This is a genomic window from Thermogemmatispora argillosa, from assembly GCF_059696725.1.
In genome coordinates this window covers 400,348-631,033 of sequence record NZ_AP019377.1, presented here as the reverse complement: position 1 = coordinate 631,033, position 230,686 = coordinate 400,348, and the positions used below count along the sequence as shown (strand labels likewise).

Sequence of the window (230,686 nt, the reverse complement as noted above, 5' to 3'; positions counted from 1 at the left end):
CGCAGACAGCAAGCCTGCGCTGCTGCTCGTCTGCTAACAAAGCGATCGACCGTAGAAGACGAGAGCTATAACCTGGTCTCTGCTCCTTTATCTCTCCTGACCAGACCTGGCAGTCTATTATCTATGATACCAGAGAATGAGCGATAGATCAATTATCTCATCTGGTTTCGGTCTTCTCCTGCGCTGCTCCCCGTTCAGGAGAAGAACCGATCTGAGAAAGCCGACTGGCCTGCTCAGACTCCCCAAAATATAACCAGCCGTTAACCTGGACTACCTCAACCATTAACCTCCTCTTAGCATAGGCACTCTACCATGAAGAAGCGTGAAGAGAGCAAGCTTGCGAAGAGACAGGAGAAGAGGCCACATCGCCAGGCCAGGCCTGACCTGACCTTGGGCCAGGCGTATGGCGAGCTGACTGGCTCTTGCTGTCTCTCCGTGCGTCTATAGAGGCTTGTGACCGTGTCACGAGGGCAAAGGGATGACTGCCTGCCCACGCCGATGGTGGGCGGGCTTTCCTGCGCGGCCATTCTTCTCCGACTCTCCAGCTATCCAGGCAAGCAACGCTATCATCGGGAGGTAACCTTTTATGCGCCCTGAGCACAGCCGCGAACAGCAGCTGTTCACTGCCATCTTTGGCCAGCAAAGCCGACGCCACTTTCTCAGGCGTGCGGGCCTAGCCGGCCTATCGGCCAGCGCCCTGGCGACCATGCTTGAAGCCTGCGGAAGTGGCGGCGCCAGCACCAGCGCCACCACTGCTGGCGTGAACATGGCTGGCCCCATCGACATGCAGACGCTCATTGCCAACGCCAAAAAGGAGGGCCAACTGCAGGCCGTGGGCATCCCACCCGAGTGGGCCGACTACAGAGATATTCTGGCCGGCTACACGAGCCACTATGGTCTGCCCATCTCCTATAAGGCCGAGGCTGAATACTCCTCGGCCCAAGAACTGGAGGTCTTCAAGCAATCCAAAACGCGCCCTCACGGCGACATTGGCGATGTCGGCTTCAAATTTGGTCCGCTGGCTGTCCAACAGGGCCTGGTCGCCCCTTACAAGCATGCCCACTGGGACGACATCGACGCCAATCTCAAGGACCCCGACGGCTACTGGTGCACGGAATACTATGGCGCTCAGGCGTTTGTCATTAATACCGATCTCGTCAAGAAGCCACCGACCTCCTTCGCCGAGCTGCTGCGCGGCAACTATAAAAACATGGTGGGCATTGACGGCGACCCGCGCCAGGCGAACGATGCATTCCTGGCCGTCTTCGCCGCCGCCCTTGCCAACGGTGGCAGCCTGGACAACATTCAGCCGGGCATCGACTATTTCGCTCAACTGAAGAAGAGCGGCAATTTCACGGTGGCGCGCTCCAGCATTGCCAATATTTCGACGGGAGAGGTAGCGATCGCCGTGATGTGGGATTATCTCGGGCTAGGCTTCCGTGACCAGCTTGCCGGTAAGCCGCATCTGGAGGTCATCATTCCCTCCGATGGCTCGATCGCCGGCCCCTATGTCTCGGTGGTCAACAAGACGGCGCCCCATCCTTTCGCGGCCCGCCTCTGGATCGAATATATTTTCTCGGACGAAGGGCAGCTCTTCTATCTGAAAGGCTACGCACATCCGGCGCGCTATCAGAAGCTGGTCGCAGCCGGCAAAGTGCCCCAGGAGCTGGCGGCCAAGCTCCCGCCGGCTGAGCAGTATGCCAATGTCCGTTTCCCATCGCTGGCTCAGCTCAATGCGGCTTCGACACTGGTCAATAATAACTGGGGGCCGCAGGTACTCGGGGCATAAGGAGCTGAGCAAGCAGAGACAGCAGAAGATGGCGGCCGCTCACCGCCATGTCCGGCCCTGGCCTGGTCCTGCTTCCCGCCGTGATCGTCCAGGCCAGGGTAGCACCCTGGCGCGCAGCCCAGTGCGAGGAAGGTGCCCGGCCCGGCCTGCGTCCAGAGCAAGCAAACAAGGCCCAGAAGGAGCGGCTGTCTCAGAGAGCGCCTGAGCGGGGACAATAAGCGACAAGAGGGGAGGGATCAATGGTAACTCAAGTACCACGTGTGCAGGAAGAGCAGCTCACGACGCACGCCGCCGCAGCTTCTCAGGGCCAACGCAGGCGTCAAAGCGGGCTCCTGACTGCTCTGATCGCCTGGTCGACGCTTGTCCCCTTTTTGCTCTTCTGCCTGCTGTTTGAGCTTCTCCCGGTTGTGATCACCATTCAGGGCAGCCTCACCAATGGGGGGAGCGGCGGGCTGAGCCTGGCTAGCTATCAGCGGCTCTTTGCCCAAGCCAGCAATCTGCGCGCTTTTCAGAACAGCGTTGCGCTCTCGCTGGTGACGGCCCTCATCGGCGGCCTTGTGGGAGCGATTGCCGCCTATGGTCTGGCCAACCTGCGCCAGGGCTGGCTACGCAAGCTGCTGATCAGCTTCTGTAGTATTGCGGCCAACTTTGCCGGAGTCCCGCTGGCCTTTGCCTTCGTAGCGACGCTCGGCGTCACCGGCTTCGTGACGGTGGCTCTGCGCACCTGGCTGCATCTCGACCTCTACAGCATGGGTTTCAGCATCTACCAGTTCTGGGGTCTGGTGCTGGTCTATGTCTATTTCCAGCTCCCCCTGATGATCCTGGTCACGCTACCGGCCCTGGCGGGCTTGCGCCCGGAGTGGCGCGAGGCGGCTATCAATCTAGGGGCCTCCCCGGCGCAGTATTGGCGGCGCGTGGCGCTGCCCATTCTCTGGCCGTCCCTGGTGGCTGGTACCATGCTGCTCTTTGCAAATGCCTTTGGCGCTTTCGCCACAGCCTACGCTTTGGCCCAGGGTAACATCAATCTGGTGCCGATTCTGATCGATTTCCTGGTCAATGGTAACGTGACCGTCGACTTTGGCTTGGGCGACGCCCTTGCCGTTGGGATGATCGTGGTCCTGTTAGCCGCGGTCGTCATCTATACGACCATGCTCAGACGGGCCAGCCGCTGGCAGATCCGCTAGCCAGGCTGAACGCATCCAAGGAGGGAGGCATGCTGTCTATCTCGCGACGGCTAGGCAAGCAGAGACAGGGACCTGCAGGCCGGGGAATAGCGAGGCCTACGGAAAACGCGAAGCCAGAGCCGCGGGGCCGGCGAGGTGGAGCCTTGGGGGCCAGGCTGGTCCTGTTACTGGTGCTGCTCTATCTCCTGATTCCGCTCGGGGCAACGCTGGCCTTTGGCTTGAACAGCGGTCGCGGCTGGGGAGATCTCGCCCTCCTGGGCGCGGTCTTCGCCGACCCTGATTTCGGGCAGACGCTCCTGACATCGCTGGGCCTGGCGGTGACCAGCACGCTACTCGTGGTGCTCCTGCTGACGCCCACGGCCTATCAGGTACGGCTGCGCCTACCGCAGGCCCGGCCACTGCTTGAGGCCCTGGCCCTCTTGCCTTTTGCTGTGCCGCCCATTGTGCTTGGCACCGGACTGCTACAGGAATACAATGGGGCTGCTGCCAACAACCCCCTCGTAGCGCTGCTCTCCCTGGGCCTGGTTCCCTTACTCAGCAAGCTTGTGACGACGCTGGATGTTCCGCTTGTGCTCATCTGCGCCTATGTGGTGATTGCTCTGCCATTCGCCTATCGGGCGATCGACAACAGCCTGCAGGCCATTGAGGTCAAACTCCTGACCGAGGCGGCGGCCAGTCTGGGAGCCGGCTGGTGGCGAACGCTGCTGCTGGTCATCCTGCCCAATATCTGGCCAGGGATTCTGACAGCTTCCCTGCTGACCTTCTCGACAGTCATGGGCGAGTTGACGCTAGCCAGCCTCTTTAACAGCTATACCTTCCCGATCTATCTCGATATGACCGGGCAGAATGATCCTCATCGTGCGGCCCTGTTGGCCGTGCTCAGTTTTCTCCTGACCCTGCTGTGTGTCTTGGGCATGGCGCTGGCGACGCGCCCGCGCATGGGTCGGGCCACCCTTTCGGGCCAGATCGAGGGGGCCAGTCTGCGCTAGCTCGGCTGAGCGAGCCGGCTGATCTCAGTAAGCATGACATACGTAGTAAGGATGAAGCGCATGGCTTTTCTAGAACTGCAGGAGCTGACAAAATCCTTTGGGAGAACGCGGGCCGTCGATGGCGTTTCGTTGGCGGTGGAACAGGGCGAGTTCGTGACGCTGCTGGGACCAAGCGGCTGTGGCAAAACCACTATCTTGCGCCTGATCGCCGGTTTTGAGCAGCCCGATGCCGGGCGCATCCTGCTCGATGGCGATGAGATCACAGCGCGCCCGGCCAACCGGCGCCCGATGGGCATGGTCTTTCAGTCGTACGCCCTCTTTCCACATCTGACCGCGGAGCAGAACGTGGCCTTTGGCCTGCGCCTCAAACGCTTGCCGTCTGCCGAGGTGCGCCGGCGCAGCCGGGAGCTGCTCGCTCTTGTAGGACTGGCTGAGCGGGCGCGCCACTATCCGCATCAGCTCTCAGGTGGTCAACAGCAGCGCGTGGCTCTGGCGCGGGCGCTGGCCATCGAACCCAAAGTCCTGCTGCTCGACGAGCCACTGTCGGCCCTAGATGCGGCGGTGCGCGTGACCTTGCGCGAAGAGATCCGGCGCATTCAGCAGCAGCTTACGATGACCGTTATCTACGTGACCCACGATCAAGAAGAGGCCTTGGCCATCTCCGACCGCATCGCCGTTATGGTCCGTGGACGCCTGGAGCAGCTTGGCACGCCCGAGGAGATCTATCGCCGACCGCGCACGGCCTTTGTGGCTGGCTTTGTGGGGACCAGCAACCGGCTAAGGGCCCGCCTCGAGCGTGCTGCAGAAGGAAGCTGCCTGGCTCATGGCCTGCGCCTGCGGGTGACGCCGCAGCCCGAGCTAGCCGATGGCACCTCTGTTTTGCTGGTGGTGCGTCCAGAACAGGTGACCCTGCGTCCGGCTGATGATGGGCAGGCTGCCAGCGCGGCAGCTCAGGGAGAAGAGGAGAATACGCTCTTGGGCTGCGTCGAGCTGCGCACCTTTCTGGGGGCCATCACGCGCTTTCGGGTGCGCACTGACGGGGGACAGCTCTTCACTGTCGACCGGCCTGCAGTCGAGGCCGGTCCCCTGCTGCCTGGGCAGCGGGTGGCCCTTTCTTTCCCGCCCGATGCTTGCCTGGTGCTGCCGCTCAGCGAAAGCGAAGCGGAGCCTTTCTCTGGGAGCGAGTCGCGCCCGGCGGAGTCACTGACTGAGAGAGCGGGTCAGCACGGCGTACGCCAGCCGGAGCCTGCTGGTGAGCGGGGCTAAATTTCGCGGGCCACCAGGCCAGTGAGCCACTGGGGAGAACAGCGCCAGCACAGGGAGAACCGTGGAGAGAGGTACGCGCCTGAAGAGGCGGCCTCCCTCCACGATTGCGGCGGGCCAGGAGGAGCGAGCAGACAAGCGAGCGACAGTGACCCTGGCCCGCGGGCGCTCGCGGTCAGCGCGGCTTAGGCGTGCCGCAAGCGCAATCAAGCGGGGGTATAGATGCCGAATTCCCAGAGCGAGTAGCCGTAAGGGGTGCCGCGCACCGTCCCATAGAGACGCACGTAGCGTCCCGAGCCGCTCACATCAAAGTCGTCGACGCCGCCGGTCCCGTTCGTCGTCGCATAGATTGTCGTCCAGGTCGCGCCGTCGTTCGACACCTGGATCTGGTAGGCCGAGCCGTAGGCTGTCTCCCAGATGAGCTGAATATGGCTGATCTGCCTCACCTGGCCCAGATCGACCATAATCCACTGCGGATCACTCCAGTCGCTGGCCCAGCGCGTTGACAGGTTGCCGTCGGTAGCATTAGCAGGCGGATAGGGTGCGCCGTTGCCGGTGGTCTGATAAGACGAGGCCGTCGTGGGTTTACCAATCGCTACGTTGGTTCCATTGACGGGCGGTGGCACCACCTTGAATGAGCGCGTCTCGATACCAACGTTCCCCAGGCCATCGTAGGCGTACAGATAGACCTTCCAGGTGCCCAGCACCTTGGGAGCCGTCACCGTGAAAGTACTGTTCCCCGTCTGGCTGAAGGTGGCGTAACGCAGGCCAGTGCTGCCATCAACGTATTTGCTGCTGAACAGCACATTGTAGCGCAGCAGGTTGCCGCTAGGGTTGCTGACGCTCGCGCTCAAGGTAAACTGGCCGCCGGCGGGCACCGTGTTCGTGCTCAGCGTGAGATTCGAGATCACCGGCGGGGTGCTACTCGGCGGCGGGGTCTGCCCTGTATAGAGCTGTTGGACGGTGTAGTAAGCCAGGCGTTTCCATCCGCCAGTTTTCAGGTTAAACCAGACGCCGCCGAAATCGTTCTCGATGCCATAGTTGAAGAGCGTGGCCCCGAGCGCTACGCCGCTGTGGCTGGTGATGCAGTTCCAGGCGGTAGCGTAGCCCTGAGCTGACTGCACATCCGTGCTTTCCTGGGGCACGCCATTGGCATCGTTGGGTACCTCCCACTCGCCTGGCGGTCCCGACTCGGTCACGATGTAAGGGACGGTATAGCCGCCATTGAGCCAGTCCTGCTTGAGGTTGCAGACCGCTCCGTAGGAGTTAACGGCGTACAGATCCAGGTGCGGCGCGTTGGCCTTGTAGTACTGCCAGGCGCCGGCCCAGGCATCGGTTGAGGTCACCGGATGATTGGGATCGATGGCGTGAATGGCCTGGGCCACCTGATCGACGAACTGGGCATAGGCGTTGCGCTCCTGCTCTAGCTGCGTCCCCGAAAAGGTATTTTGTAGATTGAGCAGGACTTCATTGCCGACATCCCACATCAGCACTGCTGGACTGTTCTTGTAGGTGTTGACCAGGTTCTGAATAGCGCTGAGCTGGCTCGCCTTATAGGCGCTATCGTTGAGGTAGTCAGCGCTCTGGGAAAGCCAGAAGCCATTGATGACCTTGATGCCGTAGGCAGCGGCGGCGTTAAGCAGCGACTGCGTACTGCTATCGGTGCCCCAGGTGCGGATCGTGTTAACGCCCAGGGCCTGCAAATCGGGCATGTAGGCCAGCGCGGCGGCGTTCGGGGGACCAAAGGTTACGCCCTTGATCAGGTAGGGAGAGCCGTTAACCAGCAACTGCCAGTTTCCCTGAGTGCCTGTGACTTTGACGACGCTGGCCCCGCTTGGAGTCGACGGTGTTGTCAGCGCTGGGGGGGGCGTGCCTGTCTTCTGATAGACGGCGACTGAGGCGATGCTCAGTGTGCCGCCCGAAGAGGTTGCGCTTGTCGGTGTGGTGCAGCTACAGACCGTATTGGGGAAGGAGCCGCCGATGGCCAGGTCAAAGATCAGGAAAAAGCTGTGGTCGACGGCGGCCTGCCAGGCGCTCACGCCCACCTGGCTCTCGCGCACAATCCAGATCTGCTGATTGTCCAAATACCAGCGGATCTGTTCGTCTGAGAGGCTGCGGTCGATGACCACTGAGTATGTGTGATAGCCGCTCTGGCATCCTGGACAGGTGGCCAGGCCACTGGTGAGGCCATTGTACTCGTTGCAGGGGCCGCCCGGGGCGCTGCCACAATGCAGCGTAGCGATTTCGGCATTGCGCCCGTTGACGTCTTCCAGAATGTCGATCTGTCCAACGGCAGGCCAGTTTTGGTAGTTGCCGCGATATTGGGACCCCATCGCGCTAAAGGCTGGCCAGTAGCCGAGACCGTTGGCCGGGTTGGGTTGCTTGATGGAAGCGCTGATTTGCAGCATGCCGCCCGGCGGAGCGGCGAAGTCGCTGCGTCGCGTCTCGATGCGCCCAGAGGTCCAGCTCCCGTTATTGTTGATAGCGGTAATATTAAGATGGTTGTTGCCGTCGAGGTAGACATTGCTGGTCGAGTTACTCATGGTCTCGACCTCACCGGTGCCCCAGTTAGCTGCTCCGCCAGGGTAGCCTGTGCCTGTGTCGATGATCCAGTTGTCTGCCGAGGGCAAGCTACCAGCCGGACCGCTGAAATTGTCGCTCCAAACAAGTGTCCAGCCGCTGCTAGCGAGAGGTAAGATCTCCAGGCCATTGAGTTGGGCCTGATCAACGAGGGAGCTGAACTGGAGGGAGATGGTGCCGCTGGGGGAGGCGGTGGCGCTGAACTCTTTGATGATAGCCTTGTCGGGGCCACCAGCAGCGGCGAAGATATCGAAGTTGGAGAGGACCGTTTGCCCGTTGAGGCTAACGTTGAACAGACGCTTGCCGGGGGAGGTCCAGTAGGTTTCGGCGAAGTGGAGACGAACGGTGTAGCTGGCGCCGGGGGTCAGGTTGGGGATGGTATAGGAGAAGTTGCCGAGGCGGGCGGTCTGGTAGACGGCCTGGGGGGCGGGATTGGAGAGGCCGGAGGTGTCGACGGTGTGAGAGGTGGAGGAGGTGCCGCCCCCAGAGAAGTCGGTATCGGCCACAAAGGGGGAGACGGCGGGGCCGCCCGCGTTGATCTGGATGGCGGTGGCAGCTCTCGCCAGAGGGGCCCGGCTCATCAGCGATGCCATGACACTCCAGGAGCACACTAACATGAAGACGAGCAACCAGCGAAGCATAGGCAACAGCGCTGGTGCGAATGATGACGTAGGCGGCCTTGCTACATTGGGAGTAGGTGCGTCCATGACAAACTCCTTTGCTGGTGCTTGCTGCCTGGCAGCTAAAGCCGATCGTAGAGTCCTGTCTTTCAGGGAGAAGATCAAGCTGAGAACTCACAGGCTCCCAGGAGGCGGCCCTGACCTCCCTGGCGATTTCCTGACCTGTCTGTCTGCCCGCCTGCCTGCCGAAGTGCAGGGTAGAGCCTTGTCCGAGGGAGGGTGAGCGCCACGCTGGCTGACGCTTTCTCCTCCTTTCTTTTCGAAATTTTACGAAATCAATATCGATATCTTCGCTTTGAATATAGAGAATTTGGGGGGTGATGTCAAGGGGCATGAAAGATTGCCTGCTCTTTTTTCGAAAAGAGTGAATGACAGACAAGGGAACCGCGGGCTTGTCCTGGCGGCGGACAAGATGCTATCATATGCTCCGCCGACAAAGCCATCCTCTCCGCGCCAAAGGCGGCCCGGCGGAAGAGGCAGCTATTTCATATCGGCTCTGATAAACTGAAAGAGAAGAAGCAAGCCATAGTCCTTGTCCCGAAGCGAACACGCACCGTCGGAGCAGAAGAGGAACCCTGATCGGGAGGGCGAAGCCAACAATGTTCACCCTGCGTCGCTATACACCAGCTGATCAGGTAGCCGTCGAACAATTACACGTAACCGTCCTCAAAGAAACGGGAGCCTATCTTGGACGAGGCCCCTGGGATGACGACGTATATGCCATCGAAGAGCACTATCTCAACAACGGAGGGGAATTTCTCGTAGGCGAATGCGACGGGAAGATCATCGCGATGGGGGCATTGAAGCGCACGGATGCTGAGCGTGCCGAAATCAAACGCATGCGTGTGTTGCCCGAATATCAGGGCCGCGGCTACGGTCAGCGTCTCCTCGAAGCCCTTGAAGCGCGAGCGCGCGCCCTTGGTTACCGCCTGCTGCATCTCGACACGTCGGTTCTCCAGACAGCGGCCCAGCGCCTCTACACCAAAAATGGCTTTCGCGAAGTAGGTCGCGCCTTCTATCCACAGTCCCCGACTTCAGAGGAGGACCGCCCGCTAGAAATGATCCTCTACGAGAAGTCACTGAGCTAGTTCGCGAAAGCGCAGGGCCTGCCTCCCAAAACAAAAAAAGACGCGACCGGCCGACCCCTTGCCAGCCCGAACCGGCTGGGCCAGGCGCTGGCAGGTAGAGCAAGAAGGCGGGCCTCATTGCCCGCCCCTGCCGTCTCGATTCAGCCTGCGCGTGGCGGGCAGCATGACTGGCGCTCGACCAAATGAGTTGGCAACACCACACGCGGCATCTCCAACTGTTCGCCATTGATAAGGCGGAGCAGCATCGAAGCCGCCGTTCGCCCCAGCTCCAGGCGTGGAGCATGAATGGTCGTCAGCGGCGGATTCATGATCTCGGTATACGGCAGATTATCAAAGCCTACTACGCTCATCTGCTCGGGAATGGCCAGGCCGCGCTCATGCAAGGCCCGGTAGACGCCCGCCGCCTGACGGTCGTTGCCGGCAAAAATGGCTGTCGGGGGCTCCTCCTGCTCCAGTAAGCGCAGGGTTGCCTGATAACCACTGGTCTCGGTGAAGTCGCCGTCGCACTCCAGCTCTGGTAGCAGTGGCAGCCCGGCGGCATCAAGCGCGGCGCGGTAGCCGGCAATGCGCTCGATGGCATCCCTGGCTGGGGCTGTCTTGCCGATGTAGGCAATGCGTCGGTGTCCCAGGCGGATCAGGTAGGTCGTGGCTACAAAGCCTCCTTCCCAGCTTGTGATGCGCACTGAGGGCGCCATCGCCTGGAGGCCGCCCTGATTGTGAATCAGGACAAAGGGCAGGCCTGAGCGCTCAAGCTGCTCAATGGCTCGCTCAGAGGGCAGGACTACCAGGATGCCATCGGTCGAATGATCTGTGACCGTGTTGATCCAGCGTACTTCCTCCTCTGGTTTGTAGTCGGTGGCTGTCAGAACGAGCCGTAGGCCGGCCTCGCGCAGAACCTGGGCGACGCCCTCCAGGATCGGCAGATAGTATTCGTCGTCAAGCCGTGGCAGCAGTAGATCGATCAGGCCGGTCTTGCCTTTACGCAGCGCTCGGGCTGCCCGGTTGCGTACAAAGCCGTACTCTTGAATGATCCGCTCGACTTTCTCGCGCGTCGGCAGCGAGACGTCTGCTCTCCCATTGAGTACTTTGGAGACCGTTGGAACTGAAACCCCCGCTATTCTGGCGATTTGGGCGATGGTGGGACGCCCGTCGGTGTTGTGTCGTCTTGCCATTGACTTGTGCTGTGCTTGCTCCCCTCTGAAAGTTTCCGACCTATTATAGCACAGCCAATCTGGAATCATCTGCCTTCTCCTTTGCTCTTTGCTCCCTGTTACTGCTGGTGCTGTCATCCTGCAAGAAGGCTCCCTTGACAAGCCGGGGCCCAATCCGTATAGTTTCTCTTAGAAAACGATTTCGATTTATTTCGAAAATAGGACGGCGACCCTGGCTTCGCCGCTTGCTCATTCGCCAGTCCGCCGCTCCTGATGGCCATGACAATCGATCGAAAGGAGGCGAGATCGCTTCTGGCTGGGGGCCTTGGCACCTCTCGGCCTGCCTTCGTCGCTGGGACCCCATTGCCGTCTGTCAGCCGGCTTTGTGCTGAGGGCGGTCGCTGTGGCTTGCTCGTGGGGGGTTTTCCTCTTCTAAGCTTGTAGCTACCCTATTGAAAGGAGATGTCATGGACGCGTATGCTCCAAAGATAACACGCTGGCGCAGGATTGCGCGACAGGGTCTTGTCTGTGGGCTGATCTTGCTCTTTATTTGCTCTCTTGTTCTCGTTTTCCCTGTTCTCAGATTGACGCCGCGGGCCCATGCGGCGGCTCCCGTGCAGATTAATGCGGGAGGGCCGGCGGTGGCGCCTTTTGTGGCGGACACGGACTACAGTGGGGGGAGTACAGCCAGCACGAGTGCGGCGATTGACACGTCGGGGGTGACGAACCCGGCGCCGCAGGCGGTCTATCAGAGCAATCGGTATGGGAACTTCAGCTATACGATCCCGAACCTGACAGCGGGGGCGGCCTATACAGTGAGGCTGCACTTTGCGGAGACGTACTGGAGTGCGGCGGGCAAGCGGGTCTTTAATGTGAGCATCAATGGGCAGCAGGTGCTGACGAACTTTGACATTTATGCGGCGGCGGGCGGGGCGAACAAAGCGGTAGTGAGGGAGGTGAATGCGACGGCAGCGGCGAACGGGACCCTGACGATCCAGTTTAGCACGGTGGTGGACAATGCGCAGGTCAATGGGTTGGAGATCCTGCCCGCGGCCAGTGCTGTACGGATCAATGCGGGAGGACCGGCGGTGGCGCCTTTTGTGGCGGACACGGACTACAGTGGGGGGAGTACGGCCAGCACGAGTGCGGCGATTGACACGTCGGGGGTGACGAACCCGGCGCCGCAGGCGGTCTATCAGAGCAATCGGTATGGGAACTTCAGCTATACGATCCCGAACCTGACGGCGGGGGCGGCCTATACGGTGAGGCTGCACTTTGCGGAGACGTACTGGAGTGCGGCGGGCAAGCGGGTCTTTAATGTGAGCATCAATGGGCAGCAGGTGCTGACGAACTTTGACATTTATGCGGCGGCGGGCGGGGCGAACAAAGCGGTAGTGAGGGAGGTGAATGCGACGGCGGCGGCGAACGGGACCCTGACGATCCAGTTTAGCACGGTGGTAGACAATGCGCAGGTCAATGGGTTGGAGATCCTGCCCGCGACGGCGAGCACGCCAACCCCAACACCAACCCCAACGCCGCCAGCGGGCACGCCCAATTTTGGGCCGAATGTCTACATTTTCGATCCCTCGATGCCCAGCTCGACCATTCAAAGTACTCTAGACGCCATCTACAGCCAGCAGCAAACTAACCAGTTTGGCACCAATCGCTACGCCCTGCTGTTCAAGCCAGGCACCTACAATGTCACGGTCAACGTTGGCTTCTACACGCAGGTACTTGGTCTGGGGCGCTCGCCTGACGACGTAGTGATCAATGGGGCGGTCAACCTCGACGCAGCCTGGATGAATGGCAACGCTACGCAGAACTTCTGGCGTGGCGCCGAAAACCTCAAGATCATCCCTTCCGGCGGCTGGAACAAATGGGCCGCGGCTCAAGCCTCGCCGCTGCGGCGCGTCGACATCCAGGGGAATCTACTGCTTTGGGATGGTGGCTGGGCCAGTGGCGGTTTCCTGGCCGACAGCGTGGTCACTGGCCAAACGCAGTCTGGCTCGCAGCAGCAGTGGCTCTCGCGCAACGACCAGCTTGGAAGCTGGAATGGTGGCGTCTGGAACATGGTCTTTGTCGGCGTCAATGGCGCGCCGCCGCAGAGCTTCCCCAACCCACCGGAGACAGTCATCAATCAGACGCCGGTCATTCGCGAGAAGCCTTTCCTGTACATTGACCAGACTGGCAACTACTATGTTTTCGTGCCGGCGCTGCGCAGCAATAGCCAGGGCACGACCTGGGCCAACGGAGCGGCGGCGGGCACCTCGATCCCCATTAGCCAGTTCTACATCGCTCATCCTGGCGACTCGGTAGCCACCATCAACAACGCTCTGGCTCAGGGCCTGAATCTGCTCTTCACCCCCGGCGTCTACCAGCTCAATGGCACCATCAACATCACGCGTCCGAATACGGTCGTGCTGGGGCTGGGACTACCAACACTGGTGCCGCAAAATGGGGTCATTCCCATGACAGTAGCCGATGTCGATGGGGTTTCGATCGCGGGTCTGCTCTTTGACGCTGGCCCGGTCAATTCGCCGGTGCTGCTGCAGGTTGGCCCCAGCGGCTCAACGCAGAACCATGCCGCGAATCCGACGGTCCTCAGCGATGTTTTCTTCCGCATCGGCGGGGCTGGGCCTGGTCAGGCTACTCAGAGCCTGGTGATCAATAGCAACAACGTGATTGGTGATGACCTCTGGCTCTGGCGCGCCGACCACGGCAGCGGCGTTGGCTGGACCGTCAATCCTGCGGCCAACGGCCTGGTTGTCAATGGGAACAACGTGACCATGTATGGCCTCTTTGTCGAACACTATCAGCAGTACGAGGTCATCTGGAACGGCAACGGTGGTCGTACCTACTTCTTCCAAAACGAGATGCCCTATGACCCGCCCAACCAGGCGGCCTGGATGAATGGCAGCACGCGCGGCTATGCCGCCTACAAAGTGGCGAACTCGGTCACCAGTCATGAAGCCTGGGGGGTCGGGAGCTACTGCTACTTCAATGTTGACCCTTCAATCGTGGCGGATCGGGCCTTTGAGGTGCCCGATACGGCGGGAGTGACCTTCCACGACCTGGTGACGGTCTCGCTCGGCGGTGTGGGAACCATCCAGCACATTATCAATAACACCGGCGGCCCTTCGAATTCAAGCAACACCACAGCCTACCTGGTGAGTTACCCTTGACACTGACAGCGGCCTACGAGGCGGCAGCGTGATGGGGTAAACCAACCCAGCCCAGCTTAGGTCGAGAGGATGGTGGGAGAAGGCGAGGAACCAGACGGCAGAGGCCCGGCAGATCCGTGCACCTGGTGGTTTGACGACCAGTTCTGACCGACAGTCGGTTGCTCTGCACGGTTGGCCCCCGGGCCTCTGTTCGTTGCTGATCGCTGTCTGTCTTCTCGCTGGAAAGCAGGTCGATGCATCTTTGCTCGTCTCTTCTCTAGAGCGCGGCGGCGGCCAATTGTCTGCTCTGCTCGCCAGTCGCTGCTTTCTCATCTGCGCTGCAGGGCTGCTCTGCAGGTGTGAAGATGACCTGATCAGCGGTGCAGATGAAAGAGTGGCTCCAGGTGTCAAGCGCCTGTTCCCACTCGCGAAGATCCGCTTTCTGTTGCTCGGACCTCAGTAGACGTGCAAAGCCATAGATTGAGAGCACCAGCGGGATGCAGATGCCGATGACCGCCAGGGCATATTCCAGAAAGGTGAATTGGCCACTCGCGCAGAGCAGCATCACAGCAATCAAGGTCACGGTCTCCGTGATCCCACCTACTGTAATGGGCCAGAGAAGAAAGCTCCGCTCCCGTGGTGGAGGTGGGGGGGCCAGGCGCGCATCTCCATGCTGCCGGTTCTGCTTGTAAAGCGCAGGCACAGATGTCACATTCTTGCTTTGGTGGCAGATCGGGCACACAGGCGTGGCTCTTGAAAAAGAGCGTTGTGGTCTTCTTGCAAGATCGATCATATGGGATCAGCTCCTTTAACGTTGCTTGCTGGTATGTAACAGCTTCTCTTAGTTTGCTTACTCTCTCGTCAGCGCAAGCAGACAGACGGCTAAGAAAGAAGATGGTAGATAGATAGCTACCTGCCAGCAGAGAGGAGAGCATTCTGCTCGCCTTGTTTCTCCTATAGTCTAGAAGAGGTCAAAGTCAGGCACCAGAGCCAGTCATTAAGGGTTACTCTTGATTGAGCCAGGGGAAAGCGTGGCTCCTTAAAGGGAGGCTGCTCGGTCAGGCAAATTATAATTGGCTTGACGACGGCTGTGGCGATCTCCAGCTGCCGGAAGAAAGATGCTATACTCTAAGCAGAACTAAGAGTAACCCTTGGGAAAAGCCTGGGTTGGACTGGACTGGACTGGTTAGCAGGCCAGGCTACCTACCCGTTGACTCTCAAGAGTCGGGTCGGGAGGGCGAGGGGCGCCTCTCCTCTGCCGCGGACCACGCATTGCTTGCCTGAACAGATATCGCTTAGTGAATGTAGGCTTCTATGGTCAAGCACTGGCAGCACAATGTCACTCTCTATCAATTGCGCGTCTTCCTGGCAGTTCTGCGCCATCGCAACTATACCCATGCCGCTGAGGAGCTGCATCTGAGTCAACCGGCGGTCTCGGCGCAGGTCCATGAATTGGAGCGCTTGCTAGGCTTACCTCTCTTTGAGCAGGTCGGCAAGCGTCTGGTCCCCACGCAAGCGGCGCTTATGCTTGAGGAGCACGCCCGCAAGGTGATGGCGGAGATCGAGGCGGCGGCTGATGCTCTGGAGAGCCTGCATCGTATCGAGGCGGGGCGCCTGGCTCTTGTGGCCAGTACAACCATCGGCAACTATTTTCTCCCCGTCGCGCTAGCTCTTTTTCATCGTCGCTACCCACGCGTCGAAATCGAGCTGCTGATTGCTAACTCTCAGGTCGTCTATGAGGAGGTGCGCGCTGGCCGTCGCGAATTAGGGCTAATAGAGAGCCATGTGGAAAGCGTAGACGACGGCCTGCTGCTAACTCCCTATCGCCAGGATGAGCTAGTATTGATTGTGCCGCCGTGGCATCCCTGGGCCCATCTCGAAAGTCTTCCCTTAGCGGCCCTGCGCGACGTAACCTTGCTTTGGCGTGAGCCAGGCTCGGGAACGCGCAGCGTCATAGAGGCCGCTTTTGAACAGGCTGGGATTCGGCCAGCCATCACGCTGGAGCTGGGCAGCAATGAGGCAATCAAGCGCGCAGTAGCGGCCAATATGGGAGTGGCTATTGTTTCACAGGCTGCAGTGGCTGCTGAGGTCACTGCCGGCTGGCTGAGCACCGTGCGGATTGGCGATGCTGCTCTGCGACGGACCCTGCATCTGGTTCAGCGTCGCACAGGACATCTCTCGCCCGCTGCTCAGGCCTTTCTAACCTTGCTTCTGGAGCCGGAGGCCGGGCACGAAGCAAGGGAGAGACCGGACCCGGGCCACTAGGCTTATCGCGCTTGCTCTCCGCTACCTGGGTCGTGCAGCAAATTCTCCAGATGCGTCTGTCTAGTCGCCTGTGGTCAGGCTCCCTGAAGACGAGGTAGAAGAAGACGGGCTGTGGCCTTTCTGTCCCGTCTGCGGGGAACGTGACCCTGGCGTAGGAGGCGCTTGCTGTCCACCGGTAGCGCCGGCCAGGAGGCTGATGCCCAGACTCAGCAGGATGATGATCCCCAGAGCGAGGCGCAGACCCATAAGGCTGGCCAGGAAGCCAATAGTTGGCGGGCCAGCCATAAGACCGGTATAGCCGCAAGTGGCCACGGCTGCCAGGGCGGTGCTGGTGGCCTGACCCTGCCCAGCAAGGTGCCCGGCGGCGCTCAGCGTCAGAGGAAAGACGACCCCCAGGCCGCAGCCAATCAGGGCGAAGCCTGCCAGGGCAAGCAGCAACCAGGGAGAAAAAAGCACTAAAGCCAGGCCGCTGGCTGCAAGCAAGCCTCCAAGGCGTACCATCAGGGCTGCGCCCAGTCGTGCCGTCAGGGTATCCCCAACACTGCGACTGACCATCATCGTGACAGAGAAGGCGGCGTAGCCGATGGGGGCCAGGCCAGCCCCGCTGTGCAGGTTGCTGTTCAGATAGAGGGCGCTCCAGTCGGCCATTGCCCCCTCTCCGAAAAGGGAACAGAAGGCGATCAGGCCCAGTGCCAGGGTGGCCCGCGAGGGGCGAGCAAAGAGCACTCTGCGGCCTTCCGCGCTCTCGCTAGCGGGCTGGTCATGGGACGAGGGCAGGAGAGCCGGGATGGCGCAGAGCGTCAGGAGAGCGCCCACCAGCGCGACGCCGCCGAAATGGGGCAGCAGTGAAATGCCGTACCCGGCAATCAGGCCCCCAAGCACGGAGCCGCCCAGGCTGCCGAGGCTGAAACAGGCGTGGAAGGAGTTAAGAATGGGCCGCCCGTAGAGGCGCTCAACCGCTACCCCTTGTGTGTTCATGGAAACATCCATTGCCCCAGCACTGGCTCCGAACAGAGCCGCCGCAGCGATGAGCAGGGGCAAGCTGGGCACTACCGCGACCAGGGTCAGCATCAGACAGAGACTGAGCGTGGCAAGGATTACGGTGCGACGACTGCCGTAGCGCGCTGCCAGGTAGCCACCGCCGCTCATGCCGGCCAGGGCTCCGGCGGCGCCGCCAAAGAGGACGCTGCCAAGGGCCGCCGGCGCCAGCGCGAGACGAGCCTGAACGGCGGGAATACGGGCCGCCCAGGTCGCGAGTAGTACGCCGTTCAATAAGAATAAAAAAGCGACAGCTAGCCGGGCCCAGCGTCGCCGCGCGGCAGAAGAGGGACGCGTCCCTGCGATCTGTTTCATAAGTAGTCTATGTACCCTCCCTTGCTTGGTTTGATGGCCGTTGCTACGTGCCAGATGCGGGCAGGCTGCAAGCTGCCGACGCGCGGCTCTGCTGCAAGCTGACCACTTATGGCTTACTGCTGCCTCGCTCGCTGGTCGATGGGCGCCCCGCCCTGGCCTGCCCAAGCGCGCAGTCTCTCGACGCGCTTGCCTTCACCCCGCTCTCGCCTGGCTCGCTCGCCGCGCCGTTACCAGCCCGAGGACTCGGAAGCAAAAATATAGTAACCTGGCTCTTCCAACTCCTCGGGCAAGCGCCGCAGGCCAACCTTGAGCGCGACCTGCTGGGATGGCACGTTGGCGGCTCTGATGCGTGCGATAACCGGCAGAGGGGACAGATAGGTCCTGGCGAGCTGGAGGGCGGTGCGCGCCATCTCGGTGGCATAGCCCTGGCCCCAGGCGCTGGGGGTCAGGCGATAGTAAAGATTGAGTACCTCGCGTTCACGCCAGCGCTGCTGCTCCAAACCGCCGAAGCCGATGACCGTCTGCTCTCTGGCCAGCTCGATTGCCCAGTAGCCGAAGCCGTGCTCGGCCCAGTGCAGCCGGCAGAGCTGGAGCATGGCCTCGCTTCCCGCCAGGGAGCGGTGCACGCTCTCCGGGCTGTAGCGATAGGTGGCTGGGTCGCCGTGGACGCGAAACATAGCCGGCCCATCTTCGGACCGCAGCCGGCGCAGCAGAAGACGGGGAGTGCGCACGAGGCTCCAGATGGCCGCTAGCTCGGCGGGCGAGCGGCGGATGAGCTGCCACTGATCGTTCGGGTTGTTAGTCAGGGGGTGCCTGCCTCCTCTCTTTGAGTTGAGATTATGAAGCTATCTCCTCGGCCAGGCGCAAGGCGTTTCCCTGGCCTCTGTATATGCTCTCCATTCTACCACATGCGTCAGCCCCGGCGGGGCCTGACCAGGCAGATGGATAGAGAAGGGCACGCAAGGCGGCACCTGGCCACAGCCCGGCATGAGCCGAGAAGTGGGTCGGGATAGCTGGCCAGGCCTTTATACCTGTCCCTGATACTGCTCGTCGCTGACCGGCTCCATCCAATCGGCGGTTCGCCCATCGAGCTGCTCCTGAACGGCGATGTGCGTCATGGCAGTGGTGGGAGCCGCGCCGTGCCAGTGCTTCTCTCCAGGAGCAAACCAGACAACGTCTCCGGGGCGAATTTCTTCAATGGGGCCTCCCCAGCGCTGGGCGCGCCCGCAGCCGGCGGTCACAATGAGAATCTGCCCTAAAGGATGGCTGTGCCAGGCGGTGCGCGCTCCCGGCTCAAAGGTCACGCTGATGGTGCGCACTCGCCCGGGGGCCTGGGCTTCGAACAGGGGATCAATGCGCACTCTGCCAGTGAAGTGCTCTGCTGGTCCTTGTTGGGAGGGCTGGCTGCCGCTGCGCCGAATCTCCATTGTGTCTTTCTTTCTCCTCCTGCTGCTTGAACGTTTCGCTACTGACGAGGTAAACCGTTTTTTCTGACCGCTGCGCCGCTGCCGATGCTGCCTGGCTGGTCATCAGAAGATCACAGTGGCTCTGCTGACCGGCAGGCAGGCAGACAGACAGGCAGCAGCACGTGATCTGTGACGCCCACCATCCAGTATAGCAGAAATGCAGGGCGCGCGCTCGTGACCTTGGCTCTTCCGGCTCCAATTTCACGCTGGCTGAGGGGAAAATCTGGAGCGCGGCTATTTCAGCCTGGCGGCCTTAGAGAGGAGAGGCATGCTTATCTGTGCCGCGGGCTGCGCACGCGCGGGGATCTTGCTGGAGTCCATCTATTTTTGCCCCCATCATCCCGAGGGCACTGTACCAGCTCTGGCGTTCCGCTCCCACTGCCGCAAGCCACAGCCGGGCCTCCTGCTGCAGGCTGCCGCCAATCTTGATCTGGGCCTGGCTCAGCCCTGGTTGGTCGGCGACATTCTGGTTAACTGCCTGACAGCCTCCTGCACTCATCGCGAGTCCTTTGTGAGTTCGGTCTCAGGGGAGGAGGCTCTGCATGAGGCGCTGACGCTCTTCGTCGCTGGAGAAGGTCAGGAGCTGGCGCGTCAGCAGCAGGACGCCGCTCGCTAGATGCGAGCTGAGCGGGGTAAGGCCAGGACGGCACGCAGAGAGGAGGTGATTCGTGCCCAAGACAGGAGGGGAGCGCCTGACTCTGAGCGTCTAACAGGCCTTACAAAAAAGAGGAAGGGCCTCCCAGGGAGAGAGGGCCCGACTGGCTGCCGTCCAGATGCTCACAACCTGCCGTTGATTTGCCCAGAGGGCCTGCACTATGGTGAGGTCGCGAACACACGGCTATGCTGTCGGCGCCAGGAAGGCGCTGATAGACCTTTTCCCAAGGGAGGACCAAACAGGGTCATGTCCGCGATGCTTGCGCGCTTGCGCGTGCCTCGGCCTCACTGGTGGCAGGCGGCCTGTGCCAGCATCCTGCTGCTCTGCCTGCTCATTTCGGCGCTGGTGCTGCTTAATCCACTGGGCGCCCATCGCGTTTCTGCGGCCGGCAGCGTTCAAGTAACGGTCAATGCCAATCAATCGCTGGGCGCGTTGACCACGCTAAGTCGGGGTCTAAACACAGCCGTCTGGGATAGCAATCTGCTGGATAGCACGGCCAGCTCCGCCATCAAGAACGCCGGCATCGGTATGTTGCGCTTTCCGGGCGGCTCAACCTCCGATGTCTACCACTGGCAGACGCATTCTCTAGTCGCCGGTCAAGGTTGGCTTGATCCAAACAATACCTTTGACGCCTTCATGGGCCTGGTGCAGGCTGTGGGGGCCCAGCCCATTATTACCGTCGATTACGGGGCCGGCACGCCCTCTGAGGCCGCTGGCTGGGTCCAGTACGCCAACAAAGGAGGACCTGGCTACAGTGGTCCCGTTCCGACCTACCCGGGAGCCAGCAGTACAGGCCATACCTACGGCATCAAGTACTGGGAGATCGGTAACGAGGTCTATGGCGATGGCACCTACGGGGCAAGCTGGGAGTATAACAATAACCCCCATACCTCAGCGGCCTACGCGAGCAACGTCGTTGCTTACAGCCAGGCTATGAAGGCCGTCGATCCGACGATCAAGGTCGGAGCCGTGCTGACAACGCCCGGCAACTGGCCCGACGGCGTCACCAATTCCGCTTCACCTCAGCCCTGGAATCAGACCGTGCTCTCAACGGCCTGCTCGGCCATCGACTTTGTCATCATTCACTGGTACCCGCAAAATCCGGGGAGTGAGTCCGACTCGGGCCTGCTGGCCTCGACCAGCCAGATCCCCAATATGGTCTCAACGCTGCGCTCGGAGCTGTCGCAGTACTGCGGTTCCCATGCCAGCGCTGTCCAGATCTTGCTGACCGAGACCAATTCGGTTTCTTCCAATCCCGGTAAGCAGACGGTCAGCATTGTCAACGCCCTCTATGAGGCTGATGATTATATGACCTGGCTGGAAAACGGGGTGACCAGCGTCGACTGGTGGACGCTACATAATGGTCCGGTCGCTGGCAATACCAGCTCTTCGCTCTACGGCTCGGCCCAGTACGGCGACTATGGCGTCCTGGCGAACGGCGGCTGTATCAGCGGTGGACCATGCGAGCCGGCTGCCGATACGCCTTTCCCGACGTACTATGGCCTGCAGATGCTCTCATACCTGGGCAGTGCCGGCGATACAATGGTTGCCTCGTCTTCCAATCAGACACTGGTGGCTGTGCACGCCGTGCGCCAGGCCAACGGCAGCCTGGCCGTGCTGCTGATCAATAAGGACCCGAGCAATAGCTACAATGTGACCTTCGCGCTCAATGGCTATAGCGCCGCCAGCAGCGCGCGGGTCTACTCCTATGGCCCGACCAGTAGCTCTATTAGCTCGACGACCGTCTCGGGTTCGCCTCTACCCACTATATCGATCGCTCCCTATACGTTGACAACGGTCGTCTTCTCGCAGAGCAGCGGGGCGACGGCCACGCCAACGCCGAGGCCGACTGTGTCGCCAACGGTACCCCCAACTCCAACGGCAACAGCAACGGCGGCGCCCGCTACCCCGACCCCGTCGCCTACGCCTAGCCCGACAGCGGCGGCAGGCCTGAGTTGCGCGGTGCATTATGCGGTCACCAGTCAGTGGCCGGGTGGCTTTACCGCCAACCTCACAATTACTAATACGGGAACGACGGCGATCAACGGCTGGACACTGCAGTTCACCTTCCCGAGCGGCCAGACGATTACGCAGATCTGGAATGGGTCCTATACGCAGTCGGGCAGCACTGTGACGATCACGAATCTGTCATATAACGCTTCTATCCCGCCGGGGACCACGCTGGGGGCCTCGCCCGGCTTCAATGGAACCTGGAACGGCAGTAACGCCAGCCCAACGGCCTTCACCTTGAACGGGCGGGCCTGCAGCGTCGTCTAACAGCCAGACGCTCGCGTCCAGCTTCGCCAATTGGTTTTCCTATCTGCCTCTACCCGGATCGCTCTCCTGGGCTGTCTCTGAGAGCTGTGGCAGTCATGGCGCTGCCAGCCCAGAGACAGCCTTTGTTTGCGCTTTGAAGGCGGGAAGACTGGACCGCACGAGCATGATGAGCAAAGAACTGAGCTGAGGCCACTGGCTTTTTATATTGCAATATGCTATAATCTATATACCTGCTATGAAACGCAATAGGTGAACTGATCTCATGTGGCACTTCACTTTTCCCTGGCTTGAGTTCCTCCTCCTGAGCTGCGCGGCGCTTGGCAGTCTGGCCTGTGCTACTCCCTATCTGCTCGCACTGAACGGCGAAACTTTCAAACGGGCGCAGCAGCGGCTGCGACATCCATTATGGGTGCTGCTATTGCTGCAGGGGGGGCAAAGCGCGGCGCTGCTGGTGATGGCGATCGGGCTGGGCCTGCCCATTGCTCATCGGATTGGCCTGGGGGCCCCCTTACTGGAGGGCCTACTAGAGGGGCGATCGGTGACGGCCCAGGCTCAGACGCTCGTCGGACCAGCGCTATGGCTGGGCCTGGGGCCTGCCGCGCTGCTGCTCGCCCTGGAAATCCTGGTTTTCTGGCCGCGTCTGCCGGAGTCCATAAGGACGGCTATGCCGATCCCGGCGCTCTGGAAACGTTTGCTGGCCTGCTTTTACGGCGGCATCGCCGAAGAGCTACTATGTCGTCTGTTCCTGCTCTCGTTGTGCGCCTGGCTGCTGGGTTTCATCTGGCACCTGCCGGGAGGTGAGCCGGCGCCCGGGGCGTTCTGGCTGGCCGCCGCCGTGGCGGCTCTCCTCTTTGGCCTGAGCCATCTGCCTGCCACGGCGACGCTGACCAGGCTAACCCCCCTTCTGGTTGGGCGAGCTTTGCTGCTGAACGGCCTTGCCGGCCTGGCCTTCGGCTATCTCTTCTGGCGCTATGGGCTTGAGGCGGCCATGCTGGGCCACTTTAGTGCCGATCTCGTCTTCCATGTCCTTGGGGATTCCATTGCGCAAGCGCAGCGCGCTGCAAAGGCTGTCAAGACAACCGGCGAGCGCTCCTGACCATTGTTGTCCCAGTCTGCGTCTGCTCTTTAATAATGCAGTCTGTGCCCGGCTGTAAGCAAGTTAGTTCTCCAGCATGGAGAGGGCCGAAAAATCTGTCGATCATGCGTTTTCCTTAATAGAAAGGCATTCCCCGGAGTGCTCGCCAGAGTAGTGTGTAGCAGTCCAGCAGCAAACCAGTTGCCTTCAGGAGAGAGAAGGTCAGGTGATCCCCGATGTTGGCGTCTCCCCAGGAGCAGACGCGGCAACCCCTTCCGGTACCTCCCGATGTGGAGCAGGCGGCCCGAAGCGCCGATTTAGGCCTGCCCCAAAAGCACTACCGGCCCTCGATTCTCGTAGGACTCGAAGATTTCCTGATTATGCCAGAAATTGCGCTCTATTTATCTTTGGGCTATCTGATCGTTGCCATCATTTTACGTCATAATAATATACTTGAATTACTTTATGAGTACTTTATTATATTGCTGCTTATGGCAGGATTTCTGCTTATACTAGGCTTCCCGTTCTTCTTGCTGGCCTTGTTCCTGTATTTGTTTCGGGGCTCATGGGGGGTCTATGTATATGAGAGGGGATTCATCTATAAAAGAGGCCGGCGTGTGAAGGCCTGGCTCTGGGATCAGATCATGGCTGTATGGCAAGAAGTGAGTAAAGAGACAAGAATGATATCTGCAGGTGATTCATTAATCGAATATTCTAAGACCAATCGATTCTATATACTTCAGATAAAAGATAGTAAAAATTTTATATTTGATATTAAGTTAGCAAAAATGCAGGAGCTGATAGATTTTCTGGACGAGCGGATCAAAAACCGTCTCCTGCCCCAAGTTATTGCCGCCTTTGAGGCCGGCGAGACAGTGACCTTTGGTGCTTTGCGGCTCAACCGGGAAGGGGTGAGCTGGAAAGACAAGACGATCTTATGGGTCGAGATTCGTGCCATGACCCTCACAGATACCACTCTGATCATCGAAAAGACAGACAAGAAGAAGGCCTACTGGGATCTCTCCCCGATGCCCAATATCAGCCTGTTCCGGAGCCTGAAGGACCATATATTCCAGCGCTATCTGGGCATCACGGAGCCAGGGAGCTGATCGGCGAGAGGCGACCTTTCCGACCGACCTGGCCTTCAGCTCTCTGCTCCGGGAAAGGAGAAAGCTGCCGCGCACTGGCCTGGCGGCAGGTCAAGGCTCAGCGCTCGTTACTGATGGATAGAGAGCGAATCTGTCTTTCCGTCAGCCAGTGCAGTTTCTCGGGATTAACCACGCCGTAGATACGCCTGATGCGCTCCCCTTGCAGTTCCAAGAGAACCACACCTACCGCCTTCCCCTGCGCCAGGCCAATAATTGCCGGCTGACCGTTGACCTCGGAGAGCTGCGGCTGCAGATCCGGCGGGAACCATTTGCGCAGCGCGCCAAGCATACCGCGTGCGACGCGCTTCGCTCCCTGAATCGGCTTCAAGGCCGCCCTGACCTTGCCTCCGCCGTCAGCGATAAAGACAGCCTCATCGGCCAGCAGACCAAGCAGGCCCTCAACATCTCCTTCGGCGGTCGCGCGCAGGAACTGGGCCGTAAGCGCTTCCTGCTGAGCGCGCGAAACCTGAAAGCGTCGCTCGTCCTGTTCCAGGCGTTGATGGGCGCGATGTAACAACTGCCGGCAGCTTGCTGGACTGGTGCCGAGGGCCGCTGCAATCTCGGCATAGTCGCAATCAAAGACCTCGCGCAACAGCAGGACCGCCCGTTCGCGGGGACTGAGCTTCTCCAGCATCAGCAGGAAGGCAAAGGAGAGCGATTCCGCCAGCTCTGCAGTCGCTACCAACTCGGGGGCCTGAGCGGTTGCCAGTGGCTCTGGCAGCCAGGGACCGACGTAGATTTCGCGCTGCCTGCGGGCAGAGCGAAGCTGGTCGAGGCAGAGCCGCACCACCACAGTAGTCAGGTAGGCGCGGGGCGACTGCACAGCTCGCTCATCAGCTTGCAGCCAGCGGACGAAGGCCTCCTGTACCATATCCTCGGCGGCGCTTGCCTCCCCGAGCATGCGGTAGGCGATCGAAAAGAGCAACACCCGGTACGCTTCAAAAATGCGCGCGGTCTCCTCGCTTGTCTTTGTCATCGCATCGCTGCCGTCTTAATCTGAGAGATAGCGTATCGGCGCAGGCCATCTGGACGGAGGGCATCCGTCTCCCAGGCCTCTGAGCGTTCAGGAGGCGGACAGGACATCAGGGGCATGATACCCCATACTATGCCTGGGCCGCCAGCTCTGGCCTTGACCGACCAGCCAACGGCTGCTGCTCCCTGATCTAGCCAGATCAGAGAGCAGCAACTGAGCCGCCTGGCGCGCGCTGGCAAAGCAGGCGTCGGCCAAGTAGCCCTCCCGACCGACCCAATCGCCCGCCAGGTAGAGGCCGTCAATCTCGGCCACTCGTGGCTCTGGGCGCCCTGCCAGACCCTTGCCGTTAGCGGTCGGTACAGCTCCCATCACCTGCAGATGCGGCAGGAAGAAGCGCTTGACCACCAAAGCGCGCCAGCCCGGTTGCGCCACATCGAGCAACTCCTCCAGCTCGCGTTCGTGCTGCTGTGCGTCGCCGAGGGCCAGCGGGTCAAGGTAGCGGAGGGCATGGAGCACTGCTCCCCCAGCGGGCGCAACGCGGGCAAAGAGCGATTGAGCTGAGTAGAAGCGCGGCTGATCCAGGTCAAGCGCCACAGGACGGTCGGGACGTGGCAGACGTTGCAGCGCAACGTCAAGGCAGGCTACTGACAGTGGTCGGAGGGCGGCGAGACGCTGACTCAGCCGATGATCGGCTACCAGCCGTGTGACATCTGCTGGCTCAGTGGCCAGCACTACGGCTCGTGCCTCATAGAGGCGCCCGTCGCCCAGCTCAACGCCCCGAACCTGGCCAGCATCCTGCAGCACAGCGGTTACGGGTACTCCGCTGCTGAGGTGGGCCCCTGCCCGCTCAGCCGCGCGCTGTAGCCCGGCTACCAATGTTTGCCAGCCGCCATCGATATAGAGCACTGGCCGTCGTAGCGAAAGCCGCAACTGCGTAAGGAATGGCTCCATGCTGATCAGCTCCAGATTGGCGCTATAGGTCAGGGTGCGGGCGCTGGCCAGCAGCAGTCGATGGACTCGTTCGGATCTAGCATGCTGGTCAACCCAGGTCTGTACACTGACAGAGGCCAGCGCGCCTGGTCTGAGCAGCACCAGCCTGGCCAGGAGCGTCAGCAGCTCCCTTTTTTCGGCTCCTGTAAGCAGGGCCGTGCTCAGCAAGGTGGCAGGCTCGCCCGGATAGGCGAAGAACTGGCCCTGGAGCAGAGCCTGAACGTTGCGCGGCGAGCCGGCAGGCACACTGATGGCCAGCTCATGCAAAACCCGCGTCGCGGCACCGCCTGCGTAGAGGGCGTGGCCTCCGCGGTTCAGGGCGTAGCCTTGCTGCTGCCGGGTAGCGGCCCGCCCGCCCAGGTGGGCTGCCCTTTCAAACACGGCCACCTGGAGACCGGCCCGCGCCAGGTAGGTAGCGGCAGTCAGGCCCGTCAGGCCACCTCCAACAATGACGACATCCTTCTGAGGCATAGCTGATCTCTCCTCCGTCTGGAAGAAGTGATTTTTGTCATGGCAGAAAGCAGACGGAGCAGCTTCCCATTCTGTGACAGAGCCGACGGCCTCATCGCTCACAGTCTGCAGCGCCAGGCCTGCTCTCCTGACTGATCTATCAAGCTGCAGATCGCTCATAGGTTAGCTCAGCCTGCCCTGCCGATCCGGCCCGCGTCGGCAGCATTGTTACTGGGTCCCTTCCACTGCATGGGTGGCTCCTGGTACACTTGAAGAAGAAGCGTCAGACGTGATCTTGAGAGTGCAGCCCTGAACATCAGGAGGAAATGAGAATGGGCGACGAGCCTGATTGATGGCAGCCTGGATCATCCTTGAGGCCCTGATAAAAGTCTGTCGAAAGGATTTGTTTGTATACTTGTGATGCTCTGGCCGTTGGTCACCGTTTGGGCGCAAGCTGATGGAGGCTAACGACTGTGTCTACTCCATCCGGAGCGTGGCCAGACGCCTCGCAGTTATGCAAACACCAGTCATCTTGTCTGCCTCTCGCTGGTCCCAGCCGCAAGCTGAGGGCTGATCGCACCCAGACGAAAGGAAGGAGTAAGCGCAGGACATGGCAGAGCCGGAAAACACCTATGTGATTGACCCTGAAAATGCTGGCGAATTAGCGCGCTTGATGCAGCAGGATCGGCTGTTAACGGAAGGCATGGGGGGCCTCCTGCCGGAGCCGGGCATTACACTACCCGAGCAGGGCAGCGTGCTGGATTTGGCCTGCGGGCCAGGTGGCTGGGCCTTGGAGCTGGCCTTTGAGCATCCCAGGCTGGAAGTGATCGGCGTGGACATCAGCCGACAGGTGATTGACTATGCACGCATGCAAGCAAGATCGCGAGGGCTGGAGAACGTCCACTTTCATGTCATGAATGTGATGGAGCCGCTGGCTTTCCCCGATCGCTCTTTTGACCTCATCAATGGACGGCTGCTTTTTGCCTTCATGTTGCCGGAGGCCTGGCCGAAGCTGCTGGCCGAGTGCTACCGGCTGTTGAAGCCGGGTGGTATCGTACGTCTGACCGAGATGGAACCGATGCTGACGACAAGCCGAGCTTATCAGACATGGATGGCCTATATGTCCGAGGCCCTCAAGCGGGCGGGCCAAAGCTTCTCACCAGATGGACGCCAGTTTGGTATCACGCCCGTCTTGCCGCGCCTGGTGAGAGAGGCTGGCTTTGCCTCGGTGCAACTACGACCCAGCGTCATTGAGTGGTCGATGGGCACGGAAGCGCATTACGCCGTTTTGAAGGATAGCCTGATCGGTCTGGAGCTGCTGCAGCCATTCCTGATAAAAATGGGGATAGCGACAAAGGAGGAGCTGGAGCGCTTATATCAGCTCGCGACGGCTGAGATGCAACAAGAGGACTTTTGTGGACTCTGGAACCTGCTGACAGTCTGGGGGCGTAAGCCTGCTGATTTGGAAGCGCCGACAGCCGAAGAGACAACCAGCTCAGACAGCTAGCCAGCGGACCACTCCCCGCATCTCAAGCGTGTCTGGCTGGTGGTGATCCTGGCGGGCCAGGGAGAGGGAGGGCGGAGAGACGCCGATGGACTCTGACAGGCAGCTTTGCTTGCTCTGCCTTACTTAACCTGATAAACTGTCCTCCGCTCTCTCTTTGCTTTCAGGCTGGCCTTGATCCAGCTTCTTCCCTGGGACCACGGGCAGGCACGCTGCCAGCGGTCCTCCTGACCTGCTCTAGCAAGAGGGCCACCGGAACCGGTGCCATGCCGCCTTTTCTGCCCTTGTCTGGCTCTGCTTGTCTCCTCTCATCCGCGGGCTTCATCATCTCTTTTCAGATCCATGCTCATGAGCTACAATGCAAGCGAGCAAGGCGAAGCTCTCGGGCTACGTCTGCCACAGATGTTTTTCCTTCCTTCCTCGAAGAAGAGAAAGGCGGCCAGTCTATGAAGCTCATCACCCCTGTTGTCGAGCGCTGGCTAGAAGAAGCGCGTGAGAATCCAGAAGCCTTCTGGAGCAAGGCCGCGGAGCAACTGCCCTGGCTCCGGCGCTGGGATCGTACCTTCGAATGGACCCCGCCAACCTTCCGCTGGTTTATCGGTGGGGAAACCAACCTCTGCTACAGTGCCCTTGATCACCACGTCAAGCGTGGCTGGGGGGGCCACACAGCCCTCATCTATTTGAACGAGCGTGGTGAGCGGCGTCTCTACACCTATGCCCAGCTCCTGCACGAGGTCGAGCGCCTGGCGGCTGCCCTGCGAGGCCTGGGCATCCAGCGCGGGGACCGTATCACGATCTACATGCCGACCTTCCCCGAAGCCATCATGCTCATGCTTGCAGCCGTGCGTATCGGGGCCATTCACCTCGTGGTTTTCGCCGGCTTTGGCGCTCAGGCCCTGCGCGATCGCATCGAGGCCAGCGGCTCGCGCCTCGTCTTCACTACCGATATCACCTATCGCAAAGGCAAAGAGACGAACCTCAAGGAAATCGTGGACGCTGCCCTTGCCTCCGGTGGCGGCAGCGTCGAGCGCGTCGTTGTGCTCCAGCGTGGCGGTCGGCCTGTTGCCATGCAGGCGGGGCGTGATCTCACCTGGCAAGAGTTTCTGGCCCATGCCAGTGGTCAGAGCGGCAGCTATCTCCCTCTGGAGGCCAACGAGCCGGCCTACATTCTGGCCACCTCCGGCACTACGGCCAAGCCCAAGCTGGCCGTGCACGTACATGGTGGCTACCAGGTGCACATTCACAGCATGGGGCAATGGGTCTTTGGTCTCAAGCCGAACGATGTCTGGTGGTCAACCTCAGACATTGGCTGGGTTGTTGGCCACAGCTATATCGTCTATGCCCCGCTGATCGCCGGCGCCACCACCCTGGCTTTTGAAGGAGCGCTGGACTACCCCACGCCTGATGTCCTCTGGCAGACTGTTGAGGAGTTTGCCATCAGTGGCATCTTCACATCGCCAACTGCCGTGCGTCTGCTCATGAAGTATGGCGACGAGCCGCCGCGCCGCTACAATCTCTCCTCGCTAGAACGTGTCTTCTGTGCTGGTGAGGTGCTCAATGCTCCGGCCTGGGCCTGGCTGCAGGAGACCGTTCTGCGCAATCGTGTGCCGGTGATCGATCACATGTGGCAGACGGAGACCGGCGGGCCAATCTTTGGCAATCCTTATGGTCTGGGCATGCTCCCCATCAAGCCCGGCTCTGCTACCATCGCTCTGCCTGGCATCGAAGCCCGCGTTGTCTCACCGCTCGACGGCGCGCCGCTTGGTCCCGGCGAAAAGGGCGTGATGGTCATTACGCGCCCCTTCCCGGGCCTGATCCCAACGCTCTGGGGTGATCCCGAACGCTACGCGCGCGATTACTGGGGCGTCCTGCCCGGTGTCTACTACACCGGCGATTCCGCTCATGTCGACGAAGATGGCTATGTCTGGTTCGCCGGGCGGGCCGATGAGATCATCAAGATCTCTGGCCATCGCATTGGCACTATTGAGGTCGAGACAGCCTTTCTCAAGCATCCAGCGGTCGCCGAGGCTGGCGTTACTGGGCGCCCTGATGAGCTGCGGGGCGAAGTGATCGTCGCCTTCATCGTTCTCAAAGATGGCTATGAGCCGTCCGAGGCCTTGAAGCAAGAACTGCTCAAGACCGTGCGCACAGAGCTTGGTCCAGTTGCCGTCATCAGTGAGCTGAATTTCGTGAACATGCTGCCCAAGACGCGCAGCGGCAAGATCATGCGCCGTGTCTTGCGGGCCGTCACTTTGGGGCGTGATCCTGGCGACGTCTCCACCATCGAAGACGAAGCGTCGGTCTCTGAAGCGCGCCAGGCCTGGCAGCGGTTGCAAGCTGACATCTCCTCCCACTAAGGCCTCTGAGGAGCGTGGGAGTATATATATAGATAGATGGGAGAGTGGAGGTGTGAGTAATAAGTAGAAAGAGAGTGCGTAGCTGTGGAACCGGCTGCCGCTGTCGAGCAAGCGAGCGCAATGAGTTCCTCACCTCTGGGTGGTCAGTCGCCCGTCGCCTTGCTCTGCTCTCCTTGTGCAGGCGGGTGGCTGACCACGATCCTTCCCTGCGGCCTGGCTTGAGAGGTGGGCTTAATCGCTGCCCGTCCCCAGTCTCGCCAGTTCTTGCCGCAGCCGCTGAACATCGCGGACAGGCGGTAAGCCGAAGAGGGCGCGGTAGTCGCGATTAAAATGGGAGACATCCTGATAGCCGACGCGGAAAGCGACGCTGGTGGCGTCCAACCCTTCATTCAGCAGCAGGCGGCGGGCCTCTTGCAGGCGGAGCTGCTTTACATAGCGCAGCGGGCTGAGGCCGGTCACGGCCTTAAAGTGATGATGCAGGCTGGAGACGCTCATGCCCAGCTCGCGGGCCAGGTGCTCGATGCGCAGTGGCTCGGAGAAATGCCGTCGCAAGTAGGCGATGGCGCTAGCGATTTCGGAGGGCAGGCCGCCTTGAAGTACCAGGTGACACAGGCGTCTCCCCTGCTCACCGATGAGCAGCCGATAGATGATTTCTCGTGTGACCAGCGGCATCAGGACCGGCGCCTCTTCTGGCGTGTCGAGTAGCCTGACCAGACGTACCACGGCGTCAAGTAGCCGCTCGTCAAGCGGGCTGACATTGACAGCGTGCGCCGAGCTGCGTTTAGGCACATAGCCGGCGGAGAGCAGAACCTCTGTCACCTGGGAAGGGGTCAGGCGCAGGGTCAGGCTCAGATAGGGGCGCTCGGGGCTGGCTTCGATGACGCGGCTGAAACGTGGCAGCTCGACGGTCGCCAGCAAATAGTGAAACGGATCATATTCATAGCGGTTGCGTTCGACCAGGACCTCCTTGCGTCCCTGAGCAATCACGCATAAGGACGGCTCGGCAACGCTGGGTAAGGGAGTGGATGGCGAGGAGAGGCGCGCCAGAGTCAGGCCTTCTAGCAGCTCGACAGCTCCGTCTCTGGGAACGGCCCGGGCGATGCGCTCGGCCAGCTCCTCACGCTGAGCCTGGAGCTGCCGTAATGTGCGCTCATCTTGCTGTCGCTCACGCTCTGCAATAGCAGTGATTGTCATCTGGGTAGAAACCTCCTCCACAAAAGCGTTGCCTCGCGGCATCTGCAGAATCAGCCAATTCCTGACGAGGATTATTCTATCACCTTTGCCTGGGGGATCTCTATAATGCTTCCTGGAAAGTGCATCCTTCGCTCTCCGATTCTGGTCCTGGTCGAGGAGGCCCGCGTGAGCGAGTGAGGAGGAGTAAGATAAAGGTAGGAGGGTGTGGGGGTAGGATCATTGGTGAATTGAAAGCGGGCGCGATCTGCGAGGGGCTGGCTCTCGCCGCGTCGCTGATCCCTCCAGCGAGGGGCGAGAGTATTCAAGTGTGGACATAGTCACATCCATAACCAAAGGAGGAGAAGAAGCGCGATGGAAATCAGACGCGGTGGCTCGCAGCCCTCGCAGCAGGGGCCGGCAGCCACCTTCACTGGCAGGGTGCGGATTGATCCCCTGTTTGAGGCTCCCAGTCCGGCGCGTGTGCGCGCAGCCAGCGTCACCTTTGAGCCTGGGGCGCGCACCGCCTGGCACAGTCATCCGTTGGGGCAGATCCTGATCGTCACCGCCGGCTGTGGGCGTGCCCAGCGCTGGGGGGGCCCCGTTGAGGAGATTCGCCCTGGTGACGTCGTCTGGTTCGCTCCTGGTGAGAAGCACTGGCACGGGGCCGCGCCAACGACTGCCATGACCCACATTGCCATTCAGGAAGAGCTTGACGGTAAAGTAGCTGACTGGATGGAGCATGTCAGTGATGAGCAGTATGGGCAGCAGGCCTAGCTAGAGTAGCTCTGGACAGGCACGGCCAGGGCTATGAGCGAGAGAGTAGCTGTGATCAGGCTGCGCGACCGGCGCAGCTCGGCACAGCACAGCGTCAGAGGAGGGAATTCACCTATGAGTCAGAGGGATATGCGCGCTGCTCTGCAGCGGCGTAGTGAAATTGAGATTACAGTCAAAGGGCGCAGCAGTGGGCGTGCGTACACTTATCCGGTATGGTTTATTCTGGAGGGCGAGGCCCTCTATCTGCTACCTGTGCGTGGGACCGAGACCGGCTGGTACAAGAATCTGCGCCAGGCTCCCACTTTGCAGGTGCGTGCCGGTCAGCAGACTTTTGCTACCGACGTGCGACTCATTGAAGATCAAGACCGGGTCGCCGCCATTACCGAGCGCTTCCGAGAGAAATATGGGGCCAGGCAGATCCAGGCCTATTATCCTCTCATCAACGTGGCCGTAGAGGTCCCTCTGAGTGGGCAGCCCGGCTAACGATAGCGACTCTGCTGGCTACCTGGCTTTGATCTTCGCCTCGTTATCCAGGGCCGGCCAGTCCAGGCAAAGTCGGAGGCTGAGCAGCCGCTGTGCAGCGTGATGTCGCTGACCCCATTCATGACTGGCTGGCCTTCTGCGCGTCTCCCTGAAAGGCAAGCAAGTAGATGTTCCGCGCTGCCTGGCTGGGGACCATAGCCGGTCATAGGCCTCGCCGGCAGATGTGTGGTCAGCTTTGTCAGGACTTCGTTTCCTTGCTTGGTGGCTGGAATAAGTAGTTTCTCCGTTGTGGCTAAGACTATTGAATCGGCGTATGAGCGTTGAATTCTTACTAAGTCTCGCTGAAAGTGTTTGTTGTTTGATCAGCTAGTCCTGGCAGAGCGACGAGACTATTGACATTGAAATCTCTATATGCTATCACCTGAGTAGTGAAAGTGCCTGTTTGGGGCAAATAATTAAAGAAGGTAACAGATGGTCGAAGCTATCCTCTACCTCTCCGAGACTAGCAACTCCCACCGAGACGCAGCAGAAGTATCTGCATGTAACCTTACTACAGACTCACCTTGATCAACTCCAGCAACAGCTTCTTCATCCCGCTTCTCAGCCTGGCGATCAGATTGGCAGGCCATTTCGTCAGCATATGACTGCCTGTCTGCCATAGACCCGACTAAAAGGATTATGCTACTCTTTTCTGCCTTTGCTGATCTCCTACTCATGAGTAGCGTCAACTTGCCAGCCTTCGATAGAACATGCAGCCAGGCTTTTTGAGGCTTCTGACGGCGAGTGATGGAGAACGCTGGCTGCCTCCTGATGCTGATCTACCAGCCGACAGACATGAGCTTGTGAACAAAGAGAGGGTGTTCTGTCCTGTGAGTAACCCACTTGTCGAAGCGGCTATCAAGAGCCTGGCTGCAATTGGCGTCATTGGGCCCCCTTCAGCCGAGAGCATCGTTGAGATCCTGCTCTCGATGATTGAGTAGCTGGCAGCTGTGGCCCGGGGCGGGGCATGCTGGTGGGAGAGGGGTGAGGGCTGTCTCAGCTTCCCGGGGCCAATGAGTGAGGCCCAGGTTGGGAAAAGGCTTCCTGCCAGGAAGTGTGGAATTGGCTTCAGAAGAAGCAAGGTGAGAGCGATGCTTTGGGGGAAAGAATTTCCCCAGAGACTCATCTTTGGGGAGGAGGGCTTTTTTACGGAGCCGCGCTATTTGCCGCGGCAGTATCCCTACTATGTCGCGCGGGCCTTTCTGTCGGTGCAGTACGATGACGAGCCGAGGGAGGATGAGGAGGTCTATTACTGGTATCGGGTGGCGTGGGAGGCGACGGAGGCGTTTGTGGAGCGCTGGGGGGGAGTAGATGAGGAGACGCTGAGGCGGGTGCTGAGAGAGGGAGAGGGGAGGGACCGGCTGGCGGCGGTGTTTGCGCTGGGGCACAGTCCCTTTGAGGGGGTCAATGAGGAGCTGGCGGCGTTGCTGGAAGAGCCGGACTGGCTGCTGAGGTGTGCAGCGGCCTGCTGCCTGGTGCTGCGTCGAGACGAGCGGGCTACCCCACTCATTGAACGCTATCTGGCCCTCCCAACGCCCATCGGAGTGGACGGAGGAGGCCGGGTCAGCACCGCGCCCCAGGCCAGCGGCTGGTACAACCTCTACAAGCAACTGGTCCCGTGGATGCTGGCAGAGTGGGGACCGTCTTCCCTGCTGCCAGCCTTACGCGATGCCCTCCTTGAAAGCTGCCGGGAAGGAAACGACAAGCGCCTCTCGCCGGCAGCTGCAGGCTCCCTGAAGGCCTCCGCCTATGCCCTGGGTCGGCGGGGAGCATTGGGCGCGCTCCATGGTGTCAAACTCCCTGTCCTCCGGCGGTGGCTCAGCGTGCTCTACATGGCCCTGGGCTACCTCAAGGCAGCCGAGCGCTTCTCGCGAGAAGCGCTCTATGAGCAACTGCAAGGAGATACTCCCCTGAGCAAGGAGGTCCTGGCCCTCTTGACCGAAGCTTTTGCCCTCCCAGAACAACAAGCGCAGTCAGTACTCATGTCCTGGCAGATCGAGCGAATCGACGGCCTGGGCGTGCTCCTCTGAACCGGGGTAAGCTGACCACGGCGTGAGGGGGGAGCCGCCAGCCTCGGCGCTGCGGGCGCCGGTGGCGTTTCACAGCCAACCCGGTCCGGCCCAGCGGGGAAAAGCGGTAATCCCATAGGGGTCAAAGAGGCATCCGCCTGGACGCAGAACCCGGCTCCGCGGCCTCGGGGCTGCGCTTCGCCAGGCTTGTCGGCGGCGCGGCGGAAGATACTGGGGCCACGATGATCCGTTTGGCCTCACGGCCTAGCCGCGCCAGATGCTCTGGCGTGATCTGGTCGTCAACCACCAGTATATCGAAATCGGAGATGTGCGCAAAACGATTCAGCGAGTGATGGCCGATCTTCGAGCTATCGATCGCCAGAATCTTCTGAGAAGCGGCCTGCATCATATAGCGCTTAATCTCCGACTGATGAATATTCGCATCGGAGATCGAGCCATCCTCTCCCATTGCACTACTTGTAATAAAAGCTTTATCTGCGTGTAATGAGCGCAACTTCTCGATCACAGAGATCCCAGTGATCAGCTGAGGAGCCAGCTCCAGCGTTCCCCCGAGCACATAGACCTGAATACCCGTCTTATTCAGCAAGCTATTGACCACCATGATCCCATTGGTCACCACCAGGATACCACTTTCCTCGGGCAGAGCGGCGGCGCAGGCAGCCATAGTTGTCCCTGCGTCCATCAGCAAAATCTCGCCAGGCTGCACCAGGGCAGCGCAGGCCCGGGCGATAGCCTCCTTCTTCTCGCGATTCTGAACGGCGCGCTGAGAAATGGCCACATCCTCGCTACGTCCCGTAGCAATCGCGCCGCCGAAGGTTCGCTTCAGAATACCCAGCTCCTCTAACTTTTTCAGATCGCGGCGGATCGTCATCTCCGAGACCTGCAACCGGCGGCTGAGGTTGGCTGTTGAGACCGTACCCTCCTGCAAGACAATCTCAGCGATTGTCTTACGCCGTACCTCGGAGAGAACCCAACTCCTATCAGATACTGGCTCTTCTCCATCTGGCGTGCTCATCATAATCACTCTCTCCCAGAACTGTCCCAACAGAGATACCAGGCAGACCAAAGGGCAGGCCCAGACGGCAGAGCGCGCCTGCGCAAGTGCCGATTTCGGCTCGGGCCGCGCCGCGCTGAGCTGCGCCGCCGCGAGGGCCTCAGCAGCTAGCTAGAGAGCATAGTCGAAACTCGCCTCGCTGTCAACCGTTCTGTTTCCCAAAGCAGACCTCAGCCGCAGAGGAGCGAGCCTTTCCTTTTCCTTCTGCCCTGACCAGACTGAAGCACCCCTTCTGTTCACTCGCCCTGGATAGCACCCGCTGTCAAGCCGCGGATAAAGGCCCTGCCGGTAGCGAAACCGAAGGCGATGCTTGGCAGCAGCAAGACCACCGTAGCGGCGGCCAGACTTCCCCAGTCCACATTCGCATACTTGATAAAATCAAGGATGGCGACAGGAGCCGTAACCGTCTCATTGCCGGTCAACACCAGAGCAAAGAGAAACTCAGTCCAGGTCATCATAAAGACCAGGATTGTCGTCGCCACAATGCCCTGACGAGCGAGTGGCAAAGAGATATGCCAGAAAACTTGCAAGCGGCTAGCTCCATCGACAATCGCCGCCTCCTCGATCGCTCTTGGCACCTCGGCGAAGAAGCCAAAGAGCGACGTCATCGCGATTGGCAAGCCAATAACCTGGTAGGCCAGCATCATCCCCGGAAACGTATTGAGCAGCTCCAGGCGGCGGAAAATCACAAAGAGCGGCACCAGCAGGATCAGCCCTGGCAAGACGCGCACCGCCAGATTGTAAGTCAGCATCAAGCGGAAAAAAGGATGCTGCAGTTGCCGCACAATCGCATAAGCAGCGGGGAGAGCCACAACCATTGTCAGCAGCGTCGCGCCGCCATCGATCAGCACGCTGTGCCAGAGGCTCTCAAAGAAAGAAGACTCTACCACCGCCACATAATTGGCCAACGTCGGGCTAAAAGGGCCAGCACTGAAAATGCTCTCGCTCGGCTTCAGCGAGAGCAACAGGAGCCAGATGAGGGGGCCTACGATAAAGAGAAGAAGGGCCGCGGTCACCAGAAAGCGCAGCGTCCTCATGAGCACCTGACGCCATACGCGCTGACGGCGCCGCTGTCGCAGAGCCTGCTGTCGTCTAACATCGCCCAGTGAACTCGCGGAGAGCATCACTTGCCTGAAGCTCATACCTTCACCATCCCGCGACGCAGCCCGGCAATCAAGGCCAGGGCAGGAATCAGCATCACGCCCATCAGAATAACGAGCAGCGCCGCTGCATAGCTCAAATTGAAGTACTCGAAGCCTTGCACGAACGCATACAGATCCAAAGGCTCTGTGGCCGTACCTGGTCCACCACCGGTCATAGAATAGATCAACGGCAGCAGCGCCAGATAGTTGACAATTTCCAAGAGCGTCACCGTCAGCAGAGGCGTACGCAGCAGGGGCAAGGTGATATAACGCACCGTCTGCCACTGATTAGCGCCATCGATCAAGGCCGCCTCGTAGGGTTCAGCGGGCAAGGAGCGAACCGCTGCCAGCAGGAAAACAAAGGCGAAGGGCGTCCACTCCCAGACATCGGCCACCGTGACCGCAATGAGCGCCGTCTGACCGTTGTCCAGCCAGGCCACCACTGGCAGATGGAAAACCGCCAGCAGGCCATCGATACCGCCAAGATGGGGAGTGAAAAACATTAGCCACAAGAAACCGGTCACAATCGGCGAGGCGAACATCGGCACGAGCAGCAGCGCTTGCAACAAAGTCGGCAGGCGACTCCGCTGGAAAAGAAGAGCCAGAAGCAGACCCAAGGTCACCTCTAGAAGCACAGGGACCGTGATGAAATAGAGCGTCAGCTTCAGACTTGACCAGAACGTCGCGTCCTTCAGGGCCTGCAGATACTGACTCAGGCCAGCGAAGGCGAGCGGCGCCGGGGCCAGCAGATCGACATTAAGCAGACTCATCACAACGCCAAAGCCCAGCGCCAGCAATGTAAAAGCCAGCATAGCCAGGCTGTACGGGGTCAGAAAGACCCCATACAGCAGCTTCTCCGCAGAGAGTGGCCGCCGCCGCGAACCGCTGAGCCGCTGGAAGCTGGTCGGCTGCCGCTGAATGGCTGGCTCGGGCGAAGGACGGCCAGACTCCCGGTCCCCAGCCACGAGGAGCCGGCTACGCCTCTTAAGCGATTCCGCCATAGCGCTTGTTCCCTTCCTGATGCTTGTTTGCTTGGTCGATGAAGGTATGCCTGTCTCTACTCAGGCACGCGTACGATCGTCTTCAAAGGCTTCAAATACTCCTTTTGTTCCAGAAAGGCCGGCAAACTTCGCAGTCCGATAGTGGTGCCCAAGAAGATATGCAGTCGCTCACGATGGCGTTGCAGGATGGAGATAGCAGCGGGCATGACATTGGCATAGCGGAAGATACCGCGCACCGTAAGGCCACGCAAGCTCAAATCCAGACCGTCAAGCATCATCGAAGAGGCTTCCCCCAGACCGATCAGCGCTAACACTCCCCCACGCTTGACCCACTGCTGAGCCAGGCGTAGTCCTCCGGAGCTGCCGGAGCACTCCAAGACCACCTCGCAGTCGTCAAGCGCCGGAGGCACTTGGACATAAGCCTCCAGGCCAATCTGACGCGCGGCAGCAACGCGGTCCTCGCGGACATCCACTAAGGCGACCCGTCCGCCCGCGCTTTCTGCGGCCAGCGCGGCCAGAATCCCTACCGGTCCAGCGCCGACGATACCCACCCTGGTACCAATTCCAATGCGCGCCTCACGCACAGCGTAGACGCCTACCGACAGGGGTTCTGCCAGCGCTGCTTCATCGGTGGTCAAGCCCGGCGCCAAATAGGTAAACTCGGCTGGATGTAACACATACTCCTGCATTGCGCCGTCAACGGGAGGGGTGGCAAAGAAACGCACCTCGGGGCATAGATTATAGGCGCCGGTACGGCAATAGTGACACTTGCCGCAGGGAATGCCCGGCTCTAAAGCCACAACGGCCCCGAGAGGGAAGCCATCCGCACCGGGGCCAACCGCCTCCACTGTGCCCGCAACCTCATGACCAAGCACCATTGGTGCTCGAACCACAAAATGGCCAATAGCTCCCTCCTGATAGTAGTGGACATCTGAGCCACAGATGCCAACCGAGCGCACCGCTACGCGCACGTAACCGGGAGGTGGCGGAGGAGGCTCCGGGCGATCTTCGATTTCCAAGATACCTCGACCCTTGAGGACAGCGGCTAACATTCGATACATCCTCCTCTCTCTGTGGAAACTGATAGGCTGTCTGGCCTGCCTGGACACGATGCGCCCTTGCTCGCGCTGGCTGGCTGGCCGACCAGGGCCCTGGCCGCCAGCCAATAGGGCTACTTAAGCAAGGCAGCGACCTCCGTCGGACGTCCCACCCTCAAGGCCAGAGCGGGGAGCTGGCTAGAGATCACTTGCTGAGACTACGAACTAGGATGAGTGGCCAGGTAAGAGGCTGCTTGCTGTTGAGCTGCTGCCAGAGCGGCCTGGGGACTGAGCTGGCCCGTGATGGCTTGCGTCACTGCCACGGAGACATAGTCGCCGATCACATCAAAGGAAGGCGTGATCACGAAGTGATTGAGATCAAGATGCGGGGTATCCGCCTTGAAAGCCGCCAGCAGATCGGGCCTGACGAACTCCTTGAACCTCGGATCGTTAAAAGTAGATTGGCGTGTCACCCCGATATACTGCCCGTTCTTCGCGGCCTGAAGCTGGATCTCTGGGGAGGTACTCCAGACCATGAATTTGATCGCAGCCTCTTTGTTGCGCGAACCTTTGGCGAGAAACCACATCTGGGTGTCGAAGCCAGGATATTGCCCGGCGGGCCCGCGCGGCGCCGGAGCAAAGCCAACCTTGTCCCCCAGGGCGCTCACCATTTCCTGGCCAAAGGCAATGTCATCAACCAGCATAGCTGCTCGCCCTGCTTTAAAGGTGGCTGTAGTTTCGGGAAAATCAAAGGCTGCCGAGCCTGCAGGCGTATAGTGCTTGAGAAAGAACTCACTGTAGATCTCTAAGCCCTTGATCGCTGCCGGGCTTGTCAGGTCAGCCGCCAGCTTCCCTGCAGGCACTGGGCCGCCCGGCTGCTGACCCTGATAGTAGTGGCCGCCTTCCCCGTAGAAGAAAATGTTAAAGATCCAAATATTGGCATGGACGCCGCGCTTGCCACGCAGAACAATCGCCGGTATGGACGTACTGTTGACCTGAGCACAGACTGCTAAAAGCTCATCAATGGTCTCAGGGACACTGGCCTGATGCTCTGCAAGAATGTCCTTACGATACATCAGGATGTTAGTATCAAGCAGAGTTGGCAGGCCGTAGCGCTTGCCCTGCCAGAGGGTAGCCTGCCAGCAGGCAGGGATGAAATCAGAGGGATTGAATTGCTTCCCAACGAGAGAGGTATCGGCCAGATAGCTATCCAGCGGCTCAATCCAGCCCGCTGTTTCCCAGCGCGGAAGCTGGCTCACGCCGCCCCAGGTGACATCAAGGGAGCCGTCGCCGGCAGCCAGAGCGACGGAAGCTTTGTTGGTGATCTCGGTTTCAGAAATAACCTGATAGTTGACCTTGATGCCTGTCTCCTTCTCAAAAAGCGGCACCAGGGGCGCTAGCCCTTCTCCCTGCGGGTTGGCATCAGCAAAAACGGTGATCTGACTGCTCCCGCCAGAAGTAGAGCCACAGGCAGAAAGCATCATCCCTGTCCACAAGGGCGCAGTGGTGAGCGCTAACCCTCCTTGCGTAAGGCGCTTGAGAAGCCCACGCCGAGTCACTGTGTGCGTCATGACTTCCCCCTGAGTTGGTTGTCATCGTGCGTGCTACTGAATTCGAACACAAAATAACATAGTAGAACACAACCGCACTGAGGAAAGTGTACCTGAAGGGGAGGTGTTCTGTCAAGAGAGCCATCGACCTTGTGGCCTCTCCTGTGGTGAACAGAGCTTGAAAGAAGGACAAATAGCGGCTTCAGCAGGTGAAGTTCCAGAGAAGAAAAGGTCGATGAGTGTGTTCGAATTTGTTAGGGACGGGCTGGGCCGGGTGATCGATGTCAGAGGGGACCGCTCCTTCATCTCGCGCGCAGCCCAGCCCCTCTAGCGACAGGCGTTCCCTAGGCCGCATGGAGGTGAGTCCGCGGACCTGCTCATAGCAGCCACAGAAGCATCGCAATGCGATAGTGGCGCGCAGCGCGAAAATCACCGAAGGCAGAAGCAGCAGGAGCTGACCCGCTCCTCGCTAGAGCTGAGTACGGACCACGCACCCGTAGGCGGGGACACTCGCCAGCAGCGGCCGTATCCTTCTCCCTCCCTCCCTCCCTGTCTCTCACCCCCCTTGACAATCCATTGACCTGGTGGTAATATTTTGACTGACCAGTCATGACTGGTCAGTCAAAATTCTTCTTGGTAGTCATTTTCTAAAAAGCTGGTCAGATTATAGACAGCCGGTCAATGAATGAGGAGGTGCACTGATGCCACCTTCGACCGCGCCGCGCTCATGGAAGGAGAAGCAGCGGCAGGAGCGTGAGGCGCTCATCCTGCAAGCCGCCGAGGAGGTCTTCTGCGAGAAAGGCTATCACGAGGCCTCGATCGATGAGATCGCCGCGCGCGTGGGGATTGCTAAGGGAACCGTCTATCTCCACTTTCCCAGTAAGGAGGACCTGCTTGCGGCCCTCTTTCGCCGCGATACCGAGCAGGTGATTGCTGAGGTGGAGACCATCGCCTCCTCCCTGGGGCGCTCGGCGCGCGAGAAGCTCGAAGAGATCCTGCACCTTCTCTACGGCGAACTCTTTAAAAAGCGCACTCGCCTGTTCTATAGCATGTATAACAGCCCTGAGATGCGCGCCCTGCTGGCCAAGAAAGAGCAAATGCATGCCCATTGGGAGCAGCTCACGGGACGCATCGAGCAGCTACTGGCCGAGGGGCAGGCTGCCGGCGATTTTAATCCCGAGCTGCCGACCAGTGTGATGCTCAGCCTCTTTCTCAACCTGGTGTCCGTGCGGGGCTATGAGCGGCTAGTGGTGCAGGAAGGTCTGGCCCCCGCCGAGGTGGCGCGCTATCTGGCTCGCATTTACTTTAAAGGAATCGCTGCTGAGCACAAGCAATGCTGAGCGTGGCGATTGAGGAAGAGAGAGAGGAGAGGAGTTGTCTTTATGGATTCAATGACGCCTTCGGCTGGCTCTGGCCCCGTGACGGAGCGGCCCGCTCCGGCGGGGAGCGGCGCAGCCAGCACCACGGCAGCAGTCGAACAGCCGCGCTTTTCGGTGCGCGAGACGGCGCTGACGATGGCCGGTGTATTGATGGTGATGCTGCTGGCCTCGCTGGATCAGACGATCGTCTCAACGGCCATGCCCCACATCATTGCTGAGCTGCAGGGCTTCGACCGCTATACCTGGGTCTCGACAGCCTACCTGCTGGCCTCGACAGTGATGGTGCCGATCTATGGCAAGCTCTCGGACCTGGTGGGCCGCAAGCCGATTTTCTTGTTCGGGGTCGTGGTCTTTCTCCTTGGGTCGGCCCTCTCGGGGGCAGCCCAGTCGATGAACCAGTTGATCGCCTTCCGCGCCTTCCAGGGCCTGGGAGCCGGCGCGCTCTTGCCGATCGCGATGGCCATCGTCGGCGACCTTTTTACGCCGCGCGAACGCGGTAAGTGGCAGGGGCTGACGGGGGCCATCTGGGGACTGTCCTCGATTATCGGTCCTACCCTGGGCGGCTGGATCACCCAGAATACAAGCTGGCGTTGGGTCTTCTATGTCAATCTGCCCATCGGGCTTGTGGCCCTGCTGGTGTTGATCTTCTTGATGCCGGCCCTGCGCGGCAAAAACCGCCAGGTCTCGATCGACTACCTGGGCGCCGTGCTGCTGGTGCTGGGTGCCCTGCCGCTGCTGCTCGGTTTCTCGCTGGCTGGCAATCAGTATGACTGGCTTTCGCCGCAAATTATCGGACTATTGACGGCTGCGGTCGTCTTCCTGGCCGCTTTCCTCCTCTATGAGGCCCGCCTGGAGCGCCGTCAGGGCCAGCCCATTATTGAGCCTGGTTTGTTTAAAAATAGCATCTTTACGGTGAGCACGATTGTAACGGTCATCTTCGGCATGGGCCTCTTTGGAAGCGTGTACTTCATCCCGCTCTTTGTCCAGGGCGTCGTGGGAACGACGGCAACCAATAGCGGCTTGATTCTGACGCCGCTGATGCTTACCTCGGTGGCCGGCAGCGTCCTCTCCGGTCAGCTTGTTTCCCGCATTGGCAAATACAAATGGATTGCCATCACGGGGATGGCCATCAGCGTGGTCGGGTCTTACTTGCTGACGCGTCTGGATGTCCATTCGACCAATACGGATGTCTTGGTCGCTATGCTGGTCTTGGGCCTGGGGATGGGCTTCGGCATGTCGCTCTATACGCTAGTGGTGCAAAATGCCGTGCCGGTGCATAAGATCGGCCAGGCGACCTCGTCGCTGGTCTTTTTCCGCCAGATTGGGGCAACCGTCGGGCTGGCAGCGATGGGGTCGATCATGACCTCAGCCTATCAGCCGGCCTTTGATCAAGCGCTGCCAGCGCTGGTCAAGCAGGTAGTACCGGCGCGCTTCCTGTCGGTCTTCAATAATCCAGAGGTCCTGCTCTCGGATGATGCACGCCAGCAGATGCAGCACGCCGCGGCGGCCTTTGGTCCCCAGGGACAGCAGTTGCTGGCGACGATTCTGGAGGCGGTCAAGACGGGGCTGGCTCAGGGTATCCACAATGTCTTTGTGCTGAGCTTCGCGCTGATGGTGGTGGCGCTGGTCGCCGTATTCTTCCTGAAGGAGATCAAGCTGCGCGACCGGCGGCGCCCTCAGTCGCAGGACGCGGGCCAGGGCGAAGAGGCGCCGGCTCCCGAAGCCGGCGAGCTGGTCGGCTTGATCTGAGAGTCTCCTTCTCTTCTTGTCTTGCCTTACCGGTGTCTTCCCCTCATCGGTACAAGAGAGGGCGAAGCGGGAGCGGCCCGCTTGCGCCCTCTCTTGCTTGGCCTGACGCTCCTGTGCTCTACTCTACTGATGCCTTTGCGGTCCCCTCTCTTCTGATCTGAACGACGTAGCCTGGCGCAGAGCGCGCTCTGCACCAGGCCAGCCCAGTCCGAGCCGAGCCGAGCCGAGCCTGCTAAAGCACGTTGTTGCGCAACTTATAGACCTTGATGGCCACTTGCAGACTGAGCCAGTTGCTGCGGTCCTGCAGATCGACATCACACAGCGATTGCAGGCGTTCCAGGCGCTGTATCAAAGTATTTCTATGAATAAAAAGACGACTGGCTGTTTTCGTCAAGTTGCCGGCGCATTCCAGGTAGGTTTCCAGGGTAGAAAGCAGGTCGGTGCCCTTGCGGCGATCGTAGTGGGCGATGCGCGCGATCTGATCCTGATAGCTATCGCGCAGATCGTCCATCCGGGCGATTTTATACAAATAGCGGTAGATCCCCAAATCATTGAAGTGGGTCACGCCACCGTCGCCGTTGAGGCTGCGGCCCATCTGCAGAGCCTCGCGAGCCTCGGCGGCGCTGCGGCGGTAATCGGCGAGCTGCTGACAGGGATTGCCAATGCCGACGGAGGCGCGCAGCGGCTGTTCCTGATGGATCTGATGGACCAGCTCGCGCAGCCAGCTTTTCAAGCGAGCGTTCCAGGAGGGGTTAAGGCTGATAGAAGAAGAAGAGGCGCGCCTCTGGCTGCTCTCCTCCTGAGACAGGCGCACCAGGCAGGTCAGGGTCCGTTCCTGTTCATGGAGCAACGAGCCGGGATAAGCATCGTGCAAGCGGCGCCGGATGAGACTACAGGTTCGCTTATAGGCTGTCTGGCGCTCTTCCTCGCTCAGAGCCGGGCGTGGATTGCCGCTGGCGCCGCCCTCGGCGGGAAGCAACTCGAAGAGGACGACCGTATGGGGTCGCTCCAAGTCGCAGCCGAGCAACTTTGCGCGCTGCTTCAGGGCCTCCTCCGACTCGTAAGCGCCGGCGAGCAGCTCATCGAAGAAGGCCTTGACGAGATTTTTCTGAGTCAGCAGATCGACCAACTGGCTATTCTTGACGGCGATGGCGGCCTGATTAGCGATCGTACTGAGGAGGGCCTGATCCTCGGGGCTAGGGCGTCGGGCCTTGCGAAAATAGCAATTAATCAGGCCCAGATGCTCGGTGCCCGACACCAGAGGGGCTGAGAGCAGCGTCCGATGTTGACCATCCTTCAGAGGATTGAAGCCCTCGAAGCTCAGCGCCTGATAGTCTCCACTCTGGAGGCCGAGAGCGCTATCGAGATTGCCCGAGGCGGTCGCTGCAGGCGACACCAGCCCACTCAAAACGGCTGGACAGCCAACAGCAGGGAGGCTCCCGCCGCCCTCGCGCGACATCTCCTGAGTTGAGCGCTCCCCATCGCAGGCTTGCAGCAGCGGATGCTCACGCTCAGTCAGACCCGAAGCCACGGCGCGCACCGTCAGGCGTCCACGCGCCTGATCCACCAGCATAATCACGCACAGATCGGCCTCCATGATCTGGGCCGTCAGAGCAGCCAGCGAGCGCAGCATCTCATCGAGGTAGAGGCCGGAACTGATGGTCTGACTCAGCACTGAGAGGCTGGTCAAAATATTCAGCTTGCGCCGCGTATGCTCATAGAGCCGTGCATTCTCGATGGCACCGGCGACCAGCGCCGCCGTGTTGCAGACAAAGCGCTGCTGCTCCTCATTGAAGGTCGCTGGCGCGGCGGTATTCATCGAGAGCACCCCGATTAATTGGCGCTCGCGGCTCACAATGGGCACAGTCATCACCGACTGGAACTCTTCGCGATCCAGTTCCGGCACCACATAGAAGCGGGGATCGCTGCGGGCCTGTTCCTTGAGGATGACCGGCTCCAACGTCGTCGCCACCCAGCCGGCAATGCCCTGGCCCAGGGCCAGTTCGATCTTGCCGACAAAGCGGGCATACGGCTCACTGGCGCTGGCCAACACGAGGCGCTCGCGTTCAGGATCATAGAGGTAGAGAAACGCGGCGTGGCAGGAGACGGCGCGCACGATGGCATCGACAAGGCGCTGCAAGATCTCGTCAAGCTTGAGCGTTGAGCCAACGGCGGCGATAATCTCATTGAGAAGGGCATACTCTTGCGACTTGGTCGCCAGGGCCTCGCGCAGCCGGCTGTTTTCCCGCCGCAGCTCCTCCAGCTCACAGCTCTCCTGCTCCGCCTGACGTTTACTCCCGGCGCGAGCCGGGGCCGTTCGGGATACCATGCCGACCTCCTGAATGGCAAAGATAGCTGCTGCTGCTGCTGCTGCATACCCCCTGGCGAGCGCACCTAAGCCCCCCTCATGTCCCCTGATGCCTTCCCTGGCTGCCTATCCGCCCGCCCCGCCCCTAGCAGTCAACGCGCTCGCCAGCTTGCAGCTGCTAGCTGTATGATGTCTATATGTGTGCATTGTAACTACTCGATGGGAGGTGCGTCTAGGGTAGCGGACTCCTTTCCCTGGTCAGAACTGCCCATGAGCATTTATGGCTTTTTTACAGACCCTGACCCGAGGCAAGCGAGAGAGAGGCCGTCTGGAGCCTGGTGGCCTTGGCAGGCGAACAGCCAGGAGACCGTGACAGGGGGGCGGCAATGCTGGTATAATACAACTGGAATTAGCTCATCCTTCGTACGCTCCGGAGAGGTGGCCAGGTGGTTCAGCTAGCACTCTTCCAGACACCTCTTATCCATGCTGAATGCCGCCCAACGCAAGGTTCTCCCAGGGTGCCTCCTGCGGTGGAATGGCGCAACGCGAGCGAGGAAGGTCGAGGATGACGGCCCTTTTCGGCGCATGAAACTCGCACGTGAGCGAACGAGGAGCGTCCCACTAGTTTTTCTCCAGGAGATAGCAGTATGTCTGACATCGTCACTATTCCTGAAGAACGGGGCATAGAGATCCACGGCATTGAACGGGTGGCCCCCACTGCTCGCACTCATGTGCGTATCTTTGACAATTTCACCATGTGGCTCTCGGCCAACCTGGTGATCTCCACGGTAGCGGTCGGGGCTTTGGCCAACCTGGTCTTTGGCCTGGGCTTCTGGGATGGCCTGGCCGCGATCGTGATCTTTAATGCCCTGGGCGTGCTTCCCGTTGCCTTCTTCTCGACGCTCGGACCCAAGCTTGGCCTGCGCCAGATGACGATCTCGCGCTTCTCTTTTGGCTGGGTTGGTGGGATTGTGATGGCCCTTTTCAATGTCGCGGCCTGTATTGGCTGGTCGGCGGTCAATGTCATTGTCGGCGGCCAGTTGGTGGCGGCCCTGAGCAATGGCGCGGTCCCGCGCTGGGCAGGTATCCTGGTCATCGCGCTCCTGACCACGGTGGTCAGTATCTACGGCTACCGCTACGTCCATCGCTACGAGCGCTTTGCCTGGATTCCGATGGCGATCATCTTCGCCATCATCACGGTGGTAGCGGCGCCGCACATGAAAATCGTACCGATGCCGGCGGTGAGCGCGGCCTGGTTTGCCTCGCTGATCTCCTTCGGGGGTGCTGTCTACGGCTTCGCCACCGGCTGGAGTTCCTACGCCGCTGATTACAACGTTCGCCAACCGGAGGAGACGCCAGCCAGCCGTGTTTTCTGGCTGACCTTCCTGGGGGTCTTCCTGCCTTGTGTGGTCCTGGAGACCCTGGGCATGCTCTTGACGAGCTGGGTTCCCAAGAGTGGCGGCGAGCTGCTGGCGGGAGTGCTGCAGCCCCTGGGTGGTTTCGGCACCTTCCTGCTGGTCCTGCTGGCCCTCAGCGTCGTGGCGAACAATATCCCCAACGACTACAGCCTTGGTCTCTCGATCCAGGTGGTTGGTAAATCGCTGCAGCGCGTGCCGCGCGCTGTCTGGACCCTGATCGGCGCAGTCATCTACGTGGCTATCGCCCTGCCCGCCGCTCAGAACTTCAACCAGACACTGGAGAATTTCCTGCTGCTGATCGCCTACTGGCTTGGTCCCTGGTCGATCATTCTAATCCTCGAGCACTTTGTTTTCCGGCATGGCGTCTACAACGTCGACGACTGGAACACGCCCGAGAAGCTGCCGGTTGGCTGGGCAGCCCTGGTAGCGCTGGTCATTGGACTCGTTGGCGTGGCCCTGGGGGCGGCGCAGGTCTACTATGTTGGCCCGCTGGCAAAGCTGGTCAATCCGCCCTATGGGATGGATATCGGCTTCGAGCTGGGCATCGCCCTGGCGGCCATCGCCTATCTGCTCCTGCGCCCCATTGAGCTGCGTCGCAATGGGCGCTAAGCGGCCAGCGAGCAAGCCAGAGAAGGCCTTCCCACTGCCTTGAGTGAGTGAGCAGTATTCTTTGCCGCTCACGTCACGGCCTGCTAGCGGTGTTGGCCTCACCTGGCTTCGTCAGGCTCAGGGGCAGGTGGCAGAGGAATCACGGTCACCTGCCCCCTTGGGCCTCCCTCTCTAGCGGGCGACGCTGGTCGCAGAGCAGGCTCACTTGGCTCATGGGCTATCGCTCTGCTCTGGCTGCTGCCGTAGCGCTCCGCGCCCGCAGCGCTCACGCGGATTCGTGCCATCGCACACGTACCGAAGAAGGAAGAACCATGCCTTACGATTTACTGGTGCGCCATGCGCGCCTCCATCGCAGAGATACGCTTGTTGATATCGCAATACAAGATGGACGCTTTGTGCGCATTGCACCGGAGCTGTCCAAGGAAAGCGCTGCCCGCGAGATCGATGCCGCGGGCCGGCTGGTCTCGCCGCCTTTTATCGATGCCCATGTCCACCTTGACGCTGTCCTGACTGTCGGTCAGCCGCGCTACAACAGCAGCGGTACCCTGCTAGAAGGCATTCAGATCTGGAGCGAACGCAAGCCGAGCCTCAGCCATGAGGACGTCAAGCGCCGTGCTTTGGAAGCCATTCGCTGGGAGGTCGCACAGGGCACGCTCTACATTCGCAGCCATGTCGATGTCTGTGATCCTTCGTTGACGGCCCTGCGTGCGCTGCTCGAAGTGCGTGAAGAAGTACGAGACATCTGCGAGCTTCAACTTGTGGCCTTTCCCCAGGATGGTATTTTCTCCTTCCCCGACGGTCCAGAGCTGATGCGCCGTGCCCTGGAGTTAGGGTGTGATCTGGTCGGCGGCATCCCGCACTACGAGTGGACGCGCGACCTGGGAGTGGAAGATGTGCGTTACGCTTTCGCCCTGGCGCGCGAGTTCAATCGCGACATTGACTGTCACTGCGATGAAACCGATGACCCGCAGTCGCGCTTTACGGAGGTCATGGCGGCAGAGGCGCTCAGCGCTGGCTGGCAGGGACGAGTGACGGCCAGCCACTGCACGGCCATGCACTCATACGATAATGCCTATGCCTTCAAGCTTTTGCGCTTGCTGGCGCGCGCCCGTGTCAATGTAATCGCCAATCCCTTCGATAACGTCGTGCTACAGGGGCGCTTTGATACCTATCCGAAGCGCCGCGGCCTGGCTCGCATCAAGGAGCTGCTAGAAGCCGGCGTAACGGTCGCTCTGGGCCACGACTCGATTATGGACCCCTGGTTCCCGCTTGGACGTGGTGATATGCTGGCCGCCGCCCAGCTCGCCCTCTTGCTCTGCCATATGAGTGGCTATGAAGAGATGAATACCGTGCTGGACCTGATCACTACCAACGCGGCCCGCGTCTTACGCATCGAGGAGCGCTACGGCATTGAGGAGGGGAAGCCCGCCGATTTTGTGATTCTCGATGCCCCCTCAGCCTTTGAGGCCCTGCGCCTCTTGCCAGCGCGCCTGCACGTCTTCAAAGCGGGACGCGAGATAGCGACCACGACGCCGGCGCGCAGCCTCCTTCGCCGCAGCGGTGAGAGCGAGGGCCGCGAAGTGACTTTTCGCCCCCCGTCTAGCTGAGCTGATCGCTCTCTGGTAGAGAGGCCGGGCCAAGCTGAGCGTTAAAGGATATTAATAGCGCGCGCCGCCAGGATTGCCAGCACAAGCAGGGAAAGCAGGGCCTCCAGCATCATGAGGGTTTTGGCACGGCGCGTCAGCGGCATGGTGTCGGTCGGGCTAAAAGCGGTGGCAGTGGTGAAAGCGAGAAACAGATAGTCGAGAAAGTGTGGCACCCAGCCGCCGCTATTGCCGCCGGCCTGCTGAGGAAAAAGAAAGTCGACTGCGCGGTGGCCCCGCCGGTGGCGTCCCACAGGTCCCCCACCGTCGACCTCCCAATACCAGAGGGCAAAAACCAGAATGTTGGAGACCCAGAGCAGGGCAGCGGCCCGCAGCAGCACGTCGGCCCGGGTGTCGCGCGGCAAATTGAAAATAAGCAGGGCCACGGCGCTGCCAAGAGCCAGAGTGACGATCGCCAACAATCCCAGGGCGAGGCGGCGCAGCAGACGGTGAGGGAGCGGTTGCCCTCCCAACCGCGCCAGCAAACTGAAGGCGACGACCACAGCGGCAATGATCCCCTCCAGGGTCAGCGGGAGCCAATTGGGCCCGAGAGTCAGCCAGGGGGGCAAAATGGCGTAGAGGAAGCCGCAGAGCAAGGCGGCGATCAGCGCCAGCCAGCGCGGTGCAATCTTGCTTGGCCCCTCGGTCTGCCTTTGCTCCCCTTCGACTCGCTGAGGGCCCGGCACTCCGTGCGGTTTGTCGTGCTCTTCCTCCATTGTTTTCCCCCTTCATGCCTTGTTATCTTAACGCTGCTTCCATCGGCGCAGTGCGGTTAGCGCTTGCCTATCAGGGTAGCGAAGTTGCCACCTGCTGGCAAGCCCTATCCCTTCGTACGCTCTTCCTCTGACTATGGAGGCTATTTCGCGGCACAAGGATAGACCTCGATCGTATTTCCATTTTTACACAAGATTATGAATGATCAGTCATAATAGTAGTGTGAGAGGAAGGAAGCCAGGCAGAGATAATGGCAATATTTTCAGACATGACCAATGACAGGTGCAAAATAGGCTAGCATCTGCTATAGTAGAAAACAGGAGAGAGGATCAAGAGAGAAGGCTGCCGGGAAACGGAGCGAGCGGCCAGCGAGGGGATAGCCGGCGGGGGGAGCAGCCTGGAGAGGGCCTGGCGGTAGCGGGTGCGGAGGGCTGTCCGGAGAGCCTTGCACGCGACAACGCCAGGCAGGTTGCACAGAGAGTGGAAGAGGTGTCGAGTGGTCAGGAAAGAGAAGCCACAAATGAGCACTCAGCGGGGCAGAAGGCCGACAAGCGCAGCTCGACGGGGGCGCAGCGAACTGGAGCGGTCAGGAGAAGGGGGGAAGCATGCGTACTGCAGAGCATGATTCGGGGATCTTCGCATCACAGCAGTCCAGCGCGGCGGAGAAAGGAGAAAAAGCTAGCGTCGTGGAAGAGGGAGAGGCCCTCTCGGCCCTGGCGCCACTGAGCGCGCCCGCGCTCGTCACGACCATCCTTGACGAATTCAGCGCTATCGGCGACTACCGGGTACTGCAGGACAATCTGCCGCGCAGGCTAGCTTCGCTGCTGAGAAGCCGACACGTTCTTCTCTACAAGCGCATTGGCGAGACACTCCAATTTGTCTCTGGCACGTTTGACGATCGACCAGGCTGGTCGACCTCCCTGCTAGCGGTGGCCCAGATCAACCCGATCGATCTCAACAGCGAGCGGCCTGAAGCGCGAGCCTGGAGACTGCGGCAGGTTGCCACGGCTCCGGCGGGCGAAGGGAGGCCGCAGCTTGTAGCAGTGCCTCTCATCTACCGGCAGCGCGCCACCGGCGTTCTCGTCGCCATTCGCGGCGGCGAGGCCGAGACTAAGAGTGAGCAGGGGGCGCTCAGCGTTGAGGCGGCTGAGCGCGCTCTCGCAGGAGGCCACAGCCAGCGCCTTCCAGCCTATTGGAGCGAAGAAGAGATGCGCGTCCTTGAAGCTGTGGCCGGCGTCTGCGCCATGCTGCTCGAAAACACCCTGCTTCTAGAGAGGGACCGCGAGCGTATCCATGAACTCTCGTTACTCAACAGCATTGGCAGCCAGATTAACAGCGCCGTACACGATTTTGAACGCCTCTGCACCATCATCATGCAGCGCTGTCGAGAAATCGCGCCGCTGGATCTCTGTGACCTGCTCCTCCCGCCGCCGCTGAGCAGGCAGGCGCCCTGGATCAGCGCGGCGCTGAGCGAAGCCCTCTTTCGCTATGCTCGTGAGCAGGGGAGGCATCCCACGCCGCTGCTGATCGAACGCCCGGGCAGCCCACGAACCGCCGACTACCTCAGCCATCTGCCCAGCAGCATCAACACCTTTATCGCCCTCCCGCTCATCAGTGGCGGTGACCCTGGGCGACGTGGGCGGCTCTGCGGCGCTGAAGAAAGAGAGCCACGAGTACTCGGCCTGCTGGTAGGGGCCACCTATCGGCCCTGGAAAGTGCGCCATGTCGAACTCATGATGCTGCAAGTTCTGGCCAGCCAGGCCAGTGCTGCCCTTGAAAATATCCATCTCATGACCGAAGTCATCGAGGCGCGCAACGAAGCGCGCAAGCTGCTGCGCCAGGTCCTTGACGACCAGCGTCTCAAAGAGCTGATCCTGGAGAGCATTCCCAGCGGATTGATGACCATAGATCTCAGTGGCCAGATCACTACCTTTAATCGGGCCGCCTCGCTCATTCTGGGCTATCATCCTTATGAAGCGCTGGGGCAGCCGGTGCACAAGATCTTGCCGCTCAAGAACCCCCAGGCCCTGCGAGAAGCCCAGCCATCCGGGCCTGACGGTCCAGGTCCAGGCCAACGCGCCCCCTCTGCCTATCACGAGACACTGATCACCCGCGATCGGCAGGGGCAAGATCTTGTCCTTGACATGACCTGGCAGCCGCTCTGCAACGATCGAGGGCAGCCGATCGGGACCCTGCTCACCTTCAGCGATGTCACCTCCATGCACCGGCTCCAAGAAGAGAAGCGGCGGCTAGACGAGCTGGCCTCCCTGGGCAAGATGGCGGCCAGCGTTGCCCACGAGGTACGCAACCCCTTGGCCTCTATCAAAATCACCATGCAAATGCTCATGGACGACCTGGAGCGGCTCATCAGGCGTGAAGCGGCTGAAACTCCCGAGGTTGGAGGAGAGTGGAGCGGCCAGACAGCCCCGCTTGAAGAGCACCGCGGGGCCCAGGAATCGATCGCTGTTGTCCTCAAAGAAGTCGAGCGGCTAGACAACATCGTACGCGAACTACTCCTGTTTGCCAAGCCGCGCCAACTGCACCGTGTACCCTGTGACCTCATTGCCCTCAATGAGCACGTGCTGCAGACGCTGCAGCCCTGTCTCACTGAAGCCGGCATTGTTGTGCATCGCGTCTATCAGCGCGATCTCCTGCAGCCATCGCAGCAGCGCCGGCGAGCCATTGTCTTAGCCGATATGGAACAAATGGAACAAGTCCTTTTCAATCTCTACACCAATGCCATCCAAGCCATGCCCGAGGGAGGGATACTCACCGTCTCCGCCCAAGTCGTCCAGCGGTCGCAGCCGGGGACCAGTGCTGGCTATGTCTTACCGCGGGTGAGGGTTACAGACAGCGAAAGAAGTTATATAGCACAAGAGCAATATGAATGGCTAGAATTAGCAATCAGCGACACAGGAATAGGTATTCCACCTGAGCAGCTTGACCTTATTTTCCAGCCTTTCTTCACTACCAAAGCGCATGGAATTGGCCTGGGCCTTGCCATTACGCAGCGCCTCATCGAAAGCCATCATGGGCAAATCAGCGTTGAGAGTCGCCTAGGCTATGGGGCCACCTTCACCATCCGCCTGCCGCTGGCGTCCACGAGCGATGTCCGCGAGGGCGAGAGCGAGCCTGAGTCACAGACCACAGAACCAACAAGCGGGAGACCACAGACGACATGAGCATGCTGATCCTCATCATCGACGATGAGCCACATCTGCCGCACCAAATTGCGCGCTACCTTGGCAGGCATGGCTACGAGGTCGAGACAGTAGCCGAGGGCGAGGCCGGGCTGCGAATCATTCAACAGTGCTCGGTTGACCTTGTCCTCTTGGACCTGCGTTTGCCAGGCCTCAGCGGACTGGAGGTACTCAAGCGCATCAGGGCCAGCGAGCCTGAGCTACCGGTAATCATGTTGACTGCCTATGGAGACGTCCGCAGTGCTGTCGAGGCCATGAAGCTAGGGGCCTCCGATTACCTGCTCAAAGGCTTCGATCTTGAGGAGCTGCTGCTTGTTGTCCAGCGGGCCCTGGAGACCAGCGCCATGTATCGCGAGCTGCGCCAACTGCGGCGCGAGCGCAGCGACAACTACCACTTCAACTACATCGTGGGCCATAGCGAGCGCATGCGTCAGGTCTTTGAAATGGTAGCCCGCGTAGCCCGCAGCGACACCGCCTCAGTCCTCATCACTGGCGAGAGTGGCACGGGCAAAGAGGTAGTTGCTCACGCCATCCACGAGCAAAGTCCGCGAGCCGCTGGACCATTCCAGCCGCTTAACTGCGCAGCTATCGCTCATAACCTCCTAGAGAGCGAACTCTTTGGCTACGAGCCATATGCTTTTACTGATGCGCGCAAGCAGAAACGTGGCTTGCTAGAGCTGGCCGACGGAGGGACGCTCTTCCTTGACGAAATCGGAGAAATGCCGCTTGACATGCAGGCCAAGCTGCTGCGTGTCCTCGAAACGCGCTCCTTCTTCCGTCTGGGAGGGAGCAAAGAAGTCAAAATCAACGTACGAGTGATCGCGGCTACCAACCGCGACCTGCAGAAGGCGATGGCAGAGGGGACCTTTCGCCGCGACCTCTTCTATCGTTTGGCGGTCATGCAGATCAACCTGCCGCCGTTACGTGAACGTCCGGGGGACATCTTGCTCTTCGCCTCGCGCTTTGTTGAGGACTTCAACAAGTCGCTGGGGCGCAACGTCCGCCGCATCTCGCCCGAGGCGCAGCGTCTCTTGCTGGCCTACAGCTGGCCGGGCAACGTACGTGAACTCAAGAACGTCATTGAGCGCGCCATGATTCTCAGTAGCGGTGATGAGATCCAGCCGGCCCATCTGCCCCAGGAAATCGTTGGCTACAGCGAGAGCCGTCAGCGTGAGACCTCTGATCCCTGGGAGGAGTGGCTTGCCAGCCATCCGGCGCAGTCCTTGCCGCTGGAGCGCATCGTCGAGCGCGTAGAACGCTATTTCATTCGGCAGGCGTTGCAAGAGGCGGGGCATAACCGCACACGTGCGGCGGAGCTACTGGGGATGGGCAAGGTCGATCAGCTTCGCTACCTGATGCGCAAACATGGCATCGAGTAGGGGCGGAGAGAAAAGCAGGACACTCCCTGAAAGGGGCGCGGCGGGTTTACTCAGAGGGAATACCTGGCGCCGGGCTGCCCGCTGGGGGAAGAACGTCGAGCGAGACCGGTGGGGGGAGGAAGCCCGAGCGGGCTTAAGGAGAGAGGAGCGTTTCGTTCTCCTGCTCGCCCAGACGCAGTAATTCCTCCTCGATCTCGCGCCAGGCTTCTCGCTCGGCTTCGGCGTTCGAGAGCCGCCGCTGGTACTGTAGCCGGGCCACGCGCTGGCGAAAGGTGGCCAGAATCGGACGCTGCTTCTCCGGGGAGGGCATCGGGCGCAGCTCGATCTGCGAAGGGGCGTAGAACTCGCTGGGGTCGAAGGCCAGCGAAGCCAGATCGCTAAAGATCGCCAGTAAACTCATGCGTTGCTGAGAGAAATAGCCGACCTCGGTGCTCGAAGCCAGCAAACAGCCGGCGACGCGGCCTCCGAGCCAGATAGGATGAGCGGCGGCACTAATCTCGAACTCGCTCTGATAGGCGGGGACGAGGTGGTACTTACGCAGATCCTCGATGCTCTGGACGCGTCCCGACTCCACTACGTAGCCGGCCAGCGATTCCATCCCTAGAAAGAGGGCCATCTGTTCCAGATCGGCGGTCCAGGGGAGGGTACCTTTGCCCATGCGCTCGCGCAGGCTGCGGATCTTGCCATCGGGGTGAGGAGGCATGCACTGGATCAGGGTGATCGACATCCCGAGGTGGTTGGGATCGAGCTGGGCCAGGGCCTGGCGTAGCACCATCTCACCGATCTGCCAGAAGCGCAGCGACTCGATGGTAGTCGTACGGGCGCTGAGCACCTGGGCGAAGAACTCCGAGGGTACCTGTTCGACGGCGCTCTCGCGCAGGAGCGTATCGATATCGGGAAAGCTGCGGCGCAGGGCTTCCAGCAGCTCTTGTCGGTACTGGGGATGAACGGCCTGGACGAGGCGGATTAAGTGGGAGCGATGAGGTCTTGACTCGCCGTTCGCCCAGCGGGAAAGCGTCATAGAAGTCACGCCGAGCGCTGTTGCGAGGCGCTGGCGCTCGGGCGTCGTGCGGATAAGCCGCTGCAAGACGGACTGCCAGGACGGGGATTCGCTCACGCTCATACTCGCCCCCTCAGACTCCTACTCTCTGTTCCTGTATTGATGCTCTTCTGGCATATGATAACAGAGGAAACAGGCAGAGTCAACCAGAAGACGCCGGTTTCGATTCTGTCTTCTCGCGAGGATGGGCGCGCCCTTGTAATAATCAGCTGTCTGCTTGTGTCAGACGAAGCATGCTCAGTGGTCTTCTGGGTAGCTCTTCCATCAGAGACTATACTGTAAGGTGGGGACAGTTGTGAAGTCTACGACGCTTATCTATCTATCCGCAGGCATCGGCGTGCGTTGCATTAGCCCTACTGGTGTGCCAGGGGGAGGGTCTGGGAGAGGCAGGCAGAAAATGAAACGCATTATTGTGGTTGATGATGATAAGGAGACGCGCGAGATTATCACCTTTGTCCTGAGTCGCAATGGCTTTGAGGTTGTCACTGCGGCAGACGGCAGGCAGCTCGCGGCGCTCCTGGCAGTGGAGAAGCCGGATCTGATCATTCTCGATGTCATGATGCCGGGGTTAGACGGCTACCAGATCTTCAATCGCTTGCGTCGCGATCCGGCCATGCGTCAGATACCGGTAATTATTATGACGGCCCATGCAGAGCATATCTACGAGCGGATCAGTGTGGATCTAGGGGCGGCGGACCATATTACCAAGCCTTTCCATCCCTTGGAATTGGTGGAGAAAGTCAAGGGTCTCTTCCGCGTTCGCTCGTGTGAGGCGGAGTGGGGTGAGGTGCGGTAGATGAGATGATGGGGTGGCTGCCTGGATGGGGTGGGGTGAGGGAGGAAGAGGAGGCCGAGCTGAGCTTGAATACACGGGAGTGAGCAAGCCGGCTGTGACCTTGCGGGTTGGCGGAGAAGTTGGTATCATTATCAACAGGGGCGTTTTTGGCAAGTTCCTTCAAGGAAGCAGAGCAGCCATGCCGAACAGATATGAGCGCGAGATTGAGGAGATCCTCCGGAACTTAGAACAAAGCGAGGCGCAGGGCTCGCGGTTCCGCGGTCGCTCCCGGGCTGGTCGTAGGTGGCGTTTCTCGTTGCCGCGCCTGCGGTTTCCTGCCTTTGCCTGGACGTTGGATGCTTCTCAGTGGTTTTTGCTCCTCAGTATTATTGCCGCCTTGATCGCGGGTGGGTTCGCCTATGCTCAGGAAGGCCCTGGGGTCTTCACGGGGATCATGGCGATTGTGAGTTTGGTTTGTCTGGTAGCGGTCCTGGTTGTCCAGCTCTGGCGGCGTCCGCGTTACTCTGCCGCAGGGTTTTATGGTGGGGGGAAAGTGTCCTCTTTGCGTCCGCATCCGCTGTCGTGGTTTACCACTCGCTGGCATCTTTTCCTGTTGAAGCTGCGTTATCGCCGTAAGCGGGATCTATAGAGGGCTACACTGCAGAACAGAATGAGAGGAGTGGAAGAGAAGGGAGGGGCTGGTGAAGCCTGGCCAGCCGCTCTGGTCTGGGGGAGTGGCTTCGGAGGGGCAAGATCCCACTTGACAGCCAGGTGTTGCCGTGCTATAGTTCAAATGCACAGTCGTAGGTGAGCGCTTGCCCGTAGCGAGCGAGCTGGGCAAAGAGTGTGAGCAGCACGGGCGGGTTAGCCCATCAGCCGGCGGGGTGTGGCGCAGTGGGTAGCGCGCATGGTTTGGGACCATGAGGTCCGCGGTTCAAATCCGCGCACCCCGATTGTTGTAGTGCTGGCGCTGATCCCTCTTTGCCCTGCGCTAGTCTGGTCTTAGCCGCTCGTAGGGTATGTTAGCAGGCTGTTGCGTGATTGGCGGGAGTAACTCAGGTGGTAGAGTACCTGCCTTCCAAGCAGGCTGTCGCGGGTTCGAGTCCCGTCTCCCGCTCCCTTTTCCCAAGCCACAGGAATGGCCCTCCCTTTAGTAGAGGGCCGTCGCTAAGGCTCAAGACAGTTATTCTGACAGTAATCTGCTCTGCTGTCCTGCGCGTTCTCTCCCTTTAACACCCTCTCTAGTTTCCGCAGGGCTTCCTCTTGCATGCCCGGCAGCACATGGCCATAGATCCCGAGCGTGGTGTTCACGTGGCTATGGCCTAGCAGTTCCTGGACGACTTTGATAGGCACGCCCAGCGCGAGCAGGATCGTTGCTGTGCTATGCCGCAGATCGTGAAAGTGGATGCGCGGTAACCCAGCCTCGTCCAGGATCTGGTAATACTGGCGGCGCACAAAGCTATCGGTCAGAAAATTTCCGTTGTGGGTGCAGAAGACCAGATCCTTCTGCTGCCAACAAGGACCTGCCTTGCGGCGGGCCTCCAGTTGCCGTTCCTGGTGCGCTTTCAAGGTGTCAATGACGAGCGGGGGGAGGACGATGGTACGCTTGCCTTTGTGCGTCTTGGTCTCCGTCACCAGGAAGCCAGGTACTCTCCCTGCCAGCTCTGCCCTGGCCGCTCGTAGCCGGACGGCAAAGTCTGGCCAGCAGCGAAGATGGATGCACGGGAAGGTCCGTCAGTGGCATGGGTGCTTTCTCCTCTCTTGTTGGCAAGATGACGACCATACTGAGTCAGATGACGACCATATGAAGCAAGATCGGCTTCCAGCCGGTATCCGTGACGCTGATTGTCGTCGCTTTGCCTTCAGAGGAAGGCATGAGAGAGAGCTGTTGACGACATGGCATGGGACCCGGCGACGCAGCCTCCTCCCCACGTCGCTGGACAGCACCGTAGCATACGTAGAAGAATTATGCAAGAGAGGCAAGTGTTCATTTCTCAAGAGAGAACTCACGGCACAGCTACGGAAGCCCGCTGCTCTTGCTCGCTCTCGGATATTTTCCCCAATGCTTCCCTGTCTGTTCCCCAATCGTTCCCGTGGCAGGCGGTTCAGGGGACCCTGCTGTGCCCGTCTGATCCCGCTTCCGTCCCCAAAAGACGCGAGAGGCTTCCTACGAAGGCGATACACCATGCTCCAGTACCAGCCGCCTGGGAGATACACTGGAAGAAAAGTGGCTGTCCCACCAGGCGCGCTGGCTAAGCATCGCCTCTGCGCTCGCTGCGGCGAGCAAGCAAGGATTGGAAGCAAGAAAGGATAAAGGTGTGTGATGCTCCTGGGTCATCCAACGTGGCCCTTTGTCTCGGCTGCGATCAGCAGTCGGTCCAAGCAATTGCTGATGCGATTCGTCTTGCTGATCAGTGCCATTGGCAGCTTCCTCCTGTGGACGTTGCCGGTCTGGTCCTTCTTCTGGCAACGGGTAGGCTCCTTCCCTGTCCTGTGGCAGGAGCCGGCCAACCGCTGGCCGATGGTCCTCCTTTGCCTGCGCCTGGCTGCTCCGCTGCTCCTTCCCATGCTCCTTGCTGAGGCTCTTGAAGGCTTACTCCTCCTGTTGCGGAAACACCCTTCCTCTTCTACCAGTGACCACCAGCCAGTTACTCAGCGCAGCGTGAGCGCTGTGGAGCGCACCACCATGCCCGGGCGACAGTCGGGCCACTCAGCAGAGTCTTCTCCCAAGACGGCAGAGCCTGGCGCTGAAAGGTCGTTCTCTTCCACGACAGCAGCCTCGGCTCACGGGCTCTCGACGTCAGTTTCCAGAGCCACCCCTCAGCGTTTTCCCCCAGAGACATCTTTTTCGTGCTCTGCCCTGTCTGCCATCGTTCCAGCCAGCTCCCCGCAGCCGGAGGAGCAAGCGAACGGGCCGCTTCCCATCCCCCATGAGGGAAGTTCCCTTCCCGCTCTGGTTCGCACCTTCCAGCCCCCTGCTCGTCAGGGGGTGTCCAGTGACACCAGGCGGAAGGCCAGGCTCCAGCTACGTGTGTTTGGCGAGGTTGTCCTGGCCCTGCGCATAGGAGAGAGGGAAGAGATGCCTGTATCGCTGGGGACGTATCCGAAGCGCCAGGAACTGCTGGCCTATCTGGCCTGGAATCGGCAGGGGGTGCCACGGGATCAGCTGCTGGAGGAGGTCTTTGGGCATGGCCAGCCTGATGAGGAGGCCCATGCTCAGAAGCTGGGTGAACGCTTCGACTCGCACCGGAAGATCCTGCGCCGACGTGTGCGAGAAGCACTCATCCTGCAGGGGCTATTGACGGAGCGGGAGGCGTTGCCGGCAGCGCTCGATCCCTTTGCCAGCGAAGGGGGGATCTGGCGCCTGGCATCCGGCTGTCAGGTCATTGACCTGGAGGTGATCCAGGGAAGTTATGCAGTTCTGATGAAGATGCGGAAAGAAGGGCTTCTGGTTCAGGAGGTTCCCAGAGAGGTGGTGCGAGCCTGTGAAGAGCTGGTGGCAGCGTATCGCGGGGACTTTCTCGCCAGCTATATCCAGCGTTATCCCGAGCTGGTCCAGCCCTGGGAGGGACGCAGCTCCTGGATTCGCAAACCCTTTACACAAGGACGCGATTGGTACCTGGAAGCCCTCTGGTGGCTGGGAGAGGCAGCGTGGCGAGAGGGGTTAACCTTCGGAAGTCCGCCTCCGAGCGAGCTGGCACTGCGGCAGCAGCGCCAGGCATTCGCACGCGCGGCTCAGCGCTACGCGGACTATGCGCTGGGGGCCTGTACGACGCGGTTTGATAGCAAGGTGAGCTTCGGGCCAGGGAGTGAGCCAGGGGAGCGGGTGCTCATGAGCGAGCGGGCGCTGCGTCGTGCCGTCTTGCTCTGGGGTTCGCTGGGCCAGACGGGGCAAGTCGATCAACTCTGGCGCGCGTACTGGTCCCAGATGCGCAAGGTCTCAGACCGGCGATGGGAACCCAGACGGGAGACCCTCGCGGATCTGGAAACAGCGCGGGCGCAGACGAATGCCTATCGGCTGGCTCTCCAGCTCAGCCAGCAGGAGGCATTCAACCTGTTCTCCTGGTCTTCCCTGGCCGAAAAGTCTCAGGGAAGCGAGCAGAGTTGAAGCAGCCAGTCAGTCATGTGGTGCAGCGTAGCAGGCTGGTCTAGTGCCGCCTGGAGGAGGAGGAGCATGGGCTGAGGAGCCCTGCTTAACTGCCAGCATGTGTGGATACGCGCTACTGTCCGGGGCTGGGTCGTAATGATGAGTACCGGTGGAAAGTGTCCCCCTGTCTGCTGGCTGGCAATGGCATACGTCTCTGCCTTTGCCAGAAACTCTCGCTGCCGGGTGGCACGATCATATTCGATCAGCAGGCATACAGGAAGCGGCTGCCCACGCAGCCAGATGATCCAGGTGGCGTCAGGGCGCAACTGAATCCATTGCCGTCGCCTTGGGTCAAACCAGCGGCGGGCACTTTCGCGTGTGCTCCAGATCCAGCTGCCGTCAATGGCCGGCTCCTGCGTAGCGGCCCAAGAGAGAGCTGCCAGACAGGTATAGAGTCCATGCGTGTGCTGCATCTGTGCCAGAAGTCCACGGGCCTGAGGAGGCAGCCAGAGCGGCCCATGCTGGCTCGACACGAGCTGACCGCTCTCTCCCCAGTACGGTGGCAGCGCTCCTCGGGTGACGAGATAACCCGCAGCAGCCTGTGTGGGCAGCAGGCGCTCCTGCTCCCGCCCTGGCGCCGCTGACCAGCGGTAACAGGTGAGGAGGTCGGTGGCCAGCAGCGCGACCAACAGGCGCTGGAGACGGCGCTCTGCCTGTCCCTTCAGCCCCAGCAGCTGCGCCGCCTGCGCCCGGCTGAGCAGCGGAAAGCGTGCCACCAGGAGGAGCAGGCGTTTCTGCCAGGCGGTCAGAGTCAGGTTGAGGCGTGCTGCAGTCGCCAGCGTGCCGGCCGTCGAGACATCTGCTCCTGCCTGACGCGATGCCCCCCTGATGAGGCTCGCCGCCCACCTGGCGTCAGGAAGACGAACAGGATGGCCCAGGCGCCGCCAGGATGGCTGCTTACTCCTGGTCCACAGGTGGGACTGGCGGGCGAGGAGGAGCGCCGGGTCCTCCCCCGGCTGAGGCAGATCTGCCTGCTGCTGGCTGCGTATCCTCATCTGCTCCAGTAACAGCGTGCTGACCGTTGGACGCTGGGTGGCTGCTGCTTTCCAGGCAGACGTGCTCGATGCCCTCAGCGCTGCCAGCTCGGCAAAGCGCCAGCAGGGCGCCGTCAGGAACCCCTCTTGCCGTACCTGCTCCACCAGGAGCATCCCGCCCTGGGGAACACGGCACTGCGTCGAGGCGAGCTGCTGCAGCAGGTCACTCCAGGCGGGCAGATGGGCTGCCGTACTCACCACCAGGACCAGTGGTATCCCTGCCTGCGGCTCCTGCCCATTCGCCTGGTACAGACGAGCCAGCTGCCCGAGCAGGTTCGCTGCCTGGCGCCAGGGAAATGGCTGCTCCTGGTGGGGACCCGGCAGCAGGAGCAGCGGCACTGACTGCTGTTCGGGCTGGGAAGACTGCAGGAGGCACAGCGCGGCATTGAGCGGCCTCGTTCGAGCCGCTGACCACTCTGACCAGCCAGCCAGCCTCTGCAAGGAGCGCAGGGAGCAGGGAAACTGGAACACCCGAACCTGCCAGTCCTGTCGCGCACCCTCTATCAAGCTCGTGAAACAGGTGGCCAGGACCAGGGTGGAAACAGGGCATGCGAGCCGGCTGAGGAGATCCTCCTGCTCGATCGGATAGGCGCACGCGAGTGCCTCGGCCGAGAGCGGTGGCTGAAACTGGTGCGCGAACGCCGTCACGCCGGCAACCGTCAGCGCATAGCGCTCCTCAGCCACCGGCCAGCCCGGTTCCTTGAGGCGGAAAGCCAGGACCAGGCCCCGCTTGAGCCGGCGAAGGTCCCTGCGGACCTGCGAGATGCTTGCTGGCTCCAACACAGGCCGTGCAACTGCAGCGTCTGGAGCGTGCCTCTGACGGCTCTGCTCCAGACGTGCCAGCTCGTGTGCTGACAGGAGCGGATGCCAGAGCAGCCAGCGCAGGAGGGCCGTCTCAGTTGGGCTGATCCTCACTGCCTCGGGCCCGGTAAGCCATTTTCTCATCGTGAGGGGCTCCTTCCTCTGCTTGCTCTTCTCCAAGATGGCGCTGCTCCTGGGGCTCAGGGGGCGGTGTTCCAACAGGGACCTTTCGGCGACGCTGGCGCCGACTCCGTCGATGCTTCCGCGCGGAAACTGGAGGCTCGTCCCCCGGCTGCTCTCTGAGGGAGACCTCTACGGCTGCTCCCCCTAGACTGGTCGTCAGCAGCGGCTCATTCCCTGGCAGCTCCTGAGGGTGAGACCTTGTTCGGGTGTGTTGCTCCTCTTCGAGCTGTATAGCCGCTTCCTGTTGTTGGGCCTGCTGGTGCGCTCGCTCGGCCTCTCGTTGCACTCGCCTGCTGGTGAGCAGAGCGTCAGGATGCCGTCGGCGACCTTGTTCTGCCAGCCAGCGATCGACCTCCGCGGCTGGTCGCCGGCATCTGCGCTGCTGAGCGCGAATCGCAGCGCTGGTCTGGCCTTGAAGTCGTGCTCCTGGGGGCGGCTGGACCTGCAGCGAGATCACCTGCTGGGAAAACCCGGGCACACTCAGCCGCGCGTAGCAATGCAAGGGCGGGAGGCGGACCAGATGAGCTGCAGAGACCTGATGATGCAGCTCCCCTTCCAGAAGCATGGCGTCAGCGGCGGAGACGCTGAAGACAAAGAGCTGCTGACAGTTTGCCAGGACCAGTTCTAGCAGTCCTTCGCGTAGAAGTGAGAGTCGCTTGAGGCTCTGCGTCGAGAGCTGTAAGGCACAGCCGTACTTGGCGTCTTCAGAAAGGAGCCGCTCGAAATCCCCTCCTGAGAAGACGTGGAATTCATCTACCGCCACCAGTACCTTACGACGTTGCGTCAGCTCCAGGGGTTGCTGCAACCGGAAGGCGCGGTGTAGCAGATTGAGCAAGGTCGACCCCAGGATATTCACTGCTCCCTCGGGCAGCTCCCGACTGGCCAGCGCACACAGCACCAGTTTGCCCGCGGTAATGGCCTCATGGATTGGAGCCTGGGTGACGGGTTGCCCCACGATCCTGCGCAACTGCTCGTGCTCTCGGAACATGCCGATCTTGGACACGATCGGCATACAGATTTCATTCCGAAAGGAGGGATGCAGCGACCAGTAGCTGGTCTGCCAGAATTGGACCAGCTCTTGTTGCTGGGGCTGACTCAGGTTGAGCTGTGCCAGCAGCTGGATGGCGAAGGAGCGGTCCTGGAGCAGGGGATTGATATCCAGCAAGGTGTATTGCTCCTCTGCCTGGCCCTGCTGCACCAGGCTGGCATTGAGCGTCGCCAGGAGGCGCAGAGCGGCTGTGAGGAAGTAGGCCATGCGTGGCCCCCACTGCGGTGCCCAGATGCGCTCGAAACAAGACATCAGGTTGGCCACCAGTTCATCAGGACTCAGTCCCAGGGAGACGTCAAGCGGATTGATTGCCACCGGATAGGAGGTATCCATGAGGTCCAGAAGCAGCACATCCTGCTGACGTGCTGGCGGAATCTGGTCAAGCAACTGCTCTACCAGGTCTCGGTGCGGGTCCAGCAGCACCAGACTTGGGGAAGAAGGGGAGGGTGAGGAGTGCAGGATAGCCCGAGCAATCAGCTGCATCAGCACTGACTTGCCGGAGCGAGATTTCCCTACGACAAAGGTATGGCTCAGGACGCCTTCCGCCGGCAAGGCCACCGGGATACGGTAGCCACGCTGAGTGGAGTAGCCCAACAACGCTGGAGGGAAGGGACGGTGGTGTCTGAGCAGCTGCTGTGCCAGTGCTGGGGAGAGCAGTAAGGCTTTGTGGGTACTACGGCGGACCAGCGGCAGATCGGTCCCTGGTTGAGGCAGATGAAAGAGTCCAGCGACTTCTAAAGCGTTGAGAATCCAGGGTGAGCGAGCCCCGCCATGCAGCATGCGCCGGAAGAGGGATGCGTAGGGAAAGGCGGCTTCTACATCTGGCAATTGGCGTGCGTGACGATCCTGAGCCTGGATATGCTGGACCCGGTGTAGTGCGAAGCCGTTGCTAGAGGGCTGAGTAAATTGCCGATACGCCGCTTCCATCGCGTGTAGCACTCTCGTCAGAGCGGTGCGAGAGGCTGTGGCTGGCCCGATCACGATGACACGCACCTGAGCATAAAAGCCCACACGCGCCAGTTTCTCGGCTACGGCGTGCTGATCGTAGAGGGCGGGGGAAGCGCGCATCAACCGCCACCAGAGCCAGCCGATCCCTGCCATCAGGCCGAGTAGCCCCAAGCTCAGTAATGGCAGCCAGGCGTGAGTTTGCCACCAGTGACTGGCCAGGAGCATCAGCACGGCTGCTCCCACCAGAGCTAGCACTCTGGCGCCTTCGGCCTCATCCTGAAGCGCCTGTTGTGCATACCGCTCCCGCTCCGCCTGCAGCGCATGCTCCACGGTCTTGCGCAGATCTGCGCTGACCCACTCATCAGGGGCTCTGGCCAGGACCACCTGGGCAATGACGCGCTGGCTGGGACCGACTGTGGCCATTGCTGCCAGCAAGCCAGGCAGCGGATCTGCCCCTTCCGTCAGAAGCTTCCCAGAAAAGGTCTTGATCGGCAGATAGCTTGGAGCCAGTAAGGAGAAGCGCCCAATGAGCGCCTGCTCGCCTGGGCGCAGGCGGAGCGGGTCATGCATGGCGGAAAGCCAGCGTACTTCCACCTGCGGCACCAGGGCCTCCAGTTGGCGACAGAGCAGCTGCAGCTGCTCCCGCTCGCAGGAACGCAGCAGAAAGCCCTGAGCTTGACTGGTGCCCACCAGTTCCAGAGCAAAAGGAAGATCGGAGGCGCAGGCCTGCAGCCAGTTCTCTATGGCTTGTGCCTGGCGCTGTCCCCCCGGATCATCGGAGGGAACCAGCCAGGCCAGGGCCATGTCCTTCTGCTGCGAGGAGCTGTTCATGCTGGTTCCTCCCCTCTATTCAGCCAGTTCCTCCGGCTCCAGGGTGCGGGAACCGGCAGAGTGGAACACGTCGGCCGGGTGACGACACGTCTGGAGCAGCACCTCGTTCTCGCCGGTCCCCAGCAGATGGCTGAACTCAGACGCAGAGCAGTGGGAAGGCGCCTGACATGCACAGGTTGAAGGAAAGGTCGGTGGCTCCGGTGCTGGCTGGCTTGGCCGCAGCTTCGGGAGTACTGACGACTTATCAAGAGAACGCCTCCTTTCTCTCAGGGTACGCCAGGACCAGCGATCCTGGTCTGGCGTTGCAGAGAGCTACGGTGCTGCAGAGAGGCCAATCGCCGGCGATCACGAGGATCGGTGGTCAGCAAGGCCCTCAGCAGAGGGCTATGGCGGTACGTGACCACGTCGAGCGGGGCCAGTTCCCGGCCACAGCGGAAGACCACCCGGCCTGGGCGCGCCTCTTCCAGCAGTCGCTCTAATTCATCGGGCAGCTGCAGCCGCTGTGCTGCCTGCCGTTGCATGCCAAGCAGAAACCATGTGCCGCTATTGGCCAGCACGACCTGCCCGGCCTCCAGAAAGTCGGTAGGGTGCTGGCTGATCGTGATCTGAGCAATACCAAGCTTGCGGAAGCCGCGGGCTCCCGCCTCAAGATAGCGCCGGCCCGCCGGGTGCTTGAGCAGGTACGAAGCCTCCTCTACGACGTAGGCCAGATAGCGCTCTCCTCCTTGCACCGCGCGATAGCGCTGCACAAAGTTATAAATCACGTAATTCATGAAGGGATACCAGCGCTCATCAAGTTTGCCAATCGCGAAGATGGTCAGTGGGGTGAGGGTCAGAGTCGTGTGCTCGCTAAACAGGTAGGCGACCTGGTCGAAGCGCTCCATCAGCATCTCTCGCTGGACCTCAGACGCCGTAGGCGCAGTTCGCAGCACCTCCAGGAAAGCTGCAAACGTGGGCGGCTCTTGCAAGAGCACCTGTGGGTCCGTGCGAATGGCTTCCATATACAGGCCTCGGGTCCGGTAAGCCACACGTGCTGCGTGGGTCAGCACGGCTTCTTGGGTTTTGGAAAGCGACTCTCCATACAGCAGGGCCAGTCCAGGTAAGAGATGCTGCTCGATATGCTCTGCCACCAGGTCGACCGGGTCGGTCAGATCCACATCCCCTGGCCCATAGGGTAGCTCCAGTGGATTGATAGGACACTGCCCGGCCAGATTGATCCGCTGGCTTGCTTCCCCGAGCGCTGCATGGATGGCGTCATAGTCTCCGTCGCGATCCAGGACCACGACATCGGCGGTGTGCGTGCACAGCAGGCCCAGCATCAAGGTCTTCGCCAGCCACGACTTGCCCATCCCGGACTCGCCACAGATCACGACGTGGGGGTTGGGCAACCGCCTGGTGCCATCCCAGGGATTGAGATAGACCGGCAGAGCGACTGCAGCCCCCTGCGGACCCTGGCGAGAGATCCCTAGATAGGCTCCGCTGGGCGTGCCCACCCGACTGTTTGACCAGGTTAAGCAGGTGGCCACCACATCGGAGGGTAGCGTGATTGCCCCCGGTGTGACCAGCGCTGTGGAGGTCATAGGGGTCGGAAAACAGGCCTGCCATCCCAGGTCGTGGCGATACGCGAGGGCACGCACCCGCACTTGCTGGTCGCGCAGATGGGCCAGCAGATACCGCGTGCGCTCTTCGAGCCGCTCGAGCGTCGAGGCATGAACCATCAGCAGAAGCTGGATCGAGCACAGGGTCAGACTGTTGCTCGCCAGCGCCTCGATGAGCGTCAACAGTTGGGTCGCTTCTTGCTCCACATCGGCTTTGGTCAGCCGGAGTGATTTCCGGTCAGCAAGTCGCTGACTTTCGATTTTGGTCCGCTGCAGTTCCAGGCGACGGAGCATGACCCGGTTGGGAAGGGGCTGGCATTGCAGCATGATAATTAAAGGAATGCCCAGGTTAGTGATCCCTTCCAGCCAGCCGTAGGACACCTCCGCTGGGAGGCCCACCACCTCGTAGGTTCTCAGGCAGCGGGACTGCTGACCCTGCTTGCCCACCTGAACTCTCAGCCCCTGGGGAGCAAGGTCCACCGCGACAGGAGCCAAAAGCTCTTCCAGTGGCAGCCCGGGGTCCAGCATAGCTTGGGGCCGCGGGCTGATATAGCTGAGCAGCTCACCATGCAGGCCACGCAAGCGTTTTACCCAGCGCCCTGCAGGCCCCTGGGAGCCTGGCCGATGTGGGTGGGAGACGCTATCCACCTCGAAGGAGGGAACAGAGCTTCCCGGGGCCAGGCAGGAGGCAAAGGCTCTCAGTAATGCTGCCCCACTGAGCAGCGAGACCTGCAGATCCAGCGCCTCCAACCCGGCTTTGACAACCCCAAGCCGAATGCGCAGCGCTCGTTCTACTTCGGCTTCGGCTACTGGTTCCTGCCGGGGGAAGAGCAGAGCACTCATGCGGTGCAGCAGAGAACGGCCCTGTGCTGTTTGCTGATCGCTGGTGGCCTCGTGGCTAGAAGCAGAGACCACTACCAGGTGGCGAATGCTGCTGCAATGGGCCTGCTGGTGGAGCTGTTCCTGGAGATTCTCTCGCTGGAGGTGCTGGAGTGGTGAGTCCTTCAGCTGAACCAGGGCTTGCTGTTGGGCTTGCAAGGCGGGGTCTCGAGCGGGGTCAAGGGCCTCCACAATCCAAAGGAACTTCACGGGGAAACTCAGCCCGTCCAGAAAGCGCTGGCAGCGGTTCAAGAGCCGCTCCTGCTCATAGCGAGGAAGTAACCGTAATGTGGAATAGCTCTGCACTTCGAGAAGGGCCCAGCAGGTCAGAGCCTTCATCCGTCCATCCGCTCCCCGCATCCAGTGACGAACAAGATGTCCCTGAAGTTCTCCTGCAGGCACCCAGCGCTGACTGGCAACGGGATGACCGCGGGGTGGCTTGCGGCGCGCTTCAGCGCCTGCTGCAGATGGTGGGCGAAAACGGGTCCGTTTGGGGAGCCACCAGAAACGCCCGTACCAATACAGCCAGAAGGCGAGGGACGAGCCTCCAACTCGCCCATGCACGAGCAACAGCACGCTCAGCAGCGCTATCCCTGTCACCCAGAGCCGTGGCACAAACGGGATGCCCCCAGTCAAGGCCAGCACGAGTATCCCTGCTGCCAGGTCTGAGAGGAACTGGGTGAGTGTCACGCCTGCAACAAGGTGTTCCTCGAATTGAAGCAAGTGGCTCGGGACAGCTTTGCGTATCTCTGACATCTCTTGTGGGACCAGCGAGCAACCCGGCGAGCCAGCCCTGCTGTGCTGCTATCACTCGGGCAGCAGTGTGCAGATACAGGCGCCCCTCTGACCCACCGGGCGGCTCGTCCTCCTTTCCTTCGGTTTGCAGATTGACCGGCGAGAGCCTCCCTTTGTCTCGATCAGCAAGGGAGACTTAGAGCATCTGGCCGAGGCTAAGAGCAAGCTGTACGAATGCCCCGGTTGCCGCAATAATCGCAGCGCAGAGAAAGACCCGTTTGAGATGGCTCCAGCGCTCCGCTCGGGCTGCCGGCGAAGTATCCTGATCGAGCATGATCTTGACTGCATAGACAGCGACCAGCAGCCCGGCGATAGTAATGCCAATTCTAGCGGCATTCTGTTGTAGCTGTGTGATGACGGTATTCAAGTTATTCAGAGTATTCATATCCATACTCCTCCGTTCTTTTCTGTGAATGTACCACGTGCGTCCAATGCTTAATATGCATTGGTCTAGGCGAGTAAGACAACGGCTCGAACAGCCAGACTCGCGAGCGTGCTCAAGGCCCCATGACCACTGGTGGCGGCTCCGAAGCGTTCGAGCAGTCTTGGAACCGATGCGGTGAAATTCATGATGGCTGCTGCCAGCAGGAAGCCAGGCAGGCCAGTCTGCCGGGAGCTGAGCAGCAGTTGGAAGCCAAGGGTAAAAGCAAGCATCTGAAGGAACTGCTCAAAGAGCGTGACAATGTAGAAACGCAGCCAGATCGAGAAGATGAGGGAAGTGGCTGGGTGGATCAGACAGAGAAACGCTGGTCCACTCAACACAAAGAGGAAATCCAGTCGGACAATGCGAGCGATCGCCTGGAACAGCCAGCGGAAGAAGCCAATGCCGAAGATGATGCTCAAAACGGCCCAGAGAACCAAGGACGTGCCTGAATCGAGTCCGCGCCCCCCGGTGAGGAGCAGGAGAGAAGAGCCTGCGTTGGCCTGAAGCATCAGGCAAAGCAGGTTATTGATCTGGATCAGCTGCTCTCCCAAAAAGGCCGAGCTATGCATCAGGAGAGTGCTCAGCAAGATTCGGCCTATGAACTGGCCCAGGGGCATGCGTATGGACCCAGTGGCACCGCTCTGCATCATCTGGATCGTTCCAATGATGGTCACAAGCCCCAGCAGGCCATCGGAGATGGCCAGCAGTGTTCTCCAGACGAGCATGACCGTCGCGTTCTGCGTGGTCAACGCAGGCGAGGTCGTAAAGAGCATGCTGGTAGCCAGAGGCATGAGTGGATTGAAGTTATTCAGCGCGAGCAGGAGCCTGAGCAGTTCATCCATGAGACTCCTCCCTTCAGCTACTGGCTTTTCCTGTGCCACTGTTACGATGATCTTCCGCCATACCTGGGAAGTGGGCGAGGCAGAGGGCGGGAGCGCAACATGTGCAGCTCACGAAGACCATAGCAGGGGCAGGCAGAACCGCAGGGAAACACGAACAGTATCCGAGGGGGTGGCCAATGAGGAGGAAGGTGGAACGCCCCTGGAACGCGAGGGGAATGGAAGAAGACTCTCCGCTTTCCTGATGGGCGACGGTATTTCTCCTTTGCCGACGAACCATAAACAAAAGGGGGCCCAAAGTGACAATGGCCAGAGAGATCTCGGAGCCGTTTGCACAAGGCCGCACGACCTCACGTCAGAGTGTGGCACTCATCTCTTTTGCTCACGGAATGAGTGTCCCCTGTGGTTGCGTTGGACGCTTCCTTGTCAGGTTCAGGCCCATTGCCTTGCGGCTAAGAAAGTGCTAGCTGGCCCTCTCTCCCTCCTGGTCGGCCTTTCTTTGCTGGTTATCTGCTTCCAGTGGGCAGGTGAGACCGCTGATGAGAGGCAATAGCTGGGTGTCTGTTAGCGGAGCCAGAGCAGGTATGTTGCTGGTCTGGTGTTGCTCAAGCAGCGTCGCCTCTGCCCTCACGCAGGAGGCGGGCATCTGTATCCTCTCCTGACCGGTCGACAACGTGGCGGGCCAGCAGCACCTGTACCAGGGTCGGGGACGCTTGACAGGTCCTCCGCAGGGCTCGTGTACATTAGCTGGCGGTAAACCCCCAGCCAAAAATGCTGATCCTGCCAGTGCTGTCTTTCTGCTGGCGCATCTGGCGCACAAGTGCTCTTCTGACAAACCAGTCAGTGAGTCTGCTGGACCTCCAGTATCACGCCTCGTTTCCCCCAGGTACCAACCGCTTCCCCTGGTCGGCCTTGGCCTGTCCCTCTCTCGTTCCTCTTGAAGTCGGCTTGCAAATGATAGACTCGCCAGTGTGGACGCGAGAGCGGCCACAGACTGACAAGCCATCCAGATCCAGTATGCTGCACAGCGTGCAGCGTGATCAGGTGTCATGCCACCGGAGAAAGCCGTTGCGGAGCGATATGCCGGGGCATGGCAGGAGCGAGCACGCTGCCCTGGCCCGGGGTATCGCCCTGACTGGCTGAATCGCCAGGCGCGCATGGCGACAGTCAACGAAGGAGGTATCTCATGCAGATGGACTGGAAACGCTTTTCGCTCTTGCTGCTAGCCGGCTTCTCCCTGGAGGTACTGGCTACTGCAACAGGGGCAACCGTGCTGAGCGGGGTTCTAAGGGCAGGAGAAATCCTGGTGGTGCTGCTGATTCTTGGAATGGCGACGCCACGCTTCCTCAGCTGGCTCTACCAGGAAGGGCAGGAGCTGGCGGGGCGTCTGCGCCGCTGGAATATCAGACCAGGACAAAAGGCGCTGGTCCCAAGGGAGGAGCTTCTAGCCTTCCTGGAGGATATTGAAGGGTTTGCACAACGGGCACAGGGATCGAGCAGACTTCAGGGAGAAGCTCTGGCCAGGCTCTTGAGGCTCTGTGGGGTGTCTCGGGAGGACGAGCCCCACATCCAGCTGACGCCCTGGGCCCTGTACCAGCTCAAGCACTGCTTGCTACGCGATCTCAAAGAAGTGGAGCAGTATGAGCGACGCCGACGAGAGCAGCTCCGCTTGCAGGTGCGTGAACTGGACATGCAACTGGTGCAGCTTGCCCCAGCAATGGATCATCCAGGGTTGCTGCACCTCCTTGGCCAGATGCGTATCATCCAGCAGCTCTCCACCTCGTATCCTGCTGAGCCGCTTCTGATTCTGTTAGATCATATACGGGCAGAGCTGGAGCAGCTTTGCCAGCAGCGTAGCTGCTCGTAGCTCAACTGATAGCGTCTCTGTTGCCTCGCGGTTCCTGAGGCTCCCTTGCACAGCAACGCGCACGCCAGCCTGGGCTGTGCAGGGATTCGGGGGACCGTGGAGCCTCTGAGACCGGCTGCTTCAGGACGGCTTGGCTACTCTGCTGGCTGACAAGGGAGCCAGGAGCCAGGAAGGAGAAAGGAGGTTATCTCATGCAATCCATGCAATATCGGTACCCACTCCTGGACTCCCAGGCTCAGGACCAGGTCACCGAGCACTTCCTGCGAAGCTTGCAGCTTGCGCTGGTGGCTGCTCCCCAGGCGAAGGAGCTGCTCCAGGAGCGGCAGAAGCGACTGGCTCAGCAAGAGCACCTGCTAGAGCAAGCTGCCCAGGACGGCTTCCTCTGGTCCGAGGGAATCTCCCTCTTCCCTTCGCTGCTCAGCACGTGGGCCGAGAAGGAGGCTCTGAGGGTGGCCCTGGCGTATCCCTCGCTGGACTTCGCTGCTCAAAAAAAAGCAATCACCTCGACCTTCAAGTGGCAGCTTCAACAAGAAGCGCAGGTACGCTGGAGTGCCTTGCAGCTTCTCCAAGAGCAGGCAAGGCGGCAGCGGCAGCTCCATGACCAGGAGCAGGCCGGGTACTGGCAAACGGTTGCCCGGCAGATGCTTGAAGAGCAGCGTCAGCGGCAAGCAACCCAGGTCCAATGGTGGACCCAGGTCCAGCAGGCCCAGCAGCACTGGGCGGGACTGGCCTACCGGGGCATTGAGATGGCTCAGCATGGTCAAGAGCAGCAGTATCGGTTTGCGGAACAGATCCACGCGCAGGTCGTCCAGCAGCTCAATGCAACGGCTCGACGGCAGGAGCTCCTCGTCGAGCAGGCGGTCCGACAGGCCGCTGTCCGGCGATGGAGTACACGCTGTCTGCTGCTCCTGCTGCTTGTCATCTTTGGGGGAGCGCTCTTTGGGTGCGCGGCTCTGGCCGCCATCTATCTGCTCTGACCTCTGTCACACCCAGTGGATTCAGCAACAGCCTGATGAGTTGAGCGAGCGAGGCAGAGCAACAGCCTGGTGCTGTTCCGCTGTCCGCTCCTGGGCTCGACCCTCCTTTGGGAGCGAGGAGCTTGATCCAGATGCTCCCCCCGAGCGAGAGCAGTCGGGCGAAGCACCTGCTCTCGGCTATGAAGCGTGTGCAGTTGAGTGGAGCCATGTCCAGGAACAGGCCCTGTCTGATGGTTGAGTGAGGACGCTCCCCGCTCGGATAAGGGATCTGGAGAGACATCGCGCTTGCGCTCCTCGCATGACTCAGAGTCGGTCTTAGCGATGACGAGATCAAGTAGAGCACTGGTTGCAGCCCCCCTGGGCTCCCGTCTCTCTTGATCTTTTTCTTTGTGGTTGGTGGGCGTCTCCACCAGGATCTGCCTGAGCGCGAACCGCCTCAGCATCCTCACTTCCGTGACGCTGGTGAGGGGAGTGACAGCGTTGCAGGAGTAGCCTGCTCCTGGGGATAGGTGAGGAAGTGCTGCCTGTATCCTGGCGCTACGGCCTGGGCAAGAGAGGACTCCACAGGGAGCGCCGCGGGAGTGACTCCACCCGGATTCGGCCCCTGTTCCATTCAGATTCCAGCCTCGTTCCCGGAGCGGGCGATACGATAGAGTGCAGTGCGAACACGAAACCCTCAAGGGGAAGACAGGCAACGGCTGAGAGGCGGAGGTCAGTGCGCGTCTTGCTCATCGCGCTTAGCTCCCGTGCGATGTTCGATGCCATCGCCCTGAGATGCACGTATCAGCGCGACCCGATCGCAGGCCCAGCAGCACGCCCTTGCCCCGGTTGCTCTGTTGAATGGAAGTCCTGGTGCCCCGGCGATGGGTGCCAGTGATCAGTCAGCTCATAGGCTCCGCAGCAATCAATGCCTGCCGTTGAGCGTGCTGGCTGAAAAGCCAAAGATCTTGTGCGGACGGTTTGCGTAGAGCGTTGCTGGAGTGCGTTCTTGAACTGCGTCTGTTGGAGGCAGAGACACCATTGGCCTGGTGGTGGCTCGCTATCACCCCGGGTATGTGTGGAGCCCGGCTGACCACAGCCACAGGAGCAGCAGCCTATCCATGATGACCTTGTAGACAAGACATCAACAAGGAGAAGAATCCATGTATCTGCAGCTTCTGGTGGGTCTGCTCTTTCTGCCAGCCTTCCTCGTCGCCTTTGGCGTGCAGGTGCTGGCACTCTTTGACCAGCTGAAGCGCTTCAGCCATGATGTGAGCGTGAGCGGTAACCAGCGAGGAGGAGGGGAGTGAGACCGCCATGCCGTATTCGTCTTTCTCTCGCTCTGCTGATGCCTCGCCCGTCCTGCAAACGGCCCTGGCGGCATTGGAGGCTGGCATCAGCGTTGTGCCCATCCGGTCGGACGGGAGCAAGCGACCAGCACTCACGAGCTGGAAGCCATTCCAGCAGCGACTTCCCACACGCAGGGAAGTCTCGACCTGGTTTGCCCGTCGGGACGTCGGGATCGCGCTGGTCACTGGCCAGGTGAGCGGATGTCTCCTGGCCGTCGATTTTGACGAGGAGGGCTGCTTTCTCACCTGGATGGCACGTCTTCGACAAGATTCCCAGCTTGCTCGACTCTATGAGGAAGTGGCCAGTGGCTATGAGGAGCGCACTCCGAAGGGCGGGAGACACCTGCTCCTGCGCTGCCCGGCCATTGGACGAAGCCGGGTGCTGGCCCGCTCCCGGCAGGGAGGCATCCTCGTGGAGACGCGCGAGGAGGGTGCCATCATCATTGTCGCACCCTCGGCAGGTACCGTGCATCCCACGGGCAGGCCCTATGTCCTGCTGCGCGGAGGGGTGCAATCCGTTCGGACGATCAGTCCGGCTCAGCTGGAGGAGATCTGCTCTTCCCTGCGCTTGCTGGATGAGCAGGGCGCTCCGAAGCTCATCCAGTCGTCCTCCCAGCCGACTGCTGGCCCTCGAAGGCCTCTTCAGCTTTCAGCGACCCGCCCTGGCGATCTCTTGAATCGCGACCCGCAGGTCACCTGGGAGAGCATTCTGCTCCCCAAGGGCTGGGAGCTGGTACGCACGGACGGAGCAGGCTGCTGCTACTGGCGTCACCCGGGAAAGCGCGGACCGCACTATTCGGCAACCACCAATCATGCTGGAGACGACAAACTCCACGTCTTCTCCACCTCGGCCCCTCTTCCCCCAGGCAGCTATACCAAGTTTGCTGCCTATGCCCTGCTCTATCACGGCGATTTTCACGCGGCAGCGCAGGCGCTGAAGCAGCGCTACAGCTCAGGCCGACCAGGCGAAGGTGAGGCGTTCGCCAGGCCAGCGAGCCTCTAACGGGACTGTCCCCCGCCGCGGCACACGTTCCTTCACGCGCGCTCTCTGTGCCATCTTCCTCTTCTGCGTTGACTTCAACCATATACTGGCAAGCTGCTGACCCATGCTCTGCCAGACTATTCCAGTTGTGCTTCCTTCCATTCTCCTTCCCCACTCTCTCAGGCGGAAAGAAAGGAGCTCTGGTGATGACAACGGACACCACACTTGCATCCTTTGCGGGTACGCTCGCTGATATGCCAGCCGACGAGCTAGCTCAAGCTTGCGTGCGCTACGAGCGGTTCAGCCTGGCCAGAACGGTTCCCTTCCCTGGATATCGGCGCAGGCATGCGATCCTTCGCCGTCTCTGTGGCGTGTATCCCTGCAGACGCTCTATTCCTGACTGGTGGTATAGCATGCTGAATGAGCTGCCTTCTTCCTCGACTGACTCTTCACTGATCAGACTCCTGGAGGAGATTGAGGAGGAGGAATTCTATGGTGGTTGTTTGCTCGGGACCCGTGCGGTCCATTTCAAGGAGCTGGGCAACCGCTTCGCACCTCGCCCTGCCTGGGCCCAGAGTCCTCGCCTGGCAAGGATCTTGCAGGCTCTTGGGCAGGGAGAAATGACTGAAGAGGCAAGACAACGTTTCCTTGGCTGGTATCAACTGTACCTGAATCGCGGGAGCAAGGAGGAGCAACGGGTCTTCATTGTCAGTGCCCATGCGTGGGACGTTCTCAGCATGGGAAGTGGAAAAGGCTATCGCACGTGCCAGGCACTGGATGGAGACGCGCCGCAGTGCCGACGGCTGCCAACCAACTTGCTTGACAGCGGCATGCTCGTCGCCTACGTTCCGGCATCTCTCGAAGCCATCCAGGACCGCTGGACCCTGCGACGCATGGAAGCGCGCTGTATCCTGCGGCTGCTATTCTGTCCACGATTCCGGCGATGGATCATCTACATTGATCGCTGCTACGGGGACGTCTCTCTTGTCCAGGCGCTTAGAGAGGGGATCGTGCAGCAGCTGCAGCAGCGCGGGATCGCGTATTGGTGGCCGGATCTCTCGCCGTCTTCTCTCGAGGACGATGACTTCCTGGTAGAAGGGCCTCTGCAGTTCTTTCCCGCACCATTCTCCTGGCCCTACCTTGATTCATGGCGAATGGATTGGAATGACTGTCGCCGAGGAGAACGAATATACTGCCGTCTACGAGGCTATCTCCGGCTCTCAATGCACATGCAGGCACAACTCTCAGGGCAAAATCCCTGATCGAACCCCGTGTTTACCTGTTCTCCTCGTCTTTTACGACCAAATGCTTTTCTCATAGCGATTTATCCCCAGTCTCAATCATTGTCGTTCCTCGTCCAGGTCTGGCATGTGCCAGCTAAGAAAGGAGCTCCGCTATGTCTCAGCAGTCTCGTCGGTATCAGGTGCCTCCAGGGATTGTGGAGCACACTGCTCTCCCCAGGATCGGTGTAGCGTTTTCGGGGAAACGGCACTCTGCAGGGGGGGAGCTAGAGTATGCGGCCTTTGTGCATGGCTATATTGCCGGAGAACCCCTCTGGGATGAGCAGCAGGGTCGGGAGGTCCACCCCCTCTTCTTGCTGTCTCTGGTGGGGGCTCCTGGGGACAGCCCCGTGCTGCGAGGCTTGTTCGCGGCTTTAGTGAATACGCCTCCACGCCCGGTGACGATCGAGGGGGTGGGATCAGTGATGCTGGCCCATCAGGTCGCTCCGCTCAAGGACCAGGGGCCCTGGCACTGGACTTACAGTCAGGTCAGCCTGGGAGACCTGGGCCTGCATGCCCTCATCGAATGCCCGGCGCTCACGCTGCTAGACCCGAGGAGTGTTCAACAGCCTGCTTCCAGACCGGGCACTTCGAACGGAGCCACGCTGCCAGCGGTCTCCTGTCGCCCGTTTCTGTTGCTGGTTCCCCCGGATCAGCAAGAAGAGGTAGCGTATCTCCATCGGCTGGATCGGCGAGTGCCGTGGCCCCTGCATGAGCGCTGGGCTGCCTGGCTCTGGCAAGTCGCCCAGCGGCAGAAGTGGGTCACTCCCCTCACCGTTCGCTGGTTTTTCCCACAGGCAAGTGGTGAAGTCGAGGCCTCCTGCGCGGCTCAGCCAACTGAGCCGCAACCGCAACCGATTGTTGCTTCCGCCTGGCTCTGTCAGCCGGAAGCTGCTGGCGTCCTCGCAGCTATCCAGCAGGGGTTGCTCTCTGGGGAACTGGATCGCGTGGCCGACATCTAATCTGTTCAGAACGGAGGTGAGCACACCAGCCCGTTCATCCCCCCGCGGGCCTGCGTGTCCACCTCCACAAAAAGGAGTGTTATTATTATGGCACGTCTTGCAGCTCAAGTCAAGCTTGAATTTTTTCCCACTCCCCCGCACGTTGTGGAACGCATTGCGGCGCTGCTGACATTCCCTTCTGGTTTCTACGCCTCTGCCCGGCTGCTCGACCCCTGTGCTGGCGATGGCCGGGCGCTGGCACTCCTGGCCCAGCGGCTGAAGGCGCGCTTCCAGCAAGACTATGGGGAAGAAGCGTACTGCTCTCTTTCAACCTGGGGCATAGAGATCCAAACGTCGCTGGCCCGTCAGGCACGGAGTCGTCTGGATCGGGTTTTACACGGCAACTTTTTTCAGACCACCCTGTCATGGGCAGGATGGCAGCTAGTGTATCTCAATCCACCGTATGACTGGGATCAGACGAGTGGCAAGCGGCTAGAGAGCGCCTTTCTCCAACGTGCCACCAGGCTCCTGTGCACGGAAGGCGTTCTCATCTTCATCATTCCGCAATGGGTCCTGCAAGAGCGGGAGGTAGCTGGATACCTGGCGGCACAGTATGACCAGCTCACCTGCCTCCGCTTTCCCGATCCGGAATATGAACAATTCAAGCAGGTCGTGCTGCTCGCTCGCCGCCGCCGGGCTCCTCTCCCGGCAAGAGCGCTGGCTGGCGAGCTGAAGCAATTGAGCGACTGGGCCAGGGCGGGAAAGGATATGCCTGTGCTGCCCGACGCTTCTGACTCGGCCCAGGGGGGGCCACGCTGGCCTATCCCTCGCTGCCCGCCAGGCGAGCACCCCTGCTTTTACCTTGGACGTTTTGAGCCAGACCGGCTGGCCAAGCAGCTCTGTTGGGAAGGGCAGACCGCCCGGCCTCTGACGGGGGTCTGGGCGAACCGAGACTGGTGGCAGGCTCATATCCCCCAGCCTGCTGCACCTGGAGAAACGGAGACGACTACTGGCTGGTCCCCACTCCATGCTTTCAAGCCAGTCCACCTGGCGCTGCTCGCCGCTGCCGGTCTGGCAGATCGCGCGCTCATCCGAGCGGGCAGCCAACGGCTCCTCCTCAAAGGACAGACCTGGAAGGACCAGGTGACTTCGGTCGAAGAGACGCCAGAAGAGATCATCGAGAAGGTGAGCGACGTCTTCATGGGATCTCTCCAGGCGTTGGACCTGGACACAGGGGAGCTGCTGCTGATCCACCCGCCAGGGCGCGAAGCCCCAATGCCCCCAGGCGTGGACCTGAAGCAGGTTCGCCATCGGCATGTCTCACTGACGACCTTCCTGAACCAGTATGGCTCTGTGGTGCTCCAGACCATTCAGCAGCGCTACCCGCCACTGTTTATCTCAGAGGCCCAGGTGCCCTGGGCTGAAAGGGCCTTCTCGCAGCTGCAAAGACGCCCCTTGGGCAAGCAACGGGAGTCGATCCTGGCCCATGTGGCGGCCTTCACTCGCTCACCGTCTCCGCTGCGTCGGCAACTGCTGTCCGCGGAGATGGGCAGTGGCAAGACCTTCATGGCCATCGCCATCGCCTTTACGGCTGATCTCTCCGCCTGTCATGCCGGGGGGTCTGTCCCTCAGCATCAGACCCCCCACATGTTCCCCGCCCTGGTGTGCTGCCCGCCGATTCTGGCAGGGAAGTGGAAGCGCGAGCTTGAGGAGACCCTGCCTCCCAGGGCCAAGGTCCTCATCGTGCAACCGGTAGCCCCAGTTCCCGCCCGGCATCGAGAGACAGAGGTGGAAGCGGAAGCAGCCAGGACTGCCCTGGAGGACTACCGCCGGTTCGATCCCTCGTTCACGGGCACCAGGTTGGGACGCATCGAGTGCCTCGATCGGGCAGTGGCCTGTATCCGCCGCGATCTGGCGGTCTGGCGCCAGCAGGTGAACAGGGCCAGGCAGCAGGGGAACTCCCCTCCGCCGAAACCGATCCATGTGCTCATTCTGACGACCAGTGATGCCAAACTGGGCTCCGCCTGGCAGCCCGTGTGGCATCCCCTCCGTTTGCGGGCGCGGAATGCGCAGGGGGGACGAGTGACCCTGGTGCGTGATGCCGAAGGCCACTCCATGAGCGTGCCCGCCTGCCCTTCCTGCTTCCGGCCACTTCTCTTCCAATCCAGCCGTGCACGTGCCACGTCCACGTCCGCTAGGGACGCGACACCACTGACCTGGCGCCGGCTCTGGGTGGCATATGAGGAGGCTGGGCGAGCTGCTGGAGAGGCGCTGGAGGCGTCCTCGGGCCGCCTGCAGGAGTATTTGTGGGAGCAACCTGAATACAGGCGGCTTTGCGAAGAAGAACAACGGTATCGCCTTGGGGACCTTGCGCCTGGTGAGAGCGATCTAGCGCCAGAGCTGGTCAGGCTGCTGGAGAGCATTCTGGAGCACTTGCAAGTGCATACTACTGAAGGGGCCACTGCCCAGCCCTGGACATTGTCTCAGCCACTGCAGTGGCAAAGGCAGGGTCAAGGTCAAGGCAAGGGGAGACCCTGGCAGCACTGGCAGACAGTGTTGAACCAGTGTCTGCTGACGTGCCACATATGCCGGCGGCTGGCCTGTCAGCTCGATGCGCTGCTGCGCGAGCGAGAGCTAGACTGCCGGGCTCGGAAAAGAGCCTTCTGCGAACGCCTGGCCAGTCAGGACCCGATCTATCAACAGCTGCTCAAAGAGCATCAAACGCTCCTCACGGCCCGTCTCCATCAATCTGGCCGCCCCACGCTCGTAGAGGAGCTGGCGAGTCTGCCGTACGAGCGGCTGGCCAGTGAAGAGCAGCTCTGTGGGAAAGAACGTCGAATCAAGTACCGCTGTTGCTTCTGTGGCGAGAGGGCCTGGCAGACCGTAGCGGTTGGCCAGCAGCAACGCTATCCGCTGGCTGACTATCTGCGTCGGCACTACCGACGTCTCTTCGGGCTGCTGATCGCGGACGAAGCCCACGAAGGAAGGGATGGCACGGCTCTGGGACAAGCTCGCCAGAGCCTGATGGAGGCTTGCCGTGCCAGCCTTCTGCTGACAGGAACGCTGTCCAACGGCTTCGCCAGTAGCCTCTTCCGCCCCAGCTATCTGCTGCTGCCGGCGGTGCGACACCAGTTTGCCTGGGAGGATGAGCAGCGCTGGATTAGCCGCTACGGCTGTCTCCAGCGTATTCGCAAAAGCCGCCGAGAGGAGGCGGAGGCCGATGGCGCCCGCTCGCGGCGGGTGCAACGATTAGGCATGCCGGTCATCAAGGAAATCCCCGGCTTCAGCCCCGAGGGAATTGCTCTGCTCACGCGAGTCAGCAGCTTCACGGATCTCCGTGAAGTCGTACCTGACCTGGTTCCCTACCGGGAGCGCGTCGAGCTGGTTCCCTTGCAAGCCCCATTGGGGCCGGCCTATCACGCCTTTGAGCGGGAAATTACACTGGCCCTTCGACGTCTGCTGGCCAGCGGAGATCGCTCCGCGTTGGCGCCGTGGTTCCAGGCGCTGTTGCTGTATCCACTCTTCCCGTGGAGACCGTGGTGCTGCTCAACCAGGCATGGAACGGTATTGGGCAGTGCCCCGGCTCTGCCGGAAGAGCAGTGCTATCCCCTGGAGCAGCGGCTGCTTAGCCTGCTGTACCAGGCCAGGCAGGAGGCACCAGTCCTCATTTATTGTGGAGAGACGGGCCACTATGATCTCCTTCCCCGGCTGAAACGCCTGCTGGAGCAGGAGCTGCGTCGTCCGAACGGTCAACCGCTGCGTGTCGCAGTGCTCCGGGCTGACACGGTGGCTCCGATCGATCGTGAGGCCTGGCTCCGTCGCCTGATGGCGGAAGGGGTCGATGTCCTGCTTACCAACCCGCGGTTGGTAAAGGTCGGCCTCGACCTGCTTGCCTTCCGGCGGATCATCTACTTTAGCTTTCCTGCCTCTGTCTCCGACCTGCGCCAATCGGCACGCCGGTCCTGGCGGCCAGGACAGACAGGAGATGTTGAGGTGATCTTCCTGGCCTACGAGCAGACGATGGGTGAGCGTCTATTGCACCATCTGGCTCGTAAGGTCTCTCAGGCACTTCTCGTCGAAGGAATGGAGTTCAGCGCCACCGAGGGGGGGCTGGTGACTTTGAGCGGTGAGGGAGAAGAGGACGAGCAGGAAAGTCTATTGCTGACACTGGTTCGCGAAACGTTCGCGCTCCTGGAGGCCCAGGACGCGCAGCCATCTCAGCGGATCGGTGTTGATCCAGCTCAGGAGCAGCGCTGCCAGGAAGTCGCGCCTCTCGGAACCTCGGCGGGTACCATCACGCTCCCCGCGCTCCCCCCAGTTCAGGCCCCTCTGACTCCTCCCGAAGAGCGGACCCAGGCGCCCCTGCCGGTCGGGGACGTGTTGCTGCTTCCCCTGCCGTTTCAAGATCTGCCCCTGGCTCCCCTTTCCCTTCCCGCAAAGGCGTCCCGCCGGCCCCGTCGCCGGTAGTGCCTGGAGCATGTGAGACAAGCAGCAGGCTCTCGATCTGTCCCCTCTGTCCGTCTGCTGCCTCCCAGCAGCGCCAACGCAGTGGGCCTGCCTCAACAAGAGGCCTGCACAAGGGCCATCCCTGCCACCCCCGTCCGAGTGAGGAGAGTGGGCAGGCGCTGGTTGGGTGCCGCATATGCCACGGACTGGCGAGAGCTGCTGCTCTCAACGAAAGCAAGAAGGAGATCGACAATGGAAGAAGACGCAACGATGCCTCTCACGCTAGAAGAACGAGCGCGTCACGTACCCCTGAAAGCGGCTATTGATTATCTGGCTGCTGTCTGCGATGGGGCTCGTCGGAGAGACGGGGCTGGTTTCAGCGGCGTGGATGTTCGCCTGGGGCACTGGCTGGCGCGCCTTCCACTCGATGCCTGGCCGGATGCCGTCTTTGAGCGCGCCTGGAGGTTGGCGCAGAAGTACGCCCGGCAACTCCAGGAGGCCGGCATGGACCCGGCTGCCTTGCCACGCCCGTCAGCAGCAAGAGGAAGGCATCATCTGGCCTTTCATCCTTCCGGCGAGGGCTTCATGGTGCTTTTTCCCTACAACGCTGCGCTGATCGCGGCGCTGCGGCGAGCCTTTCCGCAGGCACGCTTCCGGCAAGATCCGGTCAAGCATTTCTTCCTGCCACGTGATCCGAACCCAGGGTCAGCGCTGTTACGGTGGGCGCGCATCTACGAGTTCACGCTCGGCCCCGGCGTCCAGGCTGCCCTGGAGCGGCCAGATAGCAAGGAGCGAACAGAATGAAACGAGGTCATGCCCTGGGGCGGCTCTTCCAAAGGGTCCAGGCGATCTGTGAGGCTGCGGGACTCCTCCTATCGCTGGAAGACGCTTCTCCCCCTCTCATTCGCCTGGACCTGGACAACGATCCATACGAGCCGCTGATCATCGCGGCGTGGACTCCACCAGCACCCCTGCCCGGCGAGCGATATCGGCTCCAGGTGGCCCATGTGGGCTGGACCAGCCGGGGGCTGCCTTTTCCTGACCCTGAGCTTGAACTGGCTGTCATGGCCACTGGGGAGGCGCCGCTGCCCGTCCGCATGAGGCAAACAGTGCTCGGCATCCGAGAGACGCCTTTCCTCCAGCCTGATCTCTCTCAGGATCAACGAGCAGTGCAAGACGCCTCCGAGCTGTGGAGCGTCTGGACACGTGCGCTCCGCTGGCAGCGCTGGGAGCAAGCCGCCGCGGAGGCCCGGCCCCGGTTGCAGACCGTGCTATTGTCGCCTGATGACGATGCGGATGCGCGCTGGCTCAAAACAGCGTTGTGCCAGGCGATACCGCTCCTACGGGAGGACCAGGCCCTCCAGCTGGTCCGGGCCGTGCAACAAGGAGAGACCGAAGTCCAGCTCCTCTGCTGCAACCGGGTGGCCAGGCTGGCAGAGGCCCTCCGTTCGTGGGAAGTCTCCTTCCGAGTCGAGGCACGGAAGGAAGAGGGCTGACCGATGCTCGCAGAGAGGCTTCACTCACAAGGAAGGATTCGAGAGCACGGGCAACAGGATGGGAAGAACTGGAGCGGAGAGAGAACCTTCCTCTGGTGGAAGAGCGGCTGCAGCTCAGTAGCGTGCTGATTCCTGGACACCGCTCTGCTGATGCTGCTACACGAAGCGAAAGGAGGTTGCGATGCGCATCACGATACACCTCGCTGCATCCTGGAAGGAGGTCGAGCGGGATACCAACGTCCAGTTTCTCTTCGATCTTTCCTGGCTCTGCACCTGCCCTGACTTTCAGTGGCTTTGCCTGACGCTCCCAGCCACCACCTGGCGCTTGCAGGTGCAGGCTGCCAGCCGCGGCCTCCAGCAGGCCCGTGACGAGCGGAACATGCTGCTCCAACGTCAGGACACCGGGCAGGTTCCCCAGCACTGGAACCTGCACCGAGAAGAGGTCCTGGCTCATCCCGTCTTTCTCCAACTAAAGAGGGAGCTGCACCGTCTCTTGAGAGGGAAGACACATGGGGTCTTCCGTGCCCGGATCAGCACAATGACGATCTGCCTTCAGCACCGGCCCGCGTGCCGCTCTGGGGCTTCCTGAGCTTGCCCTGCCCTGCTCTCCAGAGGCCGCCTCTCTCCTTGTCTGTTTCGTGTTTTTCCTCACCTGCCCTCACTGCCTCTCGTTCGCCTGCCCCTCTCTAGCAGGGCACCCGGCAAACCGCTGTGGATTCCAGAGACTCGGGCTGGGCCTCCTCTGATGGGATGGGGGACGACGCTGAAGGGAGCCAGACGAGCAGTGAGGGCAGGTATGCAAGACAACACTGGCTCCGGCGAGAGAGAGACGCCATCGCCCGCCTGTATGCCGGCCCTTGCCAGTTCCCGCGGGCTTCTCTTGCTCTGGCCTGCTGGCTGCATGTCAACCGTGCCTTGTTCCATCGAGCGTGTGGCTTGCTCGCTCACGCCATCCATGCCAGAAAGGATGCTGCTATGTCTTCCTCGTCATCCTCTCAACCCTGGAAGACTCTTCCCGACGAAGAGTTGCTGCTACGGCTTCTGCTAGGCTCCTCGGGTGGGCGCGCAGCGGCGGCCCATCGAGCTACGCTCCAGAGTCTGCTCGCTGAGTACCGGGAGGACGTACGTGGCCTGCTCCTGGGACAGGCCAGCGAGCTAGATCTGTTGCGCGAGCAGCTTGTCAGCCAGCTTCCCAGGCCATGCCGCCGACGGTTGGCGGTACTGCAAGAGCTGGCCAGGCGGCTGACTGGCTCTGGCTCGGGCTGCATGCCCGTGAAGATCACCTCCCCCGACGATGTCGAGACGCTCATGCGCCCAATCCTGGCCTTCCTGCACCATGAGGAAGTGCATCTCCTCTTACTGGACACCAAACAGCAACTGCTCCCCAGCCGCGATCGCCTGCTCTACAAGGGCACAATCAATGCTATGCTCTTTCGGATCGCCGAGCTGTTCCGTGAGGCGATCCGGCGCTCGGCAACGTTTCTGATTGTCTGCCACAATCATCCAAGTGGCGATCCAACGCCGTCGTCCGAGGATGAGGCCTTTACCCGCTCACTTATCCAGGCCGGGCAGCTGCTGGATCTGCCCGTGCTCGATCACCTGATTGTGGCTCGACGGGGCTGCTACAGTTTTCGCTGTCAGCGGGGGAGCCTGTGGCCAAAGGAGGCACGGGCGGGTGAGGCCGGCAGTTTTGGGAAGGTCTCAACCTGATCGCAGGCTTGTTCTGCTCTGCCTGCTGGTGGTGGGGCCGTTTGCTGAAAGGGGCCACGCCGATCATACGAGCACAACGACGGAGCTTCGCTTCCAGACCAGGGCAGTGGGTCTGCAAGGTGCCGATGGATGTCCTGCTGTTCTCTCTTCTCTACCGTGCTTCACGCGACCGCCCTGCTGGCTGCCTTGTCTCAGAGACCTTGTGGCCCTGGACCAGGTGCTTGTGGAACCGACCAGTTGTCTGGGTGCGCACCCTGGTGGAAACGGCAGCGGTGGAGGCGCTCCGCTCTGTCGGGCAGAAGCTACCCACAGATCCCCTCACCTCCCTCCCTCTGTGGTGGGAGAACCTGGCCCGCCTGTGGGCTGAGCGGCCGGAGCTCCGACTGCAGCCCAGCGCACTGGGAGGGCTGGCTCGGCATATCATCGACAGTTATCTCCAGGCGGTGGACTGGCACCGCCTGGCAAAGGCACTGCATGGGGAGTAGCAGCGCTGGTGGGTGGGGGCAGGAGCTGCGGGTCGAGCCAGATGCTCTTGCCTCCCGCCAGTACCAGCCGCGGCTAGACGCAGCTTTTTTTGTTTTTGGGACACCGACGGAGCAGAAGCCTGCTTTACCCATCAGGCATGTTCGCAGCTCCCGCCGACGTGTCGCCCTGGTTCCGACCGTGTCTTCTGCTACTCTACTGGTCAGCATCCAGAGCGGAGAACCCCTCTCTAGCGAGCGGCGGGCGGCATTGGTATCGGATGTCCGCAGTGCAGCATGCCGGGCTGGCTCCAGACTGGGTACGTCGAACCCTTCAGGCGAGCTGGCTGGGGTTGTCTGCCAGCAGCGAGAGCGAAGTGGAAGCGTGAGAGCAGAGACTTCTGGTAGCAACAGACCTTGCTCCGGATCATACGTTGCCTCCACGATTCGAAGCGATGATCCCGACTGTGCTCTCAGCGGCAGGTCCCGAATCTGACGACGCTGGTGCAGGACCCGATAGGTCTGATACCTGAGGGGCACACCCAGCTGAGTAGCTTCCAGGAACTCACCTGCTTCCAGCAAGTCCCGATATTCCTGCTCCACACTGCTGGGAAGGACCTCAATGCCGTCAAAGAGCCGGGCAAACGTTTCCTCTCCTTGCGTATCCGCCTGAAACGGTCGCAGTTGTCCCAGCAGCCAACTCGCCAGTCTGAACTGCTCCCCATAGCGGCGGAGCCAGGAATCTGCCAACTCGTGTTCCTCATAGATCGCATCCATCCAGCCAGTGCTGAAGAGCCACTTCATCGATCACCTGGGACTGGTGCTGTTCCAGTTTCCTCAGTGTCCGAGCGACCAGACCAGGAAGATAGATCCCCTGCCCATCCTGTGGGGAGCGGAAAACGTGTACAGGTACGATCCCCTTGCTCCCAGCACGGTTGACGCGCCCGAAACGCTGGACAAGTGCCTCCAGTGGGGCTGGATCGGTGTAGATCGTATCCAGATCCAGGTTCAAGCTCACCTCGACGACCTGGGTAGCGACGAGGGCTAACGCCTGTTGTCTCGCGCCGACCTCGGCTCGTTCCAGAATCTGCGCTTCCCGGACCTGGCGATCACGGGCGGTAAAGCGGCTGTGTAACAGCAGCACCTGTTCTGCCGCCAGCACCTGGCGCAGCCGCTGGTAGAGCCGCTGGGCGCGTTCCACCGTGTTACAACAGGCCAAGACCACGTTTCCTTGCTCCACCTGAGCAGCAACACGCTTCCAGCCATCTTCTAGCAGGTCCCCATCCGAGGAGCTGGAGCTGGTGACGCCTCCAGCGCTGCACCAGCTCCGCCTCCGCCACGATGGGCTCAGACACCTCTAGCGCTTCAATGAGCCTCTGATACACCAGTGAGGGAAGCATGGCTGACGTGATCAGAAAGCGAGCTCCGTAGCGCTGCTGCAGATACTGCAGCAATGCCACGATCAGGGCAAGTTGTTCTGCATCGGAGGCATGGATCTCATCGAAGATAAAGGCAGCCTGGGTATAATCCGCCAGCATGCCCTCAAAGCTCTTGATGCGATAGAGCACTTTGAGCAGCTGATAAGGACTGAGTAATTTGAGGGGATAGGTATGCAGGCGATTCAAGTTGAGCGACCAGCGGGCTGCTTCGCGCGCTGTGGCCGGACCCATCTCTGTGAGCAGCAACTGCTGATAGAGAGCCTGAGAAGGCATGCCCGTGCTGGAGACCGACCGTTCCTGCTCCAAAATAGGCCGGGAGACTGAGCCGCTGATACATCGCATTCATGCTGGCCTGATAGGGAAGCACGTAGAACAGACGGGGCACTGGCTGTGCCCCGTCCCCCAGGGCCCAGTAGAGCGCCGCCTCCGTTTTGCCACTCCCGGTCGGCACGATCAGCAGCGTCGATTGCCGTGCCCGCTCCGCGCAGGCTCGCAAGCCACGCAGCTGTACTAGCAACGGCGTCACATTGGCCTTGCGCGGACTCCGCCACTCACCCAGGCTATCGTGGTAGAGATCCAGCCAGGCCTGAATACGCTCTGGCCCCGCACTGCAGACCATCTGCAGCGCCTCCTCTCTCTCTGGGAGGACGATCGTTTCGACGCCGGCGCTCCCCAGACCCAGCAGGCTGATCCAGGGAGCGGAGCAGAAGCGCAACCAGCGCCACAGTCCTTCGACGACTGGCGGCTCCAGGTGACCAACCATCTCCGCAAGGATCTCGATCTCTCCACAGTATGCTTTGATAATCTCATCAGCCTCCTGAGAAACGATAGCAGCGACGAGCCATTACTGCTCTTCGTGAGAGCATGCATGCGCAATCCAATCCAGGAAGGCGAGAGAGAGGACCTCATGACGATAAGGCCAGTGTTGATCTGGGTGCCTGGTTGTCTTCCTTCTTCTTGCAAGAGTGTCTGTCTGCCGGAACTGTTCATAAAGCCGCCTGGCCCGATGCCGCATTCCTTCGTCTTCCCAGAAGCCTCAGCAGATGCTCCAGGACATCCTCATCGGTGGGGTCTTCTTCCAATACCCCAGTGAGCAGCTGCTCTCTTACTGAAGCAAGCTCTTTCGCCTCTCGGCTCGCAAGCTTTGTCTCCTTCAGACACATGCTCTCGGTCGAAAGAGATTCAACCTGTCTGCTGGTCCTGGATGAGGCGAGCTCATCAGCTTTTTGGGGTACTGGGTGAGGCAAGAGTGACCCGTGGACGATTGTTTTCCATCCAGCGCAGCTTCTATATGCTTACCAGGGAGAGCAAGCACACGCTGCCTCTCCCTGGCACACCTTTCAAGGAGCACTCTCTTCGCTACACTGAGCGCTATCGGCTGGATAGTGGCTGCCTTGCTGCTGCAGTATGGGCTCTGCCGCCGACTGCTCATGGCTGCAGCCCGGCGCCTGGCAGAGCAGCTGCCGCTGAGCCTCCATTATCCAACACGGGACCTGGCCCTCACCCTGGCAGTTGCAGGTGCTGGTCTGACCGCCCTCGGCATCGCCTGGGCAGTCTCCTGGGCGAACGGCCAGAACCTGCCTGGTCTCTTCACTGAGCATTTGCTGCTGCTGCAGCTGCCAATTGGTGTTCTCCTGGGCTTGGGAGAGGCCTCGGTCTCGATGCTGCTTAGCTCGCTGGCCCTGGCTCTTTTCCGTCTGTGGCGCCAAAGGCAGATAGGACCGGGCATAGTCAATGAGCTGCGCGCCATCGGGCGGGCTGGCTGGGTCCGAGCCTATCGCCAAACACTTCAGATTTGGCCAGCCCCTGTCGGATGGGCCATTATTACTCTGGCACTGCTGGGCGAAGAGCTGCTCTTTCGTGGCCTGGCAGCTCGTCTGCTGGCACCCGAGGGCTTCCCCTTGGCACTTGTGACCTCCACCCTGCTTTTCGTAGCTGTGCAGGAGCAAGGTATGCCTTCATGGTTCAGTGCGCTACCAGCCATGTGCGGCGCGCTCGTGATCGGTCCGATCAATGCCTGGTTGTTGATGACTGTGCCGAACATTCTTCCTCTGGTGCTTGCTCATCTGACCTTTTTTACCGTGATGATACTATGATCGCTCTGCTCTGCTGCCGAGAATCAGCCCCGGTAGCAGGAAGAAGAACAAGGAGTGGCATCATGGCTGAGACTCTCGAAAGGCGAGGCATGTCTATGAAGGTGCGCGCAGCAGCAGCCCTTACCCAGTCTCCGCAGCCAGTGATTTGCCTGGATCAGGTCACGAAATCCTACGGTACTGTCCAGGCGCTGCGCGGGGTGAGTCTGCGCATCGAGGCTGGGGAGTCGGTGGCGCTGCTTGGCCCCAATGGAGCCGGCAAGACGACCGCGATCTCCCTGATGCTTGGTCTGCTGCGACCATCAACGGGACGCGTGCTGCTCAACGGTGGCGACCCGACCATCTCTGCGGTCCGGCGCGCGGCGCGTCTGGGAGCCATGCTGCAGAACGCCCGCGTGATCGATCTGGTGCGCGTACGAGAGCTGCTCGATGTCTTCCGCAGCTACTATGCTCAGAGCCTGCCAACAGATGAGCTGCTTGAGATTGCGCAGCTCCGCGAGAAGCAGCGGAGCTACACGCAGCATCTTTCGGGTGGAGAACTGCAGCGTCTGCTTTTTGCTCTGGCCCTCGCAGGTAACCCGCGCCTGCTCTTTTTGGATGAGCCAACCGCGGGGATGGATGTCGCCTCACGGCGTCGTTTCTTGCAGCGCTTGCGCGAGCTGCACCGTGATGGACGCACGATCATCCTGACGACACACAACCTGGCCGACGTCGAAGGACTCTCCCAGCGGGTGATCGTGCTCAACGAGGGGCGCATCGTGGCAGATGGCTCCTGCGAGGCGATTCGCGCGATGGCAAGCGGGCAGGTCGTAAGCTTTCTGGCGGAGGAGCCCAACGACCAGTTGCTGGGGGCGATCCCGGGAGTCCTCCGACTCGAGCGGCAGGGGCCGCGAGTGGTGCTCTTCACCCGTGATAGCGATGCCCTGCTCACAGAGCTGCGGCGGCGTGGCATGGCTACCCCACACCTGGAGATCCGTGGAGCCAGCCTTGAGGAGGCCTTCTTAGCGCTGACGAGGAAGGAGGACAAGGCATGACCCTGTTCGCCTTGCGTGCCCAGAGCAAGCTGGAGTTCCTGCGCTTCCTGCGCAATGGGCGCGCGCTCTTTTTTACGCTGTTGGTCCCGATTGGCTACTATCTGATTTTTTCCTATGGCTTCGGCAATACGCATGCCTTGCAGCTCCACTTTGGTATTGCCATGGCCGGCTTTGGCACCATCGGCGTCTCGCTTGGAACCCTGGGATCGCGCCTTGCTCAGGAGCGCCAGCTTGGTTGGCTGCGCCTGCTGCAGACTACCCCGCTGTCGCCTCTGGCCTACTTTGCAGCTAAGGTGCTTGCCACCTTCAGCATGGCCGGTATGACGATTATCTGTGTGCTGACGGTCGCGCTCCTGGAAGGATTACGCGTCGACAACTACTGGGCGCTGGTGGCCTCGGCGCTCATTCTCTGGTGCGGCTCACTGCCTTTCATAGCGCTGGCGTTTGTCATCGGCTCCTGGACGGATGCCGAGACGGGCTATATAGTCAGTATTGGCGTCTATCTCGTGCTGGGATATCTGGGGGGCTTGTTGCAACCACTCCAGCTCATGCCAGGCGTGCTGCAGGACGTGGCTCGTTTTCTCCCTTCAGCACACTACTTGCTGCTGGCGCTGCGCCCCTTGCAGGCAGCCTCCTCTGGCTCAGCCCTGGAGGATGTGCTGATCCTGCTGGGGTATACCGTGCTTTTTACGGCCTTAGCCATCTGGAGCTATCGCCGCTCGGGAACGACAGGCAGGTAGGAGGAAGGAGCCTCCCCACCTCACTCCTCTGCCCGCTGCTGGCAGGCTGGATCACTGATCCAGCCACGGACCTGTGCCAGTCGCAGCAGCTCCTCTCTGCCGGAGACGCCGAGTTTCTGCTGAAGATGACGCATATGCGTCTTCACCGTACTCGGACTGAGGTAAAGGCGCTGCCCTATCTGACGGTAGGATAACCCTTCAGCCAGGAGGTGGAGCAGCTCCCACTCGCGCGCCGAGAGTGCGGCCCGTTGCTGCCAGTGATGCTCTGCTTCTTGTAAGAGACGCTGAAGACAGCAGACGAACTGAGACGGGTCGGCCATCTGGGGATACATGAGCGCTTCCAGTGCGCTCTCTAGCTGCTGGCGATGCTGATCCAGCTTGATCCCATAGGGAGCAAAGGCGACCTCCAGGGCCGTCAGCACCAAGGAAGCCTGGATACCTGGGAGCGCATCACGGTGGAGAGCGCGCTCGGCTAGCGAGGTGGCGTTCGAATCACAGTAGAGGGTCATAGGGGAGATGATTGGGGGAGCGGCCCGCTCTCTGCTGTTGCCAGCGGCGTCCGCTTTCTGGGATTCGCTCAGCGGGAACTCGGAAGAACCAGGCTGGAGCTGAGCATCGCTCTGGGTATTGAAGATGGGAACCAGAAGGGACTGACGGCGGCTCAGCAGGAGATGTAGGGCCGCTGTCAGGCTGATGAGCAAGAGCCAGAGCAGCGTTGCGAGCCAATTGGCGGGAGGCTGGTTGGTCGAGAGCCGGGCAAGCGCGATGATCAGCTCGCTCCAGCAGAAGGTGAGCAGCACGATCAGCACACCCCTCACGCCATACGCAATGGCCCATCCATAAGCTGGCAGGAGAAAAGCTGCGGCGGCGATGCTTGATGGCCAGGGGGCAAAGAGCAGATTGACAGCGACGCAGAGAGCGAGATCAATGGTGAGAGCCAGAGGCCTCAGGCGGCGGTCCTGCTGCTTCCAAACGAGGGCGATCAGGAGTGCGAGAAGGGCCCACGAGCAGAAGATGATCCCCAGCGTAGCAGCCCAGAGCACGAGGGGAGCAGAGATCACTCGCAATGAGAGCAGGGTACCTATGCCGGCAAGCACTCGCAGAAGCGTCAGGCTGTAGCAGTGTCTCAGCCGCAAACATGGCTCAAGCGTGGTCGTCTTGTCCTGGTAGGGCATCTTTTCCTCCTAAGACGAAGGAGTGAGAACGCTCGCGAGTAGAGGATGTAACCAAATGGTCGCGAAAGGCAGAGCTTCGTGATAAGCCCTGCCACCTCTGCCTCTTCCACTGCTCTGGTGGAGATAGGTTCAGGCTCGGATGGGAAAGATTGCGAGGCCGAGCCAGCCTCACAGCCCAGCTCACATCCAAGACGGTCAGACCAGTCTTGCTCTGCCTGGAGAAAGGAAGCCATTTCGGCTCTGGCCTTGTCCGAACGGATGAGATTACAGGTTTGAGGCTTGAATGAGGCCGCTTCTTGAACCCGGCATCTGTTCACGGGACCCTTGGCTGAGTGGCCTCCTCCTCCAAAGTGATATGCTGTTCCCCCTCCCTTGCCGATTCTGAGCAGGCGAGGAGCTACAGATAACGCTAGGAATAGTATAGCGAGTAGTCGGTGATTTTCCTAGGGAACCATGCCCTTTCTGCATCTCTCGTAGCCAGCGCTGAAACCAGTTGACAGAGAAAGCAAGACTGCTTACCAGAGAAGTCAGCAGTTTGATCTCTCGTGAGCGTGTGCAGGGGGTGAGAGCCAGCAACTCTGCCAATTCATCGACAAAGCCGACGAACGGTTCGTCGTCAAGCTCGACGCCCGTAATGGCGCCAAAGAGCCTGCGCAGAAACGGATTCGTCCGGGGAATCTCCCGGGCCGCATCGGTGCGACGGAAGGGCTGTGCTCCTCGGTGATGGAAGCGCGCGGCGAAGAGGCCATAGGTGAGCGTCTGCGCAAACATATCCGCAAAGGCCGCCTCGGTCAAATCAGGCAGCAGGACCTCGCGAAAGGAATGATACAAGTCGCGCAGCAAGGGAGATGCTTGCTGGCGCTGGAATGCTTCCACGACGATAGCGCGGATCAGATGGGCGAGCCGGGCCATCCGTTGGGCTAACTCGGCGGGGCGGCTGATCGGTGCAGCACGATGAGAGAGAAAGCCCTCCAGGAGCGCGCGAACCTCCTGCTGAGCCTGGGGCGTGGTCGTCAGACGTCGCTGCCGGTCAATGGTCGCCAGCTGTGCCTGCAGACGCAGCGTCCCTTCCACATACCAGCGAAAGTCGAGATAGTTCGCCAGGACCAGGTTCTCTCAGGAGCGGAGATAGCGCTGCAGCTGGCGCCCGTTCTCGGTGCGCGGACGGGCTTGCATAGCATCTCGCTGCAGGCTTTCCAGATCCAGCCCCAGATCTTTGGTCTCCACGTAGCCCACCGTCAGGCGTGTCACTCCCATGACCGCTGTCTCCGCCAGATCAGGTGCTCCGCAGGCAATGCGACGTGGTTCGTTGATGACCGTCGTTCCGGGAGCCAGGGTTTCCAGCAATCGCGCCAGCGCAGCACGATAGGAGTGCTCGGTCGCGGTGCCGGTGTGGGCGAGCTGTTCCACAGTGGTGCGGTAGGTCTGCAAGGGGTCCACAGGCACAGGCATCCTCTTCTCCCCCAGAGCTGCGAGATGAGCCTCCTGCCCCTGGGCAGAGAGGTGCTCTCTGGTGGGGAAGTAGACCGGAACCAGCGGCACAATGGCAAGCGTCAGGCACGCGTTCCGTGTTCGTGTTGCCATCCCAGACAGGCTGCGTTGCTGCTTCTGACGGTACCCCTCTAGGGGAGCAGCTGGCGCCGTCTCCGTCAAGCCGTTTCGCTGATCTCACACATGCGGTCACTGCTGACCGCTCTTGCACGACTCCAATGCCAGCTCCTGCGACCGTCTAACGGCCTGGGAAGCCCTTCGAGGATCGCTGCGTGGGCAGCCCAGGTGCCGCGCGCTCAGGCAGCGACGCGCCCAGGCGGGCCAAGATGAGTAGCGAGCGCCACCCCAGCCGTCGAGCGAGCCATCGTGCTTCCGCCGTCCTGCTCCCCCTGGCGTCTCACCAGCCCCGGCACGTGGGGCCAGGCGGCGCCGCCTGGCCTCTGCTAAGGCCGGGCGGCGTTCGCGCCCCTGGCAGCTCGCGCAGGTCAGGGGCTGGGCCTGGGGCCTGGCCAGCGGTCAGGCGTCGGCAGCAGGCGCAGGATCTCCTCACACGCCTGATCCAGCTCAGGGGCCGCCTCGGCCAGCCCCCGCTGGCGCCAGTCCTCCCGCACGGCCTGCACCAGCGCCGGGACGGTCTCCAGCGGGCAGGCCAGCAGCCGCTCCAGTACACGGCGCTGGGCTTGGTGGGAGGCCACGCGATGGTGGTGGGCCAGCCAGGCACAGCTGGCGACGTAGTGCCGCATGGCCTCCTCCCATCGCCCCGCCGCGTAGGCCAGGTCCCCCAAGATCTCCTCCCCATACCCCAGCAGCCAGCGATCGCCTTCCTCTTCCGCAAGCGCGCGGGCCTCTTGCCAGGCCGCTTCCGCCTCTGCCTGCCGGCCCAGGTGCGCCAGGGCCCGCATCAGCTCGCACAAGCTCAGAGCGAGTTGCGCGCGATCCTGCACGTGGCGGGCATGCTCACAGGCCCGCTGGAGGCGCGCCACCGCCTCCGGCCAGCGAGCGTGCGCCGCCGCCGCTCGCCCCCGAGAGCACTGACTGGCGATCCAGACCTCCTCATCCAAGATCTCCCCAGCGCGGCCGGTCACCAGGGCCTCGGCCTGGCTGAACCAGGCGTCGGCCTCTTCACACTGGCCCTTGAGGAGGGCGAGCTGCCCCTGTCGGAGAGCGGTGGCTGCCAGGCCCTTGCGATCGTCCACCTGCGCGTAGCACTCCCAGGCCAGGCGCAGGTGCTGCTCCGCCTGGAGCAGGTCCCCGCTCTCCAGCAGGATGGGCACCAGCGTGCCATGGGAGAGGCCGACGGCGCGCTCATCCAGCTGCCCTTGTCGCCACAGCTCCTCTCGCACCCGCAACCCCAGCCAGCAATAGCGCCAGGCTGCTTCGAGGTGCCCTTGCAGGCGGTAGACATGCCCGATGCTATTGAGCAGATTGGCAGACCAGGCCAGGCTGCCCCGCTGCTGATGGTAGGCCAAGGACGCAGCGTAGGAGTGGAGCGCCTGCTCCCAGTGGCCGAGCCGGCGGGAGAGATAGCCGAGCTGCCCCTGCAGGGTGCTGGCCCGTTCCTCATTGCCTCGACGCTGGGCCAGCGCCAGGCACTGCTCAGACACCTGGATGGCCTCGCGCACCCGACCCTGTTGCAAGGCACAGCGGGCCTGCTCATAGAGCAGCGCTTCCTGCTGCTCGTCCTGCCAGGCCGGGTCGGCCTCCTGCCGCAGGTGTTCCAGCAGAGCCTGGGCCTGGGCAGGCCGCTCCTCCAGGCGCAGGAGGCGCACCTCCCAGAGACGGAGCTGCCAGCGCTGGGGCGGGGTCAGCAGCGGCTCGACCTCCCGCACCGTCTCTAGCAGGGCACGGGCCAGGCCGCGGCGCCCGCTCAGGCAGGCCCGCGAGAAGGGACGCTCGAACCAGTGCAGGCCCGCCTCGCGATCCAGTTCCAGGCGCTGCGCGAGCTGCTCCAGCAGGCTCGCCTGCCAGGCCGCTTCGGTTTCGGAGCGCGGGGGCGCCGGCTGGTCCTCGGCAGAGGCGGCGGCGAGGATCACGCGGCTGAGCGCGCGGCGGAAACGGCGATCGGGGTCCTGCGGCTCCCAGCCCGCCTGCACGAGCAGCCGCCGCAGCTCTGCCTGCAGCGCGACGCAGGCGGCCTCGTCCTGCGCTGCCTGCGGCGGGACACGCAGGCCACTGAGCCGCACCCCGGGGACCTGCCGGAGCGCGGCGACGAGCGTCCGGAGCGCGATGGGGGGGGCCTGCCTTTCCCCAGCTGAGAGCCGCGCCAGAAGGGCCGCCAGCCGGGTGAGCGGGATGCCTGGCAGGGCAGGCCCCGGCTGCCAGTGGGCCAGGACGAGTAGCCACCAGGCCAGCGGCCCCTCCAGGGTGTCCAGAGGGCTAAGCAGCCGGCTGGCGACGGCCTGGGGGGGCAGCCGCTGCAGCTCCTCCAGGGGGAGGCAACCCTGGGCGAGCTGGGTGCAGGCCAGCTGCACCAGGGTGGGCTGGCCCCCGGTGAGCTGGTGCAGGAGCGCGCTGGCCTGCTGCACCAGCGTGCTCGGGGCGCGCAGCCCTGCGGGGTCCAGGGCGCGCCGCAGGGCCTGCTGCACGTCCTGGGGCGTCCAGGGGGGAACGGCCAGCGGCCAGATCTCGTGCTGCCGTCCACACCAAAGCGGCTGCTGCCAGTCGGGGGACTGGCGGCTGACCAGCACGGTCTTGACGCGAGGCAGGCCGAAGCGCTCGGGGAAGCGCTCTCCTGGGGCAAGCACCAGCGTCTGCGGGCTGGGCTGCAGCAGGTCCAGGTGATCCACGACCACGAGCAGGGTGGGCCCCTGAGCGGGCAGGTGAGGCCGCAGGGCCGCGAGATCGCTGGCCAGAGCCGTCCACAGTCGCGTCCGGCTGTCCAGATCCAGCACCTGTCGCTGGACCCCAGGGGCCACCGGCGGCAGGCGCCCCTCCGCCTGCAGCTGCGCCCAGACCGTGTGGAAGCGCTCTGCGCGCCAGGCAGAGGCCGCTTCCAGGTGGGCCACCACCTGGCGGACCCACCGGAAGCGCTCCTGGGCGGCGGCGTCCAGCCCATCCAGCGACACGATGGGCAGCCGGGGGAAGCGCTGGCGGACCGTGGCCAGCACCTGTCGCAGCAGGGTACTCTTGCCGAAGCCGCCCCAGGCAGGGGCGCCCCCAGCCGCTGGGGGAGGCGCTGCCGGGGCATCGTGGAGCCAGACGATCCAGGGGCTGTCCGCCTGGGTCTGGGCCAGCCAGGCCTGGAGACGGGCCTGGAGCGCCCTGGAGGCGGCGGGCTGCACACTCGGGACAACGGGGGAGTCGGTCATGGCGTGTCTGTCTCCTCCTCTCGCGGTGCTGGCTCGGGTGGGGGGGACGCCTCGCCTGGGGGTGGCGGCGGTGTCCTCGGGGCTGCCTCCAGGGAGGCCAGACCGGCCTGCCAGGTCGCCGCGGCCGCCCCGAGCGTGGTCAGCAGCTCCTGATCCTGCCCGAGGGCCGCCACCGCCTGCTGCCGTGCTGCCGAGTCGCGCCAGGGCCAGGCGGCCAGCTCAGCGAGCAGCGCCTGGCTTTCCTGGACCCGGGCGGCAGGGGCAGCGAGCTGCAGCCGCGCGAGGCTCCACTCCAGCAGGGCCCCCACCCGCTCCTGGGGCTGCCCCTGCCGGGCGCGTCGGGACCAGAACTCGACCAGCCAGCGCTGGATCTCCTGCCAGCGGTCCGGGGCCTCGTCCTGCCAGAGCGCCTGCAGCAGGTGACGCAGCGGGGGTTCCATCCGGTAGCCGACGCGCACGCCCTCCTGCACCCAGCGGAAGGCCTGCGTGGCGGCCTTGAGGCGCTGGAGCCACCACAACGAGTGGAGCGGCTGGGCTGGGGCGAGCTCGGGCGCGAACTGCTCAACCAGCTCGTGCAGCAGCAGGGCGGTGAAGCGGTGCGGCACCGCGAGCAGCCGCAGCAGGGTCTCGGCGGCAGGTCGCTCCGCCGGGGGCAGCGCGCCCAAGACGCCCTGGCGGAGGACACGTTCGGTCAGCTGCTCCAGCAGCCGAACCCGATCCGCTGGCTGCCGGGGGTCAAGCGTCCCGTCGCGCAGGGCCTCGGCGAGGACGACCAGGGCCAGCGGATAGCCGTCGGCCCAGGCCAGAGCAAGGGCACGCGCCTCGGGCGCGAGGCGTGGGGCGACGGCCTCCAGCAGGGCCGCGCTGCCGGCCGCCTCCAGCGGGGGGAGGGTGAGGACCTGGCGAGACTGGGAGAGGAGCACCCACTCCCAGCTCCAGGAGAGGGGGCGGCCCGCAGTCAGGACCACGAGCAGGGGCGCCGGGCGCCCTTGGGGCGGCAGCAGGGCCATCAGCTGCTCCAGCTGGAAGGCGTCCGCCGGGTCGACGTCATCGAGCAGGAGCACGGCCCGCCCCTGCTGGCGCAGACAGGCCTCCACCTCCGGCCGCAGCGCGGCCAGGATGGCTGCCCCCGCCCCCGGGTCCTCGCCGGCCGCGGCCGTCGCCGGCAATGGCAGGCTCCGCCAGACGACCGGCAGCCCCAACGCCCGGGCCCGGTGCTCGACCTGGCGGAGCAGCGTCGTCTTGCCGCTGCCCGCCAGTCCGCAGAGTTCGATCACCCCCGCCGACGGGGCCTCCCCCGCCAGGCGCTGGAGCACAGCCTCCAGCTGGCCCCAGGCAGCGGGGTGCAGGATCAGCTCAGCAGGCATGGGGACCCTCCTCTCTCGCCTCCCCAGCAGGCGGGCTGGACAGGCGGTCCGCCGGCGTCTGCGCCGCCGCCTGGGCCGGGCTGCGGGAGGGCGGCTCGGCGTCCGACGAGCCTGGGACCCGGCCCCAGACGGTGAGCAACGGCCAGAGGGCACAGAAGTCGTCGGCCTGCATCTCGGCCACGGCCTGCTGGTAGAGGGTCGTCAGTTCCGCCCGCGTGGCCAGCCCCAGGCGTTCCACGAAGGGCAGGACCAGCTCCAGCCCAACGAGAAAGTCCTTGAAGACCGGGTAGTGCCTGGGGCTGTCCGCCGACCACTCGATGACCGTGGGCCGCAGGCGCACGTCGACGAAGCCGGCCTGGCGCACCAGGCGCGGCAGCACCGGTGTGATGCCGATGTGGTGCCCATCGGGGGAGCAGCTCTGGCCGGCCTGCCAGAGGGCCTGGCAGCCCAACGCCATGAGCCGCTCGAAGGCGGGACTGGTCGTCAGCGGCTCCTCCATCTCGGTCAGGCGCACGATGCCGCCGGGCCGGAGCAGGCGGCGGCACTCCGCCAGCAGCCGTGGCCAGGCCGCCGGCAGCATGAAGCTCCACAGGAGCCGCCCGTTGATGAGATCAAAGGAGTTGTCCGGGAAGGCCAGCGGCTCCATGACATCCATCACCTGGAAAGAGACGTTGGAGAGGCCGCGGGAGCGGGCCTGGGTGGTGGCATACTCGACGACACTGGGGCTCAGGTCGACGCCGATCAGGGTGGCGTGCGGGAAGCAGAAGGCCAGTTCGAGCAGCCAGCCGCCCGGGCCACAGGCCAGATCCAGCACACGGGCGGTCTCGGGCAGGCTGATCCCCTCCTCGGGCAAGAGGCCCCCCAGGGCCTCAGTGAGCAGGCGGTCCTGCTGCATCAGGCGGGCCAGCTCCCCGGCGTGCTCGGCATCCAGGATATAGGTCGAACGTCGGTGCTGCGGTGGGCGGATGGGGTCGGAGGGACCCTCCACAGAACGCATGGCTGTCTCCTTTCTGGAGTTGGAGTACCCCCCGCCGAGGGGGAGTCTGGGTCCGGGCGCTGATTAGCCCGGCGCAGGGGCCAGGCCGCCCCGACGGGCTGTAGCGGCAGACGGCCCTCCCGCTCGGCGGTGAGCACCTGCCGAATCAGGGTCGAATGCGACATGATCAAGAACGAGCGCGTGCTGCTCCAGCGTGGCCACCGGGAGCCCCTCCAGGCCGAGGACGCTGCTGTCCGGGCCGCTGGCCGGAGCCGACGATGGCCCCGGCTTTGCATCCGTCGGATCGCTCATAGAACGGCACGGTCAGCATGGGCTGGTTCCTCCCGCCTCGTCCTCGAGGCTGGCTACCTGTTCGAGCTGCTCCTGGAACTGCTCCAGGGCCCGCCTGACTCGCTGGCGCAGCCGGTCGGGGTAGGCCACGCCCGCCTGGGCCGCTCCTGGAGCCGTCCCGGCTGCCCGCGTCCGCTGTACCAGCGTCCCCAGCAGCAGCCGGCACTCATCCAGTCGGCAACGCGCCGTGCGGAGCAGGTGGGTCCAATGCATGCGCGCAGCCTCCCCGGCGAGAAGCCTCCTGCCCTCGACTGGACTCACGGTGGCACGCCGCTGCTCCCACTGGAGCCGCTCCTCCAGCTGCGCCAGGCCGCTGGTCGCCTGACGCAGCTGCTCCCTTGTCAGAGGCAACTCGTAGGTCCCCAGCACCTGGACCAGATCGCTCACCCACTGGGACCACACACGCCAGGGGGCCCTCTCTGATGGGGGGGGATCCAGCGGCTTCATCGGGGCCTCCTGGCTCCAGTGCGAGGGGCCACCTGCACCCTGCCCAGCGCCGGGGGATCGGGCTGCAGGCCCTGCGGGGTGCTCCGGCAGACCAGGCCGCCCGTGACCAGCCCCAGCGGCGCCGGCGGAGGGCTGGAGCGGGTCGAGCCGGTCATGGGGCACCTCCTGCCGGCGCTGGCTCGGCAGGCGGCGGGGGCGCCACGACCTGCAGGCCGAAGGGGGCCAACAACACCTGCCAGGCCCGCTCGGCTGGCAGGTGATTCAGATGGAGCAAGGCTTGCTCGATAGCTTGCCAGGCTTCCTGAATCTGCTCGCAGCTGATGGCTGCCTCCTCCAGATCAGGAAGGTCAGCCAGCGCAGCGGGAGCACCCTGCACGAGCAGCGCGGGTCCACGCATTGGCCGCCTCCTCCTGTCGACGTGTCAGAACGCGGCGCCGCCGGGCCCTGTGGACCCGCAGGCGCCGGGGGAGTCGAGAGCGGGCCAGGACCCGCCCGCCAGGGCAAGCCCTGGAACAGGAAGCCTTGGGGAAAACACGGAACCGCCGCATGGCAGCAGTCCCTCCTCCTTTCTCAGTGCGGGTTGATGGGTCACAGGGTTCTGGGGTCCCAGCCGAAGGCTGGGGCCAGGCGCTGCAGCTGCTGGCGCCAGCGCTCCTGCAGCGCCGGCTGCGTGCGGACGGCCTGCAGCACCTGCAGCAGGCAGCTCCACTCCTCGGGCGAGAGACTGAGCCAGCCCTGGCCGCCTGGCGGCGGCTCCAGCGCGTACAGCCGTCCCAGCAGCGCCTGGATCTGCCGCAGCCGCTCGTTGCGCTCGGGGGTGGGCAGCAGGTGCTGGAACGCCTCCTGGCGGTAGCCTGCTAACACCGCCCGCAGGGCGGCAAGCTGGTCCCGAGAAAGGATCAGCAGGGTCCGCCCAGGGTCGGCCGGCCCGTCCGAGGCCGAGGTGGCCTTCCCGAAGTGGAGGCGGGGAGCAGCCGGGTCGCCATCCGGATCGGGGTGGCTCATGGCTGAGGCCTCCTCCCGTAGGCGGCATGGAAGACGTAGCGGGCCTGCAGCCGCTCCCACTCCTGGGCGGCCTCCCGCAGCATGGTCTCGACGACCTCCGGCGGCGTGCTGGTGCGGGCGCAGTAGGCGTCTTTGAGGGCGTCGAGGCCGTGGAGCACATCCGTGAGCAAGAGCTGGCCGGCGGCGCCGGCCCAGCGGCCCAGGGGGACGGGGATGTCCTGGCTGGTGACGTCCACGCAGCCGGCCTGCTGGAGCAGCTCCCCCAGGCGGCGCAGGACCTCCATCTCAAAGCCGAGCTGGCGGCTGATGCCGACGAACCAGTCCAGCAGGCGCCGGGTGGCTGGCCCGGCGGGCTGGATGACATCGCTGAGTTCCAAGAGTTCGATCCAGCCGCCTGGCCGCGTCACGCGCACCAGTTCCTGGACAACGCCAGGCCAGGAGCGGGCGGGAATGGCGGCCACCAGCAGGCGCTGATGGGTATAGGTGAACTGGCCATCGGGGAAGGGCAGCCCCTCCAGCACGTTGGCGCGCACGAAGAGGCAGGTGGGCGGCACCGGCTGCGGCAGAGACTGCAAGGAGACGTCGACGCCGACGATGAGAGCGTGGGGGAAGAGGGCGTGCATCTCGAAGGCCCAGATGCCGGTGCCGGTGCCGACGTCCAGGATGGTGCGGGTGCTCTCCGCGGTGAGCGGGGCCAGGTAATGGTTACTCAGGGTCCGGTACAAGGCGTGATGCTGGTAGTTGAGCCGCTGGTCTTCCAGCGGGTCTTTGGGTAACAGATAGGGCACGTCTTCCAGGTAGTGGCGCTGGCGCACCGAGGGCCGCCCCGGCTCGGGGGCCGTGCCCGCCGCGGCCTGGCTGGCGGCGCACGCCGCGGAAGCCGCCTGAACCCCGGGCCGGCGGCGAGCGAAGAGACGACGCAACAAGGCCATACTCGTCCTCCCATCAGGAAGATACAGACAACCGCGTATCAGGAGGAGCAGCATGCTCGGCGCTCTCGCTGTGGCTCATGGGCCGAGAGGCCTCCTGTGCTCGTTCGCCTGGGGCAGCCCTCTCGGCCTGCCCCTGCTGCGGGCGGCAACGCGGACAGGGCAGCAGGGGCAGGGGAGATCCCCTCAGCGGTTGGACAGCGGTTGCCATCCGTTCACGCTCCTTCCTCTCATCGGGCCTCCTACCCTCTGGATGAGCGCCGTGCGGGCTGAGTCATCGGCGCCTCCCACCGCCGCGGGGCGGCGCAGCGTGTGGCCCGACGTTCCTCCCGAGCGTACCAGCAGGAGCTGGCGAATCTCGGGAGAATCAGGGGTGATTGATGGGAGAGAGCAGGGAGATCGTGAGGAGAGAGGGTGAGGAAGAGCATCCTGTGCAGAGCACAGGCTCAGCCAGGTCCCCGGGAAAGCCGCTGAGCACGGGAGCTTCTCTGCTGAATCAACTGGCCACCTGGCTCACCCATGCCTGGCTGGCGAGCACCAGCGGCGAGGGAAAGGAGAATCCTGCGCTGCCGGACCCGTGCGCTGATGATCAGCCGCAACCGAGGAGCAGGCAGGCCTCTGCAGGGCACGCCGCCCGCTCCCAAAGCCCCCTGAAGAGAGCGCTTGTTCGCGTCTGTGGCCTCCAGGTCGGGCGAGCGCGCCCCGGCCCGGTTACTGCTGCGTCGAGGACGCTGAGGGTGATGAGGCATTCCTGGCAGCCAGCAGGTGATCCAGACGTTGCAGGATGACCGACGGAGGGACCTCATTCTTGGGGGGATAGGTCTCGGGTTCGTAGAGCACCGCGACCCCATAGGATCGCAGCCGCTCCAGGCTCTGCGGGAAAGCCGGATGCGTGTCGAGCCCGGAATGCGTGCGCACGCAGGGCACTGCGACAATCGGGATGTGCAGGCCGGTATACTCGCAGAGTATCCCCAGCGCCAGGGTATCGCTGATCCCCAGGGCCCACTTGTTGATCGTGTTGAAGGTCGCGGGGAACACCACAATGGCATCTGCGCGTGGCAGCACATCGGGTTCATCGGGGTGCTTGTATTCGCTGCGGACAGGATAGCCGGTGAGCTGCTCCAGGAGGGGACGATGGACAAACTTCACCGCCTGAGGGGTGACGATGACGCAGACCGTCCACCCTTCTGCCTGGGCGGCACGGACCAGATCAGCCACATGCTCCGCGGCTCCGCTGGCACAAGAGATAATGTAGAGGACTCCCCGTTGTTGCGCATCCATCTTCAGCCTCCTCTTTCAGCGACGAGCTGGATGGCTTCCTCTAGCTCCGTCACAAGGGGAGCCTTTTGCCAGAGTGCCCAATCTTGACGCAGTTGGAGCAATCGTTGCAGCTTAATCCTCGAAGGTTTTTGCTGCAGAGACTCGATGGCCTGGAGCACATAGGGGTGAGCTGCCTCAAGCTCATGAGCTTGCACGTAGGCTCTGGCGAGGTCGATCAGGAGAGTGACCCGTACTCTTGGATTCTCCTGCAAGGGCAAACCCAGGCCTGCTTCTAGCGCCTGTCGGGCCCGCTGAAGCATCGCCTGATCCGTGCCGCGAGCAAGTTCAAGGAAACAAGCTCCTCGGAAACCAGCAGCCAGCGAGGCATCTAGTCCAGTCCACAAGCTTTCCCGTTCAAAGGAGGGCTGATCAGCAAGCACAGCGTCTTCAGCCTCGCTGAGTGCCTGGAGAGAACGCTGGTCTTGCTGTAAACGCGCAGCAATTTCCGCCTCAATCAGCGCCAGCCAGGTGGTCAGGAGGCCCTTCTGCTGCCGAACCAGCTGACGTGCCCGCTCGATGCTCTGTGATGCAGCAAGCGGCTGCCCATCGTAGGTCCAGGCAAAACTATGTCGAGCCCAGGCAACTGCCTCCAGCACGGGGTCATGTGCTTCGTGAGCGGCAGAGACGGCAAGCAGACAATAGGAGCGAGCGTGGTCTTGAAGACCCTGGTCGTGATAGAGGTGACCAGCCAGCATGGCGGCACTTCCCGCCAAGGCACAGAGGCGCTGACGGTTTGTCGGCAACAATGGCCCGCTCAGCAGCTCTGTAATAATCTGAAGATCTGAAAGCGTGAGATGAAGGAGGTCCCTGGTGGGAAGACCGAAACAGCGCATTACAAGCCAGTAACTATCCAGCCGTTGCGTGAGATACTGGAGCGTACGCCCATCCAGGCATGAGGGCTTCTGAAGAACGAAGGCTAATCGTTCCAGCACCTCGCTGGCGAAGGCTGGACTAAACTCAGGGAGAGCCAGCAGGCCCAGGCCTTCTAGCGTTGTCTGAAGCAGTTGGCGACGTTGACGATCCGTAGCAGTACTCCAATGCAGGGTCTTCATGTCTAGTATACCCTGATTGGGGCCGGAAAGGAAGCCTGGCAGGGGACTTGCTGGTCTTGGACTGGGAGATGGTTGACTCTCCGTCAGCCCGGCGGCGTGCAACACCCGTTCAATCGCCTGCACGCTCTGCTCATCGAGGGAGTCCCCTGTCCGGGCCAGCAGGTGCCTCCAATCCCGATAGCAGCGCCGGGCCTCCTGTCTTCTTCCCTGGCGCAACAGCACCGTCACCAGCCGGGCTACCACCTCCCCATCGGTCGGGTCTTCTTCCCACAGCTCGGTGAGCACCGCTTCGGCCTCGGGCCAGCGGCCCTGCTGCTCATAGATCTCGCTGAGCCACCAGCGTGCCCGGTAGCAGGCGCGCTCATGCGTCGCGCGGCGGGCCAGGACCCAGTCTCCTTCTTCCCCCTCCAGGAACGTTCCTCGCTGCCAATAGCGGACTGCTTCCTCTAGCAAGCGCTCGACGGCGAGGGGATCGCCCGTACGCTGGCACGCTTCCGCCTGCTGGAGGAGCTGGAGCGCCTCCTCGGCGTCGACCCAGAGCAGGGCTTGGCCGGGCAGCCGATAGCCGTGTCCCTCGCTGAGGCTTTCCAGCAGGCTGGAGGCTCCAGGGGGCTGCAGCACTTTGCGCAGCTTGGTGGTCGCCGTATGGAGGGCGCTGGCGGCCTGGTCGGGAGCCGCGTCGGGCCAGAGCCAGGCCAGCAGGCGCTCGCGATGGGCCTGGCGTCTGGGACAGCACAGCAGGGCCTTGAGAAGCTGCCGAGGGTAGGCACTGCCGCCCCAGGCACTGAGGGGGAGCGGTTCATAGGTCGCTGCCTGACGTCGTTCGAGGCAGAGAGGGCCGCAGAGCCACACGCGAAAGAGGGGGCCTGTTTCCAAGGCACAGGATGTGCTCTCCATCACACACACCTCAGCTCGCCGCTTGCTTGTTTTGTCATAGTGTGTCAAGCGAGAGGAAGAGAGACGACAAGATCACACTCCTGCCTCAGGAGTATACAGTAACCGTGCATGAAAGGCAAGAAGGAAGAGAGGCCGAGCCAGGCGCTCCTCTGTCGAAGGCCCCGATGCCGGTGCCGGTGCCGACGTCCAGCATGGTGCGGGTGCTCTCAGGCGAGAGTGGGGCCAGATAATGGTTACTCAGGGTCCGGTAGAGGGCGTGATGCTGGTAGTTGAGCCGCTGGTCTTCCAGGGGGTCTTTGGGTAACAGATACGGCACGTCCTCTAGATAGTGGCGCTGGCGCACCGAGGGCCGCCCCGGCTCGGGGGCCGTGCCCGCCGCGGCCTGGCTGGCGGCGCACGCCGCGGAAGCCGCCTGAACCCCGGGCCGGCGGCGAGCGAAGAGACGACGCAACAAGGCCATACTCGTCCTCCCATCAGGAAGATACAGACAACCGCGTATCAGGAGGAGCAGCATGCTCGGCGCTCTCGCTGTGGCTCATGGGCCGAGAGGCCCCCTGTGCTCGTTCGCCTGGGGCAGCCCTCTCGGCCTGCCCCTGCTGCGGGCGGCAACGCGGACAGGGCAGCAGGGGCAGGGGAGATCCCCTCAGCGGTTGGACAGCGGTTGCCATCCGTTCACGCTCCTTCCTCTCATCGGGCCTCCTACCCTCTGGATGAGCGCCGTGCGGGCTGAGTCATCGGCGCCTCCCACCGCCGCGGGGCGGCGCAGCGTGTGGCCCGACGTTCCTCCCGAGCGTACCAGCAGGAGCTGGCGAATCTCGGGAGAATCAGGGGTGATTGATGGGAGAGAGCAGGGAGATCGTGAGGAGAGAGGGTGAGGAAGAGCATCCTGTGCAGAGCACAGGCTCAGCCAGGTCCCCGGGAAAGCCGCTGAGCACGGGAGCTTCTCTGCTGAATCAACTGGCCACCTGGCTCACCCATGCCTGGCTGGCGAGCACCAGCGGCGAGGGAAAGGAGAATCCTGCGCTGCCGGACCCGTGCGCTGATGATCAGCCGCAACCGAGGAGCAGGCAGGCCTCTGCAGGGCACGCCGCCCGCTCCCAAAGCCCCCTGAAGAGAGCGCTTGTTCGCGTCTGTGGCCTCCAGGTCGGGCGAGCGCGCCCCGGCCCGGTTACTGCTGCGTCGAGGACGCTGAGGGTGATGAGGCATTCCTGGCAGCCAGCAGGTGATCCAGACGTTGCAGGATGACCGACGGAGGGACCTCATTCTTGGGGGGATAGGTCTCGGGTTCGTAGAGCACCGCGACCCCATAGGATCGCAGCCGCTCCAGGCTCTGCGGGAAAGCCGGATGCGTGTCGAGCCCGGAATGCGTGCGCACGCAGGGCACTGCGACAATCGGGATGTGCAGGCCGGTATATTCGCAGAGTATCCCCAGCGCCAGGGTATCGCTGATCCCCAGGGCCCACTTGTTGATCGTGTTGAAGGTCGCGGGGAACACCACAATGGCATCTGCGCGTGGCAGCACATCGGGTTCATCGGGGTGCTTGTATTCGCTGCGGACAGGATAGCCGGTGAGCTGCTCCAGGAGGGGACGATGGACAAACTTCACCGCCTGAGGGGTGACGATGACGCAGACCGTCCACCCTTCTGCCTGGGCGGCACGGACCAGATCAGCCACATGCTCCGCGGCTCCGCTGGCACAAGAGATAATGTAGAGGACTCCCCGTTGTTGCGCATCCATCTTCAGCCTCCTCTCTAGCGCCACACTGGGCCGCGCTGGAACACCGAAGGCTGCTGCTGGCCTCCATCGACAGCAATCACCGCCCCATTGATCCAACTCGCTGCTGGAGATGCCACAAACACCACGACGCGAGCCACCTCCTCGGGCGTACCGAGTCGCCCAAACGGGAACTCCTCTTGCGCGAAGCGCGCGAACGCTTCGGGATGACGCGCTTGAAAGCGTTCCCAACCTCCTCCGGCGAACAGGATCGACCCAGGGCAAATGGTATTGACACGAATGCGCAAGGGCGCCAGTTCCAGCGCCAGTGCCTGACTAAGAAAGACCTCTGCCGCCTTGGCTGTGCCATACTGCACGGATGGAGACGGCTTCCTTCCTGAAATCGAGGAAATAATCACGATGGCACTCTCTGACTGCTGCTGCAGGGCAGGAATGGCTGCTCGAATCACCCGGACCGCATGCAAGAGATTCACATCAAGGGTGGCCAGCCATTCTTCATCGCGGGAATGGAGCAGCCCTTTGCCGCCTGATCCGCCGACGTTGCAAATGACGCAGTCCAGCCGTCCCAGTGCTGCAACGCTGGCCTGGACAAAGCGCTCCACCTCATCGAGACGAGTCACATCGGCCACCTGGCCGAAGGCGCGAATGGGGTAGGAACGCAATTCCTCAAGCGTGCGCCGCAAATCCGGCTCTCCCCGCGCACAGCAGGCGACGTGTGCTCCTTCCTGGGCAAAGGTCAAGGCACAGGCGCGCCCGATCCCTCGACTGCCTCCCGTGATGAGGACCCCTTTCCCTGTTAAGCCCAGATCCATCGATCTCCCCTCCTCTGCCGTGGTCTGGCTAGCCCACGTGACCGAGAAGAGCAGCTCCCTCTCGCCACGTGCTCCACCAACGCTGGACACACGCTTCTCCAGACCAATGGCTCAAGACAGGTAATAACCGCTGCAGTCGCGTGAGAACGCAAGAAGAACGGACTTCCAGAAGCAACAGCAGTGCTTCCTCTCCTGCCGCGCAAGCCATATCGATCTCTCCTTGGTACGCGCGAGCCAGCGCGAGATCTGCGGAGAAAATCGCCTGTTGTCGCCTTGAAGGGGCAGCGAGCTGTTTCGCGCGTTCTAGCGCCTCTGCTGCCAACGCAGGCTCGCCAAGCGTGAGCAAGCAGGCACCCTTAAAGCCCCAGAGTAATGCCGGGTTGACGGCAGTCCAGAAAGGGTCAGAAGCCTCGTGCAGATCCAGGTTTTCAGCCTGGTCCAGAGCTGTAAGGCAGCGTTGTTTCTGCTGCAGCCTGGCATATGCTTCTGCCTCGTGAAGAGCGATCCAGGCTTGCAGCTTCTGATCAAGCTGGGCAGACTTGGAGGAATAAAGGTGACGCGCTTCACTCAGGAGTGAGAGGGCCATTTGGGGATGCTGCTCGTGCAGATCGCCACCGATCCGGGCAATGACCAGACTTTCGAGTGGAGAAGATACTGCATCACGAGCGTAGGAAAGCGCCTCCTGATAAGCGTGTACAGCCAAGGAAGCACCTGTTTGATCCAGGGCGATCCTGCCGGTGAGCAGGCAAACGCCGCTCAGAAAGGCGCTGGCACGCTGCCGGAGTAGGTCGGAGTGGGCCTGATGCAGTAAGAGCTGCCCGGCTTGCAGGAGGCCTTGGACAATGGGCTGGAGATTGGTCGAGGCCATGTGGTAATAGAAGAGCGACCACACCTTTTGAAGCATGCTGTCCAAAACCTGGAACAGTTCTTCACTGAGGGAATGAACGTGTTCCTCGAAGAGAGAAGTTGAACCAATCCCTGGGAGAGCCAGCAGGCCCAGGCCTTCTAGCGTTGTCTGAAGCAGTTGGCGACGTTGACGATCCGTAGCAGTACTCCAATGCAGGGTCTTCATGTCTAGTATACCCTGATTGGGGCCGGAAAGGAAGCCTGGCAGGGGACTTGCTGGTCTTGGACTGGGAGATGGTTGACTCTCCGTCAGCCCGGCGGCGTGCAACACCCGTTCAATCGCCTGCGCGCTCTGCTCATCGAGGGAGTCCCCTGTCCGGGCCAGCAGGTGTCTCCAATCCCGATAGCAGCGCCGGGCCTCCTGTCTTCTTCCCTGGCGCAACAGCACCGTCACCAGCCGGGCTACCACCTCCCCATCGGTCGGGTCTTCTTCCCACAGCTCGGTGAGCACTGCTTCGGCCTCGGGCCAGCGGCCCTGCTGCTCATAGATCTCGCTGAGCCACCAGCGTGCCCGGTAGCAGGCGCGCTCATGCGTCGCGCGGCGGGCCAGGACCCAGTCTCCTTCTTCCCCCTCCAGGAACGTTCCTCGCTGCCAATAGCGGACTGCTTCCTCTAGCAAGCGCTCGACGGCGAGGGGATCGCCCGTACGCTGGCACGCTTCCGCCTGCTGGAGGAGCTGGAGCGCCTCCTCGGCGTCGACCCAGAGCAGGGCTTGGCCGGGCAGCCGATAGCCGTGTCCCTCGCTGAGGCTTTCCAGCAGGCTGGAGGCTCCAGGGGGCTGCAGCACTTTGCGCAGCTTGGTGGTCGCCGTATGGAGGGCGCTGGCGGCCTGGTCGGGAGCCGCGTCGGGCCAGAGCCAGGCCAGCAGGCGCTCGCGATGGGCCTGGCGTCTGGGACAGCACAGCAGGGCCTTGAGAAGCTGCCGAGGGTAGGCACTGCCGCCCCAGGCACTGAGGGGGAGCGGTTCATAGGTCGCTGCCTGACGTCGTTCGAGGCAGAGAGGGCCGCAGAGCCACACGCGAAAGAGGGGGCCTGTTTCCAAGGCACAGGATGTGCTCTCCATCACACACACCTCAGCTCGCCGCTTGCTTGTTTTGTCATAGTGTGTCAAGCGAGAGGAAGAGAGACGACAAGATCACACTCCTGCCTCAGGAGTATACAGTAACCGCGCATGAAAGGCAAGAAGGAAGGGAGGCCGAGCCAGGCGCTCCTCTGTCGAAGGCCCCGATGCCGGTACCGGTGCCGACGTCCAAAATCGTACGGGTGCTCTCAGGCGAGAGTGGGGCCAGGTAGTGGTTGCTCAAGGTGCGATAGAGGGATCTGGCCAGAACTAAGGAGTTGCTGCTCCCTGGCTCAGAAGACGCAAGGTGTAGTGCAGTGCTTTCCCGCTGAGCGGTCCATAGCGGCCCGCTGGGGGGGGGGAAGCCTCGGCATCAAGCGCCAGATCAACCAGCTCAGGTGCGTAGAGGTACTCTCCGAGCAGCAGCGCCAGGCCAGTAATGCCGGCATGGATATCCAGACGACTGGTGGTGATCTGCAAATCGCGAGTCGCCAGCGGCAAGGAACGTCGATAGACCACCTCGCGAATGCCGGCGAGCAAGGGCTCGTCGGCGTGAGCCAGGCGACCGCCTAAGACCACCAGCGAAGGGTTGAGGAGGCTCACTGCGTCGGAGATGGCCTGACCCAGCACACGGGCTGCCTGACGAGCCAGATGCACCGCGTCCTGCTGTCCGGCCCGGATCAGACGGACTACCTCATAGGTTGAATGGACCTGGTGGCCAAGTGCACGGAGATCGCGCAGTAATGCCCAGCCACCAGCATAGGCTTCCACGCAGCCGAGATTGCCGCAGCGACAGAGTGGCGGCGTCGTCCGATTGGCCAGATCGCCACTGTAGGGGATATGACCAAGATCCCCAGCTGCTCCCTGAGCACCACGCAGTATCTGCCCATTCGAAATGATGCCGCAGCCGACCCCTGTCCCTACCTTGACCATCAACATATGTGGGTGCTCTGGCCAGCAGGCCTTATATTCCCCAAAGGCCATCACGTTCACATCATTGTCCACTAGCGTCGGACAGGCAAAGCGCTCTAGAAAGTAGCCCGGAATGTCAAAGCCATCCCAGCCGGTCATAATCGGAGGGCTTACCACACGCCCAGTGGCAAACTCTACGGGGCCGGGGACGCTAATCCCAATGCCGTGCACCTTCTGAGGAGGCACCCGCAGCCGTTGCAGAAGGGCCAAGAACGTCCTCGTTACCTGCTCTAGCACAGGATGAGGTCCAACAGCTACATCGAGCTCGCTTGCTTCTTCTGCCAGAATAGTCCCTGCTAGATCCGTCAGCGCACAGCGGAGATGGCTGGCCCCCACATCGGCGGTGAGAAACACTCCACGTGCTGCATTGAATTTAAACTGCGTCGGAGGACGACCGCCGGTCGAAACGCTGGCCCCATCCGGTACCAGGAGGCCGGCAGCGAGCAGACGCTCCAGGCGCTGCGTGACCGTCGAGCGAGCCAAACCGGTCAGGCGGATCACATCCGCCCGAGTGCGCGCCTGGCCAGTGCGAAACAGGGCGAGAACCGCTCCTGACCCAGAGGCACCGTTGCCCTCAAGAGGTGACTTCATCAGCGTGGCACTCCTCACAGTTCCGAAAAATAGAGAGGGCTACCTGTGCAGTTCGTGCTGATCACAGGTCACAGATGTATTTGGCATATTCGCCTCTATTCTACCAAAGAGAAAGGGCCTTCTCAAGATTACCTCGCCGTAATTCTGTTCCATTTGGTCAGAAGATGGCAAACTTTTGCTTGACATAATACATAAGTATGATTATAATCTGCCAATAGTGAAGGGTTCCCTCTACTCAGCAGGACAGAAGTCTTCGCTGAGTCGAACGAAGCGCTTCAGAAACTATTTTGGCTGCCAGAGACAAAGAGAAGGAGGCGCTGCAGTGTGCAGGCAATCGCTGATGACAAAGATGAGCCTGATCCTGCTGGCGGTGCTAGGTGTGATCATCACTGCCTGTGGTGGAGCCAGCAGCGGGACTGGAAGCAGTGGAAGCGCGCAGGTTGCAGCCGTGATTAAAGGGCTAGATAACCCGTTCTTCCAGGCGATGCAGCGAGGCATTCAGGATGAAGCCAGGACTGTGGGCGTGTCCGTTACCGTCCAGGCCGCAGCAAGCATCACAGACACCACTGGCCAGGCGGACAAGCTGCAGGCCCTTGCAGGCCAGAACTATGGCTGCTACATCGTGAATCCTATTAGTGGCACCAACCTGGTTCAGGCACTTGCACCCGTCTCGCAAGCGGGCAAGCCCATTATTAACATCGACAACCCCATCAGCGCGCAGGCAGCTCAAGCCGCCGGTATCAAGATCAGCACGTACATAGGAACGGACAACATCAGTGCCGGTCGTCAGGCTGCCAGCGAGATGGCCAAACTGCTGCCAACGGGGGGCAAAGTGGCCTTGATTGGAGGCATCGCCGGAGACGTTACCAGCCAGCAACGTCTCCAGGGTTTCAGCCAGGGGATTCCTGCGACGATCCAGATTGTCCAGACAGTTGCAGCTGACTGGGATCGCCAGAAAGCGCTGACAGCCGCGGGTGATATCCTGCGCGCTCACCCGGACCTCAAAGGGTTCTTTGTCGCCAACGACGACATGGCTCTTGGAGTCGTACGGGCCATTGCTGATGCTGGGAAACAGGGTCAGGTCAAGGTAGTCAGCGTCGACGGTATCCAGGATGCTCTCAAATCCATTCAAGCGGGTCAGCTCTCGGCCACCGTCTCCCAGTACCCCTATACTATTGGAGCAATGGGGGTCGAAGCCTGCAAGGCGGCCCTAGCGGGCAAGACTCTGCCGGCGAAGGTCACCGCCCCTATTCTCGTGGTAACCAGCGATAATGTTGCTCAGGCTCTGGCCAGCTTCCCTAAGCCTTTTAGCAGCTATAGTGATCCCTTCCAGGACCTCCTCAAGTAGTGAAGAAAGGAAACAAGCAAGCCGGTGGGTGAGTGGTGCGCAAAGGGGCAAGCAGGTATCTGCCTGAGCCTATCGGTGCTGGGAGCGCAACCACTCACTCACAGGGGAGGAAGGAGAGAGCAGATGGAACAGAGCAACGCGCCAGCAACAGCCTTTTCGGCGCAGGCTGAGCGACTCAGCTGGCGAGAGCGGTTCAGCGATCCCGAGTTCTGGATTAACTGGACTGCGGTGATCGCTCTGGCAGGGCTGGTCATCATCTTTGGCATAGCCGCACCCGCTTTCTTAAGCCTCGGCAACATCCGGGCTGTGCTGATAGCAGCGGCGCTGCTGGTGATTCTGACCGTAGGGCAGACATTCGTGATCCTGACAGGGGGCATTGATCTCTCTCTGGCCTCTACGATGACCTGGGCTGGCGTAGTCCTGGGCCAGGTTGTCGTCCACGGAGGCCCTATCGGTCTGGCCTGTCTGCTTGCTATCACTGCTGGCTTGCTCGTGGGCCTCATCAATGGCCTGCTGATTGCCTGGGGGCGGATTCCAGATTTCATTGCGACGCTCGGGACACTCAGCGCCGCCTCTGGGGCGGCACTGATCCTCTCTAATGGTGAGCCTGTGACCATTGTCAGTACCTTTCTACTTCAGCTTGCAACAGGCTCCCTTGGTCCCTTGCCCTACTTTGTCTTAATCGCCCTGCTCGTGGTGTTGCTGGGCCATTTCTTGCTCTTTTACACCCGCTTTGGAACTCACCTGCTGGCCACGGGGGGCGATGCCGAAGCGGCGCGTGCTATGGGGATTCGCACTGCAGGGATAAAGCTGGCAGCGTACATACTGGCAGGTGGCCTGGCTGGTCTGGCAGCCATCCTTTTCACGGCACGCATTGGGGCTGCTGAACCGGCTGTTGATACCAGCTACTTACTCAACTCTGTTGCTGCGGTGGTCCTGGGAGGCGTCAGTCTCTTTGGAGGACGTGGCACGATTGCCGGACCGGCTGCAGGGGCCCTCTTGCTCACGGTGCTCGTCAATGGACTGACCCTGCTCGGACTCTCGCAATTTTACCAACCGGTGGTGGTTGGTCTAGCGGTCGTGTTGGCCGCCTTGCTGGTGAGGTACTGGCGATGAGCCCTACAGAATTTGAAGGCGTCTTTTCTGCTCCTCAGATTCCAGAACGCGACGCCGCTACGGCTACCCCATCCAGGCCTACAGTACCTGATCCTGCTGAGGTATTGCTCCTGGTTGAGCGTGTGAGCAAGCACTTTGGAGCCATTGTAGCGCTGCACGAAGTGACGCTATGGGCGCGGCGGGGAGAGATTACAGCCATCGTCGGAGACAATGGCGCAGGAAAATCAACGCTCATCAAGTGCATTTCGGGCCTACACCCACCCAGCAGTGGGCGCCTCTTCTTCGAGGGGAGAGAGGTCCATTTCGCCTCCCCTCAGGAAGCCCGTCAGGCAGGTATTGAGACAGTATATCAAAACCTGGCTGTGATTGAAGACCTCACAGTTTGGCAAAATATCTTTCTCAACCGCGAGCGAGTCAAGCGATGGGGGCCCTTGGCGGTCTTGGATCGCCGTGCTATGCGCCGAGAGGCGCTGCAGATGCTTCGGCAGTTTGAGGTCCATTTACCGTCCATCCATGCCCGGCTGCGACAGCTCTCTGGTGGGCAGCGGCAGGCTATTGCCATTGCGCGAGCCGCGAGCTGGGGGTCGCGGCTGCTGATCATGGATGAGCCAACGGCAGCGCTGGGAGTACGAGAGACCCGGCGTGTTGAGGAATTGATTCTCCGTCTACGTGAGCAGGGGCTAGCCATCTTACTGATTAGCCATAACTTTGAGCAGGTGCTGCGTCTCTCTCAACAGGTGTGGGTCATGCGCAGTGGCCAAGTAGTAGGAGGACGCCGGACGAGCGAGACGACGAGTGATGAACTCGTGGCCATGATCACCGGTGTCAAGGGTAACGAATGATCGCTGGAACAGGCTTGGAGCTTATGATGAGACAGAAAATAGGTATTCACGCATTCGTCTGGGTGGGAGGCTGGAGTCAGGAGGAATGTCGTCAGGCACTCGAAAGCAGTCGCGCGAGTGGCTATGATTTGATTGAGATCCCCCTGCTTGAGCCAGCTACAATCGACGTGGCTCTGACGAGAAGCCTGTTGGCAAAGACTGGTCTTGAAGCGACCTGTACGCTGGCTCTGACACCCGAGACAGACATTTCCAGCACGGATGAGGAAGTAGTAGCGCGCGGTGAGCGGCTCTTGTGCGATGCGCTAGCTGTTGCTCGGGATCTGGGGGCCACCTATCTTGGCGGGGTGATCTTCGGAGCCTTGACGCGCTACCGTGAGCCGCTTACTCCTGCCGGACGGCTGAACAGTATACGCGTCCTGGCTCGTCTGGCCGAGCAGGCGGCAGCCAGTGGCATACAGCTAGGTCTCGAAGTGGTGAACCGCTATGAGAGCAATTTCCTCAATACAGCGGAGCAGGCCCTGGCACTGATCGAAGAGATTGGAGCACCGAATATCGTGGTCCACCTGGATACCTACCATATGAATATCGAAGAAGACAATTTTGTGAAGCCGGTCATGGCCTGTGGAAAGCGGCTAGGCTATGTCCATGTGGGCGAAAGCCATCGGGGCTATCTCGGCACAGGTACGGTGGATTTCCCTGCATTTTTCCGGGCGCTCAAGCGGGCTGGGTATCAAGGACCAGTGACTTTTGAGAGCTTTTCTCGGGCTCAGCAGATTGCAAACCTCTCTGGCTCTCTGGCGATCTGGCGTCATACCTGGACAGACCGTTTTGATCTGGCCAGGCGGGCACGGGCCTTCATTGCTGCCGGTCTGGAAGCAGCGGACACCCACGGGGACTAGTCATCATCATGGGAGACGGAAGAAGGAAGCTCGAGGGCAAAGCGCTCCTCGGCATTGATTTGGGCACGAGTGCAGTAAAAGCGCTGGTCCTGGAGGCAACGAGCGGGCGGCGGCTGGGAGAGGGTCGCGCTGCGTATCCTCTGCTTACCCGCCAGCCGGGATGGGCCGAGGGAGAGCCTGAGGAGTGGTGGCGGCAAACAGTGGCAGCAGTGCGTATGGCCTTGCGCCGCCTGGAGCCAGATCAGGTGGCAGCTATCGGAGTCACTGGGCAAATGCACGGCATAGTCCCCGTCGATGCAGCAGGCAATCCTGTACGCGCTGCTCTGCTCTGGCCAGATCAACGAGCTGTCGGACAGTTAGCACGCTTTGAACAGCTGCCCGTTCAGCTACGGGAGCGCCTGGCGAATCCCTTCGCTCCTGGCATGGCCGGCCCGTTGCTCTGTTGGCTGGCTGACGAGGAGCCTGAGACATTCGCGCGCATGCGCTGGGCGCTTCAGCCCAAAGACTGGCTACGCTTGCGTTTGACTGGGACAGTGTTCACCGAGGCCAGTGATGCCTCGGCGACGCTGCTCTATGATGTGCCGGGGGATCGGTGGGCTACAGAGGTGATGGACTCGCTTGGTCTACGCAGGGAGCTATTTGCCCCTTTGCTGCCTGCTGGGGCAGCGGCGGGTTATCTGCAAGCGTCAGCAGCGAAGGAGCTGGGCCTCAAACCGGGCTTGCCTGTGGCAACAGGGGCCGCTGATGTAGCAGCTTCTCTGCTGGGAGCTGGCCTGCTTGCGCCGGGTCCGCTTTTGCTCTCGCTTGGCTCGGGAGCTCAATTTGTGCTCCTCTGCCAGGAGCCACGGCCTGACCCCCAGTGGAGAACCCATCTCTATCGAGCGGCAGATGGACGCCATTGGTATCGGATGGCCGCAGTGCAGAATGCCGGGCTGGCTTTGGACTGGGTACGTCGAACCCTTCAGGCGAGCTGGTTGGAGCTGTATGCGAGCAGCGAAAGCGAGGTGACAGCTGTAGAACCGCTGTTCTTTCTCCCCTGCCTGACGCCGGAGCGACCGTATCACCCCAGGCCGCGGGCCGCAGGCTGGCTCCATCTGCGTCTTGATCATGAGCGTGATCATCTGCTCCGCGCGGCGTTGGAAGGCGTGGCCTTTGGGATGCGTCTGGCCCTGGAGGCGCTCGCTGAGGGAGCGGAGGTCAAGGAGCAGCTTCTCGTGGTGGGAGGGGGCGGTTTGCATCCTGGCTGGCGCCAGATGCTGGCTGATATCCTGGGAAGTGAACTCTGGGCTGTTGCCGAGAAGGACACAGCAGTGCGTGGGGCTGCGCTCTTGGCCGGACTCGCCGCCGGCTGTTGGGAAGATGTGACTATTCTCGAAACGTGGCGCCCGCCGGTCCTGACAGTGACGGCTCCTGGAGCGCGTCGCGCTGCCTATCAAGAACGCTATCAGCGCTATCGGGAGCTGTTGCTCTCACCGGCGGCTGCCATACTGGAGGAGAGCAAAGCGTTTAGCGCAAGGCTTCATGAAGATGGGGGACGAGCTGATCAGTCATAGCAGACTGTGCAACACCGCCTGCGCTGATCCAGGCTGTGTTTCTGTCGTTGCCTGGGTGAGAGGAGCCATCCGGCCACTGGTGAGCCAGGCCCTGCGCCTGGCTCATCTCAGGGCCCCAACAAACGGATACTGATCTATGGGCTGTCAGATCAACCAGATCGTCGTGTGCTGCGCAACAAGAGCCGCGTGTATGCCCTCTCGCTCGCGCCAGGACTTGACGCTCTGGACTGCGGTGCCAGATGAGCAGATACCAGGAGCGATCGCGTGTGCTCTGTCTGCTTCCCCAAAGCGGGGGAGCAGGAAACGCGCTACTTGCACTCTACTTGAATATGCCGCGATCTGCACCAGGGCAAGGATCCCTTCCAGCCCGTGCAGGCGAATGATCCCGTTAGGCTGCAACAGCCGGTCGCACGCCGCAAGCAGCCGCGGCTAGGCTGCTGACCACTTGAAACCCCGGCGGTGCTTATTGATCAGGTCGAAGAATGGGGCAGCGCGTGCTGGAGGTCGGGACGGGAACTGAGTACAATGCTGCGTTGCTGGCCTGGCTGACGGGGGAACCACAGCGTATGGTCACAATGGAAGTGGTGCCGGACCTGGCCGCGCAGGCACGACAGGCGCTGTGACACACGGTCGGGGCGGTCCGAGTGATACGCTGACGATGGCGGGCTGGGATATGCGACCGGCGTCTCCCCAGGAGTGGCTGCTGGTTGCTCAGGCCAGGGCTTAACAACTCTGGCTCTCGTCGACCAACCCTCAGTGTGCATCTGCGACTCCAAGCGTCCCAATCGTCCTCGTGGCGCGTTACAGAAATTCAGCCAACGAGCAGGGGCGATGATGACGACGCTCGGCTTCGGCGATTTGCTTCTCACAGAATCGCCGGTTGAGATCGGCGACCTTTCGTTTTATGGATGGCCGATGTCGCTGCCAGCTTGCTTCTCGCTGGAGGCGCTTGTCACCGCAGGGCTTTTGTGCAGTGCTTTTCGTTGTTGCTGCCGTCGAGTCAACGACGAGAGCTTTGAATAGAGAAGGGGCTGGTAGCGCTTTGCGGCAAGCTGCTCTTTGCATAGCGTAGGCAGGAAGCAGCGTGAAGCTGCGTGCACTACTTACTTTCTTGTAAGTAAGCAGTGTCGCGCTAATAGCCCAGACTGATGAGTCAGGCCCTCTTCGATCTCGGTGAGTGAGGCCCCCAGCGGCCTCGCCGAGAATCGGCGAGGCCAGCACTTTCCATGCCGGACTGGGGAGAGAAGAGCATCACTAACGACGCAGTCTGTGCTGGCGACCGTAGGCGGAGAGCAGCAGCAGCAACAGTAAGCCAAAGACAATTTCCCGTACCGACTCAGGGAGCATAAGCGTCGTCAGCAGGCTACTGAGAATGGTCAGCAAGAGAGCACCGGCCATTGTTCCCAGGTAGCCCCCCTGGCCGCCAGAGAGCACTGTGCCGCCAACCACGACAGCGGCAACTGAAGGGAGGGTGTAGTCTGAACCCAGGTCTAGAAAGACGCGCTGAATATAGCCAAGCAAGACAACACCTGCCAGGGCTGCCAAGAGACCACTCAGCGCATAGGTCAGCACAAGTAGAACGGGCACTCGCACGCCAGAGAGACGCGCCGCTACGCGGTTGGCTCCCACTGCAAAGAGGTATTTCCCGTAAGGCGTGCGTGTCAGCAGCAGCCACATAGCGATCCCGACAACGGCCCAAATCAGCAACACGCCCGGAATACCGGCCCAGAAGGGAGCATTCACCAGTACTTCCACCACGGGAGGCGTTCCGCCGCTGAGACGCCCTTGCGTCACAGCCAGGATCATGCCCTGTACGACACCGGACATTCCCAAGGTCATCACGAGCGGAGGGATACGGGCCAGGGTGATCCCCACCCCATTGACAGCCCCGATCAGCGCACCCGCTCCAAGGGCGATCAGCAGCGCTGGCGCGGCCAGTTCGTCTTTGCCGGCAGAGAGATGATAAACAAGAATGGCACCAAGTGTCACCACCGATCCTACAGACAGATCGATGCCTTCGCCCCCAGCGATGATCACCAGCGTCTGCCCCGCGGCGACGATCCCCAGGAATGCCGCCAGTCGGAGGATGTTGATCGCCAGACCGTAGCTGGCAAAGCCAGGATGCGCCAGACCACCGGCAATGAAGAGGAGTACCGCCAGCGCAAAGGCAATCAGCTCCGACCGCTGGCGGAGGGTGCTCAGCCACGCTCTCATATAGCCCTCCTGCGTAGCAATGGAATCAGATTGCTGCCCGCAAGAGCCAGGACCATGATCGCCGCATTGACCAGCGTCTGCCACCACGCGGGCACATTGGCAAAGGCAATGATGTTGAGGAAGAGTCCCAAGATGACTACCCCGAATACCGCCCCGGTGAGGCCGCCTTGTCCACCTCCCAGACGGGTACCGCCAATGACGACAGCGACAATTGACTCCAGCATCATTGGACCGCCGATCAAGGGATCACCTGTTCCCGTGCTCAGCACCAGGGTGAAGGCCGAGAGTGCAGCCATGAGCCCGGCGATGACATAAGTGCTGAGTTGAACCACTGCCACTGGGACACCGCTAACATAGGCAGATAGCGCGTTGCCCCCAACTGCGTAGAGGTAGCGGCCATAGCGTGTGCTACAGAGGAGATTCCAGGCGATCAAGACCAGCACCACGATCCAGAGCGTGAGAGGCAGCCCCAGAGGACTTGCCAGGTAGAGGTTCATCACATCGGGCGGGACGCTCCCTCCAGCGCTCGGCATGATCCACAAGGCCAGGCCCGCAAAAATTGAACTGGTCGCAAAGGTGGTGACGACTGGTTGGAAGCGTAGAGAGGCCACGCAGAACCCGTTCAATGCTCCTGCCAGCAATCCAACAGCCAGCCCTAAAGCGAAGGCCAGCGCGATCTGCCCAGCACCCGGATTCGTCCCCAGGGCATGGACTGTCACCACGCTCACCAGCGAGACGATGGAGCCGATGGAGAGATCGACTCCCCCACCGATGATCACCACTGCCTGGCCAGAAGCGAGTAGTATCAGTGGTAAGAAGGACTGCAGGTTTCCATTGAGTACGGTGGGACGAAAGAAATTAGGCTGCAGCAGTGCATTGACCAAGACGGCCATCAACAGCAGGAGCAACGCGAACAGATAGCTTTGGCGCAAAATCACGCGCCGCCATTGACGGAGCAGCGACGTTTGCGAGCGTTGCTGAGCCTGCACGCTCATGAGCTTGCCTCCTCTCTCACCGTCGTGCCCATGCTGGCGGCAACCAGCTCGGCATGGGTAAGCGAGGCCTGGGCCAGTTCGGCCTGCACCTCGCCGCTGTGCAACACGAGCACACGGTCACAGAGTCCCAATAGCTCGTCATCCTCGCTACTATAGAGCAGGATGGCTGTGCCTGCCTCGCGCAGTTCTGCCAGGATCTGGTAGAACTCGGCACGGGCCCCCACATCAACGCCCTTGGTTGGATCATCCAGCAACAACACCCGCGGCTGGCGCAGCAACCATTTGCCAAGTACCACTTTCTGGGCATTGCCGCCGCTCAGGCTGCTCACGGCTGCATCGAGCGAGGGCATTAGCAGTTTCAAGCGGTCTGCCATGCGTGCCGCATCACGTCGTGCCTGCCCCAGGCGCAAAAGCATACCATAGCGTGCCCAGGAAGGAAGATGGAGATTCTCCAGCACCGAACGGATGAGGAGCAAGCCCTGGGTACTGCGCTCACCGGGCACAAAGGCCAGGCCCGCCTTGACCGCCTGGTGGGGGTGAGTAAAGTGTACAGGCTTTCCTGCCAGGAATATGCGACCCTCAAAGGGGATCGCACCGAAGAGGGCTAACAGGATCTCGCTCTGCCCCTGCCCACGCAGCCCCCCCAGCCCCAGGATCTCTCCTTCATGGAGCGTGAAGCTGATTCCGTGCAGTCCGTTCGTGCGCAGTCCCTCGACGACCAAGCAAGGTTTGGACAACGCTTGCTGTTCTCGGCGCTGGATATAGCGCTCGGCCACTGTCTGACCTACCATGGCCTGCACTAGCTCATCGGTGCTCAGCTCACCAGCGTAGGCCTCCAGCACACTCTCGCCATTACGCAGGACCGTGATGCGATCGGCCACCCGCAGAATTTCCTCCATCCGGTGTGAGATGAAGATCAGTGCCATCCCCTCTTGTTTCCAATGGGTCATCAGCTCGAAGAGTCTTCCAACCTGGCGAGCGTCCAGGCTGGCGCTGGCCTCATCCAGGAGCATTAGCGCTGGCTGCAGGCTCAGTGCCTTGAGAATCTCCACGATCTGCTTTTCATCAGGCGAAAGGGCTGCGACAGGCGTCTCGGGCTGCAACCTCTGGCTAACTGTGCCTTGAAAGAGGGAGAGCAGCTCCTGTGTACGCTTGCGAATCGCCCTGCGCTGCACGAGACCACCCGGCCAGAGCGGCTCATGGGCCAGCCAGATATTCTCCTCGACAGTCATATTGTCGACCAGGCTGAGCTCCTGATAGACGGCTACGATACCACGTCGGCGCGCCGCTTGAGGCGTAGGGAAGCGCACCATCTGTCCATTGAGTAGTAGTTGCCCCTCATCGGGGGCAACTACGCCAGTGATGATCTTGTTGAGGGTGCTCTTGCCGCTTCCATTAGCCCCAACCAGCGCCATGACCTCGCCGGAGCGGACTTCCAGGTTGCCATCACGCAGGGCAACCACCCCCCCATAGCGCTTGACCACATGCTTTGCTGAAAGCGTAATGGCCATAGGTTCCCCTGCCCTCTCTGTTCAGCTTAGCTGAAGTAGGAATCGGCCTGCTGCTGACTGATGTAGCCGTCCAGCGTATAGGCCTGGGGTAGGTCCTTGACTCGGGCATACTCGCTGGCAAAATTGGCATCCGTCACCTCACCGGGAATCGGCACGTAAATGGTATTGCCCGCTTGGCCCGCTAGCACGCCTGGCCTGATATGCTTGCCCAGCAAGAGATCAATGGCCACGCGCAGGCCGCTGGCCCCCACGCCTGGCGGATTGATCACGCCGATCGAGCTGAAAGTAGGATGGGTCCGCTTCACCTGCGCCCACAGCTGCAAATAGCCCGCACGTGCCTCGCCAACCATGATAGGCCACTTCGGCGGATTGGCAGCAATCACAGCCTGTAACGCGCCCTGCGCCATGCCATCTTGTGACCAGACACCATCGATATTCGGCTGCGAAGCCAGCAAAGCTGCCATCTTCTGCTGACCGGTGGCTTCATCCCAGTTGGCATTGACCACGTTCAGTACTTTGATACCGGGGTACTGGCTGAGCACATCCTTCACGCCGTTGTAGCGCGCTGTGTCGGCAGGTGTTCCGGCAATTCCATTGATCACCACGATGTTCCCCTTGCCGTTGAGCTTCTGCGCCAGCCAGCGCATGCTGATGCGTGCCCATTCGCGCTGATCGATAGTGACATTAACGGCCCCTTTGGCACTCACTTCCTGGTCCACTGAGACTACGACAATCCCTGCCTGAATTGCCTGCTCGATCACGGGATTCAGGGCGGTCGGAGAATTGGGATCGATAATAATGGCATCAACGCCACGATTGATCAGATTGCGGATCTGCTGGATCTGCCCCTGAACATCTACATCGGCACTCTCGATCACCAGGTCCTTCGTTAGCCCCTCACGTTTATACTCAGCATTGACTGTCTGCATATCTTGCAACATCTGCGTGCGCCATTCACTGTCAACAAAGCCATTTGAGACCCCGATGGTAAAGGGCTTGTGATGGGCACCGTTGCCGCCAGACGACTGGATATTCCCACTTCCACCACAGGCCGCTGTAAACATCAAGCACAAGGCAAGAGTAAGCAGCAGAAAGAAATAGAGCTTGACAAAGTGATAGGTACCCCTGGCAGGATCACGCCAATCTGACAGCAACATTGCAGGACCTCCTTCAAGCAAAAGAGCAAACTGTATGCTTCTGCGTATGCGGGAATGGGATTAGAGGCGCACGAAGGTGCGCTCTCGTGTCGTGTAAATGGGCATTAGAGTCGGCTAGGAAACCGGCTCTGGCTGGGGAAGCGCCACTGGTTCATGACGCTGCTTCACCTGCGTACGGTGTTCTCGTCCACGTTTTGCAAAAGGACGGATGGCCTTTAGGCCGCCCTCAAACCAAGTGTCGAGCTGGCGCCGCGCAATGTTAACATGCAGCACCTCGTCGGCCCAATCGAAATCCTGAAAAGTGGTCATTAAGGGATGCCGAGCCTCATCGCGAGCAAACTCCCACTCGTAGCGCTTGCCTGGTGGATACTTCATGTTGCCACCCTCAACTTCAAGGCCCAGGACCGCGTACTGCTCCAGCGGCGAGGCCTCCATCACAAAGATCCCCTCGTAATCCCGCATTGGGAGAGCGTCGCGTCGCCCATAGGTAGACTCGATAGCGGCCTCACCGAAGAGCGAGTGGCGCATCTCATCCCAGCAATGGCGCGAGATATCACGGTAGAAGCTCCAGGGCATGCCAGAGGTCTCAAAAAGCACGATGGCCAGCCCCTCGGCCACGTTGATCTCGCTGAGACGCAAACCCATCATATAGTTGAGGTATGCCTGCGTCTCCTGGGGAGAGGGAACAACGTAGTCCCAAACTCGGGGGAGGGTTTCATCGCGCATCAGCTCATGCGGAAGATGGTAGGTCTGGTTGGCCGAATGAAGGCGTGCAATGGGCTTACTGCGAGGAGCTGAGCCGTCCATACCACCGGCTGCCTCCAGATAGCGGCGCAGCGTCGTCTGCCAGGAGGCCGCAAGACGCTCTTCTTCTTCGCTTGGCTGCAGAGAATCCAGTGTCAGTGCCAGTAGGCGCAAATGCTCTTCTTCCTCGGCAAGCACATGCTGCAGAATACGCACGCTTGGGTAGTCAGCCAAACCGTTGGTCGTTGCCAGATAGGTGCGATAGGACTCAACGAGTGCAGACTTGAGCACCTGCTGCACGGCAAGCAGGAAGGGATAGCTTCCCGGCAGGTATTCAGCCTCGTCGAAAAGCACAGCCAGAGCTTCATCAGGTACCTGTTCCAGCTTATGCTTGTTGACGCGCAGCTCTGCGAGTCGCTCGCGCCAGGCATCGGCGTGCATGGCCTCCTCATACTGCAGGCGGGCCAACAGAACTTTGATATCCCGTTCGCGTATGGTAACGACGCGAGAGGCAAAAAGACGCATCATACGCTCTTCAATATAGGCGAAACGCCGAAGGCGTTGCGCGGCTTCGGCGACCGAGATGCCTGGGTTGAAAACGTGCTGCAGCCCCCCATAGCGATAGCTTTGTTCTTCTGTCATAGCTGTCTTTCCTCCTCTCTCTCGAAGCATTCCCGCTTCTCATCAATGATCGCTCTTATCAAGAACACCCTGCAAAGCTCCCCTGATCTGCTCGAAAGAAGGGATACGTGTATAAACGCCAGGGCCAGTTACTGCTAGCGAAGCCAGATAGCAGCCCAGGTGGGCACAGGCAACCGGTGACCATCCTAGGATCAGCCCGGCGATAAAGCCCGCTGTAAAGCTATCACCGGCGCCTGTACAATCAGTGGCTTGTACCGGACGCGCTGGTATGTGGTGCCAGCGCCCGGCTTGCCTCAAGCAGCAGCCTTGCTCCCCCAAGGTCACCACAACGCTGCCTGCGGTACAAGCCTCTAGCCGCTCGATAATGCGCTCTGGCTGCTTCTCACTGGTCAGCAATTGGCCCTCATCGTAGTTCAGGATGAAATAGTCGGTCTCGCGCAGAGCTGGCTCAAGGAAGGACAATCCTCGGCCTTCAGCGTCCCAACAAATGTTCAGCACGGTGGTGATCCCCCTGGCGCGGGCGCGAGCGCACAAAGCGCCGACCGCCTCTCCGCTAAATTGTGGAAGTACAAAGATACTGCCCACGTAAAGTACCCGGAGATCATCAAGCCAGTGATCAGGTACAGCGCTGAGGTCAAAACAAGCATTCGCCCCATTGACAAAGATCACGCTGCGCTCGCCCCGCGGGGTCAGCGTAATCACCGAGGTGCCGGTACCTATACAGGGATGACGCAGCAGTTTCCCCGTTCCCACGCCATTCTCAGCCAAGACGGCCCGTAGCTGCTCACCGACGACATCGGCTCCACTATAGCCAGCAAGCTCAACACTGAACCCGAGACGGCCAAGCACCATTGCCACATTGCCAGCGTTGCCGCTCAAAACCAGATCGATGCTCTCAATAGCTCGCAGCTGTCCTGGCGGTGGTAGCTCTGTCACTGTGCGACAGAGGACATCCAGCTGCAGATTTCCAAAGCACAGGATCTTGCCCGCGACCTCCTGCTCTCGCATAGGTGTGGATGCCCCTTTCTTCGCTGCGATGAAAAGATTATAACATATATGAGGCCTTCAGGCAATATCCTCCATATTTTCTCTCAATTGTTATAAACAATAGGCAAATAGGTAGGGTGATCCGAGATATGCTATACTAAAGAGGCGCTCCTCACCTTTGACTTCCTTCTTTCCAAGGAGCTTGGCATGCAAGAGGCTGCGGAAGAACCTCTTTACCGGCGCATTACGCGCATTCTGCGTGAAGAGATTGAAAGATCACGGAAACCCGGAGATCCAATTGAAACGGAGCAGGAGCTGGAGAAGCGCTTCAACGTCAGCCGTATTACGGTACGGAGAGCTGTTGAGGAGCTTGTACGCGAAGGCCTGCTCACGCGACGGCGTGGGAGTGGCACCTTTGTGGCTCAGAGGAGAGTGGTTGAGGAACTGGGCACGCTGAAGAGCTGGACAGAGCAAATGCGGGAACTGGGCCTGGAACCCCATACCGTGGACTGTCAGATTCTGAAGGTGGTGCCACCTTCCTGGGTAGCGCGCGCTCTTGGATTGAGCGAGGAGCAACCAGAGCTTGTCCTGCGGGTACAGCGGCTGCGCTACGCTAGCGGTGAACCACTAGCGCTGATGATCGATTATTTGCCTGTGCGCTACGTTCCTGACCTCGCAGAAAAGGGGCTGGAAGGAGAGTCGCTCTATGAGACGCTGGAAAAACGCTACGGTCTGCGGCTGGCCCATGTGGAGGATACGGTCACTGCGCGAGAGGCTACGCATCTGGAGGCTAACTTGCTCGGGATCGATCCAAAGGCTCCTGTCCTCTATGTGAAGCGGGTGACATATCTGGAGAACGGTGATCCTGTCGATGCTGCCAATGTGATCTCGCGGGCCGACCGCTACGAGTACCGTATGAGCGGGCGCCTTCCTGGCCGCCGTTTCTCGCCTTCCACTTACTGATCCGCTCCTGGTTGGTAGGCAGACCTTGTAATTTTATAACAAGATCGCCTATACTTGAGAAAAGTAATAACTTTTCGAGCGACCAGAGTGTTAAACCCCGCTCTGGGTAAGCGGGGAAGAGAAAAGGAGGCTCTTTTTATGGTGCGCATTGGTCTTCTCGGCAGTGGCTTTGTTGCAACCTTCTACATGCAGGGTTTGGTCGAGGTTCCAGGACAACAAGTTGTCAGCGTGTATGGGCGCACTGCGCAGCGAGTCCAGGAGTTTGCTGCGCGCTGGGGGATTCCTCATGCTACAACCAGTATGGAAGAGGTTGCTGCCAATCCAGAGGTGGATGTCCTCTTCATTGCCCTGCCGAATAAGCTTCACCTGGAGGCGGCCCAGTTGGCGGCTCGTCATAAAAAGCATGTTGTGTGTACAAAACCGTTGGCTCGCAATGCCCAAGAGGCCCGTCAGATGCTGGAGGCCGTCAGACAGGCAGGTGTCCTACATGGGTATGCAGAGACCGAGGTATTCTGTCCTGCCGTGATGCGCGCGCGTGCTCTGATCGAGGAAGGCGCCATTGGACGCGTGCTGACGGTCCGTTCGCGTGAGGCCCATGCCGGCCCTCATGCCCCCCATTTTTGGAACGCTGAGGAGGCGGGTGGCGGCGCCCTGCTTGATATGGGGTGCCATACAATCGAAGCAGCACGCTATTTCATTGGGAAAGAGGTGCGCCCTGTCGAGGTGCTTGCCTGGGGTGCGACACTCTATCATACCGATAAGACTACGGGTGAAGATAACGCCGTGCTCCTGCTACGTTTCGAAAATGGGGCGCTGGCTCAGAGCGAGATTAGCTGGACGGCTCGGGGTTCCCTTGATCTACGCAATGAGATCTATGGTACGGAAGGAAGTATCTTTACAGATGTAACGCGCTCCACTCCCATCAGCGCCTTTGTCCGCTCAACCAGCTCATACCTGCTCGAGAAGGCGGAGAGTAACAGCGGCTGGATCTTCCCGCTGCCCGATGAGGCACGTGTGTATGGCTATCACGAGGAGATGAAGCATTTCGTAGAGTGCATTGCTCGTGGAGAGATGCCTCGCGAGACTTTCGAGGACGGGGTAATCGTGAACACCATTATCGACGCAGCCTATCGCTCGATACGCGAACATCGTTGGATCAGCCTTGAGTGGTAGGAACGCATCGTCTCTGGGGCTCCCAGGGCCAGGTTGCAACGTGAAAATCTGGTGAGCGGAGCCCCACTTGCCCGGCAGCTCCGCATACCGCTCGCTGCTTCTCTACGCTTCTGCTGATAGGGCTGCATAGCCTATCACATCGGGGCAGGTACGATAAAGCATCAGGTAGGGGGCCATTCCTCAAAGGGCAGGCGTGAACTGGCAAGCAAGGTCACATGGCGGAGAGGAGGTCTCCACCTGGAGATGACCGCCGAAGGGCCTGCATCTGCCAGGCTCGTGGTCAAAAGGATTCATGCTGCCCTTCCTTCTCCTTGTAGTCGCTTCAGGCAGGCTGGTTCCCTTCGACAGCGGTGAGCTGCCAGAGGGCCCAGAGGTCTGCGCCCTGCAATCTCGGCTACCCAGCTGCATCAGGCGGACCAGCACCAGCGAGAAGCAATCTGTGAAGACAGAGTCATAGCCTTCGCTCCCCATCGGCCATGCAACCGCGCTGGCCAGGAGACGGACATGTTCAATGCCCGCCTGGTGGACCGGTCCAGCCAGGGCAGTTCGGGGGAATGCCGACAGGGCGCCTGTCGGGCGAGAAACGTGATAGCACGTCTGATCTCCTGGGTCCCGAATGTCCTGATCCGTTCGATGGCTCCTCTAGTGGTAAGTGGCCCTTCGCTCTTGGTGAGTCGGATCACTCTGCCCGGCTTGAACAAGCATCAATACTCGGGGGCCAGCTGTGGCAGACTGCAGGAGATATGGAGTCTCACAAGAGTTGCCCGGTGATCAGGCCAAAGGAGCTATTTGGGAAGGCGAATGGCTCCGAGACATCCATGATTTGGCAAGAGACGTTGGCGAGGCTCCGCGGGCCTGGCGGTGGCATACTCGATCATGTCCAGGCTGACATCGATGCTGGTGATCTCGGTCTTACTCGCTTATCAAGTGGCAGTGGGTTTGAGCAGGATATAGCTTCGGGAGGTATTATGAGTCGGTTAGGGACCGCTTTGCTCGCCAGCTCTAGAGCTGGCAACGGCTCAGCACGAGGCGCTGAGGAATAGACAGGGAAATAGCCATTCAGAGGACGGTTGCACTCTGTTGTGGTGCGTTCTCTTGCTGGGCTCTTAAAATGTAGAGCAGACCTGTGTAATTATCGCTGAATTTGCTTTTGCAGAGAAGGGAGTTATTTCCTGACAATAGAAGCATCAGTAAGGCGAGGTTGAGAAGATCCACGAATGCATAGATAAGGAGCAAGAATAATTTCTTGGCGTGTAAGAAATCCTGCAGGTGATATCTGTAGATGCTGAAAAAGCCGCAATGCTGCAGTGCTGCCGAGCTCATAGACAGGTTGGGCAACAGTGGTAAGCGAAACGGTTTTGAGGTGAGCCCAGGGAGTATCATCAAAACTTACAAGGGCAATATCATCGGGGATTCGCAGCCCACACTCTTGTAGCACATCAAGCGCTCCCATTGTGATCAAGTTGTTTCCTAAAAAGAGGGCCTCAGGAGGCTTATCTAGAGCGAGCAACTCGCGTGTTTGGACTTGACCCGTGCTTTCCTTGAAAGGACCGCTACGGACTAGGCGGGCTTCATACGGGAGCCCAGCCTCTTCGAGTGCGCGACGATAGCCTTCGAGACGCTCTCGACCTGTAGTTGTTGAGAGAGGCCCTGTGATAATCCCGATACGACGATATCCATTGCTAATTAAATGTAAGACTGCTTCCCGCGCCCCTCGGATATTATCCACTAAAACCGCATCGACCTCTTCATCCTTCACACGGCGATCAACGGCAACTACAGGAATGCGATGCCTGTGAAAGAGGCTTATAGCTGGTTGATGTTCGCGGGTGGGGACCAAGATAGCCCCTGCCACTCTTTCTGCGCAGAGGACTTCGATATATTGCCGTTCCTTATGAGGATCTTCGTCGGAGTTGCATAGTATGACACTGTAGCCGCGTTCATGTGCAACATCTTCTACACCGCGGACCAGGGCAGTAAAGAAGGGATTCTGAATATTTGTAATGAGTAACCCAAGGATTTTTGATCGGTTCCCCCTCAGCACTCTGGCAGCACGGCTAGGCTGGTAATTCAGTTCTTGAGCTGCTGCTCGTACCCGCTCTGCTATCGTGGGATTCACAAAGCGAGTGCCGTTAAACACCCGAGAAACGGTTGAGATGGATACACCAGCACGCTTTGCTACATCCTCAATAGTTGCCATTCTGTTGCCCCTACCTTTGCTTTCGTCGCCCATTTGGAGAAAACCTTTTCTAAGAAAAAGGCTTAATCATCTATGAAAGGAAAAGGTTTTCTGACTTCTGTCTCAGAACTAGTCGCCTCGCAGAGAAAATATATCTCTTCAAAAAGCTTATGTCAAGCCCTTATGAGACTGATCCCCCTTGACAAAGGCACCCGTGTCAGCCTATTCTTTAAGGGAGGATGTGAAAACCTTTTCATATCAATCTATCTATTTTTAGCTATATCTTGGGAAAACCTTTCCCCAAAGGCCTCTAGTAGCCTGGGTGCGTCACAGCTCTCTTACTCACGCTCAGTCTCTGAGGAAAAAGAGGTATAAATATCTAAAAAGGAAAAGACGAATATGTTGCACCCTGGAAAAGTTGGCCTTCTTTCCCTCTTCGCTACAGCGAAACAAAGAGGTCCTGCTTCCTTAGAAAGATGTCGTGTAGGAAGAAGGGCGCCCTATTGGGCGTTGAGTGGACTGGCCGTGATCATCTGTCTGCTCCTGTCGGCCTGCAGCCTGTACACGGTGCGCCCACTGAATGCCACCAGCGGCAACGCGCCTGGCGGAGGCAGCAGCGCCCAGAACTTTGACCCTGAGCGCTATGTCCAACAGATCTGGGACAGCCGTGTCGTCCCGACCGTGGTGCAGCAGGCCCACGACGCCAGTGAGGTTCTGGCCGCGCTCAAAGCCAACCCGCAGGCGGCCCAGCAGCGCTATGGCCATCAAGAAGGGGATGGCCCCTATACCTTCATGGTCAAAGGCATTGGGCGCGTCGTCAGCATCAATACCGCCTCGCGCAATGGCACGCTGGGCCTCGATCTGCCGCCCTACGATGGCAAGGCCGACCTCTTGCTCCAGATCGGGCCGGTCATCCTGGGAACGGCCATCCGTGACGGCGTCGGCTTTCTCCACTTCAGTCAGTTTGTCAACCAGATCCAATATGCCCAGGTGGCCGACGCCCTCAACGCGCGCGCGGTGCAGGTCGCCCAGAGCATCCATCCCACGCAGCTCAAAGGGAAGCTCATCCAGTTCTACGGCGTCTTTGCCCTGACCGATCCTCAGTTCATTCTGGTGGCACCGGTCAAACTCCAGGTGGAGGGTTCCAGCGCATGAAGGGAGCTGACCAGGAACAGGAACAGACCCCCGACATCGTGCTGCGGGCCGAGGGCATGACCAAGATCTACGGCGGCACTGTCGCCCTGGACAACGTGGACTTCAACGTCTATCGCGGCAAAGTCAACGTGCTCATTGGCGAGAACGGGGCGGGCAAATCCACCCTGATGAAAATCATCGCGGGGGCAGAGACCGCCACGCGTGGCCGCCTGCTCTTAGAGGGGCAGCCGGTGCACTTCAAGTCGCCACGTGAGGCGGCGCGGGCCGGCATCGGCATCATCTATCAGGAGCTGAACCTCTTTCCCAATCTGAGCGTGGCCGAAAACATCCTGCTCGACCATGAGGCCACCACCTGGCACGGGCTCCTGGTCGATCGCCGTCGGCAGCAGGAACGCGCTCGCCAGCTCCTGCAGCGGCTGGAGCAGCCCATTGATCCCCAGGCGATCGTAGGGACGCTGCGCCTGGGCCAACAGCAGGTCGTGGAGATTGCCAAGGCGTTGGCGCGCGACGTGCGCATCCTGATCATGGACGAACCGACCTCAGCCCTCACGACCGCGGAAGTCGAGGTCCTCTTTCGCGTCATCCGTGAACTGAAGGCGCAGGGGGTCTCGATCATCTACATCTCGCACAAGCTGGAGGAGCTGCTGCGCATTGGCGACTACGTGACGGTGCTGCGCGACAGCCATCGCATTGCCGAAGCCCCCGTCAGCGCGATCGATGTCAACTGGATTGTCGAGCAGATGATCGGGCGCAGCGTGGGCGAGACCTATCTGCATCAGGAGCACCAGCTTGGGCCGGAGCTGCTGCGCGTGGAAGGGCTGAGCCTGCCCCGTCCAGGTGGGGGACTGGTCCTGGACAACGTCTCATTCCAGGTGCGAGCAGGCGAGATTGTGGCCCTCTATGGACTGCTCGGCGCGGGCCGCACCGAGCTGCTGGAGTGCCTGATGGGCCTGCATCCAGAGGCCACCGGCTCCCTCTGGATCGCGGGGCGACCAGTGCGCGGGCGCACCGTCGGCGAGCGGATCGCAGAGGGGTTGGTCCTGGTGCCCGAGGATCGCCAGCGGGAGGGGCTGGTCCCCACGCTCTCCGTGGCCCAGAACATGGTGTTGGCGAGTCTGCGCCGCTACCTGCGCGGGCCAGCCCTCTCACGCCAGAAGGAGCTGAGGGCGGTGCGCCGCCTGATGCACGACCTGGGGATCAAAGCTCCCTCGCCACAGACGCTGATCGAAGCCCTGAGCGGCGGCAATCAGCAGAAAGTGGTCGTGGCCCGTGGGCTGCTGACGGAGCCGCGCGTCTTGTTGCTGGACGAGCCGACCCGCGGCATCGATATCGGCGCCAAGGCCGATCTGTTCCGCCTGATGAATCAGCTCGCCCGAGAAGGACTGGGCATCCTCTTCGTCTCCTCGGAGCTGCGTGAGGTCATGCGTGTGGCCGATCGCATCCTGGTGCTCGCCCGCGGGCGCCTGACCGGGGAATTTCGCCGGGGAGAAGTCAGCGAAGAGGCTCTGGTCGCAGCGGCCTCGGTGGGTCAGGGGCCTGGAACGACCTCCGAGGAGGAAGCGGGCGAAGCGTGGGCCGCCGGTGGCGCGCTGGCCTTGGGGGCAACGGATACCAGCCGGGCCACCCCGGCCTCGGAAGAACGGCGCGAGCAGCCGCGCCCACGAATCTAGCGAGCAGGAAGAGGGAGAAGCATGCGCAATCCTTCATCGGTAGCCAGCCGCGAGCCAGCGGCTCGCCGCAGCTTCGCGCTGCAGCGCCGGCAGATCCAAACCATCTTGTTCCAGTTGCGCGCCTTCGTGGCGCTCATCATCCTGGTGATCATTTTCTCGATCCTCTCGCCCGACTTTCTGACGCTCAACGACCTGACCATCGTGGCCGAGCATGTCTCGATCAATGCCCTGCTGGCCATCGGGCAATCGTTTGTGATCCTGACGGCGGGGATTGACCTCTCGGTCGGCTCGATTGTGGGACTGACCGCGATGGTGGCCGGCTATTTGATCAGTCAGGGGTTGCCGCTGCCCATGTTTGGGGTCGTGGTCTACTTCAACGTCTGGATCGTGATCCTGGTGGGCTTGCTGGTCGGGATCGTCCTGGGCCTCATCAACGGGCTGGTGATTACGCGCCTGAGTGTGGCCCCCTTTATCGCCACCCTGGGCATGCTCTACGCGGCCCGCGGGCTGGCGCTCCTGACCTCCAACGGGGCAACCTTCCCCGACCTGGGGGGTGATCCGGCCTTGGGCAACACGGGCTTCCCGTTCTTGGGAACAGGCAGCCTGCTGGGGATACCGATGCCGATCTGGCTGATGGTGATCTTTGGGGCCGTGGCCTCCTTTGTGGCAAGCCGCACGCCTTTCGGACGCCAGGTCTATGCCATCGGGGGCAACGAGCGCGCGGCGCAGCTGTCGGGCATTCGCGTCAACCGCGTCAAGCTGCTGGTCTATGTCATCTCGGGGTTCTGCGCAGCTATGACGGGGCTGGTGATTGCCTCGCAGCTGCAGGCGGCCCAGCCGGCCACGGGCGAGAGCTATGAGTTGAATGCCATCGCGGCTGTGGTGCTGGGAGGTACCTCGCTCTTCGGCGGGCGGGGGACCATCCTGGGCAGCATCATCGGCGCGTTTGTGATCGGTGTCCTGAGCGATGGCCTGGTGCTGATCGGAGTCTCCGAGTTCTGGCAGATGGTCATCAAAGGCGCCGTGATTGTGCTGGCGGTCGTCATCGACCAGCTCCAGCAGCGCTGGCAGAAGCGTGCCATTGCGGCCTGAGTCTATCCAGCCCAGCCAGCCAGAGGTGAAGGGGGGAGGGCCGCAGGAGCGCCGGAGCAAAGCAGCGCAGAAAGGAGGAGGAACCCGCAGAAGTGTGAACGTGCGCAGTGCAGCGCGAGAACCGACCCTGGCAGGCGAGGGGTGAGATTCCCTGACCGTGGCCCTGCCAGCCAGGGAGGTCCCAGGGCTCGGATCATAGCGCCCAACCTCGCACGGAGCGCAGCCCAGCGCTCCCCGGGAGACCCAGGGGTGGACTGGCCCCCGGGCGATGCTCTGCAGGCAGGAAGGGGGCCAGCAGTACCCGCGGAACCCGCGGACCAAGGAAAGCAATGAGTGGGCGCTCCGCTCGCTCAGCCAGAGGGCGAGAGCGCCTGCAGACACCTCGCTCAAGCAAAGAAGCGTGCTGAAAGGAAGGGAAAGAACCATGCTGCGACGGATGCTGTCTGTGCTGACCGTGCTGCTGCTGGTCAGCCTGGGACTGGCTGCCTGTGGCAGCGCAGGCCAGTCATCGTCGACCTCATCGAGCGGCTCGGGTGGGAAGAAGTTGATCTTCATTATCACCCCGGCCTACGACAATATTTTCTTCAAGGCGGAGGCAGATGCCGCCAAGGCACGGGCCCAGGCGCTGGGGTACGAGACCGTGGCGGTGACGCACGACGATGATGTCAACAAGCAGAATCAGCTGATCGACACAGCCATCGCCCGCCACGCCGCGGCGATCATCCTCGACAATGCGGGCGCAGATGCCACGGTGGCGGCAGTGCGCAAGGCCAAGAATGCCGGCGTACCGGTCTTCCTGATTGACCGCGAGATCAATGCTACGGGCATAGCCGTAGCGCAGATTGTGTCGAACAACTATCAGGGGGCAACCCTGGGGGCGCAGGAATTCGTCAAGCTGATGGGAGAGGAGGGCAACTATGTGGAGCTGCTCGGGAAACAGTCGGATACGAATGCGGCCATCCGCTCGCGGGGCTATCACGACGTGATCGATCAGTATCCGCGCATGAAGATGGTGGCGCAGCAAAGCGCCAACTGGGATCAGACCGAGGCCTTCCAGAAGATGCAGACCATCTTGCAGGCCCATCCTGACATCAAGGGGGTGATCGCCGGGAACGATACGATGGCGCTAGGAGCCTGGGCGGCGCTGCAGGCAGCCCACAAGACCAATGTGATCGTGGTGGGCTTCGATGGCAGTCCTGACGTGATTGCCTCCATTAAGCAGGGAGGGATCAAAGCGACGGTCTTGCAGCCGGCGGTGCGGATCGCCCAGCTCGCCGTGGACGAGGCCGATAAGTACATCAAGACCGGTTCTACAGGACAACCGGAGAAGCAGTCGATCGACTGCATCCTGGTGACGGCGCAGAACGCCGATCAGTTCGGGGTTTTCGGACCGAAGCAATAGCTCTGGCCGGGGAGTGATCGAGCCAGCCTTCAGAGCTGCGGTTCAAATCCGAGTGGCAGGCTTAGTCAACAGCCTGCCACTCACTTCTGGGAAAGAGAATTTATACTTATGATACATGTAACACAATCTGATAGTTGAAAGCTATATCCTACTCAAAGGAACCGTCTCTTCCAAATAAGAGAGAAAATCGCTTAATATTCTTCCTTGCCTCTTTTGATCCTGGATCAAATTACGCGGAAGCAAGGCTCCTCACCTTTCAGGATACGCAGTACCTTCTCTACTGTGACCTCTCCCATGCGACGAAGCCCCTTCACGGTTTGACCTGCGCTATAGGGTGTCACAATCACCGGTCACAATCACCGTCTGGATTGCCATTCAAAAAGGAGTCAATGAGAATGCGGTAGTATGGTCCTGCGATCTCGCAGCCTCCAATCCTCAGTCAGGAAGGTCAGTCGCGTTGTCATAGCTCCCAGCTCCTCTCTAAACCGCCGATGAGGACTACCAGACCAGAGCGCGATTCAGCGGGGCCTCAAGATCTAGCTGCTGCCTAGCCGCCTTGACCACGGTTTCGTTGATCACCTCGATCTCGGTCTTCCTGCAGCGCGCAAGAGTGCGACGCGCCGGCCCTAAGCAGATTAGCTCCGCAAAAGGCGGAGCTAATCTGCTTCTTCAGAGATGTGACACCTGGCTTGCCAGAAGTTTTTTCTTGAAATAGCTCCACGAGCTTTCATTAGGACCGCTCCATTCCAGCGGAGCGTGTTGATAATGCGGCTGATGGCGCTCGACATAGGAGCGTAATGCAGCTGGGAGGGCGGCGTAGCCCCCTTGTAGTTTGCAACCTCGGCATTGATAGAGCAGCCAGCCAGGGCGATCAGCCATAGCCATCCAGGGCAGCCAGGGCCCGATGCGTGTCCAGGCTATCTCGCATGGCACTGAGGATAGCGTTGCATTCTCAAGGTCATCCTGGCTGACGAAGAACTGAAAAAGCTCTGCTCCCTGGTAGAGATCACTTTGAGAATAGCGCGGGTAGAGAGCGCGTGGCAAAGGAGAAGGGTAGGCCAGTAGCACATCGAGAGCCAGACAGAGCCGTCCTCCTTCCAAAGGCGTGACCTGAAGCGTAAAGGGTCCTTGTGGACCCTCTAGCAGATAGCGTTGATTGACTGGGTCATTCCAGACGGGCACAACTTCAACCTCTTCTCCGGTGAAGGGATTGACCCAGCGTTCGAGGATAGAGCGCTGCTTGGGGTCCTGGTAGACCATCATTTCCCGCGAGAGCTGCTCATATCCCCCTGGGATGGAACGGCAACGACAGATGTTATAACCTTCGATGGCAAAGAGAAAGCGGCTTGGCTCTCCTGGTACCAGGCTATAGACACGGCCGCTCCACCAGCAGACCACCTCTTCCTCGATCAGTGAAGCCCGCGTTTTGACAAAAGCCCGCAGCAATTGTTCAGGCTGCGAGAGATCGATTGAGGATGGCATTCCTGAATCGACTCCTTTCCGTGAAAGGTGAGCTTGAGCAGCCATATGCAGGCAGCTCACTAGCGCACACTCTTGATGGGCAAGACCATGATGGCGCTCAACAGGGCCATGCCTGCTCCTGCGATAAAGAGACTGCTGTAGCCGAGACTGTTGATGAGTAGTCCTCCAAGCAATGGCGACAGAATCAAAGGAATTGACAAAGCCAGGTTAATCAATCCAAGGTCGCGCCCATAATCTGCGGCGCTCGGCAGCACCTGGGTAATCAGAGCCGTGTCGACAGCCAGGTAGGCCCCGTATCCCGCTCCAAGCAGGGCAGCAAAAAGCTGAACACCGTTCCAAGTGGGTAGCACAGCTGGCGTCAGGAGTGCTGACATGACCAAGAGCGCAGCTGCGATCACAATGGGCTTGCGCCGTCCCAGCCGGTCGGAGAGCCAGCCAGCTCCAAAGGAGCAGATCAGAATAAACAGCGTTTCGATGCTCTGCACGGCTAGCGTGCCATCTAATACCTTTTTCCCAGGAAATATCTGTTCATAGTGTATTCCATCTTTGATATAATACTGGATATAAGTTGCAACGGCAAAATATCCTAGGAATAGAAGAAGGCGTGTAATAAAGGCCCAGGAGAAATCAGGATGACGTCGGGGGTCAACCCAGAAACGAGCTAGAAAGGCTTTCAGATGGAATGGAGGGGGAGACTGATCGACGTTCGCCTCCTTACGATAAACAAGCAGGAAGAGCATGATGCTAATGGCCAGCCCGCCGATGAGAGGATAGTAAGCTGCCGGGTAGTCTTTGCGAAAGATGACAGCGATGACGAGGCCTCCCAGCACGGCAGCAAGAGGAATGGCGAGCCCAACGAGGGCAGAGATGAGGCCGCGCTGATTGAGAGGCACACGGTCGGGTATGATCGCCTGAAGCACCGTGAGCAAGGCCCCGCCGAAAAATTGAAGAAGCGACCAGCCTATCACGATAAGCAAGATCGTGGGAGCAAAGCGCAACAAGAGTAAGGCAGTGCATGCACAGAGCATGTGTACAAAGAGCCAGAGGCGGCGCTTGCCAAAGTGCGCCCGAGTGCGGTCGCTGATAGCGCCAGCTAACGGGGTTGACAGCAAGGCAAAGATGGCACCGATTGATTGAACCAGTGCCAGGCTTGTGACATGAGCGGTCGGGTCAAGCAGGTTGACCTGGTAAGGAATAAGAAAGATGATCACAGGAAGCAGAACGCTGTTGCCTGTAAGATTGGCTAGCAAGTAGGTGAGGCCGAAGAGCCAAGAGACTGGGCGCTGCTCTGTGACCTGCCTTCGCTGCATGCCCTGAGCACTTTCTGCCGCTTCGCTCGACACAGATGAGGTTTTGGTGCTATCTGACATGAAAGGGTTTCTCCTCTCTTCAAACAATGAGAAGCATAGGCGCCGGTGAATAGCTTATGCCTGTGTGGGCCCGGTCCCTGGCCGTTTCTGGCCGGACGGGGGAGTCTCTTTGTTATCGCGCAGCGCTTCAAAGGAGACACGCGATGGTCTGAGGTTCGGCCTGGGAATGGGTCCCGAGCTGTGGCGTTCAGGAGACAATGGCTGAGATGGCCGGGGCGGCGGCGTATGTGTGGTAAGGGCATAGACCAGGCGCTTCCCCAGAATCGAGTGGCAGATTGGCAGCGGCAGATGTTTTCCTTGACGGAGCTGCTCGATGTAGTAGGATACCTTCTCAACGTCTTCGCGTGCGCGCTTCAGCTCGTCATGGTCGCGCGCTAACTCCTGACAACGAGCCAATAAATTATTCAGTGAGTGAGCGATCTGCCAGATCATCCCCTGGCTATTGAGTGGGGCGCGCACGCTATAGTTACCCGCTGCTGCCTCACGATGCACTATCAAAATCTGCGATATTTCTGCCTTGAGCTGCTCCTGCTGCTGGAGGAGCATCCGGCTCTGAGCCGAAAGAAGCCGCTCGGCGGCAATCAGTTCTTCAGCATGATCAGCGCGTAAGATTGCCTGCTCGACGCTGCGGGAACCGAGCCAGCTTACGATGGCTGTGATGCAAAGCATAAGAGTGGGGCGAGCCAGCCAGAGCCACATAACTGGGGTTCCTCGGACCTGGATGATCTCCCGCGGGTGTGGTCCAAGCAGCAGATTGTACCAGATAAAAAGGATCTCAACCAATGTGAAAGGGATAATGAGCTTTCTCGGCATAAAGATGCTGCCGATCATGATGGGGTAGATGAAAAAATCATAGGTCGGTAGGAGATCAGAGGCTCCCTTGTCAGCCAGTGCAAAGATGATCACATATGCGATCGAGAGCATCATGGCTCCAATGACGAGCCCGGCAGCTAGCTCACTATGCCCATCGCGGTTGAGACGTCCAACAAGCGCCAGGAAGCCTAAGAAAACAAAGATCTCTACTATACTGAGCAGTCGACGGTTCAGTAAAGCTAACAGAAGATCAAAGAAGGAGAAAAAGGTCAGTATGAAGAGAAAATAGCCGGCTAGTTCGGCCTTGCGCAGCTTCTCTCTGAGGTGGGGGTTAGCGGTGGTTTCCGGTTTGCGAGGAGGGGCAACCAAGTCAAGCCACCAGCCCCAGAAGCCAAGGCGGGGCTCAGGAGTGAGCAGGCGTTCCCTTGCTGCGCTCGCATCGTTGCGAAACATTGCGTCTACTCCTTTGTATCGTATCGGAGATGCTTAGTATGATCGGACAAGATTGGGTAGGCGCCTCATAGGCAAGAATAATGGTCTATGTTCTGAAAGTCAAGAAGAGTTCCATAGTAGAAGAGGCTCATTGTCTCCTCCAGGAGCCTTTTTCAAGGAAGTATCATCGGAGTATCTAGGGAAAGATAACCATGACTCTTTTCCTAGGCTGAGCTTTGAGATTCGCAGTGAAGAGGTCAGCCGCCCCAACGTGAGTGATTCTTTGCATCAAGCGCTTATTCCACTGTTCTGTTCGCCACCCGCTATACAGGCGTTGAACGGATGGACAGGGACAGGTCACGATCTGGGTGCTTCGCTTCGCCAGAGTCGAATCCTTATCCGCAACTCTTTGGGTCATTTGGACCCTGGTACTGTCTAGGTACTACAGCGTTAATGGCGTGCCTGGGGAGCCTCCATTGTCAGGCATCTGACCCTCGATATCGACGGCAAGCAGCTTCATCAATGCGAAGTGACGCTCCTGCATCAAGCACAGGGCAAACCAAGGCTGTGCATGGCCGCCTCGCTCATGGAGGAAGGGGCCATTGCACCGGCCGTGAGGTCCGCGAACGTATTCGCACTCACTCTCCAGGAATTCATCGCCGATCTGTTCTCTCAAGCGCTAGTGAGTGGTCTGCTGGTCGAAGCCATCCAGTAGAAGCAAGCGAGGGATGCCACTGGGCGTAAAAAGAGGAGGCACAATGCCTATTGATTACTATGATGATCCTGCTGCTCTCAAAGCAAACACGATCCTTCCTGCCACATGGGCCATCATCGAAGATGAGGAGGGACAGATTTTCTTGCAGCAACGCCAAGAGGATGGCCTCGGGTCTTTATCCGGGGGAGTGAGGGAGCTGGAAGAAAGCATGACCCAGGCGCTGGTTCAAGCAGACAAAGGAGGGAACGGGTCCTGATGTGCCCCCTGCGTGTCTCGTAGGGGTCTATTCCGATCCCCAGCAGGCGATCAGTTGAGACCACGGGGAAGTTCGACAGCGGTTCTCCCTGGGCTTCGCTTGCCGAAGCATCGAAGGGAGCCTTCGAAGCAGTCCAGAAGCAGGGGACCTCCGCTTCTTCTCTGTGAGCGAAGTAGGCCGTCTCCCTATTATGCATCGTTCCAGTTTGCTCCGGATCAAAGACGACCAACACTCCTGTGGACGTCCTGTCAGTCGGTAAAGCGGTCTGGGTCCAAGCCGTGGCATCGCAACCAGCGCCGGGTTCTGGCGATGGCCAGCGCCTTGGTGGGAAGCGCTTGTCGGAGCGCCTGCGTGACGATGTGATCTGGACCGTAGCGCAGAGTGACCTCTCTGGCGCGCTCCTGGAGGGAGACCCGTGTGCCAAGAGGACTGGTCGTCAGATCGCAAAAGGTCAGTGCATCAGCCACCACCGATCGCTCACGCGGAAAGCGCAAGAGGAGATCCTCCAGGCCCCGCAGGCGCGCTTCAAAGCGTGCCTCTGAATGATGAGCCACCAGGCACGCCAGCCGTTCATATCCCTGCTGACGAAGAAACAGCGCCCCATCCACGGGATGGAACCCTGTGTGCCAGAGAGCGGGAGCATAGCCCACGTCATGCAGATACGCTGCCGCGATCAGATGCCAGGCATCATCTGGAGCGAGGAGAGAACTAATGCGCAGGGCAACACGGGCGACCCCCTGCACGTGAAGCCAACGCGCCCCGAGAGGCGAGAGCAACGCTTCTGCCAAACGAGCGAAAGAAGCCAGGAGGGCCTGATTGGGGAGAGCAAGCGCATCCTTTTCTGACAGAGAGAGCGATTCCGCCATGGAGAGATCCCGCCTTCCTCTCATCTTGCTGACACATCTCTAGCTTACCACAGTCTGGGGCAGAAAAGCGAGCAGCTCAAGGAAGCCGTCTCGATGCGTCCTGCTGAGGGGAAGGAGGTGCTGCGAGCACGGGGCTGGATGGTCTCTCTCTCCGGGAGCTTCTTCTGAATCGATGGCGGTTTCGTTTCATGAGGAGGAGCAGCGCTTCACAGAGTAGAAGGGAAGGAGAACCGGGTCTGGAGAATGGGACCGCATAGGAACAGGAAGATGCCTGGCGCGGAGGAGCCAGAGGCAGCGCTCTGGCTGGCTCGCCCTCGCTGGAATACAGCGGCTCCTGGTGCCTCGATACGTTGACAGGCGGTGGCCCAGGCACGTCCTGCCATCCTGTCTGATGGAGCTTCGCCGTCGACCAGGTGGGAGGCCGATGAGGAGGCGCTCGCAGAAGCGAGGAGCCTCGTTGTGACTGGGACAGCCTCGCGCAGGCGGCTGATGCCGGCGAACCAGTCGAGCAGGCGGCGAGTGGCTGGCCCAGCGGGCTGGAAGACGTCGCTGGCCTCCACCAGCTCGATCCAGCCGCCAGGCCGCGTCACGCGTACCAGTTCCTGGACAACGCCGGGCCAGGCGTGAGCGGGAATGGCGGCCACCAGCAGGCGCTGATGGGTGGAGGTGAACTGGCCATCAGGGAAGGGCAGCCCTTCCAACACGTTAGCGCGCACGAAGACACAGGTGGGCGGCACCGGCTGCGGCAGAGACGCGAGGGAAACGTCGCCCCCCACCACGAGGGCGTGGGGAAAGAGCGCGTGCATCTCGACGGCCCCGATGCCGCTGCCCACCTCCAGGAGAGGGCATGGAGGCGCTGACACCAACGCGGCTCGCTGCCCTTCCTCCCAGACCAGGCCCCCACATGGGGTGAGCAGGAAGAATCTTCCTCGCGCTTCCCGGATAGCTCAGGGCACGGCTCGCTGGGCTGATGCAGCCCGTTCGGCCCGTTGCCTCTCCCAGCGCTGGCGCAGAGCGCGTGTCCAGGCGCGCATCTCTTCCTGCCCTCGTTCCAGATAGCTGGCACGCAGCGCCTCCGGTGGCGGATCGACTGCATAGACCGGCCTGATCCGGTACAGTCCCGGATGATGCCGCTGCACCAGCAGCCGCGTGGCGGGACAGCGGCAGGGCTGCTGGTCATAGAACGCGTCCAGCAGCTCCATCAGCCGCGCGCGCAGCGTTTCCTCCAGGTTCCACTGCGCCTGGGCCAGCTGCAGCTCGGCCAGCGCACGGTAGTAGCCATCGAGCGCGGCAGGGTCGCCGCTCTGGTGTGCCTGCTCCTGGAGCTGGCAGACCTGCTGCCACTGCTGCAGGTAGCGCCGGTGCAGCGCGCGATCGACCACCGTGACCCAGGGATAGGGGGTGCCGTGGTCGAGGTGTCCTTCGCACGACTGCACGGTCGGAAAGCCGAGGAGGTTGAGCAGCACGACCGTCTCAAAGATGCCAGGGTCGATGGGGGTCCCGAGCGCATCTGTCTGCTGAGCGAAGGCGGCACAGGCTTCCTGCCAACTCGCACCGGCCCAGTCCAGCGTAAGAAGAACCGACATCTCAGCCCTCCACCTCGCCAGAGCTGCCACCCATCTTGCAGGTGTCGCCTTCCTTCACCAAACCGGTGCCCAGGCACCGGAAACACGTGACGGTACGGCGTTGCCCCCAGTCATCGAGGAGCTCGACGTGGCCCGTCCCCTGGCACCGGGGACACATGACATCCGCAGTGAAGCCGGTCCCCTGGCAGTTGGGACAGCTGATGCGCTTTCCCATACCGTCTCCTTTCGGGGGAGTAGGGCTGCGATGGCCCGTCCTCCCTTCACCTGCCAGTGTGCAAGGCGTTTCTCGTGAAGCAGTATACTCCAGATTCGACAGCGGGTGCAAGCTGGAGAGGGGGGAGACCTGCCTGGTGACCGGGGAGCCAGTCGGTTCCCGACGGCTCTGTGCGTCCAGACGAGGGGGTTCCTCTTGATCGTGAGGGAGCACAGAGGGCAGGTCGGCCAGGCGGCGGCGACCAGGTTGGTGCGTCGGAGATGCCTCCAGCAGGGCATCTGGGTCACCTCCCTGGGCTGACGGGCTTCCGCTCTGGCTGCCGGGGGAGTGGCGAGGGGCTTCACAGACTGGCGGCAAGGCCAGGCAGAAACGGGCCTGGCAGCGCGTGGCGTCTGGAGGCCCACAGCTGGCTCCATGCGACTGGGGTGAGCCGATCCCTGGTCCTGCTGAGGCCCTGCCCCTGCCAGCAGGAGCAAGGAGCTTCCACCAGTTCAATCCAGCCACCAGGGCGGGTCACGCGCACCCGTTCCCGGACGACGACAGGGAAGGGCAGGCCCTCCGGGATGCTAACGCGGACGAAGACGCAGGTGGGCGGGAGCGCGACGAGCCTGTCATCTCTGGCCAGACAGAGACGGGCAGCCAGCCCGCTGCCTCGGCCCAGCTTCCTCTGGCAGAGACATCCAGGCTGACCACCACCGCTTGACTGGGTTGAAACGCAATAGTACAGTACCTGATACAGCAGGGCTATAAGCGATCGGCTCCCAACGAGTAGGAGAGCCATCCACAGAGAGGAACTTTATGAGAGACCAGCTCGGCAAGCAGGTAGGGCGTTACCGGCTCATCAGGCTGGTAGGCGAGGGCGGTTTTGCTGTCGTTTATCTGGGAGAGCATGTGGTCCTGGGCACGCAGGCGGCAGTGAAGCTGCTTAAGAGCCGTCTGGAGCCCGATGATCTGGCCACCTTTCGCCGTGAGGCTCAGCTGATGGCGCGTCTGTCCTCAAACCACCCCCATATCCTGCCCGTCCTGGATTACGATGATGAGGGAGGGCAGCCATTTCTGGTAATGGAATACGCGTCCGGAGGGACGCTCCGGCAGCGGCATCCGTCAGGGATACGCGTCCCGCTAGAGACAGTGGTGGCCTATGTGCGGCAGGTCGCCTCGGCCTTGCAGTATGCCCATGAGCAGGTGCCGCCAGTGGTGCATCGGGATGTCAAGCCACAGAATATGTTGGTGGGGCGGCAGGGGGAGATCCTGCTCAGCGACTTTGGGATTGCCCTCATCGTGACGCAGTATGTGCATCCGCGTGCGGTGGTGGGGACGGCGGCCTATATGGCGCCGGAGCAGTTTCGAGGAGAAGTGCACCGTGCCAGCGATCAATATGCCCTGGGGGTGGTGGTCTACGAGTGGCTGACCGGGAAGCGTCCGTTCCCCGGGCCGGACTTTGTGGCGTATGGCTACCAGCACGTGCATCAGCCCCCGCCGCCGTTGCGAGAGCAGGTCCCCGAGCTACCGGTGGCAGTCGAGGAGGTAGTGATGCGGGCGCTGGCCAAGGACTGGAGGCAGCGCTATGGGAGTGTGAGAGAGTTCGCACAGGCTCTGGAACAGGCGGCTGAGCTGTCGCCAGCGCGAGCTACCTGGGCGCCTACGCTGACCAACACGCAGCCAGCGTTATCGCGCCGATCTGCAGAGCCGAAGACAGGGACACTGCTGCATGTGCTCCGGGGCCATGCCGGGGAGGTAAAGGCAGTTGTCTGGTCGCCAGACGGGAGGCGCCTGGCCACCGCCGACGAGCATGGGACAGTACGCCTGTGGGATGGTGCGAGCGGCCAGGAACTGGCTGTCCTGCCGGGCAGAAAGCCGCGATGGTCGCCAGATGGAAGACGCCTGGCGACTGCCGGCGACAAGGATGGGACGGCACACCTGTGGGATGGAGCCACTGGCCAGGAACTGGCCATCCTGGCGGATCAGATGGGCGCGGTGCAGGAAGTCGCCTGGTCGGCGGATGGAACCCGTCTGGTCACTAGCAGCGAAGGCTTGCTCGTGCGCCTGTGGAATGGGGCCAGTGGCCAGCAGCTGGCCCTCATTCACGGCAGTAGCCCGAGGTGGTCGCCCGCCGGAAGACGCCTGGCGATCCGTGGCTATCAGCCAGGTACAGTGCTCCTCGTGGACGGGACCTATGGCAGAGAACTGGCTGTTTTGCAGGGCCATCGTGGTATGGTGACAGCGATCGTCTGGTCGCCCGATGGGACACGCCTGGTTACCGTCGGCTTCGAGCGTACAGCGCGCCTGTGGGATGGGAGCAGTGGCCAGGAACTGGCTATCCTGCAGGGGCAGGGCCAGGATTTCAGTAGCCTGAGCCTGGAGGACATATGTTGGTCACCGGACGGGACACGCCTGGTTTCCTGGGGAGAGTTCGGACCCGTGCGTCTCTGGGACGGGAGCAGTGGCCAGGAGCTGGCTATCCTGCTGCGGCCTGATATACCGCTGCGGGAGGTTGTCTGGTCACCCAATGGAGAGCGGCTGATTACCAATGATGAGACGGGAAGAGTAGCTCTCTGGGACGGGAGCAGTGGCCGGGAACTGGCTATCCTGCTGCAGCCAGGTGCGCTGCAGCAAGTCGCCTGGTCGCCTGATGGGAAGCTCCTGGCTACTGGCGACGCAGGCGGAACGGTGCGTCTCTGGGACGGGAGCAGTGGCCAGGAACTGGCTATCCTACGAAACCATAGCGGAGCGGTGTGGGCGATCGCTTGGTCGCCCGATGGCAGATGCCTGGCCTCGGCTGGCGAGGATCGCCTGGTCTGCCTCTGGCGGGTAAAACCGGGCCAGCGTTCGTAGCGTGATCCTCAGCCGCCAAGATCCTGCTCGGTGAGGCGAACACGATCTCCTAACCCGTCTTGCCGACGCCAGCGAGAGAGCCAGGAGAGAAGAGGTAGTTTGTGCTCAGGAACGCAACGAAGCCCTAGCAGCAGGAGCCGCTCCTGCAGCACGTCGATAAAGGCTGACTCCCAGGGGTAGATCACCTTCAGAGCATCCAAGGCGTATCCTTCAGGGGTCACCACACCAGCTGTGAACATACATCCGGGAGTGAAGCATTCTATAAGCTCCTCTCTATAGCGCTGATCGTAAAGCAGGAGTTCGACCTGCTTCCGTTGAACATGAAGAGTGACACGTGCGATCAGTCGACTGGAGTCGACACCATGCGCCCCTGCTGCAGCGCTTTGTGGACCCACGATGGAGACAGTGAGCGTGCTCATCATGACATGGCTCCTTTCGACGCTCTGCTGATCGGAAGCCAGACCGGCGACGGACGCGGGAAGCGAGAACGTCCTCATGTACCAATCTGCAGCCAGCTTACTGTGTCCTTGCATTGCTGTCTATGACCGCGTTCACACGAGCGGAGCAAAATCGCCCACGGATCGCCCATAGAGTCTTTTTTTTACGAGCCTGAGCGATGGCGAACCGTGAGCGTGGGCATGTCAGGGACTGACGGTATACCTCACCGTGCCGAAGCAGGCCTTCCGCGGCCGAGGCAAGAGGGGATCAGCGGGCAGCGAGCCCCTCGACCGGAGGACGCTCCTCCACTCTCAGCGCACCGTCCCAGCGCTCGTTGAGCATGCTCGCTCTAGCGGCATTGCTCGGGCCGGCCAGCGGTGTGCCTGGTCGAGCGAGCGAGCACGCCCCTGGCCCTGTTTGAGCAGCAAGCCGGGGGGCACTGGCGGCTGCAGGTGGCATGGGCCACGCCTTCTCTGGCGGGAGCTGCAGGAGGCCTAGGGAGCCTGGGAGCGGGCAGGCCGACCGGGCCAGGAAGCCTACGAAGTGGAGCTGAACGAGCAGGAAGGGCAGGGCTGGCTGGCGGTCCCCCAAGCGGGGGCGAGCCGGTGCCTGATCTGCCCGGTACTCGAGGGTCCCCTGCTGGGGAGCGCGTCCCGATCAGGGTAAGGAAGCGGACGATGTGGCATCTGGCTGCCGCCGTGCGCGGCAGCCGCCTGGAGCTGGGGACGGGGCTGTCCGGTCCGGGCGGCCAGTGGCGCTCCGCTCAACGGCCTCTAGCCAGCTCTTGCCCACCAAGCGGCTGCACAGGTGACCGTCAGTGGAACCCGCCTCTGTGCCGGGTCCATGACCTCCCCTGAAGATGTCCCTGCCCGGTGAGAGCCAGTCTCGTGCGTCGGAGGCGCCTCTCCCACGGCATCGTGGTGCGCTGCTGGCTCTTCTGCGGCCCTGTGGCCTCTCGTTGAGCAAGAGGCGCGCAGCTGATCCGCTCGTGTCAGGGTGGACCGTTGGGGCCTCGTCGGACAGACCCGGCTCGCTGAGGTCGTGCTCGTCTGAGACGAGGAAGGTCGATCGCTCGTTGGGCTTGCTCAGGTGGCTAGAGCAGCTGAGGAGAAATGCCAACAGGAACAGACGATCGCGATGGGCGAAACCGCAGGCCGTGGCAGGAGATAAGCCGCGCAGCGCGCCTGTGATCTTCCTTGACTGGGTGGCAGTGCACTGGGAGCACACCTGAGAGAGGAGGCGATCAGTCCTGGGTTCGGCTCCCAGTGAGCAAGCTCGTCATCCCGGGGAGGACAGACCATGATGACAACCCACAGACAGGGAGAACGCTCTCGCCACATCCGGCTCCTCGGTGAGGACGGCTTTACCAGCGTCTCCTTGAGTGAGCATGTACCCCTGGGCCCGCGGGCAGCGGTGAAACGGCTCAAGCACCGTCTGAACCCCGATGATCTAGCGGCCTTTCGGCGTGAGGCCCAGCTGCTGACACGCCTGTCATCACCCCATCTCCATATCCTGCACGCCTTGGATAACGACGAGGCGGGACAGCCGTTGCTGGGAGGGGAGACCCGTGGCCGGAGCGGAGGGGTCTCCTGTCTCTGCCAGGCTCATCCTCGGTGAGCAGAGTGCGCTCCCCCTGGCCCTGTTGCTGACACCCCCAGAAGCATCTAGAGAGAAGAGGCAGTTTGTGCTCGGGCAGGCAACCAGCCCACCGGGCTGGAAGGCCAGGAGTCGATGCTGCGTTTCCACCCCCAACAGACTTCTTCTCTCCTGCTGGCTTTGGTGCGACCGACATCGGTCGGGCTGTTTCTCGTCTTCTGGTTTCCATCCCAGATGGGCGGCTTCGCCTCTTCTGACTCCCCGCTCTTTCGCCCTCTCCATCATCTTTCCTCTATTAGTTTCCATCCCAGATGGGCGGCTTCGCCTCTTCTGACGCCAGCCTGCTCTTCAATTGGTCGTACGGAATTCCCGTTTCCATCCCAGATGGGCGGCTTCGCCTCTTCTGACGAGGGAAGATCCGTTTTCGGGTCTCCGAGACATGGATGTTTCCATCCCAGATGGGCGGCTTCGCCTCTTCTGACTCAGCTCAACTTGGCCACAGCGCTGCCGGCAAATAGCGTTTCCATCCCAGATGGGCGGCTTCGCCTCTTCTGACGCTGTCCGCCGGCGCCCCACGTAGCCGTAGAATTGCTCGTTTCCATCCCAGATGGGCGGCTTCGCCTCTTCTGACAAGCTATCTGGACTTCCTAAAGAGTCACACGTGCTAGTTTCCATCCCAGATGGGCGGCTTCGCCTCTTCTGACGGTACCCCTTGTACGATAGCATCTGGAGCCGCGTCAGTCAAGCTGTTTCGATGATCCCAAAAAAGCGGTTAGTAGTGACCGCTGTTGCACGGTCATCATGCCAGCCACTGTGGTCCTCCAGCAGCCTGAAAAGCCTTTCGAGGATCGCTGTGTGCGATCCCGGGTGCCGTGATCCTCGAAGCGACGAGCAGATGATCAGCAAAACAGCATGAGATGCTTGCATCCCCTTCGTGCGCATTTCCGGGGGAATGGCCTCGTGCCTCCCCCTCCGCGCTGGAAGCGGTGCGTCGCTCCCGGCTCCCAGGCCCAACCACGGTACTAGTAGCGACGCGACTCTGAGTGGCGCTAGCTTGGGACTGTCTTGTGACTCGACTCTTGCTCAGCACGGCCCTTGCCGGGCAGACGGCCTTCGACTCTGGGCGCGGGTAGCGCAGCAGGGGAAAGCATCCAGGGAGGAGAGGGTGACAGGCATGGCAGAGTCTATCAGCCAGTGCCCTTGAATCAGTGCAGGCCCAGAGGTCGCACGCGGCCTTGTGGCTCCAGAGCCATCAGGGAAGCGAGGGAAGGGAAGCAGAGACGAGCCTGGACGGGATCACACTGAGCTGGTGGAGAGGGAGAGAGGCGCAGTGCTCTCTCTCCAACACCATCAGGTGAGCTGGTGGCCCAGCCAGGCTGTGGGCGGTGACCAGAGGGCACAGCAGTCGTCAGCTTGCATCTCGGCAACCGCCTGGAGCCTGGAGTGTCAGGCGGATCAGTCAGCGCATCCTCGCTCGCCAGCCTCATTCTGCCGATGAAGGGGCGGATCAGCTCCAGCAAGACAAAGTACTCCTTGAAGGCAGGGTCATGGCTTTCGGTCTCCATCGACCATGCACGCGCACTTGCCCGGAGACGGACAGACCTGCAGAAAGCCCGCCTGGGGACCAGCCGGGGTAGCACTGGGGAATGCCGACATGGCCTCCGTTGGGGGAGAAATGCTGACCAGCACGTCTGAGAGCCTGCGTCCCGAGTGCACTGATCCGTTCGAGGGTTCCACTGGTGGCGAGCGGCTTTTCTCCCTCGGTGAGGCGGATCACTCCGCCAGACTTGAGCAGATATCGACACTCCGAGAGCCGCAGCGGCCAAGCTGCCGGGAGCAGGAAGCTGCAGAGCAATCGACTACTGAGCAGCTCGAACGACCCATCGGCGGGGGCCAGTGGCAGCAGAACGTCCGTCACCTGGAAGTGAGCGTTCTCCATCTCCAGACCGCGGGAGCAGGTCTGCTCCCGCGTCTGTGCGATCATCTGCGGGCTGAGGTCCACGCCGGGGATCTGCACCTGGGATAGGCAAAGGCCAATTCCAGCACCCAGCCGCCAGGGCCACAGGCCAAGTCGAGGCACGCGCCGCCCTCCGGCGGCGCTCCTTCTTCCGGGAATTCGGTCACCAGGCTCCTATGCTTGCGGTGAGCAAACGGTCCTGTTGCATTGCGTCCAGCTCAGCCACTTGCTCGGGATCGATGGGATAGATACTTTCAGGTGCCTCTGGATGGAATGCATCGCTTGGCATCATGGTACACCCTCTCCCTGCTGCTGTTGTAAGTTGCGAGTGGTGAGTATCCAGGATCGTCTGTCCGCTTTGTCCAGGAAAGAGCGGCAGACGCTCTTGGTTCTCTCTGGAGCAGCGCAGCCTCGCTGCGATCCGGCAAGCAGGATTGCCGCTCTCTGCCGCTCCAGGCCAGCCACGCTCCATGGATCACTGCTGCTTGAGGCTGGCGACAGCGGCGGGCGCTGGCAGACCAGGGGACCGCTGCTGCCAGGCCAGGACCGCTGAGCGGGCCCTCACTCCTTGGGGGCACGCAGGCAATCGACCAGTATCCAGATGCTTCCGATCAGGGAGGTGATGAAGCCAACGAGACCCACCCAGCCACCGCCGAGGTCCTCCTCCGGCTGAACGGCTTGCAGTGCGATGGCCACAGGGCCGCAAAGGAGCAGCCCCGTAAGCGAAACCGCCAGCTGAGCAATGCCAGCCCCCGCGAGCATGCGTCTCGCACGCTGGATAAACACGGCCAGATTGAGTAACAACAAGGCCATTACCAGGAGGATGTAGAGCACAGCCCAACCTGTAAGCAGGCCCATTGCATCCAGGTTCAACGGACCCACGTCGGTCGTCGTGGTCACCGTGCCGTCAGGGGAAGTGGACGTGACGGCTATCCAAGGTAGCAAAAGGCTGATGAAGGCCAGGATACTTCCCAAGAGGGCAATGCCGCTGCCAATGCGTCCTCTCATCGGGTCAAGGGACGGCTGCTGGGTCGCAGGCTGGGTCAGCGCCACCCCCGGCGAAGCGGCCAGCTGCTGCGCTGGCCCCACATCAGCCATCGGTGTGCCACTTTCCCCAGCTCGCATGGTGGCGCTCATGGCCGGCAGCCTCTCGACCGTTGCGGCTCCGGCCTCGCCTTCTCTGGGCTCCGCCTCTGTGGGGGGGCCTTTGTCAGCAATGATCACGCCACAGATCGGACACATGGGCAGGGGGTCCGGGATCTCCCGCCCGCACTGGCAACACTGCATTAGGCTTTGACCTCCTCTGTTTGCTTTGGCCAGCGCAAGAGGTTGCTTGCGGATGGCGCCGGGCCAACGCGCTCATCCACCTGCGGGAGCTGCGCGGTGCCTGTTGGGTTTCCAGGCCGCGGCTCTCTCGTTCCTGCAGACCTCCTGGCGAGCGTAGCAGGTTCTTTCTCTCTAGAGAACGCGAGCCAGCCGCTCTTTTGACCAGCAGACTGGTTTGCATCTCTGGCCTGCTGTCTCCTTGGAGGAGATATTCTTTGCAGAAGTAGGCAAAGGCTACTTCCAGGGCCCAGCCTCCTGGATCACAGGCCTGGTCTAGCGCCCGTCCTCCTCTGGCAGCAGCAGCCCCCAGGACACTCCGGCAAGAGACCTCCCATGCCTCTGGTCAACAGCTGGTCCTGATGCATCAGGTGTGCCAGCCCGCCTGCGTGCTCCGGATCAATGATGGCGGTGTTCCGGTGGAGCGTGGGGCTCTCGTTGGGGGCCTCAGCAATCCGTGTGTAGGTATGCTCTCCTCTTTCCAGAGCAGCTCGCAAGGAGCACGATCTCCCTTGTCAGGAGGCAGGATACCAGCGGGCCGCACCTGCTTCAGGCGCTCTCATTGGGCCTGTCAGGTAACAAAAGACTCCTGCAGCGAAAGGAGCCTGCGCCTCTTCCTTCACCGCCTCTAGCACGAGCGGTATCGCTGCTCGGCTGAGCAAGGGGTTGCCTGTCTCGTCGCCCAGGTGGCACCTGGCGCAGAGAGCGGGCGCCGGCGCCGGTCCGATATGCCCTTCCGGCTGCCCAAGGAGCTCGACGAGCGCAACGGCCTGGGCGGCCTGCATGCCGTGCGGCATCTGACCCTGGGGCGGCTCTCCTTCGTCTCGATCAACGAGCAGCTTCGGCAGGGTGGACAGGTGAGATGCGCGTCGCTGGCTGCGCACCGGGCCTTGGCCCGGTGGAAGGAAAGGAAATCCAGCTGACCGTATCTGGGGGCCTGAACGCTGCTCAGGCCGCTCAGCAAGGCGAGCGAGTCGCAAGAAAGACGCCTGCACAGGCCGTGGGTGATCTGATCCACCTCGGCGCAGCGCGGCAGAGAAAGCCATGCAGCCGTGCTGGCAAGCGGCGCCAGCCAGGTTGATGCCGCACATCGCTCGCGACTGTCTGAGTGGGGCAACAGCGCCTGTTGCCGCCTACCAGCCGTCCTTGAAGAGCCAGCGGTATGACCAGCTCATGGCGCGTGGGCCTGTCACCCCGTTGGGCAGGAAGCCCCCCAGGCCAGGAGCCGGAGCAAGCCAACGTGGACCGTGCTACCGGCGGAGTCGTCGGAGTGGAGCATACGTCTGGATGCACAGAGTGTCGCTCGCGCTTTCCCCTCGTGTTCACCAGCCAGGGCAGCAGTGATGGCCCTTGTCTGCGCAGCAGGATCACCCCTGCGGGGTCTCCACGGGTGTTTCCATCTGGCAGGCCTGTGTCCTTCGAGGGGCCAAGGGAGCCAGAGAGTGGCTGTTTGCAGGGCCATGCTTGGATGGGGTTGCTGGTGGAGCCGTGCTCGTCTTTGTGCGAGCCGTGGGTGGGCCGAGAGCCAGCACCGCTCGCACGGGCAGGGATGGCCTGGGTGCCAGGAGAGAGAGTCCTCAGTGCGGAGCGCAGGCGCGGCAGCGGGTGGCACCCAGCAGCCAGACGCTGTCCGGTTCCCTGAGCATGCCGCGGGGAGGGGCCATCCCGTCCAGGCAGGAGAGAGGCCAGGTGGAACCTCCGTCAGGAGGGAGCCTTCGCGAAGAGGTCGGGCAGGATCGTCACCGCTGTGTCCGCGGTCTGCAGGCGCAGCGCTGTACCTGCGGCAGTGTCCTTGACGCGATACGCCTGCTGGCTGGGGCGGCCCATTCGCTCCCACTGCTCGTGGTCTGCTTCCAGGAGGTCCCACAGGGAGGGCTGTCCTGCTGGCTCACCGTCGACCGACTCCCATCCAGTCAGCCGGCGCTGAGACCGTGCTTTGGAACTGCAGGACGCACGGCAGGGGGTCGCTCACCAGCGTCAGCCATTCCTCTCCTGAAGGGGCACCAGACGGGAGCAGCCGGCGTTGTCGCGATCACTGGATGCCGGGGCAATGCCCCTGCAGGAACCAGGCACAGGCAGGCTCCTCCAGGAGGCGCGGAAGGGGATGAGAGCCTGGCAGGCGCCACACCCGCGTGCCGGTGCGCAACGACCCTGCCGGTAACCGGGAGGAGGGTTTGCTGGTGGGGAGGACTGCCAGGATTGGGGCCTGTAGGGGCATGAAGGAGAGTGGGGGCTGCCAGAACATCCCCACTGCTTCCATTCCACCGCGATCGGGCCTGACCAGCTTCTCCAGGACGAGCAAGCCGCTCTGGTGCAATTGCAATGGACCTTGCCAATTCATCGCCCGCCGTCCTCCAGAGGCGAGCTGGTCATCCCATCGACGGGGCAACCTGGAGGCACTGGCGGTAGCGATGAGGTGCTCATAGGGGCAGCGGGCGCATGGCCCTGCCAGCCATCCGTAGCGATCACCTGGACGCGCTCGCCGAAACCTGCCGCCTGCAGGAGGACCTGCCCCTGGTGGGCCAGCTCCTCCTCCAGCACGACTATCCAGACCTGTCCTGTTGGCCCTCCCAGGGGCTGCCAACAGTGCAGCATGAGAGCCGGTCCCTGTCCCAGTCTCCACGATTCGCTGACCCGGCTGCCCGGCCAGGGCTTCCAGCATCTGGGCTAGCGCAGAGGGCTGAGAACTGGGGCTGCTGGGCAGCTGGCACCTATCCAGACAAGTCACCAACGGCTCGTCCTGATAGAGCCGCTCCAGCCACTGCCCGGCAGGCAGTACGTCTGACGTGCACCAGCGCCAGACGCGTCCCTGTCGCTCAGAGAAGCCCGGTCGCTGCCGCCAGCCAATACCATTACCTCGTGGGCTTCAGTTCCAGAAAGACCTCTTCCCCTTCGGGGGTAAGGCTGGAGTCATCCTCATCCGTCTCGTCAGCGGGATCATCATCCAGGTTGCCAGCCGTACTCGTTTGCCCGGGCGTCTCCGCTCAGGTCGCGTCAGCCACGCCAGTGAAAGGCGCAGGGGCACGGCATTGCAGCAGGAAAGGAAGAGGAAGTGGGCAGGCCGCGCCCTCCCTACCAGGGCCAGCAGCAAACAAGGCCTCTGACATGGCCTCCTGGGAAGACACGGCAGCAGCTGACCACACGACAGCCTCGATGCAGCAGCGCCAAACGCTCAGGAGGCATCAGCCACCCTGCGGGGACAAGCGTCTCCCGTGCCTGCGATGCATGGAGCGGCACGATCTTGACGCTGGTCAAGTTCTTCATACAGGAGAGCATCTTCTGCCCCCCATGTCAAGAAAGCCCCAGGAGCAAGGAGCCAGGGATTGCCTGCGAGAGCAGACGCGGCTGCGCCCGAGGTCGGCGGCGCGCCTGTCGTGACCGGGAGAAGCCACCGCAGCCACGGAAGGCAAGGCCCGCCGCAGGGAAGCAGCCAGGGAGGAGGAAGCAGCCTGCCTCAGCGGGGGACAAGACTCCAGGAGAGAGAGCGCTGGCGCGCCGCTGGCACGTCCGCTTCCGTACGGCTGAGGGTGGGAAGCCGCGAAGTTGAGCGCGCGGGAGCGGCGCGGTTTCCATCTCAGACGGGCGGCTTCGCGTCTTTCTGACCTACAGAAATGACGATGTGATTGTGGCAGATGCCGGTTTCAATCCCAGACGGGCGGCTTCGCGTCTTCTGACTGTTCCGCAAGAGTACGGCAAGGTGGTTGAGGTGACGCGGTTTCAATCCCAGACGGGCGGCTTCGCGTCTTCTGACGGGGTGTGGATATCAAATGAGCTTGCGCAAGACACCCTGTTTCAATCCCAGACGGGCGGCTTCGCGTCTTCTGACTCTGCGGTAGTGTTGTTTTTATCAGAGCGCTATCGCGTTTCAATCCCAGACGGGCGGCTTCGCGTCTTCTGACTGCATAGCTATCATGTCATTGCCCTCCCTCTCCCAAGGTTTCAATCCCAGACGGGCGGCTTCGCGTCTTCTGACCCTGAATCAGGCTCCGGGGAAGTCGCTCCTGCCTTCTGTTTCAATCCCAGACGGGCGGCTTCGCGTCTTCTGACTCAGGTTCCCCGAGCCGAGGCTCCAGTTGGCCGGCGGTTTCAATCCCAGACGGGCGGCTTCGCGTCTTCTGACATCGTCTCCCGTGCCGCCGCAGCCGCTCTGCTGGAGTTTCAATCCCAGACGGGCGGCTTCGCGTCTTCTGACAAGCCGTGGTACGAGTACCCGATTACATGGCCATATGTTTCAATCCCAGACGGGCGGCTTCGCGTCTTCTGACCCGGCCAGCCAGGCCAGTCCGACCACTGTGATGCCGAGGTTTCAATCCCAGACGGGCGGCTTCGCGTCTTCTGACGGTACCCCTTGTACGATAGCATCTGGAGCCGCGTCAGTCAAGCTATTTCGATGATCCCACAAAAGCGGTCAGCAGTGACCGCTCTCATGCGGCAATGATGCCAGCCACTCTCGCCCTCAGACGGCCTGGGAAGCCCTTCGAGGATCGCTGCGTGAGGAAGCGGGAGCCGAGATCCTCGAAGCGACGAGCACATGATCAGCAAAACAGCATGAGATGCTTGCATCCCCTTCGGGCGCATGTCCGGGAGAGTGGCCTCGTGCCTCCCCCTCTCCACGCGAGAGACGGCGCTGGCTTGGGCGCCACCCTTCCCACAGCAGGCATCCTGCTCCCGAAGCGGCACTGGCCTTCTTTCCTCCCTCGGGTGCTCTGCCTTCGCTTCAGCGGCTCCCATCTGCCCGGGGGCAGGTGCCAGCGGCTGCAGGAAGCCTGGGAGCTGTGGCGACGGTGGCAGCCCAGGCTAGAGTGGGATCGGTTCGAGGCAGATGAGCAGGGGCAGCGCCTGTGGGCGGAGACGGCGGGTGGCTGGTTGATCGCCCAAGCCGCCTCGTGGGAGGAGACAGAATAAGTGTTCCTGGAGGCTGCGCCGGCCTGCCGCCTGGGGGTGTGACTGGGAGAGGGGCTGGATTCCCCCAGCTGTGGAGCGCTCGGGACCGCTCGCCGCGCAAGAGCAGGCTCCATCCTCTCTCCCGCTGGGCATCCATGTTTCCTGTCACTGCGTGCCCGAGGCTCATGAGGGACAGCTCGCGACTCCTTGTGAGCCAGAGCCTGTGCCAACGAGCAAGGGGTCGCTGCTCCGCAGGCCCTCTTCCTCTTCCTGTAGAGCAGCGCGTCAACGACTGCGCTGCTCCTCCGCCGGCAGCAACGCTGCTCACTTCAGGCAGAACGCAGACGGCTTGGTCACTTCTAGCAATCATTCGGTGCTCGTCAGCCCCCCAGTGCAAACCCCCCAGGGAGATCCGGCGACCAGTCTGCCAGGGGCTTGCAACACCAGGCCAGCAGATCCACTCCGCGCCTGCTGATGAGCGGTGATCTTTTCCAGCGACAACAAGGGCTGTATCAAGCGTTTGCTGGGCTGGCCTCGAAGCATACCGCCCCTGGCAGTGATTGGATGGAGCGATCGGCACCGCTCATCAACAGGAAAGATGAAACGCTCGCTTGTTCCAATGCGTGCCCATAGGACCCTTTCCGAGGGCACTGTTCCCATGATCGGCGCCCCGCTACTGGTCACGTCTCCCCGGTGGTATCTTCCGCATGAGGAAGTGATCTCTCTTACTGGCTTGATTCACCTGGCAGGAAAGCATGCAGACCGAAGCACGCTGCTGATTGACAGGACAGCAGGGATCTGCTATAGTCCCCACAGCAGACACCTGAAGGCGCCTGTCTGGCTGGGTGACAGGTTTGCAGCCTGCTCATCCTCTCTTCATCACCTTGATGCAGAAGACATCAACGCGCAGAATCATGATACGTAAGGCTCCACGCTATATCACTCGCTATGGGGCGGCCTATCTGGGAGATGCTCTGGCCTTGCTGGATGAACTCGAGACGGACTCGGTCGATCTGGTCGTCACTTCTCCGCCATTTGCCCTGCAACGAGAGAAAGCGTATGGGAATGTGGATCAGCATGCCTATGTAGACTGGCTACTTGCCTTTTGTCGCAAAGTATTTCGGGTGCTTGCTCCTCATGGGAGTTTTGTGCTGGATTTGGGAGGAGCGTACCAGCGACGCCGACCTGTTCGATCGCTCTATCCTTATGAGGTGCTGCTGCGCCTTTGTCGTGAGCTGGAGTTCCGTCTGGCGGAGGAGTTCTTCTGGTATAATCCGGCGAAGTTACCGTCCCCGATCGAATGGGTGAATAAGCAGAAGATTCGAGTGAAAGACGCGGTCAATCACATCTGGTGGCTGGCTAAGGATGACTTCCCCAAGGCTGACGTTCGGCGTGTGTTGGTGCCGTATTCATCGCGGATGCGCAAGCTGCAGGCAGATCCTGAGAAGTTCTATACCCCGGCGTTGCGTCCATCGGGGCATGAGATTGGCGAGCGCTTTGCGACGGATAATGGGGGGGCCATTCCGTCGAATCTGCTGCACATTCCAAATACGGAGAGTAGCTCGCTCTATCTGCAGCGCTGTAAGGCCCTGGGGATTTCGCCACACCCTGCCCGTTTTCCCGTCAAGCTTCCCCTGTTCTTTATTCAATTTCTGACCGAACCAGGCGATGTGGTTCTGGATATTTTTGCTGGTTCCAACACCACCGGATTTGCTGCCGAGTGCCTCCGCCGACGCTGGATCGCCTTTGAGCTAGAGCCGCAGTATCTGGCTGCTTCAGCCCTCCGGTTCCTTCCGCGCGACGTTCCCGAGGACGAGGTGGCTACCCTCTATCAGCGCCTCTTGCACACGGAGCAGGGGAGCACGATCGTCCTGCCCCACCCGGAAGTGGAACAGGCGCCGCTCTTTGACGTCTAAGTCCAGCCATCGGGAGGTTCCAGCCCAGAGAAGAGGGGCTGCCTGTCATCTGTCACTTGTCGATAGACGCATGTACCCTGAAAGACGTACCGCAGGGGAATCTTGGGATTGTTCAAGGGACGTCCGCCTTGCTGGCGGATTCGCTTGCGCCACTCCAGAAAGAGCGGCTCCAGCAGGTGGGGAGGCACTTTCCAGACGGATTGCAATTCGATATCTTTGTAGAGCCCAATGTACCAGGCATAAACAGATTGATACTTGTCAATGATCTCTTCAGTCAGGTGATGATGGGTAGTCACACCGCGATTGCGGTGAAGAGCGAGATTAACAGTTTTCAATTCATACTCATTGCCTTATGCATCAATGGCATCATTTCCTTCTCTTCCAGACAAAATTCGTAAACCAAGTATAATAAGCATTTGAAGGACTTTGCCCCCATTATCCTGGAAGACATCATTGATACCATACTCTCTTGCCAGCTCTTGAAGATCCTGGATCTGCTCGTAGGCGCGCAGAAAGCGGGTGAGGTCGCGCTGTCGGTGCGCTGGGGCCTTCGCTGGGGAGCCAGCTGCTGGCTCCGGGAGAGGGAGAGAGGTTTCCAAGGAAGCGGCTGGCGAGGGGAGGGACGACGAGAGCGGCTGCCCGGTAAAGGCGAGCAACGCTGGGAGGGGAAGCTCCAGCGCTTGAGCAAGAAGCAGCAGGGCATCAAACGAAGGCGCCCGCTCTCCGCGCTCCAACAAGCTGATGTATTCTGGCGTCTTCTCGATGCGCTCTGCCAGTTGTTCCTGCGTAAGAAGACGTTGCTGCCGGAGGGCACGGAGATGCTGTCCAAAGAGGAGGCGGGCCTGACGTTCATCCATGTCGATGGCCATCCGAGACAGAGTCTGAAATCCTGCTGCTGGAGATAGCATAAGCAGAGGCTGTCGACTTGTACACGAACTGTGAGTTAGCTTTCGTTGATAGGGCGCTCATGCCCATCAGGCGAGACATTGCCTGCTCTGTGAGCACGTCAGCATCAGGGGGAGTGAAGGGAGCAGCGAGCAGGTCCCTCTGCACCTGCACGCGCGTCTATGCTCATCGGTGCAGGAGCCTTGCCGACAGAGAGGGACACATGTGCTCTTGCCCCAAGTGAGGGAGTCGGCAGCAGGCAGGACGGCAGCGAGTCGACAGCGGAGCGCTCAGCATGCGAAGGCCAATTACACGGCGTCCGGTCCAGACTCGCTGGTCGCCTTTCTGGAAGAGGAGGACCAGAAGAATGCGAGGGCGAGAGGAAACAGGTAGGCGGCTGCCTGGGTAATCAGGCGGTTCCTGGACAAAGGCAGAGACTGCCTGCCTGTGACCAGCATCAGCATCTCTGCAAGTGTGGAAATCTTTCCGGCTCTTGACAGGCAGTTCCCAGGAGTCCCATCCCTGTCTTGGGGAATGAGGGAGCGTCTTTCTGTTGGCCCGCTATTCAGGCTCAGGATCTCTGGCTGTCGAGACATCGATCAGTCCTGTTCCCGGCAGACAAGTGGTGGGCCGTCACTGCAGACGCAGTGCCCCAGGCGAAAGGAGGCATGCACAAACAGGCCACAAGGGAAGCAACCCTGTACTACAATGAGGACCGATTCGCGTTCTTCTTTCTTGGAAGACACGCTGACCCTTGCACAAGGAAGCCCGGTTTGTCCACTTCTGCCACGACCACTGGGTCCGAACCAACTCCACTGCTCCCGATCCTGGTGGTCTTGACCGCCGAGACGGCGAAGGACCCTGATCCCGCCCTCGTCCAGACTGTGGGGCACGAGACCACGACCATTCTCTGCCTTTGCCAGGAGGACCTGACCCTTCGTCTTGGTGACGGAGGCCAAGAGAAGTGAAGAGCCAAGAAAGGAAGAAGCGTTATGCGTGTGATGCGCATCAAGCGTCCCTCCTATGACGCGATCATAGCTGGCCGGAAAACCCTTGAGGTTCGTGTTGGATATGACCATATCAAGCGCTATCAGGTAGGTGAGACCATCCGACTTGAGACGTCAGGAGATGCCGCAATCATACGGATTAAGGCGATAAGGAGGTACAAAAACTTTGAAGATATGCTGGCTGCAGAAGATTGGCAAAAGATTGATCCAGATTCAAGTGATGTAAATACAGCTTTACACTGCATTCGAGAGATTTATCCACCGGAGAAAGAAGCTCTCGGTGTGTATGTCTTTGAGGTTGAGCCAGTGACTGACTAACGGGAAAAGAGACCCTAAGCGGTGATATATCCGGGCCACTGTTAGGGGTCCCCCTCCCTTGGTTCACCTTGGCTTCCTTAGAGCCGTTATCCTTCCGCTTGTTCACCTTCGGCCACTGCGGTGTAATCGGAGGGAGCCTTCGCTTCGGGCCGAGTGGCTGGTGCTCCTCGCCGCGGCCAGCGGGAGCCAGCTTGGTCCGTCGGGGACGTCTCCACCAGGGCAGTGCCGTTGTCTCCTTGCTGCTGGGAGAGGCGTGGTGAACCGCTGGATTGGGGTGGAACAGCCAAGCATCTGATCATCCTGACAGCCGTGTGGCAGCTTGCGCTTGCTGACGCGAGCTGGCCACCCTCTCCAGAGCAAGGGTAGTCAAGAGCGGTCCACAAGGAGAATCGGCCTCAAAATTGCCTCCGCGGGTAGGGGGGTGATTTCCCCCGCTTCTGGGAGGAGCTGGCCCCTGCCCTGGGAGCGGGAGATTCTCAAGAGATGCGCTTCCTGATGCGACGCACTCCTACCAATGTAGCCCGTATCTTAAAAAAAAAGAGGTGACAGGCTCTGGAGCAGATCTGTGAGAGTCTTACAGCCGTAGCGCTGCGCCGTGAACTGCGAATCAAGCTGGTTAAGACAGTGGCCACAGCAGCGAACGGGAGCGGAGGAGTGTCGCTTTGATGCGCTCCTTCATCGCCGGTGCGGCGCACTTGGTTCTGCTCGGGGCCTTCTCTTTTCTTCAGCTCACCAGGCCGCCGTCGCCATTCTATCTGGGGCGCTCACGGCGTCCGGCGCAGGCCATCTGGCCCCTCTGAACTGGCCTGTCCCTGGTTTCCCTCCTGCTCGATTCCAGGCTCGTACCTGGCCCGTTCCCGCCTGTTTGCCCCGCCGTTCCTGGCAGGGAACCAGATCACCGCCCGTTGCCTCCCCAAAGCCTTCCTGCGCCAGCGGCTACGCTGAGGGAGAGCGTCACTCGCCAGCAGCCCGGCCCGCGCCCTGCCCTTCATCCTGTTAGACCAGACCTGAAAGGAAGCAAGCCATGTCTGAGCATCCTGATCCCGCTTCCCCCCAGGAGGCGTCTCCCTCGCCGGCACCAGCCGGGCCGTCGACCGCTCGCAGTGACGAAGCTGCTCTCCCTCTCCAGGACCAGCCCCAGTTGCAGCCATCGACATCGGCGGCTCCCGTGGCCCAGCCGGGGCCTGACATGGCGCCCGAGCCAGCACCGGCCCAGACGCCGGAGTCGGACTGGTTCAGCTGGGAAGATGACCCTGCTGACGATGGTTCCTTCTTTCTGCCGTTTCAGCGCTCCGGCCCTCTGGCTGCGCCGACGATTCTCGATGCGGCCCCAGATCCGACCCGCGACGGGCAGATGTCCCCGTCGCAGGCAGCGAACACTGCCAGGTGCCAGGCCGGCGCGGGGCTTGCCCTGGTCCTTGCCACGTCGCCTGGGCCTGCTGGCGCTGACCTCGTGGTGAGCCTGATCATCGGTGGCATGGTCCTTCCTTTGCTTCTTCAGTACACTGCTAGACGGCAGCCTGGCAATTTGATCGGACCAGTGCGAGCTGCTCGCATTGGGAACGTCAGGCGAATGCCTCCCCTGCTGTCCGTCTCCCTCCAGGAAGCCAGGGAGCGTCGCCATTGTTCCTGGCAGATGAGAGCGTGAGCTGATGCGTGCTCGTGCCTCGCCCCTGACGTGCGGCAACGAACGAGGGTCGAACAAGGGCTGCGGACGAGTGCTTATTGGGGGGAGCCGGAAAACCAGGCCTCGCAGCGGTCAACAAGAAACCTTTGCTCGTCAGCCTATCTTTTCCCTTCGGCAAGCAGCCGTGACTTGCCAATGCGCGCCTCGCCGCTGAGGAGAGGCATCTGGCCGTGTCCCTGCTTGACCCGCTCGATGCGCGCCCCCAAGAGGGCGCTTTCTTGCTCTCGGCCAATCAGGACGGAGGAACGGATCGGCTGGTTGGATTTGAGCGGCATCATCAATGGGCGCCTTTCCCCACACAGGTGAAAGCACTGGCAGCAGGCACGCGCGAAGGACGCCGCGGGCCGTTGGTATGTACTTGACTACCGTATCCATCTCCACAAGAGGTAGCGCGTTGCTGGGTGTCTGGATGAGCAACGCAGGCCCTTTCTCTGAAGAGAGGCAGCGAGTCGACTCTGCTTCCACCGGCCCAGGCCATCTGATCAGCTCGCACCGACCCGCCTGCTAGACTGATTTGACACCATAGCCAGACGATACCACAAGATGACCGGAGATAGCACCAGTTTCAGTGCTGAATCTCTCCCCAGGCGCGAGTCTAGCCAGGAGCATGTTCCGTCTATCAAGCAGGCGATCTCAGCCAGACTGCTGCTGACCTGATCCGTAAGCCGCTCTCTCCGCCGGCTACCCTCCCTCTGCAGAGCAGGGGAAGACAGCCGGCCACAGAGCTGGTCAATGTTCCCTTTCTCCTCAGGCATGGGCAGGCGGACTGGGCCCTGCCCTCTTATCGCCAGAGGCCTTGGCTCAGGCGAAAACAATGAGCGGCTTGATAATGCCATCCAGCTTCTGGTCCATCATCTCAAAAGCACGCTCCATCTCCTCGAACGGAAAGGTGTGGGTGGTCAGAGGCGTTGGATCAACGCGCTTCTGCTGGAGCAGGCGGAGCAGACGCTCCAGGCGCAGCCGCCCGCCAGGGCACAGTCCCGTAGTGATGGTCTTTTCCGCCATACCCACCCCCCAATCCAGGCGCGGGATATGGACAAACTCGCCGTGTCCGTGGTAGCCGATGTTCGAGATGGTGCCACCCGCTTTGGTCACCTTCACGGCGTTCTGGAAGGTGACATCGCTGCCCAGTGCTTCGATGGCCGTATCCACCCCCTGCCCAGCGGTCAGTTCCAGGATACGCTTGACCACATCCTCGCGGGAGAAGTCGACGATGACATCCGCCCCGTAGAGGCGAGCTAGCTCCTGCCGCCGGGGCACCGCCTCCACGGCGATGATCAGGCCCGCTCCCAGCAATCTGGCCCCAGCCGTGGCCATCAGCCCGACAGGTCCCTGCCCAAAGACGGCCACTGTCCCACCGAGTGGGATACGCCCCTGTTCCGCTCCCATGAACCCGGTCGAGAGCATATCTGCGCAGTAGACCGCCATCTCGTCAGAGACATCCGGGGGAATCAGCGCCATGTTGGCATCGGCCTCATTCACGTGAAAGTACTCCGCGAAGACGCCGTCCTTGGTATTGGAGAATTTCCATCCTCCCAATGGTCCACCTGACTGAGAAGGATGGCCAGCCTGGGAGGCGAGATCACCCCAATCTGGGGTAATAGCTCCGACGACCACCCGGTCACCTGGGCGAAACTGGCGCACCTGGCTGCCAACAGTGTGCACGATGCCCACCGCCTCATGGCCGAGCGTCAGATTGGTGCGCGGGCCGATGGCTCCCCGCACAGTATGCGAGTCCGAGGTACAGATGAGCGCCCGCGTCGTGCGCACAACGGCATCGTTCGGGCCTGGCTCAGGCACAGGCTTCTCCATGAAACCCACTTGACCAATGGTCTTCATCACAAAGGCTTTCATGATCGTCGCTCCTGTCTTTACTAGACTCGCCCGCTAGCGAGTACACTGGCAGAGCAACACTCATTCGCGTCGTAGAGAGCACTGCGGTTTAGCTCCTGCGCTGGCAGATCGCTGCGCTGCTGCTCTCCTTCGAGGAGGATAGGCTATTCCTGTCACAGGTCCTTCACGGCGGTCCCCTGCCTTCTCACGGTTCACTCCCGAGGAAAGGAGCCAGGCTCCGCTCTGCTCAGCGTTCCCCAGATGCGGCGCTGGCCCTGCAGGAAAAGGAAAGGCCGTACAGGCATGGACCCGGGCTTTTCCTTTGCTCTTGATTTCTCTCAGGAGAGCAACCAGTGACCAGAGCGGTGCCGCGAGAACATCCTGTGATGCACGAGCCTGTTCTTGTGCAAGCCCTGTGAGACGCCGGAGGTATATACTCCCCATGAGTAAGGAAAATGGGGGAATGACCGTGTGCTCCACCGCTGGTAAGCAGAGGCTGGGGCCTCCGAGCCAGTCGGGAAACGGAAAGAAGGAGAGCAGTCATGTGCAAACGAGAGACTGAAGACTCTCGCTCTCTGCGGGAGCTTCAGGACAAACTGGTACGCCTGGGCATTCTGACCGGCGAGCGACTGACGCGCGCGCTGAAGGCCGTAGAGCTGTTCGATCCAGCGCTGGCACAGACGGTCTTGCCGGCTGACCCGACGATTGCCAACCTGCAGGCCACGATCGAGGACGAAGTGCGCGTCTTCTTGCTCGAAGCGGAGGAGATGGGAGACAGCACGCTGCGTTTCCTGGTGTCATTGCCTGTGCTGGGCAGCGAGCTGCTCCTGCTCAGCGAGGAGGCGCAAGAGCTGGCCAGGCTGGTCGTCTGGCTCGGCTCCTCCGCCGCGCAGGCTGGTCAAGCAAATGGGGAGGCGAGACAATGGCCTCCTACCCTGGCCGGGCTGGGGGAGCAACTCATGTCCTTCGGCCGTCAGATCAGCGCCTCGGCGATGGCGGTGGCTCTGGCGCTGGCAGAACAGGATACCCAGGGAGCGCAGCGCCTGTGGCGTCAACAACGCCGTCTTCAGCATGAGCTGACCAGGCTGCAACGCAGCTTGCTCCTGACCATGCCAGCCGGCACGCTCCCTTCCGCGGGGACCAGGGCCCCGGCACAGCCCTGGGTCGCCTATCTGTCCGCCCTGGCCCTGCTCTTGAAACGCGTCAGTTTCCATGCAGCCACGCTCTGCGAACGGCTCATCTTTATGGTTGAAGGAGTCCGCAGCATGCGGATGCTGCAACATCTGGAGGCTCGCCTGCTAGTCGATCGCTGCCATGAACCAGCTCAGTGAGGGGGTGCAATGGGAGAGGAGGAGTCTCTGAGTCCGCCAGGCTGTGACTGTGCCTTTGCTCCCATTCCTCTCCTCACGCGCTCTCTATCTCAGCCTCAGCTGATTTCTCCGGGTGGGCGATACCATCCTCCTTTGCCTCTCATAGGGAAGGCGATGATCAGCTAAATCAGCCAGTCAGCCAACCAAGCACCAGCCCCGCCCCAGCTCAGTAGCGGAAGATGGCCGCCAGCGGGCCTGGTGTGGGCATATGCACCGGAGCCACCACGGAAACCAGGCCATCGTGGAGAATCGTCTGCGCCGCCAGTCGATCGACCAGGTCTTCATCGCCGGGCTGGGCTTCGGCGTGGACGTCGATGGTCTGAGCCACGGGGTCCAACCGACCCCACAGAGTGGCCTCCTCGGCGATGAAGAGGAGCTGGACGCGCCCACTGCAGGCCGCCCGGGCGATCTCGTCCAGGTCAGCAGAGGTTTGCCCGCTGCCTTCACGCTCGCGCAAGCGGGCCAGGGCCTCCTGTTGCGCCTGCTGCAAGGAAGAGAAGACCAGCGGCCAGGCTCGCTGTCGGAGCAGGGCGGCACTCATCTCATCAAAATTCCCCTCCAGGCCCTCCTTGAGAAGAAAAGGATAGGTGTTGACACGGCGATAAAGCGCCTGCAGCGAGGAGACGGCGGCCAGCACCAATGGTGCTTGCTGGCTGCGCAGAAGGGCATGCACCGCATGGTCGATCTGCCGGATATACCGTAACTCATCCGCTTGCTGCTCCTGTTCGCCCGCACCCTGCCCATGATAGAGCACGGCTCCGCGCCTTCCGTGGTGAGTCAGGGGGCTACCGCTATGGTATTGAAGCGCATGGGCTCGCGACCAACGCTCGCGCCAGGAGCCTGGGGGACTGGTGATGCTCTCAGGCAAGGGTACCTCTTGCTGGCCGAATGGGTGACAGACCAGCAGCCGCACGTGCTTTCGGCTCAGCACGAGGAGATAGAAGTGCTTGTTGTGGCTCAACAGGGGCAACAGCGGCTTGATGAAAAAGTGCGCTCCAACTACTACCTGGGGGCGAGGAGCATATGAGAGGTGGTAGATCCGATAGAGAGTAGCCGAACGGAAGACCGCCAGCCCGGGTGCAACGGTGTTCCACAGCGAGACCTCAGCGGGCAGGGCCTCGATGGGTGCGAGGAGACTCCGCTGCGTGGCCAGGCTGAGCCGGCTTTGGGCCAGGCGCTCACGTGCCTCGTGGAGCAAGCGTTTCAGTAGCCGTGGCCCCAGGTAGTAGCCCTGACCTTTGCTGGGCGTAGGCAGATAGAGCGAGAGGCACGGAGCTTCCTCGCTCGCCAGCACCGCCTTGATTTCCTGATAGTATCGGTTCTGCTGCATAGAACATCTCCCTGACAACCGACTATGATGGCTTTCTCTTCCTGATGAAAGCCTAGAACGGATCGCTCACAAGCCTCTCTCAGGAGGCTCGGTCGTCTTCACAGCCTGGTTACAGGATGCACGCGCGACAGCGCTCGCTGCCCTGGGCGGTAGCTGCTTCCTGTCCCGTTGTGCTCAAGACAGCGATTTGTGAGGGAAGCGTGCGCTCCTGTAACACTTTCGTGAGATCGATCAGGTATGCTCGGGAACAAAGAGGAGACAGGTAGTCAGTATGGCCCCAGTCAGACAAGACGGTGATGCCTCGTGGCATCCAGCCAGCCAGTGCGCCTGGTGCCCTACGAGGTAAGGCCAGAGCGGCGCCTTTGGGCTAAGCGAGCAGGAGATTTGCGAGCGCCGCTGACTTTACAGAGCAGAAAGGAGCAGCCTACTATGTTTCGCCGCATGCTTGTTCCCCTGGATGGCACCGCTGCCGCTGAGCGAGCCTTGCTGATCGCCGCGCATTTGGCTCGTGCGGCCCAGGGATCAGTGACGGTGTTACGCGTGATTGAGTGGCCACCTCCGGGTGTGCTCGCTGACAGCAGCACGCTGTTTGACCCTTCCAGCAGCCTGGCAGAGCACGAGATTACCAGAGCCACGCGCTACCTCAACGAGACGGTCCAAAACTACGCGCAGGCCCTTGAGCACCTGCCCGTTGAGCAGGAGGTCGCTTTTGGCCCGCCGGCCTCGACAGTGTTTTCGGCAGCGCGCCTGGAGCAGGCGGATCTCATTGTCCTGTGTACCCACGCCGCCAGTCGGCTCAAACGGTGGCTCGTTGGCAGCATGGCGCAGCAGGCCGTCAGACGCAGCCCGGTCCCCCTGCTGGTCTTCCATGAGCAGGGGCCGCTGCTGCCGTTTCCACGGCCAGGGCGCCCACTGCGGTTGCTGCTACCGCTGGACGGATCTCTGACCGCGGAAGCCGTTCTTAAACCGGCCTTGCAACTCCTGGCGCTGCTTGCTCCACCTGAGCTGAGTCTGGTGCAGTTGGTGAGTGTCATCGATGTTCCTGGCTACGGGACGCTGGGGGGGCTGCGTATTCCAGACCCGGGCCTGCGTGAGCAGCTCCAGGAGGAAGCCAAGAGCTACCTGGAGGGGGTGATGCAACGAGTGCGCCAGGAGCAGCTGGCCGATCCCGCGGTGACGATCACGTCCACGGTGATCACTGGGAGCAATGTCCCTGGGGTCATTCTCAAGCATGCCGCGGCTGAGGATGCGCAGGACCCGGCCCAGCACTTCGATCTGATCGCGCTGGCCACCCACGGACGCAGTGGCCTGGCCCGGCTTCTGCTCGGCAGCGTCACTGAGCAATTGTTGACCAGCAGTAAGCTCCCCCTGTTCATTGTTCGTCCTGGGATGCTGCGCGAGAGCGATGGCGCGCAAGAAGAGTCAGCCGGTCAGGCAGGGGAGCACAAACCGCCAGCGGCTGACGAGTCAGGGGTCGCCGGTTGGACGGGCCTCCTTTGATCTGACCTCGACTGACTGCAACTGGAGCGTCCAGCTTTAATGCAGAGAGGCATGCCAGCTTTCCTGGCACGCCTCTCTCGTTGATAATCGTCGGTCCACCGCGCCGGTTTCAGCCTAAATGAGGCCCTGGGGGATCAGGTGCCAGTAAGCATGGTTCAGCAGCTGCTTCTCCAGGTGGTAGAAGAGGCTAGGGCGCGGAGGCTCGGGCGGGTGCTCATAGTTAAACACCAGCTGCGTGGCCCGGCGGTTCCCTGTCTCCAGGAAACACATCACCTCTCCATCGTAGAGACCCTCATCCCCCTCAAGTGCCTCTCCACGGATCGCTGCCACCAGGCGCCTGGCCAGGACGCGGGCTTCAAAGTGAGCGGCAGAACCGCTTTTAGGCACAGGCAGATCGGTGGCATCCCCGAGGGCGTACACATGCTCCTGGCCTTTGACCTGCAGAGTGTGGCGATCGGTTGGAATCCATCCCTGGCTATCTCCCAGGCCGGACGCTTCGATGACCTGCGCTCCGCGATGGGGAGGGACCAGGATCAGCAGGTCGAAGGGCACCTCTTCGCCTTCTAGCGAGCGAATCACCCGGCGCTGCTGGTCAACGGCCTCCGGCGTAAAGAAGACCCGTGTGGCGATCTCGCGCTCTTCCAGCAGAGGAGCCACCATTTCCGCCACCCGCTCGATGGTAAAGACGCGCGGGAGCGGATAGAGGTACTCGATGACGGTGTGCTCCCGGAGGCAATGCTGGCGAAGCCAGTCGTCGAGCAGAAAGGTGAATTCCAGGGGGGCTGGAGGGCAGCGGTAGGGGATACCGGCTACTGCAATCACGATACGCCCTCCGGGAAAGGTACTCAGGGCCTGACGAAGGCGCAGCGCTCCCTCGGTGTCGTAGAAATGATGCCATACCCCCTGCCCCTCTTCCAGTCCTGGCAGATCGGCGAGGGCAAGCCGTGCCCCTGTGGCCAGCACCAGATCGTCGTAGACAAGGATGCTCTCCCTCTTTCCTCTGGCTGGTTCGAGGGCGCTGCTCTGGTAGACGTGCACCTGATGATTGGCCACATCGATCTGCTGCACCTGCCCGATCAGCAAGTGCACGCGCTGATGCAACAATGTCCGCTCATCGCGGACCAGCAAATGGCTCTGCGGGTCGCTGTCGCTGAAGGGCATATAGAGCCAGAAAGGCATGTAGACATGCCTTCCCGTGCTATCAATGAGGGTGATCTCAGCTTCATGTGGGCGTAACTGCCGCGCCAGCATATTGGCCGTGATCGTCCCTCCGACTCCTCCACCGATGATGATAATCTGTCGAGGCATAGGTAGGCCCTCCTCTCGGTCTGCCTGGCGTTAGCGTTTTCTGCGGACAACGAAACGGGTATATCCCTGCTCCGGGAAAGCCCCCAGCAATTCGTGCCCGGCCTTCTGTACCCAGGCCGGAACATCGCGAGCCGAGCCTGGATCGCTGGAGAGGAGCGCCAGTGTTCCTTCGACCGGGATGGCTCTGATCCCTCGTATCAGCTCCATGAGGGGGCCGGGGCAGAAGCTGCCCCGTGCATCGATTTCTTTATCAACCTGGATTCCTTCCGGTTTCTCTGGCATGGTATCCTCCTTTCTGGCTCTCATCTGCTGCTATTCTGCTCGCTGCCTCCGCTCAGGCAAGATAAAAGGAAGAGGGGCAGGCAGGTAGACAGACAGACAGACAAGCCTCAGATGAACAGGGTGATGCGGCTCTCGCTGGCGCGTTCGATGAAGCTCGCCACACCGACAACCTCTTCGACTATCGGCTCGAGGTCTTCCAGCTTCATGTCGAGCAGCTCCAGAGTCATAGCGCAGGCATAGACATGCACCTGACCCAGCTCGCGCGCCTGCTGTAGTGTCTCTAGCCAGCCAGGAACCTGCTTTTTGTGCATCTGCTCCAGCAGGACAGGCCCGAGATCGCCAGCGTCTTTGCTGACGCTCACATTAGCCTCGGCCGCTCCTTTACGGAAAGCCTGCAATCCCCACGTCGTGAGGAACAGCTCGACCTCCAGCCCCATCGCGACAGCCCCACTGGTCAATGTTGCGACGGCCATAAGCTTGTCCGCTGTTCCAGAGAAGACGATCAGCGACATGCGATTTGCCATGATGCGTGTAACTCCTTCCTCCTTGTCTCGACCAGGGACGGGCATTCAGGTCAGCCAGGTGGGCCGTGTGGGCTGCATACTCACTGTGCCGTGGTATTCTTGTCAGCGGCTGCCTCCGCGGCGACCTCTCGTCCCGTGTCCACGTCAAGCAGCCGAAAGGTATGGGTAATGCGCGCGACTTTGTTGAGCATGGCCTCGGCGCCGCAGTAGCGCTGTATTGAAAGATCGAGTGCTCGGGCCACTGCCTCGGCCTGGAGCTGCCTTCCCGTGAGGAGATGCTCCACTCTGATCTCTCTGAAGACTTTCGGATGGGTGGCTGAGCGAATTCCCTCGACGATGATCTCGTAGGAGATCACTTGCTGACGTTGCTTGCGCAAGATGGAAAGCACGTCCATCCCGCTGCAGCCGGCCAATCCGATGAGCAGTAGCTCCATCGGACGAAAGCCTGCATCGTGACCACCGTGCTCCGGCCCGGTATCTAGTCTGAGATGGTGGCCGGAGCCAGCTTCGGCTTCAAAGCTCAGGCCCTCGACGAGTCTGACCTGGGCCGTCATCCGTTCTGCCATTGGTCTTCTTCCTCCCTTGAGAGAGGTCCCTTAGCCTTCTCTCGCTAGAGCAGTATAGGCGCCGTGGCTCACCAGGCCATCACGAGGGTCTGGCCAGCCTTCTCAAGGCGGTCACAATGGCCAGAAGAGGAGCCACTGGTATCTTTGTCTGCGCCAATTCCCTCCCTTCCCGGCCAGGCAGGGGTATGGTCCTTCCTGGAGTGGTCTAACGGGGAGCGCTATCTGTGAGGAGGAGAGGAGGGAGTTGAGAGAGTGCTGAGAAGGGGAGCGATCATGCTATGAAGGAAAGGGAAGAAAGGTCGAAACTCCTGCGGCTTCCTCCACTCCGGGGGAAGATCACTGCCAGGATCGGAAGGAAGAGATCATGTTTCAGCGTATTTTCGTTCCTCTCGATAGCTCGCGGCGCGTTGAGCAAGCCATCGACATCGCAGCGTACCTGGCTGCGGCGGCCCGCGGATGCATTCTGTTGTTCCAGGCCGTCGATCTGTAGCCCGAGCGCTGGCCTGTGTTTTTCCGCAGTCACCAGGTGCTGGAGGCTGCCACGTTTACCGCCGTCGCGCAAGCGCAAGCGTACCTTGAGCAGCAGGCCCACGCCCCTGCCCTTGCAGACCTGCCTATGGAGACACGGGCCAGGGCCGGGAAAGCGGCTTCTACCAGCCTGCGTGAGATTGAGGCAACTCAGGCCGACTTGCTGGTGGGGGCCTGTCATGGCCCCCATTCCTGGACGGTGGGTAGTGTCACCGCCCAACTGCTGCGCCATGCTCCCGTTCCTCTTCTGATATGGCGCCAAGATAGCCCGAGCCTCAGTCAGGCTGATATGCAGACCAGACGTCGCTGGCGGCTTTTGGCTCCCCTCGATGGATTACTCTGGGCCGGGCTACTCTTGTGCCGACGATTGCTTCGATGCAAGCGCTGGCCACCCAGGCCGACATCTCGGTGCATCTGTTGTGCGGGGTCGGGCTTGTCCCTGCCCAGGGCCCAGGAAGGGGCGCGCTGGCTGCAGCAGCAGCGCCTCCGCCAGGCGGAAGAGTCTTTGGCGCAGGCGGGCAAGGAGCTGGAACGGCTCTGGAGGCGGAGCGCAGGCACAGTGCGCTCCCTGGCGCTCACCTGGTCCGTCACTGTTGATCCCGATACGGTGCATGCTATTGGGCAAGCGGCCCATCTTGATAAGCTGTTTCCTGAGCAGGATGGCACGGGCATCCCCGACTTGCTGCTCTTAAGTGCCTGGGGAAGCAATGAGGCGCATCAGCGGCAGCTGGGCAGCGTAGCCGAGCGCCTCATACAGCTCGCGCGTCTTCCCATCCTGTTCATTCCCATTCTAGCTTTAAGACAGATCCTGCACGGTGCAGCTCAGCCGCCGACGATCGGCCAGTGACCAACCAGTAAGCAGCGGGCCGGGCCGTCTCCAATCAGAGAGGTGGCCCCTGCCGCCTGACAGAATCGCAGCCGCTGGTCTCTTCTCTTGCCAACGGCTGCGATTCTACGAGCACGCGCCAGGTGCCTAGGGTTGCACGAGTCGACAGGCCAGGCGTGGCTGCCCCAGGATGTCGAGCAACTGGGCGAGCAGCACTGGCAGCGGGCGGTCTGTCCGCAATGGCACCCCCATGATCTTCTCCGTTGCCGGCAGGCATGGCTGCCACTGAGCACACTGGGCATCGTAGAGGTCTGGTCGCCCATCAGAGGCCTCGACTGTGCTCGATTGCAGCGATGCCTCGCTGCTGCTGCTTGAGCCTGGGGTGGCGACTCGCTGGCGCTGGCTCCAGCGATAGCGGAGCCGTGCTAAAGCTTCTTCCCTTGGACAAAAGCACTCGATGAAGAAAGTGGGGATGCCCTGAGTGGCAGCGGCCTGGGCCATGATCTGCCGATCTTCGCGGCGCAGAAAGGAGGCGTCCAGAATCACCGAGCGCCCTTCTTGCAAGGCCAGGCTGGCCAGGGCATGGAGGGCCTGATAGGTACGTGTTCCCCAGGCCGGGGCATAGATTCCCTCCCCAAAAGCCTCAGCCCGCGTTTCGCCGGGAGCGAGGCCCGCCAGACGCTTGCGGATGACATCGGAAGAGAAGAGCGCTGCCCCAGTCGTTTGCTGGAGGGCTCGCGCCAGTGTGCTTTTGCCCGTGCCCATCAAGCCGCCGATCATGACCAGCGTTGCCCCGGCAGGTCGGCTGGCATAATGAGCGGCCAGAGCAAATAAGGCGCTCGCCTGCTGCTGAGCCTGATTACGCTCCTCTAGAGGGACCTCGGGTTCATCCAGCAGCAACGAGGCCACTTTGCCACGCACGCAGGCGCGATAGCACAGATAGAAGGGCAGCACCTCGCGTAAGTTCTCATCTCCTGTGGCCCTGACATAGGCATCGACAAAAGCATCCGCCAGGTCCACTCGCGCGCTGTACTCCAGCTCCATTGCCAGGAAAGCTACCTCGGCGGCGACGTCAGCATAGCGAAAGCGAGTGTTGAACTCGATCCGATCCAGAAAAAGGAGCTGTGGCTCCTGCTGACTGTCCTTGAGGGGAGACTCCAGCCAGTAGATGTGCTGGAGGCGGAGGTCTCCGTGCCCATCGCGGATGCGCCCTTGGGCAATGCGCGCCAGCAACAGCGCCCGGCGCTGCGCAAGAAACTGCTCGACGTAGCGTTGAATCTGCTCGTAGGTTGACTGATCCAGGGTGCGACCAAGGTAGGGCTGAAGCTGGGTCAGAGTCTCCTGCCAGTTGAAAGCTAACAGCTCCGGCTGACCATAGTGACGTACTTCGCCATCTGCGTGGGCCTCGGCGTGGAAGGCGGCCAGACGCCGAGCGACTGCTTCAAGCATTGCCGCCGAGAGACGACCGCTCTGGAGCCAGCCGGCCAGGGTTGCTGTCTCTGGGAGATGGCGCATCACTACCGCATAGTCAACAACCGTGCCGTCTTCGAGGGAAGAGGCAGGCTCTGGTACGCTCTCCGGCGAGAAGATCGGGCCGATATGCATCTCCTCTCGCTGGGTGCACACGATGGGGGCTACGCCCAGATAGACGCCGGGCGCCAGCGGGGCATTCACAAGGACTTCCTCCCGACACCACTGGCGGCGCAGCATCGGCGTCGAGTAATCGAGAAAGCCCAGATTCACCGGCTTCTTTAATTTATAGACCAGATCAGGAAGGAGCACAACTACGGAAGCGTGAGTCTGTACTAGCTGAGGAGCTGAAGCGGCAGACGTCGACTGGGGCTGGGTGCCTGCCGCAGGCGCTGGCACCTTCCCGGCCAGAATAGTGGTGATCATAGCCTCTGCTGCCCGCATGACCGATGGCGCTGGCATGGTGCTTCTCCTCCAGATAGCTCAGCAACACGATGCCCTCAAGATGGCAACCTGACTGACAGGAGGCAGGAAGGTCGCTGCCAGACTGCCCTCCTACCTGGTCGCTACGGCTCCATTGCCGCACCGGCCCTGAGCCACTCCGCCGGTAGAAGCCAGCTGGCAGCGCCTTCCAACCCGAGACACGATGAGCAAGACCATTCGTTCTGCTCCTGAGCGAATCCCTGCTGCTCCTGCCAATAGAACCATAGCACCCGCGCCGCACGGCTGCCTCTCCAGGCCTTGGCAAATGCTTACAGATCGCTCACAGTACCCGCCTGCCCTGCCCGGTTTCTAGCGGGATGCGGCTCACGCGCAAGGCATTGAAAATGACCAGAACATCGATGCCCTCTTGCAGAATGGCGCCTACAGCCGGAGGTATCCAGCCAAAGGCCGCCAGCAGCATCGCTGTCGCACTCAATCCCATGCCCACCCAGATTCCCTGGCGGGCGATGCTCATCACACCGCGCCCAAGCTGTACAGCGGTGGCGATGCGCCGTACATCCTCGGAGAGGAGCACGGCATCCGCGACGCTGGCTGCTGCGGTCAGTCCCTGCTGTCCCATAGCAATCCCCACGGTGGCGGTGGCTAGCGCGGGCGCATCGTTGACCCCATCGCCGACCATCAATACTTTGCGCCCTTTGTTAAGGTAATCGCGGATGACCTGGACTTTCTCTTCCGGTAAGCAGCGCGCTACCGCGCGGTCCATGCCGGCAAGCGCTCTGATCCGCTGGGCCACCTCCTCGCCGTCGCCGGTCAGAAGCACTGTTTCCTCAATACCTGCTTGCTTGAGATCAGCCATGAGCTGGGCAAGATCAGCCCGGGGTCGATCTTCTAGAACGATCAGCGCCAGGCAGTAACCATTAACGACCAGAAAGCTGGCGATCTGGCCGGCTGCTGTCCACTCCTCGCGGGCCTGCAGGAGGACCGGCGGGAGCGGGATTCCGCGCTGACGCAGAAAGGTACGATTGCCCACTATGACCTCATAGGCTGGCTCCTCCGGCGCCACAGTCAGGCGAACGCGCCCCGCGACTCCTTTGCCAAAGACCTCCTGAAACTGCTCAGTTAGTCCAGGAACCAGCCCTTGCGCACGGGCGGATTCGACAACGGCCCGCGCCAGAATATGCGAGGAAAGCTGTTCCACCGAGGCCGCCAGGCGCAGCAAGGTCGCATCATCGAGGAGAGGGGCCTCAGCAGGCACTTCCGACGCTGGTGCTCGCCAGAGCCTGGAGACGGAAGGCACCCCCAGGGTCAAGGTTCCGGTCTTATCAAACACGGCTACCTGTACCTCACCGAGAGCTTCCACAGTCGCGCCGCTCTTGACAATGAGGCCTGCTCGGGCCGCCCGGTCGATGCCGGACATGATGGCGATCGGCGTGGCCAGAATCAGAGGGCAAGGCGTGGCTACTACAAGCACAGCCAGGGCCGTGATACCGCTCCCAGTCAGCAGCCAGGTCAGTGCAGCGAGCGACAGGCTCACAGCGGTAAAGAGGACGCTGTAGCGATCGGCCAGGCGGTGAAGAGGAGCTTTCTGCTCTTGCGCCGCGGCGACCAGGCGCACAATCTGAGCGTATTTGCTCTCAAGGCTGCGTCGGGTGGCACGCACTTCGAGCGGGCTATCGAGATTGAGGCTGCCGGAGAGCACGGCCGCTCCCACGGCCTTCGGTTGCGGCAGTGGTTCGCCCGTGAGATCGGCCTCACTCACGTACGAAGAACCGGCTACCACCTCGCCATCTACAGGAACCAGCTCGCCGGGCTTGACCACCACCACCATGCCCACTTCAATGTCCTCGGCGGGTAGATCGACCAGCTCCTGCCCGCGCCAGATATGGCTGATGCGCGGCGCGCGCTCGGCCAGGGCCGATAGAGAGCGGCGAGCCTGCCGGAGCGCATACGCCTCCAGGGCTTCGCCTCCTGAGAGCATCAGCACGACAAAAGCTCCTGCCAGATATTCCCCCGCAAGGAGCGCCCCGATGATGGCGAGAATCGCGATGAGGTCGACGCTCAGTTCCCGACGGCTCAGCTGCCGCAGCGTCTGCCAGCTCAGGGGAATGCCTCCCATCACTGTGATCACCAGGAGCACCCAGCGCGCAAGATCGGCGCGTTTGCTCAGCCAGCAGAGGAGTGCGACGAGGAGCAGCAACAGCGCTGCGGAAGGCAGAGGGTAATGACGCGACAACTCCCCCAGAGCTTGGAAGCTGAAGCGCGGCGGCGGTGGCACCGCCGCCGACCGGGCTGGGATAGGCGGCACGGAAGTCATCGCTCTCTTCTTCTGCTCTGAGTCTGGGACAGGCTGAGGCTGCTGAAGGGCAGACTGACGCCGATGGACTACTGGCATAATTGGATATCCTTTTTCTCCGGTAGTGGAGGGGCAATGTTCCACTCAGAGGAACGTTGCTTCTCACCACCAGGATACATGCCAGTGGTCACACGTCCATCACTGCTTGCCAGTCCCATCTCACGGAGCGCTCTCCAGCCTGTCTGGCCCGGATTCGCTGATCTGCCTCAGAGGGGCATTGTGATAGCGCTGTAACCATCCTTGAGATGGCCGTGAGCCAACTGTGATGACGGCCTGCTAGATTCGAGGTGATTCTGTTACTACCAGACTATCAAGGGAAGAAGAAGGAGCAACGTTTATGCCCGGCCTACCGCCTCCCTCCCCGGGGGAGCTGACCACGACCACGACAGCCGCTGTTAGCCCACGCTACAGCCAATCGCTCAGCCAGCTGCTGACCGAAGTGCGCTCCTCAGAGCAAGGACTGACTGAGGAAGAAGCGCGCCGCCGCTTGCGCCAATTCGGCCCCAACGAGGTCGCGGCAGAACGGACCAGCTCGGGGGTGGTCCAGCTCGTACGGCTCTTCCTCAACCCGTTAGTCGCCGTCTTGCTGCTGGCCAGCCTGGTCTCCGCGTTGCTCGGCGAGCTGACCAACGCTCTCATCATTGCGATTATCGTTCTCCTGAGCCTGGTGTTGAACTTCTTGCAGAGCTATCGCTCCCAGCGGGCCGTCGAGCGTTTGCGCTCGTCCGTCGCCCCCGTGGCTCACGTCTTGCGCGATGGCCGCTGGCAAGATCTCCCCCGCCGGCTGCTGGTTCCCGGCGATGTCATTCGCCTGGCCGCCGGTGACCTGGTGCCAGCAGATGCCCGTCTGATTGAGGCCCTGGATCTCCATGTTCAGCAGGCCGCGCTCACAGGTGAATCGCTGCCGGTCGCTAAACGGGCCGAGGAGACAGCAACCACGCTGGCCCATCCCGCCGAAGCCTCCAACTGGGTTTTCCTTGGCACCTCCGTAGTGAGTGGCAGCGCCCTTGCCCTTGTGATAGCCACAGGCCCACGGACAGCCTTCGGGGATGTGGCCATTCGTCTGGCGCAGCATCCACCTGAAACCGAGTTTGAGCGCGGACTCCGCCACTTCAGCTTCCTCATCCTGGAAACGGTCTTCTTTTTAACGCTCTTTGTGTTCTTAACTGGTGTCCTTCTGCATCATCCACTTTTCGAGTCGGTGCTCTTCGCCCTCGCCCTGGCAGTTGGGCTAACTCCCGAGTTTTTGCCGATGATCGTCACCATTACTCTGGGGCAGGGAGCTGTGCGCATGGCCAGACACAAGGTTATCGTCAAGCACCTGGAGGCGATCCAGAACTTTGGTAGCATTGATATCCTGTGCACGGATAAAACCGGCACCCTGACCCGAGGAGAGATGACGCTGCAAGAGGCCTGTGATCTACGGGGACAGGCCTCCGAGCGTACTCATTTCTTCGCTTACCTCAACAGCGCCCTACAGACGGGCTTCAACAGCCCACTTGATCAAGCGATCCAACGCAGCGGCGCTTTCTCGCTGGCCACCTATCGTAAATGCGGTGAGATCCCCTTTGATTTTGAACGGCGCCGCCTCTCCGTCATCGTTGAGCAAACCACTACCGGCAAGCGACTCCTCATTGTCAAAGGGGCCCCCGAGCATATCCTTCCGCTCTGCACCAGCTGCGAGCTTGATGGTGTAGCTCAGCCGCTGACAGCCGCCCTGCAGGGCGAGGCTGAAGCTCTCCATCAGCGCTTCAGCCAGGAAGGTCTGCGCGTGCTCGCCGTGGCCTATCGCGAGCTGCCTCAGCAGGAGCGCTATAGCCAGACAGATGAGCAGGGCCTGACCTTGTTGGGATTGCTGACCTTTGTCGATCCACCCCAGGCCGGCGTCGCTGAGGCCATTGCCGCCCTGGCGCGGGATGGCGTTCAGGTCAAGATCGTCACAGGCGATAACGAACTGGTAGCGCGTCATATCTGTCGCCAGGTAGGACTGGAGCCAGCGCGCGTGCTGGTAGGCAGTCAGCTAGAACGCATGAGCGATGCCGCTTTGCTCGGCGCGGTGGAACACGTCACACTCTTTGCTCGTGTCTCGCCTGCCCAGAAAAGCCGCATTTTGCTGGCCCTCAAACGCCGTGGTCATGTCGTGGGCTTCCTGGGCGATGGCATCAATGACGCACCCTCGCTGCACGCGGCAGATGTAGGGATCTCGGTAGCCGGAGCCGTCGACATTGCTAGAGAGGCCGCCAGCATTCTCCTCCTGGAGCAGAGCCTGCAGGTACTCCATGCGGGCATTCTGGAGGGACGTAAGGCCTTCGGCAACGTGATGAAATACCTCCTCATGGGCACCAGCTCCAACTTTGGCAACGTCTTCAGCATGGCGGGGGCCTTTCTCCTGCTGCCTTTTCTTCCGATGCTGCCGGCCCAGATTCTGCTCAATAATTTCCTCTACGATCTGGCTCAGGTCACGATTCCCACCGACCGCGTCGATGCCAGCCTGATGCTCAAGCCACAGCGCTGGAACATTGGCCTGATCCGCAGCTTCATGCTGCTGGTCGGCCCCATCAGTTCGCTCTACGATTTCTTGACCTTTTTTGTTATGCTCGCGGTCTTTCATGCCTCCGAGGCCCTCTTTCATACAGGCTGGTTCATCGAGTCCCTGGCGACACAGACCCTGGTGATCTTTGTGATCCGTACCGCCGGCCATCCGCTGCGCAGTCGTCCCAGCCTGCCATTGACGCTCACCACCCTGGCAGTGGTTGGCTGCGGGCTGCTGCTGCCCTGGACGCCGCTGGCCGCTCCACTGGGCTTTGTGCCGTTGCCTGCCGGCTACTTCCTCTTCCTGGCAGTGGCCACCCTGACCTACCTGGCACTGGTCGAGCTGGTAAAGGGACGCCTGTTGCCAACCGGCCAGCCAACCGGCCAACCGGGTCAGGCGCAACCGTGAGCAGCGCCAGCGGCTCTCAGGGGGCAGCGCTGGAACCTCCTGAAAAGCTGACGGCGGCGCACGGGCGGACCAGCCACATGCAGTGCGCCGGGCAAGACGCCTGTCCGCTAGCTGTCTGCGCCTTGCCGGGGCTGATCCCTCTTTTCCTGGATCATTGCCGGCTCTCCTCAGAGGCCCGCAGGCGGGCCAGCATGTCATCAAAGGTCACAGCGTCGATTTCTCCGCGCGCGTAGCGCTCCTGCAGAATCTGCAAAGGAGTGCGATTCGGCCCTGACGGGTGCGAGTAGGACTGCCCCTCTGAGAGCCTGCCTTTCCCTCTGGCCAGATGAAACAGGGCCCAGGCCAGAGCCGCCAGCACGATCAGCCAGAGGATGGCCCCGAGCCACATCCAGAGCATGCCCCCGCAGCCAAAGCCCCACATCATCAGGATCACCTCATTTCTTGAGCGTTGCCTCTCCTTGAACAAGCCAGGCACACTCGTTGCCTCGCTTCAAACACCTATGATCCTCCCCCGTCCTCTCTACCTGTTCACAGCGTTGCCCAATTGACTCACAATGCGCTCACAGAATGCCGGAGGGATGAGCAGAGGCGGGCGGCGGAGGGACCTTTTGCCTCTGAGCACGCTGCCGTGATGGGACTGAGAGGCGAGTGGCAGAGGAAGAGAGCAGATCGTGAGCTGGACACGCTAGGCTGGTGATCGAGACACACAGCATACAGGCACGCTTTCACATGCTAAGGAAAGGAGCCATCACGATGCCCCAGCCTCAACCCGCGCCGGGCGGCTCAGCAGCGCAGAAGGGACAGCCGACCACGCTCTTCGACCTGCCCTTCTCGCATCCCCTGCGCGTCTTCTTCGCCCCTCGCAGTATCGCCGTCATTGGGGCCACCGAGCGCCCGGGCAGCGTCGGGCGAGCTGTGCTCACGAATCTGACCACCGCAGCCTTCGGCGGCTCCGTCTTTCCGGTCAATCTCCACCGCTCCAGTGTGCTTGGCATACGCGCCTATCCGCGCGTCACGGATCTTCCAGAGCCAGTGGAGCTAGCTGTGATTGCCACGCCGGCGGAGACCGTACCCGCCGTGATCGCCGACTGCGTGGCCGCCGGAGTCAAAGGGGCCATCATTCTCTCTGCCGGTTTTCGCGAGCGAGGGCCAGCCGGGCAGGCCCTGGAGCGCCAGGTCCTGGAAGAGGCACGACGTGGCGGGCTGCGTCTCCTTGGACCCAACTGCCTGGGACTGATGAACCCGCGCATCGGGCTGAATGCGACCTTCGCCAGCGGGATGGCCCTGCCGGGCCGCATGGCCTTCCTGAGCCAAAGCGGAGCCTTATGCAGCGCCATCCTCGATTGGAGCCTGCAGGAGCGCATCGGCTTCAGCGCCTTTGTCTCGGTCGGGTCGATGCTCGATCTCGGCTGGGGAGAGTTGCTGGACTACCTGGGAGATGATCCGCATACCGGCTGCATTCTCCTTTATCTGGAGACGGTGGGCGACGCCCGGACCTTTCTCTCCGCAGCGCGGGCCGTGGCACGGCGCAAACCGGTGATTCTCTTGAAAGGAGGCCAGACCCCCGAGGCCTTGCAAGCCGCCGTTTCCCACACAGAGGCCCTTGCCGTGCGCCAGGAGGTCTTTGAGGCTGCCTGCAGCCGCTGCGGCCTGCTGCTGGTCGAGAGCATCGACGAGCTGTTCGCGATGGCAGAGGTGCTGGCGCGACAACCACGTCCCCAGGGACCACACTTCACCATCGTGACCAATGCGGGCGGTGCCGGTGTGCTGGCCGCCGATGCCCTGGCGAAGGCCGGGGGGACACTGACCCCCCTCTCTCCAGAGACCCGCGCTGCCCTCGACGCGCTGCTCCCCCCCTACTGGAGTCGCCAGAACCCCGTAGACATCCTGGGAGATGCCGGTCCCGAACGTTATGCCCAGGCCATTGCCATCCTCTCTCGTGAGCCGGCCAGCGATGGCTTGCTGGTCATCTTGACTCCCCAGGCCATGAGCGACCCCACCCGTACCGCCGAGCAGGTAGTTGAGGCCGTGGCCGGTAGCACACGTCCAGTGCTGGCAAGCTGGATGGGTGGCAGCAGCGTGGCGGCGGGCCACGAGATTCTAACACGCGCTGGCATTCCAACATTTGCTTCCCCGGATACGGCGGCCCGTGCTTTCTGCGCCATGTGGCGCGTCAGCAAGCATTTGCAGAGCCTCTACGAGACGCCCAGTGTGGTGGACGATCCCGAGGAGAGCGCCAATCGGCGTGCGCAGGTCGCTGGCTGGCTAACCGCGGCCCGGCGGGCCGGGCACACGCTGCTCAGCGAGCCGGAAGCAAAGGCGGTGCTTCAGGCGTACGGCATTCCGACCGTTGAGGCCCGCATCGCGCTCACCGAAGACGAGGCGGTCCAGCAAGCAGAGCAGCTCGGCTACCCGGTCGTTTTGAAGCTGCTCTCCCCCACAATCACCCATAAAAGCCGTATTGGGGGCGTGCGTCTCGCCTTACGCACGGCTGAGGAGGTGCGGCAGGCCTACCGGGCCATCGCTGAGGCTGCAGAGCGCCAGGCGGGAGCCGGACAGATGCAGGGGGTCACGGTGCAGCCAATGATCGCATGGGAGGGCTACGAGCTGATCGTAGGCAGCTTCTGCGATCCACAGTTTGGGCCGGTGCTGCTCTTTGGCAGCGGCGGGCGCCTGGTCGAGGTGCAACGCGATACTGCCCTGGCACTGCCTCCACTGACCACAACGCTGGCACGGCGCCTGCTAGAGCGAACACGTATCTTTCCCGCCCTCCAGCGGGGGGCCGCCGGGCTGCCCGCCACCGACCTGGCAGCGCTCGAGCGTCTGCTGGTGCGCTTCAGTCTGCTCATTGTCGAGCAACCGCTGATCAGGGAGTGCGATATCAATCCTGTACTGGCAGCGGGCGATCATCTGCTGGCGCTCGATGCCCGGATCGTGCTGCATGAGGTCGATGTGCCCGAAACAGCACTGCCGCGCCCGGCCATCCGTCCCTACCCAAGCCACTACATCGGGAGCTGGCAGCTCCCTGATGGCACGCCGGTGATGATCCGCCCGATTCGTCCGGAAGACGAGCCGCTGATGGTGCGCTTCCACGAGCGGCTCTCAGAGCGCAGTGTCTACCTGCGTTGGCTGCATGTCCTTGGCCTGAGCCAGCGCATCGCCCATGAGCGGCTGGTGGACCGCTGCTTCATCGACTACGATCGAGAGCTGGCTCTGGTGGCCGTCGCTCGGGAGGAGCCATCGGGAGCTAGGGCAGAGACCCTCCTGGGGATTGGACGCCTGATCAAGCTGCCTGGGAGAGAGGAGGCCGAGTTTGCTCTGCTGATTGCCGATCAGGTGCAAGGGCAAGGATTGGGAACAGAGCTGCTGCGGCGCTTAATCGAGATCGCCCGGCAGGAGGGCTTGCAGCGCTTGCAAGGCCGCATTCTGCCGGAGAATCAGGCCATGCTGCGCATCTGCCGCAAGCTTGGCTTTCAGCTAACCTACAGTCCCGAGGAGCAGCTGATGCAGGCAACCTACCTGTTGTGAGAAGGAAGCTCGCTGATCAGGATAGGGAACGCTTCTCACGAGGAGAGGGAGAAAGCGAGCGCCAGGTAGCCGAGCGGGTTGGCCTCGCCACGTCTGTACTGGCTCGCCGAGGCCAATGGCGGCAGTTACCTGGCGTCAGTTGTTGCCCCGGACTGGCGACCGCTCAGTCCAGGTCGTCTTGCAGGGTACCCCAGGGCGTGCGTGGCGTCTCTTCGATTCCTTGAGGGCGAACGACCAGTAGCGGCAGGCGAGTTCGTTCCAACACCCGCTCGGTCACGCTCCCCAGGAGCCAGCGATTCAGACCCTCCCTGCCGTGAGTCGACATGGCCAACAGATCGCAGCCGCCGGGGAGGTGTTCGCCTGCCCGATCCTGGCCGTGCTCTACGACGTCGAGAATCGTCTGCGCCACATCAGAGCCAACATGCACTGACCAGGTCAGCTCAAGCTGCAGGCCGGCGACCTTTGGGGCCACCAGCCCGGCGCGGAGCTGCTCCACAGTGTGAGCCAGATAGCGGCGGGCCCGCGCCTGTCGTCGTTCGCGGTCTCGTCTGGCAGCCTCATCCTCCGCCTCTTCGTCGACCTCCACGACGGCAAGCAGGTGCAGAGCGGCTGGCGTCGATGTGGCCAGGGCGTGCACCAGCACCGCGGCGGGTTCCAGGGCAGCCTTAGCGTGGACAGACCCATCGAGCGGTACCACGGCCCGAAAGGGGCGTTCATAGCCCGGTTGCGGACCGGCCAGCATCTCACCGTGAGAACGGAGCACCAGGACAGGGATAGATGCGTGACGAATCAGCTTGAGCGCCACACTGCCCAGGGCCCAGCGCTGCAGGCCGCGGTAGCCGTGACTGCAAAGCACCAGGAGGTCGGCGCTGACCTCTGGCACGAGACGCAGCAGCTGATCCGCGGGGAGTCCCGAACGCACAATTTTTTCTGTGGGCACATCGCGGAGAACCGGAAGAGCGGCGACACGCTGCAAATAGGCCTCTGCCGCTTCTGTGGCGCTCTCCAGCCATGCGCGCATCGTCGCTGGATCAAGCGCGCTCGGGGCCCAGAGCAGCGCAGTACCAGGCTGCACGATGCGCGCCAGAATCAGGCTGCCTCTGCTGGCGCGTGCCAGCCGGGCCGCCAACGGGAGAGCCCGCTCTGCGCGCTGCGAGCCATCCAGCGGGACAAGAATACGTTGAAACATCCATGACCTCCTGTTTCTCACTTGGAGCCGCTGAGCAGAGGCCAGCTTGCCCAGCACGTGCTCTCTCACTGGCAGTATCGCAGGACGAGCACACAAGGCGGTCTCGACGAGGGGGGCGAGACTCACAGAAAGGTCACAGCTCTCTTCTCTCCCCCTCTGCCTTTGCCGATCTGGATCTCTCTGGAGGCCAGAGCCAGAGGGCGAGGAGCATTGCACCCATCCACCTACCCGCAGGCAGGGTGCAAATGTGATGGAAGCGTGATGGTATCTCGCGGTCTCAGAACCGAGCAGCGTGTTATAATCCTCGTACAAAGAGACCTGGCTCGCTTGCGGCTGAGCCATACCACAGGAATCAGCTCTTTCTTCCGTTGTCGCCCTCGCGCAGGCCCGAGTGTCTCTGGAGCAGGCAGCTAAATAAGAAAGGAGAAGATCGTGAGTCAGGCCGCTACTCAGCAACAGCATCTTCCGGAGCCTGCCCATCCTCAGACCACTGTGACCCGCCCTCGTTTTCGACTGGGATTGCGCACGCGCTGCATCCTGTATGGCGTGCTGGCCGCTGCTGTCTTGACCGGCCTGATCGCCCTTGGATCACGCGGTTTTCACTGGTTTGACGCGGCACTGATCGGTTACGTGGTGGCCACGATCTTCGCGGTGGCTGCCGTGACCTACAAATACAGCTTCTGGCTGGCTCGTCCTCCGACTGGACGTTATTGGAGGCGCAGCTGGCGGCTCTTTTTCTCCTACGAGAATTTTAGACGCTACACGTCGCTCATCCCTCTGGCGATTCTCGATCTATTTTCTCAGCAATTTATTCGCCGCCGTGGCCTCTACCGCTGGATCATGCATCAGTGCATCTTCTGGGGAGTGCTGTTGTCTTGTTGCATCACCTTCCCACTCACCTTTGGCTGGATTCGCATGACCCTGACCCCGGCGGGCGAGCATCTGCTCTGGTTCTTCGGCTTTCCCCTCTTCGCTTTCCGTCCTGAGTCGATCCTCGGATTCCTGATCTATCATGCGCTCGATATCACCGCCCTGCTGCTGCTCGTCGGGTTAGTGCTGGCCTTCCATCGCCGCTTTCACGATCTGGCCCTGATCAGCATCCAGCGTTTCGGCTTCGACATCGTGCCCCTGGCGCTGCTGCTGGCCATCGTGGTCAGCGGGCTGGCCCTGACAGCCGATAGCACCTGGTTGGGAGGCGCCTACTACTGGTACCTCTCCCTGGCTCATGAGGTATTCGTTGTCCTGTGGTTAATCTCGCTGCCGTTTGGCAAATTCTTCCATCTGATCGAGCGCCCGGCCACGGTCGGGATCGAACTCTACTGGAAAACTGGCGAAGGGACAGCGATGCAGCGCTGCGCACGCTGCGGAGAGGAGTTTGCCCCAGCGCGCTTCATTGCCGATCTTAAGAAAACGCTGCTGGAGGTGGGCGAAGATTATACGCTGCGCCAGGACAGCTCTACCACGAGGCCGGAGCAAGCGATGTGGTGGCAAGATCTGTGTCCCGCCTGTAAGCGTGTCGCCCGCGGCCAGGCGACACTGACCGCGCTTGATCCCGAGGGCAATCGCTTTCTCTGAGGGGAGTGCAGACACGATGAGTCTGGCATAGCTTGCGCCTGCATGGAAGAGAGGAGGAACAGATCATGTCCGTCGATAAGAGTGTCTTTCGGCGACAGCAGCGCCAGCAAGAGACCTTTGACTTCCACTCGGCGACGCAGGTGCCAACAGCCTGGGAGACCAGCGTTGAGGTGGAGCGCTATGTCCCCACCCACTGCTGTTTCTGCGGCGTCCAGTGTGGCATGTATCTGAAGGTTGCCAATGGCCAGGTGGTCGGTGTAGAGCCGCGCGAAGATTTCCCCCTCAATCATGGCATGCTCTGTCCCAAGGGGACCAATGCCTATCAGCTCGTGCATCATCCTGATCGGCTCACACAGCCGCTGATGCGTAAAAGAGGGAAGGACAGCCCGTTAGAGCCTGTGAGCTGGGACGAGGCGTTTGATACCATTGTCCAGCGTTTCCGAGAGGTGCAGCGCGCTTATGGCAAAGATGCGGTAGCTGTCTTCAGTGGCTCGACGATGACGAACGAGAAATGCTATCTGATGGGGAAATTCGCCCGGGTCGCCCTGGGGACTCGTCATATCGACTACAATGGGCGCCTATGTATGTCGTCCGCCACCGGGGCCAACGAGCGCGCGCTGGGGATCGATCGGGCCGCCAATCCGATCAGCGACATGCTGCATGCCGATTGCATCTTCGTCATCGGTGCCAACGTCGGCGAGTGCTTCCCGATTATCACGAGCTATCTGTGGCAGGCGCGCGATCGCGGCTGTAAGCTCATCGTGGCCGACCCCCGCCAGACACCGATTGCCCGCACCGCTGATCTCTTCCTACCACTGCGCCCCGGGACCGACTTAGCGCTGCTCAACGGCATGTTGCACGTTCTCATCAAGGAAGGCTTGATCAATGAAGCCTTCATTCGCGAGCGCACCGTGAGCTGGGAGGAGGTCCGCGCGCTGGCGGAGCAGTATCCCCCGGAACGGGTCGCGCGCGTTTGTGGACTGCGTCCGGAGGCGATTGTCGAGGCGGCCCGCCTCTACGGGCAGGCGCGTGCGGCCCTGATCTATACGGCGCGCGGCTTGGAGCATCAGAGCAAAGGCGTTGCCAATGGGCTGGCGGCGATCAATCTAGCCCTGGCCACCGGCAATTTTGGCCGACCAGGCGCAGGCTATAGCACCCTGACCGGTCAGGGCAATGGCCAGGGAGGAAGGGAAGTCGGTCAGAAGGCTACACAACTGCCGGGTTGCCGTGAGATCGAAGATCCCGAGGATCGGGCCTACATCTGCTCGGTCTGGGGTATTCGTGAGGAGGAGCTGCCCCACGCCGGCTATCCGGCCACCTTGATGATTCCAGCGATGCTGCGGGGAGAGATTCGGGCCTGCCTACTGATTTGCTCGAATCCCCTGGTCTCCCTGCCCGACCTGCACACCGCCGAGCGAGCCTGGCGCAGCCTGGACTTCTTTGTCGTCATCGATCCCTTCCTCTCAGAGACCGCTGAGCTGGCCGATGTGGTGCTGCCGGGCAACCTGTGGGCAGAAGAAGAAGGCACGACGACCTCGCTGGAGGGGCGCGTCATTAAGTACAATCAGGCCGTTGAGCCGCCGGCGGGGCGCCAGGATTGGCAAATGATTTGCGAGCTGGCACGGCGCCTGGGTAAGGGGCAATACTTTGCCTATCGCTCGCCTCGCGATATCTTTGATGAGCTGCGCCTCTGTACGCGCGGTGCCAAGTCGGATTACTGGGGGATCACCTATGAGAAGATCGAAGAGCAGGGAGGCGTCTTCTGGCCCTGCCCCAGCGAGGAGCACCCGGGGACACCGCGTCTGTACGAGGAGCGCTTTGGCTTCCCCGACGGGCGTGCCCGCTTTCACGCTGTGCCCTACATTCCGCCGGCGGAGGAGCCAGACGAGACCTATCCCTTTGTGCTGACCACGGGGCGGGTGATCTACCATTACCTCTCGGGCAACCAGACGCGGCGGATTCCCTTCCTGCGTGAGATGGCGCCCTATCCCTGGGTCGAGCTACACGAGCAGGTAGCTCAGCGCCTGGGCATTGCCGATGGAGACTGGGTCACGGTGCGGACACGCCGTGGCGAGCTGACGGCGCCGGCCCTGGTCGTGCGTACGATTCGCCCGGACACGCTCTTTATTCCTTACCATTACGGTCGCAGCCAGGCGGCCAATCAGCTCACCAATCCGGTGCTGGAGCCCATGATGAAGATCCCCGAATACAAGGTTTGCGCCGCGGCCCTGGAACGCGCCCCCGAGCCGCCGGAGTGGGCACGCTCCATTGATCAGGAGCAGCTGGTCCAGGCGCGACAGCGACGGCGCGAGCTGCCTGCTGCTGGCCGCAGGCCGGTGCCGCAGCCACGCTCGCTGATAGCCAGCGAGCAAGCATGAGGAAAGGAGGAGAAGGAGCGTGCCCGAAACGGTGACCATCAAGCAACTGTTCCTTGATCCTTCGCGCTGTATCGGCTGCCGCTCCTGTGTAGCAGCCTGCCGCGAGTGCGACACCCACCGGGGCGAGAGTATGATCTACATTGATTACATCGAGCGCGCCAACACGGTCGCTTCCTCACCGACCGTCTGTATGCACTGCGAAGACCCGCTGGCGCCCTGCGCCCAGGTTTGTCCGGCCCAGGCCATTCTTGTCAGTCCCGATGGGGTGGTGCATCAGGCCGATGAGACGCGCTGTATCTATTGTCGCAACTGCGGTTACGCCTGTCCCTTTGGAGTGCCCAAGTTTGATATTCGCGGGCACTTCATGCGCAAATGCAATCTCTGCTATGATCGAACCAGTCAGGGCAAGGGGCCAATGTGCGCGACGGTCTGCCCGACCCAGGCCATCTTCTATGGCACCTACGAGGAGTGGCTGGCGGCAGGCCGGGGAGCGCAGGGGGCCAAGCCCGTCAATCGCTTCTATTTTGGGCGTCAGCGCGTACGAACCCGCAACTACGTGGTGCTCACCGAGGAGGATGAGGCTCTCGACCTGCTTGCCCTCCTGGACGAGGCCTCTCTGGGCCTTGGACAGGAGGTCCCCGCAGCAACAGCGAGCCGCAACGCTACTGACTGGGTGGACGCTCGGATGGCAGGCATCCCCGAGTGGGAGGCACCGGCCCAGCCGTGGACGCCACGCGAGCCGGTCCCTGCTCCGGTATCAGTCAGTCAAGCAAGCCATTGACGCAGAGGGGAGGAGATTCTGCCTATGGAATCAGCAGCACATCGTTTTCAGGTTCGGCGCCAGGACCAGCCCGGGTCGGCACCCCGTCCCCCTGAGCCTGCCGCCGAATGGCGCCAAGAGTTCCCGTATGTCTGGAGCGAAGACGAGGTCGTGACGCGACGAGACACGCTCTTCTTCTTGCTCGCCGGTTCGGGGGCGCTCTGCCTGGCGACGGGCACGCTGGCGCTCATTGGCAAGCTATCAGAAGGCAGTTCGACGAAGATCGTACCCGTCGCGCGAGTAGGCGAGCTGGCAGAGAATCACTGGAAGGTCTTCGCCTACCCGGACGAGTACGCGCAGGGCATTCTTATTCATGTGCCGGGCAAAGGGCTGGTGGCCTATAGCGATGTCTGTACCCATCTGTCTTGCGCGGTGACCTACCAGCCGGAGAGCCAATGGCTCTACTGCCCCTGCCATGAAGGTCTCTTTGATGCCGCTACCGGTAACGTACTGGCAGGACCGCCCACTCGCCCGCTGCCGGTGATTGAGTTGGAGGAGCATCAGGGGATAATCTACGCTGTGAGGATGGTGTTGCGATGAATCGCACAGCGAACGATGGGCCAGGTCCGGCCCGGCCTCCAGGTCGGGCGAGAGGGCCAGCGCGGGCCAATCCTGATGACCCACCAGTTCAGCCGCCTCCGCGCGGTCGCTCTGGTCCGCTCCCCGGTCCGCGCTATCTGGGCATACCCGGGCGGGCAGCGATCGTTCAGGCGCAGGTCTTGCTCGTTGCACTCATTGTCATCGTGCAGCTGTGGCTGGTGACCGATGCTCTCTATGAGCTGCTCTCAGGGCGGACCAGTCTGCTGCCCTGGTTGGCGCTCGTCAGTCTGCTGGGCTTCGGGCTGGCCCTGGTGATTACATTCTGGCCTCGTCGCCAGCTCGCCGAAGAATAGGCGCAAGGCAAGCCAGGTGGAGTAACGAGGAGAGGGGAACCTCGGAAGCTGCCTGGCTGATCTCTGGCTGGCCTGCTCTGCTGCGCTCAGGTCAGCCAGACACCGTGAGAGGCGAGCGCGCAAGGGGCGCGCTCGGGCAGAGCGTGGAGTCAGCGAGGGACTGGCTGAGCATCCGTCAGGAAAGCACGTGCACACGCGCACAGGAGGATGCCGTGAAGCAAGGGTCTATGAGCGTCTACCAGGCAAGTTGGTGGAACTGGGTCAGGCAGCTCTATCCTGGCTATTTTGCCTGTGTCATGGCGACAGGGATTGTTTCCATCGCCCTGCTTCTGAATCAAGCCATCCTCGTGTCGGTGATCCTGGGTTGGCTCGGTGGAGGCCTCTTCCTCTTGCTGCTCGCTCTCTATCTCCTGCGGCTCATCCGCTACCCCAGGGCTGTTCTCCAGGACGCCACCGATCCGAGCAAGCTCTTTGGCTACTTTACAGCGGTAGCGGCCCCCGGAGTGTTGGCCACCCGGGCCGCCTTGAGTCACTGGGTGGGCTTGCCCGTCCTGCTGACTGCCCTTGCGGCAGGCATCTGGTGCTTCTTGACTTACTGGGCTTTTGCCGTGCTCCTCTTCCACAATGCGCGGCCTCTGCAACAAACTGTCAATGGAAGCTGGCTCATCAGCATTGTGGGGACTGAATCGCTGGCCATTAACGGGACATTGCTGGCCAGCATCTGGCCAGAACAGGCAGCAGTGCTACAACTGGTGGCTTACGCCTTCTGGACGCTAGGCGTGCTGCTCTATCTGATTTTCATCACCTTCATTGTCTATCGGTTCTTCTTTGGGAAGATCCTGCCGGCCGATCTGACGCCTCCTTACTGGATCAACATGGGGGCAATGGCGATCACCACCGTGGCCGGCATCCGCTTGTTGCAGGCGCCCCATCCAGCCCCCCTGCTTGTCGGGGTCCGTTCCTACCTCACCGGGTTCACCCTCATGATGTGGGCCTGGGGAACCTGGTGGCTGCCCCTGCTGGTTCTTATCGGGATATGGAAGTATGGAATCATGCGCCAACCTCTGCGCTACGAGCCGGCTCTGTGGAGCATCGTCTTTCCGCTGGGCATGTATGCGACGGCCTTGCATCTGCTCGGGCAGCTTCCAGGTATCGCCTTTTTTGAGGCAGTAGCGGTCCCTTTCACCTGGGTGGCTTTTGTCGCCTGGCTGCTGGTGATGGGGGGCTGGTTCTTGGAGATTGGGCGGACGCTGCGTCGGCTGCGGGCGTGCGCTCAAACCAGGGAGACGCACCCGCTAGCAGTTTCCGAGCGTGAGGGACCCGCGAGTCGGCTGCCAGCGGAGGGCTAGCGCCGTTCCCACGACCAGAAAGGCACACAGGAGCCGGTGCCAGGCCGCTCAGACGACTGGCGTTCAGCGAGAGAGGAAGGCTCGCAGGTGCGCATTGAGCGGGGCAATGGCGGGCTTTTCACCTCGTGGTGTCTCGGGCCACTCGGTGACGTGCACGTCCTAGTACTGTACTGAGACGGCACCCCGAGATGCCGGGCCACCAGGTGGAGATGCAGGTGGGGGACGTGAGCCCCGAGAACAACAGCGTGGTTTCCATCCCAGACGAGCTACTTCGCTGCTTCTGACCGACAAGGAGCCTGCTTCAGCAGGCTCCTTTCCTGTGTTTCCATCCCAGACGGGCTACTTCGCTTCTTCTGACTTTGCTCGCTTTAGTCTGGCCGTGGATAGTGAGAGCAAGACAGCGTTTCCATCCCAGACGGGCGGCTTCGCTTCTTCTGACTTTGGCAAATTAATGACTATTATCATAAGGAAGTCTCCGGTTTCCATCCCAGACGGGCGGCTTCGCTTCTTCTGACGCCTCAGCCTCAGCAGGGTAGAGACGACTAGGCTCTAGTTTCCATCCCAGACGGGCTACTTCGCGTCTTCCGACGTTGGTGAGGTGAGTGCATCAGAGCGCTGGCTCTTTGGTTTCCATCCCAGACGGGCTACTTCGCGTCTTCCGACTCGACGCCGACGCAGACGCATTCAAGATGGAGGTAGCCCCCGAGTTTCAATCCCAGACGGGCTACTTCGCGTCTTCCGACTCGACGCCGACGCAGACGCATTCAAGATGGAGGTAGCCCCCGAGTTTCAATCCCAGACGGGCTACTTCGCGTCTTCCGACGGTACAAAGACCAGGCTGCCCTTGCGCGCATATCGATAGTTTCAATCCCAGACGGGCTACTTCGCGTCTTCCGACTAGTTTCCGGTTCATCTTGTAGAGTGTCGATGTGGAGTTTCAATCCCAGACGGGCTACTTCGCGTCTTCCGACCCAGGATCGCTGGCGGGAGGATGATGATGGCGGCGAGTTTCCATCCCAGACGGGCTACTTCGCGTCTTCCGACCAACCGCCTACGATCTCGCTCAGCCGCCAGAGAGCAACCGTTTCAATCCCAGACGGGCTACTTCGCGTCTTCCGACAGGAGGCCGTGGCCCCGGCGCCCGGACTAGCATTGGGTTTCCATCCCAGACGGGCTACTTCGCGTCTTCCGACATCCCTCCCAGTCGCTGATCACGCAAAATATCGCGAAGTTTCCATCCCAGACGGGCTACTTCGCGTCTTCCGACCATGGGGTTTCCCGCTCCTGCCACCTGCTGAGGGGTCGTTTCCATCCCAGACGGGCTACTTCGCGTCTTCCGACTTTGCTCCAATGAGAGATGCGGCCTGTGATCCAGCTGTTTCCATCCCAGACGGGCTACTTCGCGTCTTCCGACAGTAGGAGAAAATCGCGCCCGATGGGTAGTACTAGTAGGTTTCCATCCCAGACGGGCTACTTCGCGTCTTCCGACTCCGTTGGCTCTTTCTGGTTCTTTGGATCTACCGCTAGTTTCCATCCCAGACGGGCTACTTCGCGTCTTCCGACTTGGTGTGCGGCCCTTGAGGACGGGCGTTTCCTCTGGAGGTTTCAATCCCAGACGGGCTACTTCGCGTCTTCCGACTTGGTGTGCGGCCCTTGAGGACGGGCGTTTCCTCTGGAGGTTTCAATCCCAGACGGGCTACTTCGCGTCTTCCGACCAAAGGAGGTACTATGTCGATTCAGTTGATTAACAAAAGTTTCAATCCCAGACGGGCTACTTCGCGTCTTCCGACCGATCGCATTGCCGGGAGCAGCGATATCCTCTATGTTTCAATCCCAGACGGGCTACTTCGCGTCTTCCGACGGCATATCCCATCCTGGTACCGGTTTCTCCAAAAGGTTTCAATCCCAGACGGGCTACTTCGCGTCTTCCGACGCGAGATGGGCGGCCTGCGGTGATGCGGCATATTCGTTTCAATCCCAGACGGGCTACTTCGCGTCTTCCGACGGTACCCCTTGTACGATAGCATCTGGAGCCGCGTCAGTCAAGCTGTTTCGATGATCCCAAAAAAGCGGTCAGCAGTGACCGCTCTCATGCGGCAATGATGCCAGCCACTCTCGCCCTCAGACGGCCTGGGCAGCCCTTCGAGGATCGCTGCATGCGATCCCGGGTACTGAGATCCTCGAAGTGACGAGCATGTAACATCAAATCATGGAATAACTACACGTGCAGATGCCATGCGATCAGATCTCGAAGCTGATCTCAGCAGGCAGCTAACGATGCGCTCCCATCCAGCAAGGGCTATCTCGACAGAGGCAGGGCACAGCCATCTCCTCAGTCAGGCATGCTGTCTGACCACTGTCAAACGACGATGGTGCTCATCGAAAGGACGGTCACGGAGAGTCCAGCGATCCCCATGCGGCCAGGACGCGAGCATGGAACCTCCAGACTCCAGACCACGGGAGTGCCCATTCCACAAAGTGCACCTTAATAATAAGGAGGAACCACTCATGCACCATCCAATCCCCCAGAATGGAGCGGTGGAGCGAACAGGGCCCTCCCAGAGATCTCGCCACGCGCCCAGAGCGACCGAGCCAAGAATCCATCACGACTTGAAAGGCTGCTCACCTGCTATGGACTGGAGCTCACCACGCCCTTAGCAGACTGCTGCCCCTCACCAGGCTTCTCCGGCTCAGGTCCAGTCCGGTCTTCCCCAGTGGCCAGCGCCCAGGTCACTCCGATGATCGCCGTCTCCAGGCTCAAGCGCAGGCTTACCCTCTCCAGCAAGCGATCATTTCTCTCGGCCAGGCAGAGTTTCACCTGTAGCCTGAGCAGACCAGGCTCAGGGCCAGGTTGACAGCGGAAATCCTGCAGTAGCACAGGCTCAGATTGAAGAGCTTGCCAGAGCAGGGCACGCGCATGGGAGGCAGCATCTTCAGCGGCGAGCACCTGGAGCAGATAGCAGGTCCCAGGCTGCTCAAGAGCATGCCGCGTCCAGCGATCAATCATCAGCGCTACCGGTCGCAGAGTCACGTGAGTAGCCACAATCATCAGCGCACTGAGCATAGCCAGGCTCAACTGGCCCGTCGCTGCAAGGACCCCTGTAGCCGCTACACACCACAGTGTTCCTGCCGTGTTCAGGCCACGAACTGCCAGGCCGTCTCGCAAGATAACACCTGCACAGAGAAAGCCAACTCCCGACACCACCTGGGCCGCGAGCCGATTGCCCCCAGGCAACTGGGTGGAAGCCAACACAAATAACGCTGAACCTGTCGCAACCAGCGCACTGGTACGCAGTCCCGCCGCTCGTCGCCGATATTGGCGCTCCAGACCAATCACCAGGCCACAGAGCAGCGCACTGAGCAACCGAGCCAGAAACAATCCCATCCCCATACTATCCTCGTCTCGACAAAAGTGAGGAGACTATCGACACCATAGCCATCTGCCCGTCTGCATTCCCCAACGAGCAGCACCCTGACCAGGTCCCTGGAGGACTGTCAGCAGGCCTGGGCCTTGGGAAAGATTAGCACCGCTCGACCCTAAACACACAGGCGTCGTCAGACCAGCCGCAGCCAGAAACAGCCAGAGCTGCGTTCTCCAGCCAAGTCCGGCCTCCAGCCTGGCCACCGCTCTTTTTTCTGGTCTCAGCGATAAGATAGAGGCATTCCGCTAAACTGGAAGCAAGAAAGGAAAGAAATCATCGTACAGCTATTGATGAAGTATAGTCCAAAGATAGACAGAGGTCAAGCAGATTGATCCATGCTCACCATAAGCTGCGACCTTTGTCAGTGTTTCCCAGCCCAGGGCACAGGACTCCTGCACTGACACCGTGACCGGCTGAGCAGGAGTGATCACACCATCTTGGGAAGCGGTTGCCTGCAGGAGTCAGAGCTGCCGCTTGACCCAGCGGGTGAGAGCCAGTATACTGTAGCGTGAGTCGATCTTGAAGAGTAGCAGCCAAGTGCCAGCTTGTCTGGCAAAGGACGAGGCTTCCCTGTGAAAACGCAGCAGCTCCCCACGCGTGAGGACATCGCCCATCGGCTGGCGCGCCTTGCTGGTCATGCTCAGAGTCTCAAGCGCCTCTGGGAAGAAGAACGAGATTACCAGCAGATGTTGATTCAGATCGCTGCCGTTCGTTCTGGCCTCGATCAAGTGGCTCGGGCCATCCTGGAGCAATACCTGCATGAACGCATCCAGGAGGCGGTTGCCCGAGGCGACGCCACTCTGGCCACACAAGACCTGCATGAGGCCCTTGATCGTCTCCTGCTGTAGCAGCCGGACTCAAGAACGCCTTTCACGGTTTCTCGTTGTCCTGCCGACGCCCACGCTGGGGCCTGGTTAGCGGAACACAGCGCGACGCGGAAAGACATTTCCTCCTATCTCTGTGCTCACTTGCTTTCTGCTGACACAGGACACAGCGGTCTGAGCGGTCCCGCTCGACGAGACGAGATTCAGCCGGTGCCAGGCTAAAGCCAGGGGCCCCAGCGATGGAAATACCAGCGTTTGGCCAGCTCTGTCAGCAAGCAATAGCCTCCCAGCACCAGTAGCAGCCAGCAGAAATAGACCGGCGGAAGCGGCACCAGACCAAGCAGCGCTCCCAGACGTGTCAGTGGCAGCAAGAGGCCCACCCCGAACGCGCCCCCGCTCGCCAGGAGAAGAGGAAGAGCTGCCCGACTGCGCAGGAACGGAACGCGATGGGTGCGCAGCAAGTGCACGGCCAGAATCTGCGAGAACAATCCCTCCAAAAACCAGCCTGACTGGAACAGGGGAGCCGTCGCCGTCGTACGGGCGTCGAAGAACCACCAGAGGATGAGGAAGGTCAGGACATCAAAGAGCGAGCTGATGGGTCCCATGATCAGCATCAGACGCAGAACCGGAGCCACGTGCCAGCGATGAGGCTGTTGGAGCAGCTCGTCATCAAGCTGATCCCAGGCCAGCGCGAGCTGGGTCAGATCATACAACGTATTTTGTACGAGCAATTGCACGGGAAGCATCGGCAAAAACGGGAGGAAGAGGCTGGCCAGCAAGATGCTGAGGGCATTGCCGAAGTTCGAACTAATTGTAATCGCCAGATACTTGCCAATAGTTCGAGATACCTTGCGCCCCACACGGATCCCGGCAGCCAGCTGCTTCAGCGTACTCGTTTGCATCAGCACTGTGGCAGCAGCCTGCGCACTCTCCGTCGCTCCGTTGACCGCTAGCCCGATATCGGCACGTCGCAGGGCCGGCAAATCATTGAGCCCATCGCCCAGATAGCCCACCACCGCCCCTCGCTGCTGGAACACGCGCACAATCAAGGCTTTTTGCAGCGGCGTCATACTGGCAAAGATCTCGGTCTGCCCCACCAGTGTCGGCAGATCGTTCTCGTCCAGGCCCTCCAGCTCCCAGCCCAGGAGGACACGCCGGCTATCACACCCTACCTCCTCGCCCAGACCTGCAGCAAGGCGCTCGTCATCACCCGTCACCAACTTGAGGCTGATCCCGCCCGCCCGCAGCGCCTCTATGCCCTCGCGGACCCCATCACGCAGGGTCTGACCCAGGCCGAGCAATCCCGCAAAAATTAGCTCTTGCTCTTCGGCAGCCAGTGCATCTGCGCGTCGAGGATCGACCGGCTTGTAGGCCACCGCCAGGACACGCATCCCCTGCTCTTGCAACCATCGCGCCAGGCGCCTGAGTTGCAGCCGAGCAGTTTCGGATAACGGCTGCAGTCCCTCGGCTGTTTCAACCGCAGAGGTAATGGCCAGCACTGGCTCAAAGGAGCCCTGACAAAGCAGGAGGGCCGAGGTTTGTACTCGCGTTGCAAACGTGCTCTCATCAGCGGCCCTGACAATAGCAGAAGCCCGCTTGCGGATGGGATCAAAGGGCAGCACCTCGTCGAAAGTCACCCCTGCCTGGAGCTGGATTCCCCGCTGACGCGCTGCCGTGAGAATCGCCTGCGCAAATGGATCCTTGCTCTGGAAGGTTCCTCGCTGCTGCGCCAGAGCAGAAAGCGCTGCCAGACGAAGCACGCTGGTCTGTTCTTGACCGGTGGCATCCATCGCCGTGACCAATTGCATGGGCGCACTGGTGAGCGTGCCTGTCTTGTCTAGACAGAGAATTTCTAGCGCCCCCAGCGTCTGGACCATTGGCAGGTGCTTGACCACCAGACCAAGATGGGCAAGCAGGACCGCGCCTCGCGCCAGCGCCACCGTGACCACGAGCGGCAACATCTCCGGGGTGAATCCCACCCCGACCGCTAGCGCAAAGAGGAGCGCTTCGGACCAATCACCGCGTGCGATGCCCCGCATCAGTAAGAGACAGGCCACCATCAAGAGCAGACTGACTAGTAGCACCTTGCTGACCTGGTTCAGTTCTTGTTGGAGCGCTGAGAGGAATGGACGCTTGAGAAATTGCCTGGCTGTCCTGCAGAACACTGTGGCGCTCCCTGTGGCGACCACCACTGCCAGTGCTCTCCCCCGGACGACGCTACACCCCATTAAGCAGAGGTGGGAAGCGTCAAGCAGCGCCAGCAGTGAACGGTCAGCGCGGCTGCGCAAGCGGGGCGCAGGCTGCTCTCCATGCTCGCTGTCGTTTTTCTCAACAGGCATAGCCTCCCCAGTAAACAGGGACTGGTCTAGTAACAGGGCCTGTGCGCTCACCAGGCGGACATCAGCAGGTACGACTCGCCCCTCCTCAAGGAGCAGCAGATCACCAGGAACTACCTCTTCCAGCGGAATCCGGCGGAGCGTTGGAGCCGCTTGCTCATCAGCCCGGCGTATGACCTGCACTGCCTCGGCCATCGTGCTGGCTAGCGGACGAAGCGTCTGCTCAGCCCGGCGCTCCTGCCAGAAGCGCACGCTTCCACTGCACACCAGCATGGACGCGAGCAGGAGCTCCTTGATCCAGCTTCGATCGGCGGGACTGGTCAAAAAGAGATCACAGAGGAAAGAAGCCAGGCCCAAGCCAGCCAGCATCAAAAGGAACGGATTCCAAAAAGCCAGCAGCAGATGACGCCACCAGGGACGAGCACGCAGGTCGGGCAGATAATGTGGCCCACTCTGCCGCAGACGCCGGGCAGCCTCAGCGTCTGTAAGGCCAAGCAAGCTGGCACCGAGCAGGCGCAGCGTCTGCGCCAGATCACAGTGAAGAACCTGCTGGAGCTGCGGATCGTCAAGAAAAGCGCTGACATGAGCCGCTCTGTTCCAACGACGCGCCACATGTTTTAACATTGCTTCCCTTCTTCCAGATGGCTTGTCCTGCCTGGCGCCATTTATGATCAGGCATCGGACGAACCCACATTACGTCGGAGCTCATCGTCTACGGGTCCAGCGCCACGGTCTGAATGGAGGAGGGAGGCCCTGCGCCAGAGAGAGCAGGATAGCCCTTCTGCCTTGCTCGCAATGCTCGCAACCGTAGCATAGCGCTCTCTTCAGCAGCCGGTCAAGCTAACCATTCCACTGCAATCAGACCGGTTCTCCAGTCATGCCCGCCCTTCAGCAGCGGGAGCTGCCACGAGGCGGAAGAGATACGCCATGTCCCACCGCTTCCGCCTTCATGGCATATCGCTCTCATCTCCTTCCTAGGGATGCAGTGCCTGCCAGACCTGATAGACGATGAGCACCGTCATGACCAGCACATAGATGCGCAGCACCCAGAGCAGTACCAACAGTCCAGGTCCGAGCCGGCGTCGTCCCAATGGCACCTTGCTCTCGACGAGCTGATCAGGCTCAAGGACCTCGCGCACCCAGGAGAGGTCTTGCTTTGTGTTCACTGGCTGTGGTTGGAGCTCGTCCATTCCTTCCTCCTTTCTCATCGAGTCAGATCTCCCTCAGTCCCTTCTTGCTTAGGATGGGAGCAGCCCAGGAAAGACGGTGGCGATCCCATACGCCAGGCCGGCCAGGCAGATAAAGAGCGTCACCGTCACTGACAGCAGATTGGCTAGCGGGCCATTGGCCTGCTCTCCCATGATATCGCGATCATTGACGAGCACCGTCAGAAAGACCAGCGCCGGTGGCATAGACAGGACCGCATAGACATTGACAATGAGGACAATAAACTCCAGTGGGGCATGGGGAATTAAGACCAGCGTGGCAGCCAGTCCAGCCGCCAGCAGGAGCACGCTGTAGAAGGGCCAGCCCTCACGGAGTGACCGATTGAGACTATGCGGTTGCCTCGTCACTTCCCCAAAGGCGTAGGCCGAGGAAGATGCGATTGTCATTGCCGCCAACAGACCAGCCTCGATAATCCCGAGCGCAAAGAGCGAGGCCCCAAGACGCCCAACGTATGGCAGGAGAGCCCGTGCAAAATCCGCCCCAGCAAACGAGGAGGCATTGATATGATGCACGAACAGGGGACTGGTGGCAATGGCCGTGGCAATACCAGCTACAGCAGCCAGTAAGGCCCCCAGAGCCGTATCGAGGCGTCCGTGTGCAATGTCTTGCCCCGTCACGCCTTTATCGACCGCTGCACTTTGCTGGAAGAAGAGCATCCAGGGCGTCACCGTCGCTCCGATATCCGCCAGTACGAGTAAAAGCGTCGTCTTATCCCAGCTCGGGAAAGGGCGTCCGGTCAGAAAAGCCTCCATCAGCCGGCTGGGATCAGGATGGGCCAGTACGGCCACAGGAATGAAGACCAGATTGAAGAGCGCCAAAGCCAGGCTGAGCCGCTCCCAGGTCCAGTAGCGGCGCGTTAGAACGACCAGGACGATGACCGCAAGGGCCAGTAGCACAGCCAGCACAGGCGGAACTCCAAAGAAGCCCAGGCCAGCCCGAATCCCAATGAACTCGGTGACCAGGGTCAGCAGGTTGCCTACAGCCAGATCAAGCATGGCAAACGTGCCCCAGAACGGCCCAAAGCGCTCAAAAATGAGCTCGGCATGGCCACGGTGTGTGACCGCCGCCAGTCGTACGGTCATTTCCTGCACGATGAAGGCCATGATAAAGGTCAAGAGGATGAACGGGAGAAAAAAGCCAAGGCCGTAGGTGGCCCCCGTCGCAGCATATGAGAGCATGCTGGGCGCGTCGTTCTCCCCGAGCATCACTAGCAGACCGGGGCCGATCAGGAGCCAGAGCAGAGAGAGCTTCCCCCAGCGATGACGACGCGCTTGCACGACGCGCAGCCGATCACGGGCCCGTTTGAGGTCTTCACTGGTCACTGGAGGCAGCTCTTGCGACGATGACAGCATCGTATGGGCCATGATTCTCACCTCCTGCGGAGCAACTGCCCGGACCATCTATCGGCCTACGGCCCGCAGGCCGCTCCGTGCACTGCTCCTAAATTTTGCTTGATGTAATATCATTTTTTGAATTTCTAAAAACAGATAGGCAGAGAAAAGCACGAGGTCGTCACGATCTCGTGCAAACACTTTCCCGAGCCGGCAGACGAGCCAAGATGGCACTGGAAGCGGCTTGATCTTAGGGGAGCGTCAGCAGCCTTGCCAGGCCTATAGAGGCCAGGCGCGAGCACCCGGTTGAGCAGAGGCTCCTTCTCTCCCAACAGCAGGCAGGAGAGAAGGAGCAAGACGCCAGGCTGAACCAACCGTCTCGCTAGTGGCCAAGAGCCAGCTCCACCACCTTGACCACCAGCAGCACTATGGCCACAATCAGGTACGCTCGCAGCGTGACCATCCCAACCCAGCGTGTCAGCGACCAGGCTGGGCGTGGAATCTCCTGGAGGGGCGGCATCTGCCAGTCCTCTTTCTTCATCTGCAAGAGAGCGGCCAGCTCGGGATCGGAACCCCGACGCAGACGTCGAACTGCCGCCAGCAGACCCAGCACCACCAGGGCAGCTAGCAGGAGAGCGAACACCACCCTGGTCAGCAGCATCGCATCCACAGCAGGGAAGAGGGTCGTCATGGCCAGGATGAAGGAGAGCGCCACCAGTAAGCCCACGATCACCGCGGCAACGGCATTGAGCCAGAAACGATTGACCCAGGGCCCAAGCACCGCCCGATCGTTGCACAGCAGCACCAGGAACACCGTCGCGCTGGGCAAGAGAATGCCGGCCAGGGCCTGGACAGCGAAGGTCAGCAGACCCAGCGGGGCATTGGGGATCAGCACCAATCCCCCTGCCAGCACGATGAGCAGGATGTAGACGCTGTAGAAGAGTCTGGCTTCGTGAAACCTGCGATGCAAGGAATGGGCCACCGAGAAGACATCACCGACGGCGTAGGCTGTCGACAGGGTGACGGCACAGGCCCCCAGAATCGAGGCATTGAGCAGGATGATCATTAACAGGGCTCCCATGAGGGGATGGCCTAGCGCTGCATAGGCCCTCGCCGTTGTTCCCGCATCAATAAAGTTGCCAAAGTACCTGGTTCCGGCCAAGGCAAACGCGGCGGCAATGATCAGGCCCGCGGCCTCGATATTGGTCAAGATGCTGCCGATGATAGTATCGAGCCGCTCATAGCTCAGCCAGCGGCTGGTGATGCGCTTGTCTACAACGTTCGATTGCTGAAAGAAGAGCTGCCAGGGAGCCACCGTTGTGCCAACAATGGCGATGATCGTGAGCAGCGCGTTGCCGTTTAAGCCGCCAGCGACCCCGGGAACGAAGGTATCATGCAGAATGGGCCCCCAGGCCGGATGGGGCAGGAGGGCAATGGGGATCATGAGCAGGCTCACCAGGCAATTGATCCACATGACCCGCTCCCAGCGGCGAAAGCTACCAGTGAGTACGATCGCGATCAGGCCGAGTATGCCCACAGGAATGGAGATCAGCGGGCTGACTCCGAAGTAGTTGAGGGCCATCGCGAAGCCGATGAACTCGGTCACCAGGGTCAGGTAATTGACGAGAAAGAGGTCAAAGAAGGAGAAGGCCCCCCAGAATTTGCCGAAGCGCTCGAAGATCAGTCGGGCATGACCAACGCGCGTAACGGCCCCCAAACGGGCGACCATTTCCTGGTTGACGATGAGGACCGGGATCAGAATGAGCAAGGTCCAGAGCAGGCTCGTGCCATAGTTCTGCCCCGCCTGTGTATAGGTGGCAATCCCGCCAGCGTCGTTATCACCAATCATGGTGACCAGTCCCGGCCCCATGATGATGAGCAGGGCGATCAGCCGTTTCAGCCAGCCACGGCGTGGCGGCTGCGTGGTCTGCGACAGGGTGCCCCATGCTCCTTGAATGTCTCCCACGTGGGCAGCGTCTAGCTGCGCCGTGGCAGTGGTCAGGTGCTGCTCTGTCATCTGCTGCATTGCTTTCCTCCTTGATATCTTCCTGAGCCTCCAGAGAAGGTGCAGCAAGGACAAGCCAGGCACTGGCCAGTCAACCCGCTCGGAGAAGTGAGACGGGCAAGGAGAGGCAACCCCACCATCGCGCGAGAGACGAGCTCGCCCCCACGGCCCTCTCAGCTAGCCCGCAAGCCTCTATGGTTGGCCTTGCCAGGCCAACTCCATATCATCCTGCTGCGCCGCTTGTAGAGAGCTCCCAGGGCTGTAGAGCACAGACTACTCCTTCCGCTGGCTCTCAACGCTCGAGATGAGACCTGTGAGAGAGGAAACACCAGCAGCGCAATGCTAAGAGCGCTCCGCAGAAACCACACACAGCACAATATGTAACGAGCGGATACGCCCTCGTACGCTGCCCAAGGGGAGCTTCCTTCCTCACGCCTTGAATGCTCGCCCTCAGACTGTCCGTTGCGAGTAGGAGGCGTGAGGAAGCTGAACATGAACGCTGCTCAAGAGTACGCCTCGCACCCACAACGGAGGAGGGCTGCTCTCCTTCCAGGACAGGCTATGCCTGGACTTCCAGGGTCAGGTTCCATAGAAGTGATCCTTTCCTCCTCTGTTTGGGTCGAAGATGGAGCGACAGGAGACGGTACCTTTGCCAGTGGTGCCATCTCTATCCCTATCCCCCGGTGGGGGATTTTCTCCGTTAGGAAGTATAGCCCGCGAGGTAGGACCCTGTCAAGAGCAACTGATGAGGAAGCCAGGCTTTACCCCGATCTCACTGGACAAAGGCATAGCTTGCATCAGGAGGCACCTGACTGGTCAGCGGACTCGCTCTTCTTCCTCAATCAATCACTGTCCTCTCGCGCGTCTTCCAGATCGAGTCTACCTGTAGTGCGCGGAGGTGGTCATGCGCCTTTCACCGTATCTCTTCCTCCTAGAACCATAGACATCGTTTGTGACTCCTTAATACGGGGGCCACGTTTAGACCGTCCAACGTCAACGATAAGATGAACTCGAACGGAGACCGCTGCAGCGACGGGCCTATCTTGGCTAGCAGGACCAGAGCTAGCCCGCCCGTCAAGGACGTGCCTGGCTCGCTGCTGCCTGTCGGTCTTCCTCTTTCCTTCTTTTCGCGAGGCGGCGGAGACAGAAGTTTCCTGCTGTACGATCATGGCTTTCCTCACGAGATTCGAGGGGCCGTCAGGAGAAAGTGACTTTACGCCACTTGACAGCTCCCTATGCTAACGGCTATACTTGCTCTTGCTCATATCCCCCACCGGGGGATATGAGCAAGAGCAACTTCCTTCAGATCGGAGTCAGTTTCTCTCACGAGAGTGTCAACCCAAACAGAAGAGGAAAGGATTGCAGCGATGGAGGCTGACCCTGGAAGTCCAGGTAGAGTCTGCTCTGAAGAAAAGGCAACCTTCCTCCATTGCGGGTACAAGGCTCCCTGCTGAGTTGTCCAGGCCTCTCGCCTGTAGGTGCAGATCCCTCATACCTCATGCCCGCAATGGACGGTTTGAGAGCAGGTGTCCGCGGCATGAGGAAAGGATTTGCCCCTCCCCACCAGGAGGGTGCTTATCCCTCTCTTGGCCTGCAGAAGGCTAGTTTATCTTCCTTGTAACACTGGAATAGCTGGAAGATGGCAGACGAGCAGCGGCACTAGCTTTTATCGCACGACGTTTCTTACAGCTCTGACAAGAGCACCACGGAGCCAATGTGATGCGGCGTGCCAGTGCCTTGCTTGTCGCCTCTCTTTCCTGGTGCTTACACATTGTTGCCTGGTTGCCTTTTCCCAACCTGCCTGAATACCCAGATTGGATGATCGGCAGTCTGCTCCTGGCCTGTCCCAGCTATTCCCTTCTTTGGCTATCCATCTTCATCTCAGGCGAGGAGGAACCTTCATGCAGCAGATAACGCAGCTACTGCTGACCTCAGCCACGGTACAGCCTACCCCCTCTTACGAGGGAGGCAAAGAGGAGGCACAGGGCACGCTGTGGCAGACGACCCAGCCCTCGGGCTGGAGCCGGCTGAAACGGCTGGCCGCTCTGTTGATCATCATGCATCCGCGATTGCTCCCTCTGATGAGTGATCACGATACACGGCGGCTGATCCAGTTATTGACCAGCAGAGACAGGGGAGCCGTCCTCCTTGACTAGCAACACTATGCCTGGGCTGGCCTCAGCACTACACCGGAGCAGTCTGGCCTCACCCCCCAGCATGCAGGGCAAGGCAAGTCCCAGTGCGCCGCCCCTGTGGAAGAGGACTATCACGTGAGGCCTGGCTTCTGCGGAAAGCCGAAAGGAGAGCATGATGGCACTGCTGTTCACGTTCGTCATACGGGTAATGGCGGCCCTCTTGTGCGGCGTCCTCATCGGTTGGGAGCGCCAGTATCGCCAGCGTACCGCAGGGCTACGAACCAATGCCCTTGTGGCTCTAGGATCGGCCCTGTTTGTGTTGGCAACGGCGCTGACGAACACTGACACCCGCATTGCTGCGCAGGTGGTCTCTGGCGTTGGCTTCCTGTGCGCTGGAGTCATCCTGCGCGATGGATTCAACGTCCGCGGCCTTAACACTGCGGGAACACTCTGGTGTGCCTCAGCCACAGGAGTATTGGCAGGGATGGGCCAGCCAGGGTTGGCCGGACTGAGCGCCTTTATTATCGTCGCCGTCAATCTGATGCTGCGTCCGCTCGCTTCGCGGATCAACCGGCAAAGCCAGCGGCGAGAGAGAAGAAAGCTGCTGCTGCACTATCAGGTGCAGCTGACGTGTACCAGCGAGCATGAAATTCCCATTCGTTCCTTGCTCTTGCAGCAGATCCAGGGAGGGCCACTGGTGCTGCAGTCGCTGGAGAGCGAGGATGCGTCTGATCCTGGACGGTTGACGGTGCGCGCTGAGCTGCAGAGCGAAGGAGAGCAAACTCAGGCACTTGAACAGCTAGTAGCACGGCTGAGCCTGGAGCCTTCGGTCTCTGCTATTCGCTGGAGTATTCGCGCAGCGCACCCTGCCGACGAAGAAAGTGATGAACAGATGACATATGCTCTCGCAGAGCCGTTGACAGCACTGATCGGTCAGCCAGTCCGCAGCCCTAGCCTGGACGATCTAACCGACGGGAGAGAAAGGTGAGCTGATGTCTGGGACAGGAAAACCAGCTACTCAGCTGAAACGGTCCACCAGCTGGGGCCACTGGGCTATCTTCCTTCGCTTGCTGGCTCCAGTCGCATTGGCAGTGTTGGTGGTCCCCTGGCAAAAGCTAGCCCCAGCTAGTGCCTTCGTCCTGCTGCTTACCCTCATATTCCCGCTCCTGGTCATCACCCTGCTCCTGGTCGTGAGCCAGCGGACTGCCGGGCCGGGCAGGAACAGGAGCAAGAAAAGCAGATGAAAGTGACGGCAGCGAACAGTCGCCTCCACACTTGCCAGCCAGGTGCCTTTCGTGTAGGAGTAGGAACAGAGAAGAGTCATCAATCATTAAATTATTAAGCTATATATCATTCCATGAATGAATTAAATGGTTTCTTTCTTATGTTTTGCTATAAAAGAGTAGTGAGATCTCATCCGAGCATCCAGCAAGAGAAGAATCATTCCTGATAGGAGGAATAACTTGTCAGATTCAGAGCGAATATTTCAAATCATAAAGAGATGGTAAGCAGTAGGGTGCCTGCTGGACTGGTCAGAGTTCATGGGAACATTAGAGCGTCACTGCTGCAGATGGAGGGAGGAAATCAGTGTGACGCGGACCATGCTCTCTCCCCTGGGTGTCATTTCCCGAGCTGATTGCTGACCAGCGAGAATATGCACTGGCAGGGCGAGGCGAGATGAACGGCGTGGGCCCTGCCGCGAGAACAGGAGCCGATCAAGCGCCTCACGAAGGACGTGCATCGCCAGAGAGGCATCCCTTTGCGCCAAGGCCTTCTGCATGCGCTCATGCAGGTACTGCTCGAGAATAGCCTGCGCCACCCGATTCAGACCAGAACGGACGGCAGCGATCTGAGTCAGCATCTGCTGGTCATCTCCTCCTTCTTCACGGAGGCGCTTGAGGCCCTGAGCGTGAACAGCGAGGCACGCCAGACGATAGGCGGTACCCTCACGCGTGAGGAGCTGTTGTGTTTTCACAGGGCAGCCTCGTCCGTTGCCGGACAAGCTGGTGCTTGGCTGCTCCTCTTCAAGATCGACGCATGCTCCCGTGTACTGGCTCTTACCCTCCGGGTCAAGTGACAGCGCAGAGGCGCTCAGACTCCTCTCCTGGAGACGCTGCAGATAGGATCTGGCTCTGCTGTTCTTCCCTCCTGGCGCTCATGCAGGACGAGCCGCAACACACTTTGAGGCCCCCCTCCTTTGAGGACTCTCGGTGGAGCAGCTTCCCTTGGCGCCAGTGCCTCTCCCCCGGCGCGATCTCCCCAGCGGCTATCAGTCCGGCCTCATGGCAGGCGATGAGGCGATACAACGTCCTCAGTGTGCCTGCTCTCGCTGAGCGAGACAGCAAGCCGGCTCCTTTCCTTCCGGAGCGCTCACCTGGTAGATGCCATCACCTGCTGGACTGTCGGCGACTCCCCCAATCTCTGTGCGCGCTGGCTCCTTGGGGACCTTCAGGCTGGGACAGCTTTTCAAGCACCATACCCCTGGCCTGGTTGCCACGCCGATTCCGCTCGCTGAGCCCTGAGCAGGCAGCACGCGGGCCGTCAGCAAAGGACCTTCGACCACCGCGGCTGGCAGGCGGATGCCCAGTGCGCGAGTCAGCACCTCTAGCGCCGCTAGCTCAGGGGTGGGCGCGTACTGGTCCCGCTCTGCCTCCTCCTCTAGCGGCGCCTCGATCCGCAAGCCCACGTGCCGCATCGCCCCCACCAGACGGTCTGGGTCCTGGCCGTAACGGACCTCCGGATGCACCGGATTAAAGGCCGTCACCAGCTCACCGTTGCCATAGTAGGCCAGACCATTCGTGCAGAGGCCGTGTGTAACGTGCCTGCTCAGCTCGATCAGCTCGGTCTCCGCTGCCAGCCCCTGCAGCCACTGCGGCTGCTGCTGCCAGTCGGCTGGCGGCTGCTGGCTGACCACAAGCACAGCCCACTCCCCGGCCCAGCCGGCCCGCAGCCAAGTCGCCGACGGAGCCGGCAGCTGTGCCCACGCCTCCTCTCTCGCCAGGACCTGGGCGCTAGCAGGATCAGCACCGGACCAGGTGACCCAGCGGTGCAGGAGGTGCTTGGGGTCAGCTCCACGGACCAGGAGCAGCATCAGCAATGCTTCCTCATCCTCGCGCCGCTGCCAGGCCGACAGCGGGGCCGTCAGCAGAGGGCTTTCAAGCAACGGCTGCGGCAGTGGGATGTCCAGCCCCCGCCGCAGCAGCGCCAGCGCCGCCGCCAGGGCGGCGCTCTCGTCCGGCTGGTTGGGAGGATCAACCGCCAGGCCGATCTGTCGCATCTGCTCCACAAAGCGGTCTGGCTCGCTGCCAAAGCGCCAGCAGGAGGAGTACGGCTCGAACTCACACACTTTTGTCCCCTCCGCAAAGTAGGCCAGGCTGGTGACCTTGGGATTGGTCTGGAACAGCGCCACCTCAGTTCCCCTCGAGAGCGCCTGAGCCGTCTGATCCCAGCCCCACAACGGGTCCCAGCCGGCCTTCAGGCTGAAGTCAAGGGCAAAGGCCCAGGCCCCGACACGTCCGGCGCGAACGGTTTCCTCATCGATCACGCTTGGCTGCTCCAGCCGCGCCGTCGCTGGATCAAGCCCCAACGCGCTCAGCAGCTGCTCGGGCGTTTGCTCCCGCACACACCACAGCGCGAGATTGATCGCGCCAAGCAAAGCGCTGACCCAGTGCCACTCCGAGAGCGGGATGGTCAGGAGGGGCCCAGCCACCACTGCGCGCGGCAGCCGCAAGCCCAGTGCCTGATCCAGCAGCGCCAGCGCCGCCCGGCGCAGCCGGCTGGCAGCCACGTTGCCGCCCTCACTGGTCAGGCGCTCTCCCGGCTCCTGTGGAGGGATGGAGCCGTCTACTGGCAGCCCCACCTGCCGCATCGCCACCAGGAAGCGATCGGGCGCACGCCCCCAGCGCTCGTACGCCCGCTGCAGCCCAAATGCGGTCACCAGCTCGCCATCCACGTAGTAGAGCCAGTCATCCTCTAGCAGCCGTTGATCAGCTTGCCAGAACCCTCCTGCTTCGAGGGAGACGAGTTCCCTGCCGCTGGAGAGCTGTCGCAGCCAGGACTGTCCCAGCCCACCTCCCAGCTCGCTGCTGTAGAGGGCCACGGCCCAGGCGCCCACCTGGCCGATGCGGACCCAGCAGGCTGAGGGCAGCTGCTGGGAGACCTGTGCGGCCGTCAGCCATTTCCCAATCCTGGCAGGCCACCCCCTGCCGGGCCACGGCTCCCTTCCACCGTAGCCATACGCCTCGACAGAGGCGCGAATCAGCGCTTCTGAGGAGCAGTCACGTACCGCCAGCAGGTTGCCGATCCCCAGCTCCTGCCAGTCCCAGGGCCACGCTCTCTCTGCTTCTGCTTCCTCGTGCATGGGGTGCTCACCTCCAGAGGTCTTGCGTGCAAGTGTGGGGAGGCATCCACCTGTGTGTGGACTGATCTACCAGGTGACTGGTTCCAGCCAGGCCCAAGCGAGGCAGGGCTGACGGGCAACTCCCGCTCCAGGCAGAGACGTGACCATCCCTAGGGAACCACGGCGATCCAGAACGAGTCTCGGTCGAGGAGCCGCTCAGCGATGTCATGAGAGAGTCCCACTGCTCAAGGTGCGCTGCTCTCTTTCCCGGCTGCGGGCATCTGCGCGCGCTGCCTTCTGGCCTCATCTCCCTCTCTCCGTTATGCTCTGCTCTGCCTGTGCTCCTCAGACTTTGCCCCTCTGCGTCCCCCGAAGAAGACCACGGCTCCTCCCTGGCAGGTCCAGGTCAGATCAGGTGTCTGGCTCGAGCAGGGACGCGGGGGCCGAACTCAGCGCCTCCATACGAAGGTCCTTCTTGCCCTGGCTGCCTCCAGTTCAACCCCATCTCGCTGACAGGGACCAGGCTCTGCGGATCTGGCGCACCCCGAGGGCCGCCTGGCCTCTGCTCTCAGAGGGCATCTCCATTCCATGCAGGTGTCCTTTTTTGATCATCGAGACCTATTTGAAGCCAAGGATGAAAACAGAAAAAGGCTCCAGGGGTGGAGTCGCTTCTTCAAGCCGAGGAATAGAAGAAGACCTCATCGAAGGCACGCCTGATTCCTCGACCTGCCTGCACCCACGAGAACACGCGGACTGAACTCCTGGCTCACGTGGCAGCGGCGCAACTGTCGGAGCTGATCCTGACTGCGTCTCGCGGTAGGCTGAACAGCGAGGCCAGCAGAACCGAAGCGCAGGTGAGCTGGCTGGCCCCGCCGCGTCGCCGCCCTCAGCGCCACTGCCTGGGGGCACCCTGCTCGTCTGCTTGCGTACTCCGTCCTGCGCCAGCGGGACTACCCCGACTGACAGAGAAAAGCCTCTAGGAGCCTGGGGAACCTCTGGCACCAGCTCTGTGAGCGGTATACTATGGGCCTGGGCTGCGGCGCAGAGCTGGGCAGGACAGGCGCGCTGGCGAGACGGCCCCCTCCCAGCGCTATTCCCCGGCTGCGGAGGAAGCCCCCGAGCAGGTTTCCGTCGTTGGCGCGGGTTTGCGCCCCCAGACGGTGAGCAGGTTCCACAGAGCGCAGAAATCCTCTTGTTGCATCTCGGCGAGTGCTTGCTGGTACAAACGCTCCAGCTCCTCTTTGCTAGCCAGCTGCATCTTCACCAGAAAGGGCTGCAGCAGTTCCATTGCAATCAGGTGATCTTTGAAAACCGGATAGTGCATCTCCGTGCCCATCGACCACTCGATGGCAGTGACGCGCAATCGCACCTCGCGAAAGCCGGCCTGACGCACCAGCCGCGGTAGCACCGGCGTAATGCCAATGTGGCGGCCATCGGGAGAGAAGCTCTGGCCGGCTTGCTGGAGGGCACGCCAGATCAGGTGCAAATAGCGCTCGGTGGCCGGGCTGCTCGTGAGAGGTCCCTCGGTCTCGGTCAGGCGGAGGACGCCGCCGGGCCTGAGCAGCCGAAAGCAGTCCTGCACGAGCCGAGGCCAGGCTGACGGTAACATGAAGCCGCACAAGAGGCGGCCATTGATGAGATCAAAGGAGCCGTCCGGGAAGGCGAGCGGCTCCATGACGTCCATGACCTGGAAGGAAACGTTGCTCAGGCCACGTGACCAGGCCTGGGCACGGGCGTACTCGATCACCTGCGGACTGATGTCGACCCCGAGGACTTCCGCCTTGGGGAAGCGAAAGGCCAGTTCTAAGGCCCAGCCGCCGGGGCCGCAGGCCAGATCGAGGACACGACCGGTCTCTGGGAGGCTGATCCCCTCCTCGGGCAGCAGGCCGCCCATCGCCTCAGTCAGCAGGCGATCCTGCTGCATCAGGCGGGCCAGTTCGCCGGCGTGCTCGGGATCGATCGGGTAGGTGTTGTCGGGTGTGGTCATCGCACTTGCTCCTCTCTTGCTGCACTGGGGGCCTCTTTGTCCTGCCGGGGGGGCGTGTTGCTCTCCTGTCCCCTGAACCGCTTCTTCCAGTCAGGCCCTCTGGTATCTTATTGATTACCCTGCTGGTATTGTAACATTCAGCGCGCACCGCAGAAAAGGGGACGACCAGGTCCACTTCGACCGGGCAGGTGGAGTAGCTCTAGCTTCGTTTCGCTGCTCGGGCTCAGGGCAGTCCTGCGCCATCAGGGGAAGGCATTATCCTGTAAAGCGCAGGCAGCATCGCCGCTGCTGCCAGAGGAAGGAGCGTGCGCTCTGGAGAACTGGAGCCGCACCTGCCAGGAACTCAGGTGGTACCACGCTGGATGCGGCGCTGCCTAGTGTTGGAGCATGTGTCGGGGGAGGGAAGCAGGCCCTATCGCGCGCGACCAGAGGCCCACCGCACTGGTAGCGGTTTGGCCCGGCGAGAGCAACTCAGAGAGCACGAGTGGTGAGTCCCCGATTTCCCTGGCCCCGCTCTGCCCGTTATCCCCTCTCCAGGGCGGGCTTTTCAAACGGCTCCGCGCCTGCCCCAGTGGCCGGATTAATGGGCGAGCGAGCCGGTCTGATAGACCGAATGGACATGAAGCTGACTTCCCAAGAAGCCGGCTTCACTGAGCATCATCTTTCATCATCCGCCAGATCGCCTGATCATTGCTGGAGAGAGGACTGGCAGTCTGGCACTGCTCTTCTAAGAAGCAGTGCCAGACTGCCAGGTCGAGAGAGATCCCAGGCCCTCAATGGAGATCGACGTGCACAACTATGGCTGTTCCTGTATCTCCAGCGGTGCAGCCGCCTCCGGGCATGATCAGTTCTTCGATGAGCTCAATGATCTGGCGCAGCCCAGTCGGTCCCTGTGGATGACTGAACACCAGAGGCGAGCCGTAATGATTAAAGCTCTCCAGAGCAAGGCCCAATTCACGCGCAAAGTAGATATCATTGACGGCAAAAGGATTATGCGTCTTGACAGCGCGCAGCTCTCGCAGGCTCACACCAGCCGCGGTCAGCGCCTGCCGGGCGGCCAGAAGGTTGCCTGTGGCATAAAGTCCTTTCTCGCCCGGGCTTGGCCAAAGGCCAGGCATTGGACTTCGACTGCCTGATCGCGGCTTAGCTCTCTGGCACGCGCTCGTGAGGTCAGCACCATGCCACAGTTGCCATCGGCGGGATGGGTCTGGGTGCCGGGAGTAACTGTCCCCTGCTCCAGCACCGGACACAATTTCGCCAGGCCCTCAGCCGTCGTGGGATAAATGCCCTCATCGTCGATCACTGTGGCTACGCTTTTTAAGGAACAGATCAAACCAAGCTCTAGCGAAGCTCTCGCCTGAGCCTTGACAGTCGAATACTAAAATGTTAGTATACTAGTATGTAAGATGGGATGACCCTACGGCCCCAAGGGAACGGCCGAGTGCTTGCCTGCTGGCTGCCAGCTATTGATCGATGCTGCCAGCTTCGCCGCTGTTGCTGGAGTCAGCCGCATGGCAGACGGAACGCCTTAATGCTAAGGACTGCCAACGACGCTTGGAACCGGAGGTGCTGTCATGACCGTAACCGCGCAGCGAGTGCACGGACCAGAGGAGTATCTGGCAACCGCCCAGGAGAAGTTTCTGCAGCGTGCCTATCTGCTTCCTGGTCTCTTCAGCGATCCGGAGATCTTCCGGTTGGAGAAGGAGCGCATCTTTGCCCGAGCCTGGCATTTTGTCGCGCACGAATCGGAGATTCCCAGGCCAGGTGACTACGTCGTGCGCTATGTGGCTGATGATCCGCTGATCATTGTACGGACGGAGAGCGGCGAAATTCGGGCCCTCTACAACATGTGTCGCCATCGCGGCATGCAGGTCTGCCGGGCTGAGGCGGGCAATGCCGCTTTCTTCCGCTGCCCGTATCATGGCTGGACCTACAAGAACACGGGGGAGCTAATCGGAGTGCCCTTCCATCGGGAAGTGTACGGGGCCGAGGGACTCCAGCGAGGGGAGTGGCCGCTGATCAGCGTGCGACTGGAGAGTTACGAGGGGCTCCTCTTTGCCAACCTTGACCCCGAAGCGATTCCGCTGCGAGAGTATCTAGGGGAAGCGACCTTCTATCTGGACTTCTACCTCAAGAAGAGCACCGCTGGCTTAGAGGTGCGTGGTGCCCCCGATCGCTGGATCTTTCCCGCTAACTGGAAACTTGGAGCAGATAACTTCATCGGCGACGCCTACCACACCGCCTTCACCCACCGGAGCACAGTCGAGGTTGGGATCTTGCCAGTTCCCGACGCCAATTTCCACAAGGATGGCCCTCAGGCGATCGTCGGGCCCTGGGCTGGCGGCTACGTTCCCAACCTGCCATACGCGGCGCTTTATCCGCATCTGGTTGGGACGATGCGTGCCAATCTCACGCCCGCCCACCATGCCATTATGGATCACGACCTGTGGCAAAGCCACTCCACACTCTTTCCTAATGTGAGTTTCTTGAACGCGCCGGGCATTATGCCGGGCACCGCCCCAGTAGCCTACTTCACTCTCCGGGTATGGCGCCCCCTGGGGCCGGACCGAATGGAGATCTGGAGCTGGTACCTCGTGGAGCGGGATGCCCCAGAGGAGTGGAAAGAAGCCTCGTACCGGGCTTATGTGCTTCAGTTCGGAACCTCTGGCACCCTTGAGCAAGATGACACCGAGAATTGGTCAAGTATCACGAAGGTGGCCAAGGGACAGCTGGCCCGGACAATCCCCTTGAACTACCGCATGGGTCTGGACCATCTGCAACCGCTCACGGACTGGCCAGGACCTGGGCAGGCCTATCCGGTGGACTATACGGAGTATGCCCAGCGGCACTTCTGGACGACCTACTTCGAGTGGATGTGTTCCAATAGCCGCTAGGGGAGCAGAGCAGTGGTGCCCCCCTCAGTAGCTCGGAAGCATGAGCGATAAGGAGAGCATTATGAGCGCCGTGTCGGAGACTATCCTCCGTGAAATCGAGGCATTTCTCTATCGTGAGGCTGAGCTCCTGGACGAAAGGCAATACAACGAGTGGCTCGCGCTGCTCTCCGAAGATGTGCAGTATGAACTGCCGCAACGGGTGACACGTGAGCGGTCCCAGGGAGAGGGCATTCTTGACGGTACCGGCCACTTCTTGGAGAACCAATGGACGCTTCGCAAGCGCATCGAGCGCCTCGCGACCGAGTACGCCTGGGCTGAAGACCCACCTTCGCGGACTCGCCATTTTGTCACGAATATCCGCGTCGCCCCTGGAGAGCAGCAAGACGAATATCTTGTCCGCTCCAATGTGCTTGTCTATCGTACACGCGGCGATGATCCGACCTACGATGTTCTTAGCGCCGAGCGCTCTGACGTGCTCCGCAGGGTTGATGGCTCGCTGCGCCTTGCCCGGCGACGGGTGCTTCTCGATCACTCCATTGTGCTAACACGCAATCTGGCGATTTTCCTGTGAGGTGCCCTCATGGCAGAGCATCGCCCTACGGCAGTTACACCCCTTCCAAGTTGGGCGGACCGCGATATGCTCGCCGCTGATCCGCCGACAGAGATCGGGAACGAATTTGCGTCTGTCCTGGTGCGCCGCATCTATACCCGCAATGGGGTCCGGCTCCAAATCATCTCCCCCCGTCTCGGGTTCGAAATTCGGCTGGACCCGCTGGAACTGGAAAGCCTGACATGGCAAACGCCTGAAACGTTCGCACGGCTGCTCGAACACCCCTATGGTCCACCAGGCGCCCCACGAGCTACGGGCCATGCGGGTAACGGACTGGAGGATACTCATGGGCCTTCTTGAAGGAAGAACCGCCCTCGTGACGGGCGGCGGCTCTGGCATCGGACGGGCCGTCGTTGATGCTTTTGTCCGCGAGGGTGCCCGGGTCGTCGTTCTCGACGTGGTGGCAGAACGCATTACTGAGCTGGAACAGCTGCACGGCGATCAGGTGGCAGGGGTGGTCGGTGACGCCACAACCTGGAGCGCCAATCAGGGCGCTGTAGCGCTGGCCCTCGAACGCTACGGTCGGCTCGATTGCCTCGTCTGTTGCGTTGGCATATGGGATTATTTTGCGTCACTCAAGACGCTGGAACCTGATCAGCTGGCTGCAGCTTTTCAGGAAATCATGGATGTCAATGTGAAGAGCTACATACTGGCAACCAAAGCGGCCTGGGACGCTTTGGTGGAGAGCACTGGCAGCGTCATCTACACGTTGTCAAATTCGGCCTTCTACCCGAATGGAGGTGGCCCTCTCTACATAGCTTCTAAATGGGCGACGCGGGGGCTGGTGGTCGAAATGGCCTTCGAGCTGGCTCCGCGGGTCCGAGTAAATGGTGTGGCGCCGGGAGGAACGCTCACCAACTTGCGCGGGCTCCGCTCGCTCGGCCAGGAAGGGCTACGTCTCAGAGAGACGCCGGGGATTGAGGACCTGATGCGCCAAGGAAACCCGCTGCAATTGGTTCTCAACCCTGAAGATCACGCTGGGGCCTATCTCTATCTGGCCTCGCCGGAGCTGTCAAGGGGGGTGACAGGAGCAGTCATCAATTCGGACGGAGGCCTTGGGGTACGGGGGATCGCCAGGCTGGCGGGGCTCCTCACGTAATCGAAGCGGAGGCGCCTCACAGTAGCACCCTCTCCATGCTCGTCGCGAGAGAGGGTTGGAGCAAGTTTAGTCAAGCCTACTCCCCCTGCCTGGAGGGAGGCAGACAGGCAGGGGGCCCGCTGGCCGCTGAGGTGTAATAAAAAGGCTCATAAGCCAGGAGAGGAAGCATGAGTTACGCACATCGCCAGGGTATCGCAAAACTGGGGCATATTCATCTCGTGACACCAGATCTTGACAAGTCGCTCTGGTTCTGGAGTGAAATCGTCGGACTTGAGGAGATCGCCCGCAGCGAGAACGAGGTCTACCTCAGAGCCTATGGAGAGTGGGAACACCATAGCCTTGTGCTGAGCAAAGGAGAACAGGCGCGTGTCGATCATGTCGCCTGGCGCACCGAGCGCCCCGAAGATGTCGATGGCTATCAACGTCTGCTTGAAGAGCAGGGGATCAACTGCCAGGCCGTCAGGCCAGGCGATGAGTTAGGCCAGGGGCGCGCGCTTCGCTTCCAGGTGCCGCATGCTGGCCATACCTACGAGCTGTACTTTGACATAGAGAAGCCACAGGCGCCACCTGAGACGCGCTCGACGATGAAAAACATGCCCCACAAGGCCTGGCGGAAAGGGATCTCCCCCGTTCGCATTGATCATGTCAACCTTCAGACGACTCATCAGACCGTCAGCCAGGGAATTCAGTTCCATCTCGATACGCTCGGTTTCCGCCTGCGAGAACATATCCGTCTCCAAGGCCCGGGCACCATCTATGCATGGATGAGTGTCACACCCCTGGTTCATGACGTAGCTCTCGGCGTCGTCTTCGAGCCTCCTGCTGATCCTGCCCCCGCTCGCCTGCATCATGTTGCCTACTGGCTCGATAGCTGGCAGGATGTGCTGCGTGCGAATGATATCCTCGCGGAACACAATATTAAGATCGACCTGGGTCCAGGTCGTCACGGCATCTCTCGCGCTTTCTTCACCTATGTCCGTGATCCAGGCAGCGGCCATCGACTCGAAATCTTTTCCGGGAGCTATCTGATTTTCGATCCAGACTGGCAGTCTATTGAATGGACCGAAGAGGACTACGTCGACGGACTGATCTGGTGGGGTGAGCAGCGTCCGATCAATCAGATGGGGTCTATGGCACTCACTACCCCAGCTTAGGGGAAATAGCGGAGACGACCGGAATGAGGAGCGAAGTCAACGTGGTTGAGCTGCTCCCCAGCCGCCTTTTGCTGTGATATCCATCTGGAAGCTGCAAGAAAGGAGAGCCAGAATATGCCGGTTCAGGAGCAGTGGGTCCAGACTGGCACGATCACCACCCACTACTGGATTGGAGGTGATCCGGCCAACCCGGCCCTTGTCCTTTTGCACGGGGCCGGCCCGGGAGCCTCGGCAGCCGCCAATTGGGAACGGGTCCTTCCCGACCTCGCCCGTGACTTTTACGTTATCGCGCCCGACCTGGTGGGATTCGGCGAAACGTCGCTTCCACGCCGCCCCTGGCCACGCGGTTGGACAGCCTGGATAGGACTGCGTGTTGAGCAGGTCTTAGGACTCCTTGATGCACTCCAGGTCCATAGCGCGCATCTCATCGGTAACTCGATGGGGGGATACCTGGCACTGCAGCTACTGATCGAGGCTCCGGAGCGCTTTGGCCCGTCCCTGCTTATGGGACCAGCCGGCGGGGCGTTCACGCCTGGACCGGAAATGGCCCTGATGCGTTCCTTTGCAACGGACCTGCGGCCAGCGCGGCTCAAGCAGGTCTTCCGGGCCTTCTTGTACTCGGACGAGGCTATTCCTGACCTGGATCAACTCGTGGAGCGCCGCTATGCTCTGGCTGCACAGCCGGAGACGCTGGAGGCCTATGAGGCGATGATGATCGACGGTCCCATCCCACTCCCTCCCACCTTGCTCAGTCGAATCCGGCATCCGATTCTGATTTTACATGGGCGCTTTGACCGTATCGTGCCGCTCGAAAGCAGTATCTGGCTCCTCCAGCATCTGCACGCTGCTGAACTCAAGGTTTACGATCGTTGCGGACATTGGATACAGCTAGAACGCTGGGAGGCTATGCAGGCTGACATCCGGGCCTTCTTGCAATACCACATGACAGCAGCTCGTCGGCCTGCGGTGGAACGCACAGAAGCCAGCCCGGCATAGTGGCGCCGCTCACAAGGTGATCTCATAGCTTGCTCAGCGCTCGGCTTGGGAGTGCAGCGCGCTGGGACCATTGGGGAATAACATACCAGTCTCTGGAAGCCGAGGCAACACCAGGAACCCGCTGTAGACCCCGGGTGCTCTCATCCGGTGGTGAGGCGGGTTCCTCGTCACACGTGACCAGCACCTTCCTCCCAGGACACGACCAGCCTGAGAGAAGCGTCAGTTTCCAGAACCAGACTCGTCTTTGCCCGCCAGTCTGAATCACTGTATGATGGTGATCACTCGGCTCTGCTCATTTGCTAGAATGCTTATGATGCTCGCACAAGCTGGAGGATGTATGCAAAGGATGCGCCAGTCACAGGAACACCCACAATCTGCGAATTCCCGTAGCCGGAAACGCGACCGGGCCTATCAGTTTCTTAAGCAGCTGCTCCTCGAAGGTGAACTTCAACCCGGCGTTGCCCTCGATGTGAACGCCATCGCCTCGGAACTCGCAATGAGCCGAACTCCCGTTTTAGAGGCGATCTCGCTCCTCGAGCGCGAAGGATTCCTCTCTGTCGTCCCCCAGGTTGGGGTGTTCGTGCGAATCACTCCATCCGAAGAGACATATCAGCGTATGCTTGCAAGAGCTGCCCTTGAGGGAGTTCTCGCAGCCCGCGCTGCTCAACGGATCGATGAGAGAACGCTGGCCGAGCTTCAATCGCTCCTGGAACAGATGGACGAACAGTCATCCGACTCACTCACCTATGGTGCACTCAATCGCGATTTTCACCGTCTCATTCACCAAGCAGCCGGCCTGCCCGTAATCAGGGACTTGATCGACCAGCTGTGGGATACGCTTGAGTATACAGGGTACTCGAAACAGCTCTTCACCAGCCGCCAGGCCTCCCAGCGAGAACACAAGGCCATCTTTGCTGCGCTCTGTGCCCATGATCCGCACCGTGCACGGGCACTGATGGAGCAGCATGTGCTGCGTGTCGCTGAGCTGTTCGCTCCCACTGAGTCTCAAACCTACCCGAAGCCAACTTCCCTGCAGCTAACGCGACAAACTCGCCGCCCAGAGTGACGCTCGTGAAGGTGGCTGGCGACGACTACGAAAGCATCCCTGCTACTCGGCAGCAAGCGCTTCCCGGGTCGGGTGTTCTGATCGAGCCAGAGCGGGCGCTGGCTGGGCCGGCGCCGCCGCTGCGTCCATCTGCAGGCCAGCAGCCCTGCTGCCAGCCCTGGTGTGCTGCGCGGCCAGGTGCGACGGTGCCCACTCACGGGGCCGCTGCTCCTCTCTGGAGAGGATTGTCGCCGGCATGGGGATGGTGCTAGCAGGGTTGCCCGTGCCGGGAAAGGGGCAGGAGGTACGCAGGAGCGCCAGGATCAGGCCGACCGGGAAACCGTCTCTGCGTGAACAGGCGTATAATCGCACAAGAGACAGCCGCTTGTCATCGCTGATCCTCCTCTGCCGGGCAGGCTGATCGGCTCCCGCAGTTCGATCATAGCCGGGCCTGAACCCTGCCCAGCATCCTTCCTTATTGATTAACGACTATAGCGTTTTCGCTCTGTACTACGCATCCTTCACCATCGGCCCTGTTACAGGCTCAGGAACTCATTTCCCCGCCTCTGTGGTACCCCACGGGCTAGGAATCCGGCAAAAGCTTTCCTGCACCATCGCTACTAATGGTACTGGTCCGCCTACGTGCGTCAATACATCTGTCCATCAATGCGGGACGGCTGCATTGTTTGTTAAAAACAACCAGCTTATACTTGAACTAGCTTACTTCAATCGAGGGTTCAACAGAGCAGGAGCGATCACGGACAGCGTCTCTATGCGCCCGGCGGGAAGCGCTTCATGGTTGAGCGATGCCTGCGATCTCCTCAGCGGTCATGCCAGGAGGGCATCGGCCTTTCAGAGCTACAGGGATGGAAGACAGCGGACTGGTTTTCTGTGTACAGGTCCACCGGGAGGACAGGGCAATGGTGCAATCTGTCTACAAAGCGTTTCAGATTCTGAACCTCTTTTCCCACGAGCAACCAGAGTGGGGAGTGTGTGAGATCGCGCGCAAACTTGGGTTCCCCAAGTCTACCGCCTCGGCGTTAGCTGCCAGTCTGACAGAGGGAGGGCTGCTACGGCGTACCCCAACGGGTCGATACCGCCTCGGCTGGCGGATCGTAGCCCTCTCCCAGCTTCTCCTGGAGACAACCGAGTTCCGAAGCGAGGCCCGGAAGGTGATGGAATCGCTAGTCGCTCGCTTCGGTGAGACCGTCCATCTCGCGACCCTCGAATCTGACCAGATTATCTACGTCGAGAAACTGCAAGGGACACGAGCTGTACGGGTGGCTGTGACTGGGGTTGGGGTAAGGCTGCCAGGCCACTGCAGCGGGGTTGGCAAATGCATCCTGGCCCATCTGCCCTGGGAGCGGGTCCAGGCAATCCTGGAGAAACAAGGCCTGCCGGCCCTCACCCCCAACACGATCACTGATCCCCAGGTATTGCGGGCAGAACTGGAGCAGGTGCGTCGGCAAGGATATGCCTACGATCGCGAAGAGGCCGTGTTGGAGTTGTGCTGTGTCGCCGCTCCGATCCGCGATCACAGCGGCGAAGTGATTGCTGCCATGAGCCTCTCGATACCGGCTTACCGCTTCTATGCCAACGAGGAGCAGTATCGTCTGGCCATTGTGAGAGCAGCTCAGCAGGTTTCTGAGAATCTTGGCTATATCCCGAGAATAGCTTGTTCTGGTAAGAGGAGGAACTGAACGACCATGCAGCACTCAGCATCGAACGGGCGGGCCAAGGTCGCGATTTTAGGCTCTGGCAACATCGGAACCGATCTAATGTACAAGCTCTTGAAAGAGCCAGGGTCAATGGAGTTAGCGCTGGTGGCGGGTATCGATCCTCAGTCAGAGGGGTTGGAGCGAGCTCGCTCGCTTGGCATACCAACCAGCACCGAGAGCATTCATGCGGTTCTTGCAGACCCAGAGATTCGCATTGTCTTTGATGCCACGAGCGCAAAAGCGCATGTACGCCATGCCCGGCTCTTACGTGAAGCCGGGAAAATTGCCATCGACCTGACGCCGGCAGCGCGCGGCCCCTACGTGGTGCCGCCGGTCAATCTGGGGGCCCACCTGGATCAGATGAACGTGAACTTGATCACCTGTGGCGGGCAGGCCACGATCCCGCTTGTCTACGCTGTCTCTCGTGTGACTCCTGTGCGCTATGCTGAGATGGTCAGCACCGTGGCCAGCGCTTCTGCGGGTCCTGGAACGCGCCAGAACATTGACGAGTTTACCTACACGACGGCGCGCGGACTGGAGGCACTGGGCGGTGCGCGGGAGGGCAAAGCCATCATCATCCTGAATCCTGCTTCTCCGCCCATCATGATGCGCAACACGGTGTATGTGGTACCCGAGGGCGACTTCGACTTCCAGCAAGTGGCCGCCTCAGTTGAGCAGATGGTAGCTGATGTGCAGCGCTATGTCCCGGGCTACCTGCTCAAGAATCCTCCAATAGTTGAGATGCGAGAGACTCCCTGGGGGAGGAGCGCGGTCATTGTGATGCTGTTGGAGGTACGTGGGGCCGGTGACTATCTCCCCACCTACGCCGGCAACCTGGACATCATGACGGCCGCGGCGCGCCGTGTAGGCGAAGTCTTCGCCGCCCATCTCCTTTCAAGCAAGGAGGCAGTGGCATGAGAGCGCTCCGCCTGACCGATACTACGTTGAGGGACGGCTCGCACGCCATGCGTCATCAGTTTACCCGCCAGCAGGTGCGCAGCATTGCCCAGGCCCTGGATCGGGCAGGAGTTCCGGTCATCGAGGTCACGCACGGTGACGGATTAGGAGGGGCGTCGCTGCAGTATGGGTTCTCCCATACTCCTGAGTTGGAGCTGATCGCTGAGGCCCGCAGCGTCTGCGAGCGTGCGAAGATCGCTGCGTTGCTGCTGCCCGGGATCGGGACACGCAAGGAGCTGAAGGCGGCTGCCGAGCGAGGCGTCCAGGTGATTCGCATTGCCACGCAATGTACAGAAGCGGATATCTCAGAGCAGCACTTTGGTCTTACCAAAGAGCTAGGGCTTGAAGCCGTGGGCTTTCTCATGATGGCGCATATGCGTCCTCCAGAGGTGCTGGCAGAGCAAGCCAGATTGATGGAATCCTACGGCGCTGATTGCGTCTATATTGTCGATTCTGCTGGCGCCCTCCTGCCTGACGGGGCCTACGCGCGAGTCAAGGCCCTCAAAGAGGCGCTGACGATCCAGGTGGGTTTCCATGCCCATAATAATCTGGGCCTCGCTATAGGGAACACGCTGGCCGCCCTGGAGGCAGGGGCCGATCAGATCGATGGTAGCCTGCGTGGTCTCGGAGCGGGGGCCGGTAACGCCGCTACAGAAGTGATCGCCGCGGTGCTCGACAAAATGGGCCAAAATCCCGGCCTGGATGTCTTCGCCTTGATGGATGCCGCCGAGTATATTGTCGCCCCTATCGCACCCTATCAGCCCCTGCCCGACCGCGATGCACTCACGATCGGCTACGCAGGAGTCTATTCGACCTTCCTGCTGCACGCTCGCCGGGCTGGTGAGCTGTACCATCTTGATCCCCGCAGTATTCTGGTTGAGTTGGGGCGCCGCCAGGCAGTTGCCGGGCAAGAGGACTGGATTCTCGACGTGGCGCTGGAGCTCGCTAGCCGGTCGCAAGACAAACAGGTCTCCCAGACTTGAGCCTGCGCCAGGGAAGTGGTGCGAAGACAGTTCTCTGCGTTTCCCAGAAAGGAGGCTCCTCATTCATCTTCTGTCGCAGAGAGCGTCTCGTGAGCTGGCCTATCTCTGGAAGAGCTCCGGGGCGTAATCTACGAGGTTTCCAGATGCCAGTGGGGAGTAGCTGGCCGCTCTTTAGCAGGTCAGGATAGGCGAGGTCAATGATGAGCAGACCGATCACCCCAGAGGAAGTTGCCCTTCTGGAAGCAGTACGCAGCGCGCGTGCAGCAAGGTACACCGTGGCAGGCAATCGCTTCCACCTCGCTGCGCGCCAGGCTTACCGCATTCAGGAGCACCTGGGAGCGCACCGTACTGTCCGGGGCTATAAGCTTGGTCTTGTGAGCCCAGCCAAGCAGGCCCAGATGGGAATCACTACTCCCATTTATGGACGCATCTATAATGACATGTTGCTCAAACAGCCGGTTGTCCCACTGAGCCGCTTCATTCAACCGCGATTTGAGCCGGAAATCGTCATTCTGCTCGGCCAGGATCTTCCCCCTACGGCGGCCATTCAGCAGGCTCAGCAGATCATAGCGGTGGCCTATCTGGGCATTGACCTGCTGGACTCGATCTGGGCCGGCTATCGCTTTACTCTCGCCGAGGTCATCGCTGATAACGCCTCTGGCGGCGGCTTCTCGCGAGGAGAGCAAGCTCTCGTCTGGCCCGTCAAGGGGACGTTGCGCCTCTTCATTGATGAGTGCGCTGTGGCAGAGGGATCTCTTGAGGCCCTGGGGCCTGTGGAGGACCATCTCTTGTGGCTTGCCCATGAGGTAGGGGGGCTAAAGGCTGGCCAGCTGATCTACCTCGGCTCTCCAATCAGTGCACGGCCGGCCATCCCTGGTGACGTCAGAGTAGAGGGTCCACAAGGGAGCTGGCTCGTTGCGACGTTTGTGGGCTAGAAACGGAGGATTAGCTGTCATGCACCCCTACTGGTTCGATGTCCAGCACTATATTCATGGCCAGTTCGTGGAAGGAGAGAAACACTTTGAGATCCTGTTTCCGGCAACGAATGAGGTCATAGGGCGGGCGCCCGAGGGCGGAGAGGCCGAGGTCGATGCGGCGGTGCGGGCCGCCAAGGCCGCTTTCGCGTACTGGAGTCAGATGCCTCCCTCACAACGTCGGCGGCACTTACGGGCTTTCGCCGAAGGTATTCGGGCCCATGAGGAGGAGCTGGCCCTCATCGAAAGTCTGGATGTGGGACGTCCGATCCGGGAGAATAAGGCGGGCTACATCGCACGCATCGCGGCCAATATTGACTTTTTCGCGGATTTTGCTGTGATGCATGGCAGTGAGGCCTACCCGATGGAGAATGGCTATATTAACTATGTGCTTCGCCAGCCGGTAGGTGTCGCGGCCTTGATCACGCCCTGGAATGTTCCCATGCTCCTGGAAACCTGGAAGATCGGCCCGGCCCTGGCCTTCGGGAATACCGTGGTCTTGAAACCGGCGGAGCTAACCCCCATCGGGGCCTGGAAGCTGGCCCAGATTGCTCAAGAGGCCGGCCTCCCTCCAGGCGTCTTCAATGTAGTGCATGGCTTCGGCCCCGACTCAGCAGGGGCTTTGCTGACACAGCATCCTGAGGTGAGTCTCATTTCTTTCACCGGTGAGACCGTCACCGGTAAAGCCATTATGAGCGCTGCCGCTCGTACACTGAAGCGCATCTCTTTTGAGCTTGGGGGAAAAGGGGCCACGCTGGTGTTCGCCGATTGCGATCTGGATCTGGCGGTGGAGACCAGTGTTCGTGCCGCTTTCTTCAATCAAGGCGAGTTCTGCCTGGCTGGTCCGCGTTTGTTGGTGCAGCGCCCGCTCTATGAGCCTTTCCTTGAGCGCTTTCTAGCCAGAGCAAGCACCCTGCAACCGGGTAACCCTCTGGACCCGGAGACGACGCTGGGAGCCTTGATCTCTCGTGAGCATGTGCAGCGTGTGCGGTCCTACATCGATCAGGCCGTAGCTGAAGGGGCGACACTCTTGCTTGGGGGTGGACCGCCTCATCTGCCCCCTCCATACCATGAGGGGAATTTTCTCTCTCCCACAGTGATCACGCATGTTCAGCCTCACGACCGTATCTGCCAGGAAGAGGTCTTTGGACCGGTCGTGACGGTCGCCCCCTTCGATACTGAGGAGGAGGCACTGGCGGTGGCCAATGGGGTCAGCTACGGACTTTCGTCTGTGGTGCTGACCCGTGATGTTGGGCGTGCTGTCAGAGTAGCAGAGGCTCTGAAGGTGGGGACAGTCTGGATTAACGATTTCTTTGTCCGGGATTTGCGTGTGCCCTTTGGAGGAATGAAGCAGAGTGGCATTGGACGGGAAGGTGGCCAGTACAGCCTGGAGTTCTATACTGAGGCCAAAACCGTTTGCTTGAGTAACCGATCGTAGCCTTGGACAGTGACAACGTCCACGTATGAGCAGGAGGAGAACTGTGTCCAGTGGCAATCTTTCCCCCTCTACTGCCGAAGAGCTAGCTCTTCGGCTCGATCAGGCGGAGCAGACACGCACACCCATTGCCCCGCTTAGCGAGTCCTATCCGGGTCTCACTGTAGCGGATGCCTATACTATCCAGCAGCACTGGCTCCAAAAGAAGCTTCTGCGAGGCGCTCGCCTCGTTGGTCACAAGGTGGGACTCACCAGTCTGGCCATGCAGCGTCAGATGGGGGTTGACCAGCCTGATTACGGTTTCCTGCTCGACTCGATGGTGCACTCCTCGGGCACTCTCCTCCCTTTGCAGCAGCTGATCCAGCCCCGCGTTGAGCCGGAAATTGCCTTCTGGCTTCAGGCCGACCTCTCCGGTTCCCATGTGACTCCCGCTGAGGTGCTGGCGGCAACGCGGAGCGTGAGCGCTGCGCTGGAGATCGTCGATAGCCGCATCAGCGATTGGCGCATTAAGCTCACCGATACCATTGCAGACAACGCCTCGTCGGCGCGGGTTGTGGTCGGGCGCCAGATCGCGCTTCGCGATCTGGACCTGGAAGCTGAGCAGGTGGAGCTTCGGCGCAACGGCGAGGTGGTTGGGGTGGGTAATGGCGCAGCAGTCCTGGGTCATCCGGCTGCCGCCATCGCCTGGTTAGTCAGGAAGCTCGCTGAGTTCAATACAGGACTGCGCGCCGGGGAGCTGGTGTTACCAGGAGCCATGTGCGCCGCTGTCGCTGCGCAGCCCGGCGATCAGTTCGAGGCGCGTTTTTCGCATCTGGGGGAGGTGAAAGTCTTCTTTGGATAGTGCTCTCGCCTTTCGGTGGGCTGCAGTCTGAGAGGAAGGCTGCATGCTCTCCGACGAGCTGGCCCTCCTGAACTGGGCATGTCTCCACGCTGGAAGGCCAGGGGTTCATGTCGGACTCATTGCACCAGCGCTGGACGACGGTCGCCGAAGGGCGTTAGATCCGACCCGCCAGAGCGGCAGCTGCAATTTAGCAAGGATCAAGGAGGCAAAACAATGGCAGAAAACGGACAGGAACCTATGTTTGAGGTAGCCCAGCTAGCTCATGTGGAGCTGCTGACCCCCAAGCCCGACGAGACCCTCTGGTTCTTCAAAGATCTCTTGGGCATGGAAGAGACCTGTCGGGAGGGCCAATCGGTCTACCTGCGTGCCTACGAGGACTTCTATCACCATACCCTCAAGATCACGGAAGCTCAACACCCCGGCCTCGGCCACGTCGCCTGGCGCACCACCAGCCCCCAGGCCCTGGAGCGCCGCGTCCGGGCTATCGAGGCCCTCGGCCTCGGGCGCGGCTGGCTCGACGGCGACCTCGGGCATGGCCGCGCCTACCAGTTCCTCACCCCCGATGGCCATCGCATGGAACTGCTCTGGGAGGTCGACTACTACCAGGCCCCCGAGCCGCTGCGCACCGAGCTGCTCAACCGGCCCCAGAAGCGCCCCCTGCGCGGCGTGCCGGTGCGCCGCCTGGACCACGTCAATCTGCTGGCTCAGCAGGTGACCCCCAATCGCGACTTCCTGATGCAGCAGCTGGGGTTCCGCCTGCGTGAGCACATCATCCTCAACGATGGCACCGAGGCTGGTGCCTGGCTGAGCGTGAGCGCCCTGGTGCACGAGATCGCCCTGATGGGCGACCGCAGTGGAGCCCGGGGGCGGCTGCACCACATCTGTTACTGGTACGGCTATCCGCAGCACCTCTCCGACATTGCCGATGTGTTGATGGAGAACAACATCCAGATCGAGGCGGGGCCGGGCAAGCACGGCATCAGCCAGGCCTACTTTATGTATGTGTTTGAGCCGGGGGGCAATCGGGTGGAGCTGTTTGGAGATGCGGGCTACCTGATTTTTGATCCGGCCTGGAAGCCGATCACCTGGCACGAGAAGGATCTGGCCAAGGGGATCATCTGGTATGGCTCACCGCTGCCAGCCGAGTTCTTCCTCTATGGCACCCCCTCCCCCGACGTGGCTGCCAGCCTGGCAGGAGCGGCCAGCCAGTAACGAGCAAACAGAGCAATGATTGCAGACGGAGGGAGGCCGGGAAGGACGGTGACAGTGGTAGCGAACGGACACCAATCCCATCCTGGTCTCCTCTCCGGAGAGAGCATGGCTGTGCCCGCGAGGCCCCTCTCTCAGGGCACCAGCGATCTACTCAGTGCAGAATTGGACAGTACGATTCCCAAAGAGAGTTTGGGAGGTGTAGGAAGAGGAGTACTCTCTATGCAAAAGACGGAAGAAATAGGGCAGAGCATTGTCGCCGGAGGGGTGGTGACCAACTATCATGAGGCGGGCCAGGGCTTTCCTGTGATCTTGATTCATGGCTCCGGGCCAGGGGTCTCGGCCTGGGCTAATTGGAGTCGGGTCATTGGCTATCTGGCCGAGCGCCTGCATGTCTTCGCCTATGACCAGGTCGGCTTTGGCTATACCTCCCTGCCCGCCGATGGGGTTTTCGGCCTGGAGCGCTGGGTGGCTCATCTGCTCGCCTTTCTGGATGCTGTGCAGGTAGAGCGCGCTCATCTGGTGGGGAACTCGATGGGAGCAGCGGTAGCGCTGGCGGCGGCGGTGCTCCATCCTGAACGAGTCGAGCGCCTGGTACTGATGGGGCCGACAGGCGTGCGCTTCCCCTTGACCGCCGGCTTGGATGCCGTTTGGGGCTACACTCCCGATCTGGAGCAGATGCGGCATCTCCTCCGGCTCTTCGTCTATCACCAAGAGCTAGCAAACGATGACCTGGTGGCCCTGCGCTATCGAGCAAGCATCCGTCCGGGTATCCAGGAGGCCTTTGCCAGCATGTTTCCCCCGCCACGCCAGCAGGGTATCGATGACCTGGCAGCCTATGAGGACCGGCTAACAGAGATCCAGGCCCCGACGCTCCTGATTCATGGGCGCGATGACCAGATTATCCCGCTCTCGACCAGCTTGAAATTGCTGCACGCCATCCCGCGCGCTCAGTTGCACGTCTTTGGTCAGTGTGGTCACTGGACGCAGATCGAGCATACGCGCGACTTCAACCGTCTCGTGCGCGATTTCTTAACAGAGGCGTAATCTTCATGCGAGTGCCTGCGGGGCGGGTGTGCCAGTCAGGAACTGCTGATCTGTTGTCTGACCAGGGCGATCTGATCCGGCGCTTGAGGGCAGAGCGAGTAGTGTTGCCCCCAGGCCGCAGCCAAGGAAGATCCCCCCTCTCTGTAGCTTGCTTACTCGCTTTGACCGGCAATCAGCCCTCAGCGCTGGGGCTGGCGACTGGTTCGGGGGAAGAGACGTAGCTTAACGGGCGAACAAGCGGCGCTTCCCTCGAACCAGTCGCCAGGGATGACCTTTCACGGCTCAGGCAAGTGAGAAAGAGATCTGCTTTTTCAGCAAGAATTCCTCGACGCCGTAGCGGCCTCCTTCGAGACCAAAGCCGGATTGCTTGACTCCGCCAAAAGGCCCTTCAATCGTGGCCGGAAAGGGGTCGTTCAACCCGACGATGCCCACTTCCAGGGCCTCAGCCAGACGCCAGGCACGGGCCAGATCACGGGTATAGACGTAGGCTCCCAGCCCATAGGCCGTATTGTTGCTACGCTCGATGACCTCGGCCTCGTCGCGGAAGGTGGCCAGGGCAATCAATGGCCCAAAGGCCTCCTCACGGGCGATGGCCATCTCGTCGGTGACTCCTTCCAGCAACGTAGGAGCAAAGAGCAAGCCACCTGGGCTGTGGCCTCCAGTGACAACACGGGCGCCGCGAGCCAGCGCGTCCTCCAGCAGGCGCTGGATCTTCTGCAGGTTGCGCTGATGCTGGAGAGGACCGTACTCGGTAGTTGCATCCCGCGGGTCGCCCACCTTGACACGCGCTAGCCGCTCGACCAGGAGCGACTTGAAAGCTTCGGCCACGCTCTCCTCCACAAAGATCCGTTGGGGACTGGCGCAGATCTGTCCGGCATGGCGGAATTTGGCGGAGACCAGTCCCTCAACTGCGGCCTGCAGGTCGGCATCGGCGAAGACAATAAAGGGAGCAACGCCCCCCAGCTCCAGCACGACGCGCTTCGGACCCGCAGCAGCCAGGCGCATCACCTCACGTCCGACCTGGACCGAGCCTGTGAAGGTCACCATCGCCACGCGAGGATCACCAAGGAGGGTTTCAACAATAGCCGGGGCGTCTCCCATAACGACGTTGACGGCCCCGTGGGGCAGCCCCGCCCCTTCAAGCAGCTGAGCGAGCAGAAGAGTCACCCGCGCCGCCTCTTCTGCCGGCTTCACAATGAGCGTGCAGCCAGCGGCCAGCGCCGGGGCCACCTTACGCCCGAAGAGAATGCCCGGCGCGTTTGAAGCTGTGATGGCCGTTACGATGCCCACCGGCTGGGGAACAACTACGACGCGCTTCTTCGGATCGGGCGAGGGCACGAAATCGCCGAAGATGCGCCTGGCCTCCTCGGCGCAATAGCGCAGAAACGCCCCGGTAGAGCGGACCTCTTTGGCCGCCTCACGGGAGGTTTTCCCCAGATCCTCGATCAGGAGGGCCTCCAGCTCCGCCCGGTAGCGGCGCAGCAAGTGGTAGGCTTTGTAGAGCCTGTTGGCTCGCTCATTCCCGGGCAGGCGTGACCAGAGCGGGAAGGCGCGGGCCGCTGCCGCGATAGCGCTTAGGGCCTCGGCTTGCCCTCCTCGGGCCATCTGGGCAAGCGTCTGCCCGGTAAAAGGATTGATCAGAGGATAGGTCTCCTGGCTCTGGCTGTCGCAGGCCTGCCCGTCGATCCAGAGCTTCTCCAGAGATGCTGCATCGATACCAATCACGGATATTCCTCCCATGCTTCTCGGCCAGCTCGCTTGCCTAGACTGGACGATCTACCGCCTGCTGAATCAGCACCTGGATCTGCACTTTGCCAACGGGATCGCGTGGCAGCTGGTCGCGAAAGAAGATCTTGCGCGGATACTTATAGGGAGCCAGACGCTCTTTGCACCACTGCTGTAACTGCTGAGCGAGCGCCTCTCCGCCCTTGCTGTCCTTGGGCACCACAAAAGCGGCGACCACCTGCTCTCGGAGGGGATCGGGCAGACCGACGACTGCAACCTCCTGAACCTGTGGATGCTGCTGCAAGATCTCCTCGACCTCGCCAGGAACCACCTTGTAGCCGGCTGTCACAACCAGGTTGTTGAGGCGTCCCATGAACCAGAAGACGCCGTTTTCATCCATGCGGCCAAGATCATCGGTGATCGTCCAGCCGGCTTTGACCTCTGCTCGCTGCAGCTCCGGACGGTTCCAGTAGGTGAGTCCCGTTGGTCCCCTGGCGGCGATGCGCCCAACCTCTCCGGCAGGCAGCGGCTCAGCACTCGTGCCCTCGATGGGGACGATGCATATCTCATAGCCCTCGACCGGTTTGCCGAGCGCAAATGGCGGAAAGGTAGTATCAGCGCGCGGCCCGATAAACCACTGGCACATGATAGAGCTGCCAAGGGGATTACTTAGATGATAGCCCAGCTCCTTCCAGCGGGCGTAGAGATCACCGGCACCCGTTGTCAGGAAGGGGGCATAGACCTGCTGCACGCTGGCGAGGGCATGTCGATCGCCAGCCACCTCCTGAGCAAGCTGGCTCAGCGTCACAGGAATGGCCAGCAAGTGTGTCACCCGCTGAGCGACGATGGCCTGGAGCACGCTGACGCCGCTGAAGTTCTCCGGCTCCACAAGAGTGGCCCCCGCTTGCAACGTGCAGATGAACCTGCCCAGCAGTCCAGCGACATTGCTGATGGGGATGCCATACAGCCAGACCTGCCCCGGCTGGATGCCCCAGGTGCGCGCAAGCCGGCGGCCCGCCGCCAGCCAGCGCCGATGTGTGTGATAGGTAGCCTTGGGCCGCCCTGTTGTGCCGCCGGTGTGCCAGACTGCCGCCAGGTCATCCGCCTGCGTGCACACGCGCGCAGCCAGATCAGCACGGCCCTCGTTCATGAGTGCCTCCAGGCTCTCGCCATCCTGGTGAGGGGCTTTCCTGCCAATCACCACGCGCCTGACTGAGGTCTGCGGTAGCGCCGCGGCTAGCTCAGAGTAGAGGTCACCCTCGTTGAGCACAATGGCCCAGCGCGCAGCACTGTCGTTCAGATAGAACTCGATTTCGCTGCGCCGCGCCTGCGCAGGAATGGGCACAACCGCAGCACCGGCTTTCCAGGCAGCCACAGCAGCAATAATGGCGGCTGGCTGACTACTATAGCGTAGCGCCAGCCTGTCGCCAACCACAACGCCAAGCTCGATCAGGGCCCCTGCAAGGCGATCGCTCTTCTCCTTCAGTTCCTGAAATGTGACGACCTCTCCTGTTGTCATCCTGATGACTGCAGG

177 protein-coding genes, 2 tRNA genes, 6 pseudogenes and 3 CRISPR repeat arrays (1 of these 188 cut by a window edge) are annotated in these 230,686 nt (G+C 61.2%); of the genes and pseudogenes, 94 read left to right on the top strand and 91 right to left on the bottom strand.

The genetic code is table 11. The features are described from left to right. Positions 1 to 586: 586 nt before the first annotated feature. The 4 genes from AC6H1L_RS02605 (at position 587) to AC6H1L_RS02590 (ending at position 5,228) form a co-directional block, all read left to right on the top strand. On the top strand, positions 587 to 1,789 hold the full coding sequence (locus AC6H1L_RS02605; RefSeq protein ID WP_497599995.1) for an extracellular solute-binding protein: 1,203 nt from the start codon (positions 587 to 589) through the stop codon (positions 1,787 to 1,789). A 239-nt stretch (positions 1,790 to 2,028) separates the two neighbouring features. After that, entirely contained in the window at positions 2,029 to 2,973 is a 945-nt protein-coding gene (locus AC6H1L_RS02600) for an ABC transporter permease (protein ID WP_497599994.1), read from the top strand. A gap of 29 nt (positions 2,974 to 3,002) precedes the next feature. Beyond that, the gene (locus AC6H1L_RS02595) at positions 3,003 to 3,962 is read left to right on the top strand and encodes an ABC transporter permease (RefSeq protein WP_497599993.1); all 960 of its coding nucleotides are present in this window, start codon (positions 3,003 to 3,005) and stop codon (positions 3,960 to 3,962) included. Between the two features lie 60 nt (positions 3,963 to 4,022). After that, the gene (locus AC6H1L_RS02590; RefSeq protein WP_497599992.1) at positions 4,023 to 5,228 is read left to right on the top strand and encodes an ABC transporter ATP-binding protein; all 1,206 of its coding nucleotides are present in this window, start codon (positions 4,023 to 4,025) and stop codon (positions 5,226 to 5,228) included. Positions 5,229 to 5,431: 203 nt separating this feature from the next. Here the strand turns inward: AC6H1L_RS02590 and AC6H1L_RS02585 are convergent, their stop codons facing one another. Next, the gene (locus AC6H1L_RS02585; RefSeq protein WP_497599991.1) at positions 5,432 to 8,398 is read right to left on the bottom strand and encodes a discoidin domain-containing protein; all 2,967 of its coding nucleotides are present in this window, start codon (positions 8,396 to 8,398) and stop codon (positions 5,432 to 5,434) included. Positions 8,399 to 9,084: 686 nt separating this feature from the next. Between AC6H1L_RS02585 and AC6H1L_RS02580 the strand changes: the two genes are divergently transcribed. Further along, positions 9,085 to 9,573, top strand: coding sequence for a GNAT family N-acetyltransferase (locus AC6H1L_RS02580; RefSeq protein ID WP_497599990.1), 489 nt, complete (start codon positions 9,085 to 9,087; stop codon positions 9,571 to 9,573). A gap of 140 nt (positions 9,574 to 9,713) precedes the next feature. Here the strand turns inward: AC6H1L_RS02580 and AC6H1L_RS02575 are convergent, their stop codons facing one another. Then, a complete protein-coding gene (locus tag AC6H1L_RS02575) occupies positions 9,714 to 10,745 on the bottom strand; it encodes a LacI family DNA-binding transcriptional regulator (RefSeq protein WP_497599989.1) in 1,032 nt (343 codons plus the stop codon). Between the two features lie 446 nt (positions 10,746 to 11,191). On the opposite strand from AC6H1L_RS02575, the gene AC6H1L_RS02570 reads away from it, so the two are divergent. Then, on the top strand, positions 11,192 to 13,906 hold the full coding sequence (locus AC6H1L_RS02570) for a pectate lyase-like domain-containing protein (RefSeq protein WP_497599988.1): 2,715 nt from the start codon (positions 11,192 to 11,194) through the stop codon (positions 13,904 to 13,906). Between the two features lie 256 nt (positions 13,907 to 14,162). On the opposite strand, the gene AC6H1L_RS02565 is transcribed toward AC6H1L_RS02570, so the two are convergent. Further along, the gene (locus AC6H1L_RS02565; protein WP_497599987.1) at positions 14,163 to 14,597 is read right to left on the bottom strand and encodes a hypothetical protein; all 435 of its coding nucleotides are present in this window, start codon (positions 14,595 to 14,597) and stop codon (positions 14,163 to 14,165) included. A gap of 602 nt (positions 14,598 to 15,199) precedes the next feature. Between AC6H1L_RS02565 and AC6H1L_RS02560 the strand changes: the two genes are divergently transcribed. Continuing rightward, positions 15,200 to 16,150, top strand: a complete 951-nt coding sequence (locus AC6H1L_RS02560; protein ID WP_497599986.1) for a LysR family transcriptional regulator — start codon at positions 15,200 to 15,202, stop codon at positions 16,148 to 16,150. A gap of 60 nt (positions 16,151 to 16,210) precedes the next feature. On the opposite strand, the gene AC6H1L_RS02555 is transcribed toward AC6H1L_RS02560, so the two are convergent. The 3 genes from AC6H1L_RS02555 to AC6H1L_RS02545 all read right to left on the bottom strand — a co-directional run bounded on the left by AC6H1L_RS02555 (position 16,211) and on the right by AC6H1L_RS02545 (position 18,930). Beyond that, on the bottom strand, positions 16,211 to 17,503 hold the full coding sequence (locus tag AC6H1L_RS02555) for an MFS transporter (protein ID WP_497599985.1): 1,293 nt from the start codon (positions 17,501 to 17,503) through the stop codon (positions 16,211 to 16,213). Between the two features lie 227 nt (positions 17,504 to 17,730). Further along, positions 17,731 to 18,180: a GNAT family N-acetyltransferase gene (locus tag AC6H1L_RS02550; RefSeq protein ID WP_497599984.1), complete on the bottom strand. Its 450-nt coding sequence runs from the start codon at positions 18,178 to 18,180 to the stop codon at positions 17,731 to 17,733. A gap of 348 nt (positions 18,181 to 18,528) precedes the next feature. Further along, positions 18,529 to 18,930, bottom strand: a complete 402-nt coding sequence (locus tag AC6H1L_RS02545) for a (R)-mandelonitrile lyase (protein WP_497599983.1) — start codon at positions 18,928 to 18,930, stop codon at positions 18,529 to 18,531. 307 nt (positions 18,931 to 19,237) lie between these two features. Here AC6H1L_RS02545 and AC6H1L_RS02540 point away from each other — a divergent pair, with 307 nt between their 5' ends. From AC6H1L_RS02540 to AC6H1L_RS02525, 4 genes are all read left to right on the top strand, one after another. Further along, on the top strand, positions 19,238 to 19,585 hold the full coding sequence (locus tag AC6H1L_RS02540; RefSeq protein WP_497599982.1) for a hypothetical protein: 348 nt from the start codon (positions 19,238 to 19,240) through the stop codon (positions 19,583 to 19,585). Positions 19,586 to 19,870: 285 nt separating this feature from the next. Beyond that, positions 19,871 to 21,901 (top strand): cellulose binding domain-containing protein, encoded by a 2,031-nt coding sequence (locus AC6H1L_RS02535; RefSeq protein ID WP_497599981.1) that lies wholly within the window; start codon positions 19,871 to 19,873, stop codon positions 21,899 to 21,901. Positions 21,902 to 22,163: 262 nt separating this feature from the next. Next, a complete protein-coding gene (locus AC6H1L_RS02530) occupies positions 22,164 to 22,997 on the top strand; it encodes a CPBP family glutamic-type intramembrane protease (RefSeq protein WP_497599980.1) in 834 nt (277 codons plus the stop codon). Positions 22,998 to 23,266: 269 nt separating this feature from the next. After that, the gene (locus tag AC6H1L_RS02525) at positions 23,267 to 24,085 is read left to right on the top strand and encodes a DUF6585 family protein (RefSeq protein WP_497599979.1); all 819 of its coding nucleotides are present in this window, start codon (positions 23,267 to 23,269) and stop codon (positions 24,083 to 24,085) included. Positions 24,086 to 24,182: 97 nt separating this feature from the next. Here the strand turns inward: AC6H1L_RS02525 and AC6H1L_RS02520 are convergent, their stop codons facing one another. After that, the gene (locus tag AC6H1L_RS02520; protein ID WP_497599978.1) at positions 24,183 to 25,100 is read right to left on the bottom strand and encodes an RNA polymerase sigma-70 factor; all 918 of its coding nucleotides are present in this window, start codon (positions 25,098 to 25,100) and stop codon (positions 24,183 to 24,185) included. Between the two features lie 87 nt (positions 25,101 to 25,187). Continuing rightward, on the bottom strand, positions 25,188 to 26,558 hold the full coding sequence (locus AC6H1L_RS02515) for a phytoene desaturase family protein (protein ID WP_497599977.1): 1,371 nt from the start codon (positions 26,556 to 26,558) through the stop codon (positions 25,188 to 25,190). Between the two features lie 589 nt (positions 26,559 to 27,147). On the opposite strand from AC6H1L_RS02515, the gene AC6H1L_RS02510 reads away from it, so the two are divergent. Together AC6H1L_RS02510 and AC6H1L_RS02505 are read left to right on the top strand one after the other, a co-directional pair. Beyond that, positions 27,148 to 28,044, top strand: coding sequence for a class I SAM-dependent methyltransferase (locus AC6H1L_RS02510; protein WP_497599976.1), 897 nt, complete (start codon positions 27,148 to 27,150; stop codon positions 28,042 to 28,044). Between the two features lie 443 nt (positions 28,045 to 28,487). Next, positions 28,488 to 30,398, top strand: a complete 1,911-nt coding sequence (locus tag AC6H1L_RS02505) for an acetate--CoA ligase (RefSeq protein ID WP_497599975.1) — start codon at positions 28,488 to 28,490, stop codon at positions 30,396 to 30,398. Between the two features lie 231 nt (positions 30,399 to 30,629). Here the strand turns inward: AC6H1L_RS02505 and AC6H1L_RS02500 are convergent, their stop codons facing one another. Then, positions 30,630 to 31,592, bottom strand: a complete 963-nt coding sequence (locus tag AC6H1L_RS02500; protein ID WP_497599974.1) for an AraC family transcriptional regulator — start codon at positions 31,590 to 31,592, stop codon at positions 30,630 to 30,632. Between the two features lie 351 nt (positions 31,593 to 31,943). Here AC6H1L_RS02500 and AC6H1L_RS02495 point away from each other — a divergent pair, with 351 nt between their 5' ends. The 3 genes from AC6H1L_RS02495 (at position 31,944) to AC6H1L_RS02485 (ending at position 34,897) form a co-directional block, all read left to right on the top strand. Then, a complete protein-coding gene (locus tag AC6H1L_RS02495; protein WP_497599973.1) occupies positions 31,944 to 32,345 on the top strand; it encodes a (R)-mandelonitrile lyase in 402 nt (133 codons plus the stop codon). A gap of 114 nt (positions 32,346 to 32,459) precedes the next feature. After that, a complete protein-coding gene (locus tag AC6H1L_RS02490; RefSeq protein ID WP_497599972.1) occupies positions 32,460 to 32,828 on the top strand; it encodes a nitroreductase family deazaflavin-dependent oxidoreductase in 369 nt (122 codons plus the stop codon). 1,130 nt (positions 32,829 to 33,958) lie between these two features. Then, positions 33,959 to 34,897 (top strand): HEAT repeat domain-containing protein, encoded by a 939-nt coding sequence (locus AC6H1L_RS02485; protein WP_497601493.1) that lies wholly within the window; start codon positions 33,959 to 33,961, stop codon positions 34,895 to 34,897. A gap of 121 nt (positions 34,898 to 35,018) precedes the next feature. On the opposite strand, the gene AC6H1L_RS02480 is transcribed toward AC6H1L_RS02485, so the two are convergent. From AC6H1L_RS02480 to AC6H1L_RS02460, 5 genes are all read right to left on the bottom strand, one after another. Beyond that, complete coding sequence (locus tag AC6H1L_RS02480) at positions 35,019 to 35,915, bottom strand: DeoR/GlpR family DNA-binding transcription regulator (protein ID WP_497599971.1); 897 nt, start codon at positions 35,913 to 35,915, stop codon at positions 35,019 to 35,021. Positions 35,916 to 36,187: 272 nt separating this feature from the next. Beyond that, positions 36,188 to 37,093, bottom strand: coding sequence for a carbohydrate ABC transporter permease (locus AC6H1L_RS02475; protein WP_497599970.1), 906 nt, complete (start codon positions 37,091 to 37,093; stop codon positions 36,188 to 36,190). Next, positions 37,090 to 38,094: a carbohydrate ABC transporter permease gene (locus AC6H1L_RS02470; RefSeq protein WP_497599969.1), complete on the bottom strand. Its 1,005-nt coding sequence runs from the start codon at positions 38,092 to 38,094 to the stop codon at positions 37,090 to 37,092. Before AC6H1L_RS02470 ends, AC6H1L_RS02475 begins: the two co-directional genes overlap by 4 nt. Positions 38,095 to 38,150: 56 nt before the next feature. After that, positions 38,151 to 39,146: an alcohol dehydrogenase catalytic domain-containing protein gene (locus tag AC6H1L_RS02465; RefSeq protein WP_497599968.1), complete on the bottom strand. Its 996-nt coding sequence runs from the start codon at positions 39,144 to 39,146 to the stop codon at positions 38,151 to 38,153. Positions 39,147 to 39,349: 203 nt separating this feature from the next. Continuing rightward, positions 39,350 to 40,702, bottom strand: a complete 1,353-nt coding sequence (locus AC6H1L_RS02460; RefSeq protein WP_497599967.1) for an ABC transporter substrate-binding protein — start codon at positions 40,700 to 40,702, stop codon at positions 39,350 to 39,352. Positions 40,703 to 41,382: 680 nt separating this feature from the next. Here AC6H1L_RS02460 and AC6H1L_RS02455 point away from each other — a divergent pair. Both AC6H1L_RS02455 and AC6H1L_RS02450 read left to right on the top strand, forming a co-directional pair. Next, complete coding sequence (locus AC6H1L_RS02455; protein ID WP_497599966.1) at positions 41,383 to 42,021, top strand: TetR/AcrR family transcriptional regulator; 639 nt, start codon at positions 41,383 to 41,385, stop codon at positions 42,019 to 42,021. 42 nt (positions 42,022 to 42,063) lie between these two features. Continuing rightward, positions 42,064 to 43,809: an MDR family MFS transporter gene (locus tag AC6H1L_RS02450; RefSeq protein WP_497599965.1), complete on the top strand. Its 1,746-nt coding sequence runs from the start codon at positions 42,064 to 42,066 to the stop codon at positions 43,807 to 43,809. A 232-nt stretch (positions 43,810 to 44,041) separates the two neighbouring features. Here AC6H1L_RS02450 and AC6H1L_RS02445 read toward each other — a convergent pair whose 3' ends face one another. After that, complete coding sequence (locus AC6H1L_RS02445; RefSeq protein WP_497599964.1) at positions 44,042 to 46,138, bottom strand: GAF domain-containing protein; 2,097 nt, start codon at positions 46,136 to 46,138, stop codon at positions 44,042 to 44,044. Between the two features lie 626 nt (positions 46,139 to 46,764). On the opposite strand from AC6H1L_RS02445, the gene AC6H1L_RS02440 reads away from it, so the two are divergent. Both AC6H1L_RS02440 and AC6H1L_RS02435 read left to right on the top strand, forming a co-directional pair. Further along, positions 46,765 to 48,144 (top strand): purine-cytosine permease family protein, encoded by a 1,380-nt coding sequence (locus tag AC6H1L_RS02440; RefSeq protein ID WP_497599963.1) that lies wholly within the window; start codon positions 46,765 to 46,767, stop codon positions 48,142 to 48,144. 311 nt (positions 48,145 to 48,455) lie between these two features. Then, entirely contained in the window at positions 48,456 to 49,751 is a 1,296-nt protein-coding gene (locus AC6H1L_RS02435) for a cytosine deaminase (protein ID WP_497599962.1), read from the top strand. A 41-nt stretch (positions 49,752 to 49,792) separates the two neighbouring features. Here the strand turns inward: AC6H1L_RS02435 and AC6H1L_RS02430 are convergent, their stop codons facing one another. Further along, complete coding sequence (locus AC6H1L_RS02430) at positions 49,793 to 50,503, bottom strand: hypothetical protein (RefSeq protein ID WP_497599961.1); 711 nt, start codon at positions 50,501 to 50,503, stop codon at positions 49,793 to 49,795. A gap of 603 nt (positions 50,504 to 51,106) precedes the next feature. Here AC6H1L_RS02430 and AC6H1L_RS02425 point away from each other — a divergent pair. Together AC6H1L_RS02425 and AC6H1L_RS02420 are read left to right on the top strand one after the other, a co-directional pair. After that, positions 51,107 to 53,683, top strand: coding sequence for a two-component system sensor histidine kinase NtrB (locus AC6H1L_RS02425; RefSeq protein ID WP_497599960.1), 2,577 nt, complete (start codon positions 51,107 to 51,109; stop codon positions 53,681 to 53,683). Further along, positions 53,680 to 55,080 (top strand): sigma-54-dependent transcriptional regulator, encoded by a 1,401-nt coding sequence (locus tag AC6H1L_RS02420; protein WP_497599959.1) that lies wholly within the window; start codon positions 53,680 to 53,682, stop codon positions 55,078 to 55,080. Before AC6H1L_RS02425 ends, AC6H1L_RS02420 begins: the two co-directional genes overlap by 4 nt. A gap of 133 nt (positions 55,081 to 55,213) precedes the next feature. Here the strand turns inward: AC6H1L_RS02420 and AC6H1L_RS02415 are convergent, their stop codons facing one another. Continuing rightward, positions 55,214 to 56,203, bottom strand: coding sequence for a GAF domain-containing protein (locus tag AC6H1L_RS02415; RefSeq protein ID WP_497599958.1), 990 nt, complete (start codon positions 56,201 to 56,203; stop codon positions 55,214 to 55,216). A gap of 334 nt (positions 56,204 to 56,537) precedes the next feature. Here AC6H1L_RS02415 and AC6H1L_RS02410 point away from each other — a divergent pair, with 334 nt between their 5' ends. From AC6H1L_RS02410 to AC6H1L_RS02395, 4 genes are all read left to right on the top strand, one after another. Continuing rightward, positions 56,538 to 56,936, top strand: a complete 399-nt coding sequence (locus tag AC6H1L_RS02410; RefSeq protein ID WP_497599957.1) for a response regulator transcription factor — start codon at positions 56,538 to 56,540, stop codon at positions 56,934 to 56,936. 178 nt (positions 56,937 to 57,114) lie between these two features. Then, positions 57,115 to 57,564 (top strand): hypothetical protein, encoded by a 450-nt coding sequence (locus AC6H1L_RS02405; RefSeq protein ID WP_497599956.1) that lies wholly within the window; start codon positions 57,115 to 57,117, stop codon positions 57,562 to 57,564. Between the two features lie 231 nt (positions 57,565 to 57,795). Next, positions 57,796 to 57,868, top strand: a tRNA-Pro gene (locus tag AC6H1L_RS02400). A gap of 91 nt (positions 57,869 to 57,959) precedes the next feature. Then, positions 57,960 to 58,032, top strand: a tRNA-Gly gene (locus tag AC6H1L_RS02395). Between the two features lie 50 nt (positions 58,033 to 58,082). Here AC6H1L_RS02395 and AC6H1L_RS02390 read toward each other — a convergent pair. Both AC6H1L_RS02390 and AC6H1L_RS02385 read right to left on the bottom strand, forming a co-directional pair. After that, entirely contained in the window at positions 58,083 to 58,550 is a 468-nt protein-coding gene (locus AC6H1L_RS02390; protein ID WP_497599955.1) for a tyrosine-type recombinase/integrase, read from the bottom strand. 532 nt (positions 58,551 to 59,082) lie between these two features. Then, a complete protein-coding gene (locus AC6H1L_RS02385; RefSeq protein ID WP_497599954.1) occupies positions 59,083 to 59,385 on the bottom strand; it encodes a hypothetical protein in 303 nt (100 codons plus the stop codon). 609 nt (positions 59,386 to 59,994) lie between these two features. Between AC6H1L_RS02385 and AC6H1L_RS02380 the strand changes: the two genes are divergently transcribed. Continuing rightward, positions 59,995 to 61,023 carry a hypothetical protein gene (locus AC6H1L_RS02380; RefSeq protein ID WP_497599953.1) on the top strand — a complete coding sequence of 343 codons (1,029 nt, stop codon included), beginning with the start codon at positions 59,995 to 59,997 and terminating at the stop codon, positions 61,021 to 61,023. Here the strand turns inward: AC6H1L_RS02380 and AC6H1L_RS02375 are convergent. The 5 genes from AC6H1L_RS02375 to AC6H1L_RS02355 form a co-directional block, all read right to left on the bottom strand. Further along, complete coding sequence (locus tag AC6H1L_RS02375; protein ID WP_497599952.1) at positions 61,002 to 63,041, bottom strand: hypothetical protein; 2,040 nt, start codon at positions 63,039 to 63,041, stop codon at positions 61,002 to 61,004. The two genes, AC6H1L_RS02380 and AC6H1L_RS02375, sit on opposite strands and share 22 nt — an antisense overlap. Continuing rightward, positions 62,992 to 65,907 (bottom strand): type IV secretory system conjugative DNA transfer family protein, encoded by a 2,916-nt coding sequence (locus AC6H1L_RS02370; protein WP_497599951.1) that lies wholly within the window; start codon positions 65,905 to 65,907, stop codon positions 62,992 to 62,994. Before AC6H1L_RS02370 ends, AC6H1L_RS02375 begins: the two co-directional genes overlap by 50 nt. 266 nt (positions 65,908 to 66,173) lie before the next feature. After that, the gene (locus tag AC6H1L_RS02365) at positions 66,174 to 69,107 is read right to left on the bottom strand and encodes a VirB4 family type IV secretion system protein (protein WP_497599950.1); all 2,934 of its coding nucleotides are present in this window, start codon (positions 69,105 to 69,107) and stop codon (positions 66,174 to 66,176) included. A gap of 208 nt (positions 69,108 to 69,315) precedes the next feature. Continuing rightward, entirely contained in the window at positions 69,316 to 69,564 is a 249-nt protein-coding gene (locus AC6H1L_RS02360; RefSeq protein ID WP_497599949.1) for a hypothetical protein, read from the bottom strand. Between the two features lie 65 nt (positions 69,565 to 69,629). Next, the gene (locus AC6H1L_RS02355) at positions 69,630 to 70,445 is read right to left on the bottom strand and encodes a hypothetical protein (RefSeq protein ID WP_497599948.1); all 816 of its coding nucleotides are present in this window, start codon (positions 70,443 to 70,445) and stop codon (positions 69,630 to 69,632) included. Positions 70,446 to 71,628: 1,183 nt separating this feature from the next. On the opposite strand from AC6H1L_RS02355, the gene AC6H1L_RS02350 reads away from it, so the two are divergent. From AC6H1L_RS02350 to AC6H1L_RS02300, 11 genes are all read left to right on the top strand, one after another. Then, positions 71,629 to 72,309: a hypothetical protein gene (locus AC6H1L_RS02350; RefSeq protein ID WP_497599947.1), complete on the top strand. Its 681-nt coding sequence runs from the start codon at positions 71,629 to 71,631 to the stop codon at positions 72,307 to 72,309. A 191-nt stretch (positions 72,310 to 72,500) separates the two neighbouring features. Further along, complete coding sequence (locus AC6H1L_RS02345) at positions 72,501 to 73,286, top strand: hypothetical protein (protein ID WP_497599946.1); 786 nt, start codon at positions 72,501 to 72,503, stop codon at positions 73,284 to 73,286. Positions 73,287 to 74,428: 1,142 nt separating this feature from the next. Beyond that, the gene (locus tag AC6H1L_RS02340) at positions 74,429 to 74,575 is read left to right on the top strand and encodes a hypothetical protein (RefSeq protein ID WP_497599945.1); all 147 of its coding nucleotides are present in this window, start codon (positions 74,429 to 74,431) and stop codon (positions 74,573 to 74,575) included. Positions 74,576 to 74,582: 7 nt separating this feature from the next. Beyond that, complete coding sequence (locus AC6H1L_RS02335) at positions 74,583 to 75,617, top strand: bifunctional DNA primase/polymerase (RefSeq protein ID WP_497599944.1); 1,035 nt, start codon at positions 74,583 to 74,585, stop codon at positions 75,615 to 75,617. A 185-nt stretch (positions 75,618 to 75,802) separates the two neighbouring features. After that, on the top strand, positions 75,803 to 76,858 hold the full coding sequence (locus tag AC6H1L_RS02330) for a hypothetical protein (protein WP_497599943.1): 1,056 nt from the start codon (positions 75,803 to 75,805) through the stop codon (positions 76,856 to 76,858). Positions 76,859 to 76,992: 134 nt separating this feature from the next. Beyond that, entirely contained in the window at positions 76,993 to 77,838 is an 846-nt protein-coding gene (locus tag AC6H1L_RS02325) for a hypothetical protein (protein ID WP_497599942.1), read from the top strand. A gap of 87 nt (positions 77,839 to 77,925) precedes the next feature. Continuing rightward, entirely contained in the window at positions 77,926 to 82,284 is a 4,359-nt protein-coding gene (locus AC6H1L_RS02320; RefSeq protein WP_497599941.1) for a DUF6094 domain-containing protein, read from the top strand. A 231-nt stretch (positions 82,285 to 82,515) separates the two neighbouring features. Then, positions 82,516 to 83,067, top strand: a complete 552-nt coding sequence (locus AC6H1L_RS02315) for a hypothetical protein (RefSeq protein ID WP_497599940.1) — start codon at positions 82,516 to 82,518, stop codon at positions 83,065 to 83,067. Further along, complete coding sequence (locus AC6H1L_RS02310) at positions 83,064 to 83,759, top strand: DUF6908 domain-containing protein (RefSeq protein WP_497599939.1); 696 nt, start codon at positions 83,064 to 83,066, stop codon at positions 83,757 to 83,759. The genes AC6H1L_RS02315 and AC6H1L_RS02310 overlap by 4 nt, the downstream gene beginning before the upstream one ends. 181 nt (positions 83,760 to 83,940) lie before the next feature. Beyond that, a complete protein-coding gene (locus AC6H1L_RS02305) occupies positions 83,941 to 84,348 on the top strand; it encodes a hypothetical protein (protein ID WP_497599938.1) in 408 nt (135 codons plus the stop codon). A gap of 386 nt (positions 84,349 to 84,734) precedes the next feature. Continuing rightward, positions 84,735 to 85,469 (top strand): JAB domain-containing protein, encoded by a 735-nt coding sequence (locus tag AC6H1L_RS02300; RefSeq protein ID WP_497599937.1) that lies wholly within the window; start codon positions 84,735 to 84,737, stop codon positions 85,467 to 85,469. A 1,221-nt stretch (positions 85,470 to 86,690) separates the two neighbouring features. Here the strand turns inward: AC6H1L_RS02300 and cas3 are convergent. From cas3 to AC6H1L_RS02285, 3 genes and pseudogenes are all read right to left on the bottom strand, one after another. Next, positions 86,691 to 87,131 (bottom strand): CRISPR-associated helicase Cas3', encoded by a 441-nt coding sequence (cas3, locus tag AC6H1L_RS02295; protein WP_497599936.1) that lies wholly within the window; start codon positions 87,129 to 87,131, stop codon positions 86,691 to 86,693. Between the two features lie 4 nt (positions 87,132 to 87,135). Continuing rightward, on the bottom strand, positions 87,136 to 87,642 hold the full coding sequence (locus AC6H1L_RS02290; RefSeq protein WP_497601588.1) for a DEAD/DEAH box helicase family protein: 507 nt from the start codon (positions 87,640 to 87,642) through the stop codon (positions 87,136 to 87,138). A 100-nt stretch (positions 87,643 to 87,742) separates the two neighbouring features. Then, positions 87,743 to 87,988, bottom strand: a pseudogene (locus tag AC6H1L_RS02285) (hypothetical protein); the annotation flags it as partial. 811 nt (positions 87,989 to 88,799) lie between these two features. On the opposite strand from AC6H1L_RS02285, the gene AC6H1L_RS02280 reads away from it, so the two are divergent. The 3 genes from AC6H1L_RS02280 to AC6H1L_RS02270 all read left to right on the top strand — a co-directional run bounded on the left by AC6H1L_RS02280 (position 88,800) and on the right by AC6H1L_RS02270 (position 91,236). Then, entirely contained in the window at positions 88,800 to 89,465 is a 666-nt protein-coding gene (locus AC6H1L_RS02280) for a CPBP family glutamic-type intramembrane protease (protein ID WP_497599935.1), read from the top strand. Positions 89,466 to 89,527: 62 nt separating this feature from the next. After that, entirely contained in the window at positions 89,528 to 90,496 is a 969-nt protein-coding gene (locus tag AC6H1L_RS02275) for an ABC transporter ATP-binding protein (protein ID WP_497599934.1), read from the top strand. After that, positions 90,493 to 91,236: an ABC transporter permease gene (locus AC6H1L_RS02270; protein ID WP_497599933.1), complete on the top strand. Its 744-nt coding sequence runs from the start codon at positions 90,493 to 90,495 to the stop codon at positions 91,234 to 91,236. Before AC6H1L_RS02275 ends, AC6H1L_RS02270 begins: the two co-directional genes overlap by 4 nt. A gap of 20 nt (positions 91,237 to 91,256) precedes the next feature. Here the strand turns inward: AC6H1L_RS02270 and AC6H1L_RS02265 are convergent, their stop codons facing one another. From AC6H1L_RS02265 to AC6H1L_RS02175, 19 genes are all read right to left on the bottom strand, one after another. Next, positions 91,257 to 92,411, bottom strand: coding sequence for a helix-turn-helix transcriptional regulator (locus AC6H1L_RS02265; RefSeq protein ID WP_497599932.1), 1,155 nt, complete (start codon positions 92,409 to 92,411; stop codon positions 91,257 to 91,259). A 264-nt stretch (positions 92,412 to 92,675) separates the two neighbouring features. Next, positions 92,676 to 93,485 (bottom strand): hypothetical protein, encoded by an 810-nt coding sequence (locus AC6H1L_RS02260; RefSeq protein WP_497599931.1) that lies wholly within the window; start codon positions 93,483 to 93,485, stop codon positions 92,676 to 92,678. Between the two features lie 42 nt (positions 93,486 to 93,527). Then, complete coding sequence (locus AC6H1L_RS02255; RefSeq protein WP_497599930.1) at positions 93,528 to 93,995, bottom strand: hypothetical protein; 468 nt, start codon at positions 93,993 to 93,995, stop codon at positions 93,528 to 93,530. 392 nt (positions 93,996 to 94,387) lie between these two features. Then, a complete protein-coding gene (locus AC6H1L_RS02250; RefSeq protein WP_497599929.1) occupies positions 94,388 to 97,210 on the bottom strand; it encodes a hypothetical protein in 2,823 nt (940 codons plus the stop codon). Next, the gene (locus AC6H1L_RS02245; protein ID WP_497601492.1) at positions 97,207 to 98,577 is read right to left on the bottom strand and encodes an AAA family ATPase; all 1,371 of its coding nucleotides are present in this window, start codon (positions 98,575 to 98,577) and stop codon (positions 97,207 to 97,209) included. Before AC6H1L_RS02245 ends, AC6H1L_RS02250 begins: the two co-directional genes overlap by 4 nt. Next, positions 98,567 to 99,574 carry a class I SAM-dependent methyltransferase gene (locus AC6H1L_RS02240; RefSeq protein ID WP_497599928.1) on the bottom strand — a complete coding sequence of 336 codons (1,008 nt, stop codon included), beginning with the start codon at positions 99,572 to 99,574 and terminating at the stop codon, positions 98,567 to 98,569. The genes AC6H1L_RS02245 and AC6H1L_RS02240 overlap by 11 nt, the downstream gene beginning before the upstream one ends. Positions 99,575 to 99,637: 63 nt before the next feature. After that, positions 99,638 to 99,865: a hypothetical protein gene (locus AC6H1L_RS02235; protein WP_497599927.1), complete on the bottom strand. Its 228-nt coding sequence runs from the start codon at positions 99,863 to 99,865 to the stop codon at positions 99,638 to 99,640. 12 nt (positions 99,866 to 99,877) lie between these two features. Further along, on the bottom strand, positions 99,878 to 100,351 hold the full coding sequence (locus tag AC6H1L_RS02230; protein WP_497599926.1) for a hypothetical protein: 474 nt from the start codon (positions 100,349 to 100,351) through the stop codon (positions 99,878 to 99,880). Then, positions 100,348 to 100,506: a hypothetical protein gene (locus tag AC6H1L_RS02225; protein WP_497599925.1), complete on the bottom strand. Its 159-nt coding sequence runs from the start codon at positions 100,504 to 100,506 to the stop codon at positions 100,348 to 100,350. Before AC6H1L_RS02225 ends, AC6H1L_RS02230 begins: the two co-directional genes overlap by 4 nt. Beyond that, entirely contained in the window at positions 100,503 to 100,748 is a 246-nt protein-coding gene (locus AC6H1L_RS02220) for a hypothetical protein (protein WP_497599924.1), read from the bottom strand. The genes AC6H1L_RS02225 and AC6H1L_RS02220 overlap by 4 nt, the downstream gene beginning before the upstream one ends. A gap of 191 nt (positions 100,749 to 100,939) precedes the next feature. Continuing rightward, positions 100,940 to 101,356 carry a hypothetical protein gene (locus AC6H1L_RS02215; RefSeq protein ID WP_497599923.1) on the bottom strand — a complete coding sequence of 139 codons (417 nt, stop codon included), beginning with the start codon at positions 101,354 to 101,356 and terminating at the stop codon, positions 100,940 to 100,942. Continuing rightward, positions 101,353 to 102,288 (bottom strand): class I SAM-dependent methyltransferase, encoded by a 936-nt coding sequence (locus AC6H1L_RS02210; RefSeq protein WP_497599922.1) that lies wholly within the window; start codon positions 102,286 to 102,288, stop codon positions 101,353 to 101,355. Before AC6H1L_RS02210 ends, AC6H1L_RS02215 begins: the two co-directional genes overlap by 4 nt. A 708-nt stretch (positions 102,289 to 102,996) precedes the next feature. Then, the gene (locus tag AC6H1L_RS02205) at positions 102,997 to 103,566 is read right to left on the bottom strand and encodes a flavoprotein (protein WP_497599919.1); all 570 of its coding nucleotides are present in this window, start codon (positions 103,564 to 103,566) and stop codon (positions 102,997 to 102,999) included. Positions 103,567 to 103,568: 2 nt separating this feature from the next. Continuing rightward, positions 103,569 to 105,554 (bottom strand): AfsR/SARP family transcriptional regulator, encoded by a 1,986-nt coding sequence (locus AC6H1L_RS02200; protein ID WP_497599921.1) that lies wholly within the window; start codon positions 105,552 to 105,554, stop codon positions 103,569 to 103,571. Positions 105,555 to 105,639: 85 nt separating this feature from the next. After that, positions 105,640 to 106,014 (bottom strand): hypothetical protein, encoded by a 375-nt coding sequence (locus AC6H1L_RS02195; RefSeq protein ID WP_497599920.1) that lies wholly within the window; start codon positions 106,012 to 106,014, stop codon positions 105,640 to 105,642. A gap of 708 nt (positions 106,015 to 106,722) precedes the next feature. After that, positions 106,723 to 107,292 (bottom strand): flavoprotein, encoded by a 570-nt coding sequence (locus AC6H1L_RS02190; RefSeq protein WP_497599919.1) that lies wholly within the window; start codon positions 107,290 to 107,292, stop codon positions 106,723 to 106,725. Between the two features lie 14 nt (positions 107,293 to 107,306). Then, on the bottom strand, positions 107,307 to 108,101 hold the full coding sequence (locus AC6H1L_RS02185) for an SDR family NAD(P)-dependent oxidoreductase (protein ID WP_497599918.1): 795 nt from the start codon (positions 108,099 to 108,101) through the stop codon (positions 107,307 to 107,309). A 28-nt stretch (positions 108,102 to 108,129) separates the two neighbouring features. Beyond that, a complete protein-coding gene (locus AC6H1L_RS02180) occupies positions 108,130 to 110,070 on the bottom strand; it encodes an AfsR/SARP family transcriptional regulator (RefSeq protein ID WP_497599917.1) in 1,941 nt (646 codons plus the stop codon). 267 nt (positions 110,071 to 110,337) lie between these two features. Continuing rightward, entirely contained in the window at positions 110,338 to 111,630 is a 1,293-nt protein-coding gene (locus AC6H1L_RS02175) for an ROK family protein (RefSeq protein WP_497599916.1), read from the bottom strand. A 340-nt stretch (positions 111,631 to 111,970) separates the two neighbouring features. Between AC6H1L_RS02175 and AC6H1L_RS02170 the strand changes: the two genes are divergently transcribed. The 7 genes from AC6H1L_RS02170 to AC6H1L_RS02140 all read left to right on the top strand — a co-directional run bounded on the left by AC6H1L_RS02170 (position 111,971) and on the right by AC6H1L_RS02140 (position 118,411). After that, positions 111,971 to 112,978, top strand: a complete 1,008-nt coding sequence (locus AC6H1L_RS02170) for a sugar ABC transporter substrate-binding protein (RefSeq protein WP_497599915.1) — start codon at positions 111,971 to 111,973, stop codon at positions 112,976 to 112,978. Between the two features lie 123 nt (positions 112,979 to 113,101). After that, entirely contained in the window at positions 113,102 to 114,094 is a 993-nt protein-coding gene (locus tag AC6H1L_RS02165; protein ID WP_497599914.1) for an ABC transporter permease, read from the top strand. After that, complete coding sequence (locus AC6H1L_RS02160; RefSeq protein ID WP_497599913.1) at positions 114,091 to 114,936, top strand: ATP-binding cassette domain-containing protein; 846 nt, start codon at positions 114,091 to 114,093, stop codon at positions 114,934 to 114,936. The genes AC6H1L_RS02165 and AC6H1L_RS02160 overlap by 4 nt, the downstream gene beginning before the upstream one ends. A gap of 23 nt (positions 114,937 to 114,959) precedes the next feature. After that, positions 114,960 to 115,835: a sugar phosphate isomerase/epimerase family protein gene (locus tag AC6H1L_RS02155; protein WP_497599912.1), complete on the top strand. Its 876-nt coding sequence runs from the start codon at positions 114,960 to 114,962 to the stop codon at positions 115,833 to 115,835. A gap of 8 nt (positions 115,836 to 115,843) precedes the next feature. After that, on the top strand, positions 115,844 to 117,388 hold the full coding sequence (locus AC6H1L_RS02150) for a xylulokinase (protein WP_497599911.1): 1,545 nt from the start codon (positions 115,844 to 115,846) through the stop codon (positions 117,386 to 117,388). 482 nt (positions 117,389 to 117,870) lie between these two features. After that, entirely contained in the window at positions 117,871 to 118,011 is a 141-nt protein-coding gene (locus AC6H1L_RS02145) for a hypothetical protein (RefSeq protein ID WP_497599910.1), read from the top strand. Between the two features lie 208 nt (positions 118,012 to 118,219). Further along, entirely contained in the window at positions 118,220 to 118,411 is a 192-nt protein-coding gene (locus tag AC6H1L_RS02140; protein WP_497599909.1) for a hypothetical protein, read from the top strand. Positions 118,412 to 118,642: 231 nt separating this feature from the next. Here AC6H1L_RS02140 and AC6H1L_RS02135 read toward each other — a convergent pair whose 3' ends face one another. From AC6H1L_RS02135 to AC6H1L_RS02110, 6 genes are all read right to left on the bottom strand, one after another. After that, positions 118,643 to 119,602 carry an ABC transporter permease gene (locus AC6H1L_RS02135; RefSeq protein ID WP_497599908.1) on the bottom strand — a complete coding sequence of 320 codons (960 nt, stop codon included), beginning with the start codon at positions 119,600 to 119,602 and terminating at the stop codon, positions 118,643 to 118,645. Then, on the bottom strand, positions 119,599 to 120,597 hold the full coding sequence (locus tag AC6H1L_RS02130) for an ABC transporter permease (RefSeq protein ID WP_497599907.1): 999 nt from the start codon (positions 120,595 to 120,597) through the stop codon (positions 119,599 to 119,601). The genes AC6H1L_RS02135 and AC6H1L_RS02130 overlap by 4 nt, the downstream gene beginning before the upstream one ends. Then, positions 120,594 to 122,108, bottom strand: coding sequence for a sugar ABC transporter ATP-binding protein (locus AC6H1L_RS02125; protein WP_497599906.1), 1,515 nt, complete (start codon positions 122,106 to 122,108; stop codon positions 120,594 to 120,596). The genes AC6H1L_RS02130 and AC6H1L_RS02125 overlap by 4 nt, the downstream gene beginning before the upstream one ends. 26 nt (positions 122,109 to 122,134) lie before the next feature. Continuing rightward, a complete protein-coding gene (locus AC6H1L_RS02120; RefSeq protein WP_497599905.1) occupies positions 122,135 to 123,265 on the bottom strand; it encodes an ABC transporter substrate-binding protein in 1,131 nt (376 codons plus the stop codon). A 114-nt stretch (positions 123,266 to 123,379) separates the two neighbouring features. Next, positions 123,380 to 124,651 (bottom strand): ferritin-like domain-containing protein, encoded by a 1,272-nt coding sequence (locus AC6H1L_RS02115; RefSeq protein WP_497599904.1) that lies wholly within the window; start codon positions 124,649 to 124,651, stop codon positions 123,380 to 123,382. A gap of 42 nt (positions 124,652 to 124,693) precedes the next feature. Beyond that, positions 124,694 to 125,659, bottom strand: a complete 966-nt coding sequence (locus tag AC6H1L_RS02110; RefSeq protein ID WP_497599903.1) for a carbohydrate kinase family protein — start codon at positions 125,657 to 125,659, stop codon at positions 124,694 to 124,696. 186 nt (positions 125,660 to 125,845) lie between these two features. On the opposite strand from AC6H1L_RS02110, the gene AC6H1L_RS02105 reads away from it, so the two are divergent. Continuing rightward, the gene (locus AC6H1L_RS02105; RefSeq protein ID WP_497599902.1) at positions 125,846 to 126,601 is read left to right on the top strand and encodes a GntR family transcriptional regulator; all 756 of its coding nucleotides are present in this window, start codon (positions 125,846 to 125,848) and stop codon (positions 126,599 to 126,601) included. A gap of 138 nt (positions 126,602 to 126,739) precedes the next feature. Continuing rightward, positions 126,740 to 127,774, top strand: coding sequence for a Gfo/Idh/MocA family protein (locus tag AC6H1L_RS02100; RefSeq protein ID WP_497599901.1), 1,035 nt, complete (start codon positions 126,740 to 126,742; stop codon positions 127,772 to 127,774). Between the two features lie 1,165 nt (positions 127,775 to 128,939). Here the strand turns inward: AC6H1L_RS02100 and AC6H1L_RS02095 are convergent. Next, positions 128,940 to 129,974 carry a LacI family DNA-binding transcriptional regulator gene (locus AC6H1L_RS02095; RefSeq protein WP_497599900.1) on the bottom strand — a complete coding sequence of 345 codons (1,035 nt, stop codon included), beginning with the start codon at positions 129,972 to 129,974 and terminating at the stop codon, positions 128,940 to 128,942. Positions 129,975 to 130,463: 489 nt separating this feature from the next. Here AC6H1L_RS02095 and AC6H1L_RS02090 point away from each other — a divergent pair, with 489 nt between their 5' ends. From AC6H1L_RS02090 to AC6H1L_RS02075, 4 genes are all read left to right on the top strand, one after another. Then, positions 130,464 to 131,108: a DUF2291 family protein gene (locus AC6H1L_RS02090; protein ID WP_497599899.1), complete on the top strand. Its 645-nt coding sequence runs from the start codon at positions 130,464 to 130,466 to the stop codon at positions 131,106 to 131,108. Beyond that, complete coding sequence (locus AC6H1L_RS02085; protein ID WP_497599898.1) at positions 131,105 to 132,778, top strand: sugar ABC transporter ATP-binding protein; 1,674 nt, start codon at positions 131,105 to 131,107, stop codon at positions 132,776 to 132,778. The genes AC6H1L_RS02090 and AC6H1L_RS02085 overlap by 4 nt, the downstream gene beginning before the upstream one ends. Positions 132,779 to 132,799: 21 nt before the next feature. Next, on the top strand, positions 132,800 to 133,870 hold the full coding sequence (locus AC6H1L_RS02080) for an ABC transporter permease (protein WP_497599897.1): 1,071 nt from the start codon (positions 132,800 to 132,802) through the stop codon (positions 133,868 to 133,870). A gap of 424 nt (positions 133,871 to 134,294) precedes the next feature. Further along, on the top strand, positions 134,295 to 135,272 hold the full coding sequence (locus AC6H1L_RS02075) for a D-ribose ABC transporter substrate-binding protein (protein ID WP_497599896.1): 978 nt from the start codon (positions 134,295 to 134,297) through the stop codon (positions 135,270 to 135,272). 669 nt (positions 135,273 to 135,941) lie between these two features. On the opposite strand, the gene AC6H1L_RS02070 is transcribed toward AC6H1L_RS02075, so the two are convergent. From AC6H1L_RS02070 to AC6H1L_RS02060, 3 genes are read right to left on the bottom strand one after another with little or no spacing between them, the layout of a single operon-like run. After that, the gene (locus tag AC6H1L_RS02070) at positions 135,942 to 136,754 is read right to left on the bottom strand and encodes a DUF1838 family protein (RefSeq protein WP_497599895.1); all 813 of its coding nucleotides are present in this window, start codon (positions 136,752 to 136,754) and stop codon (positions 135,942 to 135,944) included. Positions 136,755 to 136,813: 59 nt separating this feature from the next. Then, positions 136,814 to 138,124, bottom strand: a complete 1,311-nt coding sequence (locus tag AC6H1L_RS02065; RefSeq protein WP_497599894.1) for an MFS transporter — start codon at positions 138,122 to 138,124, stop codon at positions 136,814 to 136,816. Positions 138,125 to 138,178: 54 nt separating this feature from the next. Then, a complete protein-coding gene (locus tag AC6H1L_RS02060; RefSeq protein ID WP_497599893.1) occupies positions 138,179 to 139,390 on the bottom strand; it encodes a methyl-accepting chemotaxis protein in 1,212 nt (403 codons plus the stop codon). A 737-nt stretch (positions 139,391 to 140,127) separates the two neighbouring features. Between AC6H1L_RS02060 and AC6H1L_RS02055 the strand changes: the two genes are divergently transcribed. Then, positions 140,128 to 140,340: a hypothetical protein gene (locus AC6H1L_RS02055; protein WP_497599892.1), complete on the top strand. Its 213-nt coding sequence runs from the start codon at positions 140,128 to 140,130 to the stop codon at positions 140,338 to 140,340. Positions 140,341 to 140,588: 248 nt separating this feature from the next. Here the strand turns inward: AC6H1L_RS02055 and AC6H1L_RS02050 are convergent, their stop codons facing one another. From AC6H1L_RS02050 to AC6H1L_RS02040, 3 genes are all read right to left on the bottom strand, one after another. Further along, on the bottom strand, positions 140,589 to 141,206 hold the full coding sequence (locus tag AC6H1L_RS02050) for an HD domain-containing protein (RefSeq protein WP_497599891.1): 618 nt from the start codon (positions 141,204 to 141,206) through the stop codon (positions 140,589 to 140,591). A 206-nt stretch (positions 141,207 to 141,412) separates the two neighbouring features. Continuing rightward, positions 141,413 to 142,069 (bottom strand): class I SAM-dependent methyltransferase, encoded by a 657-nt coding sequence (locus AC6H1L_RS02045; protein WP_497599890.1) that lies wholly within the window; start codon positions 142,067 to 142,069, stop codon positions 141,413 to 141,415. An 84-nt stretch (positions 142,070 to 142,153) separates the two neighbouring features. Next, entirely contained in the window at positions 142,154 to 142,792 is a 639-nt protein-coding gene (locus AC6H1L_RS02040) for a hypothetical protein (RefSeq protein ID WP_497599889.1), read from the bottom strand. 1,012 nt (positions 142,793 to 143,804) lie between these two features. Here AC6H1L_RS02040 and AC6H1L_RS02035 point away from each other — a divergent pair. Then, a complete protein-coding gene (locus AC6H1L_RS02035; RefSeq protein ID WP_497599888.1) occupies positions 143,805 to 145,841 on the top strand; it encodes a protein kinase domain-containing protein in 2,037 nt (678 codons plus the stop codon). Positions 145,842 to 145,849: 8 nt separating this feature from the next. Here AC6H1L_RS02035 and AC6H1L_RS02030 read toward each other — a convergent pair whose 3' ends face one another. After that, positions 145,850 to 146,263 (bottom strand): hypothetical protein, encoded by a 414-nt coding sequence (locus AC6H1L_RS02030; protein WP_497599887.1) that lies wholly within the window; start codon positions 146,261 to 146,263, stop codon positions 145,850 to 145,852. Positions 146,264 to 147,578: 1,315 nt separating this feature from the next. On the opposite strand from AC6H1L_RS02030, the gene AC6H1L_RS02025 reads away from it, so the two are divergent. Continuing rightward, positions 147,579 to 147,896, top strand: a complete 318-nt coding sequence (locus AC6H1L_RS02025) for a hypothetical protein (RefSeq protein WP_497599886.1) — start codon at positions 147,579 to 147,581, stop codon at positions 147,894 to 147,896. 200 nt (positions 147,897 to 148,096) lie between these two features. Further along, positions 148,097 to 148,579: a CRISPR direct-repeat array (repeat unit 37 nt; unit sequence GTTTCCATCCCAGATGGGCGGCTTCGCCTCTTCTGAC). Between the two features lie 803 nt (positions 148,580 to 149,382). On the opposite strand, the gene AC6H1L_RS02020 is transcribed toward AC6H1L_RS02025, so the two are convergent. From AC6H1L_RS02020 to AC6H1L_RS02010, 3 genes are all read right to left on the bottom strand, one after another. Continuing rightward, on the bottom strand, positions 149,383 to 149,859 hold the full coding sequence (locus tag AC6H1L_RS02020) for a class I SAM-dependent methyltransferase (RefSeq protein ID WP_497599885.1): 477 nt from the start codon (positions 149,857 to 149,859) through the stop codon (positions 149,383 to 149,385). 136 nt (positions 149,860 to 149,995) lie between these two features. Next, on the bottom strand, positions 149,996 to 150,124 hold the full coding sequence (locus AC6H1L_RS02015; RefSeq protein WP_497599884.1) for a hypothetical protein: 129 nt from the start codon (positions 150,122 to 150,124) through the stop codon (positions 149,996 to 149,998). Positions 150,125 to 150,393: 269 nt separating this feature from the next. Next, entirely contained in the window at positions 150,394 to 150,969 is a 576-nt protein-coding gene (locus tag AC6H1L_RS02010; protein WP_497599883.1) for a hypothetical protein, read from the bottom strand. Between the two features lie 914 nt (positions 150,970 to 151,883). Between AC6H1L_RS02010 and AC6H1L_RS02005 the strand changes: the two genes are divergently transcribed. Continuing rightward, positions 151,884 to 152,078, top strand: coding sequence for a hypothetical protein (locus AC6H1L_RS02005; protein ID WP_497599882.1), 195 nt, complete (start codon positions 151,884 to 151,886; stop codon positions 152,076 to 152,078). A 778-nt stretch (positions 152,079 to 152,856) separates the two neighbouring features. Here the strand turns inward: AC6H1L_RS02005 and AC6H1L_RS02000 are convergent. The 4 genes and pseudogenes from AC6H1L_RS02000 to AC6H1L_RS01985 form a co-directional block, all read right to left on the bottom strand. Further along, entirely contained in the window at positions 152,857 to 152,982 is a 126-nt protein-coding gene (locus tag AC6H1L_RS02000; protein WP_497599881.1) for a hypothetical protein, read from the bottom strand. Between the two features lie 205 nt (positions 152,983 to 153,187). Further along, positions 153,188 to 153,496 (bottom strand): hypothetical protein, encoded by a 309-nt coding sequence (locus AC6H1L_RS01995; protein WP_497601587.1) that lies wholly within the window; start codon positions 153,494 to 153,496, stop codon positions 153,188 to 153,190. Further along, positions 153,493 to 153,750 carry a hypothetical protein gene (locus AC6H1L_RS01990; protein WP_497601586.1) on the bottom strand — a complete coding sequence of 86 codons (258 nt, stop codon included), beginning with the start codon at positions 153,748 to 153,750 and terminating at the stop codon, positions 153,493 to 153,495. The genes AC6H1L_RS01995 and AC6H1L_RS01990 overlap by 4 nt, the downstream gene beginning before the upstream one ends. 43 nt (positions 153,751 to 153,793) lie before the next feature. Continuing rightward, a pseudogene (locus tag AC6H1L_RS01985) lies at positions 153,794 to 153,883 on the bottom strand (hypothetical protein); the annotation flags it as partial. Between the two features lie 837 nt (positions 153,884 to 154,720). Next, positions 154,721 to 155,495: a CRISPR direct-repeat array (repeat unit 37 nt; unit sequence GTTTCAATCCCAGACGGGCGGCTTCGCGTCTTCTGAC). Positions 155,496 to 156,953: 1,458 nt separating this feature from the next. Here AC6H1L_RS01985 and AC6H1L_RS01980 point away from each other — a divergent pair. Further along, positions 156,954 to 157,955 (top strand): DNA-methyltransferase, encoded by a 1,002-nt coding sequence (locus tag AC6H1L_RS01980; RefSeq protein ID WP_497599880.1) that lies wholly within the window; start codon positions 156,954 to 156,956, stop codon positions 157,953 to 157,955. Here AC6H1L_RS01980 and AC6H1L_RS01975 read toward each other — a convergent pair. Next, positions 157,952 to 158,812, bottom strand: a pseudogene (locus AC6H1L_RS01975) (helix-turn-helix domain-containing protein). The gene AC6H1L_RS01980 and the pseudogene AC6H1L_RS01975 sit on opposite strands and share 4 nt — an antisense overlap. An 801-nt stretch (positions 158,813 to 159,613) precedes the next feature. Here AC6H1L_RS01975 and AC6H1L_RS01970 point away from each other — a divergent pair. The 4 genes from AC6H1L_RS01970 (at position 159,614) to AC6H1L_RS01955 (ending at position 161,813) form a co-directional block, all read left to right on the top strand. Further along, positions 159,614 to 159,808, top strand: coding sequence for a hypothetical protein (locus AC6H1L_RS01970; protein WP_497599879.1), 195 nt, complete (start codon positions 159,614 to 159,616; stop codon positions 159,806 to 159,808). Positions 159,809 to 159,832: 24 nt separating this feature from the next. Further along, positions 159,833 to 160,165, top strand: a complete 333-nt coding sequence (locus AC6H1L_RS01965) for an ASCH domain-containing protein (protein ID WP_497599878.1) — start codon at positions 159,833 to 159,835, stop codon at positions 160,163 to 160,165. Between the two features lie 665 nt (positions 160,166 to 160,830). Next, entirely contained in the window at positions 160,831 to 160,965 is a 135-nt protein-coding gene (locus AC6H1L_RS01960; RefSeq protein ID WP_497599877.1) for a hypothetical protein, read from the top strand. Between the two features lie 224 nt (positions 160,966 to 161,189). Then, positions 161,190 to 161,813, top strand: coding sequence for a hypothetical protein (locus AC6H1L_RS01955; protein WP_497599876.1), 624 nt, complete (start codon positions 161,190 to 161,192; stop codon positions 161,811 to 161,813). A 137-nt stretch (positions 161,814 to 161,950) separates the two neighbouring features. On the opposite strand, the gene AC6H1L_RS01950 is transcribed toward AC6H1L_RS01955, so the two are convergent. Together AC6H1L_RS01950 and AC6H1L_RS01945 are read right to left on the bottom strand one after the other, a co-directional pair. Beyond that, positions 161,951 to 162,130, bottom strand: coding sequence for a hypothetical protein (locus tag AC6H1L_RS01950; protein ID WP_497599875.1), 180 nt, complete (start codon positions 162,128 to 162,130; stop codon positions 161,951 to 161,953). A 523-nt stretch (positions 162,131 to 162,653) separates the two neighbouring features. Next, a complete protein-coding gene (locus tag AC6H1L_RS01945) occupies positions 162,654 to 163,706 on the bottom strand; it encodes an NAD(P)-dependent alcohol dehydrogenase (RefSeq protein ID WP_497599874.1) in 1,053 nt (350 codons plus the stop codon). 521 nt (positions 163,707 to 164,227) lie between these two features. Between AC6H1L_RS01945 and AC6H1L_RS01940 the strand changes: the two genes are divergently transcribed. Continuing rightward, on the top strand, positions 164,228 to 165,016 hold the full coding sequence (locus tag AC6H1L_RS01940) for a phosphate signaling complex PhoU family protein (protein ID WP_497599873.1): 789 nt from the start codon (positions 164,228 to 164,230) through the stop codon (positions 165,014 to 165,016). Positions 165,017 to 165,221: 205 nt separating this feature from the next. Here AC6H1L_RS01940 and AC6H1L_RS01935 read toward each other — a convergent pair whose 3' ends face one another. Next, the gene (locus tag AC6H1L_RS01935; RefSeq protein ID WP_497599872.1) at positions 165,222 to 166,385 is read right to left on the bottom strand and encodes a baeRF3 domain-containing protein; all 1,164 of its coding nucleotides are present in this window, start codon (positions 166,383 to 166,385) and stop codon (positions 165,222 to 165,224) included. 429 nt (positions 166,386 to 166,814) lie between these two features. Between AC6H1L_RS01935 and AC6H1L_RS01930 the strand changes: the two genes are divergently transcribed. Further along, positions 166,815 to 167,885 carry a universal stress protein gene (locus AC6H1L_RS01930; protein WP_497599871.1) on the top strand — a complete coding sequence of 357 codons (1,071 nt, stop codon included), beginning with the start codon at positions 166,815 to 166,817 and terminating at the stop codon, positions 167,883 to 167,885. A 114-nt stretch (positions 167,886 to 167,999) separates the two neighbouring features. Here the strand turns inward: AC6H1L_RS01930 and AC6H1L_RS01925 are convergent, their stop codons facing one another. The 4 genes from AC6H1L_RS01925 to AC6H1L_RS01910 all read right to left on the bottom strand — a co-directional run bounded on the left by AC6H1L_RS01925 (position 168,000) and on the right by AC6H1L_RS01910 (position 170,565). Beyond that, positions 168,000 to 169,193: an NAD(P)/FAD-dependent oxidoreductase gene (locus AC6H1L_RS01925; RefSeq protein WP_497599870.1), complete on the bottom strand. Its 1,194-nt coding sequence runs from the start codon at positions 169,191 to 169,193 to the stop codon at positions 168,000 to 168,002. 30 nt (positions 169,194 to 169,223) lie between these two features. Next, positions 169,224 to 169,475, bottom strand: a complete 252-nt coding sequence (locus AC6H1L_RS01920; protein WP_497599869.1) for a sulfurtransferase TusA family protein — start codon at positions 169,473 to 169,475, stop codon at positions 169,224 to 169,226. Positions 169,476 to 169,582: 107 nt separating this feature from the next. After that, positions 169,583 to 169,999, bottom strand: coding sequence for a DsrE/DsrF/DrsH-like family protein (locus AC6H1L_RS01915; RefSeq protein WP_497599868.1), 417 nt, complete (start codon positions 169,997 to 169,999; stop codon positions 169,583 to 169,585). 80 nt (positions 170,000 to 170,079) lie between these two features. Then, positions 170,080 to 170,565: an OsmC family protein gene (locus AC6H1L_RS01910; protein ID WP_497599867.1), complete on the bottom strand. Its 486-nt coding sequence runs from the start codon at positions 170,563 to 170,565 to the stop codon at positions 170,080 to 170,082. A 364-nt stretch (positions 170,566 to 170,929) separates the two neighbouring features. Here AC6H1L_RS01910 and AC6H1L_RS01905 point away from each other — a divergent pair, with 364 nt between their 5' ends. The 3 genes and pseudogenes from AC6H1L_RS01905 to AC6H1L_RS01895 all read left to right on the top strand — a co-directional run bounded on the left by AC6H1L_RS01905 (position 170,930) and on the right by AC6H1L_RS01895 (position 171,940). Next, complete coding sequence (locus AC6H1L_RS01905; RefSeq protein ID WP_497599866.1) at positions 170,930 to 171,055, top strand: hypothetical protein; 126 nt, start codon at positions 170,930 to 170,932, stop codon at positions 171,053 to 171,055. Between the two features lie 15 nt (positions 171,056 to 171,070). Then, positions 171,071 to 171,289: pseudogene (locus tag AC6H1L_RS01900) on the top strand (hypothetical protein); the annotation flags it as partial. Between the two features lie 237 nt (positions 171,290 to 171,526). Then, positions 171,527 to 171,940, top strand: coding sequence for a hypothetical protein (locus AC6H1L_RS01895; RefSeq protein ID WP_497601585.1), 414 nt, complete (start codon positions 171,527 to 171,529; stop codon positions 171,938 to 171,940). 126 nt (positions 171,941 to 172,066) lie between these two features. On the opposite strand, the gene AC6H1L_RS01890 is transcribed toward AC6H1L_RS01895, so the two are convergent. Together AC6H1L_RS01890 and AC6H1L_RS01885 are read right to left on the bottom strand one after the other, a co-directional pair. Next, the gene (locus AC6H1L_RS01890; RefSeq protein ID WP_497599865.1) at positions 172,067 to 173,851 is read right to left on the bottom strand and encodes a bifunctional aminoglycoside phosphotransferase/ATP-binding protein; all 1,785 of its coding nucleotides are present in this window, start codon (positions 173,849 to 173,851) and stop codon (positions 172,067 to 172,069) included. A gap of 301 nt (positions 173,852 to 174,152) precedes the next feature. Next, entirely contained in the window at positions 174,153 to 176,147 is a 1,995-nt protein-coding gene (locus AC6H1L_RS01885) for a heavy metal translocating P-type ATPase (protein ID WP_497599864.1), read from the bottom strand. A gap of 376 nt (positions 176,148 to 176,523) precedes the next feature. On the opposite strand from AC6H1L_RS01885, the gene mgtA (AC6H1L_RS01880) reads away from it, so the two are divergent. Continuing rightward, a complete protein-coding gene (gene mgtA, locus AC6H1L_RS01880; protein WP_497599863.1) occupies positions 176,524 to 179,127 on the top strand; it encodes a magnesium-translocating P-type ATPase in 2,604 nt (867 codons plus the stop codon). Between the two features lie 151 nt (positions 179,128 to 179,278). Here mgtA (AC6H1L_RS01880) and AC6H1L_RS01875 read toward each other — a convergent pair whose 3' ends face one another. Continuing rightward, a complete protein-coding gene (locus AC6H1L_RS01875; protein WP_497601491.1) occupies positions 179,279 to 179,551 on the bottom strand; it encodes an SHOCT domain-containing protein in 273 nt (90 codons plus the stop codon). 329 nt (positions 179,552 to 179,880) lie between these two features. On the opposite strand from AC6H1L_RS01875, the gene AC6H1L_RS01870 reads away from it, so the two are divergent. Then, positions 179,881 to 182,655: a bifunctional acetate--CoA ligase family protein/GNAT family N-acetyltransferase gene (locus AC6H1L_RS01870; RefSeq protein ID WP_497599862.1), complete on the top strand. Its 2,775-nt coding sequence runs from the start codon at positions 179,881 to 179,883 to the stop codon at positions 182,653 to 182,655. Positions 182,656 to 182,818: 163 nt separating this feature from the next. On the opposite strand, the gene AC6H1L_RS01865 is transcribed toward AC6H1L_RS01870, so the two are convergent. Then, positions 182,819 to 183,844 carry a universal stress protein gene (locus tag AC6H1L_RS01865; RefSeq protein ID WP_497599861.1) on the bottom strand — a complete coding sequence of 342 codons (1,026 nt, stop codon included), beginning with the start codon at positions 183,842 to 183,844 and terminating at the stop codon, positions 182,819 to 182,821. Positions 183,845 to 184,276: 432 nt separating this feature from the next. Between AC6H1L_RS01865 and AC6H1L_RS01860 the strand changes: the two genes are divergently transcribed. The 6 genes and pseudogenes from AC6H1L_RS01860 (at position 184,277) to AC6H1L_RS01835 (ending at position 190,859) form a co-directional block, all read left to right on the top strand. Beyond that, positions 184,277 to 185,419: an MFS transporter gene (locus tag AC6H1L_RS01860; RefSeq protein WP_497599860.1), complete on the top strand. Its 1,143-nt coding sequence runs from the start codon at positions 184,277 to 184,279 to the stop codon at positions 185,417 to 185,419. Positions 185,420 to 185,484: 65 nt separating this feature from the next. Next, positions 185,485 to 187,797 carry a molybdopterin oxidoreductase family protein gene (locus tag AC6H1L_RS01855; RefSeq protein WP_497599859.1) on the top strand — a complete coding sequence of 771 codons (2,313 nt, stop codon included), beginning with the start codon at positions 185,485 to 185,487 and terminating at the stop codon, positions 187,795 to 187,797. Between the two features lie 31 nt (positions 187,798 to 187,828). Then, positions 187,829 to 188,371: pseudogene (locus tag AC6H1L_RS01850) on the top strand (4Fe-4S dicluster domain-containing protein); the annotation flags it as partial. 231 nt (positions 188,372 to 188,602) lie between these two features. After that, positions 188,603 to 189,157, top strand: coding sequence for a QcrA and Rieske domain-containing protein (locus tag AC6H1L_RS01845; protein ID WP_497599858.1), 555 nt, complete (start codon positions 188,603 to 188,605; stop codon positions 189,155 to 189,157). Then, the gene (locus tag AC6H1L_RS01840; protein WP_497599857.1) at positions 189,154 to 189,510 is read left to right on the top strand and encodes a hypothetical protein; all 357 of its coding nucleotides are present in this window, start codon (positions 189,154 to 189,156) and stop codon (positions 189,508 to 189,510) included. The genes AC6H1L_RS01845 and AC6H1L_RS01840 overlap by 4 nt, the downstream gene beginning before the upstream one ends. Before the next feature lie 227 nt (positions 189,511 to 189,737). Further along, a complete protein-coding gene (locus tag AC6H1L_RS01835) occupies positions 189,738 to 190,859 on the top strand; it encodes a tellurite resistance/C4-dicarboxylate transporter family protein (protein WP_497599856.1) in 1,122 nt (373 codons plus the stop codon). A 248-nt stretch (positions 190,860 to 191,107) separates the two neighbouring features. Further along, a CRISPR array of direct repeats spans positions 191,108 to 192,864; the repeat unit is 37 nt; unit sequence GTTTCAATCCCAGACGGGCTACTTCGCGTCTTCCGAC. Between the two features lie 624 nt (positions 192,865 to 193,488). On the opposite strand, the gene AC6H1L_RS01830 is transcribed toward AC6H1L_RS01835, so the two are convergent. Then, positions 193,489 to 194,244, bottom strand: a complete 756-nt coding sequence (locus AC6H1L_RS01830; RefSeq protein ID WP_497599855.1) for an MgtC/SapB family protein — start codon at positions 194,242 to 194,244, stop codon at positions 193,489 to 193,491. A gap of 609 nt (positions 194,245 to 194,853) precedes the next feature. Here AC6H1L_RS01830 and AC6H1L_RS01825 point away from each other — a divergent pair. Continuing rightward, positions 194,854 to 195,129 carry a metal-sensing transcriptional repressor gene (locus tag AC6H1L_RS01825; RefSeq protein WP_497599854.1) on the top strand — a complete coding sequence of 92 codons (276 nt, stop codon included), beginning with the start codon at positions 194,854 to 194,856 and terminating at the stop codon, positions 195,127 to 195,129. A 194-nt stretch (positions 195,130 to 195,323) separates the two neighbouring features. Here AC6H1L_RS01825 and mgtA (AC6H1L_RS01820) read toward each other — a convergent pair whose 3' ends face one another. From mgtA (AC6H1L_RS01820) to AC6H1L_RS01805, 4 genes are all read right to left on the bottom strand, one after another. Then, positions 195,324 to 198,065 (bottom strand): magnesium-translocating P-type ATPase, encoded by a 2,742-nt coding sequence (mgtA, locus tag AC6H1L_RS01820; RefSeq protein ID WP_497599853.1) that lies wholly within the window; start codon positions 198,063 to 198,065, stop codon positions 195,324 to 195,326. Positions 198,066 to 198,415: 350 nt separating this feature from the next. Next, complete coding sequence (locus AC6H1L_RS01815; RefSeq protein WP_497599852.1) at positions 198,416 to 198,631, bottom strand: hypothetical protein; 216 nt, start codon at positions 198,629 to 198,631, stop codon at positions 198,416 to 198,418. Positions 198,632 to 198,679: 48 nt separating this feature from the next. After that, on the bottom strand, positions 198,680 to 200,032 hold the full coding sequence (locus AC6H1L_RS01810; protein ID WP_497599851.1) for an NRAMP family divalent metal transporter: 1,353 nt from the start codon (positions 200,030 to 200,032) through the stop codon (positions 198,680 to 198,682). Between the two features lie 349 nt (positions 200,033 to 200,381). After that, positions 200,382 to 202,025 (bottom strand): NRAMP family divalent metal transporter, encoded by a 1,644-nt coding sequence (locus AC6H1L_RS01805; protein ID WP_497599850.1) that lies wholly within the window; start codon positions 202,023 to 202,025, stop codon positions 200,382 to 200,384. A 1,880-nt stretch (positions 202,026 to 203,905) separates the two neighbouring features. Here AC6H1L_RS01805 and AC6H1L_RS01800 point away from each other — a divergent pair. Both AC6H1L_RS01800 and AC6H1L_RS01795 read left to right on the top strand, forming a co-directional pair. Beyond that, entirely contained in the window at positions 203,906 to 204,160 is a 255-nt protein-coding gene (locus AC6H1L_RS01800; RefSeq protein ID WP_497599849.1) for a hypothetical protein, read from the top strand. Positions 204,161 to 204,314: 154 nt separating this feature from the next. Further along, positions 204,315 to 205,007, top strand: a pseudogene (locus AC6H1L_RS01795) (MgtC/SapB family protein); the annotation flags it as partial. A gap of 690 nt (positions 205,008 to 205,697) precedes the next feature. Here the strand turns inward: AC6H1L_RS01795 and AC6H1L_RS01790 are convergent. From AC6H1L_RS01790 to AC6H1L_RS01770, 5 genes are all read right to left on the bottom strand, one after another. Continuing rightward, the gene (locus AC6H1L_RS01790; protein WP_497599848.1) at positions 205,698 to 206,114 is read right to left on the bottom strand and encodes a metal-sensing transcriptional repressor; all 417 of its coding nucleotides are present in this window, start codon (positions 206,112 to 206,114) and stop codon (positions 205,698 to 205,700) included. A gap of 336 nt (positions 206,115 to 206,450) precedes the next feature. Further along, complete coding sequence (locus AC6H1L_RS01785; RefSeq protein WP_497599847.1) at positions 206,451 to 208,499, bottom strand: DUF6461 domain-containing protein; 2,049 nt, start codon at positions 208,497 to 208,499, stop codon at positions 206,451 to 206,453. A 1,069-nt stretch (positions 208,500 to 209,568) separates the two neighbouring features. Further along, positions 209,569 to 210,465: a class I SAM-dependent methyltransferase gene (locus AC6H1L_RS01780; protein WP_497599846.1), complete on the bottom strand. Its 897-nt coding sequence runs from the start codon at positions 210,463 to 210,465 to the stop codon at positions 209,569 to 209,571. A 773-nt stretch (positions 210,466 to 211,238) separates the two neighbouring features. Then, a complete protein-coding gene (locus AC6H1L_RS01775; RefSeq protein WP_497599845.1) occupies positions 211,239 to 211,493 on the bottom strand; it encodes a hypothetical protein in 255 nt (84 codons plus the stop codon). A gap of 11 nt (positions 211,494 to 211,504) precedes the next feature. Further along, the gene (locus AC6H1L_RS01770; protein WP_497599844.1) at positions 211,505 to 211,768 is read right to left on the bottom strand and encodes a hypothetical protein; all 264 of its coding nucleotides are present in this window, start codon (positions 211,766 to 211,768) and stop codon (positions 211,505 to 211,507) included. A 271-nt stretch (positions 211,769 to 212,039) separates the two neighbouring features. Here AC6H1L_RS01770 and AC6H1L_RS01765 point away from each other — a divergent pair, with 271 nt between their 5' ends. The 15 genes from AC6H1L_RS01765 to AC6H1L_RS01695 all read left to right on the top strand — a co-directional run bounded on the left by AC6H1L_RS01765 (position 212,040) and on the right by AC6H1L_RS01695 (position 227,427). Further along, on the top strand, positions 212,040 to 213,359 hold the full coding sequence (locus AC6H1L_RS01765; protein WP_497599843.1) for an aromatic ring-hydroxylating dioxygenase subunit alpha: 1,320 nt from the start codon (positions 212,040 to 212,042) through the stop codon (positions 213,357 to 213,359). 40 nt (positions 213,360 to 213,399) lie between these two features. After that, positions 213,400 to 213,930: a 3-phenylpropionate/cinnamic acid dioxygenase subunit beta gene (locus AC6H1L_RS01760; protein WP_497599842.1), complete on the top strand. Its 531-nt coding sequence runs from the start codon at positions 213,400 to 213,402 to the stop codon at positions 213,928 to 213,930. A 9-nt stretch (positions 213,931 to 213,939) separates the two neighbouring features. Then, complete coding sequence (locus tag AC6H1L_RS01755; protein ID WP_497599841.1) at positions 213,940 to 214,269, top strand: hypothetical protein; 330 nt, start codon at positions 213,940 to 213,942, stop codon at positions 214,267 to 214,269. Beyond that, positions 214,256 to 215,068 carry a 3-(cis-5,6-dihydroxycyclohexa-1,3-dien-1-yl)propanoate dehydrogenase gene (gene hcaB / locus AC6H1L_RS01750; RefSeq protein ID WP_497599840.1) on the top strand — a complete coding sequence of 271 codons (813 nt, stop codon included), beginning with the start codon at positions 214,256 to 214,258 and terminating at the stop codon, positions 215,066 to 215,068. The genes AC6H1L_RS01755 and hcaB overlap by 14 nt, the downstream gene beginning before the upstream one ends. Positions 215,069 to 215,235: 167 nt before the next feature. After that, complete coding sequence (locus tag AC6H1L_RS01745) at positions 215,236 to 216,222, top strand: VOC family protein (RefSeq protein ID WP_497599839.1); 987 nt, start codon at positions 215,236 to 215,238, stop codon at positions 216,220 to 216,222. A 114-nt stretch (positions 216,223 to 216,336) separates the two neighbouring features. Then, entirely contained in the window at positions 216,337 to 217,218 is an 882-nt protein-coding gene (locus AC6H1L_RS01740; RefSeq protein ID WP_497599838.1) for an alpha/beta fold hydrolase, read from the top strand. A 346-nt stretch (positions 217,219 to 217,564) separates the two neighbouring features. Further along, positions 217,565 to 218,284, top strand: coding sequence for a GntR family transcriptional regulator (locus AC6H1L_RS01735; RefSeq protein ID WP_497599837.1), 720 nt, complete (start codon positions 217,565 to 217,567; stop codon positions 218,282 to 218,284). 899 nt (positions 218,285 to 219,183) lie between these two features. Next, the gene (locus AC6H1L_RS01730) at positions 219,184 to 219,963 is read left to right on the top strand and encodes an IclR family transcriptional regulator (RefSeq protein WP_497599836.1); all 780 of its coding nucleotides are present in this window, start codon (positions 219,184 to 219,186) and stop codon (positions 219,961 to 219,963) included. 6 nt (positions 219,964 to 219,969) lie between these two features. Continuing rightward, on the top strand, positions 219,970 to 220,899 hold the full coding sequence (locus AC6H1L_RS01725; protein ID WP_497599835.1) for an acetaldehyde dehydrogenase (acetylating): 930 nt from the start codon (positions 219,970 to 219,972) through the stop codon (positions 220,897 to 220,899). Next, on the top strand, positions 220,896 to 221,921 hold the full coding sequence (gene dmpG / locus AC6H1L_RS01720) for a 4-hydroxy-2-oxovalerate aldolase (protein ID WP_497599834.1): 1,026 nt from the start codon (positions 220,896 to 220,898) through the stop codon (positions 221,919 to 221,921). Before AC6H1L_RS01725 ends, dmpG begins: the two co-directional genes overlap by 4 nt. Positions 221,922 to 222,118: 197 nt before the next feature. After that, positions 222,119 to 222,856 (top strand): 2-keto-4-pentenoate hydratase, encoded by a 738-nt coding sequence (locus AC6H1L_RS01715; RefSeq protein ID WP_497599833.1) that lies wholly within the window; start codon positions 222,119 to 222,121, stop codon positions 222,854 to 222,856. Between the two features lie 19 nt (positions 222,857 to 222,875). Further along, positions 222,876 to 224,333, top strand: a complete 1,458-nt coding sequence (locus AC6H1L_RS01710; protein ID WP_497599832.1) for an aldehyde dehydrogenase — start codon at positions 222,876 to 222,878, stop codon at positions 224,331 to 224,333. Between the two features lie 43 nt (positions 224,334 to 224,376). Then, the gene (locus AC6H1L_RS01705; protein ID WP_497599831.1) at positions 224,377 to 225,171 is read left to right on the top strand and encodes a 2-keto-4-pentenoate hydratase; all 795 of its coding nucleotides are present in this window, start codon (positions 224,377 to 224,379) and stop codon (positions 225,169 to 225,171) included. Between the two features lie 213 nt (positions 225,172 to 225,384). Further along, entirely contained in the window at positions 225,385 to 226,383 is a 999-nt protein-coding gene (locus AC6H1L_RS01700) for a catechol 2,3-dioxygenase (protein ID WP_497599830.1), read from the top strand. A gap of 219 nt (positions 226,384 to 226,602) precedes the next feature. Continuing rightward, positions 226,603 to 227,427, top strand: a complete 825-nt coding sequence (locus AC6H1L_RS01695) for an alpha/beta fold hydrolase (protein ID WP_497599829.1) — start codon at positions 226,603 to 226,605, stop codon at positions 227,425 to 227,427. Positions 227,428 to 227,709: 282 nt separating this feature from the next. Here the strand turns inward: AC6H1L_RS01695 and AC6H1L_RS01690 are convergent, their stop codons facing one another. Continuing rightward, on the bottom strand, positions 227,710 to 229,152 hold the full coding sequence (locus AC6H1L_RS01690) for an NAD-dependent succinate-semialdehyde dehydrogenase (RefSeq protein ID WP_497599828.1): 1,443 nt from the start codon (positions 229,150 to 229,152) through the stop codon (positions 227,710 to 227,712). A gap of 37 nt (positions 229,153 to 229,189) precedes the next feature. Then, positions 229,190 to 230,686 carry the 3' portion of a class I adenylate-forming enzyme family protein gene (locus tag AC6H1L_RS01685; protein ID WP_497599827.1) on the bottom strand. The gene runs 165 nt beyond the window's last position, so 1,497 of the gene's 1,662 nt are visible here — the last part of the coding sequence; its start codon lies off the right edge, out of view; it ends in the stop codon at positions 229,190 to 229,192.

Bases quoted from the DNA above. Each gene is read 5' to 3' on its own strand.
- AC6H1L_RS02605 (WP_497599995.1), top strand. From the start codon at position 587: ATGCGCCCTGAGCACAGCCGCGAACAGCAGCTGTTCACTGCCATCTTT.
- AC6H1L_RS02600 (WP_497599994.1), top strand. From the start codon at position 2,029: ATGGTAACTCAAGTACCACGTGTGCAGGAAGAGCAGCTCACGACGCAC.
- AC6H1L_RS02595 (WP_497599993.1), top strand. From the start codon at position 3,003: ATGCTGTCTATCTCGCGACGGCTAGGCAAGCAGAGACAGGGACCTGCA.
- AC6H1L_RS02590 (WP_497599992.1), top strand. From the start codon at position 4,023: ATGGCTTTTCTAGAACTGCAGGAGCTGACAAAATCCTTTGGGAGAACG.
- AC6H1L_RS02585 (WP_497599991.1), bottom strand. From the start codon at position 8,398: ATGGCATCGCTGATGAGCCGGGCCCCTCTGGCGAGAGCTGCCACCGCC.
- AC6H1L_RS02580 (WP_497599990.1), top strand. From the start codon at position 9,085: ATGTTCACCCTGCGTCGCTATACACCAGCTGATCAGGTAGCCGTCGAA.
- AC6H1L_RS02575 (WP_497599989.1), bottom strand. From the start codon at position 10,745: ATGGCAAGACGACACAACACCGACGGGCGTCCCACCATCGCCCAAATC.
- AC6H1L_RS02570 (WP_497599988.1), top strand. From the start codon at position 11,192: ATGGACGCGTATGCTCCAAAGATAACACGCTGGCGCAGGATTGCGCGA.
- AC6H1L_RS02560 (WP_497599986.1), top strand. From the start codon at position 15,200: ATGGTCAAGCACTGGCAGCACAATGTCACTCTCTATCAATTGCGCGTC.
- AC6H1L_RS02555 (WP_497599985.1), bottom strand. From the start codon at position 17,503: ATGAAACAGATCGCAGGGACGCGTCCCTCTTCTGCCGCGCGGCGACGC.
- AC6H1L_RS02550 (WP_497599984.1), bottom strand. From the start codon at position 18,180: ATGTTTCGCGTCCACGGCGACCCAGCCACCTATCGCTACAGCCCGGAG.
- AC6H1L_RS02545 (WP_497599983.1), bottom strand. From the start codon at position 18,930: ATGGAGATTCGGCGCAGCGGCAGCCAGCCCTCCCAACAAGGACCAGCA.
- AC6H1L_RS02540 (WP_497599982.1), top strand. From the start codon at position 19,238: ATGCTTATCTGTGCCGCGGGCTGCGCACGCGCGGGGATCTTGCTGGAG.
- AC6H1L_RS02535 (WP_497599981.1), top strand. From the start codon at position 19,871: ATGTCCGCGATGCTTGCGCGCTTGCGCGTGCCTCGGCCTCACTGGTGG.
- AC6H1L_RS02530 (WP_497599980.1), top strand. From the start codon at position 22,164: ATGTGGCACTTCACTTTTCCCTGGCTTGAGTTCCTCCTCCTGAGCTGC.
- AC6H1L_RS02520 (WP_497599978.1), bottom strand. From the start codon at position 25,100: ATGACAAAGACAAGCGAGGAGACCGCGCGCATTTTTGAAGCGTACCGG.
- AC6H1L_RS02515 (WP_497599977.1), bottom strand. From the start codon at position 26,558: ATGCCTCAGAAGGATGTCGTCATTGTTGGAGGTGGCCTGACGGGCCTG.
- AC6H1L_RS02510 (WP_497599976.1), top strand. From the start codon at position 27,148: ATGGCAGAGCCGGAAAACACCTATGTGATTGACCCTGAAAATGCTGGC.
- AC6H1L_RS02505 (WP_497599975.1), top strand. From the start codon at position 28,488: ATGAAGCTCATCACCCCTGTTGTCGAGCGCTGGCTAGAAGAAGCGCGT.
- AC6H1L_RS02500 (WP_497599974.1), bottom strand. From the start codon at position 31,592: ATGACAATCACTGCTATTGCAGAGCGTGAGCGACAGCAAGATGAGCGC.
- AC6H1L_RS02495 (WP_497599973.1), top strand. From the start codon at position 31,944: ATGGAAATCAGACGCGGTGGCTCGCAGCCCTCGCAGCAGGGGCCGGCA.
- AC6H1L_RS02490 (WP_497599972.1), top strand. From the start codon at position 32,460: ATGAGTCAGAGGGATATGCGCGCTGCTCTGCAGCGGCGTAGTGAAATT.
- AC6H1L_RS02485 (WP_497601493.1), top strand. From the start codon at position 33,959: ATGCTTTGGGGGAAAGAATTTCCCCAGAGACTCATCTTTGGGGAGGAG.
- AC6H1L_RS02480 (WP_497599971.1), bottom strand. From the start codon at position 35,915: ATGATGAGCACGCCAGATGGAGAAGAGCCAGTATCTGATAGGAGTTGG.
- AC6H1L_RS02475 (WP_497599970.1), bottom strand. From the start codon at position 37,093: ATGAGCTTCAGGCAAGTGATGCTCTCCGCGAGTTCACTGGGCGATGTT.
- AC6H1L_RS02470 (WP_497599969.1), bottom strand. From the start codon at position 38,094: ATGGCGGAATCGCTTAAGAGGCGTAGCCGGCTCCTCGTGGCTGGGGAC.
- AC6H1L_RS02465 (WP_497599968.1), bottom strand. From the start codon at position 39,146: ATGTTAGCCGCTGTCCTCAAGGGTCGAGGTATCTTGGAAATCGAAGAT.
- AC6H1L_RS02460 (WP_497599967.1), bottom strand. From the start codon at position 40,702: ATGACGCACACAGTGACTCGGCGTGGGCTTCTCAAGCGCCTTACGCAA.
- AC6H1L_RS02455 (WP_497599966.1), top strand. From the start codon at position 41,383: ATGCCACCTTCGACCGCGCCGCGCTCATGGAAGGAGAAGCAGCGGCAG.
- AC6H1L_RS02450 (WP_497599965.1), top strand. From the start codon at position 42,064: ATGGATTCAATGACGCCTTCGGCTGGCTCTGGCCCCGTGACGGAGCGG.
- AC6H1L_RS02445 (WP_497599964.1), bottom strand. From the start codon at position 46,138: ATGGTATCCCGAACGGCCCCGGCTCGCGCCGGGAGTAAACGTCAGGCG.
- AC6H1L_RS02440 (WP_497599963.1), top strand. From the start codon at position 46,765: ATGTCTGACATCGTCACTATTCCTGAAGAACGGGGCATAGAGATCCAC.
- AC6H1L_RS02435 (WP_497599962.1), top strand. From the start codon at position 48,456: ATGCCTTACGATTTACTGGTGCGCCATGCGCGCCTCCATCGCAGAGAT.
- AC6H1L_RS02430 (WP_497599961.1), bottom strand. From the start codon at position 50,503: ATGGAGGAAGAGCACGACAAACCGCACGGAGTGCCGGGCCCTCAGCGA.
- AC6H1L_RS02425 (WP_497599960.1), top strand. From the start codon at position 51,107: ATGCGTACTGCAGAGCATGATTCGGGGATCTTCGCATCACAGCAGTCC.
- AC6H1L_RS02420 (WP_497599959.1), top strand. From the start codon at position 53,680: ATGAGCATGCTGATCCTCATCATCGACGATGAGCCACATCTGCCGCAC.
- AC6H1L_RS02415 (WP_497599958.1), bottom strand. From the start codon at position 56,203: ATGAGCGTGAGCGAATCCCCGTCCTGGCAGTCCGTCTTGCAGCGGCTT.
- AC6H1L_RS02410 (WP_497599957.1), top strand. From the start codon at position 56,538: ATGAAACGCATTATTGTGGTTGATGATGATAAGGAGACGCGCGAGATT.
- AC6H1L_RS02405 (WP_497599956.1), top strand. From the start codon at position 57,115: ATGCCGAACAGATATGAGCGCGAGATTGAGGAGATCCTCCGGAACTTA.
- AC6H1L_RS02380 (WP_497599953.1), top strand. From the start codon at position 59,995: ATGCCTGTATCGCTGGGGACGTATCCGAAGCGCCAGGAACTGCTGGCC.
- AC6H1L_RS02375 (WP_497599952.1), bottom strand. From the start codon at position 63,041: ATGAGAAAATGGCTTACCGGGCCCGAGGCAGTGAGGATCAGCCCAACT.
- AC6H1L_RS02370 (WP_497599951.1), bottom strand. From the start codon at position 65,907: ATGAACAGCTCCTCGCAGCAGAAGGACATGGCCCTGGCCTGGCTGGTT.
- AC6H1L_RS02360 (WP_497599949.1), bottom strand. From the start codon at position 69,564: ATGAATACTCTGAATAACTTGAATACCGTCATCACACAGCTACAACAG.
- AC6H1L_RS02355 (WP_497599948.1), bottom strand. From the start codon at position 70,445: ATGGATGAACTGCTCAGGCTCCTGCTCGCGCTGAATAACTTCAATCCA.
- AC6H1L_RS02350 (WP_497599947.1), top strand. From the start codon at position 71,629: ATGCAGATGGACTGGAAACGCTTTTCGCTCTTGCTGCTAGCCGGCTTC.
- AC6H1L_RS02345 (WP_497599946.1), top strand. From the start codon at position 72,501: ATGCAATCCATGCAATATCGGTACCCACTCCTGGACTCCCAGGCTCAG.
- AC6H1L_RS02340 (WP_497599945.1), top strand. From the start codon at position 74,429: ATGTATCTGCAGCTTCTGGTGGGTCTGCTCTTTCTGCCAGCCTTCCTC.
- AC6H1L_RS02335 (WP_497599944.1), top strand. From the start codon at position 74,583: ATGCCGTATTCGTCTTTCTCTCGCTCTGCTGATGCCTCGCCCGTCCTG.
- AC6H1L_RS02330 (WP_497599943.1), top strand. From the start codon at position 75,803: ATGACAACGGACACCACACTTGCATCCTTTGCGGGTACGCTCGCTGAT.
- AC6H1L_RS02325 (WP_497599942.1), top strand. From the start codon at position 76,993: ATGTCTCAGCAGTCTCGTCGGTATCAGGTGCCTCCAGGGATTGTGGAG.
- AC6H1L_RS02320 (WP_497599941.1), top strand. From the start codon at position 77,926: ATGGCACGTCTTGCAGCTCAAGTCAAGCTTGAATTTTTTCCCACTCCC.
- AC6H1L_RS02315 (WP_497599940.1), top strand. From the start codon at position 82,516: ATGGAAGAAGACGCAACGATGCCTCTCACGCTAGAAGAACGAGCGCGT.
- AC6H1L_RS02310 (WP_497599939.1), top strand. From the start codon at position 83,064: ATGAAACGAGGTCATGCCCTGGGGCGGCTCTTCCAAAGGGTCCAGGCG.
- AC6H1L_RS02305 (WP_497599938.1), top strand. From the start codon at position 83,941: ATGCGCATCACGATACACCTCGCTGCATCCTGGAAGGAGGTCGAGCGG.
- AC6H1L_RS02300 (WP_497599937.1), top strand. From the start codon at position 84,735: ATGTCTTCCTCGTCATCCTCTCAACCCTGGAAGACTCTTCCCGACGAA.
- AC6H1L_RS02290 (WP_497601588.1), bottom strand. From the start codon at position 87,642: ATGCCTTCTCAGGCTCTCTATCAGCAGTTGCTGCTCACAGAGATGGGT.
- AC6H1L_RS02280 (WP_497599935.1), top strand. From the start codon at position 88,800: ATGGCTGCAGCCCGGCGCCTGGCAGAGCAGCTGCCGCTGAGCCTCCAT.
- AC6H1L_RS02275 (WP_497599934.1), top strand. From the start codon at position 89,528: ATGGCTGAGACTCTCGAAAGGCGAGGCATGTCTATGAAGGTGCGCGCA.
- AC6H1L_RS02270 (WP_497599933.1), top strand. From the start codon at position 90,493: ATGACCCTGTTCGCCTTGCGTGCCCAGAGCAAGCTGGAGTTCCTGCGC.
- AC6H1L_RS02265 (WP_497599932.1), bottom strand. From the start codon at position 92,411: ATGCCCTACCAGGACAAGACGACCACGCTTGAGCCATGTTTGCGGCTG.
- AC6H1L_RS02255 (WP_497599930.1), bottom strand. From the start codon at position 93,995: ATGGCAACACGAACACGGAACGCGTGCCTGACGCTTGCCATTGTGCCG.
- AC6H1L_RS02250 (WP_497599929.1), bottom strand. From the start codon at position 97,210: ATGACCGACTCCCCCGTTGTCCCGAGTGTGCAGCCCGCCGCCTCCAGG.
- AC6H1L_RS02245 (WP_497601492.1), bottom strand. From the start codon at position 98,577: ATGCCTGCTGAGCTGATCCTGCACCCCGCTGCCTGGGGCCAGCTGGAG.
- AC6H1L_RS02240 (WP_497599928.1), bottom strand. From the start codon at position 99,574: ATGCGTTCTGTGGAGGGTCCCTCCGACCCCATCCGCCCACCGCAGCAC.
- AC6H1L_RS02235 (WP_497599927.1), bottom strand. From the start codon at position 99,865: ATGAGCGATCCGACGGATGCAAAGCCGGGGCCATCGTCGGCTCCGGCC.
- AC6H1L_RS02230 (WP_497599926.1), bottom strand. From the start codon at position 100,351: ATGAAGCCGCTGGATCCCCCCCCATCAGAGAGGGCCCCCTGGCGTGTG.
- AC6H1L_RS02225 (WP_497599925.1), bottom strand. From the start codon at position 100,506: ATGACCGGCTCGACCCGCTCCAGCCCTCCGCCGGCGCCGCTGGGGCTG.
- AC6H1L_RS02220 (WP_497599924.1), bottom strand. From the start codon at position 100,748: ATGCGTGGACCCGCGCTGCTCGTGCAGGGTGCTCCCGCTGCGCTGGCT.
- AC6H1L_RS02215 (WP_497599923.1), bottom strand. From the start codon at position 101,356: ATGAGCCACCCCGATCCGGATGGCGACCCGGCTGCTCCCCGCCTCCAC.
- AC6H1L_RS02210 (WP_497599922.1), bottom strand. From the start codon at position 102,288: ATGGCCTTGTTGCGTCGTCTCTTCGCTCGCCGCCGGCCCGGGGTTCAG.
- AC6H1L_RS02205 (WP_497599919.1), bottom strand. From the start codon at position 103,566: ATGGATGCGCAACAACGGGGAGTCCTCTACATTATCTCTTGTGCCAGC.
- AC6H1L_RS02200 (WP_497599921.1), bottom strand. From the start codon at position 105,554: ATGGAGAGCACATCCTGTGCCTTGGAAACAGGCCCCCTCTTTCGCGTG.
- AC6H1L_RS02195 (WP_497599920.1), bottom strand. From the start codon at position 106,014: ATGGCCTTGTTGCGTCGTCTCTTCGCTCGCCGCCGGCCCGGGGTTCAG.
- AC6H1L_RS02190 (WP_497599919.1), bottom strand. From the start codon at position 107,292: ATGGATGCGCAACAACGGGGAGTCCTCTACATTATCTCTTGTGCCAGC.
- AC6H1L_RS02185 (WP_497599918.1), bottom strand. From the start codon at position 108,101: ATGGATCTGGGCTTAACAGGGAAAGGGGTCCTCATCACGGGAGGCAGT.
- AC6H1L_RS02180 (WP_497599917.1), bottom strand. From the start codon at position 110,070: ATGGAGAGCACATCCTGTGCCTTGGAAACAGGCCCCCTCTTTCGCGTG.
- AC6H1L_RS02175 (WP_497599916.1), bottom strand. From the start codon at position 111,630: ATGAAGTCACCTCTTGAGGGCAACGGTGCCTCTGGGTCAGGAGCGGTT.
- AC6H1L_RS02170 (WP_497599915.1), top strand. From the start codon at position 111,971: ATGACAAAGATGAGCCTGATCCTGCTGGCGGTGCTAGGTGTGATCATC.
- AC6H1L_RS02165 (WP_497599914.1), top strand. From the start codon at position 113,102: ATGGAACAGAGCAACGCGCCAGCAACAGCCTTTTCGGCGCAGGCTGAG.
- AC6H1L_RS02160 (WP_497599913.1), top strand. From the start codon at position 114,091: ATGAGCCCTACAGAATTTGAAGGCGTCTTTTCTGCTCCTCAGATTCCA.
- AC6H1L_RS02155 (WP_497599912.1), top strand. From the start codon at position 114,960: ATGATGAGACAGAAAATAGGTATTCACGCATTCGTCTGGGTGGGAGGC.
- AC6H1L_RS02150 (WP_497599911.1), top strand. From the start codon at position 115,844: ATGGGAGACGGAAGAAGGAAGCTCGAGGGCAAAGCGCTCCTCGGCATT.
- AC6H1L_RS02145 (WP_497599910.1), top strand. From the start codon at position 117,871: ATGGGGCAGCGCGTGCTGGAGGTCGGGACGGGAACTGAGTACAATGCT.
- AC6H1L_RS02140 (WP_497599909.1), top strand. From the start codon at position 118,220: ATGATGACGACGCTCGGCTTCGGCGATTTGCTTCTCACAGAATCGCCG.
- AC6H1L_RS02135 (WP_497599908.1), bottom strand. From the start codon at position 119,602: ATGAGAGCGTGGCTGAGCACCCTCCGCCAGCGGTCGGAGCTGATTGCC.
- AC6H1L_RS02130 (WP_497599907.1), bottom strand. From the start codon at position 120,597: ATGAGCGTGCAGGCTCAGCAACGCTCGCAAACGTCGCTGCTCCGTCAA.
- AC6H1L_RS02125 (WP_497599906.1), bottom strand. From the start codon at position 122,108: ATGGCCATTACGCTTTCAGCAAAGCATGTGGTCAAGCGCTATGGGGGG.
- AC6H1L_RS02120 (WP_497599905.1), bottom strand. From the start codon at position 123,265: ATGTTGCTGTCAGATTGGCGTGATCCTGCCAGGGGTACCTATCACTTT.
- AC6H1L_RS02115 (WP_497599904.1), bottom strand. From the start codon at position 124,651: ATGACAGAAGAACAAAGCTATCGCTATGGGGGGCTGCAGCACGTTTTC.
- AC6H1L_RS02110 (WP_497599903.1), bottom strand. From the start codon at position 125,659: ATGCGAGAGCAGGAGGTCGCGGGCAAGATCCTGTGCTTTGGAAATCTG.
- AC6H1L_RS02105 (WP_497599902.1), top strand. From the start codon at position 125,846: ATGCAAGAGGCTGCGGAAGAACCTCTTTACCGGCGCATTACGCGCATT.
- AC6H1L_RS02100 (WP_497599901.1), top strand. From the start codon at position 126,740: ATGGTGCGCATTGGTCTTCTCGGCAGTGGCTTTGTTGCAACCTTCTAC.
- AC6H1L_RS02095 (WP_497599900.1), bottom strand. From the start codon at position 129,974: ATGGCAACTATTGAGGATGTAGCAAAGCGTGCTGGTGTATCCATCTCA.
- AC6H1L_RS02085 (WP_497599898.1), top strand. From the start codon at position 131,105: ATGAAGGGAGCTGACCAGGAACAGGAACAGACCCCCGACATCGTGCTG.
- AC6H1L_RS02080 (WP_497599897.1), top strand. From the start codon at position 132,800: ATGCGCAATCCTTCATCGGTAGCCAGCCGCGAGCCAGCGGCTCGCCGC.
- AC6H1L_RS02075 (WP_497599896.1), top strand. From the start codon at position 134,295: ATGCTGCGACGGATGCTGTCTGTGCTGACCGTGCTGCTGCTGGTCAGC.
- AC6H1L_RS02070 (WP_497599895.1), bottom strand. From the start codon at position 136,754: ATGCCATCCTCAATCGATCTCTCGCAGCCTGAACAATTGCTGCGGGCT.
- AC6H1L_RS02065 (WP_497599894.1), bottom strand. From the start codon at position 138,124: ATGTCAGATAGCACCAAAACCTCATCTGTGTCGAGCGAAGCGGCAGAA.
- AC6H1L_RS02060 (WP_497599893.1), bottom strand. From the start codon at position 139,390: ATGTTTCGCAACGATGCGAGCGCAGCAAGGGAACGCCTGCTCACTCCT.
- AC6H1L_RS02055 (WP_497599892.1), top strand. From the start codon at position 140,128: ATGCCTATTGATTACTATGATGATCCTGCTGCTCTCAAAGCAAACACG.
- AC6H1L_RS02050 (WP_497599891.1), bottom strand. From the start codon at position 141,206: ATGGCGGAATCGCTCTCTCTGTCAGAAAAGGATGCGCTTGCTCTCCCC.
- AC6H1L_RS02040 (WP_497599889.1), bottom strand. From the start codon at position 142,792: ATGTCGGTTCTTCTTACGCTGGACTGGGCCGGTGCGAGTTGGCAGGAA.
- AC6H1L_RS02035 (WP_497599888.1), top strand. From the start codon at position 143,805: ATGAGAGACCAGCTCGGCAAGCAGGTAGGGCGTTACCGGCTCATCAGG.
- AC6H1L_RS02030 (WP_497599887.1), bottom strand. From the start codon at position 146,263: ATGATGAGCACGCTCACTGTCTCCATCGTGGGTCCACAAAGCGCTGCA.
- AC6H1L_RS02025 (WP_497599886.1), top strand. From the start codon at position 147,579: ATGATGACAACCCACAGACAGGGAGAACGCTCTCGCCACATCCGGCTC.
- AC6H1L_RS02020 (WP_497599885.1), bottom strand. From the start codon at position 149,859: ATGATCGCACAGACGCGGGAGCAGACCTGCTCCCGCGGTCTGGAGATG.
- AC6H1L_RS02015 (WP_497599884.1), bottom strand. From the start codon at position 150,124: ATGATGCCAAGCGATGCATTCCATCCAGAGGCACCTGAAAGTATCTAT.
- AC6H1L_RS02010 (WP_497599883.1), bottom strand. From the start codon at position 150,969: ATGAGCGCCACCATGCGAGCTGGGGAAAGTGGCACACCGATGGCTGAT.
- AC6H1L_RS02005 (WP_497599882.1), top strand. From the start codon at position 151,884: ATGCCCTTCCGGCTGCCCAAGGAGCTCGACGAGCGCAACGGCCTGGGC.
- AC6H1L_RS02000 (WP_497599881.1), bottom strand. From the start codon at position 152,982: ATGGGCCGCCCCAGCCAGCAGGCGTATCGCGTCAAGGACACTGCCGCA.
- AC6H1L_RS01995 (WP_497601587.1), bottom strand. From the start codon at position 153,496: ATGAATTGGCAAGGTCCATTGCAATTGCACCAGAGCGGCTTGCTCGTC.
- AC6H1L_RS01990 (WP_497601586.1), bottom strand. From the start codon at position 153,750: ATGCTGCACTGTTGGCAGCCCCTGGGAGGGCCAACAGGACAGGTCTGG.
- AC6H1L_RS01980 (WP_497599880.1), top strand. From the start codon at position 156,954: ATGATACGTAAGGCTCCACGCTATATCACTCGCTATGGGGCGGCCTAT.
- AC6H1L_RS01965 (WP_497599878.1), top strand. From the start codon at position 159,833: ATGCGTGTGATGCGCATCAAGCGTCCCTCCTATGACGCGATCATAGCT.
- AC6H1L_RS01960 (WP_497599877.1), top strand. From the start codon at position 160,831: ATGCGCTCCTTCATCGCCGGTGCGGCGCACTTGGTTCTGCTCGGGGCC.
- AC6H1L_RS01955 (WP_497599876.1), top strand. From the start codon at position 161,190: ATGTCTGAGCATCCTGATCCCGCTTCCCCCCAGGAGGCGTCTCCCTCG.
- AC6H1L_RS01950 (WP_497599875.1), bottom strand. From the start codon at position 162,130: ATGATGCCGCTCAAATCCAACCAGCCGATCCGTTCCTCCGTCCTGATT.
- AC6H1L_RS01945 (WP_497599874.1), bottom strand. From the start codon at position 163,706: ATGAAAGCCTTTGTGATGAAGACCATTGGTCAAGTGGGTTTCATGGAG.
- AC6H1L_RS01940 (WP_497599873.1), top strand. From the start codon at position 164,228: ATGTGCAAACGAGAGACTGAAGACTCTCGCTCTCTGCGGGAGCTTCAG.
- AC6H1L_RS01935 (WP_497599872.1), bottom strand. From the start codon at position 166,385: ATGCAGCAGAACCGATACTATCAGGAAATCAAGGCGGTGCTGGCGAGC.
- AC6H1L_RS01930 (WP_497599871.1), top strand. From the start codon at position 166,815: ATGTTTCGCCGCATGCTTGTTCCCCTGGATGGCACCGCTGCCGCTGAG.
- AC6H1L_RS01925 (WP_497599870.1), bottom strand. From the start codon at position 169,193: ATGCCTCGACAGATTATCATCATCGGTGGAGGAGTCGGAGGGACGATC.
- AC6H1L_RS01920 (WP_497599869.1), bottom strand. From the start codon at position 169,475: ATGCCAGAGAAACCGGAAGGAATCCAGGTTGATAAAGAAATCGATGCA.
- AC6H1L_RS01915 (WP_497599868.1), bottom strand. From the start codon at position 169,999: ATGGCAAATCGCATGTCGCTGATCGTCTTCTCTGGAACAGCGGACAAG.
- AC6H1L_RS01910 (WP_497599867.1), bottom strand. From the start codon at position 170,565: ATGGCAGAACGGATGACGGCCCAGGTCAGACTCGTCGAGGGCCTGAGC.
- AC6H1L_RS01905 (WP_497599866.1), top strand. From the start codon at position 170,930: ATGTTTCAGCGTATTTTCGTTCCTCTCGATAGCTCGCGGCGCGTTGAG.
- AC6H1L_RS01890 (WP_497599865.1), bottom strand. From the start codon at position 173,851: ATGCCAGCGCCATCGGTCATGCGGGCAGCAGAGGCTATGATCACCACT.
- AC6H1L_RS01885 (WP_497599864.1), bottom strand. From the start codon at position 176,147: ATGACTTCCGTGCCGCCTATCCCAGCCCGGTCGGCGGCGGTGCCACCG.
- mgtA (WP_497599863.1), top strand. From the start codon at position 176,524: ATGCCCGGCCTACCGCCTCCCTCCCCGGGGGAGCTGACCACGACCACG.
- AC6H1L_RS01875 (WP_497601491.1), bottom strand. From the start codon at position 179,551: ATGATGTGGGGCTTTGGCTGCGGGGGCATGCTCTGGATGTGGCTCGGG.
- AC6H1L_RS01870 (WP_497599862.1), top strand. From the start codon at position 179,881: ATGCCCCAGCCTCAACCCGCGCCGGGCGGCTCAGCAGCGCAGAAGGGA.
- AC6H1L_RS01865 (WP_497599861.1), bottom strand. From the start codon at position 183,844: ATGTTTCAACGTATTCTTGTCCCGCTGGATGGCTCGCAGCGCGCAGAG.
- AC6H1L_RS01855 (WP_497599859.1), top strand. From the start codon at position 185,485: ATGTCCGTCGATAAGAGTGTCTTTCGGCGACAGCAGCGCCAGCAAGAG.
- AC6H1L_RS01845 (WP_497599858.1), top strand. From the start codon at position 188,603: ATGGAATCAGCAGCACATCGTTTTCAGGTTCGGCGCCAGGACCAGCCC.
- AC6H1L_RS01840 (WP_497599857.1), top strand. From the start codon at position 189,154: ATGAATCGCACAGCGAACGATGGGCCAGGTCCGGCCCGGCCTCCAGGT.
- AC6H1L_RS01835 (WP_497599856.1), top strand. From the start codon at position 189,738: ATGAGCGTCTACCAGGCAAGTTGGTGGAACTGGGTCAGGCAGCTCTAT.
- AC6H1L_RS01830 (WP_497599855.1), bottom strand. From the start codon at position 194,244: ATGGGATTGTTTCTGGCTCGGTTGCTCAGTGCGCTGCTCTGTGGCCTG.
- mgtA (WP_497599853.1), bottom strand. From the start codon at position 198,065: ATGTTAAAACATGTGGCGCGTCGTTGGAACAGAGCGGCTCATGTCAGC.
- AC6H1L_RS01815 (WP_497599852.1), bottom strand. From the start codon at position 198,631: ATGGACGAGCTCCAACCACAGCCAGTGAACACAAAGCAAGACCTCTCC.
- AC6H1L_RS01810 (WP_497599851.1), bottom strand. From the start codon at position 200,032: ATGGCCCATACGATGCTGTCATCGTCGCAAGAGCTGCCTCCAGTGACC.
- AC6H1L_RS01805 (WP_497599850.1), bottom strand. From the start codon at position 202,025: ATGCAGCAGATGACAGAGCAGCACCTGACCACTGCCACGGCGCAGCTA.
- AC6H1L_RS01800 (WP_497599849.1), top strand. From the start codon at position 203,906: ATGCAGCAGATAACGCAGCTACTGCTGACCTCAGCCACGGTACAGCCT.
- AC6H1L_RS01785 (WP_497599847.1), bottom strand. From the start codon at position 208,499: ATGCACGAGGAAGCAGAAGCAGAGAGAGCGTGGCCCTGGGACTGGCAG.
- AC6H1L_RS01780 (WP_497599846.1), bottom strand. From the start codon at position 210,465: ATGACCACACCCGACAACACCTACCCGATCGATCCCGAGCACGCCGGC.
- AC6H1L_RS01765 (WP_497599843.1), top strand. From the start codon at position 212,040: ATGACCGTAACCGCGCAGCGAGTGCACGGACCAGAGGAGTATCTGGCA.
- AC6H1L_RS01760 (WP_497599842.1), top strand. From the start codon at position 213,400: ATGAGCGATAAGGAGAGCATTATGAGCGCCGTGTCGGAGACTATCCTC.
- AC6H1L_RS01755 (WP_497599841.1), top strand. From the start codon at position 213,940: ATGGCAGAGCATCGCCCTACGGCAGTTACACCCCTTCCAAGTTGGGCG.
- hcaB (WP_497599840.1), top strand. From the start codon at position 214,256: ATGGGCCTTCTTGAAGGAAGAACCGCCCTCGTGACGGGCGGCGGCTCT.
- AC6H1L_RS01745 (WP_497599839.1), top strand. From the start codon at position 215,236: ATGAGTTACGCACATCGCCAGGGTATCGCAAAACTGGGGCATATTCAT.
- AC6H1L_RS01740 (WP_497599838.1), top strand. From the start codon at position 216,337: ATGCCGGTTCAGGAGCAGTGGGTCCAGACTGGCACGATCACCACCCAC.
- AC6H1L_RS01735 (WP_497599837.1), top strand. From the start codon at position 217,565: ATGCGCCAGTCACAGGAACACCCACAATCTGCGAATTCCCGTAGCCGG.
- AC6H1L_RS01730 (WP_497599836.1), top strand. From the start codon at position 219,184: ATGGTGCAATCTGTCTACAAAGCGTTTCAGATTCTGAACCTCTTTTCC.
- AC6H1L_RS01725 (WP_497599835.1), top strand. From the start codon at position 219,970: ATGCAGCACTCAGCATCGAACGGGCGGGCCAAGGTCGCGATTTTAGGC.
- dmpG (WP_497599834.1), top strand. From the start codon at position 220,896: ATGAGAGCGCTCCGCCTGACCGATACTACGTTGAGGGACGGCTCGCAC.
- AC6H1L_RS01715 (WP_497599833.1), top strand. From the start codon at position 222,119: ATGATGAGCAGACCGATCACCCCAGAGGAAGTTGCCCTTCTGGAAGCA.
- AC6H1L_RS01710 (WP_497599832.1), top strand. From the start codon at position 222,876: ATGCACCCCTACTGGTTCGATGTCCAGCACTATATTCATGGCCAGTTC.
- AC6H1L_RS01700 (WP_497599830.1), top strand. From the start codon at position 225,385: ATGGCAGAAAACGGACAGGAACCTATGTTTGAGGTAGCCCAGCTAGCT.
- AC6H1L_RS01695 (WP_497599829.1), top strand. From the start codon at position 226,603: ATGCAAAAGACGGAAGAAATAGGGCAGAGCATTGTCGCCGGAGGGGTG.